This window comes from Alteriqipengyuania flavescens, assembly GCF_030406725.1.
Taxonomy (GTDB): Bacteria; Pseudomonadota; Alphaproteobacteria; order Sphingomonadales; family Sphingomonadaceae; genus Alteriqipengyuania_B; species Alteriqipengyuania_B flavescens.
The window spans coordinates 1,386,978-1,585,000 of record NZ_CP129107.1 but is presented as its reverse complement, the minus strand read 5'-3'; the positions used below and the strand labels follow the sequence as shown (position 1 = coordinate 1,585,000).

The 198,023-nt window shown below is 65.8% G+C and carries 198 protein-coding genes, 6 tRNA genes and 2 pseudogenes (2 of these 206 cut by a window edge); 122 read left to right on the top strand and 84 right to left on the bottom strand.

Annotated features, from left to right (window positions below; translation table 11 throughout):
• Positions 1-1,494, top strand: partial view of a lipopolysaccharide biosynthesis protein gene (locus tag QQW98_RS08185; RefSeq protein ID WP_290134486.1) — the 3' portion only. The gene continues 27 nt to the left of window position 1, outside the view; only the last 1,494 of its 1,521 coding nucleotides appear in the window; its start codon lies beyond the left edge, outside the window; its stop codon occupies positions 1,492-1,494.
• Here the strand turns inward: QQW98_RS08185 and QQW98_RS08180 are convergent.
• A complete protein-coding gene (locus QQW98_RS08180; protein WP_290134485.1) occupies positions 1,491-2,432 on the bottom strand; it encodes a hypothetical protein in 942 nt (313 codons plus the stop codon). The two genes, QQW98_RS08185 and QQW98_RS08180, sit on opposite strands and share 4 nt — an antisense overlap.
• 140 nt (positions 2,433-2,572) lie before the next feature.
• Here QQW98_RS08180 and QQW98_RS08175 point away from each other — a divergent pair, with 140 nt between their 5' ends.
• The 3 genes from QQW98_RS08175 (at position 2,573) to QQW98_RS08165 (ending at position 7,042) form a co-directional block, all read left to right on the top strand.
• A complete protein-coding gene (locus QQW98_RS08175; RefSeq protein WP_290134484.1) occupies positions 2,573-3,541 on the top strand; it encodes a retroviral-like aspartic protease family protein in 969 nt (322 codons plus the stop codon).
• Positions 3,542-3,611: 70 nt separating this feature from the next.
• Positions 3,612-5,417: an ABCB family ABC transporter ATP-binding protein/permease gene (locus tag QQW98_RS08170; RefSeq protein WP_290134483.1), complete on the top strand. Its 1,806-nt coding sequence runs from the start codon at positions 3,612-3,614 to the stop codon at positions 5,415-5,417.
• A gap of 131 nt (positions 5,418-5,548) precedes the next feature.
• Positions 5,549-7,042, top strand: a complete 1,494-nt coding sequence (locus tag QQW98_RS08165; RefSeq protein ID WP_290134482.1) for a SulP family inorganic anion transporter — start codon at positions 5,549-5,551, stop codon at positions 7,040-7,042.
• Positions 7,043-7,429: 387 nt separating this feature from the next.
• Here the strand turns inward: QQW98_RS08165 and QQW98_RS08160 are convergent, their stop codons facing one another.
• The 4 genes from QQW98_RS08160 to QQW98_RS08145 form a co-directional block, all read right to left on the bottom strand.
• Complete coding sequence (locus QQW98_RS08160) at positions 7,430-7,870, bottom strand: GNAT family N-acetyltransferase (protein ID WP_290134481.1); 441 nt, start codon at positions 7,868-7,870, stop codon at positions 7,430-7,432.
• Between the two features lies 1 nt (position 7,871).
• On the bottom strand, positions 7,872-9,173 hold the full coding sequence (gene hslU, locus QQW98_RS08155; RefSeq protein WP_290134480.1) for an ATP-dependent protease ATPase subunit HslU: 1,302 nt from the start codon (positions 9,171-9,173) through the stop codon (positions 7,872-7,874).
• A gap of 27 nt (positions 9,174-9,200) precedes the next feature.
• A complete protein-coding gene (gene hslV / locus QQW98_RS08150; RefSeq protein ID WP_290134479.1) occupies positions 9,201-9,761 on the bottom strand; it encodes an ATP-dependent protease subunit HslV in 561 nt (186 codons plus the stop codon).
• A 64-nt stretch (positions 9,762-9,825) separates the two neighbouring features.
• Positions 9,826-10,293, bottom strand: coding sequence for an outer membrane protein assembly factor BamE (locus QQW98_RS08145; protein ID WP_290134478.1), 468 nt, complete (start codon positions 10,291-10,293; stop codon positions 9,826-9,828).
• A 194-nt stretch (positions 10,294-10,487) separates the two neighbouring features.
• Here QQW98_RS08145 and QQW98_RS08140 point away from each other — a divergent pair, with 194 nt between their 5' ends.
• Together QQW98_RS08140 and QQW98_RS08135 are read left to right on the top strand one after the other, a co-directional pair.
• The gene (locus QQW98_RS08140) at positions 10,488-11,009 is read left to right on the top strand and encodes a ubiquinol-cytochrome C chaperone family protein (protein ID WP_290134477.1); all 522 of its coding nucleotides are present in this window, start codon (positions 10,488-10,490) and stop codon (positions 11,007-11,009) included.
• Positions 11,006-11,530, top strand: a complete 525-nt coding sequence (locus QQW98_RS08135) for a YceD family protein (RefSeq protein WP_290134476.1) — start codon at positions 11,006-11,008, stop codon at positions 11,528-11,530. The genes QQW98_RS08140 and QQW98_RS08135 overlap by 4 nt, the downstream gene beginning before the upstream one ends.
• A gap of 212 nt (positions 11,531-11,742) precedes the next feature.
• Here QQW98_RS08135 and ssb read toward each other — a convergent pair whose 3' ends face one another.
• The 7 genes from ssb to QQW98_RS08100 form a co-directional block, all read right to left on the bottom strand.
• Positions 11,743-12,258, bottom strand: a complete 516-nt coding sequence (gene ssb / locus QQW98_RS08130) for a single-stranded DNA-binding protein (RefSeq protein WP_290134475.1) — start codon at positions 12,256-12,258, stop codon at positions 11,743-11,745.
• Between the two features lie 101 nt (positions 12,259-12,359).
• On the bottom strand, positions 12,360-14,198 hold the full coding sequence (gene feoB / locus QQW98_RS08125; RefSeq protein ID WP_290134474.1) for a ferrous iron transporter B: 1,839 nt from the start codon (positions 14,196-14,198) through the stop codon (positions 12,360-12,362).
• Positions 14,195-14,437, bottom strand: a complete 243-nt coding sequence (locus QQW98_RS08120) for a FeoA family protein (protein ID WP_290134473.1) — start codon at positions 14,435-14,437, stop codon at positions 14,195-14,197. The genes feoB and QQW98_RS08120 overlap by 4 nt, the downstream gene beginning before the upstream one ends.
• Positions 14,438-14,490: 53 nt before the next feature.
• Positions 14,491-15,132: a COQ9 family protein gene (locus QQW98_RS08115; protein ID WP_290136902.1), complete on the bottom strand. Its 642-nt coding sequence runs from the start codon at positions 15,130-15,132 to the stop codon at positions 14,491-14,493.
• A 35-nt stretch (positions 15,133-15,167) separates the two neighbouring features.
• Complete coding sequence (locus QQW98_RS08110; protein ID WP_290134472.1) at positions 15,168-15,785, bottom strand: ankyrin repeat domain-containing protein; 618 nt, start codon at positions 15,783-15,785, stop codon at positions 15,168-15,170.
• A 25-nt stretch (positions 15,786-15,810) separates the two neighbouring features.
• On the bottom strand, positions 15,811-17,067 hold the full coding sequence (clpX, locus tag QQW98_RS08105; RefSeq protein WP_290134471.1) for an ATP-dependent Clp protease ATP-binding subunit ClpX: 1,257 nt from the start codon (positions 17,065-17,067) through the stop codon (positions 15,811-15,813).
• A gap of 192 nt (positions 17,068-17,259) precedes the next feature.
• Complete coding sequence (locus QQW98_RS08100) at positions 17,260-17,958, bottom strand: ATP-dependent Clp protease proteolytic subunit (RefSeq protein WP_290134470.1); 699 nt, start codon at positions 17,956-17,958, stop codon at positions 17,260-17,262.
• A gap of 166 nt (positions 17,959-18,124) precedes the next feature.
• On the opposite strand from QQW98_RS08100, the pseudogene QQW98_RS08095 reads away from it, so the two are divergent.
• Positions 18,125-19,021 (top strand): annotated as a pseudogene (locus QQW98_RS08095) (amidase family protein); the annotation flags it as partial.
• Positions 19,022-19,124: 103 nt separating this feature from the next.
• On the opposite strand, the gene QQW98_RS08090 reads toward QQW98_RS08095, so the two are convergent.
• A complete protein-coding gene (locus QQW98_RS08090) occupies positions 19,125-19,355 on the bottom strand; it encodes a hypothetical protein (protein WP_290137092.1) in 231 nt (76 codons plus the stop codon).
• Here QQW98_RS08090 and QQW98_RS08085 point away from each other — a divergent pair.
• Complete coding sequence (locus QQW98_RS08085; RefSeq protein ID WP_290134469.1) at positions 19,345-21,423, top strand: TonB-dependent receptor plug domain-containing protein; 2,079 nt, start codon at positions 19,345-19,347, stop codon at positions 21,421-21,423. The two genes, QQW98_RS08090 and QQW98_RS08085, sit on opposite strands and share 11 nt — an antisense overlap.
• A gap of 55 nt (positions 21,424-21,478) precedes the next feature.
• A complete protein-coding gene (locus tag QQW98_RS08080) occupies positions 21,479-22,846 on the top strand; it encodes a cation:proton antiporter (protein ID WP_290134468.1) in 1,368 nt (455 codons plus the stop codon).
• A 66-nt stretch (positions 22,847-22,912) separates the two neighbouring features.
• Here QQW98_RS08080 and tig read toward each other — a convergent pair whose 3' ends face one another.
• Both tig and QQW98_RS08070 read right to left on the bottom strand, forming a co-directional pair.
• Complete coding sequence (tig, locus tag QQW98_RS08075; RefSeq protein ID WP_290134467.1) at positions 22,913-24,538, bottom strand: trigger factor; 1,626 nt, start codon at positions 24,536-24,538, stop codon at positions 22,913-22,915.
• Positions 24,539-24,612: 74 nt separating this feature from the next.
• Positions 24,613-24,697: transfer RNA gene (locus tag QQW98_RS08070), tRNA-Leu, on the bottom strand.
• Between the two features lie 143 nt (positions 24,698-24,840).
• Here QQW98_RS08070 and QQW98_RS08065 point away from each other — a divergent pair.
• On the top strand, positions 24,841-25,191 hold the full coding sequence (locus tag QQW98_RS08065) for a hypothetical protein (protein ID WP_290134466.1): 351 nt from the start codon (positions 24,841-24,843) through the stop codon (positions 25,189-25,191).
• A gap of 56 nt (positions 25,192-25,247) precedes the next feature.
• Positions 25,248-25,568 carry a DUF3297 family protein gene (locus QQW98_RS08060; RefSeq protein ID WP_290134465.1) on the top strand — a complete coding sequence of 107 codons (321 nt, stop codon included), beginning with the start codon at positions 25,248-25,250 and terminating at the stop codon, positions 25,566-25,568.
• 3 nt (positions 25,569-25,571) lie between these two features.
• Here QQW98_RS08060 and QQW98_RS08055 read toward each other — a convergent pair whose 3' ends face one another.
• The gene (locus QQW98_RS08055; protein ID WP_290134464.1) at positions 25,572-26,357 is read right to left on the bottom strand and encodes a CHAP domain-containing protein; all 786 of its coding nucleotides are present in this window, start codon (positions 26,355-26,357) and stop codon (positions 25,572-25,574) included.
• Positions 26,358-26,503: 146 nt separating this feature from the next.
• On the opposite strand from QQW98_RS08055, the gene der reads away from it, so the two are divergent.
• Positions 26,504-27,889 (top strand): ribosome biogenesis GTPase Der, encoded by a 1,386-nt coding sequence (der, locus tag QQW98_RS08050; protein WP_290134463.1) that lies wholly within the window; start codon positions 26,504-26,506, stop codon positions 27,887-27,889.
• Positions 27,890-27,903: 14 nt separating this feature from the next.
• Here the strand turns inward: der and QQW98_RS08045 are convergent, their stop codons facing one another.
• The 4 genes from QQW98_RS08045 to QQW98_RS08030 all read right to left on the bottom strand — a co-directional run bounded on the left by QQW98_RS08045 (position 27,904) and on the right by QQW98_RS08030 (position 32,210).
• Positions 27,904-28,668 carry a hypothetical protein gene (locus tag QQW98_RS08045; protein ID WP_290134462.1) on the bottom strand — a complete coding sequence of 255 codons (765 nt, stop codon included), beginning with the start codon at positions 28,666-28,668 and terminating at the stop codon, positions 27,904-27,906.
• A gap of 68 nt (positions 28,669-28,736) precedes the next feature.
• On the bottom strand, positions 28,737-29,606 hold the full coding sequence (locus tag QQW98_RS08040) for a hypothetical protein (protein ID WP_290134461.1): 870 nt from the start codon (positions 29,604-29,606) through the stop codon (positions 28,737-28,739).
• Between the two features lie 31 nt (positions 29,607-29,637).
• Positions 29,638-30,909 (bottom strand): DUF418 domain-containing protein, encoded by a 1,272-nt coding sequence (locus QQW98_RS08035; protein WP_290134460.1) that lies wholly within the window; start codon positions 30,907-30,909, stop codon positions 29,638-29,640.
• Positions 30,910-31,025: 116 nt separating this feature from the next.
• Positions 31,026-32,210 (bottom strand): SPOR domain-containing protein, encoded by a 1,185-nt coding sequence (locus QQW98_RS08030; protein WP_290134459.1) that lies wholly within the window; start codon positions 32,208-32,210, stop codon positions 31,026-31,028.
• Positions 32,211-32,413: 203 nt separating this feature from the next.
• On the opposite strand from QQW98_RS08030, the gene QQW98_RS08025 reads away from it, so the two are divergent.
• From QQW98_RS08025 to QQW98_RS08015, 3 genes are read left to right on the top strand one after another with little or no spacing between them, the layout of a single operon-like run.
• Positions 32,414-33,127 (top strand): ParA family protein, encoded by a 714-nt coding sequence (locus QQW98_RS08025; protein WP_290134458.1) that lies wholly within the window; start codon positions 32,414-32,416, stop codon positions 33,125-33,127.
• Between the two features lie 17 nt (positions 33,128-33,144).
• Positions 33,145-33,708, top strand: a complete 564-nt coding sequence (locus QQW98_RS08020) for a hypothetical protein (protein WP_290134457.1) — start codon at positions 33,145-33,147, stop codon at positions 33,706-33,708.
• A 21-nt stretch (positions 33,709-33,729) separates the two neighbouring features.
• Positions 33,730-35,178, top strand: coding sequence for an SPOR domain-containing protein (locus QQW98_RS08015; protein ID WP_290134456.1), 1,449 nt, complete (start codon positions 33,730-33,732; stop codon positions 35,176-35,178).
• Positions 35,179-35,248: 70 nt separating this feature from the next.
• On the opposite strand, the gene QQW98_RS08010 is transcribed toward QQW98_RS08015, so the two are convergent.
• Both QQW98_RS08010 and QQW98_RS08005 read right to left on the bottom strand, forming a co-directional pair.
• Positions 35,249-36,481, bottom strand: a complete 1,233-nt coding sequence (locus QQW98_RS08010; protein ID WP_290134455.1) for a dihydroorotase — start codon at positions 36,479-36,481, stop codon at positions 35,249-35,251.
• Between the two features lie 10 nt (positions 36,482-36,491).
• Positions 36,492-37,520, bottom strand: a complete 1,029-nt coding sequence (locus tag QQW98_RS08005; RefSeq protein WP_290134454.1) for an aspartate carbamoyltransferase catalytic subunit — start codon at positions 37,518-37,520, stop codon at positions 36,492-36,494.
• A gap of 131 nt (positions 37,521-37,651) precedes the next feature.
• Between QQW98_RS08005 and sppA the strand changes: the two genes are divergently transcribed.
• Entirely contained in the window at positions 37,652-39,541 is a 1,890-nt protein-coding gene (gene sppA / locus QQW98_RS08000; RefSeq protein WP_290134453.1) for a signal peptide peptidase SppA, read from the top strand.
• 75 nt (positions 39,542-39,616) lie between these two features.
• Positions 39,617-39,691: transfer RNA gene (locus tag QQW98_RS07995), tRNA-Val, on the top strand.
• A 541-nt stretch (positions 39,692-40,232) separates the two neighbouring features.
• On the opposite strand, the gene QQW98_RS07990 is transcribed toward QQW98_RS07995, so the two are convergent.
• A complete protein-coding gene (locus QQW98_RS07990; protein ID WP_290134452.1) occupies positions 40,233-41,111 on the bottom strand; it encodes a LysR family transcriptional regulator in 879 nt (292 codons plus the stop codon).
• A gap of 210 nt (positions 41,112-41,321) precedes the next feature.
• On the opposite strand from QQW98_RS07990, the gene QQW98_RS07985 reads away from it, so the two are divergent.
• The 8 genes from QQW98_RS07985 (at position 41,322) to QQW98_RS07950 (ending at position 46,182) form a co-directional block, all read left to right on the top strand.
• A complete protein-coding gene (locus tag QQW98_RS07985; RefSeq protein WP_290134451.1) occupies positions 41,322-42,017 on the top strand; it encodes a type 1 glutamine amidotransferase domain-containing protein in 696 nt (231 codons plus the stop codon).
• Positions 42,017-42,475 (top strand): VOC family protein, encoded by a 459-nt coding sequence (locus tag QQW98_RS07980; RefSeq protein WP_290136901.1) that lies wholly within the window; start codon positions 42,017-42,019, stop codon positions 42,473-42,475. Before QQW98_RS07985 ends, QQW98_RS07980 begins: the two co-directional genes overlap by 1 nt.
• Positions 42,475-43,581 carry an NADH:flavin oxidoreductase/NADH oxidase gene (locus QQW98_RS07975; protein ID WP_404800783.1) on the top strand — a complete coding sequence of 369 codons (1,107 nt, stop codon included), beginning with the start codon at positions 42,475-42,477 and terminating at the stop codon, positions 43,579-43,581. The genes QQW98_RS07980 and QQW98_RS07975 overlap by 1 nt, the downstream gene beginning before the upstream one ends.
• A complete protein-coding gene (locus QQW98_RS07970; RefSeq protein ID WP_290134449.1) occupies positions 43,578-43,799 on the top strand; it encodes a hypothetical protein in 222 nt (73 codons plus the stop codon). Before QQW98_RS07975 ends, QQW98_RS07970 begins: the two co-directional genes overlap by 4 nt.
• Positions 43,800-43,816: 17 nt before the next feature.
• Positions 43,817-44,557 (top strand): SDR family oxidoreductase, encoded by a 741-nt coding sequence (locus QQW98_RS07965; RefSeq protein WP_185885968.1) that lies wholly within the window; start codon positions 43,817-43,819, stop codon positions 44,555-44,557.
• Between the two features lie 111 nt (positions 44,558-44,668).
• The gene (locus QQW98_RS07960) at positions 44,669-44,962 is read left to right on the top strand and encodes a putative quinol monooxygenase (RefSeq protein ID WP_199556348.1); all 294 of its coding nucleotides are present in this window, start codon (positions 44,669-44,671) and stop codon (positions 44,960-44,962) included.
• Between the two features lie 108 nt (positions 44,963-45,070).
• A complete protein-coding gene (locus QQW98_RS07955) occupies positions 45,071-45,490 on the top strand; it encodes a GlcG/HbpS family heme-binding protein (protein WP_290134448.1) in 420 nt (139 codons plus the stop codon).
• A gap of 146 nt (positions 45,491-45,636) precedes the next feature.
• Positions 45,637-46,182, top strand: coding sequence for a type 1 glutamine amidotransferase domain-containing protein (locus QQW98_RS07950; RefSeq protein ID WP_290134447.1), 546 nt, complete (start codon positions 45,637-45,639; stop codon positions 46,180-46,182).
• A 253-nt stretch (positions 46,183-46,435) separates the two neighbouring features.
• On the opposite strand, the gene QQW98_RS07945 is transcribed toward QQW98_RS07950, so the two are convergent.
• From QQW98_RS07945 to QQW98_RS07935, 3 genes are all read right to left on the bottom strand, one after another.
• Positions 46,436-49,027 carry an excinuclease ABC subunit UvrA gene (locus tag QQW98_RS07945; RefSeq protein WP_290134446.1) on the bottom strand — a complete coding sequence of 864 codons (2,592 nt, stop codon included), beginning with the start codon at positions 49,025-49,027 and terminating at the stop codon, positions 46,436-46,438.
• 247 nt (positions 49,028-49,274) lie between these two features.
• Positions 49,275-50,384 (bottom strand): S-(hydroxymethyl)glutathione dehydrogenase/class III alcohol dehydrogenase, encoded by a 1,110-nt coding sequence (locus QQW98_RS07940; protein WP_290134445.1) that lies wholly within the window; start codon positions 50,382-50,384, stop codon positions 49,275-49,277.
• A gap of 218 nt (positions 50,385-50,602) precedes the next feature.
• Positions 50,603-50,893, bottom strand: coding sequence for a metal/formaldehyde-sensitive transcriptional repressor (locus QQW98_RS07935; RefSeq protein ID WP_290134444.1), 291 nt, complete (start codon positions 50,891-50,893; stop codon positions 50,603-50,605).
• 74 nt (positions 50,894-50,967) lie between these two features.
• Between QQW98_RS07935 and QQW98_RS07930 the strand changes: the two genes are divergently transcribed.
• The 3 genes from QQW98_RS07930 to ygiD all read left to right on the top strand — a co-directional run bounded on the left by QQW98_RS07930 (position 50,968) and on the right by ygiD (position 53,421).
• Positions 50,968-51,513, top strand: coding sequence for a TetR/AcrR family transcriptional regulator (locus QQW98_RS07930; RefSeq protein WP_290134443.1), 546 nt, complete (start codon positions 50,968-50,970; stop codon positions 51,511-51,513).
• Between the two features lie 75 nt (positions 51,514-51,588).
• Positions 51,589-52,419, top strand: a complete 831-nt coding sequence (locus QQW98_RS07925; RefSeq protein WP_290134442.1) for an aldo/keto reductase — start codon at positions 51,589-51,591, stop codon at positions 52,417-52,419.
• Positions 52,420-52,569: 150 nt separating this feature from the next.
• Entirely contained in the window at positions 52,570-53,421 is an 852-nt protein-coding gene (ygiD, locus tag QQW98_RS07920; protein WP_290134441.1) for a 4,5-DOPA-extradiol-dioxygenase, read from the top strand.
• 710 nt (positions 53,422-54,131) lie between these two features.
• Here the strand turns inward: ygiD and QQW98_RS07915 are convergent.
• Positions 54,132-54,392: a hypothetical protein gene (locus QQW98_RS07915; RefSeq protein ID WP_290134440.1), complete on the bottom strand. Its 261-nt coding sequence runs from the start codon at positions 54,390-54,392 to the stop codon at positions 54,132-54,134.
• Between the two features lie 118 nt (positions 54,393-54,510).
• Here QQW98_RS07915 and serS point away from each other — a divergent pair, with 118 nt between their 5' ends.
• From serS to QQW98_RS07895, 4 genes are read left to right on the top strand one after another with little or no spacing between them, the layout of a single operon-like run.
• A complete protein-coding gene (gene serS / locus QQW98_RS07910; RefSeq protein WP_290134439.1) occupies positions 54,511-55,788 on the top strand; it encodes a serine--tRNA ligase in 1,278 nt (425 codons plus the stop codon).
• Complete coding sequence (gene surE / locus QQW98_RS07905) at positions 55,785-56,543, top strand: 5'/3'-nucleotidase SurE (protein ID WP_290134438.1); 759 nt, start codon at positions 55,785-55,787, stop codon at positions 56,541-56,543. Before serS ends, surE begins: the two co-directional genes overlap by 4 nt.
• Positions 56,543-57,325: a M23 family metallopeptidase gene (locus QQW98_RS07900; protein WP_290136900.1), complete on the top strand. Its 783-nt coding sequence runs from the start codon at positions 56,543-56,545 to the stop codon at positions 57,323-57,325. The genes surE and QQW98_RS07900 overlap by 1 nt, the downstream gene beginning before the upstream one ends.
• On the top strand, positions 57,325-58,398 hold the full coding sequence (locus tag QQW98_RS07895) for a potassium channel family protein (protein ID WP_290134437.1): 1,074 nt from the start codon (positions 57,325-57,327) through the stop codon (positions 58,396-58,398). Before QQW98_RS07900 ends, QQW98_RS07895 begins: the two co-directional genes overlap by 1 nt.
• Before the next feature lie 7 nt (positions 58,399-58,405).
• On the opposite strand, the gene QQW98_RS07890 is transcribed toward QQW98_RS07895, so the two are convergent.
• Complete coding sequence (locus tag QQW98_RS07890) at positions 58,406-58,804, bottom strand: DUF1761 domain-containing protein (RefSeq protein WP_290134436.1); 399 nt, start codon at positions 58,802-58,804, stop codon at positions 58,406-58,408.
• Between the two features lie 74 nt (positions 58,805-58,878).
• Here QQW98_RS07890 and rimO point away from each other — a divergent pair, with 74 nt between their 5' ends.
• The 11 genes from rimO (at position 58,879) to QQW98_RS07835 (ending at position 73,655) form a co-directional block, all read left to right on the top strand.
• Positions 58,879-60,297 carry a 30S ribosomal protein S12 methylthiotransferase RimO gene (gene rimO / locus QQW98_RS07885; RefSeq protein WP_290134435.1) on the top strand — a complete coding sequence of 473 codons (1,419 nt, stop codon included), beginning with the start codon at positions 58,879-58,881 and terminating at the stop codon, positions 60,295-60,297.
• Positions 60,298-60,724: 427 nt separating this feature from the next.
• The gene (locus QQW98_RS07880; protein WP_290134434.1) at positions 60,725-61,906 is read left to right on the top strand and encodes a PepSY-associated TM helix domain-containing protein; all 1,182 of its coding nucleotides are present in this window, start codon (positions 60,725-60,727) and stop codon (positions 61,904-61,906) included.
• Entirely contained in the window at positions 61,903-62,103 is a 201-nt protein-coding gene (locus QQW98_RS07875) for a hypothetical protein (protein WP_290134433.1), read from the top strand. Before QQW98_RS07880 ends, QQW98_RS07875 begins: the two co-directional genes overlap by 4 nt.
• A 37-nt stretch (positions 62,104-62,140) precedes the next feature.
• On the top strand, positions 62,141-64,243 hold the full coding sequence (locus tag QQW98_RS07870) for a TonB-dependent receptor (protein WP_290134432.1): 2,103 nt from the start codon (positions 62,141-62,143) through the stop codon (positions 64,241-64,243).
• A gap of 96 nt (positions 64,244-64,339) precedes the next feature.
• Entirely contained in the window at positions 64,340-65,131 is a 792-nt protein-coding gene (locus QQW98_RS07865; RefSeq protein ID WP_290134431.1) for a transglutaminase-like domain-containing protein, read from the top strand.
• A gap of 120 nt (positions 65,132-65,251) precedes the next feature.
• Positions 65,252-66,721: a glucose-6-phosphate dehydrogenase gene (gene zwf / locus QQW98_RS07860; protein WP_290136899.1), complete on the top strand. Its 1,470-nt coding sequence runs from the start codon at positions 65,252-65,254 to the stop codon at positions 66,719-66,721.
• Complete coding sequence (edd, locus tag QQW98_RS07855) at positions 66,714-68,525, top strand: phosphogluconate dehydratase (protein ID WP_290134430.1); 1,812 nt, start codon at positions 66,714-66,716, stop codon at positions 68,523-68,525. The genes zwf and edd overlap by 8 nt, the downstream gene beginning before the upstream one ends.
• Positions 68,522-69,514, top strand: coding sequence for a glucokinase (gene glk, locus QQW98_RS07850; RefSeq protein WP_290134429.1), 993 nt, complete (start codon positions 68,522-68,524; stop codon positions 69,512-69,514). Before edd ends, glk begins: the two co-directional genes overlap by 4 nt.
• The gene (eda, locus tag QQW98_RS07845; protein ID WP_290134428.1) at positions 69,511-70,137 is read left to right on the top strand and encodes a bifunctional 4-hydroxy-2-oxoglutarate aldolase/2-dehydro-3-deoxy-phosphogluconate aldolase; all 627 of its coding nucleotides are present in this window, start codon (positions 69,511-69,513) and stop codon (positions 70,135-70,137) included. The genes glk and eda overlap by 4 nt, the downstream gene beginning before the upstream one ends.
• The gene (locus tag QQW98_RS07840) at positions 70,134-72,893 is read left to right on the top strand and encodes a phosphoenolpyruvate carboxylase (RefSeq protein WP_290134427.1); all 2,760 of its coding nucleotides are present in this window, start codon (positions 70,134-70,136) and stop codon (positions 72,891-72,893) included. The genes eda and QQW98_RS07840 overlap by 4 nt, the downstream gene beginning before the upstream one ends.
• Before the next feature lie 105 nt (positions 72,894-72,998).
• A complete protein-coding gene (locus tag QQW98_RS07835) occupies positions 72,999-73,655 on the top strand; it encodes a L,D-transpeptidase family protein (RefSeq protein WP_290134426.1) in 657 nt (218 codons plus the stop codon).
• Here the strand turns inward: QQW98_RS07835 and tilS are convergent, their stop codons facing one another.
• From tilS to QQW98_RS07810, 5 genes are all read right to left on the bottom strand, one after another.
• Positions 73,656-74,618, bottom strand: a complete 963-nt coding sequence (gene tilS / locus QQW98_RS07830) for a tRNA lysidine(34) synthetase TilS (RefSeq protein WP_290134425.1) — start codon at positions 74,616-74,618, stop codon at positions 73,656-73,658.
• 4 nt (positions 74,619-74,622) lie between these two features.
• The gene (locus QQW98_RS07825; RefSeq protein WP_319023277.1) at positions 74,623-75,582 is read right to left on the bottom strand and encodes a tetratricopeptide repeat protein; all 960 of its coding nucleotides are present in this window, start codon (positions 75,580-75,582) and stop codon (positions 74,623-74,625) included.
• Positions 75,583-75,646: 64 nt separating this feature from the next.
• On the bottom strand, positions 75,647-76,504 hold the full coding sequence (locus tag QQW98_RS07820) for a helix-turn-helix domain-containing protein (RefSeq protein ID WP_290134424.1): 858 nt from the start codon (positions 76,502-76,504) through the stop codon (positions 75,647-75,649).
• Between the two features lie 116 nt (positions 76,505-76,620).
• Positions 76,621-78,891, bottom strand: coding sequence for a phosphoenolpyruvate--protein phosphotransferase (ptsP, locus tag QQW98_RS07815; protein ID WP_290134423.1), 2,271 nt, complete (start codon positions 78,889-78,891; stop codon positions 76,621-76,623).
• A 112-nt stretch (positions 78,892-79,003) separates the two neighbouring features.
• Positions 79,004-79,159, bottom strand: coding sequence for a YdcH family protein (locus QQW98_RS07810; protein WP_290134422.1), 156 nt, complete (start codon positions 79,157-79,159; stop codon positions 79,004-79,006).
• A gap of 170 nt (positions 79,160-79,329) precedes the next feature.
• Between QQW98_RS07810 and QQW98_RS07805 the strand changes: the two genes are divergently transcribed.
• Positions 79,330-79,527, top strand: coding sequence for a YdcH family protein (locus QQW98_RS07805; RefSeq protein ID WP_290134421.1), 198 nt, complete (start codon positions 79,330-79,332; stop codon positions 79,525-79,527).
• A 394-nt stretch (positions 79,528-79,921) separates the two neighbouring features.
• Positions 79,922-80,389, top strand: coding sequence for a DUF1465 family protein (locus QQW98_RS07800; protein ID WP_290134420.1), 468 nt, complete (start codon positions 79,922-79,924; stop codon positions 80,387-80,389).
• On the opposite strand, the gene glpK is transcribed toward QQW98_RS07800, so the two are convergent.
• Positions 80,386-81,861, bottom strand: a complete 1,476-nt coding sequence (gene glpK / locus QQW98_RS07795) for a glycerol kinase GlpK (protein WP_290134419.1) — start codon at positions 81,859-81,861, stop codon at positions 80,386-80,388. The two genes, QQW98_RS07800 and glpK, sit on opposite strands and share 4 nt — an antisense overlap.
• A gap of 92 nt (positions 81,862-81,953) precedes the next feature.
• Between glpK and QQW98_RS07790 the strand changes: the two genes are divergently transcribed.
• The 3 genes from QQW98_RS07790 to QQW98_RS07780 all read left to right on the top strand — a co-directional run bounded on the left by QQW98_RS07790 (position 81,954) and on the right by QQW98_RS07780 (position 84,312).
• A complete protein-coding gene (locus QQW98_RS07790) occupies positions 81,954-82,823 on the top strand; it encodes an MBL fold metallo-hydrolase (RefSeq protein ID WP_290134418.1) in 870 nt (289 codons plus the stop codon).
• 213 nt (positions 82,824-83,036) lie between these two features.
• A complete protein-coding gene (gene nadA, locus QQW98_RS07785) occupies positions 83,037-84,023 on the top strand; it encodes a quinolinate synthase NadA (protein WP_290134417.1) in 987 nt (328 codons plus the stop codon).
• 4 nt (positions 84,024-84,027) lie between these two features.
• Positions 84,028-84,312 (top strand): hypothetical protein, encoded by a 285-nt coding sequence (locus QQW98_RS07780; RefSeq protein ID WP_290134416.1) that lies wholly within the window; start codon positions 84,028-84,030, stop codon positions 84,310-84,312.
• 2 nt (positions 84,313-84,314) lie between these two features.
• Here the strand turns inward: QQW98_RS07780 and QQW98_RS07775 are convergent, their stop codons facing one another.
• From QQW98_RS07775 to QQW98_RS07770, 3 genes and pseudogenes are all read right to left on the bottom strand, one after another.
• Positions 84,315-84,719 (bottom strand): hypothetical protein, encoded by a 405-nt coding sequence (locus QQW98_RS07775; RefSeq protein ID WP_290134415.1) that lies wholly within the window; start codon positions 84,717-84,719, stop codon positions 84,315-84,317.
• Between the two features lie 56 nt (positions 84,720-84,775).
• Positions 84,776-85,006 (bottom strand): annotated as a pseudogene (locus QQW98_RS13980) (Brp/Blh family beta-carotene 15,15'-dioxygenase); the annotation flags it as partial.
• Between the two features lie 253 nt (positions 85,007-85,259).
• On the bottom strand, positions 85,260-85,544 hold the full coding sequence (locus QQW98_RS07770; protein ID WP_290134414.1) for a hypothetical protein: 285 nt from the start codon (positions 85,542-85,544) through the stop codon (positions 85,260-85,262).
• A gap of 149 nt (positions 85,545-85,693) precedes the next feature.
• On the opposite strand from QQW98_RS07770, the gene QQW98_RS07765 reads away from it, so the two are divergent.
• Both QQW98_RS07765 and QQW98_RS07760 read left to right on the top strand, forming a co-directional pair.
• On the top strand, positions 85,694-87,004 hold the full coding sequence (locus QQW98_RS07765) for a DUF2254 family protein (RefSeq protein ID WP_290134413.1): 1,311 nt from the start codon (positions 85,694-85,696) through the stop codon (positions 87,002-87,004).
• The gene (locus QQW98_RS07760; RefSeq protein ID WP_290134412.1) at positions 87,001-88,326 is read left to right on the top strand and encodes a DUF2254 domain-containing protein; all 1,326 of its coding nucleotides are present in this window, start codon (positions 87,001-87,003) and stop codon (positions 88,324-88,326) included. Before QQW98_RS07765 ends, QQW98_RS07760 begins: the two co-directional genes overlap by 4 nt.
• On the opposite strand, the gene QQW98_RS07755 is transcribed toward QQW98_RS07760, so the two are convergent.
• Positions 88,298-89,242, bottom strand: coding sequence for a DMT family transporter (locus tag QQW98_RS07755; RefSeq protein WP_290134411.1), 945 nt, complete (start codon positions 89,240-89,242; stop codon positions 88,298-88,300). The genes QQW98_RS07760 and QQW98_RS07755 overlap by 29 nt on opposite strands.
• A 57-nt stretch (positions 89,243-89,299) precedes the next feature.
• Here QQW98_RS07755 and QQW98_RS07750 point away from each other — a divergent pair, with 57 nt between their 5' ends.
• Positions 89,300-90,436 (top strand): alkene reductase, encoded by a 1,137-nt coding sequence (locus QQW98_RS07750; protein ID WP_290134410.1) that lies wholly within the window; start codon positions 89,300-89,302, stop codon positions 90,434-90,436.
• Positions 90,436-91,314, top strand: coding sequence for an HpcH/HpaI aldolase/citrate lyase family protein (locus QQW98_RS07745; protein WP_290134409.1), 879 nt, complete (start codon positions 90,436-90,438; stop codon positions 91,312-91,314). Before QQW98_RS07750 ends, QQW98_RS07745 begins: the two co-directional genes overlap by 1 nt.
• A gap of 3 nt (positions 91,315-91,317) precedes the next feature.
• On the opposite strand, the gene QQW98_RS07740 is transcribed toward QQW98_RS07745, so the two are convergent.
• Both QQW98_RS07740 and lipB read right to left on the bottom strand, forming a co-directional pair.
• Positions 91,318-91,638, bottom strand: coding sequence for a hypothetical protein (locus QQW98_RS07740; protein ID WP_290134408.1), 321 nt, complete (start codon positions 91,636-91,638; stop codon positions 91,318-91,320).
• A complete protein-coding gene (gene lipB, locus QQW98_RS07735; RefSeq protein WP_290134407.1) occupies positions 91,635-92,348 on the bottom strand; it encodes a lipoyl(octanoyl) transferase LipB in 714 nt (237 codons plus the stop codon). The genes QQW98_RS07740 and lipB overlap by 4 nt, the downstream gene beginning before the upstream one ends.
• 65 nt (positions 92,349-92,413) lie before the next feature.
• Here lipB and QQW98_RS07730 point away from each other — a divergent pair, with 65 nt between their 5' ends.
• Positions 92,414-93,262, top strand: coding sequence for a glycerophosphoryl diester phosphodiesterase membrane domain-containing protein (locus tag QQW98_RS07730; RefSeq protein WP_290134406.1), 849 nt, complete (start codon positions 92,414-92,416; stop codon positions 93,260-93,262).
• A 7-nt stretch (positions 93,263-93,269) separates the two neighbouring features.
• Here QQW98_RS07730 and QQW98_RS07725 read toward each other — a convergent pair whose 3' ends face one another.
• Entirely contained in the window at positions 93,270-93,893 is a 624-nt protein-coding gene (locus tag QQW98_RS07725) for a class I SAM-dependent methyltransferase (RefSeq protein WP_290134405.1), read from the bottom strand.
• A 112-nt stretch (positions 93,894-94,005) separates the two neighbouring features.
• Here QQW98_RS07725 and QQW98_RS07720 point away from each other — a divergent pair, with 112 nt between their 5' ends.
• Positions 94,006-95,373 (top strand): MFS transporter, encoded by a 1,368-nt coding sequence (locus QQW98_RS07720; RefSeq protein ID WP_404800782.1) that lies wholly within the window; start codon positions 94,006-94,008, stop codon positions 95,371-95,373.
• Positions 95,374-95,426: 53 nt separating this feature from the next.
• On the opposite strand, the gene arsC is transcribed toward QQW98_RS07720, so the two are convergent.
• Positions 95,427-95,771 (bottom strand): arsenate reductase (glutaredoxin), encoded by a 345-nt coding sequence (arsC, locus tag QQW98_RS07715; protein WP_290134404.1) that lies wholly within the window; start codon positions 95,769-95,771, stop codon positions 95,427-95,429.
• 166 nt (positions 95,772-95,937) lie between these two features.
• Here arsC and QQW98_RS07710 point away from each other — a divergent pair, with 166 nt between their 5' ends.
• Positions 95,938-98,061 (top strand): TonB-dependent receptor, encoded by a 2,124-nt coding sequence (locus QQW98_RS07710; protein ID WP_290137048.1) that lies wholly within the window; start codon positions 95,938-95,940, stop codon positions 98,059-98,061.
• 3 nt (positions 98,062-98,064) lie between these two features.
• Here the strand turns inward: QQW98_RS07710 and QQW98_RS07705 are convergent, their stop codons facing one another.
• The 3 genes from QQW98_RS07705 to QQW98_RS07695 form a co-directional block, all read right to left on the bottom strand.
• On the bottom strand, positions 98,065-98,613 hold the full coding sequence (locus QQW98_RS07705; RefSeq protein ID WP_290134402.1) for a (2Fe-2S)-binding protein: 549 nt from the start codon (positions 98,611-98,613) through the stop codon (positions 98,065-98,067).
• A 13-nt stretch (positions 98,614-98,626) separates the two neighbouring features.
• Positions 98,627-99,388 (bottom strand): class II aldolase/adducin family protein, encoded by a 762-nt coding sequence (locus QQW98_RS07700; RefSeq protein ID WP_290134401.1) that lies wholly within the window; start codon positions 99,386-99,388, stop codon positions 98,627-98,629.
• Positions 99,389-99,470: 82 nt separating this feature from the next.
• Complete coding sequence (locus tag QQW98_RS07695; protein ID WP_290134400.1) at positions 99,471-99,857, bottom strand: TetR/AcrR family transcriptional regulator C-terminal domain-containing protein; 387 nt, start codon at positions 99,855-99,857, stop codon at positions 99,471-99,473.
• Here QQW98_RS07695 and QQW98_RS07690 point away from each other — a divergent pair.
• The 6 genes from QQW98_RS07690 (at position 99,796) to QQW98_RS07665 (ending at position 107,385) form a co-directional block, all read left to right on the top strand.
• Positions 99,796-100,965, top strand: coding sequence for an ABC transporter permease (locus QQW98_RS07690; RefSeq protein WP_290134399.1), 1,170 nt, complete (start codon positions 99,796-99,798; stop codon positions 100,963-100,965). The two genes, QQW98_RS07695 and QQW98_RS07690, sit on opposite strands and share 62 nt — an antisense overlap.
• Positions 100,962-101,678 (top strand): ABC transporter ATP-binding protein, encoded by a 717-nt coding sequence (locus QQW98_RS07685; RefSeq protein WP_290134398.1) that lies wholly within the window; start codon positions 100,962-100,964, stop codon positions 101,676-101,678. Before QQW98_RS07690 ends, QQW98_RS07685 begins: the two co-directional genes overlap by 4 nt.
• Positions 101,675-102,721 (top strand): efflux RND transporter periplasmic adaptor subunit, encoded by a 1,047-nt coding sequence (locus QQW98_RS07680; RefSeq protein ID WP_290134397.1) that lies wholly within the window; start codon positions 101,675-101,677, stop codon positions 102,719-102,721. The genes QQW98_RS07685 and QQW98_RS07680 overlap by 4 nt, the downstream gene beginning before the upstream one ends.
• Before the next feature lie 8 nt (positions 102,722-102,729).
• The gene (locus QQW98_RS07675) at positions 102,730-104,148 is read left to right on the top strand and encodes an efflux transporter outer membrane subunit (protein WP_290134396.1); all 1,419 of its coding nucleotides are present in this window, start codon (positions 102,730-102,732) and stop codon (positions 104,146-104,148) included.
• A 77-nt stretch (positions 104,149-104,225) separates the two neighbouring features.
• Positions 104,226-105,572, top strand: coding sequence for a TolC family protein (locus QQW98_RS07670; RefSeq protein WP_290134395.1), 1,347 nt, complete (start codon positions 104,226-104,228; stop codon positions 105,570-105,572).
• A gap of 214 nt (positions 105,573-105,786) precedes the next feature.
• Entirely contained in the window at positions 105,787-107,385 is a 1,599-nt protein-coding gene (locus QQW98_RS07665) for a M10 family metallopeptidase C-terminal domain-containing protein (RefSeq protein ID WP_290134394.1), read from the top strand.
• Positions 107,386-107,468: 83 nt separating this feature from the next.
• Here QQW98_RS07665 and QQW98_RS07660 read toward each other — a convergent pair whose 3' ends face one another.
• Both QQW98_RS07660 and QQW98_RS07655 read right to left on the bottom strand, forming a co-directional pair.
• Positions 107,469-108,776, bottom strand: coding sequence for an HlyD family type I secretion periplasmic adaptor subunit (locus QQW98_RS07660; protein WP_290134393.1), 1,308 nt, complete (start codon positions 108,774-108,776; stop codon positions 107,469-107,471).
• Positions 108,777-108,796: 20 nt separating this feature from the next.
• Positions 108,797-110,614, bottom strand: a complete 1,818-nt coding sequence (locus QQW98_RS07655; protein ID WP_319023276.1) for a type I secretion system permease/ATPase — start codon at positions 110,612-110,614, stop codon at positions 108,797-108,799.
• Positions 110,615-110,957: 343 nt separating this feature from the next.
• Here QQW98_RS07655 and QQW98_RS13975 point away from each other — a divergent pair, with 343 nt between their 5' ends.
• Positions 110,958-111,290: an alpha/beta fold hydrolase gene (locus QQW98_RS13975; protein WP_404800781.1), complete on the top strand. Its 333-nt coding sequence runs from the start codon at positions 110,958-110,960 to the stop codon at positions 111,288-111,290.
• Between the two features lie 72 nt (positions 111,291-111,362).
• Here QQW98_RS13975 and QQW98_RS07650 read toward each other — a convergent pair whose 3' ends face one another.
• From QQW98_RS07650 to QQW98_RS07610, 9 genes are all read right to left on the bottom strand, one after another.
• Positions 111,363-111,956: a nucleotidyltransferase family protein gene (locus tag QQW98_RS07650; protein WP_290134392.1), complete on the bottom strand. Its 594-nt coding sequence runs from the start codon at positions 111,954-111,956 to the stop codon at positions 111,363-111,365.
• Positions 111,943-112,794 (bottom strand): XdhC family protein, encoded by an 852-nt coding sequence (locus QQW98_RS07645; protein ID WP_290134391.1) that lies wholly within the window; start codon positions 112,792-112,794, stop codon positions 111,943-111,945. Before QQW98_RS07645 ends, QQW98_RS07650 begins: the two co-directional genes overlap by 14 nt.
• Complete coding sequence (locus tag QQW98_RS07640; RefSeq protein ID WP_290134390.1) at positions 112,794-114,983, bottom strand: xanthine dehydrogenase family protein molybdopterin-binding subunit; 2,190 nt, start codon at positions 114,981-114,983, stop codon at positions 112,794-112,796. Before QQW98_RS07640 ends, QQW98_RS07645 begins: the two co-directional genes overlap by 1 nt.
• Positions 114,980-115,963, bottom strand: coding sequence for an FAD binding domain-containing protein (locus QQW98_RS07635; RefSeq protein WP_290134389.1), 984 nt, complete (start codon positions 115,961-115,963; stop codon positions 114,980-114,982). The genes QQW98_RS07640 and QQW98_RS07635 overlap by 4 nt, the downstream gene beginning before the upstream one ends.
• Positions 115,960-116,469: a 2Fe-2S iron-sulfur cluster-binding protein gene (locus tag QQW98_RS07630; protein ID WP_290134388.1), complete on the bottom strand. Its 510-nt coding sequence runs from the start codon at positions 116,467-116,469 to the stop codon at positions 115,960-115,962. Before QQW98_RS07630 ends, QQW98_RS07635 begins: the two co-directional genes overlap by 4 nt.
• Before the next feature lie 58 nt (positions 116,470-116,527).
• Positions 116,528-118,984: a DNA ligase D gene (ligD, locus tag QQW98_RS07625; RefSeq protein WP_290134387.1), complete on the bottom strand. Its 2,457-nt coding sequence runs from the start codon at positions 118,982-118,984 to the stop codon at positions 116,528-116,530.
• Between the two features lie 3 nt (positions 118,985-118,987).
• Complete coding sequence (gene ku / locus QQW98_RS07620; RefSeq protein WP_290134386.1) at positions 118,988-119,818, bottom strand: non-homologous end joining protein Ku; 831 nt, start codon at positions 119,816-119,818, stop codon at positions 118,988-118,990.
• A gap of 231 nt (positions 119,819-120,049) precedes the next feature.
• Positions 120,050-120,125 (bottom strand) — tRNA-Thr (locus tag QQW98_RS07615).
• Between the two features lie 58 nt (positions 120,126-120,183).
• Positions 120,184-120,257, bottom strand: a tRNA-Cys gene (locus tag QQW98_RS07610).
• Between the two features lie 117 nt (positions 120,258-120,374).
• On the opposite strand from QQW98_RS07610, the gene QQW98_RS07605 reads away from it, so the two are divergent.
• Entirely contained in the window at positions 120,375-121,151 is a 777-nt protein-coding gene (locus QQW98_RS07605) for an acyl-CoA thioesterase (RefSeq protein ID WP_290134385.1), read from the top strand.
• 7 nt (positions 121,152-121,158) lie between these two features.
• Here QQW98_RS07605 and QQW98_RS07600 read toward each other — a convergent pair whose 3' ends face one another.
• Entirely contained in the window at positions 121,159-121,968 is an 810-nt protein-coding gene (locus tag QQW98_RS07600) for a crotonase/enoyl-CoA hydratase family protein (RefSeq protein ID WP_290134384.1), read from the bottom strand.
• A gap of 16 nt (positions 121,969-121,984) precedes the next feature.
• A complete protein-coding gene (locus tag QQW98_RS07595) occupies positions 121,985-123,160 on the bottom strand; it encodes an LL-diaminopimelate aminotransferase (RefSeq protein WP_290134383.1) in 1,176 nt (391 codons plus the stop codon).
• A gap of 92 nt (positions 123,161-123,252) precedes the next feature.
• Here QQW98_RS07595 and QQW98_RS07590 point away from each other — a divergent pair, with 92 nt between their 5' ends.
• The 8 genes from QQW98_RS07590 to QQW98_RS07555 all read left to right on the top strand — a co-directional run bounded on the left by QQW98_RS07590 (position 123,253) and on the right by QQW98_RS07555 (position 130,536).
• Positions 123,253-125,202 (top strand): PHA/PHB synthase family protein, encoded by a 1,950-nt coding sequence (locus QQW98_RS07590; protein WP_290134382.1) that lies wholly within the window; start codon positions 123,253-123,255, stop codon positions 125,200-125,202.
• A gap of 133 nt (positions 125,203-125,335) precedes the next feature.
• Positions 125,336-126,115: a phasin family protein gene (locus QQW98_RS07585; protein WP_290134381.1), complete on the top strand. Its 780-nt coding sequence runs from the start codon at positions 125,336-125,338 to the stop codon at positions 126,113-126,115.
• A 196-nt stretch (positions 126,116-126,311) separates the two neighbouring features.
• The gene (gene clpS / locus QQW98_RS07580; RefSeq protein ID WP_290134380.1) at positions 126,312-126,710 is read left to right on the top strand and encodes an ATP-dependent Clp protease adapter ClpS; all 399 of its coding nucleotides are present in this window, start codon (positions 126,312-126,314) and stop codon (positions 126,708-126,710) included.
• A complete protein-coding gene (locus QQW98_RS07575; protein ID WP_290134379.1) occupies positions 126,689-127,219 on the top strand; it encodes a DUF427 domain-containing protein in 531 nt (176 codons plus the stop codon). The genes clpS and QQW98_RS07575 overlap by 22 nt, the downstream gene beginning before the upstream one ends.
• A 106-nt stretch (positions 127,220-127,325) precedes the next feature.
• On the top strand, positions 127,326-128,558 hold the full coding sequence (locus QQW98_RS07570; protein WP_290134378.1) for an LptF/LptG family permease: 1,233 nt from the start codon (positions 127,326-127,328) through the stop codon (positions 128,556-128,558).
• Positions 128,548-129,657, top strand: coding sequence for an LPS export ABC transporter permease LptG (lptG, locus tag QQW98_RS07565; RefSeq protein WP_290134377.1), 1,110 nt, complete (start codon positions 128,548-128,550; stop codon positions 129,655-129,657). Before QQW98_RS07570 ends, lptG begins: the two co-directional genes overlap by 11 nt.
• Positions 129,654-130,169 carry a GNAT family N-acetyltransferase gene (locus QQW98_RS07560; RefSeq protein WP_290134376.1) on the top strand — a complete coding sequence of 172 codons (516 nt, stop codon included), beginning with the start codon at positions 129,654-129,656 and terminating at the stop codon, positions 130,167-130,169. The genes lptG and QQW98_RS07560 overlap by 4 nt, the downstream gene beginning before the upstream one ends.
• A 67-nt stretch (positions 130,170-130,236) precedes the next feature.
• Positions 130,237-130,536, top strand: a complete 300-nt coding sequence (locus tag QQW98_RS07555) for a hypothetical protein (protein WP_290134375.1) — start codon at positions 130,237-130,239, stop codon at positions 130,534-130,536.
• Positions 130,537-130,596: 60 nt separating this feature from the next.
• Here QQW98_RS07555 and QQW98_RS07550 read toward each other — a convergent pair whose 3' ends face one another.
• Complete coding sequence (locus tag QQW98_RS07550; protein WP_404800780.1) at positions 130,597-131,718, bottom strand: fatty acid desaturase family protein; 1,122 nt, start codon at positions 131,716-131,718, stop codon at positions 130,597-130,599.
• 194 nt (positions 131,719-131,912) lie between these two features.
• Between QQW98_RS07550 and QQW98_RS07545 the strand changes: the two genes are divergently transcribed.
• Both QQW98_RS07545 and QQW98_RS07540 read left to right on the top strand, forming a co-directional pair.
• Positions 131,913-133,070: an N-acetyltransferase gene (locus QQW98_RS07545; protein WP_290134374.1), complete on the top strand. Its 1,158-nt coding sequence runs from the start codon at positions 131,913-131,915 to the stop codon at positions 133,068-133,070.
• 92 nt (positions 133,071-133,162) lie between these two features.
• Positions 133,163-133,597 (top strand): response regulator, encoded by a 435-nt coding sequence (locus tag QQW98_RS07540; protein ID WP_290134373.1) that lies wholly within the window; start codon positions 133,163-133,165, stop codon positions 133,595-133,597.
• Between the two features lie 281 nt (positions 133,598-133,878).
• Here QQW98_RS07540 and QQW98_RS07535 read toward each other — a convergent pair whose 3' ends face one another.
• Complete coding sequence (locus QQW98_RS07535) at positions 133,879-134,628, bottom strand: Crp/Fnr family transcriptional regulator (RefSeq protein WP_290134372.1); 750 nt, start codon at positions 134,626-134,628, stop codon at positions 133,879-133,881.
• Positions 134,629-134,795: 167 nt separating this feature from the next.
• Between QQW98_RS07535 and QQW98_RS07530 the strand changes: the two genes are divergently transcribed.
• The gene (locus QQW98_RS07530; protein ID WP_290134371.1) at positions 134,796-135,590 is read left to right on the top strand and encodes a response regulator; all 795 of its coding nucleotides are present in this window, start codon (positions 134,796-134,798) and stop codon (positions 135,588-135,590) included.
• A 48-nt stretch (positions 135,591-135,638) separates the two neighbouring features.
• Here the strand turns inward: QQW98_RS07530 and QQW98_RS07525 are convergent, their stop codons facing one another.
• The gene (locus QQW98_RS07525; RefSeq protein ID WP_290134370.1) at positions 135,639-137,273 is read right to left on the bottom strand and encodes a CHASE domain-containing protein; all 1,635 of its coding nucleotides are present in this window, start codon (positions 137,271-137,273) and stop codon (positions 135,639-135,641) included.
• Positions 137,274-137,559: 286 nt separating this feature from the next.
• Here QQW98_RS07525 and QQW98_RS07520 point away from each other — a divergent pair, with 286 nt between their 5' ends.
• The 3 genes from QQW98_RS07520 to QQW98_RS07510 are packed head-to-tail and all read left to right on the top strand — an operon-like array spanning position 137,560 to position 139,631.
• The gene (locus QQW98_RS07520; RefSeq protein WP_319023275.1) at positions 137,560-137,766 is read left to right on the top strand and encodes a NepR family anti-sigma factor; all 207 of its coding nucleotides are present in this window, start codon (positions 137,560-137,562) and stop codon (positions 137,764-137,766) included.
• Entirely contained in the window at positions 137,766-138,383 is a 618-nt protein-coding gene (locus QQW98_RS07515) for a sigma-70 family RNA polymerase sigma factor (RefSeq protein ID WP_290134369.1), read from the top strand. Before QQW98_RS07520 ends, QQW98_RS07515 begins: the two co-directional genes overlap by 1 nt.
• Before the next feature lie 30 nt (positions 138,384-138,413).
• Positions 138,414-139,631 (top strand): AI-2E family transporter, encoded by a 1,218-nt coding sequence (locus QQW98_RS07510; protein WP_290134368.1) that lies wholly within the window; start codon positions 138,414-138,416, stop codon positions 139,629-139,631.
• Between the two features lie 53 nt (positions 139,632-139,684).
• Here the strand turns inward: QQW98_RS07510 and QQW98_RS07505 are convergent, their stop codons facing one another.
• On the bottom strand, positions 139,685-140,296 hold the full coding sequence (locus QQW98_RS07505) for a superoxide dismutase (protein ID WP_290134367.1): 612 nt from the start codon (positions 140,294-140,296) through the stop codon (positions 139,685-139,687).
• 73 nt (positions 140,297-140,369) lie between these two features.
• A complete protein-coding gene (locus QQW98_RS07500) occupies positions 140,370-141,677 on the bottom strand; it encodes a dicarboxylate/amino acid:cation symporter (RefSeq protein ID WP_290134366.1) in 1,308 nt (435 codons plus the stop codon).
• Positions 141,678-141,741: 64 nt separating this feature from the next.
• Between QQW98_RS07500 and glmM the strand changes: the two genes are divergently transcribed.
• Genes glmM through thiD form a run of 3 tightly spaced genes read left to right on the top strand, consistent with a single transcriptional unit; the run spans position 141,742 to position 144,115 of the window.
• Complete coding sequence (gene glmM, locus QQW98_RS07495) at positions 141,742-143,079, top strand: phosphoglucosamine mutase (protein WP_290134365.1); 1,338 nt, start codon at positions 141,742-141,744, stop codon at positions 143,077-143,079.
• Positions 143,079-143,303: a DUF1272 domain-containing protein gene (locus tag QQW98_RS07490; protein WP_290134364.1), complete on the top strand. Its 225-nt coding sequence runs from the start codon at positions 143,079-143,081 to the stop codon at positions 143,301-143,303. Before glmM ends, QQW98_RS07490 begins: the two co-directional genes overlap by 1 nt.
• Positions 143,300-144,115, top strand: a complete 816-nt coding sequence (thiD, locus tag QQW98_RS07485) for a bifunctional hydroxymethylpyrimidine kinase/phosphomethylpyrimidine kinase (RefSeq protein ID WP_290134363.1) — start codon at positions 143,300-143,302, stop codon at positions 144,113-144,115. Before QQW98_RS07490 ends, thiD begins: the two co-directional genes overlap by 4 nt.
• A 2-nt stretch (positions 144,116-144,117) precedes the next feature.
• Here thiD and QQW98_RS07480 read toward each other — a convergent pair whose 3' ends face one another.
• The 5 genes from QQW98_RS07480 to QQW98_RS07460 form a co-directional block, all read right to left on the bottom strand.
• The gene (locus QQW98_RS07480; protein ID WP_290134362.1) at positions 144,118-144,990 is read right to left on the bottom strand and encodes an LOG family protein; all 873 of its coding nucleotides are present in this window, start codon (positions 144,988-144,990) and stop codon (positions 144,118-144,120) included.
• Between the two features lie 40 nt (positions 144,991-145,030).
• A complete protein-coding gene (locus QQW98_RS07475; protein ID WP_290134361.1) occupies positions 145,031-145,360 on the bottom strand; it encodes a TIGR01244 family sulfur transferase in 330 nt (109 codons plus the stop codon).
• A gap of 108 nt (positions 145,361-145,468) precedes the next feature.
• Positions 145,469-145,539, bottom strand: a tRNA-Ser gene (locus QQW98_RS07470).
• Between the two features lie 22 nt (positions 145,540-145,561).
• Positions 145,562-146,701, bottom strand: coding sequence for a tyrosine-type recombinase/integrase (locus QQW98_RS07465; protein ID WP_290134360.1), 1,140 nt, complete (start codon positions 146,699-146,701; stop codon positions 145,562-145,564).
• Positions 146,688-147,464, bottom strand: coding sequence for a MerR family transcriptional regulator (locus QQW98_RS07460; RefSeq protein WP_290134359.1), 777 nt, complete (start codon positions 147,462-147,464; stop codon positions 146,688-146,690). Before QQW98_RS07460 ends, QQW98_RS07465 begins: the two co-directional genes overlap by 14 nt.
• A gap of 103 nt (positions 147,465-147,567) precedes the next feature.
• Here QQW98_RS07460 and QQW98_RS07455 point away from each other — a divergent pair, with 103 nt between their 5' ends.
• The 6 genes from QQW98_RS07455 to QQW98_RS07435 all read left to right on the top strand — a co-directional run bounded on the left by QQW98_RS07455 (position 147,568) and on the right by QQW98_RS07435 (position 151,497).
• Positions 147,568-147,744 carry a helix-turn-helix domain-containing protein gene (locus tag QQW98_RS07455; RefSeq protein WP_290134358.1) on the top strand — a complete coding sequence of 59 codons (177 nt, stop codon included), beginning with the start codon at positions 147,568-147,570 and terminating at the stop codon, positions 147,742-147,744.
• A 152-nt stretch (positions 147,745-147,896) separates the two neighbouring features.
• A complete protein-coding gene (locus QQW98_RS07450) occupies positions 147,897-148,274 on the top strand; it encodes a hypothetical protein (RefSeq protein WP_290134357.1) in 378 nt (125 codons plus the stop codon).
• 5 nt (positions 148,275-148,279) lie between these two features.
• A complete protein-coding gene (locus QQW98_RS07445) occupies positions 148,280-149,059 on the top strand; it encodes a helix-turn-helix domain-containing protein (RefSeq protein WP_290134356.1) in 780 nt (259 codons plus the stop codon).
• Between the two features lie 9 nt (positions 149,060-149,068).
• Complete coding sequence (locus QQW98_RS07440; protein WP_290134355.1) at positions 149,069-149,326, top strand: hypothetical protein; 258 nt, start codon at positions 149,069-149,071, stop codon at positions 149,324-149,326.
• The gene (locus QQW98_RS13970; RefSeq protein ID WP_404800779.1) at positions 149,319-149,891 is read left to right on the top strand and encodes an HNH endonuclease signature motif containing protein; all 573 of its coding nucleotides are present in this window, start codon (positions 149,319-149,321) and stop codon (positions 149,889-149,891) included. The genes QQW98_RS07440 and QQW98_RS13970 overlap by 8 nt, the downstream gene beginning before the upstream one ends.
• A complete protein-coding gene (locus QQW98_RS07435) occupies positions 149,881-151,497 on the top strand; it encodes a terminase large subunit (RefSeq protein ID WP_290134354.1) in 1,617 nt (538 codons plus the stop codon). The genes QQW98_RS13970 and QQW98_RS07435 overlap by 11 nt, the downstream gene beginning before the upstream one ends.
• Here the strand turns inward: QQW98_RS07435 and QQW98_RS07430 are convergent.
• On the bottom strand, positions 151,494-151,748 hold the full coding sequence (locus QQW98_RS07430) for a hypothetical protein (protein ID WP_290134353.1): 255 nt from the start codon (positions 151,746-151,748) through the stop codon (positions 151,494-151,496). The two genes, QQW98_RS07435 and QQW98_RS07430, sit on opposite strands and share 4 nt — an antisense overlap.
• A gap of 256 nt (positions 151,749-152,004) precedes the next feature.
• Here QQW98_RS07430 and QQW98_RS07425 point away from each other — a divergent pair, with 256 nt between their 5' ends.
• The 6 genes from QQW98_RS07425 to QQW98_RS07400 are packed head-to-tail and all read left to right on the top strand — an operon-like array spanning position 152,005 to position 155,628.
• Positions 152,005-153,219, top strand: a complete 1,215-nt coding sequence (locus QQW98_RS07425) for a phage major capsid protein (protein ID WP_290134352.1) — start codon at positions 152,005-152,007, stop codon at positions 153,217-153,219.
• On the top strand, positions 153,219-153,353 hold the full coding sequence (locus QQW98_RS07420) for a hypothetical protein (protein ID WP_290134351.1): 135 nt from the start codon (positions 153,219-153,221) through the stop codon (positions 153,351-153,353). Before QQW98_RS07425 ends, QQW98_RS07420 begins: the two co-directional genes overlap by 1 nt.
• Entirely contained in the window at positions 153,350-153,895 is a 546-nt protein-coding gene (locus QQW98_RS07415) for an HK97 family phage prohead protease (RefSeq protein WP_290134350.1), read from the top strand. Before QQW98_RS07420 ends, QQW98_RS07415 begins: the two co-directional genes overlap by 4 nt.
• Positions 153,892-155,049 carry a phage portal protein gene (locus QQW98_RS07410; protein WP_290134349.1) on the top strand — a complete coding sequence of 386 codons (1,158 nt, stop codon included), beginning with the start codon at positions 153,892-153,894 and terminating at the stop codon, positions 155,047-155,049. The genes QQW98_RS07415 and QQW98_RS07410 overlap by 4 nt, the downstream gene beginning before the upstream one ends.
• Positions 155,042-155,311 (top strand): head-tail connector protein, encoded by a 270-nt coding sequence (locus QQW98_RS07405; protein ID WP_290134348.1) that lies wholly within the window; start codon positions 155,042-155,044, stop codon positions 155,309-155,311. Before QQW98_RS07410 ends, QQW98_RS07405 begins: the two co-directional genes overlap by 8 nt.
• Positions 155,308-155,628 (top strand): phage head closure protein, encoded by a 321-nt coding sequence (locus tag QQW98_RS07400; RefSeq protein ID WP_290134347.1) that lies wholly within the window; start codon positions 155,308-155,310, stop codon positions 155,626-155,628. Before QQW98_RS07405 ends, QQW98_RS07400 begins: the two co-directional genes overlap by 4 nt.
• A gap of 161 nt (positions 155,629-155,789) precedes the next feature.
• Here QQW98_RS07400 and QQW98_RS07395 read toward each other — a convergent pair.
• A tRNA-Gln gene (locus QQW98_RS07395) sits at positions 155,790-155,863 on the bottom strand.
• A gap of 137 nt (positions 155,864-156,000) precedes the next feature.
• Between QQW98_RS07395 and QQW98_RS07390 the strand changes: the two genes are divergently transcribed.
• A complete protein-coding gene (locus QQW98_RS07390; RefSeq protein ID WP_290134346.1) occupies positions 156,001-157,233 on the top strand; it encodes a Ppx/GppA phosphatase family protein in 1,233 nt (410 codons plus the stop codon).
• Complete coding sequence (locus QQW98_RS07385; RefSeq protein ID WP_290134345.1) at positions 157,233-157,898, top strand: RlmE family RNA methyltransferase; 666 nt, start codon at positions 157,233-157,235, stop codon at positions 157,896-157,898. Before QQW98_RS07390 ends, QQW98_RS07385 begins: the two co-directional genes overlap by 1 nt.
• 43 nt (positions 157,899-157,941) lie before the next feature.
• On the opposite strand, the gene QQW98_RS07380 is transcribed toward QQW98_RS07385, so the two are convergent.
• Complete coding sequence (locus QQW98_RS07380) at positions 157,942-158,616, bottom strand: c-type cytochrome (RefSeq protein WP_290134344.1); 675 nt, start codon at positions 158,614-158,616, stop codon at positions 157,942-157,944.
• Positions 158,617-158,758: 142 nt separating this feature from the next.
• On the opposite strand from QQW98_RS07380, the gene QQW98_RS07375 reads away from it, so the two are divergent.
• The 8 genes from QQW98_RS07375 to QQW98_RS07340 are packed head-to-tail and all read left to right on the top strand — an operon-like array spanning position 158,759 to position 166,320.
• Positions 158,759-159,652 carry a prephenate dehydratase gene (locus QQW98_RS07375; protein ID WP_290134343.1) on the top strand — a complete coding sequence of 298 codons (894 nt, stop codon included), beginning with the start codon at positions 158,759-158,761 and terminating at the stop codon, positions 159,650-159,652.
• A 57-nt stretch (positions 159,653-159,709) separates the two neighbouring features.
• Positions 159,710-160,372, top strand: a complete 663-nt coding sequence (locus tag QQW98_RS07370) for a hypothetical protein (protein WP_290134342.1) — start codon at positions 159,710-159,712, stop codon at positions 160,370-160,372.
• Positions 160,369-161,634, top strand: coding sequence for a DUF4350 domain-containing protein (locus QQW98_RS07365; protein ID WP_290134341.1), 1,266 nt, complete (start codon positions 160,369-160,371; stop codon positions 161,632-161,634). The genes QQW98_RS07370 and QQW98_RS07365 overlap by 4 nt, the downstream gene beginning before the upstream one ends.
• Before the next feature lie 32 nt (positions 161,635-161,666).
• The gene (locus QQW98_RS07360; protein WP_290136893.1) at positions 161,667-162,623 is read left to right on the top strand and encodes an AAA family ATPase; all 957 of its coding nucleotides are present in this window, start codon (positions 161,667-161,669) and stop codon (positions 162,621-162,623) included.
• A 10-nt stretch (positions 162,624-162,633) separates the two neighbouring features.
• Complete coding sequence (locus QQW98_RS07355) at positions 162,634-163,950, top strand: DUF58 domain-containing protein (RefSeq protein ID WP_290136892.1); 1,317 nt, start codon at positions 162,634-162,636, stop codon at positions 163,948-163,950.
• Positions 163,947-164,987, top strand: coding sequence for a stage II sporulation protein M (locus tag QQW98_RS07350; protein ID WP_290134340.1), 1,041 nt, complete (start codon positions 163,947-163,949; stop codon positions 164,985-164,987). The genes QQW98_RS07355 and QQW98_RS07350 overlap by 4 nt, the downstream gene beginning before the upstream one ends.
• Positions 164,984-165,856 carry an RDD family protein gene (locus QQW98_RS07345; protein ID WP_290134339.1) on the top strand — a complete coding sequence of 291 codons (873 nt, stop codon included), beginning with the start codon at positions 164,984-164,986 and terminating at the stop codon, positions 165,854-165,856. Before QQW98_RS07350 ends, QQW98_RS07345 begins: the two co-directional genes overlap by 4 nt.
• A complete protein-coding gene (locus tag QQW98_RS07340) occupies positions 165,853-166,320 on the top strand; it encodes a GNAT family N-acetyltransferase (RefSeq protein WP_290134338.1) in 468 nt (155 codons plus the stop codon). The genes QQW98_RS07345 and QQW98_RS07340 overlap by 4 nt, the downstream gene beginning before the upstream one ends.
• Positions 166,321-166,324: 4 nt before the next feature.
• Here QQW98_RS07340 and QQW98_RS07335 read toward each other — a convergent pair whose 3' ends face one another.
• Complete coding sequence (locus tag QQW98_RS07335; RefSeq protein ID WP_290134337.1) at positions 166,325-167,410, bottom strand: isoaspartyl peptidase/L-asparaginase family protein; 1,086 nt, start codon at positions 167,408-167,410, stop codon at positions 166,325-166,327.
• A gap of 123 nt (positions 167,411-167,533) precedes the next feature.
• On the opposite strand from QQW98_RS07335, the gene QQW98_RS07330 reads away from it, so the two are divergent.
• Together QQW98_RS07330 and QQW98_RS07325 are read left to right on the top strand one after the other, a co-directional pair.
• On the top strand, positions 167,534-168,760 hold the full coding sequence (locus QQW98_RS07330; RefSeq protein ID WP_290134336.1) for a mechanosensitive ion channel: 1,227 nt from the start codon (positions 167,534-167,536) through the stop codon (positions 168,758-168,760).
• Between the two features lie 73 nt (positions 168,761-168,833).
• Positions 168,834-169,823 carry an SDR family NAD(P)-dependent oxidoreductase gene (locus tag QQW98_RS07325; RefSeq protein ID WP_319023274.1) on the top strand — a complete coding sequence of 330 codons (990 nt, stop codon included), beginning with the start codon at positions 168,834-168,836 and terminating at the stop codon, positions 169,821-169,823.
• Positions 169,824-169,844: 21 nt separating this feature from the next.
• Here the strand turns inward: QQW98_RS07325 and QQW98_RS07320 are convergent, their stop codons facing one another.
• Positions 169,845-170,846, bottom strand: a complete 1,002-nt coding sequence (locus tag QQW98_RS07320) for a zinc transporter ZntB (protein WP_290134335.1) — start codon at positions 170,844-170,846, stop codon at positions 169,845-169,847.
• A gap of 114 nt (positions 170,847-170,960) precedes the next feature.
• Here QQW98_RS07320 and ispG point away from each other — a divergent pair, with 114 nt between their 5' ends.
• The 4 genes from ispG (at position 170,961) to QQW98_RS07300 (ending at position 174,448) form a co-directional block, all read left to right on the top strand.
• Positions 170,961-172,100, top strand: coding sequence for a flavodoxin-dependent (E)-4-hydroxy-3-methylbut-2-enyl-diphosphate synthase (gene ispG / locus QQW98_RS07315; RefSeq protein ID WP_290136890.1), 1,140 nt, complete (start codon positions 170,961-170,963; stop codon positions 172,098-172,100).
• Positions 172,101-172,133: 33 nt separating this feature from the next.
• Positions 172,134-173,021 (top strand): histone deacetylase family protein, encoded by an 888-nt coding sequence (locus QQW98_RS07310; protein WP_290134334.1) that lies wholly within the window; start codon positions 172,134-172,136, stop codon positions 173,019-173,021.
• A gap of 84 nt (positions 173,022-173,105) precedes the next feature.
• Positions 173,106-173,771 (top strand): thioredoxin family protein, encoded by a 666-nt coding sequence (locus QQW98_RS07305; RefSeq protein ID WP_290137047.1) that lies wholly within the window; start codon positions 173,106-173,108, stop codon positions 173,769-173,771.
• Positions 173,772-173,815: 44 nt separating this feature from the next.
• Positions 173,816-174,448 (top strand): retropepsin-like aspartic protease family protein, encoded by a 633-nt coding sequence (locus QQW98_RS07300; RefSeq protein ID WP_290134332.1) that lies wholly within the window; start codon positions 173,816-173,818, stop codon positions 174,446-174,448.
• Between the two features lie 3 nt (positions 174,449-174,451).
• Here QQW98_RS07300 and QQW98_RS07295 read toward each other — a convergent pair whose 3' ends face one another.
• Positions 174,452-174,952 carry a hypothetical protein gene (locus QQW98_RS07295; RefSeq protein WP_290134331.1) on the bottom strand — a complete coding sequence of 167 codons (501 nt, stop codon included), beginning with the start codon at positions 174,950-174,952 and terminating at the stop codon, positions 174,452-174,454.
• Between the two features lie 86 nt (positions 174,953-175,038).
• Here QQW98_RS07295 and QQW98_RS07290 point away from each other — a divergent pair, with 86 nt between their 5' ends.
• Entirely contained in the window at positions 175,039-175,803 is a 765-nt protein-coding gene (locus QQW98_RS07290; protein ID WP_319023273.1) for a murein L,D-transpeptidase catalytic domain-containing protein, read from the top strand.
• Between the two features lie 51 nt (positions 175,804-175,854).
• Here the strand turns inward: QQW98_RS07290 and QQW98_RS07285 are convergent, their stop codons facing one another.
• Entirely contained in the window at positions 175,855-177,198 is a 1,344-nt protein-coding gene (locus tag QQW98_RS07285) for a L,D-transpeptidase family protein (RefSeq protein ID WP_290134330.1), read from the bottom strand.
• Positions 177,199-177,317: 119 nt separating this feature from the next.
• Between QQW98_RS07285 and QQW98_RS07280 the strand changes: the two genes are divergently transcribed.
• The 5 genes from QQW98_RS07280 to QQW98_RS07260 all read left to right on the top strand — a co-directional run bounded on the left by QQW98_RS07280 (position 177,318) and on the right by QQW98_RS07260 (position 183,204).
• On the top strand, positions 177,318-178,226 hold the full coding sequence (locus QQW98_RS07280; protein ID WP_290134329.1) for a DMT family transporter: 909 nt from the start codon (positions 177,318-177,320) through the stop codon (positions 178,224-178,226).
• A gap of 172 nt (positions 178,227-178,398) precedes the next feature.
• A complete protein-coding gene (gene acnA / locus QQW98_RS07275; protein WP_290134328.1) occupies positions 178,399-181,071 on the top strand; it encodes an aconitate hydratase AcnA in 2,673 nt (890 codons plus the stop codon).
• Positions 181,071-181,502 carry a rhodanese-like domain-containing protein gene (locus tag QQW98_RS07270; protein WP_290134327.1) on the top strand — a complete coding sequence of 144 codons (432 nt, stop codon included), beginning with the start codon at positions 181,071-181,073 and terminating at the stop codon, positions 181,500-181,502. Before acnA ends, QQW98_RS07270 begins: the two co-directional genes overlap by 1 nt.
• Positions 181,503-181,696: 194 nt before the next feature.
• Positions 181,697-182,779 (top strand): hypothetical protein, encoded by a 1,083-nt coding sequence (locus QQW98_RS07265; RefSeq protein WP_290134326.1) that lies wholly within the window; start codon positions 181,697-181,699, stop codon positions 182,777-182,779.
• A gap of 56 nt (positions 182,780-182,835) precedes the next feature.
• Positions 182,836-183,204, top strand: a complete 369-nt coding sequence (locus QQW98_RS07260; RefSeq protein ID WP_290134325.1) for a hypothetical protein — start codon at positions 182,836-182,838, stop codon at positions 183,202-183,204.
• Positions 183,205-183,323: 119 nt separating this feature from the next.
• Here QQW98_RS07260 and ruvB read toward each other — a convergent pair whose 3' ends face one another.
• Positions 183,324-184,382: a Holliday junction branch migration DNA helicase RuvB gene (gene ruvB, locus QQW98_RS07255; RefSeq protein WP_290134324.1), complete on the bottom strand. Its 1,059-nt coding sequence runs from the start codon at positions 184,380-184,382 to the stop codon at positions 183,324-183,326.
• A 20-nt stretch (positions 184,383-184,402) separates the two neighbouring features.
• On the opposite strand from ruvB, the gene QQW98_RS07250 reads away from it, so the two are divergent.
• Entirely contained in the window at positions 184,403-184,783 is a 381-nt protein-coding gene (locus QQW98_RS07250) for a GIY-YIG nuclease family protein (RefSeq protein ID WP_290134323.1), read from the top strand.
• 35 nt (positions 184,784-184,818) lie between these two features.
• Here the strand turns inward: QQW98_RS07250 and ruvA are convergent, their stop codons facing one another.
• Positions 184,819-185,433, bottom strand: coding sequence for a Holliday junction branch migration protein RuvA (ruvA, locus tag QQW98_RS07245; protein WP_290134322.1), 615 nt, complete (start codon positions 185,431-185,433; stop codon positions 184,819-184,821).
• 155 nt (positions 185,434-185,588) lie between these two features.
• Between ruvA and aroC the strand changes: the two genes are divergently transcribed.
• A complete protein-coding gene (gene aroC / locus QQW98_RS07240) occupies positions 185,589-186,662 on the top strand; it encodes a chorismate synthase (protein ID WP_290134321.1) in 1,074 nt (357 codons plus the stop codon).
• 57 nt (positions 186,663-186,719) lie between these two features.
• The gene (locus QQW98_RS07235; RefSeq protein WP_290134320.1) at positions 186,720-187,784 is read left to right on the top strand and encodes a nuclease-related domain-containing protein; all 1,065 of its coding nucleotides are present in this window, start codon (positions 186,720-186,722) and stop codon (positions 187,782-187,784) included.
• Positions 187,785-187,839: 55 nt separating this feature from the next.
• Here QQW98_RS07235 and QQW98_RS07230 read toward each other — a convergent pair whose 3' ends face one another.
• The 3 genes from QQW98_RS07230 to QQW98_RS07220 are packed head-to-tail and all read right to left on the bottom strand — an operon-like array spanning position 187,840 to position 190,279.
• Entirely contained in the window at positions 187,840-188,418 is a 579-nt protein-coding gene (locus tag QQW98_RS07230; protein WP_290134319.1) for a Smr/MutS family protein, read from the bottom strand.
• Positions 188,415-189,596: a murein transglycosylase A gene (mltA, locus tag QQW98_RS07225; protein ID WP_404800887.1), complete on the bottom strand. Its 1,182-nt coding sequence runs from the start codon at positions 189,594-189,596 to the stop codon at positions 188,415-188,417. Before mltA ends, QQW98_RS07230 begins: the two co-directional genes overlap by 4 nt.
• 26 nt (positions 189,597-189,622) lie before the next feature.
• Entirely contained in the window at positions 189,623-190,279 is a 657-nt protein-coding gene (locus QQW98_RS07220; protein ID WP_290134317.1) for a Tim44/TimA family putative adaptor protein, read from the bottom strand.
• Positions 190,280-190,552: 273 nt separating this feature from the next.
• Between QQW98_RS07220 and secB the strand changes: the two genes are divergently transcribed.
• The 4 genes from secB (at position 190,553) to QQW98_RS07200 (ending at position 194,641) form a co-directional block, all read left to right on the top strand.
• Positions 190,553-191,086, top strand: coding sequence for a protein-export chaperone SecB (gene secB / locus QQW98_RS07215; protein WP_290134316.1), 534 nt, complete (start codon positions 190,553-190,555; stop codon positions 191,084-191,086).
• Between the two features lie 25 nt (positions 191,087-191,111).
• Positions 191,112-192,683 (top strand): murein biosynthesis integral membrane protein MurJ, encoded by a 1,572-nt coding sequence (gene murJ, locus QQW98_RS07210; RefSeq protein ID WP_290134315.1) that lies wholly within the window; start codon positions 191,112-191,114, stop codon positions 192,681-192,683.
• A gap of 4 nt (positions 192,684-192,687) precedes the next feature.
• Entirely contained in the window at positions 192,688-193,755 is a 1,068-nt protein-coding gene (trpS, locus tag QQW98_RS07205) for a tryptophan--tRNA ligase (RefSeq protein WP_290134314.1), read from the top strand.
• A 163-nt stretch (positions 193,756-193,918) separates the two neighbouring features.
• Positions 193,919-194,641, top strand: a complete 723-nt coding sequence (locus tag QQW98_RS07200) for a DUF4136 domain-containing protein (protein WP_290134313.1) — start codon at positions 193,919-193,921, stop codon at positions 194,639-194,641.
• A gap of 105 nt (positions 194,642-194,746) precedes the next feature.
• On the opposite strand, the gene QQW98_RS07195 is transcribed toward QQW98_RS07200, so the two are convergent.
• From QQW98_RS07195 to QQW98_RS07185, 3 genes are read right to left on the bottom strand one after another with little or no spacing between them, the layout of a single operon-like run.
• The gene (locus tag QQW98_RS07195) at positions 194,747-195,079 is read right to left on the bottom strand and encodes a hypothetical protein (protein ID WP_290134312.1); all 333 of its coding nucleotides are present in this window, start codon (positions 195,077-195,079) and stop codon (positions 194,747-194,749) included.
• A gap of 5 nt (positions 195,080-195,084) precedes the next feature.
• Positions 195,085-195,528, bottom strand: coding sequence for a dUTP diphosphatase (dut, locus tag QQW98_RS07190; protein WP_290134311.1), 444 nt, complete (start codon positions 195,526-195,528; stop codon positions 195,085-195,087).
• Positions 195,521-197,197, bottom strand: a complete 1,677-nt coding sequence (locus tag QQW98_RS07185; RefSeq protein WP_290134310.1) for a bifunctional phosphopantothenoylcysteine decarboxylase/phosphopantothenate synthase — start codon at positions 197,195-197,197, stop codon at positions 195,521-195,523. The genes dut and QQW98_RS07185 overlap by 8 nt, the downstream gene beginning before the upstream one ends.
• A 243-nt stretch (positions 197,198-197,440) precedes the next feature.
• On the opposite strand from QQW98_RS07185, the gene QQW98_RS07180 reads away from it, so the two are divergent.
• Positions 197,441-197,827 (top strand): DUF4345 family protein, encoded by a 387-nt coding sequence (locus QQW98_RS07180; RefSeq protein WP_290134309.1) that lies wholly within the window; start codon positions 197,441-197,443, stop codon positions 197,825-197,827.
• On the opposite strand, the gene ubiB is transcribed toward QQW98_RS07180, so the two are convergent.
• Positions 197,824-198,023, bottom strand: partial view of a 2-polyprenylphenol 6-hydroxylase gene (ubiB, locus tag QQW98_RS07175; protein ID WP_290134308.1) — the 3' end only. The gene runs 1,357 nt beyond the window's last position; only the last 200 of its 1,557 coding nucleotides appear in the window; its start codon lies off the right edge, out of view; its stop codon occupies positions 197,824-197,826. The two genes, QQW98_RS07180 and ubiB, sit on opposite strands and share 4 nt — an antisense overlap.

The following is a 198,023-nucleotide window of genomic DNA, read 5'->3' as shown; positions in this document are numbered from 1 at the left end:
AATCTGACCGATCTGGGCCCCGATTCCACCGAACCGAGCTTCGGCGACAAGGTGCGCAGCGCCGTAATCTGGCGTTCGGGCACCCAGATTCTCGGCCAGGTCGTCGCGTGGGCCTCCACGTTCTTCGTGATTCGGATCCTCACGCCCGAGGATTACGGGCTCGTGGCGATGACCGGGGTGATCTCGCTGCTGCTGAGTCTCGTCAATGGATACGGATTCGCGAGCGCCCTGATCCAGCGCAGGAACGTGACGCCGCACTTGTTGCGCCAGCTGTTCGGCATGCTGGTGCTGATGAACGCAGGCCTCGCCGCCGCGCAGCTGATCGCCGCGCCTTATGTCGCAGCCTATTTTGGCGAGCCGATGGTCGCGCGGCTGCTGCAGGTGCAGGCCCTGCTCTACCCGACCACGCCCTTCATCGTGCTGGCCTACACCATATTGTCGCGCGAAATGGATTTCCGGCGGCAGGCGCGAGTCAACTTCGTGTCTGCCATAGTGGCCGCGCTGTCCGCGGTTGCGGGCGCGCTGCTGGGCTGGGGTGTGTGGACGCTCGTCGTCGCGCCGCTGCTGGGCCTCTATCTAAGGGCGATCGGCCTGACGGTTGCGGCGCGCGCCTATATGTGGCCCAGCTTCGACTTCCGCGGCGCCGGCTTCATCGCGCGATTCGGCGGACTGGTGCTGGTGAGCCAGCTGTTCTGGTTCCTCCAGAGCCAGGCGGACATATTCATCGTCGGCCGCTATTACAGCGCCGCTGAGCTCGGCATCTATTCGACCGCGCTGTTCCTGACGCAGGTTTTCCTGACCAAGGTCGTGCCGCCGCTCAACGAGGTGGCCTTCTCTGCTTACAGCCGGATCATGGACGAGGACCGCGCCGCCGTTGCGCCGGCCTTCCTGCGATCGGTCCAGTTGATCATGCTAGTGGGCCTGCCGGTCTTTGCAGGGTTTGCCATTACGGCGGAGCCACTGGTGCTGACGGTGCTGGGCGAGAAATGGGCCGGCACGGTGCCGTTCGTCATCCTGCTCGCCATCGCCATGCCGCTGAAGACCATGCTGACGCTCTATGTCCCGGCGGCGAACGCGATCGACCGGGCCGACATTCCCTTGAAGAACGGGCTGGTGGGCGCGCTGGTCATGCCGGCCGCTTTCTTCTTCGCGCTGCAATGGGGGCTGATCGGCGTCGCCTGGGCGTGGATCGCGGGCTTTGCGCTGGTGCTGGCGATCTGCAGCTGGATCACCCTGCCCGCGCTCGGCGTGAAGCTGCGCGATCTTGCACGCGCCATCGCCCCCGCCCTTGCCGCAAGCGTGATCATGGCGGCAGCGGTCCTTGGCATGGACACGCTGGTCGCCTTCCCGGCGCAGTGGTTGAGGCTGGCCGCGCTCGTGATGCTGGGAGCGGCGACTTACGCGGCGGGCCTGATGCTCTTCGCCCGGCAATCGACGATGGAAGTGCTGCGCCTCGTGCTGAAGCGGAAGGTCACGCCGCCGGTAACCGCCTAGGCGGCGATCGCTTCGCGCAGGCGCAGGCTCTCGATCGCCTCGCGCGCCATGTCGCGGTACACGCCGCCGTGATAGCGGTAGGTGCCGATGAAATGGACGAAGGCCATTTCGGGCGACAACGGCTCGTCCCAGAAGTTGCAATAGCGGTCGTAAGGCAGCAGCGCCGCATCGGGCCGCTGGGCGATCAGGAAATTGGACGTCACCTGCTCGCTGCCCCACTGCTTCCAGTGGTCGTAGCCGATCAGGCGCACCGCCTCGGCAGAGAATTGCTCGGCCAGCTCGGTGCCGCTCTGGTCCGGGGCGAAGCCGGCAAAACCCGCACACCCGCGCGAATAACGAAGGTTCGCGCGATCCGGGATGCGCACCTCGTCCATCCTCGCTTCCATTGCCAGCTGCACATGGACCGGCGGGCGGCTCGAATTCGGGTTCGCCTGCGCCTGGGCGGCGATTTCCTCCAGCGACATGAAGCGGGTTTCCGCCTCGCCCTTCAGGATGAAGTCGCGCCTCGCATCGATCAGCTCGCCCAGCAGCGGCACTGGGGCGCGGGTGATCGTGTCGCTGTCCAGCTGGATGACGTAATTCGTCTTGCGCAGCTCCAGCAGGGTGAAAAGCCGCCTCCACGAACTGTATGTCGGGCAGGCCTTCGTATCGACATCGGGCCCGAAGATCTGCGGATCGACGTGGTCGCGCAGCATCGCCTTGTCCTCGCGCGTCAGCGTCCCGTCGTCGAGGATGGCGAAGCGCCCGCGTTGCAGCTGCGCATGGAGCGACTTCGCCGCCACGAGATAGGGGGTGAGCACCCGCGTGCCGATCATCGAAAAGATCACCAGCCCGTCGTCACGCGGGACGCACGGCGGCGTAGCCAGCACGCCGGCGGCGGCTGACAGGAAGGCGCGCTCGCCCACACGGCGGCGGAGTTCTGCAAAAATCCGGTTCATTGCGAAGGGGTTGGTACCACGTCGCGGTTAACAAAGCGGAAGGGCTTTTGCCCGGCCCGGCGCACAACCCGTGCGGTTTGGCGAAACCCCGGCGCGGTGGTAGGCTGCTTCACCGAACGGCCGACAGAAGGGGAGCTGCCATGCCTCTACTCGACTGGATCGCCCCGGCCCTTGCGGTATTCGCGCTGGCCGGGACTTCCGCCGCGCAGGTCGAACCGGCCCGATCGGGCGATCCCGCCGCCGAGGCGCCGCCCACCCAGGAAGAGATTGAGCTCAATCGCGACCGCTACCGCCGCTATACGCTGCCGGTCACGATCAACGGCACCGGCCCCTATAACTTCATGGTCGATACCGGGGCGGAGGCGACCGTCCTGTCGCGCGCCATTGCCGACCGGCTCGAACTGGGCGACCGGAGACCGGTCACGCTGGTCGGCATGGCGAGCCGGCAGGAAACCGAAACCGTCGCGATTGACGCGCTGACGTTCGGATCGCGCAGCGTCTATGTGCGCACGGCCCCGCTGGTGGATGCGGCGGACCTCGGCCCGATCGACGGCATACTCGGGCTGGACACGCTGCAGGAACAGCGCGTCCTCCTCGATTTCAAGCACGGCCTCATCGCGGTCGACGATGCAGGGGAGCTGGGCGGCAATCGCGGATTCGAGATCGTCGTGCAGGCGCGCGAGCGACTGGGCCAGCTGATCATCACCCGGGCGAAGATCAACGGCGTACGTACCGCGATCTTCGTCGACACGGGCGCGCAGGCCTCTATCGGCAACCGCGCGCTGGAAGCCAAGCTGCCCGGCCGCGTACTGGGATTCCAGTGGATCGAGGACATCAACGGGACGACGCAGGTCAACCCGATCCGCCGCGCGCAGACGATCGAGATCGGTGACATGCGGCTCAACAATGTCGCGATGGCCTTCAGCGATGCGGAGCCCTTCAAGGTGCTGGACCTCGAAGACCGCCCCGCCCTGATCCTCGGCCTCAACGAATTGCGCCGGTTCGAACGCGTGGCAATCGACTTCAAGACCAACAGGGTGCGCTTCGACCTGCCGCGCGGATCGCAGCTGAAGGACATGTTCAACCGCGATTTCGACTTCAACCGCTAGGCCCGCTTCCGCCGGCGGCCCTTGCGCCTGCGGTAACCCGCGCCCACTTCATGCGGCGATGGCTGACAAGATGAAACCCAGGCGGGACCCGGCAGACTGGGCCACGATCCGGCGCTTCCTGCCCTATCTGTGGCCGGCGGGGCGCCCGGACCTGAAGCGGCGCATCGTCATCGCGCTGCTGCTGGTGCTGTGCGCCAAGGGCATCATCCTGACGATCCCCTTCGCCTATAAGTATGCCATCGACCACATGAGCCAGCTGGAAGGCGCGCTCGCCACGGCGACCCTGCCGATGGTCTTGGTGGTGGCCTATGCCGCCGGGCGCTTCGGCTCCGTCGCTTTCGACAACATCCGCAACATCGCTTTCGAGAAGGTCGGGCAGGACGCCACGCGCGAGCTGGCAACGGATGTCTTCGCGCGGCTTCACCGCCTGTCGCTGCGCTTCCACCTGTCGCGCCGCACGGGCGAAGTCACCAAGGTGATCGAGCGCGGCACCAAGAGCATCGATTCGATGCTCTACTTCATCCTCTTCAACATCGCGCCGACGATCATCGAGCTGACCATCGTCGGCATCATCTTCTACACGATGTTCGGGTGGGAACTGGTCGCGGCAACCGCCGTCACGGTCGTCCTCTATATCGCGGTCACCCGCTGGATCACCGAATGGCGCACCAAGCTGCGGGCGCAGATGAACGATCTCGACGGGACGGCGCTGGCCCGCGCGGTCGATTCGCTCCTCAATTACGAGACAGTGAAATATTTCGGCGCGGAGAAGCGCGAGGAAGAGCGCTATGGCAGCGCGGCGCGCGCCTATGCCGAGGCGGCGATCAAGTCCGACAACTCGCTCGCCCATCTCAACATGGCGCAGGCCTTCATTACCAACATGTTGATGGCCGGTGCGATGGCCTTCACCGTGTGGGAATGGTCGAACGGCAATCTGACGGTGGGCGACCTGGTGCTGGTGAACACCTACCTGATGCAGCTGTTTCGCCCGCTCGACATGCTGGGTTGGGTCTATCGCACGATCCGCCAGGGCCTGATCGACATGGCCGAAATGTTTCGCCTGATGGATACCGAAGTCGAAGTGTCCGACAAGCCGGGTGCGCCTGCGCTGGTCGTGCGCAAACCCACGCTGGTCTTCGATAACGTGACCTTCGGCTACGAGTCGGAGCGCACGATCTTGAGGGGCCTGTCGTTCGAAGTGCCCGCCGGATCGCAGGTCGCCATCGTCGGCCCTTCGGGCGCGGGCAAGTCCACCATCGGGCGGCTCTTGTTCCGTTTCTACGATCCCAATTCGGGCCGCATCCTGATCGACGGGCAGGATATCGCCGAGGTGACGCAGGCTTCGCTGCGCGCGGCGATCGGCATCGTCCCGCAGGACAGCGTGCTGTTCAACGACACGATCGGCTACAACATCGCCTACGGCCGTGCCGACGCGACGCAGGAAGAGATCGTCCAGGCCGCCCGCGATGCCGCGATCCTGCCCTTCATCGAAATGCTGCCGGACGGCCTCGACACCGAGGTGGGCGAGCGGGGCCTGAAGCTTTCGGGCGGCGAGAAGCAGCGCGTGGCCATCGCGCGGACCCTGCTCAAGAACCCGCCCATCGTGCTGTTCGATGAAGCGACCAGCGCGCTCGACACCCGGACGGAGCAGGACATCCTCGCCACGATGAACCGCGTGGCGAAGGACCGCACCACGCTGGCCATCGCGCACCGGCTCTCCACCGTGGCCGATGCCGACCGGATCCTGGTCCTCGACCAGGGACGGCTTGCCGAAAGCGGCAGCCACGCTGAACTGCTGCGCGCCGACGGGCTTTATGCGGAGATGTGGTCGCGCCAGCTAGCGGAGAGCGAGGACGTGGCGGAAGCCGCCGAGTAGCCCTTCGCCAAGGCCCCGGGCGACGGGGTTGTGCTGCACTGCAGCAAAGGCTACGGCCCGAATATTCCAGACACTTCGGCATCGCGCGCCCTCAAGGCGCAGCGTCGCCGCGCAGCTGACAGGCAAGATCCATGTTCAATTCCGCCGCGTTCAGGCGCGACTGGTTCGGCAATGTCCGGGCCGATATCCTCGCCGGCATCGTCGTCGCCCTCGCGCTGATCCCGGAGGCGATCGGCTTCTCGATCATCGCCGGGGTCGATCCGCGCGTCGGCCTGTATGCCTCGATCACCATTGCCATGGTCATCGCCTTTACCGGCGGGCGGCCCGGCATGATTTCCGCCGCCACCGCCGCGGTGGCCGTGGTGGTGATCCCGCTGGTGCGCGATTACGGGGTGGAATACCTGTTCGCCGCGACGATCCTGATGGGCATCTTCCAGCTGGTCGCGGCCGTCATCCGGCTCGACCTGCTGATGCAGTTTGTCAGCCGCAGCGTCATCACCGGCTTCGTCAACGCCCTCGCGATCCTCATTTTCATGGCACAGTTGCCCCAGCTGGTCGGCGTGCCGTGGATCACCTACCCGCTTGTCGCCGGCGCGCTGGCCATCATTTACGTGCTGCCGCGCCTGACCACGGCCGTCCCCTCCCCGCTTGTCGCGATCGTCATCATCGGGGCGATAACGATCAGCATGGGGTTGGACGTGAACACGGTCAGCGACATGGGCGAACTGCCCGAAGGCCTGCCGTATTTCGTTCTGCCCGACGTGCCGCTGACGTGGGAAACGCTGCGGATCATCGCGCCCTATTCCGCTACCATGGCCGCCGTCGGCCTGCTGGAAAGCCTGCTGACCGCGCAGATCGTCGACGACATGACGCACACCGATTCCGACAAGCAGCGCGAGAGCGGCGGGCAAGGCATCGCCAACATCGCCGCGGCCTTCTTCGGCGGCATGGGCGGCTGCGCAATGATCGGCCAGTCGGTCATCAACGTGACCAGCGGCGGGCGCGGGCGCCTGTCCAGCTTCACCGCAGGGATCACCCTGCTGGTGCTGCTCGCCGCGCTCGGGCCCATCGTCGGGCAGATCCCGATGGCGGCGCTGGTGGCGGTGATGATCATGGTCAGCATCGGCACCTTCAGCTGGAATTCGATTCCCAACCTTCGTTACCACCCCTGGCAATCGAGCGTCGTGATGCTGAGCACCGTCGTCGTCGTCGTGGCGAGCCACAACCTCGCGCTGGGCGTGCTGGTGGGCGTACTGCTGTCCGGCATCTTCTTCACCGGCAAGGTGATGACGATGTTCGATGTCACCCGCGTGCGGGACGACCAGGTCGCCACCTACACGATCACCGGGCAAATCTTCTTCGCCAGCGCCAGCCGCTTCAGCCACGCGTTCGGCCGGGAAAGCGAGCGTCCCGACCCGGCCGACCACGTGGTGATCGATGTCACCCGCGCCCATTTCTGGGACATCAGCGGCGTCGGCGTGCTCGACAAGGTGGTGGAACGCATGCGCCTGAACGGTCGCAGCGTGCAGGTGATCGGCCTCAACGAGGCGAGCGCCGACCTGATCGACAAGTTCGCCCTGACCGACAAGACCGGCGTGGAGATCGGGCTGGCCCCGCATCCCTAGCCAGCGCTGTCGCGCGCCCGCAGCCTATTCGGGAATGCTCGAAAGGCCGAGGCCGAACTGTTCGTCATGCTTCGCGATCACCTCGGGTCCGAAAGTGACTTCGGCGAGATAGCGGGCGAGCGCGAAGGACGAGGTTCTGCGGGCTATCCGGGGTCATCCCCGCTTCGCGCAGCTTCGCACCCAGCGGGCCTTCCCACATCGCGGCGGGAATGATCCGCCCCTCGTCCGCCGGATCGCCCTGCGGCGGCGGGGCGCTCGCTGCCGCCGTCGCTGCGCCGAACTGTGGCGCGGTGCGCCTCCCGAAAGTGACTTACCCGAACATGCTGTGCTCCCCTGTGTACGCCGAGCTTGTCGCAGAAATCCGTGAAAAGCGGGTGAAGCGCGGTATCAGGGAACGATGTCGAAATGCATCACGTCTTCGCGGACGCCCAGCTTCTCGTAGAGAGCAACCGCCGGGTCGTCGCCATAGTCGGCCTGGACGAAGATCATCCAGCTACCCGCTGCGCGCGCAATATTCTGCAGTTCGCCGATCAAGGCGGTGGCGATGCCGCGTCGCCGATAGCCCTCGTCCACGGCTAGATCGTAAAGATAGAATTCCCGCCGCCCTTCGATCTTGTCGAGGCGGTAGGCGACAAGCCCGCCCACGATGGCATCACCGGCTCTGGCCACGAGCGCCACGTTTCGCTCGTCAGCCAACCACAGGGAAGCGGCATCGTCCTCGAGCCCGGGATGATCCAGCAGCTCCGGATCGGGGAAGACACGGGCGAAGAAGCGGTTCAGATCGCCGAGTGCATTCGCATCGCCTGGTCCGAGCCGCGCGATCTCCATGTCAGAGAATATACTTCGACAGATCCGCGTCTTCCGCGAGGCCGGTCAGGCGCTCGCGTACGTAGTCGGCGTCGATCGTCACGGTCTCGCCCTTCTTCGCTTCGGCCTCGAAGCTCAGTTCCTCGAACAGGCGCTCCATCACGGTCTGCAGGCGGCGGGCGCCGATATTCTCGACCGTCTCGTTCACCTGCGCGGCGATGCGCGCGACCTCGGCGATCGCGTCGTCGGTCATCTCCACGGTCACGTCTTCCGTGCCGAGCAGCGCCTTGTACTGGCTGACGAGGTTGGCCTTGGTTTCGGACAGGATGCGAACGAAATCCTCCTGCGTCAGGCTGCGCAGCTCGACGCGGATCGGCAGGCGGCCCTGCAATTCGGGCAGCATGTCGGAAGGTTTGGCGACATGGAACGCGCCGCTGGCGATGAAGAGCACGTGATCGGTCTTCATCGGGCCGTATTTCGTGGCCACGGTCGTGCCTTCGATCAGCGGCAGCAGGTCGCGCTGCACGCCTTCGCGCGACACGCTGCCACCGCGCACGTCGCTGACCGCGATCTTGTCCACTTCGTCGAGGAAGACGATCCCATTGGTTTCCGCATTCTGCAGCGCGACCCGGTTCACGTCGTCCTGGTCCATACGCTTCTCGGCCTCTTCGTCGACCAGCTTGTCCCACGCATCGGGGACTTTCAGTTTGCGCCGCTTGGTCGGCTTCTTGCCGAGCGCCTTGCCCATCATGTCGGAAAGATCGATCATGCCCATGCCCCCGCCAAGGCCGGGGATTTCCATCGGCGCATTGGGGCTGTCGGCGACCTCGATTTCCACCTCGGTCTCGTTCATCGAGTTGTCGACGATGCGCTGGCGGAAGCTTTCGCGGGTCGCCTCGCTCGCATTCTCGCCGACCAGTGCGTTGAGCAGCCGCTGCATCGCGGCCTCGCTCGCCGCTTCGCGCACCGCTTCGCGGCGGCGGTCCTTTTCCAGCCGGATCGCATCTTCGGCAAGGTCGCGGGCGATCTGTTCCACGTCGCGGCCGACATAGCCGACTTCGGTAAACTTGGTCGCCTCCACCTTCACGAAGGGCGCATCGACCAGCTTGGCGAGCCGGCGGCTGATCTCTGTCTTGCCGCAACCGGTCGGGCCGATCATCAGGATGTTCTTCGGCGTCACCTCGTCGCGCAACTCGCGCGGCAGGCGCTGGCGGCGCCAGCGGTTGCGCAGCGCCACGGACACCGCGCGCTTGGCATCCTTCTGGCCGATGATGTGCTCGTCGAGCGCGGCGACGATCGCCTTGGGGGTGAGGTTGTCGGTCATGTCAACTTTCGGAAAATTGGCGAGAGGTCAGACTGTTTCGAGCGTGACCTGGTCGTTGGTGAAGACGCAGACGTCGGCGGCAACGGCCATGGCCTTGCGCGCGATCTTTTCCGCATCGTCCTCGTAATCGGCGAGCGCGCGGGCGGCGGACAGGGCGTAATTGCCGCCGCTGCCGATGGCCGCGATGCCGCCTTCGGGCTCAAGCACGTCGCCGTTGCCGGTCAGAACCAGCAGCGTGTCCGCATCGGCCACGATCATCAGCGCTTCGAGATTGCGGAGATACTTGTCGGTCCGCCAGTCCTTGGCGAGTTCCACCGCGGCGCGCATCAGCTGGCCGCTGTACTGCTCCAGCTTCTTTTCCAGTCGCTCGAACAGAGTGAAGGCGTCGGCGGTCGCTCCGGCGAAACCGCCCACAACCTTGCCGTCCTTGCCGATGCGGCGAACCTTGCGGGCATTCGGCTTCATCACCGTGTTGCCCATGGAAACCTGCCCGTCACCGGCGACGACGGTCTTGCCGCCGCGCTTCACGCCGATGATGGTGGTGCCGTGCCACGTCGTCAGGCCGTGGCTGTCCTTCGATCCAGTCATGCGGCGGATATGGGGGCGTTTGCGCGGGCTTCAACTCGCCCGCGGCAAAGGCATTTGGCGAAAATTACTGCCCGCCCGGCCCGCCGGCCCCGCCCGCACCCGGCGCGCCGACGCGGCCGATATTGCCGAACAGGTCTTCGAAGAAGCCGCGGTCGCGGCCCAGCGTGGGCGTTTCATCGCCATCGGGGTCGATCCTTGCGACCTGCTCCATCCCAGCCTGCGTCACCTGCGTCACGCGTCCGGCCTCGTCGAAATGCACGGCGAAGGTCAGATGCTTGTCGATCTGCGGCGTGCCGAAGGGCGCGCGTTCCGTGGTGGAGGACACGTAATACCACACCGGATCGCCGAACTGGCTTTCGAAGCTCGGCCGGCCCAGCGTCTGTTCCACACTGCGGCGGTTATCGATCCCCGGCTGGACCGATTCCAGCAGGAAGCGGTCGATGATGTAGCCGCGCTGCTCGGTAATCGAGGCGCATCCGCCAAGCGTGGCGGCGACCAGTGCCAGGGAAGCGAGAGGCGCAAGGCGTGCCATGAATTGTCCGTTCCGTCCTGTCGGGCCTGCGATCCGCGCCGATTGCGCCGCCCGCCGCCCGTCCTATATCGTTACTGTCACCCGGGGCCTTAAGGGCAAGCGCCATGCGCTGCAATGGCCCGCTGGTGACAAGACTGCGTCTGCGGGTTGCCGCCCGCGCATTTAATCGCCGCTGAACGGATGAAGGTGACGCCATGGGACTGCTCGACGGATTGCTCAAACGCCGCAAGGTCGACAAGCGCGAGGAATTGCGCCCGCTGTGGCACCGCGTCGTCGGGATCAGCCGCGAGGCGCAGTGGTACCGCGACCTGGGGGTCGAGGATTCGACCGCCGGGCGTTTCGACATGATCACCATGGTCCTGATCTGCGTACTGTTGCGGATGGAGGCCGAGCCGGGCCTGGAAAGCGAGACCACACTGCTGACCGAACTGTTCGTGGCCGACATGGACGGCCAGCTGCGCGAGGCGGGGATCGGCGACATGGTCGTCGGCAAGCATGTCGGCCGGCTCATGAGCACGCTCGGCGGCCGGTGGGGCGCGCTGCGCGATGGCTTCGCTGCCGACGATGACGGCGAACTGGTGGAGGCGGTGCGCCGCAACGTCACCCTGGCGAACGATGACCGGGCCGAAGGGCTGGCCGGCGAACTGCGCCACTTGCGCAGCCAGCTGATGAGCCTGAAGCGCGAGAACGTGCTGGCCGGGTCGATCCCGCGATGAGCGATGCGGCCGCCCCCGAATTTTCCCGCATGGTCGATCCGCGCAAGCTGACCGAAGGGGCGATCGTGCTCGAACCCGACGAGGGCGAGCGCAGCGCGCTGGCGCGGCGGTTCGACCTCGTTTCCGTCGACAGCATGCGTGCCGAGGTCGTGCTCGATCCCGATGGCAACGCGGTGGCCGCGCACGGCACGCTGGAGGCGCAAATCGTGCAGAGCTGCGCGGTTTCGGGCGATGACCTGCCGGCGCGCATCGAAGAGGACATCTCGCTGCGCTTCGTGCCGGAGAACAGCCTGCCGACGCCGGACGAGGAAATCGAACTCACGGCCGACCAGCTCGACGAAATCGAATACAGGGGCGACCGGTTCGACCTGGGCGAAGCGGTTGCGCAGACGCTCGGGCTCGCGATTGATCCCTTCGCCGAAGGGCCGGGCGCGGAAGAGGCGCGCAAGGCGGGGCTGGTGTCGAGCGCCGAGGCCAGCGGGCCTTTTGCCGCGCTGGCTGCCCTCAAGAAGGGCAATTAGCGCACTGCTGACTTTCCTACAGGGCTATACCTATACCCTGCGGAATTGGACATAGGTTTCCGCAGCGGAGCGGATCGCGCGCGGGCCGGCCAAAGATTACCCGCCTCACCTGCGCAATTCCGCTACGCCATTGATTTCGTTAATTAAATTCGCCCGAAGCGAAATTGACACCCTGTAAACTTCGTCAAGTTCTGGCGTCCCGGGCGGCGGGATCAGAACGGAATGTCGTCATCCAGATCGTCATAGTTGGAGCCGCCGCCGGAGGACGAGCCGCCACCGCCGCCCTGGTTCCAGCCACCGTCGTTTCCGCCCGACCGCTGGCCGCCGCCACCACCGCCACCGCCAGAGTAGCCGCCACCGCCACCGCCGCCGCCCTGGGCGCCGTCTAACATGGTGAGTGAGCCATTGAGGCCGCGGATCACCACTTCGGTGGAATAGCGGTCGTTACCCGATTGGTCCTGCCACTTTCGGGTCTGCAGCTGCCCTTCGACATAGACCTTGCTGCCCTTGCGCAAGTAGCGTTCGACTACGCCGACGAGACCTTCGGAAAAGATCGCGACGGTGTGCCACTCGGTCCGCTCCTGCCGTTCGCCGGTGTTGCGGTCCTTCCACGTCTCGCTGGTGGCGATACGCAGGTTGGCGACCTTGCCGCCGTTCTGGAAGCTGCGGATTTCCGGGTCTGCGCCCAGGTTTCCGATCAGCATGACTTTGTTGAGGCTACCGGCCATCGAATCGTCCCTTCGTGATTACGGGGATGGCCTAACCGACAGGGTGGGCGGGTGCTAGGCCGCCTGGGCGCTATTCCACCGGACGTCGACCGATCCCGCGCCTATAGACCCAGCGCGGTGGCGGTCCAAAAGGTGAGGCCGGCAAAAACGTATGCCAGCGCAAACAGGTACGCCAGCATGAAGACCGGCCACTTCCACCCGTTCGTCTCGCGCCGTGCAACGGCAATGGTGGACAGGCACTGCGGCGCGAAGACGAACCACGCGAGGAAGGCGAGCGCGGTCGGCAGGCTCCACCGGCTGGCAAGCTGGGTGGTCAGCCGTTCGGCGGTCTCGTCCTCGTCGTCCGAGGAGACGGCATAGGTGGTCGCAAGGCTCGCCACGGCGACCTCGCGGGCCGCCATCGCGGGGATCAGCGCCAGCGAGATGTCGCGGTTGAAGCCGATCGGCTCCAGCACCACGGCAAGCCCGTTGGCAAGGTGGCCCGCGGCGCTGGCATCCACCTGGTCTTCGCCCGGCGCGGCTTGCGGGAAACTGAGCAGCAGCCACAGCGCGACGGTGGCCGTAAAGATGATCGTGCCCGCACGGCGCAGGAACACCCACGCACGCTGCCACAGGCCCATGGCGAGATCCTTCAGCCGCGGAAGCTGGTAACGCGGCAGTTCCATGATAAACCCGCTCGCCGCGCCCTTCGTGGCGGTGCGCCGCAGCACCAGCGCCACGATCATCGCGCCGACGATGCCCGCGACGTAGAGGCCGAACAGCACCAGTCCCTGCAGCCCGATGCCCCACCCCACGGTGGTCGCCGGGATGAATGCGGCGATGATCACCGCGTAGACCGGCAGGCGCGCGCTGCAGGTCATCAGCGGGGCGATCAGGATCGTGGTCAGGCGGTCCTTGGGATCCGCGATGCTGCGGGTCGCCATGATGCCCGGGATCGCGCAGGCGAAGCTGGACAACAGCGGGATGAAGCTGCGTCCGGACAAGCCGACATGGGCCATCAGCCGGTCCATGATGAACGCCGCGCGTGCCATGTAGCCCGACTGCTCCATCACCAGGATGAAGGCGAACAGGATCACGATCTGCGGCAGGAACACCACCACCGACCCGACGCCTGCGATCACCCCTTCGGTCACGAGATCGCGCAGGAACCCTTCGGCGAAATTCGCGCTCACCCACTCGATCGCCGCCCCCGCCGCCGCATCGATCGCGTCGGCGAACGGGGTCGCCCAGGCGAACACGGCCTGGAAGATCACGAACAGCAGCGCGAACAGGAAAAGGGGCCCGATCCATGGGTTGAGCAGCAGCTTGTCGACCGAACTGTGCAGCTTGTGTGCGGCCGAGCGCGACAGGATCGCGCCCTTGGCCATGTTGCGCGCGGACAGCCGGCGTTCGGGCAAGGTCAGGTGCGGGCGCGCTTCGACATGCGTGTGCGATGCCGTGCCCACCCTTTCGAGCAAGGCGTCGAGGCCCCGCTTGCGCACGGCGACGGTGGGGACCACGGGCACGCCGAGCGCTTCTTCCAGCGCCTGCGGGTCGAGCACCAGCCCGTCCCGCTCGGCAAGGTCGAGCATGTTGAGCGCCACCACGACCGGGCGGCCGAGTTCGATGATTTCCTGCGCGAAGACGAGGTGCTGCGACAGGTTCGTGGCGTCCAGCACGATCACGATGACATCGGGTCGCGCCTCGCCCTCGAATTCGCCCAGCACGACCCTGGCGGTCACTTCCTCGTCCGGGCTGGCGGGGTCGAGGCTGTAGCTGCCGGGAAGGTCGATCAGTTCGACCGGTTCGCCCGAGGGAAGGACCATGCGCCCCGCGCGTCGTTCCACGGTGACGCCGGGATAGTTGGCTATCTTCTGCCGCGCGCCGGTGAGCGCGTTGAACAGCGCGCTCTTGCCGGCATTGGGATTGCCGACCAGCGCGACGGTGCGCGGCGCGCTCATGCCGCGGGCTCCACCTGCATGGCGGCAGCGTGGACGCGGCGGATCGCCACGGTCATTTCGCCGAGCGACACGGCCAGCGGGTCGCGCCCGCCGAAGACACCGCGATAATCGACCTCGACATCGGCGCCTTCATCGAAGCCGAGCGCGCGGAGGCGCTTCGCTTCTTCGGGAGCGAGGACGGCCCAGTCGATGGCAGTGATTCGGCCCTTCACGCGGGCGGGCAACAGGTCGAGCGTCATGGCAGGCGCGCTGCCAGATCGCCAGCGTAATTGCAACTAATTCGCAATACGGATTAGCTGGCGGGGTAGCGGAGCCGGCCGAGGAAGCGCGAGACACTGAACCGCTCGCGATCGGGCCGCAGGAACTGCGCTTTCACCTTCTCGAACTTCATCACGCCGTCGATGCGGCGGTCGAGGAAGGCGGCGGTTTCAGACTTGTCGTCGGTCTGGTCGTTCACGAACGCGAGCAGCGTCGCCGAATAGATCGAGGCGAGGATCGCGCGCTTGGTGTAGTGGTTGTAATCGGTCGCCGTATCGCCGGCGAGGCGCCACATCGTGTCCGCGCTGTTCCAGCCCAGCCACAGCGCCGTGGACGCGTTCTGCGGCATGGCCATTATGGCGAGCGCCCGGCGCAGCGCCTCTTCCTGCCCGCGCACCGCGTCGAGCCGGTATTGCACCAGCGCGCGGATGCGCTCGCGGATTTTCATCGTGGCAAGCGTCTCGGGCGGCAGTTCGCGCGCCATATCGCGGTCGATCCGCGCGATCCAGGCGGCGATCATCGCCATGGCCCCGCCTTTGTAGGCCAGCCGGGCGGTCGCCGGATCCACGCCTTCCATGTCGGCGGCAATGGCCAGCGCCTCGTCGGTCCAGCCGTCGAAAGTTGCGCTGTCGGCAACCGCGGGAGCGAGCGCGAGCGCCAGCTCGTCCAGCGTCATCTCGTCGAAAGGACGCGCGGCCGACGTATCATCCACTAGAAGCTGGGCCCGTAAGTTTCCGCGCCGGCCGAACCCTTGTCGCGCTCGGCATCCTCGATCACCGCGAGCGTTCCGCCGGTCGAGCCCTGCAGCGCCGCATAGTCGCGCGCGGAGCGGCCCGAGTTGTCGGTGCGGTCGGGATCGGCGCCGCCGGTCAGCAGGGTGCGCATCATGTCATGGTCGCGGCGATGGACCGCGAAGATCAGGGGCGTTTCCCCGGCATCGTTGGAGACGTCGACGCGGGCCTGTGCGGCCATGAGCGCCTCTACGCCTTCCTTGAAACCGAGCTGCGCGGCGAGCTGGAGGGGATAGACGCCGCCCTTGTCCGCCACGTTGGGATTTGCGCCCTTGCCCACGAGGAAGCTGATCCACTGCGCATCGCGGCGCTTTACCACGATGTGAAGCGCGGTTTCTCCGGTGCTGACGTCGCGCGAATTGATGATCGTGCTGCCGGGCGTGTTGAGCGCGGCCATCACGGTTTCGCCGTCCTTCTCGCGGACCGCCTTCAGGAACAGGTAGCCGTCGGAAAACATCTGCTGTGCGGCGACCGGCAGCGATGTCGCGGCGGCGATGCCTGCAGTGGCAAGGGCGATGCTGCGAAGGAGGGTTTTCATAAGCTCAGTTCCGCCGGCCGATGGCTCAGGCGGCCTCCTCCTTTTCGCCCAGCACGCGGACCGGATCCTTGCGGCCTTCGACCACGTCCTTGTCGATCACGATTTCGGTCACGCCTTCCATGTCGGGAAGGTCGAACATCGTGTCGAGCAGGATCGCCTCGACGATCGAGCGCAGGCCGCGCGCGCCGGTCTTCCGGGCGATGGCCTTCTCCGCGATCGTTTCGAGCGCGTCGTCGGTGAAGGTGAGGTCCACGTTCTCCAGCTCGAACAGCTTGGCATACTGCTTGACCAGCGCGTTCTTCGGTTCGCTCAGGATCTGGACCAGCGCCGACACGTCGAGGTCGCGCAGGGTCGCGATCACCGGCAAGCGGCCGACGAATTCGGGGATCAGGCCGAACTTGAGGAGATCTTCCGGCTCGCACTTTTCGAGCAGTTCGCCCACGCGGCGCTTGTCCGGGTCGGCAACATGCGCGCCGAAGCCGATGCTGCGCTTCTGCAGGCGGTCGGCGATAACCTTTTCAAGGCCGGCAAACGCACCGCCACAGATGAACAGGATGTTGGTGGTATCGACCTGCAGGAATTCCTGCTGCGGATGCTTGCGGCCGCCCTGCGGCGGGACGCTGGCGGTGGTGCCTTCCATCAGCTTGAGCAGCGCCTGCTGCACGCCTTCGCCCGACACGTCGCGAGTGATGGAGGGGTTTTCCGCCTTGCGCGTGATCTTGTCGATCTCGTCGATGTAGACGATGCCGTGCTGCGCCTTGTCGACGTTGTAATCGCTCGCCTGCAACAGCTTGAGGATGATGTTCTCCACGTCCTCGCCCACGTAACCGGCTTCGGTCAGCGTGGTGGCGTCGGCCATGGTGAAGGGCACATCAAAAGTGCGCGCCAGCGTCTGCGCCAGCAGCGTCTTGCCGCAGCCGGTCGGGCCGACGAGCAGGATGTTCGACTTGGCAAGCTCGACATCGCCCGCTTTACCGCCGTGCTTCAGCCGCTTGTAGTGGTTGTGCACCGCGACCGAGAGCACGCGCTTGGCGCGATCCTGGCCAATCACATAGTCGTTCAGCGTCTCGAAGATGTCGAGCGGGGTCGGCACGCCGCCGTCGCTCTTGCCGGCGAGACCGGCCTTCGTTTCTTCACGGATGATGTCGTTGCACAGTTCCACGCACTCGTCGCAGATGAACACGGTCGGTCCTGCGATCAGCTTGCGAACCTCGTGCTGCGACTTGCCGCAGAAGCTGCAGTAAAGAGTGCTCTTGGAATCGGTGCCGCTCAATTTCGTCATAATCTCGTCCTGCCCCGCCCAATCAGGCCCCGGCGGGCATGCTTACGGGGATTCGCCCGACTCTAAGGCCGGGACGGTGATAATCAACCTGTTAGCCATAGCCCGGCGCGCCTTGCGCGCGGCTGAAGCAGCAGGCTTGCGAAAATACTACTGCCCGGTTCCTGCCGAGGCGGGTTTGCCGGACGGACGGCCTCACTCCGGAGCGCCGCCCGAGCCTTCGTCACTGGTTTCGTTCTCCGTTTCCGGACGGGTTTCGAAAACCTTGTCGACGAGGCCGAACTTCATCGCTTCCTCGGCTTCGAGGAAGGTGTCGCGGTCCATCGCCTTTTCGATGTCGGACAGGCTCTGGCCGGTGTACTTCACATAGAGGTCGTTCATCCGCTGGCGGATGCGCAGGATCTCGCGCGCCTGGATCTCGATGTCGGAAGCCATGCCGCGCGCGCCGCCCGAAGGCTGGTGGACCATGATCCGCGCGTTGGGCAGCGCCACGCGCATGCCCGGTTCGCCGGCGGCGAGCAGGAAGCTGCCCATGCTGGCAGCCTGCCCGACGCACACGGTCGACACGCGCGGCTTGATGTACTGCATCGTGTCGTGGATCGCCATGCCGGCCGTCACCACCCCGCCGGGCGAGTTGATATACATGCTGATCGGCTTGGACGGGTTCTCGCTTTCGAGGAAAAGGAGCTGGGCCACGATCAGGCTGGCCATGCCGTCTTCCACCTGTCCGGTGACGAAAACGATGCGTTCACGCAGCAGGCGGCTGAAGATGTCGAAGCTGCGTTCGCCGCGGCTCGTCTGCTCCACCACCACGGGCACCAGCGCGCCGGTCAGCGGGTCGCGGGTGAACTGTCCCTGGGTTGCGTGAGCGTCGGTGCCGAACAGGTCGATCATGGATGTGTCCTCAAAGAAATCGGGTTGGCCGGCTATGTCGCCATGCCCTGCGCATTCTTCAAGGCCCTTAACCCTATCGCCGGGGAAATGTGCGCGGGCGTGCTGCGCCCAAGGTGGAGCACGTAGGCACTTGCAGCGCGAAACGAATGGTGCGCAGAATCGCGCCATGATCAAGCACGCATCGGCGGCGCTCGCCGCTCTCGCCCTTCTTCCCTACGCTCCGGCACTGGCACAGGACGGCGAACAGGCGCCCCGTCCGCAGCCGACGGTCCAGGTTCCGGAAGGTACCGGGTGGGCGGCGACCGGATACCTCCAGCTGATCGAGGCGAACGATGACGCGGGCGCGCAGATCAATGCGGTCATCGCGCGGGCGGAACGCGATGTCGCGCAGGCGGAAGCGGAACGCGCCTATCGCGAGCGCGGATTGCTGCGAGGGCGCACGATCCTGGTGAAGGACAATGTCGAAACGCGCGAATGGCGGACCACTGCCGGGAGCCTGGCCCCTGCCGGCAACGCCACGGGCCGCGATGCGCCGGTCGTCGCGCGTGCCCGCGCCAATCGAGGGGGCATCCTCGGCAAGACGAACCTAAGCGAATGGGCGAATATCCGCAGCACGGCTTCCACCAGCGGGTGAAGCGCGGTGGGCGGGCAGACGCGCAACCCGCACGCCATCGACCACAACCCCTGCGGCTCCTCCTCCGGCAGCGGCGCGGCAGTCGCGGCAAAATTTGCCTGGACTGCGATCGGGACGGGGACCGACGGCTCCGTCACCTGCCCCGCCAGCGTCAACGGCATCGTCGGCTTCAAGCCCACCGTGGGCCTTGTCAGCCGCACGCATATTGTGCCGATATCCTCCAGCCAGGACACGGCGGGGCCGATGACCCGCGACGTGCACAGCGCCGCCCTGCTGCTGAGCGCGATGGCCGGCAGCGATCCGGCGGACATCGCCACGGCAGGGGCGGATGCCGTTGCCATCGACTTCACCCGCGCCCTCGACAGCGCCTCGCTCTCCGGCGTGCGGATCGGCGTCCTGCGCAAAGCCGTCGGCGACTACGCGGCTATCCGCACCTCAGCGTGCCGATGGGCGCGACCGACGGGCTGCCGGTCGGCCTCTCCATCATGGGCGTGAAGTGGACCCACCACGAAGTTTTGAAAGCAGGCGCGGCCTACGAACGCGCGCGCACCGCACCGCTCGCCAGCCCGTCTCTCGACCGCTGGAATCCCGACGCGGAATAATCTTCGTCGGCACTCACAGTCGTTTCGTCGAAGCCGCGTCGCACGGCGCGCCCTTCACTGCTTTCGCCGCGCGATACACCATATGGCGGACGTTCATGCAGCGGGCGCGCCGCAAAAAACCAGAATGCGCTGCGCAGAGGGTTGCCCGTCTTGGCCGTCAAATTCCGCCTGATCCGCGCCGTTTCGCTGCTGGCGCTTGCCGCGCCCCTGCCAGCCATGGCGCAGGACGCCGCGCCGGCAGAGGACGCCGCCGTGCCGCAGCGCGCGGAACGCCGCGTCTTCACGCCCGCCGATTTCGTCCAGTTCGCACCCAGCAACGTGATCGACATGCTCCGCCGCATCCCCGGCTTCGACATAAGCGGGGGCGACGACGGCGAGCGCGGGCTCGGCCAGGCGGACTTCAACGTCCTCGTCAACGGCCAGCGCCTGACCGGCAAAAGCGATTCCCCGCGCGACCAGCTCGGCCGCGTTTCCGCCGACGACGTGGTGCGGATCGAAATCGTCGACGGCGCGACGCTCGACATCCCCGGCCTCTCCGGTCAGGTCGCCAATGTCACGGTCGAGGTGGGCGGCACCAGCGGGCAGTTCGAATGGAGCAGCGAGTACCGACCACGCATCGACAGCCTGTATGCGCGGCGCTTCTCAGCATCGGTCAGCGGTACTTCGAACGACTTCAGCTATTCCCTTTCCGCCCGCAACCGCGGCTATCGCGGCGGCGCGGACGGCTTTGTCATCGTTGCGGACGCCGCCGGTCGAACCCTCGAAGACCAGCTCACGACCAATCGTTCGGACGGCGACTTTCCCAGCCTCGGTGCAACGCTCGGCTGGAAAGGCGCGGGCAACGTGGTTGCGAACATCAACGGCAGCTACGGCTGGGGCTTCAACCGCAACCGAGGGACGGAGGACGCCCTCGATCCGCTCGCAGTCAGACGGTTCCAGGAAAGCCGCTTCGACAGCGACAGCTACAATTACGAGATCGGCGGCGACCTTGCTTTCGACCTCGTCGGCGGGCGGCTGGAGCTGATCGGGCTTGAACGCTATGCCCACAGCGACGGCGCCCAGACGGTGATCGACAGCACTTTCCTCGGCGCGCTGCCAACCGGCGGACGCTTCGCCAGCGTCAACGGCTCGGGCGAGCGGATCGGCCGCGCCGAATTCAGCTGGCGCGGGGGCGAGGCCGCCTGGCAATTGAGCGGGGAGGCCGCGTTCAACCGGCTCGACCGTGTGGCGGCCCTTTTCTCGCTGGAACCCGACGGCAGCTTTGCAGAGATCGAATTTCCCGACAATGCGAGCGGCGTTTCCGAAGACCGTTACGAAGCCGCGCTGAGCTATGGCAGGCAGATTGGCAGCAACCTGTCCCTGCAGGCGATTGCCGGCGGCGAATTCTCCCGCCTCGAACTGAGCGGCGACCGTGCGAATTCGCGCGAGTTCTGGCGACCGAAGGGCTCGCTGGCGTTCGGCTGGCAGCCGGGATCAGGCTTCGACGTATCTCTCAAGTTCGCGCGGACCGTGGGGCAGTTGTCGTTCGGAGATTTCCTCGCCAACGTGTTCCTCGCCTCGGACAACGAGAATGCCGGCAATGCGGAACTCGTGCCCCCTCAGGCGTGGGAAACCGATCTCGAAATCCAGAAGACGCTGGGTGCGTGGGGATCAATGTCGCTGAAACTCTTCGACCGCCAGATCGAGGACCTGGTCGAGATCGTTCCTGTGCCGGGGGGCCAGTCGCCGGGCAACATCGCGTCCGCCTGGCGCCGCGGGATCGATTTCGATGCCACGCTGGAACTGTCGCAGATCGGATGGAACGGCGCGCGGCTCGATGTTTCGGTCGAGCTCGAGAAGAGCTCCCTTGAAGACCCTCTGACGGGCGAGGCGCGGCCTTTCAGCCGCAGCCGCTTCCGCGAGCTCTACCTCAACCTGCGCCACGACATCCCCAAAACGGACTGGGCCTATGGCGCGGAGCTGTTCCACTTCGAAATCGGCCGCCAGTTCCGCCTGACGGAAATCTCGCAGGACAACGAAGGCCCACTGTTCGGGGAGCTCTTCGTCGAGCACAAGGACGTGCTCGGAATGAAGGCGCGCCTGTCTGCATCGAACCTGCTTGGCGCGCGGGCCACGTCCAGCCGAATCGTCTACGACGGTTTCCGCAATACCGCGCCGATCCTCTTCACGGAAACCGGCGAAGCCGAAATCGGCGAGATCATCCGCTTCTCGTTGCAGGGCAATTTCTGAGCCCTGACGCATGACGCGTTGACCCGGCCGCCGTTTTCGCCGCATGGTCGGCGCGATGGAACCGCGTATCCTGATGTTCGTCCTGTTCGGCCTCGCGCTGGTGTTGTCGGTCGGGCTCGAAAGGACGCTGGCACGCCGGTATCTTTCCCTGCCAATCGTCTATGTCGCGCTCGGCTGGGCGCTGTTCTCGCTGCCGGTGGGCTTGCCGCACATTAACCCGGTGATGGACGGGTTCGACGCCGTTTCGCTGGAGTATGTGACAGAATTCATCGTCATCGCTTCCCTGATGGGTGCAGGCATTGCCATCGACAGGCCGGTCAGCTGGACCAACTGGCGCCAGATCTGGCCGCTGCTGGTCATCGCCATGCCGCTGACCATCGCGGCGGTGGCGCTGCTGGGCTGGTGGGCACTCGGCCTGGCGCCCGCCACGGCCATTCTGCTGGGCGCCTCGCTTGCCCCCACCGATCCCGTGCTGGCGCGAAGCGTGCAGGTCGGCCCGCCGGGCGAAAACCAGCGGCATGACGTGCGCTTCAGCCTGACGGTCGAGGCCGGGCTTAACGACGGGCTCGCTTTCCCCTTCACCTACCTGGCCATCGCCGCCGTCGGCATGACCGCGATCGGCGGCTGGACGCTGGAATGGTTCGCCATCGATTTCGTCTGGCGCATCCTCGCCGGCTTCGTGGTCGGCTGGCTCGTGGGCCGGGCGGGTGCATGGTACGTTTTCGAGCGGGAGGCCGACGCGCCGATCAAGGAGATCGACGAGGACAGCGAGCGCGCGGCCCCGAAATATTCGACTTCCGAGGGCCTGATCGTGCTCGGCACGCTGCTGACTGCCTACGGGCTCGCCGAATTGGCTGAGGGATACGGCTTCCTCGCGGTCTTCGTGGGCGCGGTGACCGCCCGCCAGCGCGAGAACAAGAGCCGCTATCACAAGATCAGCCACCATTTCATCGACCAGATCGAGAAGATCGTGCTGGTCGGCGTGCTGCTGGCATTCGGGGCGATGCTCGCCGGCGGAGTGCTCGCCGACCTGACCTGGGCCGGTGCGGCCATCGGGCTGGCGTTGATCTTCGTGATCCGTCCGCTGGCGGGGCTGCTGTCGGAATCGCTGTGCGACCTTCCGTTCCCCGGCCGCCTTGCAGTCGCCTTCCTCGGCATCCGCGGGATGGGGTCAATCTACTACCTCGCCTACGGCCAGAACCACGGCGACTTCGGCGATCTCGACGAGGCATGGGCGGTTGCCAGCTTCACGATCCTTGCCTCGATCGTGATCCACGGGATGACTGCGGCCCGGCTGATGAAATTCGTGGAAGACGGCAGCAATCACATCCACGTCGGCCAGGAGAGCCATGTGGACGACTGGTACGCAAAACCCTCCGACACCGTGGCGATCCAGGTCGAGGGAATTGGCTCGAAAAGTTGACCGCGCAAGGAAAAGCCCCGCTCCGGCAGGTCCGGGCGGGGCTTTCGATCTCAGCGCGCTAAACGCTTATTTCTTCTTGGCGGGAGCCTTCTTGGCAACCGGCTTCTTGGCCGGGGCCTTCTTTGCTGCGGGCTTCTTGTCGTCCGCTTTCTTGGCCGGCGCCTTCTTCGCAGCAGGCTTCTTGTCGTCCGCCTTCTTGGCCGGCGCCTTCTTCGCAGCAGGCTTCTTGTCGTCCGCCTTCTTGGCCGGGGCCTTCTTTGCAGCAGGCTTCTTGTCATCCGCCTTCTTGTCGTCGGACTTCTTGGCCGCGGCCCTCTTTGCGGGCGCCTTCTTCTTGGCAGCGGGCTTCTTGTCCGCCGGGGCTTCTTCCGCCTCGATCGCGGCTTCCAGTTCCTCGCGGGTCACTTCGCGCTCGGTGACTTCGGCCTTGTCGAACAGGAAATCGACGACCTTTTCCTCATAGAGCGGCGCGCGGAGCTGGGCCTGGGCCATCGGCTCGTTGCGCATGTAGTCGATGAACTGTTCGCGCTGGTCTTCCGGCACGCGCTGGATCTGCTGGCGCATCAGCATGTCCATTTCCTGCGCCGTGACCTCGATGCCGTTGGCCTGGCCGATTTCGGACAGCAGTAGGCCGAGGCGCACGCGGCGTTCGGCGATCTTGCGATAGTCGTCCTTCTCGGCCTCGATTTCCTTCAGCGCCGCTGCGGGGTCTTCCTCGCGTGCGGCTTCCTGCTGGAGCTGGGCCCAGATCTGGTCGAATTCGGCGTCGACCATACTCGGCGGCACGTCGAAATCGTGATCGGCGGCCAGCGCATCGAGCAGCTGGCGCTTCATCTGCGTTCGGGTGAGGCCGGAAAGCTCCTGCTCCATCTGGCCGCGCATCAGTTCCTTAAGCTTGTCCAGCCCTTCCAGGCCGAACTGCTTGGCGAAATCGTCGTCGATCTTGGCTTCGCCTTCGACCTTCACCTGCTGCACGGTAACGTCGAATTCGGCTTCCTTGCCGGCAAGGTGCTCGGCCGGGTAATCTTCGGGGAAGGTGACCGTGATGGTCTTCTCGTCACCGGTCTTGGCGCCCTTGAGCTGCTCTTCGAAGCCGGGAATGAACTGGCCCGAACCGATGACCAGCGGGCTGCCTTCGGCCTTGCCGCCTTCGAATTCCTCGCCGTCCACGCGGCCGACGAAGTCGATGATCAGCTGGTCGCCGTCGGCGGCCTTCTTGCTCTTGGGCGCGTCCTTGTAGCTCTTCTGGTTCTCGGCGAGGCCCTTCAGCGCCTCGTCCAGCCGCTCGTCGTCCACCGGGACAACCAGCTTTTCGAGCTTGAGCCCGTCGATGCTCGGTGCTTCCACTTCGGGAAGCACTTCCAGCTCGACATCGACCTTCGCGTCCTTCCCTTCGGCATAGTCGCTGCCCAGTTCGACCTTGGGCTGCAGCGCGGGGCGCAGTTCCTTTTCGCGCATCAGTTCGTCGACCGATTCGCGGACCGAGGCGTTCAGCGCATCGGCATGCAGCGCATCGCCGTGCATCTTCTTGACCAGGTTGGCCGGGACCTTGCCGGGGCGGAAGCCGGGCATCCGGACCTGCGGCGCGATCTTCTTGACCTCGGTCTCGATCCGCTCGGCGATTTCCTTGGCGGTAATGGTCAGCGTGTAAGCGCGTTTGAGGCCCTCGTTGGTGGTCTCGGCGATCTGCATGCTCTGTTACTTTCCGTCGTTCGAATTCATGTCGTCAGGCTTCGCCAATCCCGCGGGAATAGCGGCGGCGGACGTGGTGCGGGCGAAGGGACTCGAACCCCCACATCTTGCGATACTGGTACCTAAAACCAGCGCGTCTACCAATTCCGCCACGCCCGCATGACGAAGCCCGCGGCCGGATCCTGTTGGTGGGACGCCTGCCTGTCAGGGCGTGGCCCTTAGTCACATGGGGCGCAAAGGGCAAGCGAATGCCGGAACAAGGACGGCAGGCCATCGGTTTCATGGGGCGAAAGGATTGCACCATGACCAACCCCAAGCAAAACGAACGCTATTCAGAGCGCGATTACGACCAAGCAAATTTGCCGCCCGCCACACCACCCGTAATCGATACGGACGCGGATCCGGTATCATCGCGCGAACTGGCCGAAGACGAGGGAGACAGCGACAGTCCGGGAGATGTCCCGGCCGAAACGCCCGTGCCGGATCGCGGCGACGGCATTGCCTCCCCCACGCCCGACGAAGTCTCGACCCCGGGCGACGATACGATCAAGCCCGGCCACACCCCGGATGAAATCTCGCCCGACCGGCTCGACGGTGCGGGCGAGCAGACTCACGACGCCGCCGTCCCGCTCACCCAGCTGCCGCCGGACTGAATGCCGGTGCCCGGCGCGCTTGCGGGCGGGGCGACAGCGGCTTATGGGCGCATCGCATGAGCGAAGACAAAGCCCCCGACAGCGCGCCCGCCACCGAAAAGGCAAGCGGCCCCGACGTTCCGCCCGATCGCCTGGCGATCAATCCGCGCAGCGAATACTTCGATGCGGAAAAGCTGCAGCGCGGCGTCGGTATTCGTTTCAAGGGCACGATGCGCAACAACATCGAAGAATATTGCATTTCCGAAGGCTGGGTGCGCGTCCAGGCCGGCAAGACGATGGACCGCAAGGGCAACCCGCTGACCATCAAGCTCACGGGGCCGGTCGAAGCTTGGTACGAAGACCTGGGCGACGACGCCCCGGTCGCGAAGAAGGACTGAATCTCAGTCCTCGTAGCGCGCGATCGCCGCGGCGATCGGATCGCTCGCTTGCCGGCGGGCAGTCGCAGGGCGCGAATCTGAGCGCGGAGCCGGCCGGCTTTCCAAGCGGCGCGGCGCCCGGCGCGCTGACGGACGGACCTCAGGGCGTGGGGCAGCCCGGACCGGTGCGTCGAGATTGGCAAATGCGCTGGTGAAGGCCGCCGACGATTGTGTGCGTTGCGGCGTCACGCGGCGCGGGGCCGGTGTCTCGGTGCGCGCGATCACGGTGCGCGCGATCACGGTGCGCCGCTGGCTAACCGCCGCGTCTGGATAGATGAAGCCGGAAATGCGCCATTCGGTCGTGCCGAGGTCGCCCAGCGGTGCGTACCATACGCGCACTTCGCTCCAGTCGTTATTCGGCGATACGTCCATCGCCAGCACGTCGCGCTCGATCTGCCCGCGGCGGCCGTCGATGGGCGACCAGTTCGCATGGTGCAGCAGCACCCGGCGCGGGCCGAGTACCCTGCTGACGGCAGCGACATGGCCCAGCCGCATGCGGCTCGTCTGCGGGAAATGCATCACCGCTCCCACCCGCGGGGTGCGTCCGCGCTCGTAACGGCCCTCTGCCTGCCCCCACCACGTGTATGCATCGCCGTAGATCGCAATGCCGGAGACCTCGCGCGCATAGGGTACGCATTGCAAGTAGGGCGCGAGTTCCTGCGCAGAAGCCTGAATGGGTGCAGCCAGCGGGGCTGCGGCGGCGACAGTGGCGGCGAATGCGGCCAGCGGCATGAGCGAGCGGAAAACCATGGCCCGCCTGATGCCGCTTCACGGTTAACACCGGCTTCCGTGTTAAGGTTAACGCGATTTCACCCTTTCCGGGACACCGGCCGATGGCAGGCGAAAACCCTTGCGCGCTTGCGTTTGTGTAGCGCCCGTCCCAAGTGGCGCGCATCATGTTGCCGCAGGTCATCATCATCGGACGCCCGAACGTGGGCAAGTCCACGCTTTTCAACCGCCTCGTCGGAAAGAAGCTGGCGCTGGTGGACGACCAGCCGGGCGTGACCCGCGACCGTCGCTTCGGCGATGCCACGCTGCTCGGCCTCGATTTCACGCTGGTGGACACCGCAGGCTGGGAAGACGAGGACCCGCACAGCCTGCCCGGCCGTATGCGGGCGCAGACCGAGGTTTCCACCAAGGGTGCGGATGTCGCCCTGTTCGTGATCGACGCGCGCGCCGGCCTGACCCCGCTCGACAAGGAAATCGCCGCCTGGCTGCGCACGCAGGAGGTCCCCGTAATCCTCGTCGCCAACAAGGCCGAGGGCAAGGCGGGCGACGGCGGCATCTACGAAAGCTTCGAGCTGGGGCTGGGCGACCCGGTGCCCCTGTCGGCCGAGCATGGCGAAGGCGTGGCCGACTTGTTCGACGCGCTGGAACCCTTGCTGCGCGACAAGCAGGCCCGGCGCGAGGCCGAGGCCGAGGAGGACGACGATCCCTTCGCCGTGCCCACCGGGCCGCTGAAACTTGCCATCGTGGGTCGTCCGAATGCGGGCAAATCCACCCTCATCAACAAGATGCTCGACGACGACCGGCTACTGACGGGGCCGGAAGCGGGCATCACTCGCGATTCGATCGCCATCGACACCGAATGGCGCGACCCGAAGTCGGGCGAAACGCGTGAAATCCGCCTGATCGACACTGCCGGCATGCGCAAGAAAGCCAAGGTGACCGACAAACTGGAAAAGCTGTCCGTCGCCGATGCGCGCCGCGCGGTCGATTTCGCGGAAGTCGTCGTGCTTCTGCTCGATGCGACCCGCGGGCTGGAGCAGCAGGACCTGAAGATCGCCGACGCCGCACTGGAAGAAGGCCGCGCGCTCATCATCGCGATCAACAAGTGGGACGTGGCCGAAGAGCCGAGCGCACTGTTCAACGGCGTTCGCGAGGCGCTGGACGACGGGCTGGCGCAGGTGCGCGGCGTGCCCCTGCTCGCCGTCAGCGCGATGACCGGCAAGGGCCTCGATGCGTTACTGGGCGCAGCGTTCGATTTGCGCGAGGCATGGAGCCGCCGCGTTTCGACCTCCGCGCTCAACCGCTGGTTCGACGATGCGCTGGAGGCCAATCCGCCGCCCGCGCCCAACGGCAAACGGATCAAGCTGCGCTACATCACGCAGGTCGCCAGCCGCCCACCGCGCTTCGTCATTTTCGGCAACAAGCTGGAAGACCTGCCGAAAAGCTACGAACGGTACCTCGTTAACGGGATCCGCAAGAAGCTCGGCTTCGGATCGGTGCCAGTGCGGCTCATGCTGCGCAGCCCCAAGAACCCGTTCCACGACAAGCAATAGGCAGGCAGGATCGCCTAGCTGTCTTCGACCAGCGTCTGCTTGCCGGCAATCGCCGCCATCCAGCCGTAGACGGCCTCCGCCGTGAAGACGCGGAACTGGTTTGAATCTACCTGAACGTCGGTAATCCCGCCGAGGCAGGCGGACCCGTTGCCGATCAGCCGCGCGCGCATTTCCGTTTCCGCGTCGGAATTGGGTTCCGCCTCCAGCAACAGCAGGGCGTATTCGGGATTGATCCGGATCATGCAGGACACCGCAAAGAAGAACGTCTTCTGGGCCTGCGCCCGTGAGGCATTGCGCTCGTCCTCGCGCGCAAGGAAGCGCTGCGTCACGCCCGGCGCCGCCATCGCTTCCTTGCTGAAGTCGATCGACCGGGCCTGCTTCATGGCCGCCTGTTCGAACAGCAAGCCGCGATCGAACAGCGTGCGGCACGCGAAAACCGGCGGAGCCTCGCTCACGATCTGGGAGTTGCACTGGCCGTAATAGGCGCGCGGCTGGTAACTCATCGTGCCGTAGCAGCCGCGGTTGCGGACGACGTAATCGTGCAACGCCCCCTCCGAGATGGGACCATTCGGCCGTTCGTCCAGGATCGCGCGCAGGCGCTGCGGCGGCTGCGGCGGGACGCAGCGCGCGAAACGGCCGGCTTCGGAGCCGACCTGGCGCGTCCCGATGCTGACAGTCGCGCTTTCTTCGGTCTGGATGGGGAGCGCCTCGACCGGCGCCTCCTCCCCGGTAACGACGATGTCCGCCGTATCGTCCCGGTCCTCACGATCCTGTGCCATGGCAGGGGTGCAAACCATGGCCATGGCAGTAGCCAGCGGCCAAAGCGGAATTCTTGCGACCTTCATCATCAACCTTCTATTAAAGTTGCCTTTCCTGAGACGGCAGTCATCCAGCCATATACCGCTTCGGCGGCAAAGGCGCGGAACTGGTCGCTGTCGACCTGCACGTCTTCCACCCCGCCGACGCAGGCTTGGCCGTTTCCGATCAGGCGGGCGCGCATCTCGTCCTCCAGCGCGGAACCGCGTTCCGATTCCAGCAGTCGCAGCGCGTAGTCGGGACGGACGCGGACCATGCAGGCGACGGCGAAGAAGAATGTCGACTTCGGCCCGCCGCGCGTGGCGTTGCGATAATCTTCGCGCGCAAGGAAGCGCTCGAGCACGCCCGGGGCGGACAGGGCATTCTGCGTGAAGGGGATCGAGTCGGCATGATCCAGCACGGCCTTCTGGTACAACAGTCCGCGCCGCAGGACCGAGCGGCACACGGTGATCGGCGCGCTGGTGATCTGCAGCGTGCCATCGTCGGTCGTGCGGGTATCCTGGTCGACGATCTGCGCTTCGCAAACCCCGAAATAGGGCCTGGAAGGGAGCGGGCGCGGCACCTGGTCGAGACAACCCTGGTTGCGGACCACGTAATCGTGCAGCGCGCCTTCCGAGCCCGGGCTATTGGGCCGCTCGTCGAGGATCTTGCGTAGCCGCTCGGCAGGCTGGGGACGGGCGCAGCGGGAGAAGCGCTCCACTTCCGACGCCGCCTGCTTGGTCCCGATGCTGACGATCGAGCCTTCGTCGGTTTGGACCGGCAGGTCCTCGACCGGGCGCTCGCCTGTCACGACGATATCCTCGCCGTCCTGCGGGCCGCTGTCCTGTGCGGCTGCCGGCACCCCCGAGAGGCCGGCGCATAGGGCCAGCGCCAAGGACAGTCGGGCCGTTATCGATCGCATTGTCATTCCTTTGAAGTCCTTGCCCAATTCGTCAGCGTTTCAGCGGGAACAGCCGCCAGTATGTCAGGCACCGCCACAGCCATTCGAGCGGGCCGTAGCGATACCGTTCGAGCCATGGCTTCGACCAGAGCAGCATCACTGCCCAGGCCGCAAACACCACAACCAGCATTTCCAGGCGGTGAAGCTTGCCGAACAGGCCCAGCGCCCAGCCGTGGAAAATGAACATCATCACGACCGATGTGCCGAGGTAATTGGTGAAGGCGGCGCGTCCCGCCGCGACCAGTCGCTGCCCGATGCCGGTGGCGACGATGCCGGGCACGTAGGCGGTAAGCAGGCCCGCGAGGCCCAGTATCATCGGCAGGCGGATGAAGTGCGAGGGGCCGACGAAAACGAATTGCGTCAGGATTTGCGGGAATCCTTGATCCATGACCCAGAGGCCGAGCAAAAACGATAGGACGGCGGAAAGGGCAATCCCGATCCAGCTCCACCGGATCGTCTTCGCGCGGTCCAGCGCGCCTTCGAAGAAGCCCCAGCGGAACAGCGCCATGCCGATCAGCATCAACGGCAGGGTCTCCGTGATCGCAAGGATCGGGTAATTCGCGAGCACCTTGGGATACTCGGCCAGCGCATAATCCCAGATGTCGGTCAGCGAGCCGGTGGAGTACACGGCCACTTTCGCCGGTACGCCCGCGCGCATCTCTTCCCAGAACGCCATGACCTCTTTCGCGCCCTCGATCTGCGGATTGGCCTCCATCAAGGCCTGGCCACCGAGCATGAGTGTGAACAAAGCGCCGCCAAGCAGGTAGAGCGAGATGCCGAGCCAGAACTGCGTCTTGATCGACCGCTTAAGAAACATCAGCGAAAGCAGGCCGGACATCGCGTACAGGAACAGGATGTCGCCGTACCAGATGAAGAAAAAATGCGTTAAGCCGATGGCACCCAGCCAGAAGAGTCGCCGGGCCTGCAGCCAGCGCGAGCTACCCCGCGACCAGGCTCGCTCCATGAACAGGTAGACGCCTGCGCCGAAGAGGAGCGTGAACAGGCCGCGTAGCTTGCCGTCGATGAAGATGTACTGGAACAGCCACATCGCATCGTCAGCGCTGTTGCCGCCGCCGGGCAGCAATTTCGGCCACGCGTAAGCCATTTGCGGATGGCCGAAGGCGGTGATATTAGCCCACAATATGCCGAGCACCGCGACCCCGCGAATGAGGTCGAGCGAAACGATCCGGTCCTCCCGCCGCACGGGCTGGTCCGGCGTTGCTTCCGCCATCGCCATGTCTGCAGTCGGCGCTTCGCTCGCCATCGGATACCCCCTCTATCGATCCTGCGGAGACGGTGGCGCAGTGGCAAGGCAGTAGCAAGCGGGCGTTCGACCAACGGCCGAATGCGGCTGACGATTGGCTCCGGGGAGAAACGTTTTTAACGGGTGACGAGGCAGTCCTGCCCGCCGCGCTTGAGCGCGTCGCAGGCATTCTGTGCTGCCGAGCGGGAGGCGAACCCGCCGGCCTGCAGCTTCACCACCCGGCCAGCCGTGATGACCAGCTTGTCGGCCCCGGACAGCGCGGGGTTTCCGGACAGGCGCGACCACAGGCGCTCGGCATTCGCGGGTACGGAAAATGCGCCCAACTGGACGCGCCACGGTCCGCCGGTGGCGGTATTGGACGCGGCGCGCGCAGGCGGCGCCTGCGTAAGCGCAGCCCTGGGCGGGGCCTCGACCGTGCGCGCCGGTGCCGGTTGCGGCGGCCTTTGCGTAGTTGGCGGGCGTGCGAAATCGGCACCAGCCGTTGCCGGGCTTTCGGTGCCCGTCACGCGCGAAGCTTCGGCAACAGCCTGGCGAGCGGCAACAACCGACGGCGGCGTCTCGACCGTCGCGATGGTGCGCGGGATCGCAGGCGAGCTGCTGGCTCTGGCCGGCGACGCGGCGACGGCAGGCGGATTGGCCGAAGCGATCAAGCCGGCATCGCGCGCCAGTTCCGCAGCGGCGAGTTCGCGGTTGCGCGTCGCTTCCGCGCTGCGCCGCATCTGGGCCGCCATCGTCGCGGCCTGCTGCCTTTGTTCGAGCGGTACGTGGCCGTCCATCTGGGCGATGGCGCTGGCTGCCTGCGGCAGTCCGTCCGAATTGGCGAGCGTCAGGAGCGCGTAGGCGCGCACCCAGTCCTTCTCCACCAGGTCGCCGTTGAAATGGGCGATGCCGAGCAGGTACTGCGCGCGCGGGTCGCCGCGGCGCGATGCCGCCTGGACGTAAGGGAGCGCAGCTTCGCGCCGCCCGCTCTGGAACAGCATCAGGCCGTATGTATCGGCAGCGCGCATATGCCCCTGCGAAGCGGCGGCGAGGTAAAGTTCCTCGGCCCGGGTCAAATCGGTAGGGACGCCCCGGCCGAGGCGATAGGCCTGCGCGAGATTGAACTGGGCATCGGGATCGCCCGCTTCCGCCGGGGCGCGCCATTCCGCCACCGCACGGTCGAAATCGCCGCGCGACCAGGCTTCCACCCCGTCCTTCACATCGGCCATTGCAGGGTGCGCAGCGCCGATCGCCGCAAGCGCCGCCACGGCTGCCGTGGTTACCAGCGCCCCTGGCTTTCGCATGGTTACGGTGCCCGTCATGTCGCAAACCCTCTAGCCCAATCGGAAACTGCCATAGTCAACGCGGTGTTAGCAAAGGATTTATGGTTTCCCGCCAAACCGCCTTCCCAGCCCGGCCGCCTCCGGCCTCCGCCCGCGTTAACCCAAAATTAGGGGTGATCTGCGATTCCGGAGACCGAAGACCGGCTTACGGGGCCCGGAAACAGTTATCAGGGGGAATTCCTTTGCGCGTATTGGCTTTGGCATCGCAGAAGGGTGGTTCGGGCAAGACCACGCTATCAGGCCACCTTGCAGTCCAGGCGCAGCGCGCCGGGGCCGGCCCGGTCGTCCTTATCGACATCGACCCGCAAGGCTCGCTCGCCGATTGGTGGAACGAGCGTGAGGCGGAATTGCCCGCCTTTGCTCAGACCACCGTCTCGCGCCTCGCCAACGACCTCGCCGCCCTGCGCCAGCAGGGCTTCAAGCTGGCGGTGATCGACACGCCGCCGGCCATCACCATGGCCATCCAGTCGGTGATCTCGGTCGCCGAACTGATCGTGGTGCCGACCCGCCCCAGCCCGCACGACCTGCGCGCCGTGGGCGCGACCGTCGACCTGTGCGAGCGCGCCGGCAAGCCGCTGATCTTCTGCGTCAACGCCGCCACGCCCAAGGCCAGGATCACCAGCGAGGCGGCCGTCGCCCTCTCGCAGCACGGCACGGTTGCCCCCGTGACGCTGCACCACCGCACCGATTTTGCGGCGTCGATGATCGACGGGCGCACGGTGATGGAAGTGGAACCGGAAGGCCGCTCCGCGCGCGAAGTCACCGCGCTTTGGGGTTATATCGCCGACCGCCTCGAAAAGAATTTCCGCCGTACGGTCTTCGCCGCGCCGGGCATCACCGCCCAGCACGTGCAGCACCGCCCGGCAGCCGGCTTCGGCCGCCGCGTCGCACAATGATCGCGGGGAGCAGCGCCATGACAGAGCCTTCTCCCTTCGCGTCGCTGGGACCGTCCCTGCTTGCCCGCAAGGGGGGGGCCCGCCCGGCCATGCGCCCGCAGCTGCAGCCGCAGCACCATTTCGAAAGCACCGTATCCGCCGATCTCGAAGATCTCGGCTGGAACGACATGGGCGACGATGCGCCCAGCCCGATTGCCGGCCTGACCCCCTCGCCCCAGTTGCACATCGCAGCCGAGCCGGTGGAAGAGCCGGAGGTCCGCAAGCAGCAGGAAGCGCTGGCGGAACGCCTCGTCGCAAAGGAAAAGGCGCCTGCGATTGACGTCGCGGACGACGAGGCCACGGCCAAGCCTGCCAAACCAAGAACCAAGAAGAAAAAGGCTGCAGCGCCGAAGAGCAAAACCGATGCCGCTCGCCGCGCCGCCTTTACCCTGCGTCTTGACAGCGATCGCCACCTGAAACTGCGCCTGGCCTCGACCATGCGCGGTCGCAGCGCACAGCAGATCGTCACCGAGGCGCTCGACAAGTTGCTCGCCGAAATGCCCGAACTCAATTCGCTGGCACGGCAAATGAAGAACAGCTGATCCGAGAGGGAGGAACCAGCCATGCAGACCGCCGATTTCCGAGCCGATTACCGCAAGCGCCTGATCATCCTGGCCGCCAGCTCCGCGCTGTCGGCCACGCTGCTGGGTGCGTGCACCACCAATCCCGCGCCGCGGGCCGAAGTTTCGGCCGGGGAGGCGCAGGTTGCGCTGGAGCGGGGCCGGACGACCGATGCGGTCAAGCACGCAGAGGCTGCCGTCCTGGCCGAACCGCGCAGTGCGCATTACCGCGCGATGCTGGGCGCCGCTTATCTCGATGCGGGCCGATTCGCTTCGGCAGCGACCTCTTTCGACGATGCCGTGCGGCTGGGCGATGACAGCGCCCGCACCGCGCTCAGCCTGTCACTCGCCCTGTCGGGTGCCGGCAAGCAGCCCGAAGCGCTCGGCCTGCTGCGCGCCCGCGCCGACGATATTCCCGCCGCCGACCTCGGCCTCGCCTATGCCCTCGCCGGCGAGCCGCGCCGCGGCGTCCACGTGCTGACCACCGCGATCCGCGGCGGCGACACCAGCGTCAAGGCACGCCAGAACCTCGCCTATGCCTATGCGCTGGCCGGCCAGTGGCGCGAAGCGCGCATCATGGCCGCGCAGGACATTCCGCAGGACCAGGTCGGCAAGCGCATGGCCGAATGGGCTGCAACCATCCATCCCGAGGCCGCGACCGCACGGATCGCCGGCCTGCTCGGCGTGCCTGCAAACGCCGCCGACGGCGGCCAGCCGGTGTCGCTGGCACTCTCCAACGCGCCCGGTGCCGTCGGCCTCGCCAGCGGCGCCGCGGCCTATGCAACGCCGGTCGCCGCCGCAGACTATCCGCAAGCGACCGACCTCAACGGCGAACTGATGCCGGTGGGTGCCGACAACGGCTATGCGCCCGCCCCGGTTGCAGCGGCCAGCCCGGCTGCACTCAACTCGGGCGTAGCCCTTGCACCGCTTTCCGTGCCTGCAGCCAACGCGCCCATCGCCCCGGCACCGGTCGCAAGCCCGGTTCCCGCCATAACGGCAGAGGTGGCCGAGAGCCTGGGCGTGAAAATGCCCGCTCCGGTCGTCACCGACAGCGCGCGCTTCACCAGCAATCCGGTGGTCCAGCCGACCCCGCGCGCAGCGGCCCGTACATCACGCGGCGCCGATCCCGCACCGGCGGTCGCCAGCGCTCCGGTCACCGGCGGCAGCCACCTCGTCCAGCTCGGCTCGTTCAGCTCCGAAGCCGGTGCGAAGCGCGCCTGGGGCATTTACCAGAGCCGCTACCCCGAACTCGCGGATCGCGAAATGGTCATCACGGAAGCCGTCGTGCGCGGCAAGCGCTATTGGCGCGTGTCCGCCGGCGGCTATGCCCGCAGCGAAGCGGCCTCCATGTGCGGCCGCGTGAAAACCGAAGGTCGTGCCTGCTATGCCTGGTCCGAAGGTCGTCCGATGCCGGGCGCGGTCGATACCGGCGTCCGCATGGCGCGCCGCTAGGTCTCCCAACCCTCTCCAGACAGGGAAACTTACAGCCCCTCCCCATCACCGGGGAGGGGTTTTTCTTTGCCTAGTCGCCCACCGGCACGCCAGCTTTCCACAGGGCCGTGGCGCGGCCCTGCACCGGCTGGCGGTCGAACGGCGTGTTACCTGCGCTGGCGGCCATTTCGCGGCTGTCGACGATCCACGGCTTGTCCGGCTCCACCAGGGCGATGTCGGCCTCCATCCCTTCCCCCAGCACGCCGGAGGGCAGGCCGAGGATGCGGGCGGGATTGGTCGCCAGCATGGCGAAGGCGCGTTCGAGCGGGATCACGCCGTCGCGCACCAGCGACAGCGCCATCGGCAGCAGCGTTTCGGCCCCCGCCATGCCATCCGCAGCATCGGCGAAAGGGAGGCGCTTGTCTTCCGCCCCGCGCGGATCGTGGCCGCTGGCAATAACGTCGATCGTGCCCTCACCGATGGCTTCGACCACCGCCAGCCGGTCCTCCTCGCTTCGCAGCGGGGGCGAGAGGCGAGCAAAAGTGCGGAATTCGCCGAGGGCGAGGTCGGACAACATGAAATGGGCCGGCGTCACGCCGCAGGTGACCGCAACCCCGCGCGATTTCGCCGCGCGCACGAGGTCGAGCGCCGCGCGGGTCGTGACCTGCCTTATGTGCAGCCGTGCGCCGCTCATCTCGGCCAGCGCAAGATCGCGGGCAACCGCCAGCGCTTCGGCCCCTGACGGTGCGCTGCGCAGACCGAGGCGTGTCGCCATGTCGCCCGCCGTCGCAACCGCGTCCCCAGTCAGCCCGCCGTCTTCGGCGTGCGTGACCAAAACCATGTCGAGCATCGCCGCATATTGCAGCAGGCGCAGCATGATGCCGCTATCCGCGATCCAGCGGCGGCCCGTGGCGATGCCGCGCGCGCCGGCCTCGCGCATCAGGGCCACTTCGGCGAGCTGCGCGCCCTCAAGCCCGACCGTCGCTGCCGCCAGCGGATGGACCCACAGGTCCGGCTTGCCGCTCGCCGCGACGAAGCGGACCCGGGCGGGGTAATCGAGCGGCGGATCGCTATCGGGCATGAGCACCGCACGCACGATCCCGCCGAAATGGCAGGCGGGCTTGTCGATTTCGAAGACGCCGAAATCGACGAGCGCGGGTGCGATAAGCGCGCCGCCCGCGTCGATGACCTCGTCGCCGTCCTGCGGTGCGACATCGCCGACGCCGGCGATCAGCCCGTCCGCCACCCTGAGCGCGCCGCCAGTGACGCCATCCGGTCCGACCAGCCGGCCGCCCGTGATCGTGAAGGGCCTGTCCTGCCTCACCGCGCGCCCCTCATGTCCATTGGCCGTCCCAGCCGGGCAGGCCGCGGCGGCGGCGCGTCAGCACGTCGAGGCAGGCCATGCGGATGGCGACGCCCATTTCCACCTGGTCGGTGATGATCGAGATGTCAGGATCGTCGGCCACATCGCTGTCGATCTCCACCCCGCGGTTCATCGGGCCGGGGTGCATGATGATCGCTTCCGGGACCAGCCGCTCCACCCGCTCCCGCGTCAGGCCGTAAAGGTGGCGGTATTCCTTGGGCGAGGGGATAAATTGCCCGCTCATCCGCTCGGTCTGCAGGCGCAGCATCATCACCGCGTCCGATCCCTTGAGCGCGGTCTCGAAGTCGTGATGCACCTCGGCCCCCATCGCCTCCACTGCAGCGGGCATCAACGCGGGGGGGGCGCACACGCGCACGGTGGCGCCCATCGCGGTGAGGCAAAGGATGTTCGAGCGCGCCACGCGGCTGTGCAGCACGTCGCCGCAGATCGTCACGACGAGGCCGGTGAAATCCTCCGCCCCCTCACCCCGCTCTTCCAGCGCCTGGCGCAGCGCCAGCGCATCGAGCAGAGCCTGGGTCGGATGTTCGTGGCTGCCATCCCCGGCGTTCAGCACCGGGCAGTCCACCTTGTCCGCGATCAGCGCCACCGCGCCGCTGCTGCCGTGGCGGATCACGATGGCATCGGCGCGCATGGCGTTGAGCGTGATCGCGGTATCGATCAGCGTCTCGCCCTTCTTCACGCTCGACTGCGCGGCATGCATGTTGACCACGTCCGCGCCCAGCCGCTTGCCCGCGATTTCGAAGCTCAGCAGGGTGCGGGTGGAATTCTCGAAGAAGGCATTGATGATTGTCAGCCCGGACAATTCGTCCGTGTGCTTGTGCGTCTGGCGGCCGAGTTCGACATACTGGTCGGCCTCGGCAAGCAGGTAGAGGATCTGGTGCCGTTCCAGCCGGCCGATGCCGAGGAGGTCGCGATGCGGGAACGCCTGCCCGCCCGCCGGAAAGCGGTTCGATCGGGGTGCGGGGGCGCCATCTGTCATCGAAGACAGGCCCTTAGGGCCGCCTGCCTGCCACCTCAAGCTGAATCGCTGGCATCCGCCTGCCGGAACCCCTAAAGCCCCCGCAACACCCCACGCGACACAGGCGCAGAGCCGGAAAAACGGGACGCACGATGGATTTCGCACGCAAGGTCTGGAAGCTGATAGTCGCGGTGAAGGACGGGCTGGTGCTCGTTTTCATGCTGATCTTCTTCTTCACTCTGTTCGCCATCCTGACCGCGCGGCCGGACGAAGGCGGCGTGCGCGACGGGGCGCTGGTGCTGGCGCTCGACGGGGTGGTGGTGGAAGAACGCTCTGTCGTCGACCCGTTCGATGCCCTGCTTTCCGGCGCTGCGCCGACCGGCGAATACCCGGTGCGCGATATCGTCCACGCCCTCGACACGGCGGCGAAGGACGAACGGATCGAGGCCGTGGTGCTCGACCTTTCAACGTTCCTGGGCGGGGGCCAGGTGCACCTGTCGGAAATCGGCGCCGCGCTGGAGCGGGTGAAGGGCGCGGGCAAGCCAGTCCTGTCCTACGCCATGGCCTATGGCGACGACGGCATGCTCTTGGCCGCCCATGCGACCGAAGCTTGGGTCGACCCGCTGGGCGGCGCGCTTGTCGCCGGGCCGGGCGGAGAGCGGCTGTACTACGCCGGGCTGATCGACCGCCTCAACATCAACGCCAAGGTCTACCGCGTCGGCACCTACAAGTCGGCGGTGGAGCCCTACCTCCTGTCCGAAATGTCGCCTGAAGCGCGCGAGAACGCGAACGCGCTCTACGGCGCGCTGTGGGAAGAATGGCAGGCGAACGTCAAGAAGGCGCGGCCCGATGCCGATCTCGATCGGATCACGAGCGACCCTGCCGCATGGGTCGAAAGCGCGCGCGGCGACCTGTCGCGTGCCGCAGTGGACGCCGGGCTGATCGATGCGATCGGCTCGAAGACCAAGTTCGGCGAGCGGGTGGCAGAGCTGGTCGGCGAAGACCTGTGGAGCGATGCGCCGGGTGCTTACCCGTCCACCGATCTCGACATCTGGCTCGACGCCAACCCGGTCGAGGAAGGGGGCAATGCGGTGGGCGTCATCACCATCGCGGGCGAGATCGTGGACGGCGAAGCGGGGCCCGGCACGGCAGGCGGCACGCGGATTGCCGACCTTCTCGACGAGGCGCTGGCTTCAGGCGACCTCAAGGCGCTTGTGGTGCGCGTGGACAGCCCCGGCGGGTCGGTCACGGCCTCCGAAGAAATCCGGCAGGCCATCGTCCGCTATCACGCCGCTGGCATCCCGGTTGCCGTATCGATGGCCAATGTCGCGGCAAGCGGCGGTTATTGGGTCTCCACCCCTGCCGAGCGCATCTTCGCCGAGCCGGAGACGATCACCGGCTCCATCGGCATCTTCGGCGTGATCCCCACTTTCGAAGATACGCTGGCGGACATCGGGGTGACGACCGACGGGGTGAAGACCACGCCCCTGTCCGGCCAGCCCGATCCGCTTTCCGGGTTCACGCCAGAGGTCGACACGATCCTGCAGGCCGTCATCGAGAACAACTATGCCCGCTTCCTCACAATCGTCGCGCGCTCGCGCAACATGGATGCCGCCCGCGTCGACAGCATCGCACAGGGCCGCGTCTGGGACGGCGGCAGCGCGCGGCAGCTCGGCCTGGTCGATCAGTTCGGCGGGCTCGACGCGGCGCTGCAATGGGCGGCGAGCGAGGCGGGCCTTGAAGAGGGCGACTGGCATGCGCGCTACCTTGCCAACGAACCTGACGGGTTCGACGCCTTCCTGGCCGGCATGTTCGGCGGCGATGCAAAGGCATCCCATCCTCCGCGCGATGTCTTCGCAATGATCGCCGCACGGCACCACGCCCGGCTGGGGCAGGTGGAAAGCGATGTCGAGCGGCTGGTGTCCGTGCGCGGCGCGCAGGCCATGTGCCTCGAATGCCCGGCCACGCCGACTGCCCGCTCGGCCAAAGGCCCCTCCGCCGGCTGGCTCGCCCGGATCGCCGCCAGCGTGCTGGGGAGCTAGCGCGCAAAAGCTTGCATGGCGCGCCGAATCGCCCTATCGGCGCGCCCCTGCCTTGGCGGGATCCCCCGCACTGGCGGGCGCGTAGCTCAGTGGTAGAGCACACCCTTCACACGGGTGGGGTCGCAAGTTCAATCCTTGCCGCGCCCACCATCTTTTCAATGGTTTAGAAGAGATGGCCCGCGTTTCCATGAAAAGAACATGAAAAACTTAGGTGGGCATCCGCGAACATCGGCGCTGATGACGGCGGGATGTGATTTCGGGCTATCGCCCGTCAATTGACCTGATTATCCGCAGCGAACCAGTGGGTTACTGCATTTTCACGAATGGTTGGCACACATTGCTTTCCAAAACCGAGAGAAAGCATGTCTGTCCATCAACCAGTCCTTCCGGCCAAGGCCATTGAGCTCGTTAAGTCCAGGGATCTCGAAAAAGCTGATGAATTGTTAGCCGATTTCTCCGCGGCTGGTCTAATCAAAACCTATGCTCTCGTGTGAGAAATAAGACCCGCTGGAGGTCCGGCCAAGGTGGTGCGCGATGCTCAGATTCCGACCCAAGATTGGGAAAGGATTGTAGCATCACATCCGGCCGTTCGTCCTTGTCGCCGACGATCCCGAAAGCCGCCATTCGTTCCGCCAGCGCTCAGCTGGTTCAGACCTGAATTTGCGCTGACGGCCAACAGGCGTGGCCACAATTATATTCGGAGTGCAGCAATCAGGGCGTCCCGAGCCATGGCCACGCGCGGGTGTCGCAGCGATGAGCGTGCCCAGACGAGGTAGTAAGCGTTGCGCGGCACCGTGACCGGGGCGGGTATCTCGATCAGCGTGCAGGCAGCGCGTTCTACGCGGGTGAGATAGCCGGGCAGCACCGTCCAGCCGATGCCCGCGCACAATCCCGACCTTAGCACCCTCAAATCGGGCGCGGTCAAAGCGGGCTGGCTGGTCAGTTCGATCTGGTTTGCCTCGAGCCAGGTCCGCAGCAACGGCCGGTCGAGATCGTAGGCGAGGTGAGCCGTCCGGTTGAGCCCGTCGGCCAGCGGCAATTCGGCAATCCGGCTCGCCACGGCGGGCGAGGCTACGGCGCGCAGGTGCTCTTCCCCCAGCGCATGAAAGGCCAACCGCGGATCTTCGGGTTGCGAGGCGGTGACGGCCAGATGCACCTTGTCTTCGAGGAGCATGGCATAAAGCGCTTCGCGCCCGCCGATATGCAGGCGCAGGTCAAGCCCTGCTTCCAGCAGCGGGGCCAGCCGGGGCGTGATCATCTCTCCCAGCAGGTCCGACGGCGCGGCGATGTGGACCGTGCCCGAGATGCGCGACGATCGGGCCCGCGCGCTGGCCAGTGCCGATTCCGCGGTGTCGAGGCTGCTTCCGATCGAAGCCGCGAGATCGTCGGCAATCGCGGTCGGTCGGACGCCGCGCGAATGGCGCTCGAACAAGGGACGACCCAGTTGCGCCTCGAGCGAAGCGATGTGCTGCGATGCCGCCGGTTGGGTGATGCCGATTGCCCGGGCCGCCTCGCTCAGTGAACGACGGCGGTAGACTTCGACGAAGGTACGCAACTGCAGGAGGGACATTGCGGTTCCATAAGCGGATTTATGGCCGTCCGCCATTCTCGCTGGATTTTATGATGCCGTTCCCTGCGTATCTAATCCGCCGAAAGGAACGATCGAATGCAAAATCGCCGCCAACTGCTGAAAGCTCTCACCGCTTTCTTTGTGGCGGGTGCGGCTGCGCCGGTTGCGTTTGCTCGTGTCCCCGACATTAATGGAAAAGAACAATTGACGATGACCCGCATTCTCATGGTGGCCACCTCCGCCGACCGCATGACCCCCGGCACCGAACCGACGGGTGTCTGGCTCGAGGAACTTACCACCCCGTATTATGCCTTCCGCGATGCGGGCGCCGAGGTGACGCTGGCCTCGATCAAGGGCGGCGCCATCCCCGTCGACCAGCGTAGCGTCAACGCCGACGGCGAGAACGACGCTTCGGTCGAGCGCTATCTGAAGGACGAGGCCCTGAAGGCCGAGGTTGCCAGCACCCCGGTATTCACCAGTATCGATCCCGCCGGCTACGACGCGCTGTTCTTGCCGGGCGGCCACGGCACTATGTTCGATTACCCCGGTAGCGACGAGCTGGCTCGCCTGGTCGAGCGCTTCGACCGCGAGGGCAAGATCGTCGCCGCCGTCTGCCATGGACCGGCGGGGCTGGTCTCCGCGGAGAAGGCCGATGGCACGCCCTTCGTCGCAGGCCGCCGTGTCGCGGGCTTCACCGACAGCGAGGAGCGCGCGGTCGGCCTCGATCAGGCGGTGCCGTTCCTGCTCGAAACGCGCCTCAAGGAACTTGGAGGCAAGCACGAGGGCGGCCCCGATTTTGCCCCGTTTGCCCTGCGCGACGGCAATCTGGTGACGGGCCAGAACCCCGCCAGCGCTACCCGCACCGCGGAACTCGTGATGGAAGCCCTCAAGGACAAGGTCGCCTGATCATGCGCTATCTCCACACCATGGTGCGCGTCGCCGATCCCGAGGCGGCTATCCGGTTCTTCACGCTGCTGGGTTTCAAGGAAACCCGGCGCATGGAGAACCAGGCCGGGCGTTATACGCTGATCTACCTTGCCGCCGACGAGGATTTCCGCGGCGACGGCGAGCAGGGCGATGCCGAGGTCGAGCTGACGTACAACTGGCCGCCCGAGGATGGCAGCGCTGCCGAGAAATACACGGGCGGCCGAAACTTCGGCCATCTCGCCTACGGGGTCGACGACATCTACGAAACGTGCGCGCGGCTGCAGGCGGGCGGCGTGACGATCAATCGCCCCCCGCGCGACGGATACATGGCGTTCGTCCGCTCGCCGGACGGGATCTCGATCGAACTGCTGCAGAAGGGCGAACACAAGACTCCGGCCGAACCCTGGGCCTCCATGCCCAACACGGGCGAATGGTGATGGCGAAATTGTTCGAACCGATTGAGGTTGGAGGGCTGCGGCTCGCCAATCGCATCGTCATCGCCCCGATGTGCCAGTATTCGGCAGTCGACGGCGCGATGACCGACTGGCACCAGATGCATCTCGGCCAGTTGGCGCTATCGGGCGCGGGCGCGCTGACGATAGAGGCGACCGCGGTCAGCCCCGAAGGGCGCATTACCTACGGTGACATCGGCCTGTACGATGACCGTACCGAAGCGGCGATGCGAAGCGTGCTCGAAAGTGTGCGCCGTTGGTCGGACATGCCGCTGATCATCCAGCTGGCCCATGCCGGCCGCAAGGCGAGCTGCGCCAAGCCGTGGCACGGCGGAACGCAGATCGCACCCGATGCGGAGAATGGCTGGCAGACCGTGGCACCCAGCGCCATTCCCTTCGCTCCGGACGACCATCCCCCTGTCGAACTGGACAAGTCAGGGCTTGCCCGCATCCGGGATGCGTTCGCGGATGCCGCCCGGCGTGCCGGCAGGCTCGGCATCGAAGCCGTCCAGATCCACGCCGCGCATGGCTATCTGCTGCACCAATTTTTGTCGCCGATCTCCAACCGGCGCGGCGACGACTACGGCGGCAGCCTCGAGAACCGGATGCGGTTCCCGCTCGAAGTGTTCGGTGCAGTGCGCGAAGCGTTTCCGGCTGGCCGCCCGGTGACCGTCCGCGTTTCCGGGACCGACTGGGTCGAAGGTGGCTGGACGGCGGAGGAAACCGCATTGTTGGCAAAGGAGCTGGAGCGGCGCGGTTGCGCGGCGATCCACGTTTCCAGCGGGGGGCTCGACCCGCGCCAGCAGGTCCCTGTCGGCCCTGGCTATCAGGTGCCGCTGGCCCGGACTGTCAAGGACGCGGTCGCTATGCCTGTCGTGACGGTCGGAATGATCACCGATCCGCACCAGGCGGAGCGCATCCTCGAAGACGGGCATGCCGACGCCATAGCGATAGCCCGCGCTGCGCTGTGGGATCCGCGCTGGCCCTGGCACGCCGCCGCCGCGCTTGGCGCATCGGTAAAGGCGCCCCCGCAATATCTCCGGTCCGAGCCCCACGAAGCGGGCCGCATTCTGAAGGAAATGATCCCATGAAAATCTCCGTCAAACTGCTTCTTGCCGCCGGCGCTGCCCTCTCGCTTGCCGCCTGCTCGACGACCCGCGAGGGTGCATCCGCGCCCCAGATCGAACAGGTCGCGACCTTCGATGGCGCGATGCCGACTGAAGTGACCGTCGCCCCCAACGGGCGCATTTTCGTCAACTTCCCGCAATGGCGCGGGGCCGCGATCCGGCAAAAAAAAATCAACAACTGACTTGAAGGAATACAAACATGACCAAGGGTATCGAAGGCAAGGTCGTTCTCATTACCGGCGGCAGCAGCGGCATCGGCGCGGAAACCGCGCGTCTTCTCGCCGAACGCGGCGCGAAGGTGGCCATCGCCGCGCGGCGCAAGGACAGGCTCGACGAGGTCGTTGCGGACATCGCCGCAAACGGCGGCACGGCACGTAGCTACGCGCTGGACGTGACCGACAAATCGGCGGTCCAGTCCGTCGTCGCCGCAATCATTGCCGACTTCGGCCGCCTCGACGTGCTGATCAACAACGCCGGCCTGATGCCGATCCGTCCGATGGCCGAGGTCAACACCGACGAGTGGGACCAGATGATCGACGTCAATCTGAAGGGTACGCTCTACGGCATCGCGGCGGCGCTTCCCGGCTTTCTCGAGCAGGGCAGCGGTCACATCATCAACTTGAGCTCGGTTGCGGGCATCAAGGTCTTCGCACCGGGCGGCACGGTCTACTCCGGTACCAAGTTCGCCGTCAGCGCGATCAGCGAGGGCTTGCGCCACGAGGTGGGGGAAAAGGTCCGGGTCACGTCAATCGAGCCTGGAGCTGTCGAAAGCGATCTGAAGTTCACGACATCCGGCACGGCTGCCGAAACGGTGCTGGACTTCTACAAGCAGGCCATCCCGACGGCATCGGTGGCGCGTGCTATCGCGTTCGCTGTCGAACAACCTGATGATGTCGACGTCAACGCAATCGTCATCCGGCCGACCGCACAGGAGTTCTGATTTCGACGAGGAGGCGGGGCCGCGTGTGCTCCGCCTCGTGGGGAACGTAGCGGCCCGCTCGTCCGTTACTTTGCCGAATAATATCTGTCCGTTTCACTTGAGGAATAATTTATGCCCAAACTCGCCCTGTATGTACCGCTGAAGGCCAAGCCCGGAAAAGAGCGCGATGTCGCCGATTTCCTGACCTCGGCATTGCCGCTCGTTCAAGCTGAGCCGGGCACCCAGACCTGGTACGCGATCGAGGAAGGTCCCGGTGCGTACGCGATCTTCGATACGTTCGACACGGAGGAGGATCGGCAGGCCCATCTTGACGGCAAGGTTGCCGCCGCACTGATGGACAAGGCAGACGAACTGTTTTCCGAACCGCCGCAAATCCACAAGTTCACCCTGCTGGCCGCGAAATAGCGGAGCGGTCGGCACCCTCGCACGTCGCTCTCTTCGCCCGCGTGGGCGAAAGCGGGCGCGGCGGCGTGCGCTGAACAGCTTTCCCCGAACTGGCCAAGGAGACACGCCATGCACACCATCCAGACACTCGATCTGAACGACACGCGGACGATCATCGATGCGGGGATCGCGGAGGCCGAGCGGATCGGCAGCCCGTCGAACATCGCGGTGGTGGACGCGGGCGGCTGCCTCCTGGCGTTTGCGCGGATGGATGATGCGTGGCGCGGCAGCGTCGACATCGCGATAAGCAAGGCGTGGACGGCGCGCGCGTTCGACGTCGAGACCAAGGCGCTGGCGAAGCTCGCCCAGCCGGGCGCCGACTTCTACGGCATCCATGCCTCCAACGACGGCAAGGTGATGATCTTCGCCGGGGGCGTGCCGATCAAGGAGGGCGAGACGGTGATCGGCGCGGTGGGCGTGTCGGGCGGCACCGGCAAGCAGGATCAGGCCGTGGCCGAGGCGGCGGCGCAGGCTTTCGCGCACGGCTGAGCCTTGGAGCGCGGCGGCACCGGCTGAGTCGACGGCGGCGGGTTCGGGCGCCTTCAAGCATTTCGACGAGCACGATGCTGCTTGGACGAAGGTCGTGCTCAAGCCGGGCACCTGACCTCAATCTTGGACGGAATAGGAGATAAATTATGACTTTAGAAGGCAAATCGGTCGCCATTCTGATCGCACCCCGCGGGACGGAAGAACCAGAATTCTCGAAGCCCAAGCAAGCTGTCGAGGACGCTGGTGGCAAAGTGACCGTGGTCAGTTTTGAATCGGGCAAGGCTCGCACAGTCAATGGCGATCTCGACGAGGGCGGCAGCTATACTATCGACAAGACGTTTTCCGATGTCAAAGCCGACGATTTCGACGGACTTGTCGTGCCCGGAGGGACCGTCGGTGCCGACAAGCTGCGCGGCAGCGACGAGGCAATCGGTTTCATCCGGGCTTTCTTCGATCAGAAAAAACCTGTCGCGGCTATATGCCATGCACCCTGGACATTGATCGAGGCGGACGTGCTCGAGGGTCGCACCTTGACGTCCTACCCGACGCTGAAGGTCGATATCGAGAATGCCGGCGGTACATGGACCGATGAGGAAGTCGTGGTCGACAACGGCCTTGTTACCAGCCGCGATCCCGATGATTTGCCCCCCTTCTGTGCCAAGCTCGTCGAGGAAATCGCAGCAGGGAATTAAGACGGGGCGTTTCGACGAACCATGTGAGGGCGCTCTCCATGGAGAAGGTCCGGACAAAGCAAGCGTGGCGGATGGTCAGCGATTGGCCGTCCGCCACGCCGCGTATCACACGTACACGGCGCACCTGCGGCACTTAAACCCTGAGCCGCGTCAACCGCGGTGTCATATCGCCGGCTCCCGCTTTCAGGTTCGACCCATTCCACCGTGTGGTTGAGATACACCTGATCGAACGTGCGTTCGGCCAGATTACGACCTACAGTGCAGCCTTCAGATAGCGTGCGGTGAGACTGCCTTCCGCTTCCGCAACGACGCCAGGAACGCCGCTGGCAACGATACGGCCCCCGTCTTCCCCGGCCCCCGGTCCCAGGTCGATGATCCAGTCCACCTGGGCGATGGCGCGCATGTCATGTTCGACGACTACGACGGTATTGCCGGCGTCTACGAGGCCCTGCAGGTGTTGCATCAGCCGGTCCGCATCGGAGGGGTGGAGCCCCGAAGTCGGCTCGTCGAGGATGTAGATCGTGTTGCCGCGTTGAGCGCGTTGCAGTTCAGTCGCAAGCTTGATGCGCTGCGCCTCCCCGCCAGACAGCTCGGTCGCCGGCTGACCGAGCCTCAGATAGCCAAGACCGATCTCCCGCAACACGTCGAGGGAGCGTATCACAGATGCCTCGCCAGCGAAGAAATCGCACGCATCGTCGACCGTCAGTTCGAGCACCTGGGCGATATTGCGCCCGTTCCATTCGACTTCGAGCGTTTGCGGGTTGTAGCGAGAGCCATGACAGGTCGAGCACGGGGCAAAAACGCTCGGCAGGAACAGCAGCTCCACCATGACGTATCCCTCGCCCTCGCACACAGGGCAGCGGCCTTGCGCGACGTTGAACGAGAACCTTCCCGGGCTGTAATGCCGCCGGCGGGCGAGCGGCGTATCAGCGAAGATCCGTCGCACATGGTCGAACATGCCGCTGTAGGTGGCCAGGTTCGAGCGCGGCGTGCGGCCGATCGGTTTCTGATCGACGCGCACCAGCCTGCGAACATGCTCCATGCCTGCGACAATGCGTCCTTCAGTGTCGTTCTGCGCAACATCGAGCAGCGGATCGATATCCTCCTCCTCGGTCACGGGGGAGCCGCCGAGGTGTTCCGTGACGAGCTCGGGCAGCGCCTGACTGACAAGACTGGATTTGCCCGATCCCGAAACGCCGGTGACAGCGGTGAAGCAGCCGATGGGAAACTCCACGTCGAGACCATGGAGATTGTTCCGCCTGATCCCTTCCAGGCGTAGCCATGCCTTGGGATCGCGCGGCGTGCGCTCACTGCGGAGCGGCTCTGCGAACAGGTAGCGGCGGGTGATCGAGGTCTCGACTTCGGCAAGCCCCTCTATCGGCCCGCTGTAGAGGACTTCACCGCCCTTTTCCCCGGCTCCTGGCCCGACATCGACGAGCCATTCCGCGCGGCGGATCACGTCGAGATCATGTTCGACGACGAACAGGGAGTTGCCTGCCGCCTTGAGACGCTCGAGGATGGTGAGCAAGGCTTCGCCATCTGCCGGGTGCAACCCTGCCGAAGGCTCGTCAAGCACATAGACCACGCCGAAAAGCTGTGACGACAATTGCGTGGCAAGCCGCAAGCGTTGCAGCTCTCCGGAGGAGAGCGTCGGCGTGCTGCGGTCGAGCGAAATGTAGCCAAGGCCAAGATCGATCAGCGGCTCCAACCGCTCGATCAATTCGCAGGCGAGACGCTGTGCGGCGACCCGCTTCTCGTCGGAGAGATTGGGCGTGCGGCGCACGTCGGGCGCAGCCTTGTGCGCCGAACCTCCTGCCGCGACTCGCCGTTCGACCGCCGCATCGCGGGCCGCCTTGCCGAGGACATGGCCCTTCGGGACCGCCGCGGCGCCCCCGTATTCGCCATGCGCGACGGGCGTGAGCAAGTCCCGGAGTTTCAACACCGTCAGGTCGCCGAACTCGGCGATGTCGAGGCCCGCGAACTTCACGGACAGGGCTTCGCGCTTCAGGCGCTTGCCGTCGCAGGTCGGGCAATCGCGGCCGATGATATATTGCGAGACGCGCTTCTTCATCAGCGCGCTCTTAGTGTTGGCGAAGGTTTCCAGCACATAACGGCGCGCGCCGGTGAAGGTGCCCTGGTAGCTCGGTTCCATGCCGCGCTTGAGCGCCGTCCGGGTCTGTTCGGGCGTCAGGCCCGCATAGACCGGCACCGTCGGCGTATCTTCAGTGAAGAGGATCCAGTTGCGATCCTTTTCCGGCAGGTCGCGCCACGGCGTATCGACATCATAGCCGAGCGAAACGAGGATATCGCGCAGGTTCTGGCCATGCCAGGCGGTCGGCCAGGCGGCAATCGCCCGGTCGCGAATGGTGAGGCTGTCGTCAGGAACCATCGTTTCTTCGGTCGCGTCATAGACGCGCCCGATGCCGTGGCAGGTCGGGCAGGCGCCGGCGACCGTGTTGGGGGAGAGATCCTCCGCATAGAGCATGGGCTGATGGCGCGGATATTCGCCGACGCGCGAATAGAGCATCCGCACCAGGCTGGAGATCGTCGTCACGCTGCCGACCGAGGATCGCGCGTTGGCCGAGCCGCGCTGCTGCTGCAACGCGACCGCAGGCGGCAAACCGTCGATCGCGTCGACTTCCGGAACCCCGGCCTGGTCGATCAGGCGACGGGCATAGGGCGCAACCGATTCCAGATAACGCCGCTGGGCTTCGGCATAGAGGGTGCCGAACGCGAGCGATGACTTGCCCGAGCCCGATATGCCGGTGAACACCACGAAGGCGTCGCGCGGTACATCGACGTCAATATTCTTGAGGTTATTCTGGCGCGCGCCGCGAACCTGCACGCAAGCAGGCGGCCTCGCATGCCCATGATCGGTGGCCGGCGTCGTCGCGTTAATATCCTTGCTCTTCAATTCAGTCTTCCTGCCCTATACGCCGGTGCGTCCCGTGGTTCATCACAGTCGGATAACAGATGAATGCTTTTCGACGCGTGGCCCATTCGCCGGAGCGCGCGTCAGCATGGCCTTGGTCGGGCCATGATGACAGCCGAGTTGTCAATCCGGCCGCCTCGCGCCGCTTCGGATCGGCGGGTCAGTAGTGAATGACCGAGCGGATCGACTTGCCTTCGTGCATCAGTTCGAAGGCCTCGTTGATCTCCTCCAAACCCATCGTGTGGGTTACGAACGGGGCCAGATCGATATCGCCTCTCATCGCGTCCTCGACCATGCCGGGGAGCTCTGTCCGTCCCTTGACGCCGCCGAAAGCTGACCCCTTCCATACGCGGCCAGTGACGAGCTGGAATGGGCGGGTGGAGATTTCCTCGCCCGCGCCGGCAACGCCGATCACGATCGACTGACCCCAGCCACGGTGCGCTGATTCAAGGGCGGCGCGCATGACGTGGACGTTGCCGATGCACTCGAAGGTATGATCGATGCCCCAGCCCGTCATCTCGATCAGCACTTGCTGGATGGGCTTGTCATGGTCCTTGGGATTGATGCACTCGGTCGCACCGAACTGGCGTGCCAGCTCGAACTTGGACGGATTGGTGTCGATGGCGATGATGCGACCCGCCTTCGCCTGACGCGCACCCTGAATCGCCGCGAGGCCGATGCCGCCGAGTCCGAACACGGCGACCGAGTCTCCGGGCTGGACCTTGGCGGTATTATGGACTGCGCCGATGCCGGTCGTGACGCCGCAGCCGAGCAGGCAGACATGCTCGGGATTTGCCTCGGGATTGATCTTGGCGAGCGAGACTTCGGCGACGACAGTATATTCACTGAAGGTTGAACAGCCCATGTAATGATAGAGGGGCTGACCGTTGTACGAAAAGCGGGTGGTCCCATCGGGCATCAAGCCTTTGCCCTGCGTTTCGCGGACAGCGACGCACAGGTTGGTCTTGCCCGACAGGCAGAAGTCGCACTTGCCGCACTCGGCGGTGTAGAGCGGAATCACGTGATCGCCCGGCACGACGCTGGTGACGCCTTCACCGACCTCGACAACGATGCCCGCGCCCTCGTGGCCCAGAACCACCGGGAAAACACCCTCCGGATCACTCCCCTCCAGCGTGTATGCGTCGGTGTGGCACACACCGGTGTGCGTCACCCGTATGAGGACTTCGCCTTTTTGGGGTGGGGCGACATCGATCTCGACGATTTCGAGTGGCTTGCCCGCCTCGAAGGCTACAGCGGCGCGAGATTTCATGTTGGGATACCCTCGTTGAGTTGAACTGGTTGCTGGTGCGAGGCCGTTGCGTCAGCGCAAATTCGTCGACATTCTCATACTGGCAGGGAGTATCTTTGTCATACTCCCTGCCAGTATGCAAGAGGTGTCCTGTCGAGGATCTCAAACCAGAGAAGGCAGCAGTAGGGGCTGGCTTCCAAGTGCGGGAGAACACGGGCAGGAAAATGCGCCTGAAATTATCATTTAAGATAAGTACGCAGAATCTTCATGACGCCCTCCACGCCGTCATCGAGATCGGCACCTTCGCCTCCGACCGCCCGATCTGCGCCCGCACCGAATGTTTCCCTGAGATGACTCTCCATCACTTCTGCCATCAGTCCATTTGTCGCACCACGCATGGCGACAATTTGCTGCAGCAGGGGAGCGCAATCGGCCCCCGCTTCGATCGCGCGTTCCAGTGCGTCCGCCTGACCCTTGATACGCCGCAAGCGTGTGATGGCGCGCTTCTTGTCCTCTGGTGAATGTGGCATCGCGTCTCCCCGAGAAATAGCTCCAGCATACTATACAGGGGGGGAGTTTCAATCCTGCACCGAGCCGGAAGGCGGTGCGGCTGTTCTGGCAGCGCGGCTACGAGGCGACATCGATGGCCGATCTGGTGGCGGAGACTGGCGTCGCCGCCGCCAGTCTCTATGCAGCCTTTGGCAACAAGGCGGGGCTGTTTGCGGCGGTGATCGAGCGCTACGGCGCGACGTTCAGCGTCCACCTCTATGCACCCATCAACGATCCGGCGTTGTCCACCTACGAGGCCGTCAAAGGCTTGCTGGAACGAGCGGCGTCATCATTCTCGGAACCTGGAACGCCGGCCGGCTGCTTCATGTATTCGGCAGCGGCAGCCGTTTCGCCGGCATCCGCCGCCATCGAATGCCTGCTGCGCGACAAGCGTCTCGCAGCGGAGGCCTTCCTGATCGAGCGTCTGCAACGCGGCGCCGCGCAGGGCGAGCTTGCGGCCAACACCGATCCGGCCGTGCTAGGCAAATTCATCAATACGGTCATGGAAGGCATGTCCGTTCAGGCGCGCGACGGCGCTACGATCGACGAGCTGCTCTCTATCGCCAAAATGGCACTCGATCGATGGCCGGCCGCGATATGATCGTTACTTGGTTGTCATCTGCCAATCCGCCTCCCGCGACCGAACAGTCGAACTCATCTCATAGGACGAAAGCACATGAAACACGTGGCATTGCCCGGCGGGGAAGTGGTTCCTTCAATGGGTCAAGGCACCTGGAAGATGGGCGAACGTGCCGAGCGCCGATCCGATGAGATCGCCGCGCTACGCGCCGGTGTCGAACTGGGCATGACGCTCATCGATACCGCCGAAATGTACGGCGATGGTGCGGCGGAAACGCTGATATCCGAGGCGCTGGGCAGCGTTCGCGACCAGTTGTTCCTCGTCAGCAAGGCATATCCGCAGAACGCATCGCGCTCCCGCCTTGCCGGTGCGTGCGAGGCGAGCCTGAAGCGGCTGGGCACCGACCGGCTGGACCTCTACCTGCTCCATTGGCGGGGATCGGTGCCGCTCGCTGAGACATTGGAGGCAATGGAGGCGCTCAAATCGGCAGGAAAGATCCGGCACTGGGGTGTCAGCAATCTCGATACCGACGATATGGAAGAGCTTGTCGCTGCGGGCGGGGATGACTGCGTGACCGATCAGATCCTCTACAATCTGGTCCGGCGAGGCCCCGAATTGGACCTGCTGCCGTGGCTCGCCGAGCATAACATACCGGTTATGGCGTATAGTCCAGTCGAGCAGGGACGACTTTCTACCCACCCCGCTCTCGACAAAATTGCAGCCGAGGTTGGCGCAACCCCTGTGCAGGTCGCACTTTCGTGGACGTTGCGGCAAGATGGTCTCATCGCCATCCCGAAAGCGAGTTCAGTCGCCCATGTGCGGGAGAACCGTGCGGCCGCCGATATCGTTCTTTCCGACGCTCAGCTTGCGAAACTCGACGCGGCATTTCCCAGGCCACGCGACCGCCGTCCGCTCGAGATGCTTTAGCATCAGATGACGATATTATCGCTCGAAGGAACAGAGCGCAAACCGGATCGGCGGTGGAAGCCGAATTTAAACTCGTTGAGCCTGCCACTGGCGCGTGAAGTATCCTTCGCAAGCCTTCTTGCAGCAAGGTGAACCACTAGGAGTCTTTTTATGGATCGGATGCCCGCACTCTTTATCGGCCACGGAAGCCCGATGAACACGCTCGAGAGCAATGGCTACACCTCGGCCTGGCGGGCATTCGGGCGTGAGTTGCCCCGCCCCAAGGCGATCCTCGTGGTTTCTGCACATTGGTATTTCGGTGCTACGGCGGTGACGGCCATGGCACGCCCTCGCACAATCCACGATTTCTACGGTTTCCCACAGGAGCTGTTCGACTTTGAATATCCGGCCAAGGGCGATCCGGACCTCGCGAAAGAGATCGTTGAGCTGGTGAAGCCCGAGTGGGTGGGTCTCGACCAGGATCAGTGGGGTCTCGATCACGGAACGTGGTCGGTGCTCGCGCACCTCTACCCTGAGGCCGACATCCCGGTGGTGCAGCTCTCGATCAACGCGCTCAAGCCGCTGAGCTATCATCTTGACCTTGGCGCAAGACTGGCAGCCTTGCAAGACCGCGGCGTCCTGGTGGTCGCTAGCGGAAATGTCGTTCACAACCTCCGAGCCGTGCGCTGGAACCAGCCCGATTTTGCGTTCGACTGGGCAGAGCGTTTCGACGAAGCAGCGGTTCGCCAACTGGCAGAAAACCCGGGCGATCTGCTGCGCCTTGTGGAGCATCCCGATTATGCCGCGGCGGTTCCCACGCCCGACCATTTCGTTCCGCTGCTTTATCTTGCCGGAATGGCGGTTGCCCGCAACGAAACCCTTGATCCGCTGGTGCGCGGCTATTCGATGGGTTCAGTGTCCATGACCTGTTACGGTCTTGGCACTGAAGGTTTGGCATGCTCCGAAAAAACGGGCGCGGCCAACTTGCCGAGTGATGTGCCGGCCGACCAGACGAATACATGATCCCTCGGCACACGGCGGACAGGGAGCGAATATGTCCGCCTTGGCCGAGAGGATGCCGGCGGCACCAACGACGGTGTCGCCGGTCGCGATGGCCACCCGCGCTGCCGCGGCGGCGTTGACATCGGACACCAGCAATTGCGCCCCTGCCTGGTGCAGCATCTGCGCGGGTGCGGCGCCAACGTGAGCGACGTCTCGAATGGCGATCGTGCAGTCGGACAGTGGCCGATGCAGTCTCGGTGGGCGGCAAGCTCCATCGAAAGAAAGACCCCCCGCGCGGTCCATGGCGATGGATCGCCGCCGACGCCATCAGCGTTCAGCGGCAAGGGCTATGACGTGACCCCCAGCTGGGATTAGAGCCGGGCGGTTGTTTTGCGCTTAAGCGCGGTTGAAGCAATGGGCTGCGTAGCGGAGCCCGTAGGGCGTAGCGAAGCAGGCCATTGCTTATCTGGCATTCGGAATCGCCATCCTAAAATCCATGAAAAAAAACATGAAAACTTGGGTGGACAGCAGCGAACATCGGCGGGCATCAGATATTGTTTTTGTTAGCTTTTCTCACTTCCAGAAACCGCAGATTTCCGTTATCCTCATCCGTCACACGGATGGGGTCGCAAGTTCACTCCTTGCCGCGCCCACCACTCCCCGGACATGCCGGCCATATACGAAAACGCCCCGGCGCTGGCCGAGGCGCTTCCTGTTCGAATTTCGCTGGATCAGGCGACGGCCTTGAACTCCGTGCCGGCCCGGCCGGTGGTATCGGTTGCCGGTGCGCGGGCGGGCGTTTGCTTACCCTTCGCCGCCAGCTTCTTCGCGAGGTAACCGCCGGCGGTGACGGCGGCGAGCGCGGGCAAGCTCATCCGGCTGATAAGCGCGGTGGCGGCCACGCCCAATGCCGCTCCGGTCGAGCCTCCCAGGGCGCTGGTTTCCTTTGCTGCTTTCGAGCCGAGATATGCGGCGACGATCTTGCCAATCATTGTGAATTCTCCTTTGCCCGAACAACGGCTTGCGGCCCTTTCGGTTCCGTTTTGCATCGCTCCCGCACCGCCTGCTCGCTTGAGCGCCGCCCCGTTTCGCGCCATAGGCCGCGGCGACATGCACGACATTGCCCAGATCCGCTCCGACCCCGCCGCCTTCGATGCTGCCCTCGCCCGCCGCGGGGTCGATCCCGTGGCCGAGCAAATTCTGGCGCTGGATGCGCGGCGCCGCTCCATCCTGACCGAGCAGCAGGACGCGCAGAGCCGCCGCAACGAAGCATCGAAAGCGATCGGCCAGGCGATGGGCCAGGGCGATAGCGCCAAGGCCGAGGCGCTGAAGGCCGAAGTGGGCGCGCTCAAGGCGAAGATGCCCCAGCTCGACGAAGCTGCGCGTACCGCGGGGGAAGAGCTCGACCGGGCGCTCGCCGGCCTGCCCAACATCCCGGCGGACGAGGTGCCGGACGGCGCAGACGAGGACGACAATGTCGAAGTGGCCCGCTGGGGCGAACTGCGCGCGTTCGACTTCGAGGCGAAGGAGCACGCCGACATCGGCCCCGCCCTCGGCATGGATTTCGAAACCGGCGCAGCGATATCCGGTGCGCGCTTCACTTTCCTGCGCGGCGGCATGGCCCGGCTGCACCGCGCGCTGGCGCAATTCATGCTGGACCACCAGACCGGGGAGCGCGGCTACACCGAATGCGCGCCGCCGCTGCTGGTCCGCGACGAGGCCGTGTTCGGCACCGGCCAGCTGCCGAAATTCGCGGACGACCTGTTCCGCACTACCGACGATCGCTGGCTCATCCCCACGGCAGAAGTCAGCCTGACCAATGCGGTGCGCGAACAGATCGTCGGCGATCTCTCAGAACCCATCCGCATGACCGCGCTGACCCCCTGTTTCCGCAGCGAAGCGGGCGCGGCCGGGCGCGACACGCGCGGCTTCATCCGCCAGCACCAGTTCGAAAAAGTCGAGCTGGTCAGCATCTGCCGCCCCGACCAGTGGGAAAACGAGCATGCGCACATGGTCGAAAGCGCCCAGGCCGTGCTGCAGGCGCTCGGCCTGCCCTATCGCACGATGCTGCTGTGCACGGGCGACATGGGCGCGACGGCGAAGAAGACCTTCGACCTGGAGGTGTGGCTGCCCGGGCAGCAGGCCTACCGCGAAATCAGCTCGATCAGCTGGTGCGGCGATTACCAGGCCCGCCGCATGAATGCGCGCTTCCGCCCCGAAGGCGAGAAGAAGACCGAATTCGTTCACACGCTCAACGGTTCTGGCCTCGCGGTCGGGCGGACGCTGGTGGCGGTGCTGGAGAATTACCAGCAGGCGGACGGCAGCGTGACCGTGCCCGAAGCGCTGGTGAATTACATGGGCGGCATCGGGCGGCTCGACCCGGCATGAGGATCCTCCTGACCAACGACGACGGGATCAATGCGCCGGGCTTCGCGGTGCTGGAGAAGATCGCCGCGCAATTGTCCGACGATGTGTGGGTGTGCGCTCCGGCAGAGGAAAAGTCGGGCGCGGGTCACTCGCTCACGCTCAACGAGCCGGTGCGGCTGCGCCGGCATGGCGAGCGGCGCTATTCCGTTACCGGCACGCCCACCGACAGCGTCATGCTGGCGCTGCGCACCATTCTGCAAGACAAGAAGCCCGACCTGATCCTGTCGGGCGTCAATCGCGGCGCGAACCTGGGCGACGACATCACCTATTCGGGAACGGTGTCGGCCGCCATGGAAGGCGCACTGGCCGGTATCCGCTCCATCGCGCTGAGCCAGGTGCTCAACCGCGACAGCGACCATGCGGCTTTCGATGCAGCAGAACAATGGGGCGAAAAGGTCCTTCGCCCGCTGCTCGGCACGCCCTTCCCCGAACGCACGCTGGTCAACGTGAATTTCCCGCCGCTCGCCGCCGACCGGATCAACGGCATCCGCATCGTGCGGCAGGGTTTCCATGATTATTCACGCGGTTCCGTGGTCGAAGGGCGTGACCCGCGCGGATTAAAGTACTACTGGTTCGGCCTGCACGCGATCGAACACACGCTCGATCACGGAACCGACCTGGAGGCGATGGCCGATGGACATGTCGCGGTGACCCCGCTACAGCTCGACCTGACGCACGAGGCGTCGCTCGCCGCCCTGGCGGAGCGTTACGAGTGATGCGCCGCGCCCTTGCCATGCTGTTTGCAGCGCCGCTGCTGCTGGCAATGGGCGATCCTGCGACCGAGACAGAACACGTCGTGAAGCCCGGCGAAACGCTCAGCCAGATTGCCGAGAACGCGGGCGTTTCGATGAGCGTGATCGCTGCCGCGAACGGCATCGCCGAACCCTATGGCGTGCGCGTCGGCCAGAAGCTGGTGATCCCGCGCCAGCGCATCCACCGCGTAAGGTCGGGCGAAACCGGGCTAGGCATCGCCAACCGCTACGGGGTGTCATGGAGCGCGATCCGCACCGCCAACAATATTGGCGCCGACGGCACCATAAGGGTCGGCCAGCGGCTGATCATTCCCGCCGTCATCCCGCGCGCGCGGGCCCAGCGCGCCGCCGCGCCCTCACGCCCGCATTTCCGCCGACCGCACGATGGCACCGTCCTGCTCGACTGGCGCCGGCGGCCCGACGGCGGCGGCCACGAAGGCTGGGACTTCGCCGTGAGGGAGGGCGACATGATCCGCGCGGCGGCCAGCGGCACGGTGATCTTCGCCGGGGAAGAACCGCGCCGGTTCGGCAATCTGGTAGTCATCGAACATCCCGGTGGCTTCCACACGGTCTACGGCCATCTCGGCTCGATCACCGTTAAGAAGGGCGAGCCGATCCGCGCCGGCGAGCGGCTCGGCCTCGGCGGGCAAAGCGGCACGGCCGAGCGCCCCGAACTCCATTTCGAAATCCGCAAGGATCGCCGCCCGGTCGATCCCGCAACCTTCCTCGGCGACAGCGACGACTGATGCGCCTGTCCCAGTCCAACGCCCAGTTGCAGCGCGAACCGCTGCGCCGCGCGGTCAAATTGCCCGTATGGGCCGATGTCGGCATCCGCCTGGGCACCGCGGCGACGTTGATCTTCGTCGTCATCATGATCCACTGGTGGGATCGCGACGGGCTGGTCGACAATCTCGACGGTGAGGTCAGCTTCCTCGACGTGATCTATTTCACGATGATATCGATCACGACCACCGGCTTCGGCGATATCGCCCCGGTCAGCGACCGCGCGCGGCTGGTCGAAGGGCTGATCGTGACGCCGGTGCGGGTGCTGGTGCTGTTCATCTTCGTGGGCACCGCCTACAATTTCGTCATCAAGCGCACATGGGAGAAATGGCGCATGAACCGTATCCAGGAAAGCTTGGAAAACCACGTGGTCGTCCTCGGCTTCGGCGTCAGCGGTTCGGAAGCCGTGGCGGAGCTGATCGAACGGGGAACCGATCCCAGCTCGATCGTCGTGCTCGATGGTAATTCCGAACGTCTCGCCTTGGCCGAGGCGATGGGCTGTAACGTCATGACCGCCGATGCCAGCCGCGACGAGAACCTGATCGCGGTGAAGATCGACAAGGCGCGCACCGTGCTGGTATCCGCCGGACGTGACGATGCCAGCATCCTGATCGTGCTGACCGTTCGCCACCTCGCCCCGAAAACGCCGATCAGCGTGGTCGTGCGCGCTGCCGATAACGAGCTGCTTGCGCGGCAGGCGGGGGCGGACAATGTCATCAACCCGGTGCGCTTCACCGGCTTGCTTCTCGCCGGCAGTGCGCAGGGCGCGCATATTGCCGAATACCTTGCCGACCTCGCCAGCGTCACGGGCCGCGTCCAGCTGATCGAGCGCCCGGTGCGCCAGACCGAGGTCGGACGCCCGCTCTCCGAACTGGAAACCGGCGGCCGTGGCCTTCGCATCTACCGCGACGGGATCGCCTTCGGATACTGGGAGCCGGAGGCCGAGGCCCTGGTGGCAGACGACATCATCGTCGAGATCGCGCCGTGTTCGAGCGGGGAGGATCTCGCCGAGATCCTCGAAGGCGAAAGCGCCTGAGCGCCCGCTACCGCCAGGCGATCAGCACCGCGCCGACGATTGCCATGCCGATGATGAAGTGCCCCGCATCGATCGCGAACAGCTTGGCGGAGCGGCGCTGGAACAGGTAGTTGATGCCGATCGCCGGCACCATGATCGTGGCGCCGAAGCCCACCGCCATCATCATCGTCGCCCGATCCGAGGCGCCCGTGCGCGCCACGGTGTGGGCCAGGGTGGTCACCACCAGCATCTCGAACAGGAAGGCGAGGCCGAAGATCATCGCCATGTTGCCGCCGCGGATCGCCTCTTCGCTCAAACCCGCCTCGCGCTGCCACACCTTGCTGAACAGCGGGCCGTACCACAGCGCCCCGAAGATGAAGAACGCCAGCGTCGCCAGCACGATCGGCAGCAAGCCCATTTCACCCATCACCCAATCTCCTTGCCCTAGCGGCCCACACTCCCGCTAGCGCATTCGGCCACTTGGGTGTAGGGGCGCGCGCCATGGCCACCACACCAACTTCCATCAGGCAAGCCCCCCGCGTCGGCATGGTCAGCCTCGGCTGCCCCAAGGCGCTGGTCGATTCCGAGCGCATCCTCACCCGCCTGCGTGCCGATGGCTATGCCATGAGCGCCGACTATGCCGGGGCCGACGTGGTGCTCGTCAACACCTGCGGCTTCCTCGACTCCGCCAAGGAGGAGAGCCTTGCCGCCATCGGCGAGGCGATCGCGGAGAACGGTCGCGTAATCGTGACCGGCTGCATGGGCGAGGAGGCCGACGCCATCCGCGCCGCCCATCCGCAGGTCCTCGCCGTAACTGGCGCCCACCAGTACGAACAGGTGGTGGAGGCGGTGCACACCCATGCGCCGCCATCGCAGGGCCCCTTCGTCGACCTGATCCCGCAACCCGATGCGCTCAAGCAGCGAAGCGGTAGCGCGGACCAGATGGTCAAGCTCACCCCGCGCCACTACTCCTACCTCAAGATCAGCGAGGGGTGTAACCACTCCTGCGCGTTCTGCATCATCCCCGACCTGCGCGGGAAGCTGGCCAGCCGCCGCATCGACGCGGTCCTGCGCGAGGCGGAGAAGCTGGTCGCCGCCGGCACGCGCGAGCTGCTTGTCATCAGCCAGGACACCTCCGCCTACGGTGTCGATACGCGGCACGCCCCCCGGACCTGGAAGGGCCGCGAAGTCCGCGCCCACATGACCGACCTCGCCCGCGAGCTCGGCCAGCTCGATACCGGAGACGGCACCCCGCCGTGGGTGCGCCTCCACTACGTCTACCCCTACCCGCACGTCGACCAGGTCATCCCGCTGATGGCCGAAGGGCTGCTGACGCCCTATCTCGACATCCCGTTCCAGCACGCCGCGCCCTCCGTCCTCAAGCGCATGAAGCGCCCCGCGAACGAGGCGAAGGTGCTGGCGCGGCTGGCCGACTGGCGCGCGATCTGCCCCGACATCGCCGTGCGGTCGAGCTTCGTGGTCGGCTTCCCGGGCGAGACGGAGGACGACTTCGCCTACCTGCTCGACTGGCTGGAGGAAGCGCAGCTCGACCGCGTCGGCGCCTTCCAGTTCGAACCGGTCGAGGGCGCGCAGGCCAACGCCCTGCCCGACCAGGTGCCCGAGGCGGTGAAGGAGGAACGCTATGCCCGGCTGATGGCGGTGACGGAGCGGATCAGCGCCGCCAAGCTCGCTGCCAAGGTCGGCCGCACGCTGCCCGTCATCATCGACGAGGTGGGGGAGGCCGACGAGGACGGCGACATCGGGGCCACCGGCCGCAGCCAGGCCGACGCGCCCGAGATCGACGGCGCCGTCTACCTGCGCAACGTGCCCGCCAGCCTGGCGCCGGGCGACATCGTGCAGGTGCAGGTCGAAGACGCCGACGCGCACGACCTCTACGGGGTGATTGCTGACCCTGTTTGATGGCTCCCGCCCTCAAGTAGCGAAGCGATAGGGCGACGAGATGGCACACATGGAACACGGTTCAGGGGCAAATCGCCCGAAACCGTGACCGTTGCCCGCGATTGCGTAACCTTGCGCGCAACACCGTCACCAGACGCGTGCGGGGCGTGACCCTGCACCGCAAGAGCGTGACCCTGCCGCCGCGAAACCGTCACCTTGCGAAACGCGAACCGTCACCCGCAGATGCGCCGAAACGTCACTCCGCGTGGAAAGAGGGGTCGCCCGCAAGGGGGGCAAGGGGATGGACGAGGAAAAGTGCGGGCCGCGAAGGAAAACGGGCCGTGAATGATAATAAGGCGCGATGTAGGGAAATCTCAAAGACCCGTCAAAATTGCTATTGCGAACTATTATCATTGACGGTCACTGCGACCCACATTAGGCCGGCCCCATGACGCGGCGCAGCATTCGATTCTGGTATCTGGTCCACAAGTGGGCAAGCCTCGTGGCTACGGCCTTTCTGTTGATGCTTTGCGCGACAGGCCTGCCGCTTATCTTCCATGACGAGATCGACGCCGCGCTGGGCGAGGATTACGAAGCATCGCTTGCCGGCCCGCCTTCGGCCGATGCAGGTCTGCCGCTCGATACGATGTTGCAGACCGCGCTGGCGGACCGACCCGGCGAAGTGCCGCTGTTCATGGCCTTCAGCCAGGACAGCCCGCTTCTGACCGTCACCACCGGCTCCGCACCCGACGCGCCGGGCAGCGACATGACGCTGCTGTTTTTCGACCGCACGACCGGCACATCGCTCGGCCCTGCACCCACCGGCGGCTTCCTGGATTTCATGCTCGCGCTGCATACCGATCTCTTCCTCGGCCTGCCGGGCATGCTGTTCCTCGGCGCCATGGGTTTCCTGTTCGTGCTTGCCCTGATTTCGGGCGTCGTTCTTTACGCCCCTTTCATGCGGCGCCTGCGTTTCGGCACTCTGCGAGAGAAACGAAGCGCACGGGTCCGCACGCTGGACCGGCACAATCTCGTGGGCATGGTGGCCTTGGGTTGGATGCTGGTGGTGGGCGCTACCGGCATCATCAACGCATTGGCCGATCCGCTGACGGAAAGCTGGCAAAACGGCGAGCTGGCTGAAATGACCGCGCGCTACGTCGATGCGGCGCCGTTGCCGCCAGCGCAATACGGCTCGCTCGATACGGCGATGGCTTCCGCACAGGCCGCGCTTCCCGGCCGTTCGCCGCAATTCATCGGCTTTCCCGGCGGCGACTGGAGCACCGCACAGCATTATGCGATCTTCTTCCAGGGCGACCGCGCATTGACGCAGAACCTTCTGACGCCTGCTCTGGTCGATGCCCGCACCGGCGAGCTGACCGACGCGCGCGACATGCCCGCACTCAACCAGGCGCTGATGCTGTCGAAGCCGCTGCATTTCGGCGATTACGGCGGACTGGTGCTGAAGCTGGTCTGGGCGGCGATGACGCTGCTGACGATCTGGGTCCTGTGGACCGGCATCGCACTGTGGCTGCGCCGCGGGCCGGGCCATGCCGAGCGGCGCGTGGACGAGATCGCGCAGGGCGGAATGGTCGGGCAGTCGTTCGATACCTCACTGGCGCGCCGCGCATGATACCGCCCGCCCGCCATCGCCGCCTGAAACGCGCATCGCTCGCCGGGGTCTTCGCTATTCCGGCAGCGCTGCTTGTCGCCACTATTGTCGGCCTAGTCGTCGGCCTGACCGGCGACGGCGCGCGCGATGCCCTTGCCTGGGCGCTCCTCGCCCTCCCCCTTCTCGCGCTGACCATCGCATGGCTGCGGCGCAGCTGAGCTCCTTTCCACTTTCTCCAGATTGCCAGGATTTTCGATGAACAAGACCCTTTTCGCCTGCTCCCTTTCCGCCATCGCGCTGGCGACGCCCGCTGCGGCACAGGACATCGACACCATCGTGGTGACGGCACAGCGCAACAATGCCACCGAAGTCGTCAACGGCGGCGAGGCAGGCGTGCTGGGCGATGTCCCGGCCGAAGACCTGCCGTTCAACATCCGCAGCTTCGACGAGACGCTGATCTACAACCAGCAGCCGCTGACCATCGGCGAGGTGCTGGAAAACGACCCCACGGTCCGCACCACTTACGGCTTCGGCAATGCGGCGGAGCAATTCGTGATCCGCGGCTTCTCGCTGTTCGGCGACGATATCGGCGTGAATGGCCTCTACGGCATCGCCCCGCGCCAGCTGATCGCGCCCGAACTGTTCGAACAGGTGCAGGTGCTGAACGGGTCGAGCGCTTTCCTGAATGGCGCCGCGCCGGGCGGATCGGGCCTGGGGGGCAGCGTGAACCTGCTGCTCAAGCGCGCCGAAGACGATAGCGCGCGCGCCACCGCCACCTTCGTGGGCGACGGGCATATCGGCGGTAGTTTCGACGTATCGCGCCGCTTCGGGCAGGGCCGCGAATGGGGCGTGCGCGTGAACGGCGCCTATCGCGACGGCGAAGTCGCCATCGACCGCGAGGATCGCCGTGCGCAGGTGCTTGGCGGCGCGCTGGATTACGATGGCGGGGCGTTCCGCGCCGCGCTGGACCTCGCCTATCAGGAAGTGCGCGTGGACGGGTTGCGGCCCAAGGTCACGCTGCTGGCCGATGCCATCCCCGCCGTGCCCGATGCCAGCGCCAACTACGCGCAGGATTACACGTTCACCGAGCTCGAGGACATCTTCGGCACGCTGAGCGTGGAATACGACGTGACCCCCGATATGCTGCTTTACGCCCGGGCAGGCGCGCGGCGCGGCAACGAGGAAGGCATTTATGGCGGCCTGCAGGTGAGCGATGCCGAGACGGGTGAGGCCACCAGCGGCTTTCACAATTTCATTCCATTCGAACAGGACGCCGAAGCGCTCGAGGCGGGCTTGCGGGGCAACTTCGCCACTGGCGCGGTGACACACACTTTCAACGTGGGCGGCAACATGAACTGGCAGCAGGACCGCACCGCCTACGACTTTTTCCAGCCGTTCGAGACCAATCTCTACAACCCGGATCAGGTCGCGCCCCAGCCGACTGCCTTTGTCGGAGGGGATCTGGAAGACCCCTTTCCGATCACCGAAAAGCAGCTCGGCAGCCTCTTCGCTTCCGACACGATCGGCCTGTGGGACGACCGCATTCTGCTGACCGCAGGTGCGCGCTGGCAGAGCATCGATATCGAACGCTTCAGCTATTTCGGCGGCGGGCTCGATACCGAATACAGCGAGCATGCCGTTACCCCGGTCGTCGGCCTGGTGGCAAAGCCGGTCGATGGCTTGTCGCTCTATGCCAATTACATCGAGGCGCTGCAGGAAGGCGCGGTTGCGCCGCTCGATCCGCAGATATCCAATCCCGGCGAAGTGCTGGCCCCGCGCATGAGCACGCAGTACGAAGTGGGCGGCAAGTTCTATTTCGACCCGTCGGTGTTCGCCACGCTGGCACTCTACCGGATCGAGCGGCCGGGCGAAGGCTTCGAGCCCGACGGCACAGGCGGCACGCGTTTTGCGTATCTGGGAGACCAGCGAAACCAGGGCGTTGAAGTCACTTTGAACGGTGAGGTCGCGCCCGGCCTGCGCGTCATCACCGGCCTGGCCTTTGCGGATGCGGAACTGGGCACGGGAATGGAAGCGCCCGGCGTTCCCGAGTTCGCCGCCAACGCCAATGTCGAATGGGACGTGGGTTTCGCTCCGGGCCTGACACTCAACGGGCGGGTGACGCATACCGGCGAGCAGCAGGCGAATGCCGCCAACACGCTCCAGCTCGACAGCTGGACCGTGCTGGACCTCGGCGCACGCTACGTGTTTGCCGCGGGCGATTTGCCGGTCACGCTGCGGCTGACGGTTGATAACGTCACCGACGAAGCCTACTGGGCGAGCGCGTTCGACGCGTTCAACCCAGCGTTGCTGCAAGGCGCGCCGCGGACCGTGAAGGCATCGATGTCGATTTCGTTCTGAAGCCACGCGGGCGGCAAATCGGGGGCCAAGCGGGCTCGGCTTCGTTCGTTTCCAACTATTCCGAAACCATAGCGGGGCCCGCCGCGTTCACTCTTCATGCCCGTGAACATCGACGTGTCCTTCGCTTTCGAACTGGACCAGCCCACCGACGTACTTCTGCAGTTCGAGGCGGCGCTGTTGCCGGAGCAGCGGCTGGTCGAAACCGACACTTGGGTCACCAGGACCGAGCATTTCGCGCGGGTTTCCGCCGAGGACGCTATCGGCGAGCGGATATGGCTGCGGGCCGAGGGGCTGGTGGAGGTCGACTACAAGGTCTCCGTCGAGGTGGAGCGGCACCTGCCCGACCTCGCCACGCTGGGCCGGCTGGAGCCGCACGACCTGCCGGGCGAGGCGGTGCAGTACCTGATGGATTCGCGCTATTGCCCCGCGGACAAGTTCCAGAACTTCGTCACCGAACGCTTCGGACGGCATGAGGGCGGCGCCAAGATCATTGCCATGCGCGACTGGGTGGAGGCGGAGTTTTCCTATGTCCCGGGCTCCAGCAACGGCGATACCGGCGCGCTCGACACCTTCGTTTCGCGCCAGGGCGTGTGCCGCGATTACAGCCACGTGATCGTCTCGCTGGCCCGCGCGGCGGGCATCCCCGCACGCTATGTCAGCTGCTTCGCCCCCGGGGTGGAGCCGCCCGATTTCCACGCCGTGGCCGAGGTGTTCCTGGCGGATAGCGATGGCGAAGGCGGGACCTGGCAGATCGTCGATGCGACCGGCATGGCGACCCCGTCGGACACGGTGAAGATCGGCGTCGGCCGCGATGCGGCGGATGTCAGCTTCCTCACCAGCTTCGGCGCATCGCGGATGGTGCGCCAGAACGTGAAATGCTCCGCCTGAGGGATACGCGCCCGCGCTGAATACGTATCCGTTTCGGGCGGGCGTGCTTGCGTGTGCGCCGCCGCTCGGCTTGGATGAACGGGCCCGGAGGGTAAACGGGCAAACAAGGGAGACACCGCGATCGTTACCAACGAGACCGAGCCTTTTGCCGCCGACCGCCTGCTGCTGTTCGGTGCCACGGGCGACCTGTCGCAGCGCATGTTGCTGCCCTCGCTCTGCGCGCTCGACGCCGACGGATTGCTGGCCGACGACCTCAGGATCGTCTGCACCGCGCGCAGCGAGCACGACACGCAGGGCTTCCGCAACTTCGCGCGCGAGGCGATCGAGAAGTTCCTGCCCGCCGGGCGCCGCGGCAGCCTGGCGACCTTCCTCAACCGGATCGAATACGTCCCCGTCGATGCGCTGACGCCCGAGGGATACGACGATCTGGCGAAGGTTGTGGGAGAGCCCGCGCGCGGCCTCGCCATCTTCCTCTCCACCGCGCCGAGCCTGTTCGAACCGACAATCTCGGGCCTCGAACGCGTCAGATTGACGGGTTCCGGCTTTGGCGGCAACAGCCGTATCGCGCTGGAAAAACCGCTCGGCACGGATCTCGCCTCGAGCTGCGAGATCAACGACGCGGTCGCCGCGGCCTTCCCCGAACGGCGCATTTTCCGCATCGACCATTACCTGGGCAAGGAGACGGTGCAGAACCTGCTCGCCCTGCGGTTCGCCAACATCATGTTCGAACCGCTGTGGAACGCCGAACATATCGACCACGTGCAGATCACCGTGGCGGAGACGGTCGGGCTGGAAGGCCGCGTCGCATTCTACGACGATGCCGGCGCGCTGCGCGACATGGTGCAGAACCACATGCTGCAGCTGCTGGCGCTGGTGGCGATGGAGCCGCCGAGCAGCTTCGATTCCACCGCCGTGCGTGACGAGAAGGTCAAGGTCCTGCGCGCGTTGCGCCGCGTGGAGGAAAGCGAGACCGTGCGCGGCCAGTACCGCGCCGGCGCCGTGGGCGGCGAGGCCGTGCCAGGTTACGACGAGGAGCTTGGCAAGGACAGCGACACCGAAACCTTCGTCGCCATCAAGGCCCATGTCGACAACTGGCGCTGGAAGGGCGTGCCGTTCTACCTGCGCCACGGCAAGCGCCTGCCCAAGCGGCGCACGGAAATCCTCGTCCAGTTCCGCTGCATCCCGCATTCGATCTTCGAAGGCCGCGGCGCGCGCACCGAACCCAACCGTCTGCTGATCGGTATCCAGCCGGAAGAGAACATCAGCCTGCAGGTGATGGCCAAGGTGCCCGGCCTTGCCAGCGAAGGCGTGCGGCTGCGGCCCGTCCCGCTCGACATCGCCATGCCCGATGCCTTCAGCGAAAAGACCCGCCGGATCGCTTACGAGCGCCTGCTGCTCGACCTGATCCACGGCGACCAGACGCTGTTCGTCCGGCGCGACGAGGTGGAAGCCCAGTGGGAATGGATCGACGCGATCCGCGCCCTGTGGGCCGACAGCGGCGAGAGCCCCAAGACCTACACCGCCGGTTCGTGGGGGCCGAGCGCGGCGGTCGCCCTAGCCGAACGCGGAGGAGTAAGCTGGAATGAGTAATCTCGATCCCCGCATCGCGCGTATCACCGACCGCATCATCGAGCGTTCGAAACCTGGCCGCACCGCCTATCTCGAGCTGATGGAGCGGGAACGGGAGCGTGCGCCCGAGAAATCCTCCGTCAGCTGCTCCAACCTCGCCCATGCCTTTGCCGGCGCGCTGGAGGACCAGGAGGCGCTGAAGCAGGGGCGCGGGCCGAACCTCGCCATCGTCACCAGCTACAACGACATGCTTTCCGCCCACCAGCCTTATGGCCGGTATCCGGAGCGGATGAAGATCTACGCCCGCGAAGTCGGCGCCACCACGCAGGTCGCAGGCGGCACGCCGGCGATGTGCGACGGGGTGACGCAGGGGCAGGACGGCATGGAACTGTCGCTGTTCAGCCGCGATGCCATCGCGCTCGCCACCGGTATCGCGATGAGCCACGCGGTCTATGACGGCATGGCCATGCTGGGCATCTGCGACAAGATCGTGCCCGGCCTGTTGATCGGCGCGCTGCGCTTCGGCCACTTGCCCGGCCTGTTCGTGCCGAGCGGCCCGATGCCAACCGGCATTTCCAACAAGGAAAAGCAGCGCGTCCGCCAGCTTTATGCCGAAGGCAAGGTGGGCCGCGACGAATTGCTGGAAAGCGAAAGCGCGAGCTACCACTCGCCCGGCACCTGCACGTTCTTCGGCACGGCCAATTCCAACCAGATGATGATGGAGATGATGGGACTGCACATCCCCGGCAGCGCCTTCATCCAGCCCGGCACGAAACTGCGCCAGGCGCTCGACCGCAAGGCCGTCCACCGGCTCGTCGAAATCCGCGAAGACGGGGGCGACTATCGCCCGCTGGCGCAATGCGTGGACGAAAAGGCCATCGTCAACGCGGCGGTCGGCCTGCTCGCCACGGGTGGGTCGACCAACCACGCGATCCACATCCCGGCCATGGCGCGCGCCGCCGGGATCGTGTTCGACTGGGACGATCTTGCCGAACTGAGCCACGCCGTGCCGCTGATCGCGCGCGTCTATCCCAACGGATCGGGCGACGTGAACCATTTCCACGACGCGGGCGGCATGGGCTACGTGATCGGGCAGTTGCTCGAAGCCGGCCTCGCCCACCGCGACGTGATGACCGTGTGGGACGGCGACCTTTCCGCCTATGCGATGGAGCCGGGGCTGGACGGGGACGAACTCACCTATCGCGAAACCGGGCGCAGCGGCGACGACACGATGCTGAAGCCCGCCAGCGATCCTTTCCAGCCCGACGGCGGCATGCGCCTCGTCACCGGGAACCTTGGCCGGGCTTGCTTCAAGACCAGCGCCGTGGACAAGGAACGCTGGACCATCGAGGCGCCGTGCCGCGTGTTCCAGACCCAGCATGACGTGGCCGAAGCGTTCAAGGCGGGCGAGCTGGACCGCGACGTGGTGGTGGTGGTCCGCTTCCAGGGGCCGCGTGCCAACGGCATGCCCGAACTCCACAAGCTGACCCCGGCACTGGGCGTGCTGCAGGACCGCGGATATCGCGTCGCGCTCGTCACCGACGGGCGGATGAGCGGCGCGAGCGGCAAGGTCCCGGCGGCAATCCACTGTTCGCCCGAAGCGCTGGGCGGCGGCCCGCTGAGCAGGCTGCGCGACGGGGACGTGGTGAAACTGTGCGCCGAAACCGGATCGCTTTCCACCGATGCGGACCTCGACGCGCGCGAACCCGCGCCGGAGCCCGCATCTGATATCGGCGTGGGCCGCGAGCTTTTCGCCATGTTTCGCCTCCATGCCGACGAGGCCGAGAAGGGAGGCAGCGCCATGCTCGCTGTGGCAGGATTATGAGACAGCTGGTTTCCGTCGATATCGGCGGCACCCACGCCCGTTTCGCCATCGCCACGCTGGCGGATGACGGCACCATCGAACTGGGCGAGCCGGAAACGCTCCACACGGTCGATCACGCCAGCTTCCAGACCGCGTGGGAGGATTTCCGCGAGCGCAAGGGCGGCACGCTGCCGCGCAACGTTTCCATCGCCATCGCCGGGCCAGTGGGCGGGCCCAATGATCCAAACAGGGTGATCAAATTCACCAACAACCCGTGGATCATCCGCCCGGCGCTGGTGAAGGAAAAGCTGGACGTCGACGCCTATACCATCGTCAACGATTTCGGCGCGGTCGGCCATGCGGTCGCGCGGGCGGGGGAAGAGCATTTCATCCACCTGACCGGGCCGGAACAGCCGCTTGCCGAAGAAGGCACGATCAGCGTGCTCGGCCCCGGTACCGGCCTCGGCGTGGCGCATCTCTACCGCAACGGTGAAGGCGGCTACCGCGTGCAGGCGACCGAGGGCGGCCATATCGATTTCGCGCCGCTCGACCTGATCGAGGACGCGATCCTCGCCCGGCTGCGCAAGCGCCACAATCGCGTTTCCGCCGAGCGGGTCGTCTCCGGCCCCGCCATCGTCGACATCTATCAGACGCTCGCGGAAATGGAGGGCAAGCCGACCCGCCAGGAAGACGATGTGGCAATCTGGACGCGCGGCATGGAAGTGGGCGACAGCGTTGCGGCCGCCGCAGTCGACCGCTTCTGCCTCTCGCTCGGCAGCGTGGCGGGCGACATCGCGCTGGCGCAGGGCGGCTTCGGCGGCGTCGTGATCGCCGGCGGCCTCGGCTATCGCATCCGCGACACGCTGCTGAAATCGGGATTTGCCGAACGGTTCCGCGCCAAGGGGCGCTTCGAAAGCCTGATGGGCACCATCCCTGTCAAACTCATCACCCACCCGCAGCCCGGCCTGTTCGGCGCTGCCGCAGCCTTTGCCACGGAGCATCCCGAATGAGCGATATCGCCGCCATCATGCAGACCGCGCCGGTCATCCCGGTGATCGTGATCGACGACGTCAGCCAGGCGCGACCGCTGGCCGAAGCGCTGGTCGCCGGCGGGCTGAAAGTGCTGGAAGTGACCCTGCGCACCCCCGCCGCGCTCGATGCGATCCGCGCGATGAAGGACGTGGACGGCGCGATCGTGGGCGCGGGCACGGTGACCGGGCCGGAAACCTACCACGCCGCGCGCGAGGCAGGCTCCGAATTTATCGTCAGCCCGGGTCTTACCGAAAGCCTCGCCAAGACCATCGCCCGCGACGGCATCCCCTTCCTGCCCGGCATCGCGACGGCCGGCGACATCATGCGCGGGATGGACCTGGGCCTGTCGCACTTCAAGTTCTTCCCCGCGGAAGCTGCCGGTGGCCGCCCGGCACTGAAGGCGCTGGCCGCCCCGTTCCACGAAGCGAAGTTCTGCCCCACCGGCGGCATTTCGGAAGAGACCGCGGCCGACTGGCTCGCTATCGATCCGGTGCTGTGCGTGGGCGGCAGCTGGGTCGCCCCGCGCGGCGGCACCGATTACGCCGCCATCGAGGAGGCCGCGCGCAAGGCCAGCTTGCTGGGGAGCGGAGGCGCCGCATGAGGACGCTCGACACGCTGACCACCCACCTTGCCAATCTCCACGGGCGGACGGCGGAAACCCCGCTGTTCAACCCGGTGTTCCAAACCGGGCTCGACCTCTCCCGCATGCTGGAAGGCGGGGACATCGACTTGGACGGGTTCGAGGCGATCGTCGAGGAACTGGAAGCCGAAGCCATGGGCAGCCGCGCGCGGCGCCTGCAACGCGTCATCGCGCCCGCGCGCAATGACGCGCGGCTGGGCGAGTTGGTGGAGGCATCGGGCGATTTCGAAGATTATGCCGCGCGCTGGCAGCGCCCTGCCCTCCACGCCGTGTTCACCGCCCACCCCACGTTCCTGCTCACCGCCGACCAGACCGATGCCATCGCCGCTGCCGCAACGGGTGACGGCACGGCCGACGCACAGATCGACGCCGATCCGGAGCGCCGCCCTGTCACGCTGGTGTACGAACACGAGCGGGCCATGCGCGCCATCGCCAACGGGGCGCAGGCGCGCGATACCATCGTCGCCGCCGCGCTCGAAAGCGCGAAGGCCGCATGGCCGGACCGCTGGCACGATCTTGCCCCCATGCCGTTCCGCTTCGCCAGCTGGGTCGGTTACGACATGGACGGGCGGACCGACATCGGCTGGAACACCTCCATCGGCTTCCGCCTGACGGAAAAGGCCGCACGACTGGCCGCCTATGCCGACCGGCTGGCAGGGATCGACGCGGGCCACGAGCTGGTGGATACGCTCCGCCGTGCAGCCACGGCAGCGCAGGGCCATGCCGACACGTTCCGCGGCGAATTCTCCGACCCCGAGACGCTGAGCGCCGCGGCCAACGCGCTGAGCGCGGACGATCCCGACAAGCTGGTCTCGCTCACCCCCCTCGTCGAGCAACTCGAGAACGACGCGCGCGCCGATGGCGCCGATGCGGTCGCGCTGAAGACTCTCGCCGCCGCGATGCGCGCCGACGGGCTCGGCTGCGGCTGGGTGCATTTCCGCGTCAACGCCAGTCAGCTCGGCAATGCGATCCGCCGCCGGATCGACCCCGACGGCATGCTCGACTTGTCGAGCCGCCTCGCCCTCGTCCGCCTGCGCGAAAAGCTGGACGCGGTCCGTCCGCTCGACAGCAACTTCGCCGCCGTCGCCATCGAGAGCAGCACCGCCATCCGCCAGTTCCTGGTGATGGCGCAGATCCTGAGGCACATCGACGCCGACGCGCCGATCCGCATGCTGATCGCCGAATGCGAACAGCCCGCCACGGTGCTCGCCGCGCTCTACTTCGCGAAGCTGTTCGGCATCGCTGACAAGGTCGATGTGTCGCCCCTGTTCGAGACCGAGAGCGCGCTGGAACACGGCGGCCGCTTCCTCGACGCGCTGCTGGCGGAGCCGGCCTTCCAGTCCTACGCCAAGGCGCGCGGGCGGGTCTGCATCCAGACCGGCTTTTCCGACGCCGGCCGCTTCGTCGGGCAGATCCCCGCCAGCCTCGCCATCGAGCGGCTGCAAGGCCGCATGGCCTCCGCCATGGCCGACAACGGCCTGACGGACTGCGCCGCGCTGATCTTCAACACCCACGGCGAAAGCATGGGCCGCGGCGCGCATCCCGACGGGTTCGCCGACCGGCTGACCTGGCCGCTCAGCACCTGGGCGCGCAGCCGCTTCGCCCGGCGCGGCATCGCTGTGGAAGCCGAAGCCAGCTTCCAGGGCGGCGACGGCTATCTCTATTTCGCCACGCCGGAGCTGGCGCTGGCCACGCTCGGCACCATCCTCGCCGAGACGCCGGAGGTGAGCGGCGAAAACGACGATCCCTTCTACACCCGCACCGACCTCAGCCTCGATTTCTACCGCGCCATCCGCGATGCGCAGCACGACTATCTGGAAAGCCGGGCCTATTCGCGCAGCATCACCGCCTTCGGCCTCGGCCTGCTCAATTCCACCGGCAGCCGGGTGAGCCGCCGCCAGTCCGACCTCGCGGCAGAGCGCGACATGAGCCTGCGCCAGATCCGCGCCATCCCGCATAACGCGATCCTTCAGCAACTCGGCTACCCGGTCAACGTGGTGGCCGGCATCGGCACCGCGGCAGACGGGGTTGAGGAAGACATCGCCCAGCTGATCGCGAACAGCGAGCGCGGGCGGCAGGCCATTGCGCTTGCCCGCGCGTCCAACGCGCTTGCCAGCATCAAGACGGTGGCCGCGCACGGCGAGCTGTTCAACGCCGCATACTGGGCCAGCCGGCCCTATCGCGGCACCGAAACCCACTTGTCGCAGGCGTGCGAGGACCTCGCCGAATACCTTGCCGGGGACGAGCGATCGTCGCTGTTCCGCCAGCTTGCCTCGCGCTTGCGCGTCGATGCGCTGAAATTCCACCGCCTGCTCGACCTGCTGCCCGAAGCGGAGCCCGCGCCCAATCGCGAATTCAAGCGCCGCGTGATCGGCGCCGCGCAGGCCCTGCGCCTGGCATTGATCCAGCACATGTTCCTGAAAGCCATTTCCGTGCCGGCCTTCAGCCGCGCCAACGATGTCGCGCGCGACGACGTGCTGGAAATGGTCTTCTCGCTCAGAATCGACGACGCGCTGGCGCAGCTCAATCGCGCCTTCCCGACCAGCTTCCCGCAACTGGACGATTTCAGCGTCGACGCGCCGACCGGCTATCCCGACGGCGACGGCGAAGGTTACAGCGCGATCCGCCAGCAGTATATCGACCCGCTGGAGCGTGCCCATGCGCTGGTCCTGCGCCTCGGCGCGACCATCGCCCACCAGTTCGGCGCCCACGGCTGACGTCCGAACTCGCGCGCGTTAACCTCTTGCCCTGCCGCGTCTCGCATAGGGACGCCGGCCCGCATCGGCTGGATTTTCGGCGGAATTGCGCGCATACAGGCCGCCATGAACGGAACCGTGAAATGGATTGGCGGTGCGACGCTGCTGGTGCTGGCCTTGCTGGTAACGGCCGGCGTGTCCTCGCGCCTGTTCATGGGCAGCGCAGCCGAAGCATCCACGCAGGACGCCGCGATCCAGGCCGAAGCGGTTCTGGAACAGGGCGAGGAAACAAAGCCGCAGGCGAAGGAAGAAAAGCTCGATTCCCCCTTCGTCATCAAGCGCATCCTGCCCATCGACGGGCCTATCAGGTACGGCGAATGGCACTGGGACGATGAAGGCGTGCCCGATGGCCCGCTGGTCATCACCGTCGACCTCGAAGCCCGCGTCATCTCCGTTTTCCGCGACGGTTACGAAATCGGCGCGGCGGCCGTGTTGCTGGGTACGGACAACCACCCCACCCCGCTCGGCGTCTTCCCCATCCTGGAGAAGAACAAGGACAATATCTCCAGCATCTACAACGTCCCGATGCCCTATACGCTGCGCTTGACATGGGACGGTATCTCGATCCATTCGAGCGAGGTGGAGAACGGCTTCGCCAGCCATGGCTGCATCGGCACGCCCGATGCATTCGCCGCCAAGCTGTTCGCCATCGCCAAGCTGGGCGACCGCGTGATCATCACCCGCGGCGAAAAGGCCGGGATCGGCACCAGCCTCGCCAGCTGATCAGCTGCGGCCCTTAGATTGGCCCGACGATCGGCGTGCCGGTTCCGGGCGGCATGTCGCCCGGTCGCCTTTCACCTCCACGAGCACTCCGGCCAAATTGCCCTTCCCCCCGTCGGCGAGTCGCAAGGCCAGCTGACGCGTGTCGCCGGGGGCGGGAGCGCCGCCGAGCTTCGCGATAGCGCGGTCGAGTGCACGCGCGTTGAGTTCGGCATGTGCGGTCCACGCTAAGCCGATTTTGCCTTCGGCTTCGGCGAGTTCCACCTCCGCGATGGCCTGCAAGGTCGCCTCCGCCTCTGCGAGGTAAGCGGCAGAGCGGGCCATGGCAACGGGGTCCAGCCAGTCGGCCGCGCCCAGTACCTGCCGCATCCGCACGCGTTCGAAGGACATGTCAGTGTTGCTCGGATCCTCGATATGATCCTGTCCCGCCTGGCGCAGGACGTCGCGCAACTCCGCGCGGCGAAAGGCGAGCAGCGGGCGGACCACGGGGACACTCAGCCCCTCCATCACCGTGCGGGGACGGATCCCGGCGAGCCCTGCCAGCCCGCTGCCGCGATTGAGCCGCATCAGCAGCGTTTCGGCCTGGTCGTCGGCGTGGTGGGCGGTTGCGATGGCGGAAACCCCGGCACGACGCGCCCAGTCGCCCAGCGCGCGGTAGCGGGCGATGCGCGCCTGTTCCTGCCGGTTGCCCCCTGCCACTTCGACTTCCAGCACCGTGCAGGCGATGCCGAGCGCCTCGCAGGCGGCCGCGACGAAGCGGCATTCCCCGGCCGCTTCCGGGCGCAATCCGTGATCGACGGTGGCGACGCCGATGTCGATGTCGCTCGCGTGGGCGAGGCGCAGCAGCGCCATGCTATCGGCCCCGCCCGACACGGCGAGACCCAGGCGGGCCCCTTCGTTCCAGACTCCGCGCAAGCCGTCGGCGAAGCGCCCGAGCAGCGCCCCGTCGATCGCGCCGCCGGTCATCGCATCAGCTGCAGGTGACCTTGCCGCGATTGGCATCGTATTGCGCCTGCAACCGCCCGGCGGCGAGCGCAGGGTAAGTCTCGCCGAATTCGGCCAGCGCGATGCAGGCGCGGCGATCGTCGTCCAGCGCGATCATCGCTTCGGCAAGATAGAGCAGGCTGTCGGGCGCGCGGTCGGCCGTCTTGTCGGCATTGTAGTTCTGCAGGAACCACGTCGCCGCCTCGCGCGGCTGCCCGTTGTCGAGATAGGCGCGGCCGAGCAAGTTGCGGCCATAGGTCGCGCGCCAGTGGCTGGGGTAACGGTCCACGAACATACGCAGCTGCTGCTGGGCCTCGGGATAGAAGCCCGCGTCCCACAGGCGGAAGCCATAGCTGTATTCGTCGTCCGCCGCATCGTCGGTCTGCGGCTTGGCGATGGCCTGCACCGCGGCGACGCGCTCCGGCGTGGGGTCGGCAGCGGGCGGCGGGGTTGCAGTCGTCGCCGCGACGGTGGTGGCGGGAACGACAGCGGTGGGCGTCGGGGTCGCAACCACCGGCGCAGCACCCGCGGCCTCCAGCGCGTCGAGCCGCGTGCCCATTTGGCGCAGCATGTTGTCGTTCTCTTCCGTGCGCGCGGTCAGGCGGGCCAGCTGGCCTTCCAGCGCATCGAGCCGGGCAAGGATGTCCGTCACCGCCGTGGTCGAGGCCGGCCCTTGCTGCGGATAGGTGATGGTCGCCTGCCCGCCCTGCTGGCCGCGCTGCGTCTCGGACGTGACTTCGGGCGTGAAATAGCGGTTGTCGCCGCCGGGGAAGACCACCCGCTGCAGCGCGCGGACTTCCGCCTCCAGCTTGCGGACACGGGCATCCTCGTCCTGTGCGAAAGCGGGGGCGGGGACCATGCCGAGCCCCGTTACCAGCACCGCGCCGCCGATCGCCGCCTGGATCGTGGGGCGCAACTTCGAACCGGTCAGTTTCGCGAAAACCATCGTAAATTCTCTCCCGTCAAGGTCCGCATCGCCTAGGCCGGCTCGGCGAAACCTGCGATGAATGTCACTCGTTCGCCGTGGCGACGGCCGTGGCGGCAGCGGCAGGCGCAGCCGGGCTTTCGCCCCGCGCCAGCAGCGCCTCTGCGGTCACGGGGATATCCTTCATGACCTGGTCGTCCTCGGCAAGCTTCGGCACGCTCTGTCCACCGATGGTTATCGCCAGCGCGTCCGGCCGGCCGGTCCACAGCTGCGGGCCGTTGGCGTTGGCAGGCACGGAGTAGGTTTCGCCTTCCGCCATCTGCTTCTGCATCAGCTGCGCACCGCTGGCATCGTAGAACTTGACCCAGATGCCTTCCTCAAGCGCGGTGAATACCACTTCGCCGGACGGTGCGGGGGCGCTTGCCGTGGCGGCCGCGCCCTCGTCTTCTTCCGCCGCGGCTTCTGCCGCCGCGCGCCGTTCCGCCGCAGTCAGCGATTCCAGTTCCGCGCCGGGATTGAAATAGGTCGCGTAAAACGCATAGGCCCCGCCCAGCAGCACGATCAGGGCGATGAAGGAAACGAGCCCCACCTTGGAGGACGGCACGCGGTCGGGGTCGATCGGATCGTATTCGCCGATCACGCGCGACGGGCGCGGGTCTTCCATCGCCAGTTCGTTCTTCACTGCCTGCGCCGTATCGGCCTGCGACATGCCGACCACGCGGGCATAGTTCTTGGCGAAACCGATGGCATAGGTACGGCCGGGCAGCCCGTCGAAATCGCCTGCCTCGATCAGCTCCAGATGGCGTTCGGTGATGCGGGTTTCGGCCGACACCTGCGCCAGGCTCAGCCCGCGCGCTTCCCGCGATGCGCGCAGCTGCGCGCCGATGCGCGGCGGTCCGCCGGCGTCATTTTCCAGCTCGTACTCGAATTCTTCGTCGCTCATTCCCGTATCCCGACCCGATACCCCGTCCAGAGCCCCGTTTTCGTCCCCTGCCCGCACCAATCCGATTGCGGAAGGGGCAAGTCAAGCGCAGCGTCGGAAAATTACAACCGCCCGCCTCAATCGTGCGCGATGCTGCGTTCGTCCGCCCAGACCGACAGGGCGGCGCGCATGTCCAGCGGCGGATTGAGCAGCCAGCCGTTCATCGCCGCGCCGATTTCCGCAAGGTCCACCTTGCGCACCAGTTCCTTGATGGGGCCGACGCCGGCGGGGGTAATCGACAGGCGGCGGATGCCGAGGCCGAGCAGCGCGAGCGCTTCCAGCGGGCGGCCGCCCATCTCGCCGCATACGGCAAGGTCGACCGGTGTCGGCGCTGCCTGCGTCGTCTGCACCACGCGGGCGAGGAAGCGCAGGATCGCCGGGCTGAGCCAGTCGTAGCGCTGCGCCAGCTTCGGGTTGGCGCGGTCGGCGGCGAAGAGGAACTGGGTGAGGTCGTTGGTGCCGATCGACAGGAATGACAGCTTGGGCAGCAATAGGTCGAGCACTTCGGCCAGCGCCGGCACTTCCAGCATCGCGCCGAAGCGGATCGCCTCCGGCAACTTCGCCTTGCGGCTGCGCAGGAAAGCGAGCTGGTCGTCGAAGATCGCCTTGGCCGCGTCGAATTCCCACGGTTCGGACACCAGCGGGAACATCACGTTGAGCTCGCGCCCGGCGGCCGCTTCTAGCAGGGCGCGCGCCTGCAGTTTCAGCAGGCCTTCGCGTTCCAGCGCCAGGCGCAGCGCGCGCCAGCCCATCGCCGGGTTCTCGTCCGCCGAGGCGCCTTCGTTGCGCAGGTAGGGAAGCGACTTGTCGCCGCCGATATCGACCGTGCGGAAGATCACCGGCTTGCCGTCCGCCGCGTCGAGCACATCGCGGTAGAGCCGCAATTGCCGCTCCCGCGCCGGCAGGGCGGCGGATACGAGGAACTGGAATTCGGTGCGGAACAGCCCGATCCCGTCCGCGCCGACCAGCTTCAGCGAAGTCAGGTCGTCGCGCAGCCCGCCGTTCATCATCACCGTGATCCGCGTGCCGTCGCGGGTGAAGGGCTCCACGTCGCGCAGCTGGGCAAGCTCGGCCTGCCGTTTCTTCGATTGCGCAAAGCGCGCCTCGAACGCGTCGACCAGCGCGGCCTGCGGGCGGATGGTCACCTGCCCCTTGTCCGCATCGAGCAGCAGCGTGTCGCCTTCCGCCACCAGCGCGCGCAGGTTGGCAACGCGGCCCAGCACCGGCACGCCCATCGCGCGCGCCACGATGACGACGTGCGCGGTGAGCGAGCCTTCTTCCAGCACCACGCCTTTCAGCCGGCGGCGGTCGTATTCGAGCAATTCGGCCGGGCCGAGGTTGCGGGCGATCAGGATCGCATCCTCGCGCAGGCCCTTGGTCGCCGCCGTGCCGAGCTGGCCGGACACGATGCGGAGCAGGCGGTTGGCCAGGTCCTCCAGGTCGTGCATCCGGTCCGCCAGCAGCGGATCGTCGATCTCCCGCATGCGCATGCGCGTGCGCTGCTGCACGCGCTCGATCGCGGCCTCCGCGGTCAGGCCGCTGTCGATCGCCTCGTTGATGCGGCGGCCCCAGCCTTCGTCGTAGGCGAACATCCTGTAGGTCGCGAGGACCTCCTCATGTTCGCCGCCGGTGCCGAATTCGGCCTGGCTGGTCATGTCGTCGATCTGCTCGCGCATCGTGTCGAAGGCGCGGTAGACCCGCTGGCGCTCCGCCTCGATATCCTCCGCCATCGTGTGTTCGATGGTTACGCGCGGCTGGTGGAACACGGCCCGCCCGCTGCCCAGCCCCTTGGCCAGCACCAGGCCTTCGGCCTGGACCTGCCCGTCGTGCTGCAGCGATTTGGCCTGCTCGGAATCGACCAGCCCGGCGTTGTCGATCAGTTCGGACAACACCATCGCCACGGTCTGCAGCGCCTCGATCTCCACCTCTTCGTAGCGGCGCGGATCGACATGCTGCACGTTGACCACGCCGATGGCGCGCGCCTGACGCACGATGGGCACGCCGGCGAAGCTGTGGAACCGCTCCTCGCCTGTTTCGGGGCGGAACATGAAGTCGGGATGGGCTTTCGCCTCGGCCAGGTTCAGCGTTTCGACATTCTGGGCGATGGTGCCGGTCAGACCTTCGCCGATGCCCATGCGGGTGACGTGCACGGCGGACTTGTTGAGGCCGCGCGTCGCGAACAGTTCCAGCATGCCGTCGCGCAGCAGGTAGATCGAGCAGACCTCGCTATCGAGCTCTTCCCCGATGATGTCGACCACCCGGTCGAGCTTGTCCTGCGCGCTGCTGCGCGAGGCCATCACGTCGTGCAGGCGCGTGAGGATCGAGCGGGCGGAGGAGGCGGCGGTCATCGTCCGCCGGTCCTATCCGATATGGCGGGCGCTGCAAACCGGGCGGCGGTGAAAACCATGCCCGGTTCGCAGGCCCTACCGGTTCGCAGGCCCTATATGTGTCTAGCGCCGCCTAGATGTGGGCGAGTTCTTCCTTGATGGCGAGCTTCTGCTTCTTGAGGCCGGAAATGGTTGCATCGTCGGGTGCCGGGCGGGCCATTTCCGAAGCGATCATCTGCTCCAGCCTGGCATGCTTGGTTTCGAGGGCGGCAACGTGGGACGATGACATAGACACATCTCCTTGTTTCACTTTTGCGACTCGGACGAGGCGTCACAAGTCGAGGTGGCATGGAACCACACAAAGGGTTAACACGGCAAGGATAGAGCCATCGCGGTCGTCCCGAATCCGGCACGGCTCAGGGTCCGGGCGAAGCGATCCGGCGACAGGAAGAGAACGGCGTGACCGAAGACGAATTGCGCAAGCGACTGGCAACGCTGCAAACCGAACACCGCGACCTCGACGCCGCCATCGACGCGCTCCTGCGCGCAGGCAGCCACGACCAGATGCAGATCGCGCGACTGAAAAAGCGCAAGCTGGCCCTGAAGGACCAAATCGCCGTGGTGCAGGACCACCTGCTGCCGGATATTATCGCGTAGTTTGTTTCGTGAAGCCGCCTCCGCGGCTTCGTCCTCGCGGCTATTCTCTCCGCCGGGACTTCGTTCCGGCTCCGAGGCCGCTGCGGTCGGCCGGTCGGCCTCTGGCACCGCTTACGCGGTACGTCAGTGCCACTCAGCAATCCGAGTCGCGGAGCTCCGCCGCGCAGGCGGCGGCAAGGGCGACCGCCCGCCCCGGACCTGCCCCGCCGCGCAGCGGTGGGAACAGCAGGGAGGACGAAGCCGCGGAGGCGGCTTCATGAGGAAGAAGGATTACGCGCGGAGGCGGCTTCACGAAACAAGAGAGTCCCGAATCGCGACAGTCCCGAAATGGCATGGGGATGACCGGGACAGGCGCTGGACGCGGGTGGCCGCGCGGGTTTAGCGAACGCTCGCAATGCGGGATCATGCGGATATCAACGCGCCCATCGTGGAGGCGCTGTACGAGGAAGGGCTCGAACTGGCCGACCGCGTGCGCGCGGCCTTCGACCTGTCGGGCCGGATCGATGCGGCGGCGGAGGACGAGGATTTCGCCCGCATCGCCCTGTCGTGCGAGGCGCTGCGCTGCACCACGCGGATGATGCATGCGCTCGCCTGGCTGCTCAACCAGCGGGCCTATTTCAACGGCGAGATGAGCGAGTTCCAGCTGCGTCGCCACGGCCGGCTGGCGAAGCGGCAGCCCGATGGCGACCGCCAGCAGCTGGCCGCACTGCCGGTGCGGATCGTGACACTGGTCGCCGAAACGCAGCGCTTCTACCAGCGGATCGAGCGGCTGGACGCCGCGTGGCGCGAACGCTTCGCCATGCAGCCGCCCGCGATCGAACGCCTGCGCCAGCGGCTAGAAGCCTCGATCGCCGCGCTTTAGCTCGCCGCGAGGGCCAAGCCCCAGCGGTCCAGTCGCGCTTTCCTGATGTCTTCGTCCATCGCCGGTTCGAACACGGTGCGCGTGCCGCCCATCGCCGCATAGGCCCCCTGCAAGTCCGCGTGCAGCCCCGCGCCGACCGCCGCCAGCATCGCCGCACCCAACGCCGTCGTTTCGACCAAGCCCGGCCGTTCCACCGGAATGCCGAGCAGGCCGGCGATGTCGCGCGCCATCCAGTCGTTCGCGCTCATCCCGCCGTCGATCCGCAGCCTGGTCCATTCCGCCCCGTCGGCGGCGAAGGCCTCGGCGAGATCGCGCGTCTGGTGGGCCATCGCCTCCAGCGCGGCCCGGGCGATATGCGCGCGGCCGGTGCTGAACGAGAGGCCGGAGATAACCCCGCGTGCCTCCGGCCGCCAGTAGGGCGCGCCGAGGCCGGCGAGCGCGGGGACGATCACAACCCTGCTGTCCCCCTCCACCGATGCGGCGAGCCGTTCCGTATCCGCAGCCTTGTCGATGATGCCGAGCCCGTCGCGCAGCCACTGGATGAGGCTTCCGGCGACGAACACCGCGCCTTCCAGCGCATAGGTCCGCTCCCCCTCGTGCTGGTAGAGCACCGTGCCGAGCAGGCGGTGGCGCGATTGCGGCACGGTGGTGCCGTGGTTGGCGAGGATGAAGGCCCCGGTGCCGTATGTCGCCTTGGTCTCCCCCGGCGACAGGCAGCCCTGCCCGATCGTTGCCCCCTGCTGGTCGCCGACGAGGCCGGTAATCGGGATCGCGGTGCCGAAATGCCGCGGCGCGGTCTCGGCAAGCGCGCCCGCGTTGTCGACGATCCGCGGAAGCGCGGCGCGCGGCACGTCCATCAGATCGCACAGGTCCTGCGCCCAGTCACCGCCGTCCAGCGGCATCAGCAGCGTGCGGCTGGCGTTGCTGGCGTCGGTCACGTGCGCCGCGCCGCCGCTCAGTTTCCACACCAGCCAGCTTTCGACCGTTCCCAGCGCCAGCCTGCCCGCGTCCGCCGCAGCCTTCACCGCGTCGACATTGTGCAGCAGCCAGCGCATCTTGGTGCCGGAGAAATAGGGATCGAGCAGCAGGCCGGTGCGGCGCTGGACCTCGTCCTCGTGGCCCTGGTCCTTCAACTCGGCGCAGAAATTGGTGGTGCGTCGGTCCTGCCACACGATGGCGCGGGCGAGCGGCTCGCCGCTGGAGGTGTCCCAGGCGACCACGGTTTCGCGCTGGTTGGTGATGCCGATACAGGCGATCCGGTCGTTGCCGTCCGCCCACTCGACGCATTCCTGCGCGCAGGCGAGCGTCGCTTGCCAGATTTCGCCCGCATCGTGCTCCACCCAGCCATCGCGCGGGTAATGCTGGGTAATTTCGGCCTGCGAGACGTGGTGCAGCTGGCCTTGCGGATCGAACAGCATCGCTCTCGTGGACGTGGTCCCGGCATCCAGCACCAGGATCAGCGGATCGGACATCGGCGCGCTCCTACAAAAACCTCTCGCAGCGGCCTAGCGCGGCGGCGCGCCGCTCGACAAGCGGCAACTCGGCCTCCATATCCCCCCACGTAATGAAGGGACCACCCAAACCGTGGCCGACCGGCAAGGTCGAGCAGCTGGAGCCGCTGGTACGCCGCGTGCTGGCGGACAATCCCTCGCCCTATACCTATACCGGCACGCAGACCTACCTCGTCGGCAACGGCGACAGCCTTGCGGTGATCGACCCCGGCCCGGTCACGACGGAGCATCTTGCCGCGCTGGAGAATGCGATCGGCGATGGGCACGTCGCGGCGATCATGTGCACCCACACCCACCGCGACCATTCGCCCGCCGCCCGGCCCCTGTCGGCATTGACCGGGGCGCCGGTGGTCGGCTGCGCGCCGCTGGTCCTCGATGACAGCGGCCCGCGCGCCGATGCTCCGTTCGACGAAACCTACGCGCCAGACCGAGTGCTGGAGGATGGCGAGGCGATGACCGGTGCGGGCTGGACCCTCACAGCGGTCCACACGCCCGGCCACACATCCAACCACCTGTGCTTCGCGCTGGAGGAAAGCGGCGCGCTGTTCACCGGCGACCACGTGATGGGCTGGTCGACCAGCGTCGTCGCCCCGCCCGATGGCGACATGGCCGCCTACATGCGCAGCCTCGAAAAGCTCTACGCGCGCGAGGACCGGGTCTATTATCCCGCCCACGGCCCGCAAGTGGACAAGCCGCGCCAGCTGGTGCGCGGTATGGTCGGCCACCGCCGCCAGCGCGAACGCCAGATCCTGCGCCTGCTGGACGAGGAAGCGCGCACGATCCGCGCGCTGGTGCCGCTGATGTACAGGGGCCTCGACAAGCGCCTCTATCCCGCTGCCGGGATGAGTGTGAAAGCCCACCTGATCGACCTGGAAAACCGCGGCGAAGTGGCCCGCGACGGCGAGGTCTGGCGCACGAATTGACTCGCGCAGACCCTCTTCGCTAACCTTTCCTGACGATCGCCTACAGCCCCCTCGGCATCGGGGTGACCGAGAGCCTGATCGCAGGCACGCCGGGGGCGGAGCGGTCGATGGAAGCCTTCCTGCCGCCCGGATTCACGATGTAGCGGAACCTGCTCGCCTCCTGCCCCGTTTTGGCTATAGAGGCCCGAACAGCGGGCCAGACGGGACGAGATTATGACTGCCGAAACCAAGCTTCCCACGGGCGCGGACCTGCGCGAGGAAATCGACCGCCTGCGCAAGGACCGCAACGCTGTGATCCTGGCGCATTATTACCAGAAGCCGGAAATCCAGGACATTGCCGACTTCGTGGGCGACAGCCTGGAACTCTCGCGCAAGGCGGCGGCGACCGATGCGGAAGTGATCGCCTTTTGCGGCGTGAAGTTCATGGCCGACACCGCCAAGATCCTCAGCCCCGAAAAGATCGTCGTCCTGCCCGACATGGACGCCGGCTGCAGCCTGGAGGACAGCTGCCCGCCCGACAAGTTCCGCGCCTTCCGCGAAGCGCATCCCGATCACATCGCACTCACCTACATCAACTGTTCGACCGAGGTGAAAGCGCTCAGCGACGTGATCGTCACCTCCTCCAGCGCCGAGACGATCCTGGAGCAGATCCCGGAAGACCAGCCGATCATCTTCGGGCCGGACCGGCATCTGGGCGGTTATCTCAACCGCAAGTACAACCGCGACATGCTCCTGTGGCCGGGCGTGTGCATCGTGCACGAAGCCTTCAGTGAGAGCGAGCTGCTGAAACTGAAGCAGCAGCATCCTGACGCACCCGTCGCCGCGCATCCCGAATGCCCCCCGCACGTGGTCGACCACGCCGACTATGTCGGTTCGACCAGCGGCATCCTGCAGTTCGCCAAGACCTTCCCCGGCGACACGCTGATCGTGGCGACCGAACCGCACATCATCCACCAGATGGAAAAGGCGCTGCCGGAGAAGAATTTCATCGGCGCGCCCGGCGCGGACGGCAACTGCAACTGCAACATCTGCCCCTACATGGCGCTCAACACGATGGAGAAGCTCTACACCGCCCTGCGCGACCTGGAGCCGCGCATCGAGATCGAGGAAGGCCTGCGCCTGAAAGCGCGGCAGAGCCTCGACAAGATGCTGGAGATGGCGAGCGGCACCATCGGCAAGGGCGACCTGGGCCGGGCATGATCCGATGCTGAAGGAACTGGGTGCGCGGTATCGCGCGCGGCGCTGGAACCGGGCGCGGGGCTGGGAATTCTCGGGCTCCGTTACCGAGGGCGAGATGCTGGCAGAATGGCCGTGCGACCTGTGGGCCGCTGACTGGATCGCGACGGGCGTCAGCGCGGAACTGCGCGATCCGCTGCGCGCCGAGCGCCGGATGGTGCCGACCTATTACGTAATGGCGGGCGAGCGCCGCTTCGCCTTTGCTGCGACCGAATTCTCTAACGGGCTGTGGGGCTTTTACCTGCCGGTCTGAGGCTAGCGCTCCAGCCGCTCGCTCAGCATGTGCGGGGTGGCCATGCCGAAAGCCAGCGCGGCCGCCCACGGCAGCGGCAAGTGGCTCGACAACACCACTGCCGCCATCGCTAGCGCGCCGAGCAGCGCAATCGAAGCCGTCGGGCCCTGCGCCGCGACCACATCGCGCCAGCCGTAGCGACGGATCTGCGATCCCTGCAGCGGAAACGCATGGCCGACGGCAAAGGCGAAGCCCACCGCGAGGGCGGGATGCAGCAGCGCGACTGCCACCAGCGTGGCCGAAAGCGCCGGACCGAAACGCCCGCGCACGACGGTAGCGACTGAAAGCGCGAGGCCCGCCGCGCCGGTTGCGGCCAGCGCAAGCACCCAGCCACGCGGCGGGATCGTGCCAAGCAGGGCTGCGAACACGGAAGACGTCTCTCGTCCATCCGCAACAGCGCGCTGCCGCCCACCGCAAGGCACGCGAAAGCGGCGCGGTCTATCGCGTCAGCGCGCCCGGAGCGGGCGAAGTGCCACAGCGACAGCAGCAGGAAAAGCGTCAGCCCGGCAAGCGGCAGCGCCAGGAACAGGGCCGCGACGGCAAGGCCCGCCACGACATAGGCGGCTGCCGGCGCGAGGGCGAAGGGCCGCAGCGTGCCGGCCTGCTCGTCGCCCGCGCCGTGGGCGAAGCCCGCCAGGAACAGCGCAAGCCCCATGGCGATGGCAGCCCCCGTCCCGACCAGCGAGACGGCTATGCACACGGCCAGCAACGCTACAGGCCAGCCACGCGAAAAGACGGCCCGCCCCATCGGGACAGGCCACCTTTCGTTGCGGGCAGGCGTTGCTGCCAAGGTGTCAGTCGCCCCGGGCGCTGGCGACCTTTGCTGCCGAGCGGGCTGGTCTCCAGCGCTTCTGCTGCCGGGACATAGCCTTCCAGCGCGCTGCGACGCAGGACATAGCGGCTCAGGATCACGCCGTAGAGCAACTTGGTCGAGATGTCGGCGATGCTGAAAAGCAGCTGCCGGACCGCCCGGCGCTCGCCATCACGATGGCGGACATGATCGGCACGATGCGATAGCGCGGGGCCAGCTGGAAGCTGGACATGATGAAATAGAGGATGAAGGCGAAATGGGCGCCGTAGCTGACCATCAGGATCAGCGAGCCCATGGTATACTGGCCGCTGGTAAGCGGGACGAGGTTTTCGATATTCCCCAGCACCGCCTGGGCGCCCAAGATTGCGGGTTCTGTAGTCATTGGCAAAACTCCTGGCACGATCCGTTATCGGCTAACGGTCTCATCGCGCTCGGCCTGCCCAGTCCCCTGCTCCGCGCCGAAACCTAAGGCCGCCCCAGGGGTTTAGTTCCCGCCACGGAATGCGGGCTAACCGGGGAAAACACAGCGAAATGAAGGGCACGAACATCGCCGGCGGGTGGCCGGGCTGGATCTGGCACCGCGTGGTCCAGAGCTACTGGTCGCTCGCGGTGCTGGCGGTGATCGGATCGATTCCGATCACGCTGGTCGTGCTCTATCTCGACCGGCACGGCGGTGCGACGTGGCTCCTCGACCACGGGCTTGCGACCGCGGCGAGCGCCGATACGGCCAAGGATTTCCTCGGCGTGGCGACCGGCGTCAACGCCGCTTTCATCACGCTCTATTTCTCGATCACGCTGATCGTGCTGAGCATGGCAGCCAGCAACCTCGGCGTGCGCCTGATAGATCGGTGGCTGGAACGCCGCCTGACGCGCACCAGCCTGGCCGGCCTATCCTTCACGCTGATCGCCTCGCTCATGGCCATGCTCTCCGTCGACGCGGAGATGGAGTACGTTGAGGTCCCCTTCCTCATCGTCGGCTACGTCGCGGTGTTGCAGGCGATCAACCTGGCGATGCTGGCGGTCGCGCTGCACGATCTGGGCCGAACGATGTTCGGCGACAGGTCGGTCGACAACCTCGGCGTGGACGCAGCCAGCCGGACGATAGATCTCGCCAGCATCCCCGCCCGCGATACGCAGTGGCAACAGACGCTGTCCGCCCCGCGCGAAGGCTATATCGAAGGGGTGGATACCGACCTCCTCGTCAAGCGCTTCGCAGGGCGCAACATGCGCGTGCGGGTGGAGGCCGCGCCCGGCCAGCACGTGATGAAAGGCGATCCTCTGCTGCGCGCGGACGCCCCGTTCGACGAGGACGAGCTGAAGCGCGTCATACCCATCGGGCCGTTCCGCTCGGACAGCCAGGGCCTCGTCTTCCAGGTCCGCCTGCTCGTCGAAATCAGCGCCCGCGCGCTCTCGCCCGCAGTCAACGATTTCTACACCGCGCTCACCTGCGCCGACAAGCTGGCCAAGGTGATGCGCAGTCAGGTGTCGACCTGGGTTTCGGCGGGTTGCACCCCGTGCCTGGGCGAAGAGGATTGGCTCGAACTGCCCGGGCAGGACTTCCGCTCCATCTTCGAAGGCCCGCTGTCCGCATTCCGGCAGGCGGCGGCCGATTATCCCTCCGTCTCCATCCACATGATCCGCAACTACGGCCGCGTCGCCGCGTGGCACCGTGACAATGCTGAGGACCCCGACGGCGAGTTCGGGGATTTCATGCGTACCATGGCTACGGACCTGCGCGACCATGCCACGATCCAGGCCAAGCTGGACAAGGACCGCGCGGACATAGCAAAGGCATTCGCAAGCTATTTCGGCGACGGGCCGGCGACCGAGGGGAAACGATGACTGCCGATATCAAGTTTTTCTGGTCCCGGCTGAACGCCAATTACTGGTTCTACCCGGCGCTGTTCTGCATCCTTGCCGCCGCACTGGCGTTCGGCATGATCACGCTCGATCGGTCGGGAGCGGCAGCATTCCTCAACGATGTCAGTTGGATCGTCCCGTCCCGGCCCAAGGGCGCAGCGGACATGCTGACGGTGATGGCGGGCAGCATGATCGGCGTCGCCTCGACCGTCTTTTCCATCACCATCGCCGCCGTCGCCTATGCCAGCGGCAATTACGGCCCGCGTCTGCTTACTAATTTCATGGAGGATCGAGGCAACCAGCTGAGCCTCGCGACCTTCATCGGCAGCTTCGTCTACGCAATCATCGTCCTGCGCTCGGTTCGCGGGGCGGACGAGCCGGCAGCCAATATAGAGGGAGTCGGCACCGCGGTCGCCGGTTTCACGCCGCAGCTGTCGCTGCTGGTTGCCTATGCCCTGATGGGGCTGTGCGTCGCGGTGCTGGTGTTCTTCCTCAATCACATCCCGTCCTCGATCCGCGTGAACAAGGTGCTGGAAGGCATCGGTCGGCGCCTGCTCGGCAACATCCGCGCTGCCTATCCGGTCGAGAACGAATTCTCCGATGCCACCGCGCCGCGCGAGGGCAAGCCGCTTTGCGCCTGGGCCACCGGCTATATCCAGCTGATCGATTTCGGCGACCTCGTCAAAATCGCGCGCGATAACGACGCGGTCTTCTCGCTGCGGATGCGGACCGGTGACTTCGTCCACCGCGACCTGCCGATCATGGATGTCGAAGGCTGCGAGCCGGAGGATATCGAGGACAAGATCCGCGCCTGTTTTACCCTCGGCGCCACGCGCACGCCCGACCAGGACCCGCAGTTCCTGATCGACGAGCTGGTCGAGATCGGCCTGCGCGCCCTGTCGCCCGGCATCAACGATCCCTTCACCGCCATTACCGCGTTGCACTGGCTGGGTGCCGCCACGACGGAAATCGCGCGGCGCGACCTGCGCAAGGACGTGTGCGGGGAGGATGTGGAGGATTGCCCGGTCATCCCCGCGCGCGACGATTTCAACCACTACGTCCAGCGCGGCTTCGGCTCGATCCGCAGCGGCGTGGCGACATCGCCGATCGCTTCGGAAGTGATGCTGGACACGCTCGCAAATGCCGCCGCGCCGGTGAAAAGCCAGCAGCGCCGCAACCGGATCCGGGCCGAAGGCGTGCTGCTGGGCGAACAGGTGCGCCAGCACCTCGTCGGGCCGGACCTCGAGCGCTACGAACGCAACGAGGTCGCTTTCCTCAAGAAGTTTGGGGAAGAGCCCGCCTAGGCCGCGTCCCCGCCGCCTTCACCGCCAGCAGCGCGCCTGCCAGCAGCGCCATGCCAAGGATGTCGGGCGGGGACAGGACCTCGTCGAACGCCGCCCAGCCGACATAGGCGGCGATGGCCGGCTGGGTCAGCAATGCCACGCCGATGACCAGCGGGCTGAAATGGCGCAGCGAATAGACCATCAGGCCCTGCCCCAGGATCTGGCTGGTCACCGCCAGCGTCAGCACCGGGGTCCATTCGCGCGGCCATACCGGTTCCCCGAAGGCGATGCCGCCCAATAGCAGCAGCGGCGCGGCGGACAGGCCGGCCAGCAGCAGCACCTGCCACGGTCCAAGGCTGGCACGCGCCTTTTGCGCCGGCAGCAGGTAGAAGGCATAGCAAATGCCTGCGACGATGCAGAAAACGTCGCCCGCCAGCGTCTGCGCGCTGATCTGCAGGCTGCGCCCCAGAAGGATCGCGGCGCCGGCCAGCGCCATGACAACGGCCAGCCATTCCATCCGCTGCGGCATGCGGCGCACCACCGCGATGCTCCACAGCATCAGGATCAGGCTACCCGCATTGCCGAACAGCGTCGCATTGCCGAGCCGGGTCATCTCGATCCCGATGTGCCAGCTGCCTAGGTCCACGGCGAAGAACGCGCCCGCGCCCAGCACAAGCAGCAGGAGCTTGCGCGGCACAGGCCCGCCCCCCGCCTTCCGCCCCTCCCGCCACGCAAGCAGCGCAATGACCGGCAGGGCGAGCGCGATCCGCCAGAATGCGGCGGACACCGGCCCGGTATCGGCCAGCCGCACCAGCCACGGTCCCAGCGCCAGCGCGACATTGCCCGCCAGCAGCGCGGCGAAATGCCACGCGGTCGGTACCGGCTCCACCACGGGGGCAGGATCTGTTGCAGCAGGCGGGGCGCTTGTATTGTCCACCGCCCGCCTCTAGCTCGCTTGGCCAAGCGGGGACAATCGAAAGGATAGACAAGGTCCATGAACGAAGCGCTGCTCCAGCCCCTCACTCTCGGCGCGCTCGAGGCGCGCAACCGCATTTTCATGGCGCCGCTCACCCGCGGCCGGTCGCAGCAGCCGGGCAGCATCCCGGGCGAGCTTATGGAAACCTATTACCGCCAGCGCGCAGGCGCGGGCATGATCATCACCGAGGCGACCGGCATTTCGGTCGAGGGCCTAGGCTGGCCCGCTGCGCCCGGCATCTGGAGCGAGGAGCAGGTCGAAGGTTGGCAGCGCGTGACCAAGGCCGTGCACGAGGAAGGCGGGCTGATCGTCATGCAGCTGTGGCACATGGGCCGGTTGGTGCACCCCGATTTCCTCGGCGGCGAGCCGCCCGTGTCCGCCAGCGCGACCACCGCGCCCGGTCATGCGCACACGTTCGAAGGGCGCAAGGACCACCAGCAGGCCCGCGCGCTTGACACCGACGAGATCCCGCGCGTGGTGGAAGATTACCGCAAGGCTGCCGCCAATGCGAAAGCGGCCGGGATGGACGGCATCCAGCTGCACGGCGCGAATGGCTACCTCGTCGACCAGTTCCTGCGCAGCAGCACCAACCTGCGCGAGGACCCATACGGCGGCTCGCCGGAAAACCGGACCCGTTTCCTGCGCGAAGTGACCGCCGCGCTAATCGGTGAATGGGGCGCGGACCGGGTCGGCGTGCGCCTGTCGCCCAACGGCGAGACGCAGGGCTGCGACGATCCCGATCCGGCCAGCATCTTCGGCGAGGCGGCAAGGGTGCTGGAAGACCTCGGCGTCGCCTTCATCGAATTGCGCCAGCCTGGGCCGGAGGGTACTTTCGGCCAGACCGATGTGCCGCAGCAAGATGCGCTGTTCCGCCAGCATTATTCGGGCAAGCTGGTGCTCAATTCCGATTACTCGGCGGCGGAAGCGGTTGCCGATATCGACAGCGGCCGGGCCGACGCGATCAGTTTCGGCCGTCCCTATATCTCCAACCCCGACCTTGCCGCGCGCATCGAAGCGGGCGCGGACTGGGCGGAAAACGTCAACGTCCCGCAAAGCTGGTACCTGCCGGGCCCCGCCGGGTACATCGACTACCCGGCCATGGAAGAGGCCGGCCAAGAAAAGGCAGCTCACGAAGTCGCGGAAGGCACCGCCTGATGCCTTACCGTTCGTGGCTGTTCGTCCCCGGTGACAGCGAGAAGAAGCTCGACAAGGTCAACACCGTCCCCACCGACGTGGTGATCGTGGACCTTGAAGATGCGGTGGCCGCCGACAACAAGCAGGCCGCGCGTGAGCTGGCGCACGACTGGCTGCAATTCCACATCCGGCACGAAGGCGCGACCAAGTTCCACCGCTGGATCCGCATCAATGCCTTCGACACGCCGTGGTGGCGTGACGACTTGCAGGCGGCGATGCCCGGCCGGCCGGCGGGGATCGTGCTGCCGAAATGCACCGGGCCGGACCAGATCCAGCAGCTGTCCGCCGAGCTCTACGAGATGGAGCAAACGCTGGGGTTCGAGAAGAACAGCACGGAAATCCTGCCGCTGGTGAGCGAAACCGCGAAGGCGGCGATGTCGATTCCCACCTATATCGGCGACACCAACCCGCGGCTTGCCGGGCTGACCTGGGGCGCGGAGGACCTGTCCGCCGCGATCGGTGCGGGGCGCAAGCGGGACGAGGACGGCGCGTGGACGGACACGTTCCGCATGGTCCGCGCCCAGACGCTGCTGACCGCCCACGCGCGCGGCGTGATGGCCATCGATACGCTGCATTCCGACTTCCGCGATCCGGACGGGCTTGCGCTGATGGCCACCGCCTCGCGCGCGGACGGCTTCACCGGCATGCTGGCAATCCATCCCGGGCAGGTGGAGATCGTCAACACCGCCTTCACCCCGACCAAAGCGGAGCGCGCCCATGCGCAGCGGATCGTCGATGCCTTTGCGGAAAATCCCGGCCTCGGTACGCTGCAGATCGACGGGGAAATGATCGACCAGCCGCACCTGGTCCAGGCGAAGCGGCTGCTCGGCGAAGCCTAGGGCTTATTCCGCCGCCTCGAGCGCGTCGACCGGGGCCTCTGGTTCGGCGGGTTCCGGCGTCGTCTCTGCTGCCGGCGCTCCGTCCGCCTCGCCGGCGCCTTCGCCGCTTCCGGTTTCCGTAGTGCCGCTCGCGCCGTCCGTTGCGCCCTTGGCGAGCGGCGGCTGCGATGTCGTTTCGGCGAGCGGAATCATCGCATCGCTGATCGAACCTTCCAGCACCTCTCCGTCGGCACCGGTATCGCGCGCGGCGTTGTCGGACTTGCCGCAGGCGGCGAGCGCCAGCAGTGCGAGCAGCAGGGGGGCGGTGGTGGCGAAAGTCTTCACGCGGCGCTGGCTCCGTCGGCAATTCTGTCGGTCGGGCCCGAGCTTGCATCGCACGGGCCGAGCGCGGCGAGGAAATCGCCGGCGCGGGCGAGCAATGCCTCATCCCATGCCCCGGCCGCAAGCGGTTTGCCGAGGCGCGCCAGACTGGTGACCCCGTATTCGGCGATGCCGCACGGCACGATGCCGCCGAAATGCGACAGGTCCGGGTCCAGGTTGACGGCAAAGCCGTGCATCGTGACCCAGCGCTTCACGCGCACGCCGATGGCGCCGATTTTCGCCTCGCTGCCGTCGATGTCGCGTGTCCAGATGCCGACGCGGCCTTCCGCGCGCCAGCTTTCCACCCCGATGTCGCCGAGCGCCGCGATCACCCAGCCTTCCAGCGCGTGGACGAAACAGCGCACGTCGCGCCCGCGCCGCGCAAGATCGAGCAGGACATAGCCGACCCGCTGCCCCGGCCCGTGGTAGGTATAGCGCCCGCCGCGCCCGGTCTCAACCACGTCGAAACGGCTGTCGATCAGCTCGTCCGCCGCGGCGCTGGTCCCGGCGGTGTAGACCGGCGGATGCTCCAGCAGCCACACCAGCTCGCGCGCCGAGCCCTGCTGGATCGCCAGGTTGCGCGCCTCCTGCTCGGCCAGCGCCTCGCGATAGGGCACCTGGCCCTCGCTGCGGCGCCACTCGATCGCCGGGGCGGGAACGGTTTTGTCGGTCATGGCCATTGCGTGGCGTCACTCGCTGCGACTATCAAGGGGCAAAGGGATCAAGGGGGCTACCGACAATGAACTTCGATATGGGCAGGGCGTGGAATCACGCCGTCGAGCTGATCAAGGGCAGTTTCAAGCTGCAGCTGGTCATTGCCGGTCTCTTCATACTGGTGCCGAGCGCTATCGCGTTTCTCATCGCCCCGGAAATCATCGTGCCGCCGGAAAATCCGGGGAGCACCGATATCTTCGCACCGACCCCGGAAGCGGAGCTTGGCACCTCATTGCTAGGCTTCGTGCTCAGCATCGTCCAGATGATTGGCCTCATCGCGATCCTCGCACTGATGGCACGCAGCCGCCCGACGGTGGGCGAATCGCTGGGGATTGCGATGCGCAGCCTGCCCACGCTGATCGGTGTCGTGGTCATTATCATCATCGGTGCGATCATCATCGCCATCCCGTTTGCGCTGGTCTTCGGCGTCGGCATGGCGGGGCTTGGCACGGCGGGCGGCATGGGTTCGCTGGGCGTCACCTCAATCATCCTCGGGATCGCGGCGCTGGTATTCTTCTTTTATATCTACACGCGCCTGTCGATGATCATGCCGGTCGTCGTGCTGGGCGGCGAACGCAACGTGTTCTCCTCGATCAAGGATTCCTGGCGCCTGACGGGCCCGGTGGCCTGGCGCCTGCTGGGTTTTTACGTCCTGCTGTTCATCGCGGCCATCGTCATCTCGATCCCGCTGGGTTTGCTGATCGGCGGGGCAAGTGCGATCGGCGGCGAAGCCGGGGGCGCGGTGTTTGCCGCGATGCTGGTGAACCTGGTGGTGAGCGCGGTGCTCAACATCGTGATGATGGGCGTGCTGGCCGCCGTGTTCTACCAGCTCAGCGGCACCAGCGCGCCGGACATCGCCGAAACTTTCCAGTAAGGGCCGCCTAGGCCTTCCAGCCCCAGAAGAGCTTGCACGGCGGGATGTTCCACGGGGCGTAGCCATCGTCAATGCGCGCAAAGTGCGGTTCCATGAAGTCGCGGGCGCGGGCGCTGAACTGGTAGACCAGGAACGCGCCGCCCGGGCGGATCACCCGGTGCGTGGCCGCGGCGATGGCGGGGCCGACCCCGTCCGGCAGGGTGGAGAACGGCAGGCCGGACACAACGTAATCGGCATGGTCCGCACCGTGCGCCTTCACGATTGACTCGACATCGGCGGCCGAGCCGAGGACCGGCGAGAAGCGGCTGTCGGGAATGGTCCGCTTAAGGTAATCGATGAACAGCGGGTTGGTGTCGATCGCGATCAGCTTCGCATCGCGGCGCAGCCGGTCCAGGATCGGGCGGCAGAACGTGCCGACGCCCGGGCCGTATTCCACGAAGACGTCGCACGCCTCCCAGTCGACCGGGGTCAGCATCCGGTCGATCGTGTTCATCGACGACGGGATGACGCTGCCCACCATGCGCGGTTCGCGGATGAACCCTTCGAGGAAGACGCCTGCCGGGCCAAGCGCCCGTTTCACCTTGCCGATCATCCCGCCCGCACGCGCGCGCGCCGCTTCGTTGGAAGTCATGGAATTCGCATACCCTTGCTGCCCGGCGCGGGTCCCGCGCGGCTTCGCCCCATGCGTTCGCAAATAGACCGCGCCATTGCAAGCGAGCGGTGCCCGCAGTAGCGGCAATCGGGTGAGCGAAACCGCGCCCCCTCCCCGCACGCCGTCCCCGCCGCCCGCCAGGCCCGGCACCATTTCGCGCGAGCGGCTGGTCCTGCTTTACATGGTCATGCTGACCACCGCGGCGGGCAACACGGCGATGCAGTCCGTCATGCCCTCCATCGGCACTTCGCTGGGCGTGGCGGATGTGTGGATCAGCCTCGCCTATAGCTGGTCGGCAGTGCTGTGGGTGGCGACCGCGCCGTTCTGGGCGCGGCGGTCCGACCGGCGCGGGCGCAAGACGATGATGGCGCTGGGCATGGTCGGCTTCATTTCCAGCTTCGCCCTGTGCGGCATCCTGTTGTGGCTGGGCCTCAATGGCTACCTCACCGCCTTCCTGACGCTGGCACTGTTCGCGCTTGCCCGCGGGCTGTACGGCGGGTTCGGCAGCGCGGCGCCGCCGGCCGTGCAGGCCTATATCGCCAGCCGGACCGACCGCAGCCAGCGCACCAATGCGCTGTCGCTGATCGCGTCGAGCTTCGGGCTCGGCACCGTCATCGGCCCGGCGCTCGCCCCGCTGCTGATCTTTCCCGGTGCGGGGCTGACGGGGCCGTTCCTTATCTTCGCCCTGTTCGGGCTGGCGACATTGGTCGCGCTGCGCCTGCGCCTGCCGAACGACAATCCCGCTTTCGAGACCCGCTCCGGCGTGGTGCCTGCGCCCTATGGCACCGGCACCAGCGCGAACGGTGCCGGCCGGGCGGAGGACGAGGACGAGCAGCAGGCGGCAGAGGACATCCCGGACCTCAAGTGGACCGACCGCCGCCTGCGCCCCTGGCTGGTTGCCGGCCTATTGGGTGGGCACGCGCAAGCGATGGCGCTCGGCATCGCGGGCTTCCTCGTGCTCGATCGGCTGGGCCTGCGCGCCACGCCGGACGAAGGCGCGGGTCCCATCGGGCTGGTGTTGATGGCAGGCGCCATCGCGACGCTGCTGGCGCAATGGGGTCTGATCCCGACGTTCAAGCTCGGCCCGCGGGCGGCGACCTTGTGGGGCATGGCGCTCGCCATCGTCGGCATATTGATGTTCGGCTGGGCGGAGAGCCTGCATCCGATCGCGCTGGGCTTTGCCATCGCCTCGCTCGGCTTCGGCCTTTTTCGCCCCGGCTTTACCGCAGGGGCATCGCTGGCGGTGCGACGCAGCGAACAGGGCCAGGTTTCGGGCATCGTCGCCTCGATCAACGGCGCGGCCTATGTCGTTGCCCCGGCGCTTGGCGTGTGGATTTACGGCCACTCGGACCACGCCGCCTTCATCATCGTCGCAAGCCTGTGCGCGATAGTGGCGGTGCTAGGCTGGCGGGGCCTGCAGGCCGATGCCGACCTGACCGGGGAAACCGGCGCTACCTGAACCCAATGCGCCAGATCGGGCGCGCCAGGTCGTAGGTGTAAGAGGCGAGCGCGTCAGAGGATTTCCTCGACCTTTTCCTTCGGCCGGCACAGGCGCACGCCCTTTTCGGTTTCCACCAGTGGCCGTTCGATCAGGATGGGATCGGCGACCATCGCATCGAGCACGGCGTCGGCATCCGCATCGGGCAGCCCGCGCTCCTGCGCATCGGTGCCGCGCAGGCGCAGGCCCTGCGCCGGGGTCATGCCCGCGTCGGCGAACAGCTGGGCGAGCTTCTCGCGCGTAGGCGGATTGTCGAGATAGCGGATGACCTCCACGTCGACGTCGCCCCGCTCTTCCAGGATCGCGAGCGTGTTGCGGGAGGTGCCGCATTTCGGGTTGTGCCAGATGGTCGCTTTCATCGCCTGTCTCCTCGGCGCCCCTGACTTTGCGCGGGGCCGTTGCGTTGCCCCCACTCCCTAGCGCGCGAAAATCTTCGTGCAAGGCGATCACTGCGTTGCAAATGCGAATTCTTCGCAATAGAGGCTGCTCCTGCAAATCATTCGCAATAAGAACAGAAAGACTCTTGTGACTTCTACCAATCCCCGTTTTTCGCTGCGCGTCGCCATTCTTGCAGGCGCAGCCATGCTGCCCGCCGCTCCCGCTTTCGCCGACGAGGCCGATTCGTCCGGCCCGCGCGTGCAGGAATATTTGCCCGAAGACATCCTCGTGATCGGGGAGCGCAAGGGGTACGAGAGCGAGGACGGCTCGACCGCCACCAAAACGCAGACCCCGCTGATCGACGTGCCGCAAGCGGTCTACGTCCTGACCGAGGAACAGCTCGATGACCAGGGCGTCCGCTCGCTCGGCGATGCGCTGCGATACGCCCCCGGCGTCAGCCTGGAAAGCGGCGAAGGCCACCGCGACGAGGTGTTCATCCGCGGCCAGGAAACCACCGCCGACTTCTTCGTCGACGGCCTGCGCGACGATGCGCAATATTACCGCCCGCTCTACAACATCGACCGGGTCGAGGTGCTGAAGGGTGCCAATGCGCTGATCTTCGGTCGCGGCGGCGGCGGCGGGGTGATCAACCGGGTCACCAAGACGGCCGACCCGCTCGACACTTTCATCGCGCTCGACGGAACGGTGGACAGCTTCGGCGCCTTCGCCGCGGCCACCGATGTCAGCCAGCCCCTGTCCGACACGGCCGGTATCCGCCTCAATGCGACATACGAGGAATTTGCCAACCACCGCGACGAATACGACGGCCGCTTCTTCGGCATCAGCCCGACGCTGTCGTTCGAAGTTGGCCCCCAGACCACGCTGACGGCCAGCTACACCTATGACGACGACGAGCGCGTGACCGACCGCGGCATCCCGTCGCTCGGCAACCGCCCCATCGAGGGCTATGACGAAGTGTTCTTCGGCCAGCCGGGCTTCAACACCAGCGACGTGCAGGTGAACATCGGCCGCGTGCGGGTGGACCACGTCTTCTCACCCCGCCTGCGCGGCAACATCGCCTTCCAATATGCCGATTACGACAAGTTCTATTCCAACATCGTGCCCACCGGGGCGACGGAGACGACGGTCGACCTGGGCGGCTATGCCGACGGGACCGAGCGCCAGAATTTCGTCGGCCAGGCGAACATCATCGGCGATTTCGACACCGGGCCGCTGCACCACAAGTTCCTGCTCGGCACAGAAGTCGTCGCCAGCGACACGCTGAGCTTCCGCGAACGCGTGCGCTTCGCCAGCGGGCTGACGACGGAAACGGTCGACCTTGCGCAGACGATTTCCGTCCCCGTCTTCTCGACCGAATTCCAGCGCCGGCGCAGCAGCGACCTGTTCGTCACCTCGTTCTATGCGCAGGACCAGATCGCGCTGGGCGATACGATCGACCTCGTCCTGGGCGTCCGCTACGACGAATTCGACCTCGAGGCCGACGTCCAGGATGCAAGCGGCGCGGTCACCGGCACCACCACCCGCCTCGATAGCCGCTGGAGCCCGCGCGTCGGCATTATCGTCAAACCGGTGGAGACCGTGTCGCTCTACGCCAGCTACACCGAGAGCTTCCTGCCGCAGTCGGGCGACCAGTTCGTGACGCTGAGCCAGCAGCAACAGGCGCTGGAGCCCGAACTGTTTGAAAACGTCGAGCTAGGCGCGAAATGGGCGCCGCGGCCCGACCTGTTCCTGACCGCCGCCGTTTTCCGCCTGACCCGGTCCAACACCACGGCGGTCGATCCGGTGAACCCCGGCCTCGTCGTCCTGACCGGCGAATCGCAGGTCGAAGGCTTCGAAGCGAGCATCGCGGGCAAGCTTGCACCGGGGCTGCAAGCGAACCTCGCCTACACCTATCTCGACGGCGAAATCACGTCGGACAGCGACTTTGCGGATGAAGGCACGCGTCTGCAGCAGCTGCCGCGCCACCAGGTCGCCGCCTGGGCGCGTTACGACGTGACGCCGGTCGTCGGCATCGGTGCGGGCGTGATCCACCAGTCGGATCAGTTCGCCAGCTTCGCCAACGATGTGGTCCTGCCCGCCTACACCCGCGTGGATGCGGCGCTGTTCTGGGACGTGTCCGAAACGCTCGATCTGCAGCTGAATGTCGAGAACCTGCTCGACACGGATTACTACCCCAGCGCTCATGGCAACAACAACATCGCGCCGGGCGCTCCGCTGAACGCCAGCATCACCGCCCGCGTGAAGTTTTGACGCCTATTCGCCGTCCGGCAGGCCCATCGCCGGCACTGCCTCGGCCGCGTCTTCGGGATCGATCCCGGGCGCGGGCGCAGCGCTGATCAGCTCCTCGCGCCGGGCCACGCGCCCGGCGCGCTGGATCGCGCGGGTTAGCCGCGGATAAACCCCGCAGCGGCACAGGTTGGGGATCGCCGCCTCGATCTCCGGCTCGCTCGGCGCGGGATTGCTGCGGAGCAATGCAGCAGCGGCAATCGCGATGCCCGGCGTGCAGAAGCCGCACTGGATTGCCTGCTCGGCAACCAGCGCCTGCTGCACCGGGTGGCTGCGGTCCGCCGACAGGCCTTCGATCGTGGTGATATAGCGGCCCTCGACCTCGCCCAGCTCGATCAGACAGCTGCGCAGCGCCTCCCCGTCGACCAGGACCATGCAGGCCCCGCATTCGCCGGTGCCGCAGCCGTTCTTGGTGCCGGTGAGGTTCGCCGCCTCCCGGATTGCAGTGACAAGAGGGGTTTCCGGGTCGAGCGAAATGCCCACCGGCCGGTCGTTGAGCGTGAAACCGATGGCCACGGTGGGTGCGCGCCTATTCCTTAAAGCTGGGATCGATCCGTTCGGCCCGGCGCATCCACGCGCCGAAATCGAACATCCCGCCGCCGCCCTGCTGCTGCATCACGGACAGGTCGCGCTGGTGTACGTCGACCACGTCCTGCGGGATGGTGAGCGGGGTGCCCGCGGCCTTGGTCGCGATCTGGATTTCGCAGGCGCGCTGCAGGCTCCACATGGTGACGAACATTTCCTCGATCGTCCGGCCCAGCACCACCGGTCCGTGGTTGCGCAGCATCAGCACGCGGTGATGCTTGAGGTTCTCGACCAGTCGCTCGCCCTCTTCCGCGCGCACGGTCACGCCTTCGAAGTCGTGGTAGCCGATCTGGTCCTTGAAGCCCGCAGCATAGAAGCTGGTCGCGGTCAGCCCTTCCTCGGTGCTGCACACGGCCATCGTGGCGGTCGTATGGACGTGGCAGATGGCATGCGCCCAATCGAGCTTTTCATGGAAATAGGCGTGCTGGGTGAAGCCCGCCTTGTTCACCGGATAGGGCGACCCGTCGAGGTTGTTGCCCTGGCTATCGATCTTGACGAGGTTGCTGGCGCACACCTCGTCATACAGCAGGCCGAAGGGGTTGATCAGGAAGGCTTCCTCCCCCGGCACCTTCAGGCTGATGTGGTTGTAGATCGATTCCGACCAGCCCATCATGTCGAAGATGCGATAGCACGCGGCCAGCTTCACGCGCGCCTGCCATTCGGTATCGCTGCACTGGAAATCGTCGCGCTTGAGGGCGGTGGCCATGGGTCTCTCCGTTGCTTTGTCCGGGCGCCTTATCTCATTTCACCGCGCGGCGGACAAGGCTGGCGGGTATCGCAGCGCGCAGTCAGGCTGCGTAAGCGCGCAGGAACGTCTCGACTGCGGCATCGATCCGGCGCTGGTTGACCGCCGGGTCATGCTCCCCCGCGAAGCGCCATTCGAGGTCGGCCATGCCCTTCACCATACCGGCGAACTGTTCGGCGGCCCGCTCCAGATCGTCCAGCTCGAGCTCGCCGCGCGCGGCTGCCCGGCGCATGACGTCGGTAAGCGCCGCCTTCATCCGCCGCGGCCCGGATTCGAGGAAGGTGCGGCCGAGTTCGGGGTGGCGCTCGGCCTCGGAGGCCAACCGCCGCTCGAAACGCAGCATGTTCGGGCGGAACAGGAAGCCGTGCATGGCGTGGGCGATCATCGCCAGCCGCTGCGCCAGCGGCACGTCGTCGATTTCGGGCAGCATCCGCCCGCGCATCTTTTCGCACTCGGCCTCGACCGCCATCGCCTTTTCTACCCTCGTCATCACCCAGCAACTGACGATCTTCGTCAACCTGCTCGAACGCGGCGCAAGCGGCGTCTACAATATCGGCGCGGCGGACGTGTGGGTGATGGACCCGGTCAGGCGGACGACCGACGTGAACTTCCCCCTGCCCGCCACCGCGCTCGACCGGGTTCGCGGCGTGCCGGGCGTCGAATGGGCGGTGCCGCACCTGCGCGCCGGGGCCTCCGTGCGGACCAAGGACGGCGACCTCGAAGGCGTCAGCGTTATCGGGGTGGACGACACCACGCTGATCGGCCTTCCCAAAGGCATGGTGGAAGGCAGCCGCGCCGTGCTGGAACAGCCCGATACCGTCATCATCGACGATGTCGGCGCCACCCGCATGTTCGCCGAAGGGGACGACCCCATCGGGGAGCGGCTGGAACTGAACGACCAGCGCGCCGTGGTGCGCGGGATCGCCGATTCCATCCCCAGCTTCACCAGCCAGGTCACGCTCTACACCACCTATAGCCAGGCGCTGGCCTATGTACCCGGCACCCGCAACCGGCTGAGTTTCGTGCTGGCCCAGAGCGCCGCGGGCGTCACCCCGGAGCAGCTCGTCTCCCGGATCGAGGACCAGACCGGCCTGCGCGCCCGCACGCGGGACGATTTCGCACAGGACGGCATAAACTTCATTATCGAGAACACCGGCATCCCGCTCAATTTCGGGATAACCGTGGTATTGGGCTTCGTGGTCGGCGTCGCCATCGTCGGTCTGACCTTCAGCCTGTTCATCCGCGACAACATCAAGCAGTTCGGCGCGCTCAAGGCCATCGGCGTGCACAACGGCAAGCTGCGCCGCATGGTCGCGGTGCAGGGCGGGATGGTCGGGCTGATTGGATACGGCCTCGGCGTGCTCGGCACGGTGGGCTTCATCCAGGCCTTTTCGTCGAACCCAACCTTCAAGGGCTTCTTTATCCCGTGGCAGGTCCCGCTGCTCAGCCTGATGGCGGTGACGCTGATCATCGCGCTCACCGGCGGGCTGGCCTTGCGCAACGTGCTGAAGACCGAACCTGCGGCGGTGTTCCGGTGAGCGCGCAGACCGCCATCGCGGTGCGCGACATCGCGCGCGATTTCGAAAGCGGGCAGCAGACGATCCGCGTCCTCCACGGCATCGACCTCGAAGTGAAGGCGGGAGAACTCACCTATCTCGTCGGCGAAAGCGGATCGGGCAAGACAACGCTGATCTCGATCATGTGCGGAATCCTGTGGCCGACCGAAGGCGAGGTGGAGGTGTTCGGCACCGACATCTACAACCTGTCGGACCGCAAGCTGGTGGAATTCCGCCTGCGGAACATCGGCTTCATCTTCCAGCAGTACAACCTCATCCCCGCCATCGACGCCGCCAGCAACGCGGCCGTGCCACTGATCGCGCAGGGCATGGACCGCAGCGAGGCGCGCGAGCGGGCGAGGGCAATGATGGACAAGCTCAACATCCTCGACCAGGCGGATAAGCTGCCCAACCAGCTTTCGGGCGGCCAGCAGCAACGGGTCGCCATCGCCCGCGCGTTGGTCCACGAACCGCGGCTGGTGGTCTGCGACGAACCGACCGCCGCGCTCGACGCGAAATCGGGCCGCAAGGTGATGGACCTGCTGCGCGAAGTGGGCGTGGCGGAGGACCGCAGCGTCATCATCGTCACCCACGACAACCGCATCTTCGATCTCGCCGACCGCATCCTCGTGCTGGAGGACGGGCGGATCACCCATGACGGCACCGAAATGCCCGACGAAGGACAGAACGGATGACCCTGCGCAATCTCAGCTTCTCGCGCCAGATCCTGCCCGCGATCGCGGTGCTCGGCCTGATTCTGGCGGCGATCTACATCGCCACCGGCCTGCCCGACCGCGAGCTCGCCCCGGCCGAGGAAGAGCCGGCGCGCGCCACCGGGGAGCTGGCCGATGCGCCGCGCGTCGCCGGGGCGGGCGTGGTCGAACCGTCGAGCGAGACCATCGACATCGGCACGGCGGTTTCCGGCCTCGTCACCGACATCCGCGCGACCCCGGGCGATTATGTCCAACGCGGCCAGCCGCTGTTTACCGTGGACGACCGCGCCATCCGCGCCCGCATCGGGGAGACCGGCGCCGCCATCGGCGAAGCGCAGGCCGCCATTGCCGAGGCACGCAGCGCCGAAGCCACCGCCGCGCAGCAACTGGCGCTCTATCGCGGCGTATCGGACCCCGCCGCCGTCAGCCGCAGCGAAGTCATCCGCGCCGAAGGCGAAGCCAGCGCCGCGCGCGAACGCCGCCAGCTCGCCGAAGCGCGCCTTTCCGCCGCACGCGCCCGGCTGCAATCGGCGCAGGCGCTGCAGCAGTCGGCCCGCACCGAACTGGGCCGCCTGACCGTGCGCGCACCGATTTCGGGCGAGATCCTGGCGGTCAACATCCGCCCCGGCGAATTTGTCAGCGCCGGCGGCCCGCAGGGCGGCAATACGACCCCGTTCATCCAGATGGGCGAGACCCGCCCTCTTTATGTCCGCATCGATATCGACGAGGACGAGGCGGTGCGGATCGACATGGGCGCGCCCGCTTTCGTCAGCCCGCGCGGCGCGGCGGACCGGCAGGTGCGCGCGCAATTCGTCCGCGCGGAGCCGCTGGTCGTGCCCAAGCGATCGCTCACCAACTCGGCGGCCGAGCGCGTGGACGTGCGCGTAATGCAGGTCCTCTACCAGTTGCCGCCGGTCGACATTTTCCGCGTCGGCCAGCAGGTCGATGCCTTCATCCCCGCCCGCGGGCGAGAGGCGGCGCAGGGCGGCGCGAACGTGCGGCCGGCACCGGTGGAGGCCCGGTGATGGGAGCGATGGCGAAGCGCCGCGCTGCCGCAGTCGCGCTTGCCGCGAGCGCGCTTGGCGGCTGCGTCGCCGGCCCGGCGCCCGAAATCGCGACGCCCGCGCCCATCCTGCCGGAGACCTATCACTACCGGCCATCGGGCGCGGTGGAGACCTCGCTCGCCGACCTTCTGCCGCAGGGCGATGCCGCGTTCGTTCGCATGGCGGAAGTTGCGCTGGCGGGATCCCCCACCCTGCTCGAAGCGGTCGCGCGGATCGATGCCGCGCGCGCCGCCGCGGACCGCGCGGGGGCCTACCGCCTGCCCGCAGTCGGCATCGGCGGCTCGGTTACCGGATCGCGCAGCAATCCTGACCAGTTCGGCGCGAACCTGCCCCCCGGCGTCGAATTCGAGACCACCCGCGTGCAATACGGCGCGAATGTCACCGCGAGCTGGGACCCCGACGTCTTCGGCCGCCTGCGCGCCAGCGAACGCGCCAGCCTTGCCCTCGCCGAAGCCACCGCGGCCGACCGCGATGCGGTGCGCGTCGCCCTGATCGCGGAACTTGCCGCCGCCACGATCGACTGGCGCACGCTCTCCGCCCGCGAGGCAAGCCTGCGCCGCGACCTCGGCACCGCGACGGAATTCACGCGGCTCGCCGGTGTGCGCGAGGAAGCCGGGCTCTCCCCCGGTTTCGACCGCATCCGGGCCGAAGGCACGATGGCCAATGTGCAGAGCCGGATCGACGCGTTGGCAGGCGAGAAGGCCCGGCTGCTCGGGCGGCTCGTCACCCTCTCCACGCTGGATGCGGGGACTATCGAGGCGCTGTTTGCCGAGACTGCGCCCGGCACCGGAACCCCGTCGCCCCCGGCAACTTTGCCGAGCGACCTCCTTTCCGCCCGGCCCGACGTGCGCGCCGCTTTCGCCCGGCTTGCCGCCAGCGACCAGGCGCTCGCCGCGACCGCTGCCAGCCGCTTCCCCAGCTTCGACCTGTCCGCCGTAGTCGGCCTGCTCGCCTTCGGCATCGGCGGGTTGTTCGATACCGACGCCATCGTCGGCTCCCTGGGCGCAAGCGTGGCCGCGCCCCTGCTCGACTTCGGGCGGATCGAGGCGGAGATCGACGGCGCGGCGGCCGACAAACGCGCAGCGTTCCAGCGCTATCGCGGCGCGCTCTACCAGGCGCTGGGCGATGCGGAGAGCGGCTATGCGCTCGTGGCCGCAGCCGACCGGGAGGCGACCTCGGCACGCACGGAAGCGGCGCTGGGCGCACGGCAGGCGGACCTTGCCGACACCCGCTACCGTGCCGGCCTCGCCGATTTCCTCACCGTGCTCGACGCGCGGCGCACCGCCATTGCCGCAAACGAACGCGCCGATGCGGCAGAGGGCCGCGCCCGCCGCGCCCGCGTGCTGCTATGGCAGGCGCTCGGCGGCGGCGAGAGCCCGTTGCCATAGGGCCCGCAGCGCAACCGCGCGGTTGACCCCCCTCCCGCCTTTCCATACTCCAACTGGCGGATCGCGGGAGTACGGGCGTGGGCAGTTCCAGGGCATGGCATATCGGCAAGGCGATGGCGTTTGCCTGCCTTGCCGCCGGCTTCGCCCTGCCGGCACAGGCGCAGGTGGTGCGCGACAACGGCACCGTGACGCTTCAGGGCGCCGTCGCCGCCGCGCTCGAAACGAACCCGCAGATCATCCAGGCGCAATATAACGAGGAAGCGGTTTCCGCGCAGGAAGACCAGGCGCGCGGTGCCTTTTACCCGCAGGTCGACCTGGAAGCCGGTACGGGCGTGCGCCAGCTGCGCAACAACACGCGCACCAACCTCGGCATTGCGGACGACCTGCTTTATCCCACGGATGCGCGGGCGGGGATCAATTACACGATCTTCGATTTCGGCCGCCGCCGGGGCGAGCTCGCGCGGCAGGCCGCCCGCGCCGATGCGGCGGCGGTGCAGGTCGTGCAGCGCGCCGATGCTGTCGCTCTGGAAGTGGCCCGGCGCTATCTCGACCTCGTGCTGCAAGACCGGCTGGCCCTGTCCGCGCAGGAAAGCCTGGTGTTCCACCGCGTGCTGGTGGGCGACCTTCAGCGCGGCATCGATGCCGGCACCGTCGGCCGCCCGGAGCGGCGATTGGCGGAGGACCGCCTGCAGGCCGCGCTGGTGCGCGAGATCGAGGCAGGCCGCGCGCGCGACATTGCGCGCATCCAGCTGCTGGAGCTGACCGGGCTCGACATCGCCCGGCCGCTGCCGCCGCCCGATCTGTCCGGGCAGCTGCCGGAAGGGCTCGACATGGCGATCGCTACCCTGCTGGAACGCAACCCCGCCGTCCTCGCCGCGCAGCTTGAAGTCACCGCTGCCGAGGCGTTGCTCCAGTCCATCCGCGGCGAACGCTACCCTGAAATCGGCGTCGACCTGGCGGCCCAGACGGGCGACGACATCGACGGCTTCGGCGGGCAGACCGACGACTTGCGCGCCCGCGTATCGGTGCGCTGGAACGTGTTCGACGGCGGCATCACCGAAGCGCGCGTGCGCGAGGCGAGCGCCCGGGCGAACGAGCAGCGCTTCCGCCTGGCCGAGACCGCCCGCGCCGCATCGGCCGAGCTGCGCGCCGCGCTCAGCACGGCCGATGCGCAGGGCCGCTTCGCCAGCACCTATGGCGAGCAGACGGTCATTACGCAGGACCTGTCGGAATCCTATCGCCGCCAGTTCGAGATCGGGCGACGCAACCTGCTCGAATTGCTCGATGCGCGAATGAGGATGCAGGAAGCGCAAGACCGGCAGGCGCAGGCCGAATATGCCCGCCTGTTCGCCCAGTACGAGGCGCTGGCGCTGCTCGACCTGCTGCTCGAATCGCTCCAGCTCGCCCCGCCGATCGGGCACTGAACCAGCGATCGGCACGAATCCGGCCGGCCTGCAATGCGCAATTGTTATAAATACCTGTTTTGTCGCGGGACATTTGCAGCTTTTTTACCATGACCCCTTGCGTCAAAAGCACAGATGGATAGGCTCCCCCCATCCGCAACACTGCAGTCGATTGGGTCGCTCCTTTTGCGTCTGGGGACCGGTGGTTGCTTCGGATCCTTGGGAGAGTTTCAACATGGGTGTTTTGGACTGGAAGTTCGGCAACAAGAGCGTGCTCGCGCCGCAGAACCACGAAGGCGATGTGGATGTCGAAGACTTCAATCTCGATAATTTCGCGGACGGCGAAGCGACGTATCGCAACAAGCCGATCTTCGACCTCGACCAGGTGATAGACCAGATCGACACCGGCCGCGCGCAGAAGATCACCGCCAACAACACGATCACCTATACCTTCCTCGACGAAGGCGACGGGCTGATCTCGATCTACAACAATCCGCGTTACGGCTTTTCGGCCGGCTTCGGCCTTGCCGCCTTCACCGAAGACCAGGAAGAGGCAGCCCGCCTTGCCGTGGGCCTGTGGGACGACCTGATCGCCCCGTCCTTCCGTGAAACGAATGGCCGCGGTGCGGACATCCAGTTCGCCAACTCGTGGGATCCGGCACAGGCTTACGCCTATTTCCCGAACGAGAAGGGCGGCTACAAGTACCTCGGCGACGTATTCATCTCCGACCCGCGTTCCTATTACGATGAAAGCGGCCAGTTGCTCCATCGCGGCAACTTCACCAACGGAGACCTTTCGATCGGCGGATACGGCCACACGACCATCGTGCACGAACTCGGCCACTCGCTCGGCCTCAGCCACCCCGGTGCCTACAACGGCGCGGGTGCAACCACCTACACCGACCAGGCCGAATATGCGCAGGATAGCGAGCAGTATTCGATCATGTCCTACTGGGACGAGAGCGAAACCGGCGCGCGCGTCGTCAACTGGAACACGCTGACCTACAGCTTCCTCGGCCGCTGGGCGAACCCGCAGACGCCGATGCTGCACGATATCCTGACGGTGCAGGCGAAATACGGCGCGGACCTTACCACCCGCACCGAGGACACGACCTACGGTTTCAACTCGAACGCCGACCGTGAAGTGTTCGACTTTGCCGTCAACGACCAGCCGTTTCTGGCCATCTACGATGCCGGCGGCGTGGACACGCTGGACTTCTCCGGCTTCGAAGCGTCGGTCGTCATCAACCTGAACGACGGCGAATTTTCATCCGCCGGCCAAGGCAACGTGACGGTCGCCGACGTGATCGAAGGTCTCGACTCGATCGACGAAGCTATCGACGTCGCATACGAAGGCGCGTTTTTCGACGACTACACGAGCAACGCTGGCCAGGTTCCGTCGCAGGCCTTCCTCGACGCGGTGATGAACTCCTTCATGAACGCCAACGCCGCCAGCATCGCTGCGGACTGGGGCCACGAAGGCGTGTTCGCGACGCAGTACCTCAATATCGCGATCGCCTATGAAACGGAAATCGAGAATGCCATCGGCACCGATTACCGCGACCTCATCATCGCCAACGAGCTCGACAACGTACTTACCGGCAACGGCGGGGACGACGTGTTCATCTTCCTCGACGGCGGCAACGACACGATCACGGACTTCGAATCGGGCAGCGACCTGATCGACCTGTCCGCCTTCGGCATCGACGACACGGCAGTGACGATCGGCGAAGGCTTCCTGACCGTGGACTTCGACGGTGACGGCCAGGCCGACCTGACGCTGACCTTCAGCAACGGCGCCGAAGTGCAGGCCACCGACATCTACTACGGCTGATCGCCGCAAGGCTTACGGATAACGAAAGGGCCGCTCCGGTATTCCCGGGGCGGCCCTTTTCCTTTGGCGCTTCGGCCTGCTGCCTACTCGCGGAAAGCCCGCTGCTGCAGGCGGGTGATCGGGCGCAGGATATAATCGAGGACCGAGCGCTTCTCCGATATGAGGCTAACCTCCGCCGTCATCCCCGGCCCAATCGGCAGGCGGTCGCCGTTGTCGGTCACCACCGCGTCCGCCGCGGTCGCCACCTGCACTTCGTAATAGGGCTCACCCGTACGCTCGTCGGTCTGCGCATCGGGGCTGATCGTCACGACTTCGCCGTCGAGCCCGCCGTAGACGGTGGGATCGTAGGCGGTGATATTGACCTTGGCCTTCTGCCCGATGGCGACCCAGCCGATGTCGCTCGGGCGGATGCGCGCGGTGACCAGCAGCGTATCCTCGCTCGGGACGATCTCGATCAGCGGTTCGCCCGGCACGACCGAACCGCCGACCGTGTTCTTGAGCACGCGGTTGACGCGCCCGCTCATCGGCGAACGGAGCACCGACCGGTCGAGCCGCTCGGCCAGCGCCGGCTGCGAGCCGCGCACTGCGGCGAATTCGCGATTGGCGGAGGACAATTCGTTCGCGGCGGCAGAGCGCCAGTCCTGCCGCTGCTGCGCCAGCGAAGAGCGCGCTTCTGCCACGCTCGCCTGGGCGCGGGTGATATTGGCCTGCGCCGCGGCCACTTCGGCGCGAGTGGAATTGGCGCGGCTTTCGGCCTGCACCAGCTCGATCCGCGGCTCGATCCCGTCTTCGACAAGCGGGCGGATCAGCGCCAGCTCCTCCTGCGCGGCGCGCGCGGCGCTCTGGCGTGCGTCGAGCTGGGCAAGGGCTTCCTCCACGGCACGCTCCGCCTGCCGGATGCGCGCCTCGCCCGCCGCGACCAGGCTCGACAGATTGGCCTGCCGCGACTGGTAGAGCGCGCGCTCGATCTCGATCTGCTGCTGCATTGCCGCGCCGCCGCCTGCCGGGAAGTTCGGCGCACGCCCCGCAGCCTCGCCCTGCAAGCGCGCGATCCGGGCTGCCAAGGCGGCGCTGTCGGACCGGCTGATCGCCAGGTCGCCGCCGCGCTGGGTCTGGTCGAGCGCCATCAGCGGCTGCTCCGCCGTTACCGTGTCGCCGGCCTTCACGAAGACTTCCTCGATCACCCCGCCTTCGAGGTTGGAGACGACCTGCAATTGCGAGGACGGCACGACCCGGCCCTGCCCGCGCACCACCACGTCCAGCGTCGCCAGCGCGGCCCATGCGATAAAGATCACGACGATCGCGACGATGGCATAGAGGATCCAGCTGGCCGCCTTTGACGGCGCGAGAGCGACGACCCGTTCGTCATCCTGCACCACATCCGTGCTCACGGCATTATCTTCCATCGCGCTCATTTCTTGCCGCCGGTCGCCACCAGCGCCTCCTTCGGCAGTTTCGACAGCGGCTGGCGCGCGGCCTTGCCGAAGTTCGGCAGCACCTCGTCACGATTGCCGTCCGCGATCACCCGGCCGCCGTCCATCACGATGACCCGATCGACCAGCCGCAGGAACGGCGTGCGGTGGGTGATGACGACCAGCGTCTTGCCCTCCACTTCGCTTTCCAGCGCCTCCAGCACGGCGTTTTCCGTTTCGTTGTCCATCTGGCTGGAAGGCTCGTCGAACAAAAGAACTTGCGGGCTCCCGGCTAGAGCGCGGGCAAGCGCGATCGACTGGCGCTGCCCGCCGGACAGGCCTTCGCCCCGGTCCATCAGCTTGCGGTCGTATCCGTCCGGGATGCGCTTCATGAAATCGTGGGTCTTGGAAAGCGTGGCCGCGCGCAACATTTCCTCGTCCGAAATGTCGGCCCGGCCCAGCGTGATATTGTCGCGCACCGTGCCCGAAAACAGCACGCTTTCCTGCAGCGCCGCGCCAATGCGGGCGCGGATGTCGTCCTTGCTCAGCTGGCGCAGGTCGACGTTATCGACCAGCACATTGCCTTCCAGCGGCGGGAACAGGCCCATGATGAGCCGCGCGATCGTGCTCTTGCCCGATCCGACGCGCCCGACCAGCGCCACCCGTTCTCCCGGCGCGATGCGGAAGGACACGTTGTCGAGCGCCTTGGTCTTCGTTCCGGGATAGGCGAAGGTGACGTCGGCGAATTCGATCTCGCCCTTCAGCCCCGAGAGTTTGAGCGCACTGCCGGCGCCCGTTTCGCGCTCCGTCTGCATCAGCGAATCGATCTGGCGATAGGCGGAGCGGGTCGAGTTGAGGCGCGAGAGGATCGATGCGATCTGGGTGAGCGGGGCGACCGCGCGGCCCGACAGGATCGAACAGGCGATCAGCGCGCCCAGCGACATCTCCTGCGCGGCGATCTGGCCGACGCCGACGATGATGACGCCCGCATAACCGATCATTTGCGCGCTCTGCGCGAAGGTAAGCGCGATATTGGCCGTCAATCTCTGTGCGAGCGAGGTCTGCGCATGTTCGACCACCGCATCGTCCCACCGCGCGGCGAGCATCGGCCCGGCGGCGGCGGCCTTCACCGTCTCCAGCCCGCCGATGGTTTCGACCAGCACGCTCTGCTTGTGCAGCCCCTGCCCCAGCGCGCGGGCACTGAGCCGGTCGAGCGCGGGATTGGTGAGCCAGCCCGCCAGCAGCACCAGCGGGATCAGCACCATCGGCACGAACACCACCGGCCCGCCGATCAGAGCCACGACCACCAGGATCAGGAGGATGAACGGCACGTCGACCATCGCCAGCACCGTGGCGCTGGCAAAGAAATCGCGCAGCGCCTCCAGCTCGCGCATCAGGCCGGCGAGCGCCCCGGTGCTGCCCTGCCGCCGGTCCAGCCGGATGGCGAGCAGCTGCTGGAACACCTTGCGTCCCACGTCGAGGTCGATCCGTGCGCCGGCATGGTCGGTGAGGTAGGACCGCAGCATCTTCAGCACGAAATCGAACACCACGACGATGCCGAGCCCGATGCTGAGCGCGATCAGCGATTCCGTGGCGTTGTTGGGGATCACCCGGTCATAGACGACCATCGTGAAAATGCTGGCGACCAGCGCGAACAGGTTCACGAACACCGCCGCGAGAGCGACGCGGCGATACGTGCCCGCATTGGCGCGCAGCGGCTCCACCAGCCAGTCCGCGAAACGCGGCTCGCGCTCGCTGGGCGAAATCCGTCCGTCGTCCTCGATCATGCCATCCAAGCCGTCTGCCCCGGCGCCCACAAAGGGCCACCCCTCCAAAGCAAAGGGAATAGCGGCAAAAGCTGCCGCTGCCCACCCACGGTGATATGGGCCGTGGACGGAAAGATCGTGCGGTTTTTATGAAAGTGGTGCCCCATAGACGACAGAGATGGGCACTCAAATCAATGGCAAATTTCTTTGCGAAGACCCTGATCCCAGTCCGGCGGCGCAGTTTAACGACAAGCTCTGACCTCGCTGGCGGACCATCCGCTCTTGGCTTCACCTTCGGCAATGTAGACATCCACGGGCCAATGAGTCAGCGCGAGATGTTACGATTACATGACCATGCACTACACGCGGACGGGACGCGGAAAACCCCTTCTCCTTGTCCACGGACTTGGGGCAACCTGCGGCTCTTGGGACACCATCTCGCCTGCGCATTCTCAAATCAGGGGGCCCTGCAAACACGTCTGCACGGGTCGTCATCGGTTGGGGACGGAAGGATCGGCCGTGTCTTCCGCAGCAGGCTGATTGCGCGGCCAAAGCCCTCCCTGAAGCGACTATGCACTGGTTCGAGCGAAGCGGACACTTCCCGATGTTGGATCAGCCAGAGGAGACGGTTCGCGTGATCCTAGATGCAACGAGCATTTATGAAAATAATACTGCAACTGGGGGATTAGTAAAACCAGAGCCTATGCAGGGGCTGACCCCATCGTAAGGTCTTTTGTGGGGTCGCTAGCGGACTGGCTGTTCGTGATGCAATCGGACGAGTAGCAGCAGCCTTTCCTCTTCAATTACCGAATTGCATTACCGACCCTAAATCGGCAGACGCTAGCCGCTGAAGATCGCAAGCCTCATCGACATCGGCGAGCTCTCGTTCGTGAGCGGGCGCGATAAGCTCGACCTCTCCCAAACCAAGGCTTCGTGCTCCCCGGTCGCCGTCGAGCGTTTCAAGCAACGCGAAAACCGAGCGCGGGAAAATCGCCGGACATCCTGCTGAGCCATCGGGATAGCGCGTGAAACCTACGCCTTGCGCTGCGATGAGCCGGTCAAGATGGGCGCGCGAGACGAGCGGCATGTCGGCGAGCATGATGATGACCCGATCGCAATCGGTCAGCGCGCGTATTCCCGCAGCGATCGAGGTGCCCATGCCTTGTTTTGCCACCGGATTTTCGACCAGCCTCCAGGTCGGGCGGGCTCGGATCGGACCGTCAGGGCCAATCACGAGAATACGTTCGCTGAAATCAATATTCTCTGCGGTTTCCGTGGCCCATTCCCACAAGGGGCGCCCACGAAACTCGGCGATGAGCTTTCCGCCGCCAAACCGTTTCCCCTCGCCAGCAGCAAGCAAGACCACACCTGTCTTCACATCAAGCAGCGGCACGCATCTGCTCGTAATGGCCGAGGATTTCGGACAGCGCTGACAGCGCGAGGCTTCGCGGCGATTTGCAGGCCGACATCAGACCCACCGGGCTTGTCAGACGCGCGATTATCTCCTCCGGAATGCCGCGCGCAGCAAGCGCGAGCGTGCGGGCGCGCCGCGCCCTCTCTCCTCCTTGCGCTCCTATGTAGAAAGCTTCACTTGCCAGCGCCTGTTCGAGCAGGGCCAGTTCCCATTCGTGATCGTGGAAGAGCAACAGGCAGGCCGTCCATGGGTCGTAGTGGACGTTCGGGGCTGTTTGGCCGAGAGCAAGGTCATCCTTGGAGTAGACTTCGGCTTCAATCTTCATGGCCGAACTCAGGGAAGCCACAGTCTCCAGCTCCGGCCCCTCTCCCAATACGACGAGTTTCAGAGTGGGGAGGTAAGTACGGTGCAGCAAAGGGCTTTCGCCTCCGAGCGCCAGCCGGGCCGTTCGACGCGCCTTCAGCGCTCCTAGTGCAGCGCGACAAGCTCCGCGATCCGGCGCCGGGTCGAGCAGGATATCAAGCCCGCCGCCACACGGCAGGCGGAAGTCGATCCGGGAGGATCCTCGCCCATAGCGCACAACGCGGCGCTCCCTGCATTGCGCTATGTCGCTTGCCAGCTGGCTCTCCAGGCAGCTATCGGCAAGATCGCCAACGGTGGATCCGTCGGGCAGGACCGCCAATTGCGCACCGAGACGGCGCGAGAAGCTGCCTTCTATCCCGACGATTGTGCAAAGGCCCACACCCGGCTCGCACGCTGCGGCCAGCGCGAGGTGGTCCTCATCGTGCACTGCCTCAATCGTAGTATCGGCCAGCATCAGTCGGGCATTGCTGCGAGGACGCGATCCGGTGTCATCGGGTAATCGTAGAGCCGCGCACCACAAGCGTTGTAAACGGCGTTGGCGATGGCTGCCGCTCCGCCGCACATGCCGAGCTCACCGATGCCCTTGGCCTGGATCGAACTCGCCGCGCCATCGCGCTCTTCCACCAACACAACCTGAAGATCGGGCACGTCGCGGTGGACCGGGACGTGATATTCAGCGAGGTCGCAATTGACGAGATGTCCGTCGCGCGGATCGAACTCGAGGGCCTCGGTCAGCGCCAAACCGATGCTCCAGGTGATACCGCCAATGCATTGCGAACGGGCGGTCTTTGCGTTGAGCACACGCCCGAAGCCGAAGGCGCCGAGCATGCGGTCGACACGGGTTTCGCCGGTGTAGTGGTTGACGCGCACCTCGGCGAAGAAGGCTCCGAAGCCGGCCGCAGTGTAATCGTCTTCGATATCGCCCGGCTCGTAATGGCCTTCGCGGGCAAGGTCCTTGCCGCCGAGAAGGTCCGTCAGCGCCTCGCCGCCAGCGCTCTTGCCTTCGCGCAGTTCGAGTTCCTGCTCACTCGTGTCGAGCTTTGCGGCCAGTTCCTCGCGGATCGCCTTGCAGGCAATGTACACGGCTGAACCGATCGATGCCGCGCCCCAGCTTCCGCCCGAGCCGGGGCCGCGCGGATGGCGCGTGTCGCCCAGTTCGACCAGGACCTGATCCGGCATCAACCCCAGCATCTCCCCGGCGATCTGCGCGACGATGGTGTACGTCCCGGTGCCGATATCGGTCATGTCGGTTTCGACCAATGCCGTGCCATCGGCTTTCAGCGTGACCCGGGCCTTTGCCTCGGCAATGCTGTGTGATCTCGAAGCGCTGGCCATGCCGGTGCCGATCCACCACTCGCCCTCCCGTCGCTGGCGCGGCTTGCGGACGCCCTTTTCCCAACCAAAGGCTTCGGCCCCCTGTTTCAGGCATTCGGCAAGCTTATGCGAGGAAAACGGCAGATCCTTCTCGGGATCCCGTTCGGGTATGTTGCGCAGGCGCAGTTCGACCGGGTCGATGCCGACCTTTTCGGCAAGCACATCCATCGCGCTTTCGAGCGCCGGCATCCCCACCGCTTCTCCCGGTGCGCGCACCGATCCGGCCGTCATGAGATGGATCCGGGCGACCTTGAGCATCAGTTCCCGGTTTTCGCCGCCGTAGATGAAGTGCGACGATTGCAGCGCAGGCTCGGCAAAGGTCTCTCCGGGAAGATTTGAAACCAGCGCCTCGTGACCGAAGCCGGTGAGCCTGCCTTCGCCGTCGGCAGCAAAACGCAGGCGCTGCGTGGTTTCGGTGCGGCGCATGACCGTTTGGAACACCTGCTGGCGCGACTGCACGACGCGGACCGGCCGCCCGATCTGTTTCGCCGCCAACGCGGCTGCGACCACCTCTTCGCTGAGACCCAGCTTGGACCCGAAGCCGCCCCCGACAAAGCGGGAAATGAGGCGGATATTGTCCTCCTCCATATCCAGCGCGTCCGCCAGTTCAGTGATGTTGTAATTGGGCATCTGGAGCGAAGCGTGGACGGTCAGCTTCTCCCCATTCCACTCGGCGATGGCGGCATGCGGTTCCATCGCGGCGGAGGCATGGCCCTTGGTGGTAATGGTTACGTCGACGCTGTGCGGCGCTTCGGCCATGGCATGCGCCAGATCGCCCTGGTGCACCGTCTCGTCCTCCTGCTCTTCCGGCTCAACCGCGTTCGGGTCGAGCGGGGCCGCTGCGTCTTCGCGATATTCCACCTTCAGATGTTTGGCGGCGTGGCGCGCCTGTTCGAAGGTTTCTGCCACCACCACTGCGATCGGCTGGCCCCAGTAGCAGACCTGCCGCGGCCCCTGCATGGGCGCTTCATTGGCCGTTCCCTGCGCGGCGCGGGTGGTCATCTTTTCGTCATCGACCACCGCAATCACGCCGGGCATCGAAAGCACGCTTTCCCGGTCGATGGAAGTAACCTCGCCGCGGGTGATGGTCGAAGTGACCAGCACACCTTCGGCGCAATTCTCGACCGGATATTCCGCTGCGTAAGGTGCGGTTCCGGTGACCTTGGCCAGCCCCTCGATGCGCGGAAGGGGCTTGCCAATCACGCCTTGCTTCATTCCGTCGAGACGGTTGGAATTGTCGGGTTCGTCCTGTTTGAGATGAACCGTCATGCTGCGTTCTCCGTCGCCTGCGCCAAGACGGCGTGAAGTGTCCGCCGCGTGAGTGGTATCTTGAAATCGTTCTCGCCATACCCCTGCGCGTCTTCGAGCAGGATATCGGCCGCCTTGTCGAACAGCGCGTCCGAAGGAGACTGGCCCAGCAGGCATTCCCCGACACGCGGATCGTACCACGGCTTGTGCGCGAGACCACCGAAGGCGAGGTCGGCGCGCGAAAACTTGCCGTCGGTCATCTCGATGATGGCGGCGACGGAAACCAGCGCGAAAGCATAGGAGGAACGCTCGCGCACCTTGCGGTAGATTTGCGTTCCGCCCACGGGCGCCGGAAGATCGATGCCGGTGATGATCTCGCCCGGTTCGAGGACATTCTCGATCCACGGCGTATCGCCTGGCAGCAGATGGAAGTCGCGCACCGGCACGCTGCGCTCGCCCTTGTCGCCCGAAATCTGCACCATCGCGCCAAGCGCGCTCAGCGCCACGGCCATGTCGCCCGGATAGGTCGCGATGCACTGCTCGCTCGTTCCGAGGATTGCGTGGAGTTTCGCAATGCCGTCGATGGCTCCGCAACCGCTGCCCGGGTCGCGCTTGTTGCAGGGCTGGTCGATGTTCGTGAAATAGAAGCAACGCGTGCGCTGGCACAGATTGCCGCCATTGGTGGCCTTGTTGCGCAGTTGCTGCGTCGCTCCGGCCAGGATCGCGCGCGACAGGACTGGATAGTCGGCACGCACGCGCGGGTGAACGGCGGTTTCGGTGTTCGTGGCGAGCGCGCCGAGGCGCAGGCCGCCTTCGTCCGTGTCCTCGATACCGGCGAGGCCGAGCCGGTTGATGTCCGCAAGCTGACCGGGCTTCTCCACCTGCAGCTTCATCAGGTCGAGCAGATTGGTCCCGCCTGCAATCGCAAGCGTATCTTCGTTTGTGGTCATGTTCGACGCTTCGGCGAGCGAAGGCGCGCGGGTGTATTGGAACGGCCTCATGACTTGCCTCCCGCCGCGACTTCCTCGATCGCGGCGACGATATTCGCATAGGCGCCGCAGCGGCACAGATTGCCGCTCATCCGCTCGCGTATTTCCTCGCCGGAGATCGCGATGCTTCCTTCGAGGCTTTCGCTGGCGTCGCTCGGCCAGTCGGCGGCAAGCTCTTCCAGCATGGCGGTGGCCGAACAGATCTGGCCCGGCGTGCAATAGCCGCACTGAAACCCGTCATGCTCCAGAAAAGCGCGCTGGAGGGCGGACGGCTCGTCGGACGTGCCGAGTCCTTCGATGGTCGTCACGCTGTCGCCATCATGCATTGCCGCCAGCGTCAGGCAGCTGTTAATCCGGATGCCGTTCACGATCACCGTGCACGCCCCGCACTGGCCGTGGTCACAACCCTTCTTCGTGCCGGTCAGGCCAATGTATTGCCGCAGAAAATCGAGAAGACTGACCCGCGGGTCGTCCGGCATGGGGTGAGCGGTTCCATTAACGGTAATTGTGTCGGCCAAGCGCGCCTCCTTTCCCCTTAGAACCGTCAGACGAACAAAGGTATCCGAGTATTACGCTTTAAATGTCCGGAAGGCGCTGGTCGGCGAAACCCCAGCCATGGAGTGCTTTCGACGACGCACGCCGCAACAGCGCTTCTGCCTGATCGATGGAAAACGCTTTGGCGCTATCCATCCGCTTGAGTTCGTTCCATGCCACGGGAACTGCGACGGGTGCGCCGGACCTTGCGCGTGCCGAATACGGCAAGACCGCCGTCGCGCCGCGCTGGTTGCGCTGCCAGTCGATGAAGATGCGGTCCTTGCGCTTAGCCTTGCTCATGCTCGCGGTGAAACGTTCGGGCTCGGCAAGGCTCAGCGCTTCGGAGAACCTACGGGCAAAATCCTTGTGCTGCTCCCAGCTATGCCCCGGCGTCAGCGGCACCACGACATGAACACCCTTCCCCCCTGAAAGCATCGCGAAACTGGTAAGGCCGAGGTCGGCAAGCCGGTCATGGATATCGCGCGCGGCCTTCTTCACCTTTGCAAAATCCAGCCCCTCGTCGGGATCGAGATCGAAGATCATCCGGTCGGGCTTCTCCACTTCGTCCGACCGCGCCGCCCAGCCGTGAAACTCGATTGTGCCCATCTGTACGCATTGCAGAAGTCCGCGCAGGTCCTCCACATAGAGGTAATCCTCGTGCCCGCCGTCCTTTTCCCGGATCGGAACGTGATGGACGGCATCGCCGAAAGCGCCGCTGTCGTGCTTTTGGAAAAAGCACTTCTTCCCCCTCCCCTGGGGACAGCGAACAAGGCTGACGGGACGCTGCGCGGCAAATGGCAGCATGATGGGTGCAATCGCCGCATAATAATCAGCCAGGTCCCCCTTGGTCTGATCGCTGTCGGGGAAAATGACGCGGTCGCGGCTCGAAATGGCGACGTCCTCTTTTCCAGGCAAGGGAGCAGCTTTCTCTGGCACGACGTTTCTCGCTGGCTTGTCCCCGCGCAATCCAAGAAAACTGCCGTGGCGCACGTTCCCGTCAGCGGTGAATTCGGCAAAGGCGATCTCCGCCACCAGCTTGGGCGTTACCCACTTCACACCGCGCGACGCGGTCTTATCGACCTTCGCCGACTGGGTCTTTCGCTCCAGCCGTTTCAGCTTCTGCGCCAGATCATCGAGATCGTCCGCGGAAAACCCCGTCCCGACATTTCCCTTGTAAACAAGCTCGCCGCCATCGTGCTGGGCCAGCAAAAGGGAGGCGAAGGGGCGTCCCTTCGCGCTCGACGCCTTCCAGCCGATGATGACGAATTCCTGCCGGCGGGTGCATTTGACTTTGACCCAGGCCTTCGACCGACGTCCGGAGTATTTGCCGTCTACGGTCTTGGAAATGATGCCTTCCTGCGCAGCCTCGCACATCGCCCGATACAGCGTGTCGCCCGCACCCAGGACGTGGTCGGCGACATGGATCGGCGGCTGCGCGGTGGCGAGCAAGGCTTCGAGCCGTTCCTTGCGCTCGATATTTGGAAGGTCAGTTAGGTCCTCGCCTTCCAGCTCAAGAATATCGAACGCGTGGAGAGCCAGCTTGTCGGACGGCTGCTGAGCTCCCGCCCCCCGTTTCAGAACCTTTTGCAACGCCGAAAAGTCGGGATTGCCCTTGTCATCATAGGCCACGATCTCGCCATCGATCAGCGCCGAAGGCAAGTCGAGCGCAGCAATGGCATCGACCAGAGGGCCAAACTTGTCCGTCCAGTCCATTCCGTTGCGCGTATAGATGCGCACGTTCTTACCACGCACCGCCACCAGCGCACGATAGCCGTCGAACTTGATCTCGTGCATCCAACTATTGCCCGTCGGCACATCGTCGACAAGCGTGGCAAGCTGGGGCTTACGGTACTGGGGCAATGACGCAGCTTTTCTGGCGCGGGGTTTCGTCGAACCTGATTTGGGTCGCGGAGCGTTCTTGCTCGCCGCAATCTCCGCCATCGCACGACCGGTCGCCACACTTGTCAGTTCGCGCTGCACCAGAGCGTCGCCCGCTTCGGCGTGGTCATCCTGCAGCTTGCGCAAAAGCCAGTTTTCGCGCTTCTCGCCCGGCTTCTTTTTCAAACGGATCAAGAGCCATTCGCCGCGCATACGTTCCCCTTGGAGCGTAAAATGGAGATGGCCCTTATCGAGATCCTTGGCGCTCTTACCTTCAATGGGCGCCCAGCTTCCGCGATCCCACAGCATGACGGTTCCGCCGCCGTACTCCCCCTTGGGAATGACGCCTTCAAACTCCGCATAGGACAGCGGGTGGTCCTCGGTCCGGACCGCGAGGCGCTTGATGTCGGGATCAGGAGAAGGCCCCTTGGTGACAGCCCAGCTCTTCAGCACCCCGTCCACCTCCAACCGCAGGTCCCAGTGCAACCGGGTCGCGTCGTGTTTCTGGACGATGAAAAGGTCGCCTGCCTTGCTCGCCTTGCGTTTCCCCGCGGGCTCGGGCGTATGCTTGAAATCGCGCTTGGCGTTGTATTCGGCCAAGAGATCCTTGCGCGCGGCCATGGGTCAGGCGGATTTCCGACGCTTCGCCGGTTTTTTCGCCTTGTCGCTTTCGACCGATTTCTTGAGCGCGGCCATCAGGTCGATGACGTTGGCGCCCGACGAAACATCCGGATCATCCACATCCTCGATCACAGCCTTCTTGCTCTTCGACTTGGCCTTCTTGTCGATCAATTTCTTGAGGGCGTCGGCATAACGATCCGCGAACTCGCTCGCGTCGAAGGGTGCGCTCTTCTGTTCGATCAGCGTGTTGGCGAGGTCCAGCAGTTCCTTCTTGGGCTTGGCCTCATCGATATCGTCGAAGAAGCTTTGGCCGACCCGCACCTCATCGGCATAGCGCAGGGTTTCGAGGAGCAGCCCCTTGCCGCACGGCTTGATCGCCACCAGCTTTTCCCGCCCCCTTACCGAGAGTTGGCCGAGGGCCACCTTCTTCGCCTTGCGCAGCGCCTCGCGCAGCACGATGAACGCCTCTTCGGCAAGCTCGTCCTGCGGTGCGACGTAATATGGTTTTTCGAAGTAGAGCGGGTCGATCTCGCAGGCATCCACGAACTGGACCAGTTCCAGCGTGCGCTTGCTCTCGATCTTGACCGCCTCGATTTCCTCGTCTTCAAGAAGGACGTAATTGCCCTTCGAAACCTCAAAGCCGCGAATGATTTCGTCACGGTCCACCGGGCCAATCCCGGGCACCACCTTTTCGTAGGAAATACGCTTCCCGCTGGGCTCGTGGATCTGGTTGAAGCTGATCCTCGAACCGGACTTGGTTGCCGAGTAAATCTCCACCGGTATCGAAACCAGTGCCAGCCTTATCTGTCCCTGCCAATATGCGCGAGCTGCCATGAAATTCTCCGTTCGTAGGTGAACGTGCGAGACAGGCGGAATGTTTCGATCGAGGTGTCTTTACGTCCGTGCGGAGGGCGGCTGGTCGCTATTGAGAAGTTGCCGAACACCCCTGATTGTCCGGAATGGGGACCCCAAGCGGTCCTAGCTATGCTCTCCTCTTTTCAAAAGTTCTCGGAAGTCAGGAGTGGGATAGCCAAGAAATGGCGGATTTCTGTGCTTCCTGAAAAGTGGTGCCGCTTACAGGACTCGAACCTGTGACCCCATCATTACGAATGATGTGCTCTACCACCTGAGCTAAAGCGGCGCCTGCGCGGCCCCTTAATGCGCAAGGCGCGGGACCGCAACATTATGTGCTTCGCGTGTGGAGGCCCGAGCCGGAATCGAACCGGCGTGCAAGGATTTGCAGTCCTCTGCGTAACCACTCCGCCATCGGGCCGGCACGCGAAGGCTGGCCACCTAGCTTAGCCATGGGCGCAGTTCAATGCGTTTATGCAAGAGGGCCCAAGGCCAACATAGGTTGCAGATTGCCACGAGGCCTTTACAGCCCTGCGCCATGGCTTTGACGGACTTCCTCGACCCGGTCGGCAAACCCGGCCCGCAAACCCTGCCCGATGCGCAGACCTGGATGCAGGGGCGCACGTTCTACGGCGGCGCATCGACGCTGATTGCCTATACCGCCGCGATCCGCGCGTTCCCCGACCTGCCGCCATTAAGGGCGGCGCAGGTCGGCTTCGTCGCACCGGTGGGGGAAACGGTGGAGACCCGCGTGCAGATCGTGCGGCAGGGGCGCAACGTGACCCAGCTGCGCAGCGAAATCCTGTGCGATGGCGACGTGGCGCTGACCGCCTTCTTCCTGTTCGGCGCCGCGCGCGATCCCAACGCCCGCCACCCTGCCGCCAAGGCGGACGACGTGGCCTTCGACCCCGATGACGCAGAGATCGTGATGGCCGACAAGGGACCGGTCTTTATCCGCCACCATTTCGAGCTGCGGCGGGGGCAGGATTTCTCCGGCAAGGGGCCGCCGGTGGTGCGGCGCTGGCTGCGGCTGAAAGGCGACCACGGGCTGGACCCGGTTTCTCAGCTGATCCTCGTCGGCGACACGCTGCCGCCCGGCGCGATGCGGGCGATGAAGCGGCCGGGCCCGATCAGCTCGATCAACTGGTCGTTCAACATCCTCGATGCCGAGCCTGCGACACAGGACGGGTGGTGGCTGGCGGAAACGAACAGCCAATGGGCCGATCACGGCTTTTCCAGCGAGCGCCTGCGCCTGTGGAACACGGACGGCGCGCAGATCGTGGACGGGATGCAGATCGCCGCCGTGTTCGGCTGAAGTATCGCTAGTCGGCGTAGTTCGCCGCCCTTCCTTGCAGTTCCGCCATCACCGCCTCGATCTGGTTCGGGGTGCGGATGACACCGGCCTGCGCCTCGGCCTCGGCCAGCAGGATCGCGTCCTCGCCTATGTCGGGCACAGTGTTGGCGAGCTGCTTGGCCGCACGGATCGCGCCCGGGTTGCGGCCGGCTATGGCGGTGGCAAGTTCTTCAGCGCGGGCGAGCGGGTCGTCCGCCAGTTCGGTGACGAAGCCCAGCGCCTTGCCTTCCTCGGCCAGGAATTCCCGCGCGGTGTAGGTGAGCTCGCGCAAGACATCGTCGCGAACATTGCCGCGCCACAGGGCGAAGCCGCCCATGTCGGGCACCAGGCCCCATTTCATCTCCATCACCGCCATGCGCGTGGCGGGATGGGCGATCCGTATGTCCGCGCCGCTCGCGATCTGCAGCCCGCCGCCGAAACACACGCCGTGCAGCGCGGCGATCACCGGGACCGGGCACTTGCGCCAGGTCATCGCGACCTCCTGGTACTTGTTGGCATTGCCGTAGGTCCGTTCCTGCAAGGGCGGCGCATCGGGATCGGCCTGCGCGCCGAAGCTGGCGGTGTCGAGCCCGGCACAGAAGGCCCGCCCCTCTCCCGAAAGCACGACCGCGCGCACGCCTTTCGCGCTGCGCAGCGCGGTGCCGGCGGCGATGATGCGTTCGAACATGGCGGGGTCGAGCGCGTTCATCTTGTCCGCGCGGGTCAGCCGCACATACGCGACGTGGTCGGCGACGTCGATGGAAACGCGGTCGTCGCTGGTGAAATCGAGGGCGGTCATGGCGATACTCCGAAGTCTAGTCGGCGAGGAAACGCTTGATGTTGCGCGCGGCCTGCCGGATGCGCTGCTCGTTCTCGACGAGGGCGATGCGCACGAAACCTTCGCCGGCCTCGCCGTAACCGACGCCCGGTGCCACGGCGACACCTGCCTTTTCCAGCAATTGCTTGGAAAATTCGAGGCTGCCGAGATTGCTCATCTTCTCGGGCAGCGGGGCCCAGGCGAACATCGATGCAGGCGGTGCCGGGATCGGCCAGCCGGCCCGGGTGAAGCTTTCGACCAGGAGGTCGCGCCGGCGCTGGAACGTCTGCCGGTTCTCTTCGACAACGTCCTGCGGCCCGTTGAGCGCCGCGCAGGCCGCCGCCTGGATCGGCGTAAAGGCCCCGTAATCGAGATAGCTTTTCACCCGCGTCAGGGCGGCGATCATTTCTGCATTGCCGACCGCGAAACCGATCCGCCAGCCCGCCATTCGATAGGTCTTGCTGAGGCTGGTAAACTCGACCGCGACATCCTTCGCGCCCGGAACCTGAAGGATCGATGGCGTCGGCTTTCCGTCGTAATACAATTCCGAATAGGCGAGGTCGGAGATGACCATCACGTCGTTTTCCCGCGCCCAGTCCACCACCCGGGTGTAGAATTCGAGATCGGCGACCTCTGCCGTGGGATTGGACGGGTAATTCACGATCAGGATCGTCGGGCGCGGCACGCTGTGGGCCATCGCCTTGTCGAGGATGCGGAAATAGGCGTCGCCCGGCGTCGTCGGAATCTCGCGGATCGTGGCGCCGGCCAGGATGAAGCCGTAGGTATGGATCGGGTAGCTGGGGTTGGGCGCCAGCACCACGTCGCCCGGCGCGGTGATCGCGGTGGCGAGGCTGGCGAGCCCTTCCTTGGACCCCATGGTGACCACCACTTCGCTTTCGGGGTCGAGCTCCACCCCGAAGCGGCGCTGGTAATAGTTGGCCTGCGCCCGGCGGAGGCCCGGGATGCCCTTCGACTGGGAATAGCCGTGTGCATCGGGCTTCGCGGCCACTTCCACCAGCTTGTCGATCACGTGCTGCGGCGGCGGCTGGTCGGGGTTGCCCATGCCGAGATCGATGATGTCGCGCCCTGCCCGCCGGGCGGCGTGGCGCATGCCGTTCACCTCGGCGATGACATAGGGCGGCAGACGCTTGATGCGGTAAAAGTCGCGGCTCATGCGGGGCGTGATGCCGATAGCGGCTGCACAATTCAATCGCGATTGCGCACCGGGACTCGAAACTTTCACCGCCCTTGGGCTATTGAACGGGCATGGCTGACTACGACTCCGACCCCACCGCCGCTTTCGACACCGCCGCCCGCCAGATGGGGGAGTTGATGCAACGCCAGGCGGAAGCGACGCAAGGTTTTTTTGCCGCGATGACGGGCGGGCAGATGCCGGCGATGCCCGCTGCAATGGAATTCCCGGTGCCGGGTGCCGCCGCGGGGCAGCCGGACTGGGCGGCGCTGGGCCGGCAGCTGCAGGCGATGTGGGGCGATTACCGTGCGATGGCGCCCGGTTCGTTCGACATGGGCTCTTTGAACATGGCCAAGGTCAATCCGGCGCAGCCTTTCGCGGATCCCGCGCGCTTCCAGCGGTTCTTCGACGACTGGTGGAAGCAGATGCCGATCGCCGACCCGGGCCGCCAGCAGGAGCTGGTCAACGAAAGCGTCAAGCTGTGGCAGGACGTGCTCGGCCAGTTCACCGGCGGGATGGCGGCGCTGGCGGGGGACGAGGAGCCGGACCTGCCGCGCAAGGACCGCCGCTTCGCCGATCCCAAGTGGCGCCAGCAGCCGATGTTCGCGCTGATCCACCAGACCTACCTGATGCTGGCCGAACGGATCGGGGCGATGGTGGACGAGGTCGAGGGCCTCACGCCGGAGCAGCGTGACAAGCTGCGCTTTTCGACCCGCACCGTGCTGGAGGCGCTGAGCCCCGACCATTTCCCGTTGACCAATCCGCTGGTGCTCGAACGCACGATGCAGACCGGCGGACAGAACCTGATGAAGGGGATGGAGCACCTGATCGCGGACCTCAAGAAGGGCCAGTTGACCCATGTTGACCCCGAAGCCTTCGAGGTCGGTCGTAATATCGCCACCACGCCCGGCAAGGTCGTGCACGAAACCCCGCTCTACCAGCTGATCCAGTATTCGCCGACCACGGACAAGGTGCTGGAGACGCCGCTGGTGATCTTCCCGCCATGGATCAACCGCTTCTACATCCTCGACCTGAACGAGAAGAAGAGCTTCGTTCGCTGGGCGGTCGGCCAGGGCATTTCGACCTTCATGGTCAGCTGGAAGTCCGCCGACGAGACTCTCGCCGAGGTGACGTGGGACGATTACATCGCCGCCCAGATCGACGCGATCGACCACATCCGCGAACGGCTCGGCGTCAAGGACGTCCACACGATCGGCTATTGCGTCGCGGGCACCACGCTTGCCGCGACGCTCAGCGTGCTGGAGGCGAAGGGCGAGGCTGAGAAGGTGAAGAGCGCCACCTTCTTCACCGCACAGGTCGATTTCGAGAAAGCGGGCGAGCTCAAGGTCTTCATCGACGATGCCGGACTCGATGCGCTCAAGCAGTCCGCGCCCGACGGCTATGTCGACGGGCGGGTGATGGCCGCCACCTTCAACATGTTGCGCGGCACCGACCTCATCTGGAACTACGTCGTCAACAACTACCTGATGGGGGAGGACTATCCGGCGTTCGACCTGCTCCACTGGAACGGCGATGTGACGAACCTGCCGGCCAAGTGGCACCAGCAGTACCTGCGCGAATTGTACCGCGACAACCTGCTGGTGAAGCCGGGCGCGGTCAGCGCGCTGGGCGAGAAGATCGACCTCACCAAGGTCACCACGCCGAGCTACGTCCAGGCAGGGCGGGAGGATCACATCGCCTCTGCCGAAAGCGTGTTCCGCGTTACCGATCACTTCGCCGGCCCCGTCACCTTCATGCTGGCGGGCAGCGGGCATATTGCGGGAGTGGTCAACCCGCCCGGCTCGGGCAAGTACCAGTATTGGACGAATGACGGTGAGTATGGCTCGTTCGCGGAATTCGTCGACGGGGCGCAGGAGCATCCCGGCAGCTGGTGGCCCCACTGGCACCAGTGGCTGCTGTCGCACGGTAAGAAAACGGTCGAGGCGAAGGGCAAACGCGCGCCCGGCGGTTGGAACGACCAGGTGCTGGAAGATGCGCCGGGGCGCTACGTAAAAGCGCGCTAGACGCAAAGAATACCCTTCTAAACCAATCTCTTGCGGGTTTTTGTGCACTGCACAAAAAATCCCTTGCAACGCACTTGCAGCATGCCTATATTGTGCAGTGCAACAACAGTTGAGGTTTGTGATGAGTGAGACAGTGAGCAAGATCGACCAGGCCGCAGAGCGCGCCTACGCCGAAGCCGCTGCCGCGCAGAAGGTCGAAGCCAGGAAGGCCGAAACCGCAAAGGCGGAAGCTTCCGAGGCAGAGGCCAAGCCGGTTGCCGAGACGCCCGCCGCCAAGACAGACGTCCCCGGTGCGACCAAGGCCCCCGTGAAGACCGCCCCGGCCAAGAAAGCTGCCAAGAAGCCGGCCAAATCCAAGACCAAGACCGTGAAGCCGGCTGCCAAGAAAGCCGCCGCCAAGAAGACCACCAAGCGTGCCCCCGCCAAGATTGCGGCCAAGCGCGCCACCAAGAAGGACACCACCATCATGGCTACCACCAAGACCACCGCCAAGAAGGCCGAATCGAAATTCAAGGCAACCGCTGCCGACATGCAGGACCGCGCCAAGGCCGCTTACGCCAAGGCTGGCGACTTCGCCGGCGAAATGGGCGAATTCACCAAGGGTAACGTAGAAGCCGTAGTTGAATCCGGCAAGATCCTCGCCAGCGGCATGCAGACCATGGCCCGCGAAAGCGTGGAAGACGCCAAGAACGTGTTCCAGCAGACCACCGAAGACCTGCGTCTCTTCGCCGCCGTCAAGAGCCCGACCGAACTGTTCAAGTTGCAGGGCGAAATCGCCCGTCGCAACTTCGACACGGTCGTGAAGTACGGTTCGAAGCGCACCGAAGAAAACATCAAGCTGGCCAACGAAGCATTCGCTCCGATCCAGAACCGCATCAGCCTCGCCAGCGAGAAGATCCGCAAGGCCGCCTGAGCCGATACGGCAAAACAGACACGATAGCGGCCCCACCTCTCTCTCTCTCCGGGGCCGCCATCATCGCGGGCCGGTTGCCGTTTGGCAGCCGGCCCGCTTCGTTTGTGATGAGCTGTATCGCGGAGTAAGCTTGCGCCCGCCCCCGCAATTGGCTCTTGCGCATAAGGCCGCCCTTCCCGATATCCCGCCTGTGACCATGACCCGATCCCATCCTGTCCGCTTCTCCCCCGCCCCGCTCCTCGCAGGCGACGGCGACAATGCACCCGGAGACGGCGGCGAGGACGGTGATGGTGGCGGCGACGGCCAGGTCGTCATCGCGACCAAGACCAAGACCCGCCCAAAGAAGCCCAGCATGTACAAGGTGCTGATGCTGAACGACGATTACACGCCGATGGAATTCGTTGTCATGGTCCTGAAGCGCTTCTTCCAGATGGATCTCGAGCAGGCGACGCGGGTCATGCTGCAGGTCCACCAGAGCGGCGTCGGCGTGTGCGGCGTCTTCCCCTACGAGATCGCCGAGACCAAGGTGAACCAGGTCATGGATGCCGCGCGGGAAAACCAGCACCCGCTGCAGTGTACGCTGGAAAAGGCTTAGGCGCGCTGGCGTTCGGCCATCCCCGCCCCGATCCCGTCGGTGACGGGCAGGAAAGCGTGTGGGACTACCCGCGCCCGGCGATTTGCGAACCGACCGGCCGCCGCATCGAAATCGTTCACAAGGGGCAGATGCTGGCCGATACGAAGGCGGCCTATCGCACGCTCGAAACCAGCCACCCGCCCACCTATTACCTCCCGCCGGGCGACGTGGCAATGGCGCACCTGACGCCCAATCCGCGCCGCTCCCTGTGCGAATGGAAGGGACAGGCGCGATACTGGGATGTCGAGATCGGCGGCGACCGGTTCGAAGCCGCCGCGTGGTCCTATCCCGATCCGACGCCGCCCTTCGCCGCGATCCGCGACTACCTCGCCTTCTATCCGGAGCCGTTCGACCGCTGTCTTGTGGACGGGGAACAGGTGACGCCGCAGCCCGGTGGCTTTTACGGCGGCTGGATTTCGCAATACGAAGCCGGTCCGTTCAAGGGCATTCCGGGCAGCCGCTTCTGGTAGCCCCATTGACCGCTTCACGCCGGAAACTCGGGGCATGACCCGGCTCCAACTCCGCGCTATAGCGCCAGTCCGCACGCCGCGGCCTGCCAGCTGATCCGGGATAGTCTTGAAGTTTCTCACCGCTCTCGACCGCTACATCTTCAAGCTGGTGATGGTGCCGATGATCTCGGTGTTCGTGATCGCGGCATCGCTGCTGATGCTGGACAAGATGCTGTCGCTGTTCGATTTCGTCGCCAGCGAAGGCGGGCCGATCGACATCGTCTTCAAGATGCTGGCGAACCTGCTGCCCGAATACGCGAGCCTCGCCATCCCGCTGGGCCTGATGCTCGGCATCCTCTTCGCGTTCCGCAAGCTCGCCCTGTCGAGCGAGATCGACGTCATGCGCGCCGTCGGCCTCAGCTATGGCCGGCTGCTGCGCGTACCCTACCTCATCACGCTGTTCATGGTGGCGCTGAACTTCATGATCGTCGGTTATCTTCAGCCGCTCGCCGCCTATTATTACGAGGAATTGCAGTACGAACTGCGCTCGGGCGCGCTCGGCGCATCGATCAAGGTGGGCGAATTCACCCGGCTGGAAGACCGCGTCGCCTTGCGGATCGAGGAGAGCGAGGACGACGGGCGGCAGCTGGGCCGTATCTTCGCACGCCTGGCCAACGAGGACGGGCAGGTCCTGTCGATCAGCGCGCGCGAGGGCCGCTTCCTCGCCAGCGCGGAGAGCCGCGACACGATCATCCTGCGACTGTCGGACGGCATCATCGTGCATGACGAGCCGGGCATCACCCCGCGTGTGCTCACCTTCAGCCGCAACGACCTGCCGATCGACCTGCCGGCCATCGAGCGTTTCCGCGACCGCGGCGGGAAGGAAAAGGAATATATACTGCCCGAACTGCTCGAAATCGGCTGGAACCGGGGCTTTTCCGAAACGACGCGCGACGGCAGCCAGTCCGCGTTCAACTTCCGCATGGTCGAGGTGGCGATGATGTTCCTGCTGCCGCTGTTGGCGGTGGCGCTGGCGATCCCGCCCAAGCGGTCGACCAGCGCGCTCGGCATCTTCATCTCCATCGTCATGGTCGTGGCCTATCACAAGGTGAACGAATACGGCGCGGCGCTGGGCGCGCAGGGGCGGGTCGATCCGTTCCTGGCGTTGTGGGGGCCCTTCGCCGCGTTCTCCGCGCTGATCGTGTGGATGTACTGGAAAGTGGCGCACGTGCCGGGCGGCCAGCCCATCGGCGCGCTGGAAGTGGCCTTCGGCAAGATCGGCAAGGCGATCGGCCGCGTCTTCAAGGGCCGCCGCCCGAAGCAGCATGTCCCGCGCGAGGAGGTGCTTGGTGCGACTTGATTTCTTCCCCTCGCGTACGCTGACGCTTTATCTCGCCAAGATGTTCATCGTCCGCATCGCTGCGGTGCTGGTGATGCTGATCACGGTGCTGATGGCGCTCGACCTCCTGTCCAACAGCGGCAAGATCATGGCGGTGGAAGGCAACGGACAGGCGGAAATCCTCACCTATCTCTCGCTGCGCATCCCGCAGATGATCGCGCGGTTCCTGCCCTATTCCGTGTTGCTCGCCACGATCATCACGCTGGCGGGGCTGAACGCGAATTCGGAGGTCATCGCCATGAAGGCGTCGGGCCTGTCCGCACACCAAGTTCTGGCGCCGCTGATCCTGACCGCCACGGTGATTGCGGGGCTGAGCTTCGCCTTCAACGAGCGGGTGGTGACCCGCGCCGCCGCGACGCTGGAGGCCTGGAAGGCGGTCGATTTCGGCGAGGTACCGACCGACGACGGGCTGAAGCGCAACATCTACATGCGCAGCGACAACGCCGTGCTTTATTCGCGCGTCGCGGGCGGTCGGGGCGAGGATACGGTGATGCGCGGCGTGACCTGGTACGAGCTCGACCCCAACGGCATGCTGACGAGCGAGATCCGGGCAGAGCGCGCGACTTACGCCGCGCCGGGCTGGCGGCTCGAGAATGCGCAGATCTTCCGCGTCGCCTCCGCCAGCGAGACGGTGGTGGAAGACGCGGCCGATGCGCCGGTTGTCGGCACCGATATCGGCCCCGAAGAGGTGGGCATCGAGAATGTCGACGGGGAGGCGGAGACGCTGGCCCAGCTGGCCGATTCCATCGAAGCGCTGGAGGCGGCCGGCAAGCGCACCGACGAATTGCGCGCGATCTGGTGGCACAAGATATCGGGCCCGATGGCGGCGATACTAATGCCGCTTCTGGGCGCGGTTGCCGCGTTCGGCCTCGCCCGTTCCGGCCAGCTGTTCCTGCGCGCCGTGATAGGGATGAGTCTGGGTTTCGCCTATTTCGTGGTCGACAACGCCGCGCTCGCGATCGGCAATTTCGGCGGCTATCCGCCGCTGCTGGCCGCGTGGGCGCCCTTCGTCCTGTTCGCGCTGGTGGGCGAAACCGTCCTCATCCGGACCGAAGAGTGACCGGCTGGAACATCCGCCTCGCGCGGGCGGCGGATGCGGAGGCGCTGCCGGATATCGAGGCGGCCGCCGGCGCGCTGTTTCGCGATGTCGACGATATCGGTACCGCCGGGACGCACGCCATATCCACCGATGCGCAGCGCGCCTATATCGCGCGCGGTCACTGCCTGGTCGCAGAGGCAGACGGCCGCATTGTCGGTTTCGTCACCTGCCGGCCGGAAGGGCGCGAGCTGGCCATGGTCGAGCTCGATGTCCACCCGGATCACCAGAAGAAGGGCATCGGCGCGGCGCTGGTCCGCGGCTGCCTGATCGATGCCGCCAATGCGGGTTTCTCCGCGGTGACACTGACCACCTTCCGCCACGTCCCGTGGAACGCGCCGTTCTATGCGAGGCTGGGCTTCGTCGAAGTCGAGCACCTCGATACGCATCCCCGGCTCGAAGCCGAAATCGCACAGGAAATCGCCCACGGCCTGCCGGCGGAAAAACGCGTGGCGATGATCAAATTTCTTGCGTGAATCGTAAATAAGGCGGAACTAAGGCAAACGTGGCCAGTTTATGTCACGGACCACAAGGAGTTCCCCTATGAAGAAAATCGTACTTGCAGCCCTGCCCGCCATTGCCCTGCTTGGCGCTTGCGGCGAAACGGCGACCGACGACGTCGAAACCGATGCCACGGCCGACGATACTGCGGCCATGAACACCCCGGCCGACACCACCGCTACCGACGGCATGGCAGCCGACGGCGCGATGGCCACCGACGGTGCGGACGGCACCACTGTTTCGGTCGACGAGAACGGTGCGGACGTTTCGGTGACCGACGGCTCGACCTCGGTCGATGCGAATGTCGACGAAGATCCCTCGGCAACCGTCACCACCGACTAAGTCGCCCACCCGAACGGAACGGGCCCTGCGCAGCGATGCGCGGGGCCTTTTTCGTGCCGGTCAGCCGCGCCCGCCCATCGTGCTGCGTGCAAGCCGGGCGACCAGCGGCCGGAGGCCGGCGTGGTTGGCGCCGTGATAGCTGGAATCGCTGTCCAGCCCGGCTTTCAGCCGGCGATGGCATTCGCCAAGGTCGTGATAGGGCATGGACGGCATCAGGTGGTGCAGCGCGTGGTAGCGCAGCCCGACGGGCGCCCAGATCGCCGCGAAGGGCGACGGCGGCGGCACGTTGACGCTGTCGAGATATTGCGCGGTCACCGTCATCGCCTCACCATCGTTCTCCCACAGGTGGGCGACAAGCGTGCGGACCTGGTTGAACACGGCGACGGCGGAAATGATCGCGATACCCGTCAGCAGCGGCTTCCAGCCGAACAGCGGGACGGAGGCGAAATAGGCGAGCGCCATCGCGGTGCCGCCGATTTCCTGCCAGAACACGCGGCGCTTGATGTCGCCTTCGGGCGGGCGGCGGCGGAAGTCCGGATTGATGGCCAGTGCAGAGGCTCGCTGCCAGACAAGCTGGCGCAGCGGCGGGATGATCGCGCTGAGCGGGTTCAGGATGCCAAAACGGATCAGCAGGCCGACGGGAAGCAGGGCGGCGATGATGACGAAGCCGGGCAGCGACCATGGCTTCATCAGCGCCAGCGGCAAATATTCCGGATCCTCCACCGTGCCGTATTGCGTGCGCTTATGGTGCAGTGTGTGCACGCCTTCGTACATGAAGGACGGCGTCAGCATCGGCACGCCGACCAGCGCGTTCCACGCAAGGCGGAATCCGGGCAGCGCGTTGCGGTGGATGTGGCTCAGTTCGTGGATGAACAGCAGCGCGCGGTAGAAGGCGAGCACGGACACGACCGCACAGCCCAGTGCCAGCCAGCCGTTCTGCAGGCCGATCGCGCCCGCCATCCCGGCGTAACCGACGGCAGCCGAAGCCAGCATGTCGGGCCAGAAGACATGCGGCTTGGCTTCGCCCAGGTCCTTGGTCAGGTCGCGGACAGCGCGCAGCATCACCTTGTCGTCCGGCATCTGGGCATGCCAGCTGCGCGGATGCGCGGATGCATCGCGCAGCTGCGCGCCTGCATCCACCGATGCAGCCGTGTCCGCCGAAAATGTCCGATGTGCGTTCATGTCTCGCTCGTTCCGAAGCCGGCCGCGCCGCAGGTTTTTCGCGGATTTGTGCGGCTCTGCGTGCCCGCGCCTCTATCATCAAATGCTAATTGCCGCAATTCGTGCAGGGCGCGGCGCCTGCGCCCCATGCTTGACATTGCCCGCCTATCCGAAACAGGGCTAACCCGCGCTGAACGGATAATGCGAGGGTTTGTGTGGGCGACGGGCAGGTAGTGATCGATCCGGTCGGCGGCAAGCGCGACCTCGATGCATTTATCGATCTCAGTTATCGGCTGAACCGCGACGATCCCAACTGGGTCGCGCCGCTGCGCGGCGACATGGTCGAGCTGCTGACGCCGGGCCGCAACCCGTTCCATGAACACGCGAGGGTGCAGTATTTCCTCGCGCGGCAGGGCGCCCGGGTCGTCGGCCGGATTTCCGCCCATATCGACGAACTGGCGCTGGCCCAGCCGCCCGAGCAGGGCATGGGCCCGGGCACCGGCAACTGGGGCCTGCTCGAAGCGGAAAGCGAGCCGGTCGCCCACGCGCTCATCGCGCGCGCCGAAGAGTGGCTACGCGCTGAAGGCATGACCAGGGTCCTCGCCCCGATCAGCCTGTCGGTGTGGGAGGAGCCTGGGCAGCTGGTGCTTGGCCACGACCATCCGCCCACGGTGCTCATGGGCCACCAGCCCAAGCGTTACGAAGGCTGGATCGAAAGCGCCGGCTACACAACCGCCAAGCGCCTGCTCACTTACGAGCTCGACATCACTCAGGAATTCCCGCCGCTGATCCGCCGCATCGTCCAGTCCGGCCATCGCAATGATCGGATCACCCTGCGCAAGGTCGACCGCAGCCGGTACGAGGATGAGGCGAAAATCATCATCGGCATCCTCAACGATGCCTGGTCCGGCAACTGGGGCTTCGTCCCCTTTACCGAGACCGAGATCGCCTATGTCGGCAAGAAGATGAAGCCGCTGGTGCGCGAGGACCTGATCATGATCGCGGAGCTCGACGGAGAGCCGATCGCCTTCATGATGACGCTGCCGGATTTCAACGAGCCGCTGGCGAAGACGAAAGGCAAGCTGTTCCCCTTCGGCTGGTTTACCTTGCTGAAATGGCTCCGCAAGCCCATAGGGAGCACGGTGCGCGTCCCGCTGATGGGGGTGGTGAGAAAACACCGCAATAGCCGGCTCGCGTCGCAAGTGGCATTCATGATGATCGATACGATCCGCAACGCATCGGTCGCGAATTACGGCGCGACCCGCGGCGAGATCGGCTGGATTCTGGAAGACAACCAGGGGATGGTCGCCATCGCCGACGCGATCCAATGCACCGTCAATCGCGAATACCGCATTTACGGCAAGGCTTTGTAGCGACAGCGTTTCCGGGCGGGAACAAAGGTCAGGGGGCCTCGTTCGGAAACGTGGGCGTCGCCATCCGGCGGCGCAGGACTGGACTTTTCCCGATGCGCAGAACGAAACCCGCCGACCAGCCCGCCTTGAGCGGGCTGAAGCGTGTCCTCGTGGTGGAAGACGATCCGATCCTTGGCGCCGCCATCGAAGCCACGCTGGAGGATGCGGGCGTGGAGGAGGTCATCGTCCTTCCCGAACTGCAATCCTCCCTTGCCGCGATCGAGGCCAAGAAGCCCTACGCGATCGTGCTCGACATCCACCTTTCCGACCGGAACGACGGCTGGGCGCTGGCCGAGCTGGTGCAGGTCATCGGTCCCAAGCCGCCGCGCATCGTGTTTCAGACCGGCCTGCCGGAAGCGATCCCGCCGGAAATCGCGGAGCTCGGCCCGGTGCTCGAAAAACCCTACGATCCTGCTGAACTCGTCGAGGCGCTGCGCCAGCCGGTGAACAAGTCGCTGCTCGCGCGGATCAAGGGCGCGCTCGCCTGATAATTCGCCTGCGGGCATCCAGCCATTTCCGATCAGACCTGTGCAGCGTGCGCGACGCCGCCAGTGTCCGTGGCGGCAACGCCCCTTCTTCTCACGGTCAGCGGACAAGAAAAAAGGCCTCCGCTCTTTTGAACGGAGGCCTTTCGGGATCGTATCACCGGCCGCTTGGACGGGAGGGGGGTCTCGGCGGTGACAATAGGGAAATGCGCGGCAAGAAAAGCGGTTCCCGCCCTCCAAACTTTTTTAAAGATTATTTGCGGTGGCGACAAATCCCTCGGAATTCAGAGGTATGGGCGCGGAGAAATATGGGGCGACTGGTATTCGGCGAATTCCACCGTGGCAGCCAGATCGTGGATTACGATCTCCCCCCGCTTCCAGTCTACCAGCCCGCTTTCGCGCAGCTGCTGGATAGAGCGGTTCGCATGGACCAGCGAAAGGCCCAGCATGTCGCCGATCTGCGCCTGGGTCAGCGGTAAGCGCAGCCGCGTCTTGCTGTCGGCATAGCCGCTTTCATACGCGCGCTCGACCAGGAACAGCGCCAGATAGGCGATGCGCTCGGCAGCACGGCGCTTGCCGAGCGTGACGAGGTGGCTTTCCAGCGCCCGCTCCTCCTTGGCGGCCAACCACACGATGTCGAACCCGAAGGCGGGTTCTTTCGCGATGAGATCGTTGAAACGATCCTGCGGGAAAACGCACAGGCGCGCCGCGGTCACGGTATCGACCCCGTGCGACGGCGCATCGCCGCGCACGGCCTGCAGGCCGAGCAAGTCGCCGGGGAACATGAAATTGACGATCTGGCGCCCATCGTCGCCCGGCAGTTCGCGGTAGCGGATCAGCACGCCTTCGAGCACGGTATACAGCTTGTCCTGCGGCTGGCCCTGGCGGATCAGCGTGTTGCCTGCTTCCAGCACCATCTCGCCGCGCTTGAAATCCTCGACCAGCGTCAGCCGGTCGGGCTCGATCGGGGTGAGGCCGGGCCGGCACGCCAGCGGACAATCACGGCATTCGATAAGATCGGTGCTGGTTTCCATATCGGCTGCCCCCCCGGACACGCCGGAAAACCGTCCGCATCCCTTGGGTATGTCGAGCGATCCGGCCTAAACAACTCACCGCCCGGCGCACGGGTTCCCGTTCGGGAACCATGCGCGAAGGTCGGCGTTCGACAGGCGTATACACAGACGGAAGGGATTTCAATTACATGTCATTGGCCGATCAGGTTGCCGCGAATCTTCCATATTTGCGGCGCTACGCCCGCGCGCTCACGGGGTCACAAGGGACCGGGGATGCCTTCGTCCGCCAGACGCTGGAAGCAGCGCTCGCCGACGAACAACTGAAGCAGGAACTGGCCGAAGGTGGCCGCGTGCCGCTTTACCGCGCATTCGACAAGCTGTGGAGCAGCGCGCACATGGAAGTCGCCGCCGACAGCGGTGGCGACGATCACGAAGGCAGTGCGCAGGATCGCCTTCGCCGGATCACGCCGGTCAATCGGCAGGCGCTCCTCCTCACCACGCTGGAAGATTTCTCCAACGAGGATGCGGGCAAAATCATGGGCATGTCGGCCGACGACGTCGCCAGCCTGGTTTCCGAAGCCGTGTCGGAAATCGACCGCGAGAGCACGACCAGCGTCCTGATCATCGAGGACGAGCCGCTCATTTCGATGCAGCTGGAAGACCTGGTGCGCTCGCTGGGCCACGAGATTTGCGGCACCGCCGCAACCCGGACGCAGGCACAGCAGGTGGTCGCCGAGACGCGACCCGGCCTCGTCCTCGCCGACATCCAGCTTGCGGACGGCAGTTCGGGCCTCGATGCAGTGGACGACATCCTCGAAATCGGCAGCGTGCCGGTGATCTTCATCACCGCCTATCCCGAGCGGCTGCTGACCGGCGACCGGCCGGAACCGACCTACCTCATCACCAAGCCTTTCCAGGAGGCATCGGTCCGCACGGCGATCAGTCAGGCCCTGTTCTTCAACAGCAGCCGTCCGCTGACCTGATCAATCCAACCGTACAGACCGGTTGAGAAACAAGCCGCCCGCTTCCCCTCAGGAGGCGGGCGGTTTTTCTTCGCCTGCGTCGCGTGCGCGCAGGGAAAAGTCGGTTGGCTGGCGCAGCGGCACCAGCATGGTGCACTTCACACCTTCCGGATCGAAGCGAAGGTCGACGGGGCGGCCGAGCTCGTGCGCCACGATCTTCTCGATCAGGTCGGTGCCGAACCCGCGCGCGCGCTCCTGCTTCACTTCCGGACCTCCGCTTTCGGCCCAGTCCAGCCGGATCGTGTTGCCGTCTACCTCTTGCCACCGGATATCGATCCGCCCACCGGGTACGCTCAGCGCGCCGTATTTGGCGGCGTTGGTGGCGAGCTCGTGGATGGCAAGGCCCAGCGAAAGCGCATCGTTGGGGGCAAGCTCTGAATCTGGGCCGTCGAGGTTGAGCATGCGCTCCGAATCACGTGCATAGGGGGCAAGCTCTGCCTCGATCACCGCGCGCACCGGAGTAGTGCCCCAGTCGGAATGGGTCAGCAGGTCGTGCGTCGCGCTCAGCGCGCGGATGCGGCCGTCGATGCCGTCGGCAAACTCGTCGAGCGAACTGGCCCGTCGGCGGGTCAGCGCCACGATCGACAGCACATTGGCAAGCGTGTTCTTCACCCGGTGGTTGAGCTCGCGGGTCAGCGAGTTGCGGATGGATGCCTGTTCGGCGAACCAGCTAATCGCGGCATCGTCCTCGAACGCCTGCTGCGTCAAAAGGCGCACGACCATCATCAGCAGCAAGGCCACCATCAGGCCGAACAGCAAGGTCAGCAGCGACAGGGTGGACAGTGCTGAAGTCGACGGCGCGTAGACTTCCAGCACCCAGCGATGGTTGGCGAACCGGATTCCCTGACGAACCTTGTTCTTGCCCCCGTCTTCCACCCCCGCGCTGGCGAGCAACTGCTCCTTGCCGTCCACCGCGTCGTAGAAGCGCACACCGAAATCGCTGGCACCTTCCAGCTCAAGGGCCGAGCCGAGGAAGTCGGCGGCATTGAAGGGGCTGTAGATGAAGCCCTTCAGCCGCGGCCCGGCCTCTTCGCGCACAACCACCGGCATATAGATGAGGAAGCCGGGTTCGGGCGCCGCCCCTTCCTGCACAAGAACGACCTGCCCCGACGCGGTCGGGCGCAGGTCACGGAACGCCTCTTGCATAGCCTGTCGCCGGACGGTCTCGGAATACATGTCGAAGCCGAGCGCGCGGCGATTGCGCTCGGTATCGGGCTGCAGGAAAGTCACCGGGACGGCGAAGGGCTGGCCGGGGACAAGCGCGGGAAATATTTGCGTCCGCAGGCTGTTTTCGCTTTCGCGCGCGTCCGACCACGCGGCAAATTCGCTGCGCCGCACGACCGGCGCCCAGCCAAAGCCCTCGGCCCCGCGATAATCGGAATCGAGCCGCAATTCGCTGACGAAGCGGTCGAAGCGGGACCGCGGCACGTCGTCCAGCGTCGCGAACAGCGCAGCCCCGGCCCGAAGGTAGGATGAATTGGCGTTGGCCCGCCTCTCCAGCGCGCTGGAAACGGATTCGGCGCGTGCAATCAGCATCGCCTCCGTCCGCCGGTCCTCGCCCCGCTCCATCGCGAAAACGGACAGCCCGGTAATCATCATCACCAGCGCGAACAGCGCCAGCGGGATCGCCCGCGGATATTCCACCAGCAACCTGCGCGAAAGCTTTCTTCGGGGGAGCGCAGGTGACAGCGGGAAAATTCCTTCTTTCGCCAAGAATTAAGCCCTCACAAGCGGGCCGGGTTCACAATCATGCCGGAAATGCGCACAATTGCGGCGATAATCCGTGCATCGCGGGAACCGTGCAGGCCGGCTTTCGTTCCAATTTCCACGGACGACGGGGTACCAACTGTTAACAATTGGCACTCGGATTGATTGCTTTGCCGCCCGACGGGGCGGCATTGGCTTGCAACACGCGTACTAAGGCATTCGAATGACATCGAAAGAACCCATCAAACCTGCCGACAAAGCGGGGTCTCAGAAGGTCGGAACGGGAATGGACGGAACGGAAAGAGCTAGCACGGAAAAGGAGCCCGGTTGGGCTAACGGCTTGCGGCAGCTATACGATTCCGTCGTGGAAGAGGACCTGCCCGACAGCTTAAAGGATCTCCTTTCGAAACTGGACGCGTCGAAGCACTGATGCCCAAGCCGGAAAACAATCGCAGCGCCGAAGACCAGGCGGCTTTCAAGCGCGAGCTGACGGAAGTCGTGCCGCACCTGCGCGCATTCGCGCGCGGCCTGTGCGGCCGCCCCGACATGGCCGACGACCTAGTGCAGGAAGCGCTCCTAAAGGCATGGGCCGCACAGCAGCGGTTCGAGCCGGGCACGTCGATGCGCGCCTGGACCTTCGTGATCCTGCGCAACGCCTACTTGACCGACATGCGCCGCAACCGCTTCCGCGGCGAGTATGACGAAACGGTGGCCGAACGCATCCTGACCGCCCCTGCCGGGCAGGAAGAGCCTGTCCACCTGTCCGACATGCACCGCGCAATGTTGACGCTGCCGCCCGAACGGCGCGAGGCGCTGTTGCTGGTCGGTGCCGGCGGCTTTTCGTACGAAGAAGCGGCCGAAATCTGCGGTTGCGCGGTCGGCACGATCAAGAGCCGCGTGGGCCGCGCTCGCGCCGCGCTCACCAGCATGCTCGAAGATGGCGACATCCCCCAGCGCTCCGTCGACGATGCGCGCGCGCAACGCGCCATCCTGGAAGAGCTGGACGATGTGGCCGCCGGCCTCGGGAAGTCCGAACCCACTCGCTAATCGGGCGAAAATGCGGCAAGACTCTCGCGTATGAGCGAAAGCGATCCCGTAACCCGCACGGACACGGCCCCCGCCGACAAGCCGGTGCATGGTGCGCGCACGAGCCTGTTTCGTGCGGCGGCCTTTGCCGAACAGGAATTGCGCCTCATTTCCGTGCTAGTGGTGTTCATCGGCTTCGGGCTGTTCCTGGCGCTGCCATTCGTCCTGTCGATCGGATCGGTGGTGTTCCTCCCCGTGGTTACGGCGCTGATGATCACCATCATCCTGTCGCCGCTGGCCGACCGCTTCGCGGCATGGGGCCTGCCTAATATCCTGTCCTCGCTCTTCGCGCTGCTCGTTTTCTTCACGCTCGTCGTCTTCGCGCTTGCGCTGGTGTTCCTGCCGGCAGTCGATCTGATCGACGAGGTGCCGGCCATGTTCCGGACGATATCGGAGCGGCTGGGCGAATTGCGGGGCACCTTTGCGTGGGTCATCGAGCTCAACGACGATCTCGCCACGATGGTGGGCGGCAACACGCAGGACGGCCCGCAAGTCGTGCTCGCCGGGCCCAGCGTCCTGCAGCAGCTCGCCGTGGCGACGCCGACGGCGGTGCTGGCGATCCTGCTCACCTTCCTGATGGCCTTCTTCATGATCGAGGCGCGCGTGCGCATGCGCCGCCGCCTGCTGCTGGAACGCAGCGATTTCGGCGCCAGCGTCAAGGCCGCGCGCGTGATGCGCGACGTGCAGGACCGCGTGGCGATCTACATGCTTACCGTCGCCATGATCAATGCCGGCCAGGGCGTAATCGTGGCGCTGGGCGCGTGGGCGCTCGGCGTGGATGCGCCGATCATGTGGGGCGGCCTCGCCGCGCTTCTCAATTTCCTGCCCTATATCGGCCCGGTCGCGATGATCGGCCTGCTGACGCTGTTCGGCGTCGGCACGGCGGAGACGATGCTGCTCGGCCTGATCCCGGCCCTCGCCTATCTGGCCTTGCATACGATCGAGGCGAATATCGTCACGCCGACCATCCTCGGCGCGCGCTTCACCATGAACCCGGTCATGATCCTGATCGCCCTCAGCTATTTCTCGTGGATCTGGGGCATCACCGGCGCACTGCTGTCGGTGCCCATCCTGCTGACGCTGACCGCCCTGTTCGACCATGTCGGCAGGCCCAACCTGATCGGCTTCCTGTTCGGCGAGCCGCTGTTCAATCCGCCAGAGAGCGACGAGGTCCCCGCACCCGCCGCCACGATCGCGGCAGCAGACTGACACAAAAAAGCCCGCCTTACGGCGGGCTTTTCGTTGTCGGTGCGGGCGAAGGATCAGGCGGGGTAGGTCCAGCTCGATCCGCGCTCCAAGTTATCTGCCGCAAAGTCCCAGTCGAGGTGGTTCTCGATCACTTCCTTCAGGTATTCCGGGCGCTTGTTCTGGTGGTCGAGGTAGTAGGCATGCTCCCACACGTCGATCGTCAGCAGCGGGTTGAAGTCGCTGTCGGCCAGAGTGTCGCCGTCATGTGTTTCCTCGATGCTGAGCTTGCCGCCCTTTTCGGCCAGCCAGACCCAGCCGCTGGCGAAGTGGCCGGCGCCGCGATCGGCCAGCTTGTCCTTCAATTCGGCGAAGCTGCCGAAAGCCTCGTCGATCTTGTCGGCCAGCGCGCCGCTCGGCGACTTGGCGTCGGCGCTCAGCGAATGCCAGTAGAAGCCGTGGTTCCAGCTTTGCGCGGCGTTGTTGAACAGGCCCTGGTCGCTGCCGCGTGCGGCGGCGATGATGTCTTCCAGGCTCTTGTCCGCATGGTCCGTGCCTTCGATCGCCTTATTGGTCTTGTCGATATAGGCCTGGTGGTGCTTGCCGTGGTGGTAGCTGAACGTCTCGGCGGAAATGGCCGGGTCCAGCGCGTCGGCGGCAAAGGGCAGGTCGATGAGTTTGAAAGCCATGGTTGGATCCATTCTGTTGTAGCTGGGGATGTCATCGGGCCAACGCACGAGAGCGCCGTCGGGTCCGAAAAGTTTACGCCTCCACAGCGCCACCGGTGCGCCGGTCGACCGTGCCCGCCAGCGCGACATTCATGGTGACGTTGCCGACGGTGCGCATCAGGTCCGGGATCATCTCCACCGCCACCAGCAGCGCCAATGGGCCGATGGGCACACCCATGGCGAGCGCGATGGGGCCGATGGACGTCACGAAGCTGACCGAGCCGGGCAGGCTGACGGAGCCGATGGTGGTGACGAGCGCCACCGCCGCCCCCGCCGCGAGTACGCCGGGAGTCAGTTCGACACCGGTCAGCACCGCGACGTAGATCGCGACCGCCAGATTCATCGCCGGGCTGGTTGCGCGGAAGATGGCGACCGCAAGCGGCAGCACGAAGTCCGCGGCAGCCGCACGGATGCCGAGCCTGCGGCAGCTTTCGAGCATCGGCGGCAGGCTGGCGAGCGAGCTCTGGGTGGACAGCGCCACCGCCTGTGCGGGCACGATGGCGCGCCCGAAGCGCAGCGGCGAGAAGCCTGCGCCCGCCCATGCGACCACGTAGGCGGCTACGAACACCACGAAGCCCATTGCCGAAACGGTCAGGATATAATGGCCCAGCGCGGCGATGGCCCCCGCGCCTGCGCGCGCCGCCATCCCGATCGCCAGCGCGAACACGCCGACCGGCGCCAGCCACAGGACCCAGCCGACGATGACCAGCATCGCATCGGCCAGCGCGGCGAAGAACCCCGCCATTTGCGCGCGCTGCGCCTCCGGCAGTCGGGCGATCGCGAACCCCAATGCGCCGAAGAAGATGATCAGCGGCAGCATTTGCGTTTCGGCGGCGGCCGCGATGATGTTCGGGCTGACCAGCGAGGTCAGGAAATCGCCGAGGCCGGGGACTTGTTGCGGCTCCACCGTCTCGGCCGCCAGCACCTGCCCCGCCTCGATGGGCACGGGGAACAGCGCCAGCAGCGCCGGCATGGCAAAGGCGGCGAAGATCGTGCCCGCGGCAAGGATCGAGAAAATGCCGACCAGCGTGGTCTTGGCCATGGCGCCGGCCCGCGCGGTGGCCACCATCTTGCCGATACCGACGACCAGCAGGGCGGCCACCAGCGGGATGATCGTCATCTGCAGGGCGCGCAGCCACAGCGACCCGACCGGCTCCGCCACCTGCAGCACCAGCTCCTCGGTCGCGGTGCCCGCAAGCAGGAGACCGAGCACGATCCCGCCGACGAGGCCGGCAAAGGTCAGCCCCGCCGGCAGCTTGAGTACGGGCGGGGCGATGTCGGTGTCGGTTTGCGAAGGGCGCGCGGTCATGGCGGGCGTGACATTAGCGGCAAGGGACGGCATGGCAACGCCGCATCCACCGGTGATTTCACCGAAGCGACATGACTTTCGAAGGAGACGGCAGGACATGGGCCGCAAGTATTTCGGCACGGACGGGATTCGCGGGCTGGCAGGGGGCAAGCTGCTCGACGCCGCGCTGGCGATGAAGGTGGGCCAGGCCGCCGGCGCACACTTCCTGCGCGGCGATCACCGCCATCGCGTGGTGATCGGCAAGGACACGCGCCTGTCGGGCTACATGATGGAAAATGCGCTGGTCGCGGGCTTCACCAGCGTGGGCATGGACGTGATCCAGACCGGGCCGCTACCCACTCCCGCCGTCGCCTTGCTCACGCGCGAGATGCGCGCCGACATCGGGGTGATGATTTCGGCCAGCCACAATCCGTTTCACGACAACGGCATCAAGCTGTTCGGGCCGGACGGATACAAACTGTCGGACGAGGACGAGGAAGCGATCGAGGCGCTGATGGACGCCGCCCCCGATCATGCGGACGGCGATTCCATCGGCCGCGCCCGCCGGATCGAGGATGCGCGCGGCCGTTATATCCACGCGGTGAAGCAGTCGTTGGCAGACGACGTGCGGCTCGACGGGCTGAAAGTGGTGGTCGATTGCGCCCACGGCGCCGCCTACCAGGTCGCGCCTTCGGCCATCTGGGAACTGGGCGCGGACACGATCGCCATGGGCACTTCGCCAAACGGCCTCAACATCAACGACGGCGTCGGCTCCACCTCGCTCGATGCAATCAAGGCCCGGGTGCTGGAGGAAAGCGCGAACATCGGCATCGCGTTGGATGGCGACGCGGACCGGCTTATCGTGATCGACGAGAAAGGCGAGACGGTGGACGGCGACCAGATCATGGCGCTGATCGGCAGCCGCTGGGCCAAGCGTGGGCGGCTAAAGGGCGGCGGGGTTGTCGCTACGGTGATGAGCAACCTCGGCCTCGAACGTTTTCTGCAGGGCGAGGGACTGGAGCTCGTGCGCACCAAGGTCGGCGACCGTCACGTCCTCTCCGCCATGCGCAAGGGCGGCTACAATGTGGGCGGCGAACAGTCGGGCCACATGATCCTGTCGGACTTCGCCACCACCGGTGACGGGACCGTGGCCGCCTTGCAAGTGCTGAGCGCAATGGTCCGCACCGGCAAGCCGGCGAGCGAGATGCTGCACCTGTTCGATCCGGTGCCGCAGCTCCTTAAAAACGTCCGCTACGATGGCGGCGACCCGCTGGACGCGGCGGCAGTGAAACAGGCCATCGCCGATGGCGAGAGCGATCTTGGCAATGGCGGCCGTCTGGTCATCCGCAAGTCGGGCACCGAACCGCTTATCCGCGTGATGGCGGAAGGCGACGATGCGGGCCAGGTCGAGCGGGTCGTCGATTCGATCTGCGCCGCGGTGAAGGCTGCCGCCTGATGCTGGAAATGCGGCCTGATTGCGAACGCTGCGGCGCGGACCTGCCGGCCGAGGTCGGCGGCGCGTTCGTCTGCAGCTTCGAATGCACCTTCTGCGCGCCATGCGCTGATGCGCTGGACGAGGCCTGCCCCAATTGCGGCGGCGAATTGCTAGACCGGCCGACCCGCAGCAAGGCGCTGCAGGCGAAATTCCCCGCCTCCACAGTGCGGAAGTTCGCATCGTGAGCGACGCGCCGGTGAAGACTCCGCCGCGCATCCTGATCGTCGCCGGGTCCGACAGTTCGGGCGGCGCGGGCATCCAGGCCGACATCAAGACCGTCACCATGCTGGGCGGCTATGCAATGACCGCGATTACCGCGCTGACCGCGCAGAACAGCGTCGGCGTGCAGGGCGTGGAGCCGGTTTCCGCCGATTTCGTCGCCGCGCAGATCGACAGCTGCCTGTCGGACATCGGGGCCGATGCGGTGAAAATCGGCATGCTGGGCTCGCCGCAAGTGGTCGAAGCCGTCGCCGGGCGGCTGCACGGCACGGGGCTTCCCATCGTGCTCGACCCCGTGATGGTTGCCACCAGCGGCGCACAGCTGGCGGCGGACGAGACGGTCGCGGCCATGCGCGAGCACCTGTTTCCCATCGCCAGCCTGCTGACGCCGAACCTGCCCGAACTCGCCAGACTGATGAACACCGAACTATCGGATCGCGAATCGATCCACACCGCCAGCGGCCTCCTGGTCGGCACCACCGGATGCTCCGTCCTCACCAAGGGCGGCCACGGCGAAGGCGAGCGGATCGAGGACCTTTTCGTGCCGGTCGAGGGGCGCTGGGCCGAATTCGACGACCCGCGGATCGAAACCCAGCATACGCACGGGACGGGGTGCACCTTGTCGAGCGCCATCGCCACGCTGCTGGGTCACGGCGTGCCCATGGAACATGCTGTCCGGCTGGCGCGCAAGTTCGTGCGCGCGGCGATCCGGAACGCGCCAGGCTTCGGCGCGGGCCACGGCCCGCTGGGCCACCAGGCGGTGCGCTCGCTGGACTGACCCTAGCGGTCGAGGTCGTAGAATTCGGCGATGGCGGCCCAGGCCTCGTCCGCCGTTTCGCACCACTGGAACAGTCCCAGGTCTTTGTGGCTGATCGTCCCTTCGTCGGCGATGGCTTCGAAATCGACCACACGGGTCCAGAAGTCCTTGCCGAACAGCAGGATCGGCATTTTCTTCATCTTACCGGTCTGGATCAACGTCAGTAGCTCGAAGAACTCGTCGAACGTGCCGAAGCCGCCGGGGAACACCGCCACCGCCTTGGCGCGCAGCAGGAAGTGCATCTTGCGCAGGGCGAAATAGTGGAAATTCAGCGACAGGTAGGGCGTCACGTAAGGATTGGGCGCCTGTTCGTGCGGCAGCACGATGTTAAGGCCGACGCTTTCCGCGCCCGCATCGCTCGCGCCGCGATTGGCGGCTTCCATGATCGACGGCCCGCCGCCGGAGCAGACGACGAACTGGCGCTTGCCTTCCTCGATAATCGACTTTTCGCTGACCATCCGGGCCAGCTTGCGCGCCTCGCCGTAATACTTCGCCTTCTTGGCGAGGTTGCGCAGGACGCGGGCCTCGTCTTCCGGCAGCTTGGCGGCCTGCTCCTCCACCTCGTCCACGCTTTCGGGCGGCGGGATGCGGGCGGAACCGTACATCACCAGCGTGGAACCGACCCCGGCCTCGTCCAGCAGCATTTCGGGCTTCAGCAGCTCGAGCTGGAACCGCACCGGGCGCAGCTCGTCCCGCAGCAGGAAATCCTTGTCCTGGAACGCCAGCTTGTAGGCCGGATGCCGCGTCTGCGGCGTATCGGCCTGCTCGGTGGAGAACTTCGCCTCCTGGTCGGCGGGATAGAACTTACGGTCGGAAAGGTCGCGTTCGCTGGTCATCGCGCCGCCCTATGCGCGCAAGGCGGGAATGCCAAGCGGCTCAGCCCTGGCTTGCCTGGTAGAGCATTCCCGAACGGTTGCCGGTGCGGCAGAAGGCGAGCACCGGGCCCGGCAATTCTTCCAGCACCGAGGCGAATTCGTCCTTGCTGGCAGCGATATCATCGGCCGAGGCTATCGGGATGAACCGCGTTTCCAGCCCGGCGTCTCCGGCGGCTGCGGCGACCTGGCTCCATTCCGGCTGGTCCGGCTCCTCGCCATCGGGCCGGTTGCAGACAAGCGATCGGAATCCCGCCGCCTTGACCGCTGCGATGTCTTCCGGGCGGACCTGTCCGGTGACGGCAAGGTTTTCGGTCAGCTGCTTCACGTCCATATCGCTCTCCATTCTCGTTGCCGCTTCGAGATAGGAAGCCGGCGCACGCACGTCGAGACGTCGCGTGTGAAATCACGTGCCTGCGCAGGGGTAACGGATCGGGAAGGCTGGATGCCCCGCGAGGATTCGAACCTCGATTGACGGAGTCAGAGTCCGCATCGACCCCGCACAAAACTGCGGAAAACCCGCGCCATGTTCCACTCATGTTGCATCGGCAAACAGCGCAGCCTCGATCGCAGCGGCCTCCCGCGCGTCCTGATCGGAATTGTCGAACAGATGCCCATAGGTATCGAACGTCACCTGGATAGAGCTGTGCCCCATGAGCGCCTGAATGCGCTTGGGGTTCAATCCTTGCTCGATCCAGAGGCTGGCAGCGGCGTGCCGGAAAGCGTGCATCCCATATCGCGGGGCAGGATCATCGCCGCCGGTCGATACCTTCGCGGCAATCTGGATCGGCCCGACAACATCCTTCATTAGGATATGGTGCGAAAGCGGCTTGCCCTTCACGCTGGGGAACACAAGATCGAGATCGTGCGCGGGGCAGGCGAGCTTCCATTCGCGCAACACCTTCACCACGCGCGGCGGCAGGGCGATACGGCGCAACCCGGCGGCAGACTTGGGGGCACCGATCACGCCCTTCGCATCGGCGCGCTGTTCGACATTCAGCACGGCCTTTTTTAGGTCGATCGACCGCCACGCCAGCCCTCGCAGTTCCGACGCCCGCAAGCCGGTGAATATCGCCAGTTCGACCATCGCGCGGGCTTTCGTATCGGTGGAAGCGTCCGACGCTTTCAGGATGGCCCTTAGATCGACCTTCGACGGCGGCTTGACCTTGCCCTTAGGCCGGGGCTGTTTCTCGATCTTCACTGCCAGCGCGACATTCTGAGCGACTAGGCCGCGTTCCTGCGCATAGGTGAGGATGGCCTTTAGCGTCCTCAGGCAGCGGACGGCCATCGCGCGGGACAGCTCGCCTAGCCAATCGTCCACGATCGACCGAACGCCCGGTGCCGTAAGCTGGGAAAGTTTCGTCGCGCCACACCTGGGCACGATATGTAACCGCACCTGCTGTTCGTAAGCGTCGGTGGTGGTGGTTTCCCGGCCATCGCCCCGAACCTTCGCCAGCCATAGATCGGCGGCACGGGCGACCGATACGGAATCGCTATCGGCAGTGTGGATGCCTTGGCGGACCTCGCCCTTCGCTGTCAGTTCGTAGGCGTCCGCATCCTTCTTGCGGGAGAATTGCTTGAACCGGCGCTTCCCGGCCTGATCGCGGTAATCGACAAGCCAAGCCTGTTTCGGGGTGCCGTCCGGGGCTGTCCACTGGCGCTTACGAATTGCCACTGTTCTTAACCTTGGATAGCGCCGCCCGCGCAGCCTCTACTCGATCGACGCCAACGGCATTTGAGGCTTCGAGCGAGCGTCTCGATAGATCGCTGTTAATTGCCTCCTGATCGCCTTGGTGTGAGCGCCCTCGTTCGCGCCTCTCACTCTCCCATGTCGCCAGTTCGTCGGCAAAAATTGAAGGGTCGATTTCACGCGCAGCGAATGCTGCCCAAACCCATAGCAGGAGGGAATCGATTTCTATCGTGATCGAAAGCGCCATGCGGTTCTTAACGAGGAAGCGAAAATAAGCGTATCGTTCCCCCTCTTCCTCGGATTCAATTTCCTCAGACGGTGCCCACGCCTCGGCCATTTCGTCGTCTGTCAAAATTTCGATGAACACATGCTCGTGATCGGAATCGGGGCTGGTCAGGTCAGACAGCGCATCGAGCTGCACCATGAAATAGTGAAGGTGGTCCGCATCATTCGCCTGGCACAATAGCGTCTCAACTATCCCGTCCTTGAAGGCGGGCCACCCGGCAAGAATCACGTGTTGCGCTCGATCAGGCGTCAATCCGACCTTGAGGAGCTTTGCCATAAGGGCGAGCTGAAAAACCTGAGTCGCGCCATATTCGGCACGCTGCCCCTTCCCGACTTGAGTGCCCTCGGGAAAACCTTTTTTCTGCCACTGCTTTAGTCGCGACTCGAATGTCGCCCCCTTCGAAGGGTCGATGCCTGCGATTAAGCCGGTGATGAAGCTGGCCTCAGCAAACGATAACGGCACGAAAATCTCCGAATGAGGGGAAGGGTCACCTATCCCTATTGACGACACAATGCAACGCGGCGTAAAGGGAAAGGGTTACCTGTCCCTAAATGGAGAAGACGTAATGCTTGCAAATGACCTCCTGCCCGGTGCCAAGGCTGCGGCAGAATACATCGGGGAGACCCCCCGCGCGGTTTACAACATGGCGGAAAAGGGCCTGCTGCCTGTCATCCGTAAGGGCCGGAAGCTCTATTTTCGGAAATCTGAACTGGACGCTGCATTCAGTTCGGAGGCGGCATGACATGGAAAGCAAAAACCCCCTGAGCATGGCTCAGAGGGCTTCGGTTGAAGCTGGAAACTTCGAAGCTCTCTCTACGCCTTATCGCCCTCGCCTTCAAGCAAATGCTGAAATGCGGAACCGGCTGCGCTGGCTTCGAATGGTGGAGGCGCGCAATGGCTAGTGTTCTGCACCATAACAGCGGCATTCTGATCCCGCGTGATGAATACGAGGAATTGACCGAGGCGCTGGCGACCGTGTTCCGTATCGGTTCCCGCTTCACCCCTCGCCTGATCGAACGGCTCGACCTCACCGATGGCGACCCGGACCTGGAAGGCGAATGGAACGAGGACGAAATCAGTTCGGTGCCGTCCTGGGTTTCGCTCGATGACGGCCCCGGCTGCCAAATCGCTGACGCGGGCGGACAGTGCGACGAGGACGATCTGAATACCAACCTTTCGGCCAAGTATGGCGCTGACGGGCCGGGATGCGAATTGAGCGATCCCGATTGTGCCGTGGACGATACCGGCTGCGACCCGGACGAAGGTTTCTAAGGGCAATGGCGGACAAGTTCCGGCGAAAGAAAGAGCCGCGCCACCTGCGGCTCTATCACTCGATAACCGGGTGCGATGCGTGGTTGGCGCTTTCCGGCAATGCCGTGAAGGTGCTGATCGCGCTCGCCCGGTTCGATGACGGGGGCAGCAACGGGGAACTGTATTTCAGCGAGAGGACCGGCGCGAAGGCGACCGGCCTTTCCCGCAATACCGTAAAGCGTTGCCTTGCCGAGCTGATCGAGAAGGGATTCATCGCGCAGACCAAACCGGGCGCGTTCAACCGCAACAATCTACTGGCAGCGACCTATCGCCTGACGTGGGTGGCAGCGCCGGGATGCAAGCCGTCCGCACCGACGCGGGACTTCGAAAAGTGGAAACATGGAAATTCTCAGGCTCAAAATCTGACACCATCCGGCTCAAATTCTGACACTTGCATGGAAACACCCGCCGGGGGTGGCTCAATTTCTGACAGTGCCGAGACGGAAACAAGCCACGTTTCCAGTTTTCCGGGTGGCTCAAATTCTGGGCCACAAATAGTTTACCAGGGGGAAGGCAGCGCCGAGCCTGAAACATCGGGACGGAAACAAGCCAATCCTACATCGGGGGCAAAATTGGCCGAACTGCGCCAGCGCCTCATGGATCACCTGCAATCGAGCGATCCGGGCGAGCAATCGCGCCTTGCCGACACGCTCGACATACCCGGCGGCACCCTCAGTAAATTCGTGAACGGCAGGAACCTGCCAGACCGGCACTGTGACCGGCTGGCCAAGGCACTGGCAGCATAGGAGACGGACGTGCAAACCGAACTGGAACACGATTGGAAGCAACCCGACCCATCCGATCTGGTGGCGAGGATCGAGGCAATGTCAGAGGATGAACGGCGCGGGGCGCTGATCGCCCTCGATGCTGTCAGCCGTCCGATGAAGCCGCGCGAAATCGAGGCGGCGCTATTCAGCAAGGGCACGTCCCGGTCGCAGCGGCGGGCAATCGTCGGTGCCGTGAAGGGCTTCAACATCATCGCAGTGATAGGACCGGAAACAGACGATGGCTGAATGGCCCTACTCGACCGCACAATGGCAGCGCCTGCGCAAGGTGAAGCTATCGGCCTCGCCCCTATGCGAGGACTGCCGCGCCATCGGCAGACACATACAGGCAAGCCATGTCGATCACGTCCACGCTATCAGTGACGGCGGGCCACCCTTCCCCGGCCTCGATGGATTGCGGGCGCTATGCCTGTCTTGCCACTCGGCAAAGACAGCACGCGGACCTGAGGCGGGAGCAGCGAGGACCACAAAACCGAGAAAAGGTTGTGATGCAAAGGGAACCCCATTAGCGCCTAATCATCCGTGGAATGGGGGAAGCATAAATGAACGCGTTTCTGACCGGCCTTTATTGGGTCGGGTTCGTCCTGATTGTCTTGGCATTACAGATTCCAGGCATAAACTTAGGTTTCCTCGTCACGATCGGAATCATCGGGCTGTGGACCCTAGTCGTGTGGGCACTACGCAAACTGCTGGTGCGCAAGAAAACGAGAAATCGCTCGTAACTGGGGAGACCAGAGCGCCGGGGGACCACAAAATTGAGTTAGTTTCAAAGGGCAACCGAAATGGGCGCTAGAGGACCGGGTGCATCGCGCCAGCGCAAGGCGGCTGCCAATACCGTTCCGGCTGAGAACGGTTTCCCGTGGGAGGCGGACGGCCTGAGCCGCGCCGAGCGGGTTATCGCCTTCATCGAAAGCCTGCCGATCACGAAGGGCTACGGCGCGGGCGAGAATGTCGAACTGCTGCCCTTCCAGCGCGATTGGATCGAAGCCGTCTATGCCGTGGATGGCGATGGCAACCGCCGGGTGCGAACCGGCCTAATGTCGGTGGCGCGTGGGCAGGGAAAGACCGTGCTCGCTGCCCTGCTGACGCTGTGCCACCTGTGTGGCCCGGAAGCCGAGCAACGCGGCGAATGCTATTCGGCGGCTGCCACGAAAGAGCAAGCGGGCCTGATCTTTGCCGAGATGGAAGCGATCATCCTGGCAACCCCGTGGATGGCCGACCGGTTGAACGTGCAGCGGTTCTACAAGATTATCGAGGACGCGGAGACGGGCAGCAAATACCGCGCCCTCGCCAGTGACGGCAAGGCGGTGCACGGCACGGCGTCTAGCTTCATTGTCTGCGATGAATTGGCGCAATGGAAAAAGCGCGAGCTGTTCGACGTGCTGCGGACCTCGATGGGCAAGCGGAAAGAGCCGCTGTTGCTGGCGATCGGCACGCAATCGCCGCACCCGGAAAACCTAATGTCCGAACTGGTGGACTATGCCGAGCGCGTCAATTCGGGCGAGATCGAGGACGCGGCGTTCCACGGCGTGCTTTACGCGGTGCCGGAGGATGCCGACCCCTACGATCCTGAGAACTGGCCGCTGGCGAATCCGGCGATCGGCGTTTTCGTATCGGCGGAACAGATTGCCAATGAGGCTGAGCGTGCGCAGCGGATGCCGACATTCGAACCGGCGTTCCTCAACCTTCACTGTAATATGCGCGTGGATGCCGAGCCTAAGGCAATCAACCCGAAAGAATGGGACGCCTGCGGCGAGGCGGTGCCCCTGAATGAGCTTCGCGGGAAGCGGTGCTATGCGGGCCTCGATCTGAGCAGCACCCGCGATCTTTCGGCGCTGGTGCTTTACTTCCCCGAAAGCGGGGCGGTGCTGCCCTATTTCTGGTGCCCGAAAGCCGGTATCGACCTGAAAGAGGAAGTGGACCGGGTGCCCTATCGCACCTGGGCAAAACAGGGTTTTATCGAAGCGACCCCCGGCAAGGCGATCGACAAGCGGTATATCGCGCACCGGTTGGCAGAGATTGCCTCAGCCTTCGACGTTCGCGCCATTGCCTATGACCGCCACGCGATCGAGGACCTGAATGTCATCCTCGACGGGGAAGGCGTGAAGCTGCCCCTAGAGCCTTGGGGGCAGGGTTTCGTTAGCATGGCCGGTGCGATCGACGCCTTCGAAATGCTGTTGCTTGAAGCCGAGCTGAAACACGGGATGCACCCGGTGCTGCGCTGGAATGCCTCTAACCTGATCTTTGACACCGACCAGGCGGGCAACCGCAAACCGAATAAGGCGCGCTCGATCGACCGCATCGACGGCATGGCCGCTCTTATCATGGCCTGCGGTATCGCGGCGAAGGGCGAGGAAAAACCCGCCGCCTATGAGGGCAGCGGGCTTGAATGGGTCTAGTCGCCCTTGTGCAGTTTGACCTCGAAGCTCTCCATGAACTCCTTGTGGGCTTTCTCTTCACTGTCGCGCGCCTGTTTGTCATTTGGGATGGCTCGGACAAAGGCGGGACTTGTGACGTTCAATATCTCGTAATTGCCCACGCGCCCGAGCTTCACAAGCGGATGCTCGTATTCAAGAATCTCGGCAGATGACGAGCACTCGCCTTCATGGTCCTGGGTAACAATCGTGTAGCGCCGCCCCACTTCGAACATCGTTTGAAATCCTCTCAATTGCCTAAGCCGACTCGCTTAACAGAATTGTGGACAGATAGCGAACATCGGCAGTGATGCAGTTGCTTAATACGGCAAAACACTGTAAGGCGATATTGCCACCCCCTTGGCTTTCGTCCGCCGCGCTAGGCACTGACGAGAACCGGGGCCTTATCCGGATGGGGGGCCAATTGCCCACGCTGCGAAGCGTCGGTTTTCTCAGTGGTGGGGACGCCCACCCCGATAGAAGGATTGAAGAATGAAGACTGCGGAACTGCTAGAGCAGCGGGCGGCCCTGGTGGACCGCATGAACGCCGCCCACGACAAAGACGATAACGCCGCTTTCGAAGCTGCGGAAACCGAACTGCGAAGCCTTGATGCCAAGCTGGATCGCCAGCGCAAGATCGACGCCGCCGATCGCACCGAAACCGGCACCCCCCTCACAACCCGCGATGGCGATGAATTTGCCGAGCTGCGCAATCAGAGCCTGATCGAGACGTTGCGCTTCGGCGCTGGCATGGCGGTGAAGGACCGCGCCAAGATCGAGCGCGAACAGGCAATGCTTGCCGAGCGTGCCGGTGGCCCTGCCAAGGGCGTCTATGTCGCAACCGAACTGTTCGAAAAGCGCGCTGCCATGACGACCGCCACGGCGTCAGCTGTTGCGCCTGAATCGTTCCGGCCCGACCTTTTCGTTTCGGCCCTCACGAATACCGCGATCGTTTCGCGGCTGGGTGCCACCACGCTTACCGGCCTGACCGGCGACGTGGTTATCCCGCGCGAAATCGGCAGCCCGAATGTCGGCTGGGTGAATGAGGATGAGGCGCTGCCCACCGATGGCGCGACCTTCGATTCTCTCACCCTCACCCCGCATCACGTCGGCGTCATCACCGAACTGTCGCGGCAGTTGCTGTTGCAGTCCTCGCCTCAGGTGGAAGGGCTGGTGCGCAATATGCTGAGCCGCAACGTGGCGCTGGAAATCGACCGTGCCGCGATTGCTGGCAGCGGAACGGGTGCCGAGCCGCGCGGGCTTATCAATGACCCGAACGTGCCGACCGTGCCCTTCACGACCGATCTGTTCACGACCACGGCGGACATGATCGCCGCGGCGGACGTGGCCAACATCGGTGACAGCCGCGCGTTCCTCTCGACCAACGGCGTTCGCGCTACGGCGATGAAGCTGCGCGACGGTGACGGCCACCCGATCACGATTGCCGAGACGTTCCACGGCGAACAGGCGTATTTCACCAATCAGGCACCGGACAACCTGGGCGCTGGCACCGATGAAAACGGCCTCGTTTATGGCGACTGGTCCGATCTGCTGATCGGTATCTGGTCGCAGCTCGACATCCTCGTGAACCCCTACGCGGAAACCGCCTATTCGAAGGGCAATATCCTCGTTCGCGCGATGGCGTCGGTGGACTTCGGCGTGCGCCGGCCTGCCTCGTTCGTCTCGGCAACCGGGGTGGCGGGCTGATGGCTGACACGATCGACCCCCGCAAGATCGACCGGGCAGTGAAGGCATTGCGCCGCGCCGGGTTCGAACTGGAAGGCGAGCCGTCCGCCACGAAATCCGGGACTGTCACCTTCAAGGCAAAGGTGGCTGAATGACGGATATGGTGGCAACCCTTGAACGGCGCTTCACAACCGAGCTTCGCACGGCGGGGCGTCGGTTAGAGGGCTATGCCGCCACGTTTGCCAGCACGGCGGACCTGGGCGCGTTCCGGGAGCGCATCGCCCCCGGTGCTTTCCGGAACGCGCTCGCTACCGATATTCTCGCCTTGCTCGACCATGACGCGGGCAAGGTGCTAGGTCGCACCCGCACCGGCACGCTGGAATTGCGCGAGGACGATAAGGGCTTGGCCTTCGCGCTCGACGTTCCCGACACGGCAGCGGGGCGCGACGTGCTGGCCCTGGCAGCACGCGGCGACCTTGGCGGAATGTCTTTCGGTTTCCTGATCCCGGCAGGTGGCGAGGAATGGGACGGCGACACCCGCACCCTTCGCTCTATCGACCTTCGCGAGATTAGCGTGGTTTCGGCATGGCCAGCCTATGAGGGCACCGAAATAGCCCTGCGCTCGCTCGACCGCCATTGCGGCAATCTGAGGCGCGCTAGGGCTCTGAGGCTTGCGGAGGCACGGCAATGGGCATGATCGACCGCCTGGCAGCCTTCGCGGGCTTCGAACGCCGCGCCGATACATCACCGCTCGATCCGAGCTGGCAGGCGCTGGCACCGATGACGGGCTATTATTCCGGCCTGAGCGCACGGGCGGCTGAGAACCTGTCCACGGTGCTCGCTTGCACGTCCTCGATCGCTACGGCCCTCGCCTACGTCCCGGCGCGGGTTTACCGCTGGGAAGGCGAGACGCGGCTAGAACACGCCTTGCACCCGCTTTCGCGCCTGATCCGCTACGGCTGCAATTCGGCAATGACGTGGTGCGACACGATCGAGCACCTGGTTGCCGACACGCTTTTGACCGGCAACGGATTGCTGGAAATCGAGCGCAGCGGGAACGGGCAGGTTTCCGGCCTGATCTATCACCCTTGGGGGATGGTGACGGTGCAGGATCTGCCGAGCGGACGCCTGCGCTATGATATTGGCGACGGCAAGGGCAACACCCGGCGGCTGATCGAGGGCGAGGCAATCCACCTTCGCGACCGCACGAATGACGGCAAGATCGGCGTTTCTCGCCTTTCCCGATCGGCGGACACTGTAACCGGCGTGGACCTCGCTAACCGGCACGCGCGCCAGTTCCTCGCCAATGGTGCGAACCCCTCAGGCGTCATCGAACACCCCGGCACAATGACGGCGGAACAGCGCACGGCCCTTCGCGAGCAATTCCAGTCTCGCCATGAAGGCGCTGCCAATTCCGGCCGCGCGCTGATCCTCGACGGCGGGCTGCATTGGAAGGTGGCGCAAATATCGCCTGAGGATGCCGAGCTGCTGGAAACCCGGCGTTTCGGCGTGGAAGAAATCGCGCGGCTGTTTCAGGTGCCCCCGCCGATCATTGGCGACTACACGCACAACACCTTCACGAATAGCGAGACGGCGGGCCGGTGGTTCGCCACGTTCTGCCTCGCCCCCTGGGCACGCAAGATCGAAGCGGAATTTTCCCGATCGCTGTTCCCGTCCGGCTCGCCCTATGAGCTTGAACTGGATCTGTCCGGGTTCCTACGCGGAGATCCCGAAACCCGGTGGAACGCGCACAAGATCGCCCTGGAGGCGGGCGTGCTCGATGCCGACGAGGTAAGGCAGGTGGAAGGCTGGAACCCCCGCACCGGCACGGGAGCGCGGCCCGATGCCTGATCTTGTGACCTTGGCGGAAGCGAAAGAATTTATCCGCGTGATGGCGGACGATGAGGATGCGACGATCGCCATTCTAGTTTCGTCCGCCAGCGATGCCGTGCGCGCCGTTGCCGATGCTTGGGATGGCGTGGGCGAGGTGCCGCCGCGCCTTAAACTGGCAGTGCTGAGCCGCGTTGCGGTGGCATTCGATGAGCGGACGGACGTTCGCGCCGCGCTTGGCGAGGACCGCTTAATCGGGCCTTATCGGAGCTTGTCGGTATGAACGCGGGCGCGCTCGACCGGCGCGTGACGATCCAGCGCGAAATGGTGACGGGCGAAAACGAATACGGCGAACAAATCACCGAAACCGTGGACGTGGCGACCGTCCCGGCGGACGTTCGGCAAATGAGCGGGCGAGAGTTCTTTGCAGCCGCAGCCGTCACTGCCGAAAGCCGGGTGCTGTTCCGGCTGCGCTATATCGAAGGCGTGAGCGTCACCGATAGCGTCCTTTACGATGGCCGCGATCACAACATCCAAGAGGTGAAGGAACTGGGCAGGCGTGAGGGCCTGGAGCTTATGACGGTGGCTCTCGCCTACTGAAACCGACGATTCGACCGCCTCGCCATGTTCCATCCATGTTGCATGGAGCTGCCGAGCGACACGGGGAAACCGTGGAAATCCAAGGGAATAGCTGTGCAACATGGTGCAACACGGGAAATCGACCCCGGATTGCCTAAGCGGCTGTATTCACTTGGAAAAACTGGATGCCCCGCAAGGATTCGAACCTTGATTGACGGAGTCAGAGTCCGTAGTCTTGCCATTAGACGACGGGGCAATGGAGGCGCGCGTTTAGGGTCGCGAAACCTGTTCGTCAAGCGCTGCACTTGCCGGAAGGGGGCTTGGTCTGTAGCATCGCCCACAGGTCACCGTGCGGCCCCTTCGGACCGGCGGGCAGAAAGAAAGATAATGCATATGGCGGATAGCGACCCGCCGGAGCAGCGGCCCCGTGTCGCACAGGAACACCCCTCTCCCGGACGCAGGCGGGACCAGGGCAAGCCGGCAGGAAAAGGCCGCGGTTCCAAGGGCTCCGGACCCCCGACAGGATCCCGCGGCAAGCGGCCGCACCCGGGCAATGGCAGCGCCCCTGCAGGGCCGCCACGCGCCGAAAGCTGGCGCCGCCCGCCGCACCGCTCCTATCGCCAGAGCTATGCCGCGATCGACCTCGGCACCAACAACTGCCGCCTGCTCATTGCGCGTCCTTCCGGCCCCAATTTCGTCGTCATCGACGCCTTCAGCCGCGTGGTCCGCCTCGGCGAGCACCTGGCGCATACCGGCCGCCTGTCCGACGCGTCGATGGACCGCGCGGTCGAGGCGCTGAAGATCTGTTCCGACAAGCTGCGCAAGCGCGACGTCCACCTTGCCCGCTCGGTCGCGACCGAGGCCTGCCGCAGGGCCGAGAACGGCGAGGAATTCATTCAGCGGGTGAAGGACGAGACCGGCATCGCGCTCGACATCATTTCCGCCGAGGAGGAAGCGCGGCTGGCCGTGCTCGGCTGCCATATCCTGCTGGAAGACGGCGTCGGCCCGGCAATGATCTTCGACATCGGCGGCGGCTCGACCGAGCTGGTCCTAATTGAACCGGGCGGCCCCGTGCCGCGCATCATCGACTGGCAGAGCGTGCCGTGGGGCGTCGTCTCGCTGACCGACACCGCCGGGCGCGGGCAGATCGACGACGACGTGAAGCGCGCCGCGCGCTACAGAAAGATGCGCGGCCTGGTGCGCGACAGTTTCGCCGAATTCGAGGAGCGCGTGCGGCCCCACCAATGCGCCGACATGCGCCTGCTCGGTACCAGCGGCACGGTGACGACCCTCGCCTCGGTCCACCTGGAGCTGCCCCAATACGACCGCAAGGCTGTGGACGGGCTGATCATGCCGAGCAGCGCGATGCGCGATGTCGCCAGCGGCCTTGCCGCGATGAAGCGCAGCGAGCGCGAGCTCTTGCCCTGCATCGGCCACGACCGGGCGGAACTGGTGGTGGCCGGCTGCGCGATCCTGGAAACCATCCTCGACCTGTGGCCCGCCAGCCGGCTGGGCGTGGCCGACCGCGGCATCCGCGAAGGCATCCTGCGTAGCCTGATGGCCGCCGACCACGAAGGCGATGTCGCCCGCGCCGAACTGCTCGCCGCCCGGCAGCGGGGCTTCTGATGGCGCGCAGCGGCAAGGATGCGGACAAGCGGATCAAGACCGGGCGCGGGCGCACGGCCAGCCAGATCCGCTGGCTGGAACGCCAGCTCAACGACCCCTACGTGAAGCAGGCCAAGGCCGACGGCTATCGCAGCCGCGCGGCCTACAAGCTGATCGAGCTCGACGAAAAATTCGGGCTGCTGCAGAACGCCAGCCGCGTGGTCGACCTCGGCATCGCGCCGGGCGGCTGGGCGCAGGTGGTGCGCAAGAAGCGGCCCAAGGCGGGCATCGTCGGCATCGACCTCCTCGAAGTCGAGCCCATCGAGGGCGTGACGATCCTCCAGATGGATTTCATGGACGATGCCGCGCCCGATGCGCTGACCGATGCGCTCGATGGGCCGCCGGACCTCGTCCTGTCCGACATGGCGGCCAACACGGTGGGCCACAAGCAGACGGACCACTTGCGCACCATGGGCCTGGTCGAGACGGCGGTCGATTTCGCGGTTCAGACGCTGGAGCCGGGCGGAACCTTCGTGGCCAAGGTCCTTGCAGGCGGCACCGATAACGACCTGCTGAAGCTGCTCAAGGCCAATTTTACCAGCGTGAAACACGCAAAGCCGCCGGCCAGCCGCAAAGGCTCGTCCGAGTGGTACGTGGTGGCGAAAGGGTTCAAGGGCCGCGACTGACGCGGTCCCGCGCCGTTATTAGCCCGCTCAATCAGCCGAGCCTTCAGGTGGCGTCGTTTTCGACTTCCTGCTCGGCATCGTCGGCGATCTCGTCGCCCGCAACCCCCTCAGCGATCCCGGTATCCTCCGCCGCCTCGACACCTTCGGCGCCTTCTTCACCTTCTGCCGCATCGTCCGCTTCGGGGACGAATTCAGGCACCGCCAGGCTGGAGCCCATGGAATTGAGGTACAGCGAGATCGATGCACGGTCTTCGATGCTGGAAAGGCCGGCGAAGCTCATCTTCGTGCCGTTGGCAAAGGCGCGCGGGCTCTTGAGCCAGGCGTCCATGTTTTCCCAGTCCCAGACGCCGCCCTTTCCGGCGAGCGCGCTGGAGTAGGCGAAGCCGGCGACATGCTTGCCGATGGGCTGGCCCATCACGCCCCACAGGTTCGGACCGATACCGTTCGGGCCGCCTTGCGCGATGGAGTGGCAGGCGCTGCATTTCGAAAACAGCGCTTCACCGGCGCTGGCGCTTACGCCTTCCAGGTTGAGCGCTTCAGCGACCGACATTTCGCTACCGCCTTCGCCGCCTTCCGCACCTTCGACGAAGAAGCCGGGCTTCTCCGGCATCTCGGCCTCGTCGCCATGGTAGATCTTCTGGCTGATATAGGCGGTGCCCATGGCCACGACACCTGCGAACAGGGTCCAGCCGGCGATAGTGTTGAAACGGTCGTCCATGAGAATCCCAATGCTCGGAGAGAATTTCGGTTGCGCGCGACTTAGAGCGATGGGGTGCGCTTCGCAAGGGGGGTATCCGGCCATGCGCAGCGGTTTTCGCTGCGCGCTTGTCCGGCCCCGCGCATGCTCCTAAGCCGCGGGAATGGACGCTTTCCCCGCCCCCGCCGCCGCCATGGTCGAACGGATGCGCGATGCCGCGCGCAGCGATCCCGCCGCCGCGATCGCCTTCCAGGGCGCGCCCGGCGCCAATTCGCATCGCGCGATCATGGAATATGCGCCAGACGCGCTCGCCCTGCCCTGCCCGGGCTTTGCCGATGCGCTGGAAGCGGTGAAGGACGGGCGCGCCGGCGCGGCGATGATCCCGATAGAGAACAGCCACAACGGCCGCGTCGCCGACATCCATTTCCTGCTGCCCGAAAGCGGCCTTGCCATCGTGGACGAGCATTTCATGGCGATCAGCCACGCGCTGGTGGCGATGTCGGACGGCCCGTTCAAGATCGCCTACAGCCACCCGCAGGCCATCGGCCAGTCGCGCGCATACCTTCGCGCGAAGGGCATCACCGGACTGAGCCATGCCGATACCGCCGGGGCCGCGGCCTATGTGGCCGAGCGCGGCGATCCCGACATCGCCGCGCTGGCCCCCGCGATGACCGCCGAGCTCTACGGCCTCAAGGTGATCGAGGAGCATGTCGAGGATGCGCGCGACAACACCACCCGCTTCGTCGTCCTGGCGCGCGAACCGCGCGATCCCGCCGCAATCGAGGAACGCGACGTGATGACCACCTTCATCTTCACGGTGAAGAACGTGCCGGCCGCGCTCTACAAGGCGCTGGGCGGGTTTGCGACCAACGGCGTCAACATGACGAAGCTGGAAAGCTACCAGCAGGGGGCGAGCTTTTCCGCCTCCAGATTCTATGCCGACATCATCGGCGGCCCGGGCGATCCGGCGGTCGACCGCGCGATGGAAGAACTCGCTTTCCATTGCCGCGAATTGCGCATCCTCGGCACCTATCCGATCGCGCGCGAACGCGGCTAGGCCCGGCGGCCCCGTCGGCGCTTGAGAATAGCGGCGATAGCTGTCACCACTTCCCTGGTGACGACGGGTCGGGGGCAGCAGGCGGCAGGCGAGGCCGGTAGCGCATTCATGCGCGACTACGAGGCGGTGCGCGCCGACGAGGCGATCCAGTACGCCCCCGTCGCGGTCGAGCCGCCCGACCCGCCGCCCGAGTGGCTATTGCAGCTGCAGGAATTCCTCGGCCGGATAGTCGCTTCGGTCGCCGACTTCTTCGGGGCGAGCTGGCCGGTTATGAAGTGGGTGCTGATCGCGGCGGCGGTGGCAGCGCTCGTCTTCGTCATCGTGCGCATGTTCGAACTTCGCGCGCCGCGCGCCGCGCGCGAGGACGAGGAAGCGCCCGAATGGACGCCAGACCGCGCGCAGGCGCTCGCCCTGCTGGAAGATGCCGACCGGCTCGCTGGCGAAGGCCGCTACGACGAGGCGGTGCACCTGCTCTTGCAACGCAGCGTGGGCCATATCGCCGCCGCGCGGCCCGAATGGCTCGATCCGTCCAGCACCGCGCGCGAGATCACCCGCCTGCCCGGCCTGACGGACGCCGCCCGCCGCGCCTTTTCCGCGATTGCCGAGCGAGTGGAGCGCAGCCTGTTTGCGCTGCGCTCGCTCGACGCGCAGGACTGGACCGTCGCCCGCGCCGCCTATTCCGACTTCGCCCTGCAGCGCTTCGAACGGGGGGCCGTATGAGCGCGCAGGGCAACACCAGGGCCATGCTGGGGGTCATCCTGATCGGCTTCGCCAGCTTCCTCGGCCTGCTGTACCTGCTCGGTTCGGGCGAAGGCGGCAACGTTTCCGGCCGCGGCGGCAATCATGCGGCGAGCGCGGGGCTGGACGGCTATCGCGCGATGCGCAAGCTGGCCGAACGGCAGGGCTACGGCGTCACGCTCGCCCGGAGTCGCGAAGCGCTCGGCCAGGCGGCGCTTACCGTGCTGACCCCGCCGCTCAACGCCGATGGCGAGGAGCTGGACGACCTCATCGACCGGCGCCGGCGCGACGGGCCGACCATCGTCATCCTGCCCAAATGGGTCGGCATGCCGGCAGGCGAGAAGCCCGGCTGGATCCGCCCATACGTTCCCGCCGCGCCGACCTGGATCGCCGATGTCGATGCTTTCGACGGGCTGGAACTGGTCGAGAGCGAGGAACCGCGCCGCGGCTGGCGGGGGTTCGGCCTGCAGGGCGATTTCCCGCGCGATGGCGAGGTCATTTCGATGCGCGGCGGCCAGTGGCGCTCGCTCGTGCGCGATGGCGAGGGGCGGCGGCTGGTCGCCATCCTCGACGACGGCAGCGCGCCTTTCGACCTGTTCGAAAGCGGCGCGCTGGACGGCGCGGCCTACGACGATGACCCCGACGAATGGCCGCTGATGGTGATCAGCGAGCCCGACCTCGTCAACAACTGGGGCTTTGCCGATCCCGCCGAAGCGCAGCTGGCGATGAAGCTGCTGGACGTCATGGCGAGCGAAACGGAGGGGCGGCGCGTCGTTTTCGACATCACGCTCAACGGGCTGGCGGCGGAAAGCAACGTGCTCTCGCTCGCCTTCAGGCCGCCGTTCCTCGCCGCGACGTTGTGCCTGCTGCTCGCCGCCATCGCGCTCGCCTGGCGCGGCATGGCGCGGTTCGGCCCGGCGCTTGCGGAGGATCGCGAGATCGCTTTCGGCAAGAGCCAGCTGGTCGCCAACAGCGCCGCGCTGGTGGAGCGGACCCGCCGCTTCCACCTGCTGGACGCGCCCTATGCCGCGCTGATGCGGCGCAAGATCGCCCGCCGGCTCGGCATCGCCCGGCGCGGTGCGGACCGCGAACTGGAACACGAAATCGACCTGCGGCTGCTGCGCCGCGGCAGGGGCGACGCCGCCTTCACCGGCCCCGCCGCCGCCCTGCGCGGATCGGACAAGCCCGCCGACATATTGCGCGCCGCACGCGCGCTCAAAGACCTCGAAAGGACCCTCTTATGACATCCGGCACCACCCCTGCCCCGCATTCGGCGATGACGCTCGATGACCTGAAGGCGCTGACCGATGCCATCCGCGCGGAAACGGCGAAGGCCATCGTCGGGCAGGACGCGCTGGTCGACCAGCTGCTCGTCACCCTGTTCGCGCGCGGCCACGTGCTGCTGGAAGGCCCGCCGGGAACGGCGAAGACCTTCCTCGCCCAGACCTTCGCCACCGCGCTCGGCCTCGATTACGGGCGCATCCAGTTCACGCCCGACCTGCTGCCGGGCGACATCCTCGGCTCCAACCTGTTCAACTTCCAGACCAGCCAGTTCACCCTGACGCGCGGGCCGGTCTTTACCGAGCTGCTGCTGGCGGACGAGATCAACCGCACGCCGCCCAAGACGCAGGCCGCCCTGCTGGAAGCGATGCAGGAGCGTCGCGTTACGCTGGACGGGGAAGTCCACCCGCTGGCCGATCAGTTCATGGTGATCGCGACGCAGAACCCGATCGAAAACCAGGGCGTCTACCCCCTCCCCGAAGCGCAGCTTGACCGTTTCCTGTTCAAGCTCCTGGTGCCCTATCCCAGCGCGGAGGAAGAGGCCGCCATCGTCAAGCGCTTCGGCGCGCATTCGGGCACGCTGTCGCCGGGCGACTACGGCGTCGGGCGCGTTGCGGACAAGGCCGCGCTCGATGCGGCGAACGCGGCGGTCGCGGGCGTGACGCTGGCCGACGAGATCGGCGATTACGTGGTCCGGCTGGTGCGCGGCACGCGCGACAGCAGCGATTTGTCCAGCGGCGCCAGCCCGCGCTCCGCCGTGCTGCTCGCCAACGCCGCCCGCGCCCGTGCCGCGCTCGACGGGCGCGACTACGTGGTGCCTGACGATGTGAAGGCGCTCGCCATGTCGGTGCTGCGCCACCGCCTCGTCCTGTCCCCCGCCGCCGAAATCGAGGGCCGAGACATAGAAACGCTGGTCGCCGACATGGTCGAGAACACGGAGGCGCCGCGCTAGTCCCGTGAAAATGCCGCCCATCGTCCCCACCGCCCGCACGGTTATGCTGGCCGCGCTGGCCGCGCCGGTCGCTGCGCTGCTCGCCGCCTTCGCGCCCGGCGCATGGATCGCGGCCCCGGCGGCGGCGGGCACGCTGCTGGTGCTGGTGCTGCTCGACGGGACCATGGCCGCGCGGCTGACGGAATGGCACCTCGCCATCCCGCCGACCGCCGAAATCGGCCAGCCGACCGCCGTGGGCCTCTCGCTCGACTTCGCCGGCACGCCGCACGGGGGTGATTTCGCCTTCGCGTGCGATCCGCGCCTCGCCGGGGGTGGCCGCATCGACGGTGCGATTACGCGCGGCGCAGAGGGCGACTGGGAAGCGGCGACTGTTACCCGCCCGACCCGCCGCGGCATGGGCAGTATTGACCATGTGTGGATCGGCTGGCGCGGTCCGCTGGGCCTCGCGCGGCGGCAAGTCTCCGCCGCGGTCGAGGCGGCGGTACGCATCCGGCCCGATCTCTCCCCCGTGCGCAGCCCGGCCCTGCAGACCCTGCTGCGCGACGCGCACTTCGGCCTCATGGCGCGGCGCCTGCGCGGCGAAGGCACGCAGTTCGAAGCACTGGTGGAATACCAGCCGGGCATGGACCGCCGCCGGATCGACTGGAAATCCTCCGCCAAGCACGTCCGCCTCAATGCCCGCGAGAACGAGGTCGAGCGCAACAACCAGATCGTCTTCGCCTTCGACTGCGGCCAGACCATGTGCGAGCCAGTCGACGGCCTGCCGCGCATCGACCGGGCGATTTCCGCCGCCCTCACCAGCGCCTATGTCGCGCTGAAGGGCGGCGACAAGGTTTCGCTGTTCGCCTTCGCTCAGCGGCCCGAAGTCGCGACGCCATTCTATGCCGAGACCGGCGCCTTCGGCCGCCTGCAGAACGCCGCGGCGGAGCTCGACTACCACACTGCCGAACCCAACTTCACCCTCGGCCTCGCCACGCTTGCCTCGCGGTTGCAGCGGCGATCGCTGGTGATCCTGTTCTCCGACTTCACCGACCCCACTTCCGCCCAGCTGATGCTGGAAGGCGTCGGCCGGCTGCTCGAGACGCATATCGTCCTGTTCGTCACTTTCGAGGACACCGAGTTGGAGGAGCTGGCGGAGGCCGAACCCGCAGCCATGCCCGACATTGCCGGGTCGGTCGCGGCGGACACGCTGCTGACCCAGCGCGCCTTGGTGCTTTCCCGCCTGCGCCAGATGGGCGCGGACGTGATCGAGGCGCCGTGGCAATCGCTCGGCTTCGCGGTGATCGACCGCTACCTTGCCATCAAGCGCCGGGGGCGTATCGGATGAACGCGCCTGCGACCGACCTTGCGCTGCTGCGCTCCGACACGTTCCGCAAGGAACGACAGGACGAATGGGAACGGCTGGAAGAACTGCTGACCCGGATGGAGAAAGGCCGCCTGCGCCGCCTGTCCGACGCGGATGTGCTGGCGATGCCCGCGCTTTACCGGACCGCGGCATCCAGCCTTGCCGTGGCGCGCGAAACCTCGCTCGATGCGGCGACCATCGCTTACCTGGAGGCGCTGGTGCAGCGCGCGTGGTTCCAGGTCTATGGCCCGCGCATCGGCCTGTGGCGCTGGCTGCGCGATTTCCTGGGCGGCGGCTGGCCCGCACGCCTGCGACAGATGTGGCTCGACATCTGCATCGCCTTTGCCGTGATGTTCGCCGGCACGCTGGTAGGCTGGCTGCTGTGCGCGGGCGACGACAACTGGTTCTACCGCCTCGTACCGGCAGGCATGGCGGGCGGGCGCGGACCCGATGCCTCCCCCCAGCTGCTTTCCGAAAGCCTGTTCGGCGGCGGGGAGGAGACCGAAGGGCTGTCGCTTTTCGCGACCAGCCTGTTCAGCAACAACGCGGGCGTCTCCATCCTCGCCTTCGCACTGGGCTTTGCCTTCGGCATCCCCACGCTCTTGCTGCTGCTCTATAATACCGCGCTGCTCGGCGCGATGCTGTGGCTGTTCTTCCGCGCCGACCTCGGCTGGGATTTCATCGCCTGGCTCAGCGTCCACGGCACGACGGAACTGACCGCGATCATGCTGGCGGGCGCGGCGGGGCTGCATATCGGGCGGACCATGGCCTTCCCCGGCAACCGCGCGATCATGGCCGCGGCGAAATCCGCCGGGGTCCGCGCGGCGGTGGTGATGGTCGGGGTCGTCATCATGATGAGCCTTGCCGCCGTCTTGGAAGGTTACGTGCGGCAGCTGGTCACGGACACTGCGACGCGCTTCGTCATCGGCGGGTCCATTGGCGCCCTGTGGCTCGCCTATTTCGTCGGCGCCGGGCGCGGCCTGACTGCGAAGTCCGGGAGGGCGGGGGATACGCCATGACGCCGCTGGTGCCCGATGCCGGGGCGGTCCGCACGGTGGTGACGCCGGAAGGGCTGCCGATGAAGCTGGCACTGGCCAGCCGCGGCGCGCGCTTCGGGGCGCTGGTGCTCGACCTCACCATCATGGCCGTCACCGTCCTCGCCGTGTTCCTGCTGGCCCTGTGGGCGGCGAACGGAGCCGCCAATCTCGAACGCTCCCTCGAAGGGCTGGCGATCGTCGTCATCCTGTTCCTGTTCTTCTTCAAGAACGGCTATTTCGCCTTCTTCGAGCTGGGTCCGCGCGGGGCGACGCCGGGCAAGCGCGCGGTCGGCATCCGCGTGGCGGACCGCAGCGGCGGCAGGTTGTCGGCCGAGGCGGTGATCGCCCGGAACCTGCTGCGCGAAGTGGAGATATTCATCCCCGTCATCTGGCTGCTGACGTCGGACTGGGGCAGCCTCGTCAGCTGGCTCGGCCTGCTTTGGTTCGGCATCTTCAGCTTCTTCCTGTTCTTCAACAGGGACCGCATGCGTGCCGGCGACATCATCGCGGGCACCTGGGTGGTCGAACGGCCGCGCAGCGAACTGGGCGATCTCCTTTCCGCCAGCGAAGGCGCGCGCGGGCGGTCGGCTTCGACAGGCGCGACCTATCGTTTCGGCGAAGAGGAACTGTCGGTCTATGGCGAACACGAATTGCAGGTGCTGGAGCGCGTGCTGCGCGAGGACCGGCCCGACGCCATCGAGCAGGTGGCGCAGACCATCGCTGCAAAAATCGGCTGGGATGCAGGATCGGGCGACGAGCGCGCGTTCCTGGAGGCTTTCTATGCCCAGCTGCGGGCCCGGCTGGAGCGGGGAATGCAGTTCGGCAATCGCAAGAAGGACAAGTTCTCGTGAGCCGTGCCTACGCCATCCGGCAAGGCGCGCTGTCCGATCCCGCGGTGCTCGCCCTGTTGCAGGCGCATCTCGACGAAATGCACCGCTGGTCGCCCGCCTGCAAGGTGCACGCGATGCCGGCAGAGCGGCTGCGCGCGCCCGATGTTACGTTCTACGCCGCATGGGATGACGAGGAGTTGGCGGCAGTCGGGGCGCTGAAGGAACTGTCGCCCACGCGCGGCGAACTCAAGTCGATGCGCGCCGCCCCGGCCTATCGCGGCAAGGGTGCCGGGCGCGCGATGCTCGACCACCTTCTCGCCGAAGCGCGGGCGCGGGGCTACGAGTGGGTGGGGCTCGAAACCGGCCGGGCCGAAGCCTTCGCTCCGGCCGTGCGCCTCTATGCAGCCAACGGTTTCGCCGAATGCGAGAACTTCGGCGAATACGTGTCCGACGATTTCAGCCTATGCATGGCCCGGACGCTGTAGGGCCTCAATTGCCCTCGTCGGCGTAGAGCGCGACTTCATTCAGGCCGAAGCTGTTGGCGCGCCCTCGGTACATGCCGGGGGTATCGAAGCTGAAAAACGTCGCGCCGTCCGGCAAGGCGACGATGACGCCGCCAGTGCCGCCGAGCGCCGCCATTTCTGCCATCACCTCGTCGACGATGGCGCGCTGAACGCGGAAGATGTTCGAAACGTAGAATTCCGCGCCGGTCGCCCCCACCGCCTCGCGCTCCCGCTCCCTGTAGGCGGCGCCTTCGATCCGGAGACGCGTGCAGATCTCGTGCGCCACGGCCACGCGGATGAAATACTCGCCGGTGCCGGTGGCGCTGACGGCACAGGAACGGTTGTCGGCATAGGTGCCCGCGCCCACCACCGGCGCATCGCCGATGCGGCCCCAGCGCTTGCCCGTCAGGCCGCCGGTCGAGGTGCCCGCAGCCATGTTGCCCGCGCTGTCGAGAGCCACCGCGCCGACCGTGCCGAACTTGTTATCGCCCGCTTGCAGTACGCTCAACTCGCGCGCCTTTACGCCCTCCAGCGCCCGCACGCGCGGTTCGGTGATGAAATAGGACGGGTCGACGAATTCCATGCCGCGATCGGCGGCGAAGCTTTCCGCGCCGCTGCCGGACAGGAACACGTGGGGCGAATTGTCCTTGACCTCGCGCGCCAGCAGGATCGGGTTTCGGATCGTGCGCACCCCGGTCACCGCTCCCGCTTCACGCTGATCCCCGGTCATGATCGCCGCATCGAGCTCGGCCACGCCGTCCCAGGTCAGCACCGCGCCGCGGCCTGCGTTGAAGCGCGCGTCGTCCTCCATGATGACGATGGCCGCGATCACCGCGTCTTCCGCGCTGCCGCCTTCGGCCAGCACCTTGCTGCCGGCATCGAGAGCGGCCTGCAGCGCGGCGCGATATTCCGCCTCGCGTTCCTCGCTCATGTCCTCCCGCCGGATCGTGCCCGCACCGCCGTGGATGGCGATCGACCAGCGCGGCCGCTCTTCCGGTGCGGCTTCCTGAGCGAAAGCAGGCAGCGCCAGTGCGGCAGAAGCCACGACAATCGACATGATCCAGTTTCTCATCGACTTTTCCCTGTAATCGACCATCCGCTGCGGCCTTCTGTCCCCATCCCGATTTCGGGCTGGGCGCTTGTTGTGCTAGCAAGATACCCGCGGAGAACAAACTCGCAAAAGGGGACAGCAAGAATGAATGGATTCAACAGGCGATTCGACAGCGATCTGGCGCTGGCGATATTGGAAAAGGCAGCGATGGCGATCGGCATCCTCATCGTCACCTGGGCGTTGGCGAAGGCGGCGAAATGGGCGTTCGCCAAATTGGTCGACAACGTTTCATTCTTTTCACGGGAAACCTCGAGCGGCACCAGCCTCGGTGAAAGCCTGGGCAAGATCGTCAGCCTGCTGATCTGGCTGTTCGGCCTGCTCGCCATCCTTTCCGTGCTGGAACTCGGCGCCGTTGCGGGGCCGATCAACACCCTGCTCGAAAACGTGATGGACTTCATTCCCAACCTGGTCGGGGCGGGCCTCATCTTCTTCATCGGGGTCATGGTCGCGCGCATCGTGCGCGATCTCGTCGTCACCTTCATGCAGACGCTGGACCTCGACAAATGGGCCAATCGCGGCGGGGTGGACAATGTCACCGGCAACAGCGCGATCAGCAAGACCATCGGCACGATCGTCTATGTCCTGATCATCATCCCGGTCGCCATCGCGGCGCTGGATGCGCTCGACATCGCGGCGATCAGCGATCCGGCCAGCAACATGCTGACGATCATCCTGAACGCGATCCCGAATATCATCGGGGCGGCCATCCTGCTGGGCATCGGCTACCTGATCAGCCGCTTCGTGGTGCAGATCATCGGCGAGGTCCTGCCGGGCCTCGGCGTCGACCGCTCCATTGCGGCGACCGGCCTCGTCAGCGAAGGCACCAGCGTGTCGAACATCATCGCGCGCATCGTGCAGGTGGCGATCATCCTGTTCTTCGCCATCGCGGCGACGCGGATGCTGGGTTTCCCGGAACTGACCGCCATCCTCGACGAGGTGCTGGAACTCGGCGCCCGCGTCGTCTTCGGTGCGGTGGTCATCGGCTTCGGCTTCCTGATCGCCAACCTGCTGGCCAAGCTGGTGAGCGGGGCCGACGGGTCCTCCACTGCAGGCACGGTGGTCCGCTGGGCCACGATCGTGCTCTTTACCTTCATGGGCCTGTCCTACACCGGCGTGGGCGACATCATCACGGAAACCGCCTTCAGCGCGATCGTAATCGGCATCGCCGTGGCAGGGGCGCTCGCCTTCGGCCTCGGCGGCCGCGAGTGGGCCGGACGCCAGCTGGAAAAGTGGGAAGGTTCCGATGGCGGCGCCGGCACGACCCACACCACCGGCCCGACCGACAACGACCCGCTGCCGCCGGGCGCGTAAGCGCATCGCCAGGCAAAGCGACTAGGGGGCGCCGGGCGACAAGTCCGGCGCCCCTTTCGTTTGCCGCGCCGCGGTGCCAAGAGAAGCGCGAAGGAGACAGGCGATAGGCGATTTCGGCAAGACCAGCACGGCGGACGAGGTAGTCGCCGGTATCGACATGGGCGGGCGCACGGCGCTGGTCACCGGTGCCTATTCCGGCCTCGGCAAGGAAACGGTGCGGGCGATGGCGGCGCGCGGGGCACATGTCATCCTGTCCGGCCGCGACGCGGGCAAGCTGGACGATGCGAAGGCCGAAATCGCCGAGGCCACCGGCGCGCAGATCGATACGCTGGTGTGCGACCTCGCCTCGATCGAAAGCTGCCGCACTGGCGGGAAGCAGGCGCAGGAGCGTTTCGACAAGATCGACCTGCTGATCAACAACGCCGGCATCATGGCCTGCCCCGAAATGCAGACCGCCGACGGGTTCGAGATGCAGTTCGGCACCAACCATCTCGGCCATTTCGTGCTGACGAAATACCTGCTGCCGCTGCTGGAAAAAGGCAGCGGACAGCGCATCGTCAACCTGTCGAGCCGCGGGCACCACATCGACCGCGTCCACCTGGACGACCCATTTTTCGAGGATCGCGACTACGATCCCTGGCTCAGCTACGGCCAGTCGAAAACCGCCAACGTCCTCTTCGCCGTGGGGCTGGAACAGCGGTTCGCGGACAAGGGTATCCACGCCTTTGCGCTGCATCCCGGCGGGATCATGACCAACCTGTCGCGCCACTTGACCGAAGCGGACATGGCCGCGCTGATGGAGCGGATCCGCAAGAACGCGGAAGAAAGCGGGCAGGAGCCCGATCCGTTCAAGACCATCCCGCAAGGCGCGGCGACCACCTGCTGGGTCACGACTGAACCTGAACTGGGCGGGCGTGGCGGGCTTTATCCGGAAGACTGCCACATCGCCGACGTGGACGACGAGGACCCGATGGGCGGCGTGCGGTCCTACGCCATCGATCCCGCCATCGCCGACGCGCTGTGGGCGAAATCGGAGGAACTGACCGGCGAAAGCTGGGGCTGAGGCCACCAGTTCAGTCCCGGCTCAGAGCCAGTCGAGCTTCTTGAACAGGCCCACCAGCCCGACGAAGATCGCAAGGCAGGCCGCGGTGACCAGCCAGAAACCGTCCACCGTGTCTGTCCACGGCATCCCGCCAACGTTGATGCCGAACAGGCCGGTCAGGAAACCGAGCGGCAGGAAGATGCCGGCCACGATGGTCAGCACGTAAGTCGCTTTCTCGTTGCTGGCGAGGGCGCGGGCGCGCAGCTCGTCCATCAGCACCACGGCGCTTTCCTTGCTGATGTCGATATCGTCGAGATAGCGGCGCAAGCGGTCGATGGATTCGGCGATTTCGCGCCGGTCGTGATCCTCGAACCAGGCGGGTGCTTCGCGGCTGATCCGCTCCAGCGCCTCGTGCTGCGGCGACATGTGGCGTTTCAGGCCGAGGCAGTTGCGGCGGATGGCGGCAATGCGGCCCAGCATCCCTTCGGGGTCCTTTTCCGGATCCTCCTCCTCCAGCGCGTCGATCACGTCGTTCATGTCGACGATCGACTGGTTCATCCGCGCGATCATGAATTCGGCGAGCAGGGTTATCGTTGCGCCCGCGTCGGGCGGGCCGATCCCGCGGTCGATCAGGGCAAGCACGTCGCGCGGGGTCTGCAGCGCAAGGCGGCGCAGCGTGACCAGCCGCCGCCCGTCGCACCACAGCTGCATGGAGATCATGTCCTCCGGCTCCGCCCCCGGATTGAAATTGATCCCGCGCAGCGTGCTGACCAGCGTGCCGCCTTCGCTGAAAGCGCGCGGGCGGGTTGAATCCGACACCAGCAATTCCGCCGTGGGTTCGGGGACGGAAAGCGAACCCTCCAGCCATTCCTGCACGCCGGGCCGGTTGCGGCACAGGTGCACCCACAGCACCTCGTCCGGGCCGGCCGGCTGCCACTCGCGCGCCTCGTCCCAGCCGATGGGGCGGCCGCCCCCCTTCCCGTCCAGCACACGGCCGAAGAGCAGCGGGCCGTCGAGTTCATTCGTGTCGCGCGGGTCGTTCATGGCGCGCGTTCATGGCGCATCCCACTGCGAAATCCCATACGCATTCGCAAAGGTCGCAAAACTGCAGCAGATGCGCCATATGGGGCGCGCGAGAACTTACCGAGACACATGACAATGAATGCCATCCGCCCCTGGCGCACGATCGAGCGCCGTCAGTCCCGCCAGATCATGGTCGGCACCGTGCCGGTCGGCGGCGATGCGCCGATCACCGTGCAGACGATGACCAACACGCCCACGGAAGACGCGGTCGCCACGATCGACCAGATCCGCCGGTGCGAGGATGTGGGCGCGGACATCATCCGCGTCTCGGTGCCCACGAAAGAGGCGAGCGAGGCTTTCGGCAAGATCACGAAAGCGGCGCGCGTGCCGATCGTCGCGGACATCCATTTCCACTACAGGCGCGCGCTGGAAGCGGCCGACGCAGGTGCGGCCTGCCTGCGCATCAACCCCGGCAACATCGGTTCGTCGGAGCGCGTGGCCGAAGTCGTCCGCGCCGCCAAGGCTAACGGCTGCGCCATCCGCATCGGCGTGAACGCCGGCAGCCTGGAAAAGGACCTGCTGGAAAAATACGGCGAACCCTGCCCCGAAGCGCTGGTGGAAAGCGCGCTCGACCATATCAAGCTGCTGCAGGACCACGATTTCCACGAATACAAGGTCGCGGTGAAGGCATCCGACGTGTTCCTCGCCGTCGCGGCCTACCACGCGCTTGCCGAAACGGTCGATTGCCCGCTGCATCTCGGCATTACCGAGGCGGGCGGACTGATCGGCGGGACGGTGAAGTCTTCCATCGGCATCGGCAGCCTGCTGTGGGCCGGCATCGGCGACACGATCCGCGTGTCGCTTTCGGCCGAGCCGGAGCAGGAAGTGAAGGTCGGGTTCGAGATGCTGAAAGCACTCGGCCTGCGCACCCGCGGCGTGCGCGTCGTCTCCTGCCCCAGCTGCAGCCGCCAGGGTTTCGACGTGATCCGCACGGTCGAGGCGCTGGAAAAGCGGCTCGAGCACATCAAGACGCCGATGAGCCTTTCGGTGCTTGGCTGCGTGGTCAACGGCCCCGGCGAAGCGCGCGAGACCGATATCGGCATCACCGGCGGCGGTGCGGGCAAACATATGGTCTACCTGTCCGGCGTGACCGACCACCACGTCCAGAGCGAGGCGATGCTCGACCACGTGGTCAGGTTGGTCGAGGAAAAGGCCGCCGCCATCGAGGCAGGCGAAGCCACCGCCTTCGAACCCCACGCCGTGGCGGCGGAATAGGCGCTGCTCCACGTCGTCCACCACGCCGATTACATGGCGCCGCGACCCGAACGCGGGACGTTCAGGTTCGACAAGTACATGCTGGTGATGGAGGCGCTGCGGGAAAGCGGCTATCCGATCACCGAGCACGCGCCCGATCCGATGCCGCGGGAATGGCTGGAAGCGGTGCACAGCCCCGAATATGTCGCCGAAGTCTTCGCCGCCGCCGTGCCGCGCGAAAAGGAGCGGAGGATCGGCTTTCCCGTCACCCCGCGCATCGCCAGCCGCGTGCGCCACACCAACGGCGGCACATGGCTGGCGGCGAAACTGGCGATGGAGTACGGCTATGCCGCCAACAGCGCGGCCGGCAGCCACCATGCGCTGCACGATACGGGCGCGGGCTATTGCGTGTTCAACGACCTCGCCGTCGCATCAAACCGCCTGATCGCGGAAGGGGACGCGACGCGGATCCTGATCGTCGATCTCGACGTGCACCAGGGCGACGGCACGGCCAGCCTGACCGCCGGGCGCGAAGACATCTTCACCCTGTCGCTCCACGCGGAAAAGAACTTCCCGGTCCGCAAGGCGCAGTCCAGCCGCGACGTCGCCTTGCCGGACGGGATGGACGACGATGCCTATCTCGCCGTGCTTTCGCGCGAGCTGGACGGCGCCTTTGCCCGTTTTGCGCCAGACCTCGTCCTATACCAGGCCGGTGTCGACCCGCACCGCGACGACAAGCTCGGCCGGCTGGCGCTTTCGGGCGAGGGACTGGCCGCCCGCGACCGCATGGTCGTGCGCGAAAGCCGGCGCCGCGGCCTGCCCGTCGCCAGCGCGCTCGGCGGCGGATACGGGGCGGACCAGCGCGCGGTGGCTGAGCGGCACGCCGCCTCCATGCTGTCGATGGCGCAGGAGAATGCCGCCTCGTCCTCGCTCGCGCAGTAGTATCGGCTTTCCCGAACAACGGGAGGCACTCGCGTGGCCGATTACGAGACCGATTACCTGGTCGTGGGCGCCGGCGCGGTGGGCATGGTCTTTGCCGACACGCTGCTGAGCCAGGACGACAAGGCCACCGTCACCTTCGTTGACCGCCATGCTCGCCCCCTTTGCGGATATCCGCGAGAAAGCCATGGCCGCGATGCCGAACCTTGCCCGGCTCGCAAAGATCGCGCACGAGGGCGGGTAATGAAACGCCTCGCCGCAACCCTTTTGCTCGCCATTGCCGCGCCGCTGTTGTCGGTCTGCGGACCGGTCAACAGCGCCTCGTCTGCCGCCCTCGCCCATCCCGAAGCGACGCCTTTCGATCCGGAGGCAAATGCAGACAGAGATGTGGAAGATGCCCTCCTGCAAGCGCGTTTGAACGACCGTCTAACGCTTGCGGTTTTCGGCGCGAATTGGTGCCATGACAGCCGCGCGCTTGCGGGATGGCTCGCATCGCCGCGCTTCCAGCAGCTGATCGAAGACCATTATGAGGTGGTCTATGTCGACGTCGGAGTTCCTCAGGACGGCGAGGGCCGCAATCTTGATCTCGCAGCCATGGCAGGCGTGACCGATATTGAAGGGACGCCAACCGTCATCGTTTATGCCAGCGACGGAAAGGTCCTCAATGCCGATACGGCCAAGGGCTGGCGCAACGCCGCCAGCCGTAGCGGGGACGAAATCTACGCCGAACTGGCCGATTACGCCGCCCGCTAGGCACTTTACCGTGCTTTAAGGGGCGGCGCATTACGCTGCCGGCGATGGTCAAGAATTACCTGATCCTGGCCGCGATACCGGTGGCTTGTATTGCTGCCGTCTTTGCGTTCCGCACCGCCGGGAACGACGGCGCGCTCGGCCCGTTCTCCTCTGCCGATAACGCGCCGCAGCCGCAGCAGACCTATTCCAGCCCCAATCCGTGGTCGAAGGACGACGTGCTTGCGCGGCACGATGCTGGACGGCGGATTGCCGCGCGCGGCTCCGGTCCCACGGAAATGGACCGGGCGCTCGCCGATTCCGGCGGCATGGGCGGACAGATCGCGCTCATGCGCGAAGGCGATGGCCATTTCTACGCCAGCCCCGAAATCGACGGGCGGCGCATCCGCACCATGGTCGATACCGGCGCCAGCATGATCGCGCTTACCGGCAGCGACGCGATGGCGATCGGCGTCGACTGGGACCCGTCCGAAGTCCGCCCCATCGCCCGCGGCGCGAGCGGGGATGTCTATGGCGTGCCGGTTGTGCTGGGCAACGTAACGCTGGGCGGGCTGAGCGCGAGCAACGTGCGCGCGGTCGTGATCCCCGAAGGGCTCGACGTGACGCTGTTGGGGCAGAGTTTCCTGTCGCAGGTCGGAAAGGTCGAGATTGCCGGCGACGAGATGGTGCTCAGCCAGTAAGCGTCAGGAAGAGGGGCCGCGCGGATGATAGAGGTCGATGTAATCCGTCAGGCCGTCGCACCATTCGAATTCGCGCAGGCGGTAATAGGGGCGGTTTTGCGTCACGGCGAAACGCCAGTCGCGCTTGGTCAATTCGCAGGAGCGCCCGGCATCCGGTGTGTTTTCGATGGTGATCGTGCCGTCGAGGATGAAGTAGTCTGTCCCGACTTCGGCGACCCGCCCATCGACGACCAGAGTGCCTTGGCCGTCCACCGTCGAATGAACCCCGCGCAAATTCACCGCCTCTCCATCGCGCGTGAAAGCGACGCTGCCCCGCCTGTCCCAGCCGATCCATTGCAGGGTTATCTCGGTAACCGCGAAGAGCCGCGCGGCCTCTTCCCGATCCAGGATCAGCGTGACTTCGGTGGGCTGCGCAACTGCATCGGTCGTCTCGCCCTGCGGCGGAACGGTTGTACATGCGGCGGCGGAAAGGGCCATCAACCCCAGTATAGCGATGCGAATCATCGGCGAAGCGTAGCATCTTTGCGCCGGAACGCGAGTGTGCATGGTGCGCTTCGTTCAGGCTTGCGCTAGGGAATGCGTGCTAGACAATGACAATGCTTCCCACCAACCGCCGCACTTTCCTGACCGGAGCGCTCGCCGCGGGCGCCTCGCTCGCCGCCGCTCCGCGCGCCTTTGCGCAAGTGCGGTTCGGCAATCCGCGCGACGAAAAGCTGGCAGCCATCGCCCGGCAGGAACTCGAGCGCGCCGGCCAGGCCATCTGGCGCCGCGACATCGTCGGCATCGCCGATTTCGGCCTGCGGTCCTCCTCGCCGCGCTTCCACCTCGTCAACATGGAAGCGGGCACGGTGGAAAGCTTCCTCGTCACCCACGGTACGGGTTCCGACCCCGAACACGATGGCTGGCTGAAGACCTATTCCAACGTATCGGGTTCCGAAATGACTAGCCGCGGGGCCTACGTCACGTGGGAGTGGTATCACGGCAAATTCGGCCTCTCGATGCGCCTCGGCGGGCTCGATCCGACGAACGACCTCGCCTATCCGCGCGCCATCGTGATGCATCCGGCGGAGTATGCGACCGAAGACCATGTCGCGCGGTGGGGCAAGCTCGGCCGGTCGAACGGCTGCCTTGCGCTGGGCCCCGAACAGTTCCGCCACTGCGTACGCAACCTGGCCGGCGGACGCCTGATCTTTGCCGACAGTTTCGGGCTGGAAAGCGACGGGTCGAGCGTGGTGCCCCCGGTCGCGCAGACCGACTACGTGCTGCCGCGGCAGCCGATGCGCCCAGCTTACGACAATGCCTACGACGGTGGACGCGCCGCGGGCGAGCGTGGCGTTACCTTCCAGCTGGATTGAATGCGCCTGTGAAGCGGTCGGCGACGGGTCACCCCGCCGCCTTGGCCCGCCTTACAGTTCGCCGTTCTCGATCGCGATCACTTCCTCGTCCGTCACGCGGGCGCGTTCGCGCACGCGGTCTTCGCGGAAGCTGGCGAGCACCGGGGCGTCGCGTTCGTAGATGTCGCGATAGGTGGACATCTGGCCGTCGATATTCGTGCCCATCGTGAAATAGGTGATGTAGACGGGCATCTCGCGCTCGAAACGCACGCGCGTGTATTCGCCCGACTTCTGGATCTCGACCGCGCGTTCCGGCTCCATGTCGGCCTGAAGAATCGCCAGCGTGATCGCCAGCTCGGTGGCGCGTTCGGTGCGGATGCAGCCGTGGCTGAGCGCGCGGTTGGCGTTGGAGAACAGGTTGCGGCTGGGCGTGTCGTGCAGGAAGATGGCATGCGCATTCGGCATTTCGAGCTTCATCAGACCTAGCGCATTGGACGGACCCGGCTGCTGAACCACGGAGACATAGCCGTTCGCACCGCGCGTCGCAGTGTAGCCCGCACGCCGCGCCCAGGCGGGGTTGTTGAGCACTTTCGCGCCAAGCCCCTCGCCCTTCACGATCGACTGCGGCACCGTCCACGTCGGGTTGAAAATCACGCCTTCCACGCTTTCGGCCAGCTGCGGCGTCGCCGTGCGGCCAGGCTTGCCGACCACGGTGCGATAGGTTTCGATGATCGTATCGTTGACCGTCAGGCGCAGCTGGTATTCGGGCACGTTCGTGATCAGGTACTGCGCGCCGAGATCGCGCTGCAGCCAGCGCCAGCGATCCATGTTGGCCTGGATGAGCGCGCGGCGGCCCGCTTCCGGCTTGCGCGCCAGTTCGCGCTTCAGCGCGGCGTAGTCGGGATGGGTCGGCGCGATTTCCTCCAGCGCGCCGGCGATATCGTGGCTGGCCAGCGCGCGGGCCATGACCTGCACGGTCGGGAAGCGGTCCGCATCGGGATCGACCACGAACCACTGGCGGCGGTTGGCCATCGGCGTGCGCCCGTCGCGCATGTCCTCGATCAGCCAGGCGAAGGCGTTGCTCGCCTCTTCGTCCAGCATCTTGCCCTCGCCCGCGGCGATCGCCGCGCGCAGTTCGCCCGGATTGTAATCCGCCGGAATCAGGCCGTGCGCATCGATGCCCTCGATGACTTCGAGCAGCTGGCGCGCATCGGACAGCGTCCAGCTCTGCACCAGCGGTTCTGCTTCGGGCAGCGGCTGCACGACTTCGGCGGAGCGCATTTCCATCGCATCGATGGCGTCGCCCACGTCGGCGGGAACGGGCTCTGCCGTCACGGCCTGTGCGGCGGCGAGGGCTGGCGTGGCGACGGCAAAAGCGGCGATGGCAGACATACCGGTACGAAGGATCGATTTCATTCTTGGGCCCCTGGAGGTCGCGGGAAAGGGCGGATTCGCCCCGAAGCTCGCGCAATTGTGCTTGTTCTGGCAGAATCCATCAAGCATCGCGGCTGAAGCAACGCTGAATTGGACGGGAAGTGCAGCAATTGCGCCACGCGCCGCATACCGAGACCGCCGTCATTGGCCCGGTGCTGATGGCGCTGCTGGGCGTTGGCCTGCTGGCGTTGATAGACGCGTTGATGAAAAGCGCCTCGCTGGCTACGGGTGTCTACACCGCCGCGTTCCTGCGCGTGGCCTTCGCCAGCCTGATTGCCGTACCGCTGTGGCTGGCCGCCGGCGGGCGCTGGCCGAAACGCCCGGTGCTGAAGCTGCACGCGCTGCGCGGCGTCGTTTCGGCATTCATGGCGCTGACGTTCTTCTTCGCCCTCACCCGACTGCCGATTGCCGAAACCATCGCGATCAGCTTCGTCGCGCCGATCGTGGCGCTCTATCTCGCCCGCGTGTTCCTCGGCGAAGCGATCACCCGCCATGCCGTTGCCGCCGCCCTGCTGGGGCTGGCCGGGACCTTCGTCATCCTGAGCGGCCGGCTTGGAAGCGCACAGATCGATGCGCGAGCGTGGGCCGGCATCGCCTCCATCCTCGTTTCGGCCATGCTCTATGCGGTCAATTTCATCCTGATCCGCCGCCAGTCGCTCGCCGCGAAACCGCTGGAAATCGCAGCCTTCCACGGGGTCGTGCAGGTGCTGGTCCTTGCCCTTGCCGCGCCGTTCCTGCTGCATTGGCCGGATAGCGAAACTCTGACCGCGCTTGGCGGGTCGGCTGCGCTGACCGTCGGCGGCGCGCTGGCCATCGCTTGGGCCTATGCCCGCGCGGAGACGCAAGTGCTTGTCCCTATGGAATATTCCGGCTTCCTGTGGGCCGCCCTGTTCGGCTGGCTGTTCTTTGCCGAGCGCGTCGAATGGCATGTGGTGGCAGGCGCGGTGCTGATCGTTGCCGGGTGCCTGATCGCCGCGCGCCGCAAACCGCCGGAAATCACCGCCGTTTGAAGCGGGAACCGCGCGGCCATCCCAGGGCTTGATTACCCGAGGATGGGCTTGACGGCGCGCGCCCGATTGCGCAGGTGCCACGCCGACCCTCCCCCCGGAGAAACAGGGCCCGCAACCGGCCCGATCCGGACCCGCACCACGCGGCACGACATAACAGAAGGACGATCCATCCATGACCAAGGTCGGCACCGACAGCCTCGGCACCCGCAGCACCCTTTCCGTCGGCGGCAAGGATTACGCCTATTACAGCCTCGCCAAGGCTGCCGAGAGCCTCGGCGACGTCTCCCGCCTGCCGTTCAGCCTGAAAGTGCTGCTCGAAAACATGCTGCGGTTCGAGGATGGCGGCCACACCGTGGGGCGTGAACACGCGCAGGCGATTGCCGACTGGCAGAACAACCCGACCACCGGCAACGAAATCCAGTACCGCCCGGCGCGCGTGCTGCTGCAGGATTTCACCGGCGTGCCCTGCGTCGTCGACCTTGCCGCGATGCGCGATGCCATCGCCAAGCTGGGCGGCGATACGGCGAAGATCAATCCGCAGGTTCCGGTCAATCTGGTCATCGACCACTCGGTGATGGTCGACGAATTCGGCCACCCCAAGGCGATGGAAGCCAATATGGAGCTGGAATACGCCCGCAATGCGGAGCGTTACGACTTCCTCAAGTGGGGCTCCAAGAGCTTCGAGAACTTCTCCGCCGTGCCTCCGGGCACCGGTATCTGCCATCAGGTCAACCTGGAGCACATCGGCCGCGGCGTGTGGTCGAGCGAGGACCAGGACGGCAACCTCACCGCTTACCCCGACACCTGCGTCGGCACCGACAGCCACACCACGATGATCAACGGCCTCGGCGTGCTCGGCTGGGGCGTCGGCGGGATCGAGGCGGAAGCCGCGATGCTCGGCCAGCCCATTTCCATGCTGATCCCGCGCGTGGTCGGCTTCAAGCTGACGAACCAGCTGGCCGAGGGGGTCACGGCGACCGACCTCGTGCTCACCTGCGTGCAGATGCTGCGCGAAGTCGGCGTGGTCGGCAGCTTCGTCGAATTCTACGGTCCCGGCGTGTCCAACCTCAGCCTCGCCGACCGCGCGACGATCGCCAACATGGCGCCGGAATACGGCGCGACCTGCGGTTTCTTCGGCATCGACGACAAGACGCTGGACTACCTGCGCCTGACCGGCCGCAGCGAAGACCAGATCGCGCTGGTCGAAGCCTATTCGAAGGAACAGGGCATGTGGTTCACGCCGGAAAACGAGCCGGTGTTCTCCGAAACGCTGGAGCTCGACATGGCCAGCGTCGTCCCCAGCCTGGCCGGCCCCAAGCGGCCGCAGGACAAGGTCGCCCTGCCGATGGTGGACGAGCTGTTCAACGGTGACCTCAAGTCGATTTACAAGAAGGACGCGCCCGTGCGCGTCGATGTGGAGGATACGCATCACGACATCGGCGATGGCGACGTCGTGATCGCGGCCATCACCAGCTGCACCAACACCTCCAACCCCGACGTGCTGATCGCCGCCGGCCTCGTCGCCAAGAAGGCGCGCGAAAAGGGCCTGAAGCCCAAACCGTGGGTGAAGACCAGCCTGGCGCCCGGCTCGCAAGTGGTGACGGACTACCTCGAAAAGAGCGGCCTGCAGGACGATCTCGACGCGATGGGCTTCGACCTCGTCGGCTATGGCTGCACGACCTGCATCGGCAACTCGGGCCCGCTCGCCCCGCCGATCAGCAAGGCGATAAACGGCAACGATATCGTCGCCGCCAGCGTCCTTTCCGGCAACCGCAACTTCGAAGGCCGCGTCTCGCCCGACGTGCGCGCGAACTTCCTCGCCAGCCCGCCGCTGGTGGTCGCCTACTCCATCCTCGGCACGGTCACGCAGGACATCACCGAAGTGCCGCTGGGCCAGGACCAGCAGGGCAACGACGTGATGCTGGCCGACGTCTGGCCGACCAACCAGGAAGTGGCAGACCACCGCGCCGCCAACATCGACCGCTCGATGTTCGAAAAGCGCTATGCCGACGTCCACAAGGGCGACGAACACTGGCAGGCCATCAACGTGACCGCGTCCGACACCTACCAGTGGCGCCCGGGCAGCACCTATGTCGCGAACCCTCCCTTCTTCGAAGGCATGGGGCTGGAGCCGGAACCGGTGAAGGATATTGCCAATGCAAAGCCGCTCGCCATCCTCGGCGACAGTGTCACCACCGACCACATCAGCCCGGCCGGCTCGATCAAGGAAGACAGCCCGGCAGGCGAATATCTGCGTTCGAACCAGGTCTCGAAGGCGGACTTCAACTCCTACGGCAGCCGGCGCGGCAACCACGAGGTCATGATGCGCGGCACCTTTGCCAACATTCGCATCAAGAACGAAATGGTCCCCGGCGTCGAAGGCGGCTTTACCGTCTATGACGGCGAGACCATGCCGATCTACGACGCAGCGATGAAGCACCAGGCCGACGGCACCCAGCTGGTCGTCATCGGCGGCAAGGAATACGGCACCGGTTCCAGCCGCGACTGGGCCGCCAAGGGCACCATCCTGCTCGGCGTGCAGGCGGTAATCGTCGAAAGCTTTGAACGTATCCACCGCTCCAACCTGATCGGCATGGGCGTACTGCCGCTGCAGTTCAAGGGTGGCGACACGCGCCTGACGCTGGGCCTGAAAGGCGACGACAGCTTCTCCATCGCCGGGCTCGACAGCCTGACCCCGGGACAGGACGTGGAAGTAAACGTCACCCGCGCAGATGGCACCGGCTTCGCCTTCACCGCGCAGTGCCGCATCGATACCGCCAACGAGATGGATTACTATCGCAACGGCGGGATCCTGCAGTACGTGCTGCGCCAGCTTGCCGCCTGATGCGGCTGCTGGCCGGCGCGGCGGTCGTGGCGCTGGCGCTCGCGGGATGCGAGCGTACGCCGCCGTCCGAGCAGCTCGACGTAAAGGCGCTGCCCGATGAAGGCAGTGTCGAAACGATCGCGGCAGCAGACCTTGCCGCGCTGATCGAGGCGGGCGAGGCGATCGTGATCGATGTCCGCACGCCGGAGGAATTCGCGGCGGGCCGCCTGCCGGGCGCACTCAACGGGCCGGTGGAGACCTTCGATCCGGCGGCGATCCCGATGGAAAAAGCGCGCGAGACGATCCTCTATTGCCGCTCGGGCAAACGCTCGGCGCGGGCGGCCGAAATGCTGGCGAAGCATACCGGCGCGCGCGTCCGGCACCTGGAAGGCGGCATCAAGGCGTGGACGGCGCGCGAACCCTCGCAGCGGGTCCTCGTCGGCGGCGAATAGCGGCTTCCGGATAGCTTGAAACGATAGAAAGGGCGGCGCTGCGCGATGCAGTGCCGCCCTTTTCCTTGGCGCGCCGGCGTGAGGTCGGTCGCCGGACGCCAGGGGTATTCGCGTGCGCTTCGGCTCAGTCTTCCTTCGCCTTGCGGCCCCACTTGCGGCGACCGAACACGGCTGCCGCACCCAGGCCGAAGAGGATGGCTATCGGCGGCGCAGGGACCTGCGTGCCGCTGGTGGTGCTGCCGCCGCTCGAGCTGGTGCTCGTCGAGCTGCTGGAGCTGCCCGACGTGGAGGACGAAGTCGAAGTCGAGCTCGAACCGCTCGAAGTCGAGGTGATGTTGCCCGAAGAGGAGCTGGTGCTCGTCACGCCGCCGGTGGTCGTGGTGACGCCGCCGGTGGTGGTCGAGATGCCGCCCGAACTCGTCGCCCCGCTGCTGCCGCTGGTGGTGAAACCGCCCGTGGTGGTGGTCGTGCTGACACCGCCGGTCGAGGTCGAAGTCGTGTTGCCGCCCGTCGAGGTCGTGCTGGTCACCGGCCCGCCCGTGGTGGTCGAGGTGATCCCGCCGGTGGTGGTCGAGGTGGTCGAACCGCCGGTGCTGGTGATGTTGCCCGAAGTGGTGTTGCCGCCCGTGCTCGTGCCCGGCTTGCCGCCCGACGTCATGCCGCCGGTCGTCCCGCCGCTGGTGGAGGTCGAGGTGCTGCCGCCGCCCGACGAGCTGGTGCTCGACGAGGTGGAAGAACTGCTCGATCCGCTCGAGGACGAGGTAATGTTGCCCGAGGACGAGGACGTGCTGGTCACGCCGCCGGTCGTGCTCGTCACCCCGCCCGTGGTGGTCGTGACACCGCCGGTCGAGCTCGACGTGGTGCTGGTGAAACCGCCCGTGGAGCTGGAAGTCGTGCTGGTCACGCCGCCGGTGGAGGTCGAGGAACCGCCGGTGGAGGTCGTGCTCGTCACGCCGCCCGTCGAGGTCGACGTGCTGCCGCCAGAGGTCGAGGTGGAGGTCGAGCCGCCGTTGTTCGAATTGTCGATGTCGATCACGATGCCGCCGGAGGTTTCGCCGCCACCGGTCGTGGTGGAGGAAATCTCCACATTGGCGCCGCCACCACCGCCGCCACCGAAGAAACCGCCGAAGAAGCCGCCTCCGAAACCGCCGCCGAAGCCGCCCGAGCCGCCGATGATGACCGGCCCGCCGCCGCCACTGCCGCCGACCGGCGGGAGCGGGGGCAGCGGAAGCGGCATCGGGATGGCAGCCATGGCGAACTGGCGTTCGATGCAATAGCCGCGGCCTTCTACATAGGATGTGCCCGCGTCGCCGGCGTGCATGCCGGCCGGCAGGTGCTGGACGAACTGGCCGGAAACGCACTCCGGCTCGCGCTCGACCACGCGGCGGATGCGGCGCACCCGCCGTTCGGGCCGTTCGACGACCCGGCGGATCTGGCGCTCACGCACCCATGGCGTATCCTTGACGCTCTTGACCGTCTTGTACTCGACCTGCGCTGCCTGGGGCTCGGCGACATGAACCGCCCCGCCGCCGACAAGCGCACCGCCTGCCGCCGCCGCGGAGAGTTTGGCAAGGGCCGTACGTACCGACATGGTCTAATCTCTCTTCATCAATTCGACTCTGCTCCGGACGGATTCCGGCGGGTTGGGTTGATTCCGTTCTGCCAAGAGACGGGTGAAGAGCGCCTATCGCAATCGCGTTAACCAGCATTTGCCGCAGCGGTGACGATTTTTTAGGGGTGTTTCGGGGCCGCGGTAGCGGGTTGTCCCGTTATGGCACCCAATTGGCCGGAAAACCTTACGATTACCGCCCGGCGACGTGGTTAATCGGCTTCGAAAAGCCCGCCTTGCCCACCGGTTTCGCCGCCGCGCGAATCGCCTGCCGGCCCTTGCGGCGGGGCCAGCCCCAGGTGCTTCCAGCCGAGCGAATTGAGGCAACGCCCCCGCGCCGTGCGGGCGATCAGGCCGAGCTGGATGAGGTAGGGTTCGATCACCTCTTCCACCGTGTCGCGCGGTTCGGCGAGGCCTGCGGCGAGCGTTTCCACCCCCACCGGTCCGCCGCGATAAATGTCGGCGATCATGGTGAGATAGCGCCGGTCCATCGCATCGAGGCCAAGGCTGTCGACTTCCAGCCGGGTCAGCGCCTTGTCCGCGATGTCGGCGGTGACGGTGCCGCCGCCGGAGACTTCCGCAAAATCCCGCACGCGGCGCATCAGTCGCCCGGCCACGCGCGGCGTTCCGCGTGCGCGCCGCGCGATCTCGCGCGCGCCCGCATCGTCGATGGCAAGGCCGAGCAGTCGGGCGCCGCGGGTGACTACGCGGGACAGCTCGTCCTCCGTATAGAAGTTGAGCCGCACCGGAATGCCGAAGCGGTCGCGCAGCGGCGTCGTCAGCAGGCCCTGCCGGGTCGTCGCGCCGACCAGGGTGAAGGGCGGCAAGTCGATCCGCACGCTGCGTGCCGAAGGACCTTCGCCGATGATGAGGTCGAGCGCGCGATCCTCCATCGCCGGGTACAGCACTTCTTCCACCACTGGATTCAAGCGGTGGATCTCGTCGATGAAGAGGACGTCGTTGGGCTCGAGGTTCGTGAGCAGTGCGGCGAGATCGCCCGATTTTGCGATCACCGGCCCGCTGGTGGCGCGGAAGCCCACGCCCAGTTCCGCCGCGACGATCTGCGCAAGGGTGGTCTTCCCCAGACCCGGCGGGCCGAAGAACAGCGCGTGGTCCATCGCCTCGCCGCGCCTCTTCGCCGCCTCGATGAAGACCGCCAGATTGTCCTTCGCCGCAGCCTGCCCGATGAATTCGGCCAGGCTCTTGGGCCGCAGCGCCGCATCCGGATCGTCCGGCAGGCGTTCGGGGGTGAGATCGGGGTTTGCGCTCATGCTGTTTTACACGCTCGGTCATGCTGAACTTGTTTCAGCATCCAACTATCGGCACGCTGGCACAGATGCAGCCCGCGCGCGATCCGATCGTTTATATCCTGGCGAGCCGGCCTTACGGGACGCTCTATATCGGCGTGACGAGCGACCTCGTCAGGCGACTGCACCTGCACCGCACGCGTGCATCTCCTGGATTTACGAGCAAATACGGTGTCAATCGGCTCGTCCGTTTCGAACAGTTCGGCGACATGGAAAGAGCGATCCTGCGGGAGAAACAGCTTAAGCGGTGGCACCGGCAATGGAAAATCAACCTCATCGAAAGCGAGAACCCGGACTGGCATGACCTGGCGCCCGGTCTTGGTTTCGAGCCAATAGCTCCACGCACGGGGCTGGATGGATCCTGAAACAAGTTCAGGATGACGGAATCTATGGGCGTCCATCACCCCGCCGCCTTCTTCAGCGCGACGCGGATCAGGTCGCTTTCGCTGGCCCCTTCGCCCAACTCGCCTTGCGCGGCAGCCACGGCCCTCGCAGCCACTGCGGGTTTGAAGCCGAGGTTTTCGAGCGCGCTCACCGCATCGGCGCTGGCAGGGCCGGCCGGCGTCACCGCGACATCGCCGCTCGCCCCGCCGCCGGGCATCGCGCCTGGGAGGGTTAGGGCCTTTTCCTTGAGCTCGTTGACGATCCGGCCGGCCAGCTTCGGCCCCACACCTTGCGCGCGCGCCACGCTGGCCGCATCGCCGCCGGCGCAGGCATCGCGCAGTTCGCCGGGGCTGAGCGCGCTGAGGATGGCCAGCGCGACCTTGCTGCCGACACCCTGCACATTCGTTAGCTGGCGGAACCAGTCCCGCTCCTCCGCGCTAGCGAAGCCGAGCAGGCGCATGTCGTTCTCGCTCACCTGCAGGTCGGTGAACAGCGTCGCCGCCTCCCCCTTCTCACCCAACGCAGCGAGCGTCTTGGCAGAGCAATGGACGAGATAGCCGACGCCGCGAACATCCAGCACGGCCCAGTCGGCTCCGCTCTCATCCAATACGCCGTTTAGTTTCGCAATCATACCCTACCCGTTTTGCGCTACCGCTTCGCTGCTTGAGCCCCACCCTGTGTGCGCTACCGCTTCGCTGCTTGAGCGCGTTTTGTTCTTGCGGCACAAGAAACCCTTGGTCCAGCGCTAATGGACAGGCGTTCACAGTTGCGGCAGGAAACCGGGCCATGAGTTACAACAGCTTCGGCCACCTGCTGCGCGTCACCACCTGGGGCGAAAGCCACGGCCCGGCCATCGGCGCGGTGGTGGACGGGTGCCCGCCGGGGCTCGCCCTTTCGGAAGAAGACATCCAACCCTTCCTCGACCGACGCCGACCTGGGCAGAGCAAGTTCACCACCCAGCGGCAGGAGCCGGACAGGGTCCGCATCCTGTCCGGTGTTTTCGAAGGGCAGACCACGGGCACGCCGATCAGCCTGATGATCGAGAACGTGGACCAACGCAGCAAGGATTATTCTGAAGTCGCCAAAGCCTATCGCCCCGGCCACGCGGATTACGCCTACGACGCGAAATACGGCCTGCGCGACTATCGCGGCGGCGGGCGGTCGAGCGCGCGGGAAACCGCCATGCGCGTGGCTGCGGGTGCGATCGCGCGGCTGGTGATCCCACAGGTGACGCTGACGGCCTATGTCGCGGAAATCGGCGGCGACCGCATCGATCCGGCGCGCTTTGACGCGGGCGAGATTGCGCGCAACCCCTTCTTCTGCCCCGACCCGGAAGCGGCGAAGCGGTGGGAGACGCTGGTGGACGAAGCGCGCAAAGCCGGATCATCGCTGGGCGCGGTGGTGGAATGCCGGGCCGAAGGCGTGCCAGCGGGCTGGGGCGCGCCGCTCTATGCCAAGCTGGACGCCGAACTTGCGGGCGCGATGATGAGCATCAACGCGGTAAAAGGCGTGGAGATCGGCGACGGTTTCGATGCCGCGCGCGGCACCGGGGAGAGCAACGCCGACCCAATGCGGCCCGGACCCGATGGCGATAAGCCCGAATTCCTCGCCAACCACGCCGGTGGCTTCGCGGGCGGTATCAGCACCGGCCAGCCGGTGACCTGCCGCGTGGCCTTCAAGCCGACCAGTTCCATCCTGACGCCGGTCGAAACCATCGACCGCGAGGGCACGGCGACCGAAATCCGCACCAAGGGCCGCCACGACCCCTGCGTCGGCATCCGCGGCACGCCAGTGGTAGAAGCGATGATGGCGCTGGTGCTGGCCGACCAGATGATGATGCACCGCGGGCAGTGCGGGTAGGAGAAACCTGGCTTTAACTCCGACGGCCTAACTGATTGTGCCATTGGAGAATCTGATATGAATTTGAAAGATTGCGATGGTCGCCGCGACGACATTGCCGCGCTCACACTCTTGGCCGGCCGGTGCAATCCGGCTCAGAAAAAACGCCTCGACGAAGAATATGCGAAGTTGATCGCAGGGACCGCGGGCGAGCGCGAAGCCGCACGCATCATGAACCGGGAATTCGGCGAATCCGACCGGATGGGGCTGCTGCACGATATTCGCATAGGCGTGCGCGGAGAATACGCGCAGATCGACCATCTCGTGATCCATCGCGTGCAAGGCCGTATCTGGCTGTGCGAGACCAAGAATTACGGCGGGCGACTGCAGTGCGACGCACACGGTGAATGGACGATCTGGTACGGAAATCGCCCGCAACCTGTTCCTTCGCCTATCGAACAGGCCCGCTTGCAAGCCATCGTTCTTCGGCGCTGGCTCGAAGAAAATGGGTATGGGTATCTCGAGGTCCTGCCGATGGTCCTTTGTGCTCCCAAATCGAGCGTGGATCGACGCGAGATCCCGGAAGATGTGACAATCGTGAAGTGGGACCAGTTCCCCTCATGGTGGAGGGACCAGGCTGAAAAGGTTGGCGTCCTATCCGCGATGCGGATGTGCGCAGGTAGATTCTGGGAGAAGCGCGACACTAACTGGCTTCGCGGGCTTGGCGCCGCATTGTGTGAAGCTCATGAACCAATAACATTCGATTGGGAACGGCGGCTTGGGCTTGGTCAGGGAGATCAGGCTGAAGAAGGCGCTCGAAAAGCTGACAACGTCCACCGGTTGCCGGTGAAACGGAACGCGTCTTCTCCAGAGACGCCCAGTTCACAGCAATCGAGGCTCGATCTTTCGCCGCTTGGCACCCCACACGGCGAAATCACCTTCCGCGAGCTTGGAAACGGTGAAGTTGCAATTCGCAATCCGCCGGCGAAACCGTTGATCGAGGTAGTTCGTGGCACCGTTCGAGGCAGGGGTCGCTGGCAACCGAAGTATAAGAACTGGATTGTGAAAGCCGAACATTTCGCTGATTTGCGTGAACAGATCGAGTCACGATTAAGAAGCACAGTCAATCGCTATTGGGCCTAGGCCGACCAGATCCAATTCCTCTCACCGGCGCGTTATTGAGGGACCTGCTAATTCATCAACGCCCCCGCCGCAGCACAAGATAAAGCGCACCATCGCCGCCGTGGCGGCGGTGCGCCTTGCGGACGGCGGCGATGTCCGCGCCGTGGGGGCCGGCGGCGAGCCAGTCGAGGATCTTGGCGCGGATCGCCCCGCGGCTGGTCCCGCGGTCCGCGGCATCGACCGGGCGGGACTTGCCGGTGACCACGAGGACCAGGCGTGCGTCCATCGCCTTCGCCTGCGCGATGCCGCTGTCGAGCCGCTTCCACGCGCCATCCAGCGTATGGCCATGGAGGTCGAGCGTGAAATCGGGCTCCACCCCCGCGCGGGCGAGCTTGCGCTCCCACGAATTGTCGAGCCCGTGCTGCGCATCGAGCGGGCGCGGGGCCGGTGGCGGCGGAGGTACGGGCGCACGCAGCGGCGGGACGCGGCCCTTCGGTTTGCGGGGCGGTGTTGCGACCTTCGCTCGCGGGGCCTCCCGATCAAACTGCGGGCGACTGGCTGCTTTGGCTCGCGGAGGATGAAGCGGCGTTGCTGTGGCGGCCAGCTGTTCCCAGAGCGCCTGCTCTTCCGGCGTCAGGCCGCGCGGATAGCTCATCGCGCCAGCAGGCGGCGCGCGGCGGCTTTCGGCAGGAGGATATAGGCGCGGCCCCGCCCGCTCATGCCGCCGGCAATCTCGCGCGCTTCGGCACCCGCGCCCCAGAACGTGTCGAAGCGGTTGGGGCCTTTGATCGCCCCGCCCGTGTCCTGTGCCACCCACAGCCCGTCCGCCACGTCGCGGTCCAGATCGAGCCAGACGGGCGCGCCATAGGGGACGTATTTGGGATCTACCGCGACCGATGCGCGGCCCCGCACGGGCACGCCGATGCTGCCGATGGGCCCGATCGCGGCATTCGGGCCGGTCAGTTCGCGGAAGAAGATCCAGCTTTCGTTCTCGCGCATGATCGCGCGGCCTTCGGCCGGATGGTCGCGCAAATACTGGACGATGCCCTGCATGCTGGTGGGGTAATTTGTGCCGTCGCCAATCAGGCCGCGCTGGCGCATCAGCGCGCCGATGCCGGTGTAGCCGTGACCGTTCTGCCCGGCATAGCCGATGCGCGTCACGCTGCCGTCGGCAAAGGCGAGCCGCCCGCTGCCCTGGATCTGCAGAAAGAACAGCTCGATCGGATCGACCGCCCAGCCCAATTCCAGCCCGCGCCCGGCGAGCGCCCCGTCCTCGATCTCTGCGCGGGTGTAATAGGGCACGAACCTGCCGCTCTCGTCATAGCGGCCCAGGGGTGCACGGCCCGTCCGTTCGCTTTCGGGCATGTCGTCGGGCCATGCGCGCACGAGGTCGTCCGGCATTGCGTACACCGGGGCATAGCCCGGCTGGAACGCGCGCGACCCGGCGATCTCCGGCTCGAAATAGCCGGTGGCAAAGGCATCGTTCGTGCCCACCTCGACCGTGTCGAAAAAGCGCGCGAAGAAACCTTTTGGATCGGCGGCGGGCCAAGCGGTAAACGCGGCGCAGGCCTCTCTCCAGTCGCTGTTAATAGTCAGCCCGCTCGCATCCTCGCGCGACAAGACGACGGGGCAGCTGGTGTTGAAGGCGAGCAGCGCGCTGGCCGCGTCGTCGTAAGTCAGGTTGAGGTGCGCAACGGGCGGTCCGGCGCGCACGCCCATTTCGAGCGCCGTAGTGCCCGCGGGCGGCGGCGGCGCGCGATCGATCGGTTCGGGGACGATCTGGCAGCCGGCGAGCGCCAGCGGCGCGGCTAGCAGGGCAGCGGCTCGCAGCATGGCTTTGACCCTGATGTTCACGGGCCTCAGCCCTCGTCGGTTTCGGTCACCAGCCACTTGGGGCCAGGCAGACGCGTATCACGCTCGAACGTCCAGACGTCGACGCTTTCGATGGCATCGTCGAGCGATCCGGCGACCACGTTGCCATCCTTGTCGTAAGTGACGGCGGCGATGTCGGCGATGAAGCGCACGGTGATCCGCGCGATCGAGCCGTCGAGTTCGGCGGAGTGGATGACCGCATCCTCGATCCGCACCAGGCTGTTCCTGAGCGTTTCGCCCGCTTCCTCGCGCGCGGCGATGGCCGCTTCGAAACCGGCGTAGACATCGGCATCGGTCAGTTCGCGCAGATCTTCGCGGTCGCCTTCCCAGAAGGCTTCCAGCACGACGGAATAGGCGCCCTTCGCCCCTTCGAGAAACGAGAGCAGGTCGAACTGGCGGTCGGCGGCGGAAATTTCACGCAGGCCCCGCTCGATCGCCGGGGTCACGCCGGAGAATTGCGGCATCGCCTGCTGGCCCTGCGGCGCTGCAGCCTCGGCAGGGCGCTCTCGCTGCTGTTCGCGCGGCTGCTCCAGCCGGGTCACCGACGGTTCTTCCTCATGCTCGGCGCGCTGGCCCAGTACGGAATAGAGGCGCAGGCCCAGAAAGGCCGCGATCATGGCAAGGATGATGATTTCCCAAAACACGTTAGTCTTTTCCTGCCCCTTAGGCTCTGCGAGGCGCCGCCGGGCCCGCCCACCGGATTTGCCGGGCGTTCCTTCCAACGAAACCGTTTACCATTGGTGCCTGAAATAGTGATCAAACACAAATGAACAAGCGATGAGACCGCGCCGCCGCGGCGCTGCGCCTGCCTGCAGAGCGGCGTTGCGGGGGCGGTGAGCGGGTGCTAGGCGCGCTGTCGCGAAATCGCCGCTCCGGAATCGGCGCGGCCCGACAACCCGGTAACCAGGACACTATTCATGGCCGACGAAGGCAACATGCCCGCCAATCCCGTACCCAACCCGGCAGAAGGCGCAAACGGCGCCGACAACCAACCGAGCGCGGGCTTCATCACGCAATATGTGAAGGACCTTTCGGTCGAGAACCCGAAGGCGCCGGAAAGCTTCCAGTGGACCGACCAGCCGCAGCTGGACGTGCAGTTCAACATCGCTGCCAGGGACGTTGGCGACGGGGTTCACGAGGTCGAGCTGAAGATCGTCTGCACCGCCAACGCACAGGCGGGCGCGGCCTATATCATCGAGCTCGCCTATTGCGGCCTCGTCGGCATGCGCAACATGGCCGAAGACCAGGCGCACATGTTCCTTTATTCCGAAGCGCCGCGGATGCTGTTCCCCTTCGCCCGCCGCGTGGTCGCCGATGCCGTGCACGATGCGGGCTTCCCGCCGCTGATGCTCGACCCGATCGACTTCCAGGGCCTCTACTTCCAGCAACTTGCCGCGAAGCGCGCGCGCGAGGCGGAAGAAGGCGCGGGTACACCGGCAGCGGACGCCTGAGCCAAACCCTGACGGGTCTCATCGGATGAGCCTGCTCAAGAATGTCGGGACGATCGGCGGGCTGACGATGGTCAGCCGCGTCGCCGGCCTCGCGCGCGAGATGATCTTCAGCCGCGTGCTCGGCGCCAATGCGGTGACGGACGCGTGGTTCCAGGCCTTCATCATCCCGAACGTCTTCCGCCGCCTGTTCGCGGAAGGCGCGTTTTCCGCCGCATTCGTGCCGATGTTTTCCAAGCGTTTGCACGGGGACGGCGGGATCGAGGAAGCGCGCAGCTTCTCCGACGACGTGCTCAGCGTCTTCCTGCCCGTGCTGATCGCGGTCTGCGCGATCATGATGCTGGCGATGCCGCTGGTGATCATGGCGCTGGGCGACGGGCAGTCCCCGCCGGCGAACTTCGCGATGGAAGTCGATTTCGCGCGGATCATGTTCCCCTATATCCTGCTGGTCAGCCTGGTGACGCTGTTCACCGGCATGTTGAATTCGGTCAGCCGCTTTGCGCCCGGCGCAAGCTTCCCCATCCTGCTCAACCTCACCCTGATCGCGGCGTTGCTGTTCGGCGATTACGCGATGGCCGAATGGGGCTGGACCACGCGGCAGGTCGGCTACAGCCAGGCGTGGGCGGTTACGATCGGCGGGGTCATCCAGCTTGCATGGCTGTATTACTGGGCCCGCGTCGAAGGCTTCCGGCCCAAGCTGCTGTGGCCGCGGATCACGCCGGAAGTGAAGCGCCTGTCGATCATCGCGCTGCCGGCGGCAATCGGCGGCGGGGCCTACCAGATCAACACGCTGGTCCAGCTCTACTTCCTCAACCGGCTCGACGATGGCGCGATCAGCTACATGAATTATGCCGACCGGCTGAACCAGCTGCCGCTCGGCATCATCGGCATAGCGCTGTCGACCGCGATCCTGCCGACGCTCAGCAAGTTCGTCGGTACCAAGAACCGCGAAGGTACCGACCGCGTGCAATCCGACGCGATCGAAGTCGCCATGCTGCTGACGATGCCCGCCGCCGTGGCGCTGGCGATCTGCGCGGTCCCGTTCGTCACGATGATCTTCCAGGGCGGCCGGTTCAGCCTGGAACAGGCGGATTTGACCGGCCGGGTCGTCGCGGCGCTGGTGCTCGGTTTGCCGGCCTATGTGCTGGTGAAGGTGCTGGTGCCCAATTTCTACGCCCGGTCGGACACGCGCACGCCGGTCTATGCCGCCTTCATTTCGCTGGCGGTCTTCATCGCGATGAATTTCGTGCTGCTGGAGGATTTCGGCGTGGTCGGCGTAGCCTTTGCCAGCGTCATCGGCGCGTGGATCAACGTTTTCTATCTCTACGTCGTGCTGGTGAAGCGCGACTATTACACCATCCCGCTGAAGCTGGTCGCGCGGATCGGGCGGCAACTGGTCGCGGCGGCGGCGATGGGCGCGGCGCTGTGGTTCGCGCGCGACCTGCTGGCCGGGTGGTACGATGCCGGGTTGTTCGCGCGCGCCGGGGCGCTTATCGCCCTGGTGGCGTGCTCGGCGGTCGTCTATTTCGGCATCGCCTTTGCCATAGGCGCGATCGACCGGCAGCGCATCCGCACCCTGACTTCGAAGAAAGAGCCTTGATTCCATGCGTGTCGTTTCCGGTATCCAGCCCACGGGCAACCTGCACCTCGGCAATTACCTGGGCGCGATCCGCAACTGGGTGGCCATGCAGGACGATCTGGAAGAGGCTAACCGCGCTCAAGTAGCCGAAGGCGGTAGCGCAGACAGAGAGTGCCTGTATTTCCTTGCGGACCTGCACGCCATTTCCATGCCGCACGATCCGGCGGAGCTGCGCGCCGGCACGCTGGAGATGGCCGCGGCGCTGGTCGCCTGCGGGATCGATCCCGACCGCTCCATCCTGTTCAACCAGGCGCAAGTGCCGCAGCATGCGGAGCTGCAGTGGCTGCTATCCGGCACGGCGCGCATGGGCTGGCTGAACCGCATGACGCAGTGGAAGGACAAGGCTGGCAAGAACCGCGAAGGCCAGTCGGTTGCGCTGTTCTCCTACCCCGTGCTGCAGGCCGCCGACGTGCTGCTCTACCAGGCGACGCACGTTCCGGTAGGCGACGACCAGAAGCAGCACCTGGAGCTGGCGCGCGACATCGCGCAGAAGTTCAACAACGATTTTGCTCCGAGGAATGAAGATGGCGACGAAGCGCCGGTCTTCACCCTGCCCGATGCAATCGTGCCGCCCGCGGCCGCGCGGATCATGAGCCTGCGTGACGGATCACGGAAGATGTCCAAGTCGGACGACAGCGACATGAGCCGCATCAACCTGTCCGACGATGCCGACACGATCATGAAAAAGGTGAAGAAGGCCAAGACCGATCCCGAACCGCTGCCGTCGGAGACAGATGGTCTGGCGGACCGGCCGGAGGCTCTGAACCTCGTCACCATCTACGCCGCGCTGGCGCAGACGAGTGCCGAGGCGGTGCTGGCCGATTTCGGCGGCGAAGGGTTCGGCAAGTTCAAGCCGGCGCTGGGCGACTTGATGGTCGAGACGCTCGGCCCGATCGCCGCGCGCTTCACGGAGCTGAAGGCGGACACCGATACGCTCGATGCGATCCTTGCCAAGGGCGCGGCACGGGCTCGCGAAAGGGCCGTGCCCACGCTGGCCCGGGCTTACGAGGCGCTCGGCCTCGTCCGCGGCTAGGCACGCAACCTCCCGCAAACGGCTCGAAAACTTGACCTTTTGTTAAATCGGGCGTTCAATCCCGGTTCACTGGCGGCTGCGTAGAACAACGCCAACGCTGATGGTCGTGTGCGCAATTATGGGGGGCACGCGGGACGCAGCCCACCCTGAATGGAGACACACCATGTTCCGACGTATCCAGGGGGCATCCAAGGTCGCGAAACTGGCCGCTGCCCCGATCCTTCTCGCAGGCCTTGGCGCCTGCACCACCGGCTTTAACGCCGATGTATCCCGTTTCGAAAGCCAGCTCCCGGCCCCGACCGGACAGACGTTCGCTGTCATTGCCGACGATCCAGAACTGGCCGGCGGCCTCGAGTTTTCGCAGTATGCGGACTTCGTCGAGGAAGAGATGGCGCTGCTCGGCTACACGCCGACCGACAACCCGGAAGCCGCCGATCTGCTCGTGCGCTTCGACTACGGGGTCGACAACGGGCGCACCCGCGTCCGGTCCAGCGGCTTCGGCTATGGTGGCGATCCGTTCTACGACCGCTGGTATGGCTATCGCGGCCCGCGCACCGTGTATCGCCGTGTGCGCACGCGTGATGGCCGCGTCGCCGTCGTGCCGACCCGTGCCTGGGGCTATGGCTACCACGATCCGTTCTTCCGCCGCGGCAACGATGTGTGGGCCGACACGGTCTACACCAGCGGCATCGACATGAAGATCGACCGCGCCGCGACCGGCGAGCGACTGTTCGAAGGCAAGGCGCAGGCCCTGTCGACCAGCAATCGCCTGCAGTACCTGGTCCCCAACCTGGTCGAAGCGATGTTCACCGACTTCCCCGGCAATTCGGGTGAAACGGTCCGCATCAGCGTGAAGCCGGAAGACCAGCCGGTCCGCCGCCGCTGACGCAGCATAACCAGATGGAAGGAAACGGGCGCTAGCGGATGACCGCAGCGCCCGTTTCTGTTTTGAGCGTTACCCAGGTCTGCCCAATTCCGATCGACGCCTCGGCTACTTGCGCCGGCGCCTGAGTGCAGCAATCGGAACGCCGATTGCGACCGATCCGATCAGGAAGGCGCCGGGCCAGCCGGGGTTCGGCTCTATCGCGTTGCCGCGCAGCAGCGCCTCCGCCACGTCGATGGCCCAGTTCGCCACGTGGATCAGTGCGATCAGCAGGACCGTGCTGGCCAGCCAGTTCCTCCAGTCGCGCATCGCCCAGCCCGTGCGCCGCGAGACATAGCCGAGCATCCGGTCGCCGAGCCACACCAGCACGACCATCCAGATCAGAACGAGCAGCAGGACGAGGAGGAGGATGCCCGGGCTGAGGCCGCCGATCCCCGGCATCGCGATCAGACGCCGGTCGAGCCGAAGCCGGCGGTGCCGCGCGCGGTGTCGTCCAGCTCCTCGACCTCGGCAAAGCTGGCGCGGGTGACGGGCGCGATGACCAGCTGCGCCACGCGGTCGCCGCGCTCGATCGCAAACGTCGCGTCGCCGTGGTTGATCAACAGCACTTTCACTTCGCCGCGATAGTCGGAATCGATCGTGCCCGGCGTGTTCGGCACGCTGATGCCGTGTTTCAGCGCCAGCCCACTGCGGGGGCGCACCTGTATTTCATATCCTACGGGGATGGCCATAGCGAAGCCCGTCGCCACGGCATGGCGCGATCCCGGCGCGATGGTGACTGTCTCCGCGCTCACCACGTCCATGCCCGCCGCACCGTCGGTTTCGTAAGTCGGCAGGTCGAGGCCGCCGCCGTGCGGCAGGCGTTTGACCCGGACAGGCACGTCAGTCATCGCGCGCGTCCCGTTCGTCGAGCGCGTCGGCAATCCGTTCGGCCAGCGCCAGCGCGACCTCTTCCTTGGGCATCGTGTCCCATTCCTCCACGCCGTCTTCGCTGACGAGGCGCACGGTGTTGTTGTCGCCGCCCATGACGTCGCCCGAAACATCGTTGGCGACGATCCAGTCGGCCGTCTTGCTCTTGCGCTTCTTCTGCGCGTTCTGGATCAGGTCGTCGGTTTCGGCAGCGAAGCCCACGACCAGCTTCGGCCGCTGCGGGCTGGCCGCGACGGACGTCAGGATGTCGGGATTTTCGGTGAGCATCAGCGCGGGCGGCGCGGCGCCGCGCTTCTTTATCTTGTGGCCGGTGTAATCCTTCGGCCGCCAGTCGGCGACGGCGGCCACCATGACCGCGGCATCGGCCGGCAGTGCCGCCTTTACCTCGCGCGCCATTTCCTCGGCGGATTCGACATCGATCCGGTCGACGCCCGGCGGGGTCTGAAGGTGCACCGGGCCGGAGACCAGCGTAACCCGCGCGCCGAGCGCGGCGGCCGCGGCGGCGATGGCATAGCCTTGCCGTCCCGAAGACCGGTTGGCGATATAACGCACCGGGTCGATCGGCTCCCACGTCGGGCCGGCGGTAATCAGCACGTGCCGGTCGAACAGCGGGCGATGCTCGGGATCGATCTCGAAGGCGGGCTGCCCGGCCAGGGGATCGGCAGGCGGCGCTTGGTGGACCGACGCAAAGGCACCCTCCGCCTCGCCTTCCATCGGCTCTGGCGCGGCGCGGTCCAAGCCAAGCTGTCTCGCAATTTCCTGGGGGTCGGTCGGCGGGGCGGCCTTGGCCACGCCCTTGCTGGCAAGCAGGCCTCCGCCCGCGTCGGGGTTGAAGGGAATGTCCTCTTCCTCGACGGGCGGGAGATCTTCCTCCTCCTCGTCGGGGCCGTTGTAATCCTGGTATGCGACTTCCTCCGGCTCGATCTTGCGGGGGACCGAGCGCGGGATGATCGAGGCAAGCAGGCCGCCGAGCCCGCTGCGGCGCCGTTCTTCGGGCTCCTCGTCGTAATGCTCGTCAGCTTCCTCGAAGCTTTCCGGCTCCAGCGCCTCGCTCTGCAAGGCGGCGATATCCGCCGGGCCAGCATCGCCGGGGTTGAGGCCCAGCTTTTCCGCGATGGAGAGCCAGATCATCTCCGGCTCCGGCAGCCGGCCGGGGCCGTATTCGCCGCAAGCCATCGCGCCTTCGTCGGGGTCGATCACGTCGACGCCGGCTTGCCGCAACCAGCCGACGTTGCGCTGCGTCGCTTCGTGCTGCCACATGCGCACGTTCATTGCGGGCACGGCCATCACGGGCTTGTCGGTCGCGAGGATCAGCGTGGTCGCAAGATCGTCGGCAATGCCGGCCGCCATCTTGGCGAGCATGTCGGCAGTGGCCGGGCAGACGACGACCAGGTCGGCCTCGCGGCTCAGCTGGATGTGGCCCATCTCGGCCTCGTTCTTGAGGTCCCACAGCGAGGTATAGACCTGGTTTTCGCTGAGCGCGGCGAGCGCCATGGGGGTGACGAACTGCTGCCCGCCTTCCGTCACCACGCAGGTCACTTCGCCGCCGCCCTTGCGGATCAGGCGCACCAGCTCGCAAGACTTGTAGGCCGCGATGCCGCCGCCGACGACCAGCAGGACGCGCGCCATCAGCCGCGCACCTTGTTGCAGGCGCGAACATCGCCGTTGCGGCGGGGCGCACTGTCAGCGATCATCGATGGATCCCCTATATCCGCGGCGTTAACCATGTTTCATGTCTAGCCGCACCCAAGCTTCCAGACCAGCCCTGCCTTGCGGTGGTTAAATATTGCTTTCATCACGGGCTTAACGCGCGCAGGTGTTGGCGCGTCGGTACGTGCAAACCGGGGGAGATGGCGCGCGATGAATTTGATCTTGAGGTTCGTTCTGGTCGCAGGCGGCCTGTTTTTCGCGCTGATGGGCATCGGCTTCCTGCTCAACCCGGCGGTGAGCGCCGTCAGCTTCGGGCTGGAAGCCGCCGACGCCGCCGGGCTTGCCGCGCTGCGCGCCGACATGACCGCCTTTTTCGTGGTGGCAGGCAGCTCCATGATCTGGGGCGGATGGCGCCGCAACGGCGACGTGCTGCTGGTGCCGGCTGCGCTGTTCGCCATCGCCTTGCTGGGGCGCATCGTCAGCATGGTCGCAGACGGCACGGTGGAAGGTTTCTGGCTGCCGATGCTGGTGGAGGCGGTGACGACGACCCTGTGCCTGGTCGGCAGCCGCGTGCTGCCGCACCGCGACCTAGCCGAAATCAGGGGCTAGAATATCCAGCCGAGCGCGGTGGCGGCGGCGGTGACGCCAGCCCCCACCAGCCCGGCGAGGAGATAGCCCCAGGCCGACTTGCCTTCGCGCTGGCGGCGCTCCCACATCAGCTCGATTTCGGGCAGCGGTGCAGGCTCCGGCGCGCCGCCGCGCGGGGGGAAGCGTTCTTCGACCCGGCGCACCAGGTCCGGCAAAC

Bases quoted from the DNA above. Each gene is read 5' to 3' on its own strand.
- QQW98_RS07725 (WP_290134405.1), bottom strand. From the start codon at position 93,893: ATGACTTCCAACGAAGCGGCGCGCGCGCGTGCGGGCGGGATGATCGGC.
- QQW98_RS07380 (WP_290134344.1), bottom strand. From the start codon at position 158,616: ATGGACGACCGTTTCAACACTATCGCCGGCTGGACCCTGTTCGCAGGT.
- QQW98_RS07305 (WP_290137047.1), top strand. From the start codon at position 173,106: ATGGTCTTTGCCGACACGCTGCTGAGCCAGGACGACAAGGCCACCGTC.
- QQW98_RS07555 (WP_290134375.1), top strand. From the start codon at position 130,237: ATGAAGAAAATCGTACTTGCAGCCCTGCCCGCCATTGCCCTGCTTGGC.
- serS (WP_290134439.1), top strand. From the start codon at position 54,511: ATGCACGACATTGCCCAGATCCGCTCCGACCCCGCCGCCTTCGATGCT.
- glk (WP_290134429.1), top strand. From the start codon at position 68,522: ATGAGACAGCTGGTTTCCGTCGATATCGGCGGCACCCACGCCCGTTTC.
- QQW98_RS07665 (WP_290134394.1), top strand. From the start codon at position 105,787: ATGGGTGTTTTGGACTGGAAGTTCGGCAACAAGAGCGTGCTCGCGCCG.
- QQW98_RS13970 (WP_404800779.1), top strand. From the start codon at position 149,319: ATGGCTGAATGGCCCTACTCGACCGCACAATGGCAGCGCCTGCGCAAG.
- QQW98_RS07695 (WP_290134400.1), bottom strand. From the start codon at position 99,857: ATGCTGCCCGAAATCGACGACGTGCCGCTGGCGCAGCGGCTGGCGATG.
- QQW98_RS07290 (WP_319023273.1), top strand. From the start codon at position 175,039: ATGACAATGCTTCCCACCAACCGCCGCACTTTCCTGACCGGAGCGCTC.
- QQW98_RS08120 (WP_290134473.1), bottom strand. From the start codon at position 14,437: ATGACGCTCGACCTGTTGCCCGCCCGCGTGAAGGGCCGAATCACTGCC.
- QQW98_RS07520 (WP_319023275.1), top strand. From the start codon at position 137,560: ATGACATCGAAAGAACCCATCAAACCTGCCGACAAAGCGGGGTCTCAG.
- QQW98_RS07635 (WP_290134389.1), bottom strand. From the start codon at position 115,963: ATGAGGCCGTTCCAATACACCCGCGCGCCTTCGCTCGCCGAAGCGTCG.
- QQW98_RS08180 (WP_290134485.1), bottom strand. From the start codon at position 2,432: ATGAACCGGATTTTTGCAGAACTCCGCCGCCGTGTGGGCGAGCGCGCC.
- QQW98_RS07675 (WP_290134396.1), top strand. From the start codon at position 102,730: ATGGCGAAGCGCCGCGCTGCCGCAGTCGCGCTTGCCGCGAGCGCGCTT.
- QQW98_RS07810 (WP_290134422.1), bottom strand. From the start codon at position 79,159: ATGTCATCGTCCCACGTTGCCGCCCTCGAAACCAAGCATGCCAGGCTG.
- ruvB (WP_290134324.1), bottom strand. From the start codon at position 184,382: ATGAGCGCAAACCCCGATCTCACCCCCGAACGCCTGCCGGACGATCCG.
- QQW98_RS07475 (WP_290134361.1), bottom strand. From the start codon at position 145,360: ATGGACGTGAAGCAGCTGACCGAAAACCTTGCCGTCACCGGACAGGTC.
- QQW98_RS07875 (WP_290134433.1), top strand. From the start codon at position 61,903: ATGATACCGCCCGCCCGCCATCGCCGCCTGAAACGCGCATCGCTCGCC.
- QQW98_RS07970 (WP_290134449.1), top strand. From the start codon at position 43,578: ATGAAAATCTCCGTCAAACTGCTTCTTGCCGCCGGCGCTGCCCTCTCG.
- QQW98_RS07415 (WP_290134350.1), top strand. From the start codon at position 153,350: ATGACGGATATGGTGGCAACCCTTGAACGGCGCTTCACAACCGAGCTT.
- QQW98_RS07950 (WP_290134447.1), top strand. From the start codon at position 45,637: ATGACTTTAGAAGGCAAATCGGTCGCCATTCTGATCGCACCCCGCGGG.
- QQW98_RS07825 (WP_319023277.1), bottom strand. From the start codon at position 75,582: ATGGTTTTCGCGAAACTGACCGGTTCGAAGTTGCGCCCCACGATCCAG.
- QQW98_RS07200 (WP_290134313.1), top strand. From the start codon at position 193,919: ATGTTCCGACGTATCCAGGGGGCATCCAAGGTCGCGAAACTGGCCGCT.
- QQW98_RS07185 (WP_290134310.1), bottom strand. From the start codon at position 197,197: ATGGCGCGCGTCCTGCTGGTCGTCGGCGGCGGCATCGCGGCCTACAAG.
- surE (WP_290134438.1), top strand. From the start codon at position 55,785: ATGAGGATCCTCCTGACCAACGACGACGGGATCAATGCGCCGGGCTTC.
- QQW98_RS08060 (WP_290134465.1), top strand. From the start codon at position 25,248: ATGAGCGAAGACAAAGCCCCCGACAGCGCGCCCGCCACCGAAAAGGCA.
- QQW98_RS07300 (WP_290134332.1), top strand. From the start codon at position 173,816: ATGGTCAAGAATTACCTGATCCTGGCCGCGATACCGGTGGCTTGTATT.
- QQW98_RS07535 (WP_290134372.1), bottom strand. From the start codon at position 134,628: ATGGAAACCAGCACCGATCTTATCGAATGCCGTGATTGTCCGCTGGCG.
- QQW98_RS07265 (WP_290134326.1), top strand. From the start codon at position 181,697: ATGGCTATCGGCGGCGCAGGGACCTGCGTGCCGCTGGTGGTGCTGCCG.
- ku (WP_290134386.1), bottom strand. From the start codon at position 119,818: ATGGCAGCTCGCGCATATTGGCAGGGACAGATAAGGCTGGCACTGGTT.
- QQW98_RS08110 (WP_290134472.1), bottom strand. From the start codon at position 15,785: ATGAAAACCCTCCTTCGCAGCATCGCCCTTGCCACTGCAGGCATCGCC.
- QQW98_RS08055 (WP_290134464.1), bottom strand. From the start codon at position 26,357: ATGGTTTTCCGCTCGCTCATGCCGCTGGCCGCATTCGCCGCCACTGTC.
- QQW98_RS07965 (WP_185885968.1), top strand. From the start codon at position 43,817: ATGACCAAGGGTATCGAAGGCAAGGTCGTTCTCATTACCGGCGGCAGC.
- QQW98_RS08035 (WP_290134460.1), bottom strand. From the start codon at position 30,909: ATGGCGAGCGAAGCGCCGACTGCAGACATGGCGATGGCGGAAGCAACG.
- QQW98_RS07895 (WP_290134437.1), top strand. From the start codon at position 57,325: ATGCGCCTGTCCCAGTCCAACGCCCAGTTGCAGCGCGAACCGCTGCGC.
- QQW98_RS07450 (WP_290134357.1), top strand. From the start codon at position 147,897: ATGGCTAGTGTTCTGCACCATAACAGCGGCATTCTGATCCCGCGTGAT.
- QQW98_RS08030 (WP_290134459.1), bottom strand. From the start codon at position 32,210: ATGACGGGCACCGTAACCATGCGAAAGCCAGGGGCGCTGGTAACCACG.
- QQW98_RS07515 (WP_290134369.1), top strand. From the start codon at position 137,766: ATGCCCAAGCCGGAAAACAATCGCAGCGCCGAAGACCAGGCGGCTTTC.
- QQW98_RS07405 (WP_290134348.1), top strand. From the start codon at position 155,042: ATGCCTGATCTTGTGACCTTGGCGGAAGCGAAAGAATTTATCCGCGTG.
- QQW98_RS07760 (WP_290134412.1), top strand. From the start codon at position 87,001: ATGACTGCCGATATCAAGTTTTTCTGGTCCCGGCTGAACGCCAATTAC.
- clpX (WP_290134471.1), bottom strand. From the start codon at position 17,067: ATGACGAAATTGAGCGGCACCGATTCCAAGAGCACTCTTTACTGCAGC.
- QQW98_RS07955 (WP_290134448.1), top strand. From the start codon at position 45,071: ATGCACACCATCCAGACACTCGATCTGAACGACACGCGGACGATCATC.
- QQW98_RS07605 (WP_290134385.1), top strand. From the start codon at position 120,375: ATGGCTTTGACGGACTTCCTCGACCCGGTCGGCAAACCCGGCCCGCAA.
- QQW98_RS08015 (WP_290134456.1), top strand. From the start codon at position 33,730: ATGCAGACCGCCGATTTCCGAGCCGATTACCGCAAGCGCCTGATCATC.
- tig (WP_290134467.1), bottom strand. From the start codon at position 24,538: ATGCAGATCGCCGAGACCACCAACGAGGGCCTCAAACGCGCTTACACG.
- QQW98_RS07975 (WP_404800783.1), top strand. From the start codon at position 42,475: ATGGCGAAATTGTTCGAACCGATTGAGGTTGGAGGGCTGCGGCTCGCC.
- mltA (WP_404800887.1), bottom strand. From the start codon at position 189,596: ATGCTGCGAGCCGCTGCCCTGCTAGCCGCGCCGCTGGCGCTCGCCGGC.
- QQW98_RS07790 (WP_290134418.1), top strand. From the start codon at position 81,954: ATGAAGGGACCACCCAAACCGTGGCCGACCGGCAAGGTCGAGCAGCTG.
- QQW98_RS07445 (WP_290134356.1), top strand. From the start codon at position 148,280: ATGGCGGACAAGTTCCGGCGAAAGAAAGAGCCGCGCCACCTGCGGCTC.
- QQW98_RS07480 (WP_290134362.1), bottom strand. From the start codon at position 144,990: ATGACCAGCGAACGCGACCTTTCCGACCGTAAGTTCTATCCCGCCGAC.
- QQW98_RS08165 (WP_290134482.1), top strand. From the start codon at position 5,549: ATGTTCAATTCCGCCGCGTTCAGGCGCGACTGGTTCGGCAATGTCCGG.
- QQW98_RS07230 (WP_290134319.1), bottom strand. From the start codon at position 188,418: ATGAGCTATCCGCGCGGCCTGACGCCGGAAGAGCAGGCGCTCTGGGAA.
- QQW98_RS07350 (WP_290134340.1), top strand. From the start codon at position 163,947: ATGAACGCGCCTGCGACCGACCTTGCGCTGCTGCGCTCCGACACGTTC.
- der (WP_290134463.1), top strand. From the start codon at position 26,504: ATGTTGCCGCAGGTCATCATCATCGGACGCCCGAACGTGGGCAAGTCC.
- QQW98_RS07310 (WP_290134334.1), top strand. From the start codon at position 172,134: ATGGCGCCGCGACCCGAACGCGGGACGTTCAGGTTCGACAAGTACATG.
- QQW98_RS07355 (WP_290136892.1), top strand. From the start codon at position 162,634: ATGCCGCCCATCGTCCCCACCGCCCGCACGGTTATGCTGGCCGCGCTG.
- QQW98_RS07925 (WP_290134442.1), top strand. From the start codon at position 51,589: ATGAAACACGTGGCATTGCCCGGCGGGGAAGTGGTTCCTTCAATGGGT.
- QQW98_RS07385 (WP_290134345.1), top strand. From the start codon at position 157,233: ATGGCGCGCAGCGGCAAGGATGCGGACAAGCGGATCAAGACCGGGCGC.
- QQW98_RS07320 (WP_290134335.1), bottom strand. From the start codon at position 170,846: ATGAACGACCCGCGCGACACGAATGAACTCGACGGCCCGCTGCTCTTC.
- QQW98_RS08160 (WP_290134481.1), bottom strand. From the start codon at position 7,870: ATGGAGATCGCGCGGCTCGGACCAGGCGATGCGAATGCACTCGGCGAT.
- dut (WP_290134311.1), bottom strand. From the start codon at position 195,528: ATGACTGACGTGCCTGTCCGGGTCAAACGCCTGCCGCACGGCGGCGGC.
- feoB (WP_290134474.1), bottom strand. From the start codon at position 14,198: ATGAGCGCGCCGCGCACCGTCGCGCTGGTCGGCAATCCCAATGCCGGC.
- tilS (WP_290134425.1), bottom strand. From the start codon at position 74,618: ATGACCGGCGGCGCGATCGACGGGGCGCTGCTCGGGCGCTTCGCCGAC.
- QQW98_RS07410 (WP_290134349.1), top strand. From the start codon at position 153,892: ATGATCGACCGCCTGGCAGCCTTCGCGGGCTTCGAACGCCGCGCCGAT.
- QQW98_RS08005 (WP_290134454.1), bottom strand. From the start codon at position 37,520: ATGACAGATGGCGCCCCCGCACCCCGATCGAACCGCTTTCCGGCGGGC.
- QQW98_RS07345 (WP_290134339.1), top strand. From the start codon at position 164,984: ATGACGCCGCTGGTGCCCGATGCCGGGGCGGTCCGCACGGTGGTGACG.
- clpS (WP_290134380.1), top strand. From the start codon at position 126,312: ATGACCCGATCCCATCCTGTCCGCTTCTCCCCCGCCCCGCTCCTCGCA.
- QQW98_RS07195 (WP_290134312.1), bottom strand. From the start codon at position 195,079: ATGCCGGGGATCGGCGGCCTCAGCCCGGGCATCCTCCTCCTCGTCCTG.
- QQW98_RS07455 (WP_290134358.1), top strand. From the start codon at position 147,568: ATGCTTGCAAATGACCTCCTGCCCGGTGCCAAGGCTGCGGCAGAATAC.
- QQW98_RS07360 (WP_290136893.1), top strand. From the start codon at position 161,667: ATGACGCTCGATGACCTGAAGGCGCTGACCGATGCCATCCGCGCGGAA.
- QQW98_RS07960 (WP_199556348.1), top strand. From the start codon at position 44,669: ATGCCCAAACTCGCCCTGTATGTACCGCTGAAGGCCAAGCCCGGAAAA.
- QQW98_RS08020 (WP_290134457.1), top strand. From the start codon at position 33,145: ATGACAGAGCCTTCTCCCTTCGCGTCGCTGGGACCGTCCCTGCTTGCC.
- QQW98_RS07420 (WP_290134351.1), top strand. From the start codon at position 153,219: ATGGCTGACACGATCGACCCCCGCAAGATCGACCGGGCAGTGAAGGCA.
- trpS (WP_290134314.1), top strand. From the start codon at position 192,688: ATGCGTGTCGTTTCCGGTATCCAGCCCACGGGCAACCTGCACCTCGGC.
- QQW98_RS07840 (WP_290134427.1), top strand. From the start codon at position 70,134: ATGAGGACGCTCGACACGCTGACCACCCACCTTGCCAATCTCCACGGG.
- QQW98_RS07390 (WP_290134346.1), top strand. From the start codon at position 156,001: ATGGCGGATAGCGACCCGCCGGAGCAGCGGCCCCGTGTCGCACAGGAA.
- QQW98_RS07890 (WP_290134436.1), bottom strand. From the start codon at position 58,804: ATGGGTGAAATGGGCTTGCTGCCGATCGTGCTGGCGACGCTGGCGTTC.
- arsC (WP_290134404.1), bottom strand. From the start codon at position 95,771: ATGAAAGCGACCATCTGGCACAACCCGAAATGCGGCACCTCCCGCAAC.
- QQW98_RS07680 (WP_290134397.1), top strand. From the start codon at position 101,675: ATGACCCTGCGCAATCTCAGCTTCTCGCGCCAGATCCTGCCCGCGATC.
- QQW98_RS07915 (WP_290134440.1), bottom strand. From the start codon at position 54,392: ATGATTGGCAAGATCGTCGCCGCATATCTCGGCTCGAAAGCAGCAAAG.
- QQW98_RS07330 (WP_290134336.1), top strand. From the start codon at position 167,534: ATGAATGGATTCAACAGGCGATTCGACAGCGATCTGGCGCTGGCGATA.
- QQW98_RS07375 (WP_290134343.1), top strand. From the start codon at position 158,759: ATGGACGCTTTCCCCGCCCCCGCCGCCGCCATGGTCGAACGGATGCGC.
- QQW98_RS07595 (WP_290134383.1), bottom strand. From the start codon at position 123,160: ATGAGCCGCGACTTTTACCGCATCAAGCGTCTGCCGCCCTATGTCATC.
- QQW98_RS07490 (WP_290134364.1), top strand. From the start codon at position 143,079: ATGCTGGAAATGCGGCCTGATTGCGAACGCTGCGGCGCGGACCTGCCG.
- QQW98_RS08135 (WP_290134476.1), top strand. From the start codon at position 11,006: ATGAGCGATGCGGCCGCCCCCGAATTTTCCCGCATGGTCGATCCGCGC.
- QQW98_RS08175 (WP_290134484.1), top strand. From the start codon at position 2,573: ATGCCTCTACTCGACTGGATCGCCCCGGCCCTTGCGGTATTCGCGCTG.
- QQW98_RS07985 (WP_290134451.1), top strand. From the start codon at position 41,322: ATGACCCGCATTCTCATGGTGGCCACCTCCGCCGACCGCATGACCCCC.
- QQW98_RS07530 (WP_290134371.1), top strand. From the start codon at position 134,796: ATGTCATTGGCCGATCAGGTTGCCGCGAATCTTCCATATTTGCGGCGC.
- QQW98_RS08080 (WP_290134468.1), top strand. From the start codon at position 21,479: ATGGAACCGCGTATCCTGATGTTCGTCCTGTTCGGCCTCGCGCTGGTG.
- QQW98_RS07540 (WP_290134373.1), top strand. From the start codon at position 133,163: ATGCGCAGAACGAAACCCGCCGACCAGCCCGCCTTGAGCGGGCTGAAG.
- QQW98_RS07235 (WP_290134320.1), top strand. From the start codon at position 186,720: ATGAATTTGAAAGATTGCGATGGTCGCCGCGACGACATTGCCGCGCTC.
- QQW98_RS07335 (WP_290134337.1), bottom strand. From the start codon at position 167,410: ATGAGAAACTGGATCATGTCGATTGTCGTGGCTTCTGCCGCACTGGCG.
- QQW98_RS07990 (WP_290134452.1), bottom strand. From the start codon at position 41,111: ATGTCCCTCCTGCAGTTGCGTACCTTCGTCGAAGTCTACCGCCGTCGT.
- hslU (WP_290134480.1), bottom strand. From the start codon at position 9,173: ATGACCGACAACCTCACCCCCAAGGCGATCGTCGCCGCGCTCGACGAG.
- QQW98_RS07645 (WP_290134391.1), bottom strand. From the start codon at position 112,794: ATGCTGGCCGATACTACGATTGAGGCAGTGCACGATGAGGACCACCTC.
- eda (WP_290134428.1), top strand. From the start codon at position 69,511: ATGAGCGATATCGCCGCCATCATGCAGACCGCGCCGGTCATCCCGGTG.
- murJ (WP_290134315.1), top strand. From the start codon at position 191,112: ATGAGCCTGCTCAAGAATGTCGGGACGATCGGCGGGCTGACGATGGTC.
- QQW98_RS07935 (WP_290134444.1), bottom strand. From the start codon at position 50,893: ATGCCACATTCACCAGAGGACAAGAAGCGCGCCATCACACGCTTGCGG.
- QQW98_RS07430 (WP_290134353.1), bottom strand. From the start codon at position 151,748: ATGTTCGAAGTGGGGCGGCGCTACACGATTGTTACCCAGGACCATGAA.
- QQW98_RS07700 (WP_290134401.1), bottom strand. From the start codon at position 99,388: ATGGCCACCGCCCTCAAGCGCGACGATTTCCAGTGCAGCGATACCGAA.
- QQW98_RS07835 (WP_290134426.1), top strand. From the start codon at position 72,999: ATGAACGGAACCGTGAAATGGATTGGCGGTGCGACGCTGCTGGTGCTG.
- acnA (WP_290134328.1), top strand. From the start codon at position 178,399: ATGACCAAGGTCGGCACCGACAGCCTCGGCACCCGCAGCACCCTTTCC.
- QQW98_RS07745 (WP_290134409.1), top strand. From the start codon at position 90,436: ATGCCTTACCGTTCGTGGCTGTTCGTCCCCGGTGACAGCGAGAAGAAG.
- QQW98_RS07400 (WP_290134347.1), top strand. From the start codon at position 155,308: ATGAACGCGGGCGCGCTCGACCGGCGCGTGACGATCCAGCGCGAAATG.
- QQW98_RS07765 (WP_290134413.1), top strand. From the start codon at position 85,694: ATGAAGGGCACGAACATCGCCGGCGGGTGGCCGGGCTGGATCTGGCAC.
- QQW98_RS07730 (WP_290134406.1), top strand. From the start codon at position 92,414: ATGAACTTCGATATGGGCAGGGCGTGGAATCACGCCGTCGAGCTGATC.
- QQW98_RS07880 (WP_290134434.1), top strand. From the start codon at position 60,725: ATGACGCGGCGCAGCATTCGATTCTGGTATCTGGTCCACAAGTGGGCA.
- QQW98_RS08040 (WP_290134461.1), bottom strand. From the start codon at position 29,606: ATGCGATCGATAACGGCCCGACTGTCCTTGGCGCTGGCCCTATGCGCC.
- QQW98_RS07780 (WP_290134416.1), top strand. From the start codon at position 84,028: ATGCTGAAGGAACTGGGTGCGCGGTATCGCGCGCGGCGCTGGAACCGG.
- QQW98_RS07800 (WP_290134420.1), top strand. From the start codon at position 79,922: ATGCGGGATCATGCGGATATCAACGCGCCCATCGTGGAGGCGCTGTAC.
- QQW98_RS07295 (WP_290134331.1), bottom strand. From the start codon at position 174,952: ATGATTCGCATCGCTATACTGGGGTTGATGGCCCTTTCCGCCGCCGCA.
- ptsP (WP_290134423.1), bottom strand. From the start codon at position 78,891: ATGACCGCCGCCTCCTCCGCCCGCTCGATCCTCACGCGCCTGCACGAC.
- QQW98_RS07750 (WP_290134410.1), top strand. From the start codon at position 89,300: ATGAACGAAGCGCTGCTCCAGCCCCTCACTCTCGGCGCGCTCGAGGCG.
- QQW98_RS07510 (WP_290134368.1), top strand. From the start codon at position 138,414: ATGAGCGAAAGCGATCCCGTAACCCGCACGGACACGGCCCCCGCCGAC.
- hslV (WP_290134479.1), bottom strand. From the start codon at position 9,761: ATGACTGGATCGAAGGACAGCCACGGCCTGACGACGTGGCACGGCACC.
- secB (WP_290134316.1), top strand. From the start codon at position 190,553: ATGGCCGACGAAGGCAACATGCCCGCCAATCCCGTACCCAACCCGGCA.
- QQW98_RS07250 (WP_290134323.1), top strand. From the start codon at position 184,403: ATGCTGAACTTGTTTCAGCATCCAACTATCGGCACGCTGGCACAGATG.
- QQW98_RS07365 (WP_290134341.1), top strand. From the start codon at position 160,369: ATGAGCGCGCAGGGCAACACCAGGGCCATGCTGGGGGTCATCCTGATC.
- QQW98_RS07425 (WP_290134352.1), top strand. From the start codon at position 152,005: ATGAAGACTGCGGAACTGCTAGAGCAGCGGGCGGCCCTGGTGGACCGC.
- QQW98_RS07550 (WP_404800780.1), bottom strand. From the start codon at position 131,718: ATGAACGCACATCGGACATTTTCGGCGGACACGGCTGCATCGGTGGAT.
- lipB (WP_290134407.1), bottom strand. From the start codon at position 92,348: ATGACCGACAAAACCGTTCCCGCCCCGGCGATCGAGTGGCGCCGCAGC.
- QQW98_RS07820 (WP_290134424.1), bottom strand. From the start codon at position 76,504: ATGAGCGACGAAGAATTCGAGTACGAGCTGGAAAATGACGCCGGCGGA.
- QQW98_RS07770 (WP_290134414.1), bottom strand. From the start codon at position 85,544: ATGACTACAGAACCCGCAATCTTGGGCGCCCAGGCGGTGCTGGGGAAT.
- ssb (WP_290134475.1), bottom strand. From the start codon at position 12,258: ATGGCCGGTAGCCTCAACAAAGTCATGCTGATCGGAAACCTGGGCGCA.
- nadA (WP_290134417.1), top strand. From the start codon at position 83,037: ATGACTGCCGAAACCAAGCTTCCCACGGGCGCGGACCTGCGCGAGGAA.
- ruvA (WP_290134322.1), bottom strand. From the start codon at position 185,433: ATGATTGCGAAACTAAACGGCGTATTGGATGAGAGCGGAGCCGACTGG.
- rimO (WP_290134435.1), top strand. From the start codon at position 58,879: ATGGCCACCACACCAACTTCCATCAGGCAAGCCCCCCGCGTCGGCATG.
- QQW98_RS08145 (WP_290134478.1), bottom strand. From the start codon at position 10,293: ATGGCACGCCTTGCGCCTCTCGCTTCCCTGGCACTGGTCGCCGCCACG.
- QQW98_RS08115 (WP_290136902.1), bottom strand. From the start codon at position 15,132: ATGACGCTGGACGAGCTGGCGCTCGCGCTCGCTCCCGCGGTTGCCGAC.
- ligD (WP_290134387.1), bottom strand. From the start codon at position 118,984: ATGGCCGCGCGCAAGGATCTCTTGGCCGAATACAACGCCAAGCGCGAT.
- QQW98_RS07500 (WP_290134366.1), bottom strand. From the start codon at position 141,677: ATGCCGTCCCTTGCCGCTAATGTCACGCCCGCCATGACCGCGCGCCCT.
- sppA (WP_290134453.1), top strand. From the start codon at position 37,652: ATGGATTTCGCACGCAAGGTCTGGAAGCTGATAGTCGCGGTGAAGGAC.
- QQW98_RS08045 (WP_290134462.1), bottom strand. From the start codon at position 28,668: ATGGCACAGGATCGTGAGGACCGGGACGATACGGCGGACATCGTCGTT.
- QQW98_RS07870 (WP_290134432.1), top strand. From the start codon at position 62,141: ATGAACAAGACCCTTTTCGCCTGCTCCCTTTCCGCCATCGCGCTGGCG.
- QQW98_RS07900 (WP_290136900.1), top strand. From the start codon at position 56,543: ATGCGCCGCGCCCTTGCCATGCTGTTTGCAGCGCCGCTGCTGCTGGCA.
- QQW98_RS07940 (WP_290134445.1), bottom strand. From the start codon at position 50,384: ATGAAATCTCGCGCCGCTGTAGCCTTCGAGGCGGGCAAGCCACTCGAA.
- QQW98_RS07600 (WP_290134384.1), bottom strand. From the start codon at position 121,968: ATGACCGCCCTCGATTTCACCAGCGACGACCGCGTTTCCATCGACGTC.
- glpK (WP_290134419.1), bottom strand. From the start codon at position 81,861: ATGTCCGATCCGCTGATCCTGGTGCTGGATGCCGGGACCACGTCCACG.
- ispG (WP_290136890.1), top strand. From the start codon at position 170,961: ATGAATGCCATCCGCCCCTGGCGCACGATCGAGCGCCGTCAGTCCCGC.
- QQW98_RS07505 (WP_290134367.1), bottom strand. From the start codon at position 140,296: ATGGCTTTCAAACTCATCGACCTGCCCTTTGCCGCCGACGCGCTGGAC.
- QQW98_RS08065 (WP_290134466.1), top strand. From the start codon at position 24,841: ATGACCAACCCCAAGCAAAACGAACGCTATTCAGAGCGCGATTACGAC.
- glmM (WP_290134365.1), top strand. From the start codon at position 141,742: ATGGGCCGCAAGTATTTCGGCACGGACGGGATTCGCGGGCTGGCAGGG.
- edd (WP_290134430.1), top strand. From the start codon at position 66,714: ATGAGTAATCTCGATCCCCGCATCGCGCGTATCACCGACCGCATCATC.
- QQW98_RS07270 (WP_290134327.1), top strand. From the start codon at position 181,071: ATGCGGCTGCTGGCCGGCGCGGCGGTCGTGGCGCTGGCGCTCGCGGGA.
- QQW98_RS08170 (WP_290134483.1), top strand. From the start codon at position 3,612: ATGAAACCCAGGCGGGACCCGGCAGACTGGGCCACGATCCGGCGCTTC.
- ygiD (WP_290134441.1), top strand. From the start codon at position 52,570: ATGGATCGGATGCCCGCACTCTTTATCGGCCACGGAAGCCCGATGAAC.
- QQW98_RS07590 (WP_290134382.1), top strand. From the start codon at position 123,253: ATGGCTGACTACGACTCCGACCCCACCGCCGCTTTCGACACCGCCGCC.
- QQW98_RS08100 (WP_290134470.1), bottom strand. From the start codon at position 17,958: ATGATCGACCTGTTCGGCACCGACGCTCACGCAACCCAGGGACAGTTC.
- QQW98_RS07640 (WP_290134390.1), bottom strand. From the start codon at position 114,983: ATGACGGTTCATCTCAAACAGGACGAACCCGACAATTCCAACCGTCTC.
- aroC (WP_290134321.1), top strand. From the start codon at position 185,589: ATGAGTTACAACAGCTTCGGCCACCTGCTGCGCGTCACCACCTGGGGC.
- QQW98_RS08140 (WP_290134477.1), top strand. From the start codon at position 10,488: ATGGGACTGCTCGACGGATTGCTCAAACGCCGCAAGGTCGACAAGCGC.
- QQW98_RS07435 (WP_290134354.1), top strand. From the start codon at position 149,881: ATGGGCGCTAGAGGACCGGGTGCATCGCGCCAGCGCAAGGCGGCTGCC.
- QQW98_RS07690 (WP_290134399.1), top strand. From the start codon at position 99,796: ATGGCGTGGGCGATCATCGCCAGCCGCTGCGCCAGCGGCACGTCGTCG.
- QQW98_RS07285 (WP_290134330.1), bottom strand. From the start codon at position 177,198: ATGAAATCGATCCTTCGTACCGGTATGTCTGCCATCGCCGCTTTTGCC.
- QQW98_RS07865 (WP_290134431.1), top strand. From the start codon at position 64,340: ATGCCCGTGAACATCGACGTGTCCTTCGCTTTCGAACTGGACCAGCCC.